We start from the raw sequence: 230,686 nt of genomic DNA on the forward strand, positions 1-230,686 counted from the left end.
GTAGACGGTGATCTACTCGCAATAATTTAATCATTCTTATTTCCTCCCTTTTTAGAAATCCTCTTCTTCACTTTCCTTATGGATTGTTTCATTGCAAAATTGAATCATTTCCTTTGAGTTATTTAAAGAATCCTTGATTAATCCCGGAATGGATTTTGCTGTTGTAAATTGAGTTACAATTTCAATTAACCAAGGTAAATTCATTCCTGATGCAAGATAGAAATTTGGTGTATATATATATTTCAAAAATTCATTATTCACACTCCCCCCAAATATATCTGTGATAACGATTAATTCTTTACCCCGGTTTTCTCTCATTAATTTCTCAACTTCTGAAGCTAAGTCATAATTTGCTTTTACATAAGCATCCAGAGTGATAATATTACTGTTTTTACCGCAAATTAATTTTAAAGAGCTTAAAATTCCTGACGCAAACTTTCCGTGACTAGCCAAAACTAATTTTCTTTCCATCCTTTTTTCACCTCACTTACACTTATATAAAGCAAAAAGCGTGCCAACTTTAGTGGCACGCTTTGTTTACCTATTAAAAATCTTCGTTAACGATTGAAAAATCAAGTTTTTGAAAGAGAATATCATAAATATATTTTAATTCTGAATTTGGTATTTTGACACTGTAATCTTCTTCTATGACACTGAATGCTTCTTTTATTCTGACAAGCTGTTCTTCCCGACACTCTTCATCGATGTCATTTCCACTATAGATTTCAATTGGAACATTACGAATTAACCGTTCAATCAAACAACTGACATGCACATATAGAGCATGCTTTCTCTCATTTGAAATTTTTTGTCCAGTTAACTCCTCTAGTATTCGCATAAATAATTCGATTTCTGCCATTACCTTATCCGTGTCTAATATTGTTACAGAATCTATTACTTTTTCAAGTGAAAAGTTGCGGATTAATCGGTCGTTAAATTGTTCTGCCTGCTCATTATCTAGACTTTTCATTAGCCATTCTCTTAGATGCAGTGTACCTTCTCCAGAAATTAATTCTTCAAGAGATAAATAAGGAATATCCCGAATCATCGGGTTTGCAGTTCCTACAATTCCAACAACTTCATAAAGTGAAAAAACAGTCTCTTTTTCTTTTTGATCATGCAGTGTTTGATAATCGTAAGGAAGCACCTTTAGCGGACTATTTATTGGTAAACTTTTTTCAAGAAGGTTACTAATTTTTGTTGCTGTACCGATTCCGGTAAAGCATGTAGTCAATAACGCTTTATTTTTATTTTTTTGTGGATAAATTATCTTCCAGTCTGGTTGATTATCTTCAAATGAATGAACCGCTACTTCAGACAGGTTCATATTTTTCTGGATATTTTCCCCTATAGCTATTGCCAGAGGGGTGGTTATATTATTCATAATCATAACGGGAACGGATAATTGTTGTGGAAAATATTCATATATTGCTTTTAATGACCCCATATCCACCAAAATAACAAGGCCATTGCTCACATCATTTTTTTCAGTATAATCAACTATTTCCTCAGCGATTTTTTGTGGCGTAGTATCAATCGGCATATCAAACGATTCAAAAATGTTTTTACCTAATAAGCGATTGGCCACGTTAGCGATACTGCTTGCAGTTGCATAGCCATGGGCAACAATAATTGCTTTTGCAAAATTGGATTCCCGGGATAAACCTAATTGCCTGAAGTAAAGAGTCAGTAAAATTAAATCCATATCAAATACTTCAATATCCAACCTGGGTTTAATGATAGATAGCATTCTTTCTGTATACTGAAATAGCATAGGATATGCTTGAATGACTGCTTGCTTAAATTCTTTGATTAAAGTTTGTACTTCCACATCATCAGGCTGCCAGCGGACGGAACTTCTTTGGAATAAATAGTAACTAACGGCATAGACACTATTACCATTAAATATAATCTGATAAGAGGTCTCCATCTGTTTTAACGTATCACGCACATATTGAGTCATGAATAATAATAATTCGTGTTTCTTTTCTCGATCTGTTTCAAATATTAAAAAATCAAATAAATTTTCTACCTCATTTTTTATATCTTCACCAATAACTGTAATATTGGATCCCGACTTCTTAAAGCTGGCCAGTAAACGTTCGTATGTGCGAATAATTCGCAGCTCTTCAGGATTTTTTTTCGTTGATAAACTTTCTATACTTGTAGTTTCATCAATTTTTATATTTTCTTCCATAGCTGCATTCGTTTTCAAAGCAGCTTTTGCTAATAAATCAGGAGGTAAGTGATAAATAGTAATATAGATATTATTGGCATCTTTTTGCTCAGAAAATGCTTTTGCTACCGTTACTTTCACTACATTTTTCAGCTTACCGATATTCCCCTGATGAGGAGTAGTTTTTAATAAGTGCAAAACTTGACTGCTCACTAATAAGACTTTTTTAATTTTTGATCTTTCTTTTATTAAAAAATCATATATCATCTCTAAACGTTCATTTTGTGTTCGCTGCTCCAAAGGGGGTAATTCTATTTGAACAGGAATACGACGAATAAACGTGGACAAAAAGACACTATTTAAATCTTCGGTAGTTGCAAAGAATAATCTTGTATTGACCTTACGCGGATTATTCGTTTCACCCATTCGATAAATTATCCCTTGATCAAGATAGGTAAATAGTTTTTCCTGCCCCTCTGCGTTTAATCGGTGAACTTCATCTAAAAACAAAATCCCGCCATTTGCTTCTTCAAAAATACCTCTATGATCTTCATCTGCGCCCGTAAAAGCTCCCTTGACATGTCCAAATAAATGGCTAGTTAAAAGTTCAGGGTTATTAGCATACTGAGCACAATTTAAAGTAATCATTCGCGCATCTTCCTTAATTAAATCATTTGCTAAACAGAAGTGATAGACGATTTTCACCATATAGCTTTTACCTGTCCCGCTTTCTCCTGTCAATAACACTGGCAAGCCATTTTCCGGATAGTAAAGTGCTGTCTTTAATTGTTCTATACTCCTTGCCAAACTTGCATCACTTCCAATTAAAAATGAAAATATATCCTTCTTTTTTTGAAATAAAGGCTGCTCTTCTTTTAATTCATCTAAACTATGATATATACTTTTGGATAGCGTATAGAATTGTGTTTCAAAAGCATTCTTATGAAAAAAGTAAACCGGACGTGTATTTATTTTAATGACACTTCCCTGTTCATTTAATTGATTTAGATAGTGACTCACCGTATTTCTTTTTAAATTAAATTGCTCCCCTATTATCTTGGAAGTAAATATTTCACTAATATTGTCTAAATCTAAGAAAGCTGTCTGGTTTTCTAAGTAATTTATTAATTCTTCTTTAATCATACGCTCCACCTCCTCTTCATAATTAAACAAACGCTTACAAAAGTCAATATGCAGAGAATATTTGTATTAAAAGAGAGTATATGTATCATAAGTACTTTCCTCACGGGCGTTTTCAGCACCCGCTACTACAACATCCAACGGTACTGATATTTAGAAACCTGGCACTCCATCCTGTTGCCAAAGATTAATTTTCTCGTGCTGATTGCTATAAAGGTAGCTGCAATAAGTACAGCTAAAACAGGTGAAAATCTATCAAAGCTCCTTTTACAATATAATAGATACTATTAGCAATATCATTTTTAAGCGAGTGTTATCTATCTGCCAACTTAAACCAATACTCACCTAAAGACAATTAATCCAGTTATAGTCTAATAATTTATCTCAAACAATCAAATAAAAATTGTTCCACTCTTTACATCTCGACCACCCTATACCGCCTTCCTCTAAACGATACTTCAAACTCTTCCCCAACTTCATCCAATGAATAAATCTTCGAAATAAATCTATCTGGCTAAAGATTGTACAGACGAATTAGCCGCTCCAGTTATTTCAACTCCTGTACGGTGAATCCAATCTGGGTTTAGGGTCATCGTGGTAAAAGAAACTGTTCATGAAAAGTCTCCACTACTCTTCTTCGTGTGAATTTGAGGCAATTGTCACACCGAGCTCTTATGCTTCTTTTCTCTGAGCTGCATCCAGGGCATTGATAATCACTCTGCACCTTTGAAGTTTAGCAACTATCAGATAAAGCAGTCCCATTATGCCTGTTTCTATAATCAAAACATCGTTTCCAAGCTGGATTTTACTGCGTGTTACACCGCAAAAGTACCATGGTGGAACGGTATATCCTCTGCAAAGGCAAATACCTCTCTTGTATCTGCAATGATATATTTTCCAAGTCCTCCCTGGTCGTAATAGCCTCTTTCTCCCATCGCAAAAGAGCCGAATTCACTGCACAAATTCTCTTTCCTTTTTCTGCAGTAATAACATTTTCCACAGTTGTTGCATGTGCATACTTCACTTCTTCTTTATCGAGGCTATTGCCAACGATTGCTGACAGCTTTCCAAATTCTTTAAATACAGAGGAAGATGTTATTGGGATTGTTCGGGAGCAACCAGATGCTCATCATCCATGAAAAACTACCTCCTGTTACTTGTTAAATTCAAGTAAAGAGGTAATTCAGTTATAATAGAATGCAGTATATTATTTTTCGCTTACTTTATTTATTCTTATTTTGAGAAAATAATTTATTTGTTTTGAATGGGTTTGACAATATTATTCTAAATCAGCATTCCTTTCAAACATAGGTTCTGCCATTTCATTATGTTGTTTTATCAATTCTAGAATAATTGCATTATAGGTTAAGAAAGAAATTTGCTCAAATGAACTCCCTTCAGCTTGTGGTACCCTGATGTTTATATTAAGTATACAAAAATAATAGATGAAGTTCCTAAGGGGGACTTCATCTATTATTTTTAGTTTATTATATATTCCATACAAACTTAATTAATCTCTTATCTACTATTTTTCTCTTCCAGCCTTTTAAATCTATCAGCAATATTTTCAGGATAGTAACCAAGCTTCCCAGCTAATTCCTGTCCATCTCCAGACTCCCCAAAATGATTAATGGTCAACATATCTCCATCAGCTCCGACAAATTCTCTCCAGCCGATAGATGAACCCATCTCCACCGCTAAAATATTCTTAATCTCCTTAGGAAGAATTTCATTTTTGTAAGCATCATCCTGCTTTAAAAACAGCTCCCAGCTTGGCATACTAATTACATCAACATATACTTCTTCTTTCTCTAAAATTGCTTGAGCTTTTATTGCCAGTTCTACTTCGGAACCAGTTGCGATTATTTTGCCAGTCGCTTTTCCATTACCTTTGGATATAATATAAGCTCCTTTTTTCACACCCTCTTTATCTGCGGTTTCTAATACAGGTACGTCATGTCTGCCAAGAACAATCGCAGTCGGAGTCTCCTTAGAATGAATCGCAATTTCCCAGGCAGCCGCAGTTTCATTAGCATCTGCCGGTCTAATAACATTTAGATTCGGCATCGCTCTTAATGAAGCCAGGTGCTCTACCGGCTGATGGGTAGGCCCATCCTGCCCCAGCATGATGCTGTCATGCGTAAAAATATATATCAATGGCTTATTCATTATCGAAGACATTCGTATAGCTGAACGCATATAGTCAGAGAAAACCAGGAATGTACCGGTGTAAGGTTTAAGCCCTCCATGTAATGCCAATCCGTTAGCAATCGAAGCCATACCAAATTCACGAACACCATAATTTATATTTCTTCCGCTATAATCATTTCTGCTTATAAAATTACTTCCATTAATGGTTGTCTTATTGGAGGAAGCTAAATCAGCAGAGCCGCCTATTAATGGTATTTTATCAGCAATCGCGTTCAATACTTCTCCAGATGCAGAACGGGTTGCTACTTTTTCTTTTTCAAAATTTATATTTATTTCTTCTACTTCAAAGTTATTTTCCATTGACGCCAGAAATTCTTTAGACAGCTCTGGATATTCTCTTTGATACGCCTCTAATAAATTCCCCCATTCAGTTTCACTTGCTCTCCCATTTTCACAGATAGCAGAGAAATCTTTTTTTACTTCATCTGGAATATAAAAATCTTCCGTAAAATCCCATCCGTATGCTTTTCTAATCAAATCGGATTCTTCCGGGCCAACAGGATTACTGTGAATAGCTGCTGTTCCACTTTTATTGGGAGAGCCGAACCCGATAATTGTTTTTACTTCAATTAATGTTGGTTTATTTTTCTCCTCTTTCCCCGACTGTATAGCTTTTTCGATTTCGTTTATGTCATTTCCATCCTCCACGCGAATGACCTGCCATCCCATTGATTCATACTTTTTTTGGACATCCTCTGAATTGGTATCACTGAGATCACCATCAGAGCACACATCATTAGAATCATATAACACAATTAATTTCCCCAACCCTAAGTGCCCTGCCAGAGATACGGATTCCTGGGCTACACCTTCCATTAAGTCTCCATCACCACATATCGTATACGTGTAATGATCCACAATATCAAAATCCGGTTTATTATATTTCTCTGCCAAATGCGCCTCAGCAAGTGCCAGACCGATTGTCATAGCAAGCCCTTGTCCCAATGGCCCGGTGGTAGCTTCTACGCCAGGGGTTATATCAACCTCGGGATGACCTGGAGTGATACTTCCAAGTTTTCTAAAGGTTTTTAAATCATCAATTGAGACCTCATATCCGCTTAAATGCAGCAATGTATATAATAAAATAGAGCCATGGCCGGACGTTAGTACAAATCTGTCGCGATTATACCAATGCGGATTCTCTGGATTATGATTCATCACATTTTTAAAGAGTGTATATCCCATCGGTGCCGCTCCTAAAGGCATTCCTAAATGACCGTGATTGGCATTTTCCACACTATCAATCGCCAATGTTCTAATTGTAGCAACGGATAAATCTGATATCTTTTCTATTGTCTGTGTTCTCATTTATATCATCCTTTCAGTTTATAGCAAACCTAATATTAATTTTCCAATGTAATAGACTAATAATCCGACAATGGTAAAGTCTGTCTCTGGAAAAGCAGTTCCTACCAGACCGATATTTGCCATGATTGGATAGATTATTGCTGGTCCAATCGCAATCAGAATACCAACAACAAAGCTTCCTGCCATGGCGCCCTTCCAGCCTCCAGTTGCATTACCGAATACTCCAGCTGTCGCTCCTATGAAAAAGTATGGAACAGCAACAGGGATGATGACGGACATTTCGAGAATACCAAACAAAAACATGCATAATAGTCCACCTGCATAAGCAGATAAGAAGCCTATGACAGTTGCTGTTGGAGCAAAAGGAAATACAACTGGACAGTCCAGTGCCGGTTTTGCATTTGGTATCAATTTTTCAGAAATACCTACAAATGCATTCACTATCTCCCCTAACAGCATCCTTACACCAGTAATAATGACATACAGTGCAGCAGCAAACGTCAGCCCCTGGATTAACGGATATACCAGCCAATTGGTTCCTTCCGAAATTGTTTCAACAAATTGTGGCCCTGCGGCAAACGTAGCTACGTAAAAGAATATAATGATAGTGATACTGACACCGACGACATAGTCTTTAAACATAGAAAGCCATTTTGGCAGTTTTAAATTTTCTGTTGTATCCTCCGGTTTACCAACCTTAGATCCTACCCATCCGGAAATAGCGTAACCTACACTCACATAATGACCCAAAGCAATTTCATCATCACCTGTAATTTTTCTCATATACGGCTGAGCAATAGCCGGGAATAGGCAGGCTGCCAGTCCCAAAATAACTCCTCCAACCGCAACAATTGTAAAATTACTTGCATCCAGCGCTTTTAAGATAACCGTAAGCAATGCTGCAAAATAAAGGTTATGCTGCCCTGTCAAAAATATATATTTAAATGGAGTAATCCTGGCAAATAATAAATTGAACAGGAATCCAAACAGCATGACAAGCGAGACGACCGTTCCAAACCTGTCCTGTGCTAAAGCTGTAACTGCTTCAGCTAATGGCAAAACTCCATCCAGACCAAACCCTTCACCAAAAAGAGCCTGGAAACTGTCCAGAGACAAGACTGCTGCACCTGAACCAATTGAAAATATCAGGAATCCTACAATCGTTTTCAAAGTCCCTGTTAACGTTTCATCAAACGGCTTCTTTTGCAGAACAAGCCCAATAAAAGCCATTAACCCTACAAGAATTGCTGCAGTACCTAATAAATCAATGGCAAACGCCCTTAAAAGTTCCACTACGATTCACCCTCTCTTGAGTTACTCTTTTACTTCTTCCAGATACTTCTCAATTTTGCTTTTTATTTCTTCCTTATTCATTAAATTTTTAATTCCGATAACATATTTAACTTTGTCTTCTACGTCTGGTACTAAATCCTCCAGAGTTATCAATAAGTCTCCCGAAAACTGACTAACTGCGCTCATCGTGTCATGGGTAACGTTAAATGGAAAATTATTTTCCTTTACTACCTGACTTACCTTTATTTTCAACATCGTACTGCTTCCCATCCCTGTTCGGCATGCTACTAATATTTCTCTCATTACATTTCCAGCTCCTTTTCACATTTCTTTATAAAATCAACAACTTCTTTGGAATCAACAGAACGATCCAACTTGCTGTAAAACTCTTTCTTATCCAACAACTGAACCAGATTCGACATAGCTCTTAAATGCGTAGAGTTATCGACGGCACATAAACAAAATACATATTTTACGGGGTCATTTTCTTTGTTTCCAAATTTGATCGGCTTGGATAAAGTAATCATACTGATAGCCAGATCCTTTACCCCTTCTTCTGGCCTTGCATGTGGTAAAGCTACATTTTTTGTAATAACAATATATGATCCATTTCCTTCCGCTGAATCAATCATTGCTTGCACATAATTAGCAGATGCTTTATTATTGGCAATCAAAAGCTCGCCGCCTTTTCTAATCGCATCTCTCCAGTCAGTAGCTTCAATATTCAACTGAATGAGTGGTTCAGTCATAATATCGCTCAACATCGGAAGTCTCCTTTTCTTATCAAAGATTAAATAATTAGCAGTGATATTACTTAATGCTTTATTCAGGTTTAATGGATCCTTAATCTCGCTGTAATTACTAATAATTTTGGTCAGTTCTTTTACAATGGAACTATTATCAATACAAACACTTTTATTACTCCACCTGTAGAAATTTTTTACCAGATTTTCCTTTTCAATATCCGTCATCACGGGACTGGCAATAAAAACAGGCTTGGAGCTTTTTATTAACCTTGTAGAAAAAATAACATCTACATTATCGCTGATAGTCTCCAGTTCATTAAGTGAGAATGGTTGAAGAAACTTAATTTCTGGAAAAAGATTAGTCAGCTCATTATAGAGAATCAGCGATAACCCTGTTCCGTTTGGGCATACAACCGCTGCTGTATACGCATATATTTTTTTCGTTTTCTTATCTTTCATCAGTGTTGCGAAATGTATCGTTAAATAGGCTATTTCATCGTCAGATACCATTTTTCCATTGGGCAGATAAGAAGATTCAAACAAATCTTTTAATATTTTGAATAAAAAGCTATACTGCTCTTGAATTTTTCTCTTTAATGGATTGATTATCGGATATTGAAATAAGATACGATAATACGCCGGCCTTAAATGATAATAAATCTGTTTGAAGGCGCTTTCTTTATCTCCAATATCTATCCCATAGGTTGTTTCCAACTTAGTAATAATCTCAAATAAAAAATCCTTCAGCAAATAGTAATCGTTCGTTTTTTGACTTATTTGAACAGAAGAAAAAGATAGCATTAAGGATGTAAGAAATGCTGCATAATCCTCTTGGTTCTCATGAATAAAGTTCAGATTGGATAAAATCTCCCGGGCAATTTTATATTCATCATAACGATGAAATTCAAATTGGTTATCCATTTCAATCCACTTTTGCGTATTATTTTTCCTAATAAAAACAAAAGCGATGATATAACATATTTCCAAAAAATTATTATCAGACAGAATGATTTGATACTCTTGAAAATACCTGCTGCAAACACAAGTAATCTCTTCAAATATCTCCTCATCTAAAACAAAATCCAGAAGTTCTCTATTCGTCCCTTTAAAAATAATTTCTACAATGAACATGATAAGAACATTTCGTATATCTTGTTCATTTCCGTTAATGTAATAACCATTTTTTCTGGAATAGGAAATCTCCAAAAAGTATTCTTTCAGGTTAGCGGATAATTTTTTTAGATCATCATTTACTGTACCTCTGCTTACATCCACGACGTCTATTAAATGCAGCAGAGAAATCTCTTCATTTTGCATAAATAAATAGAAAAAAATGATACGTTTTCTTTCTTCTTCATTTAAAGTGCCCTTTATATCCTTTTTTTCTAAAATGCTCAATATTTCATTCGCATCTCCAGGAAAACTCAAGCCTTTTTGCTGATCCTTCTTGATTTCTTGTAAATTATTCGTTTTCAGCCAATAATTGATTTTCTCTAAATCATAAGCAATTTTCCTCCTTGTCAATGAGGTTCTTAATTCCAGTTCTTTAATTGTAATCTTGGGGTTGCCTAAAATGGTTTCCATAATGTCAATTGACCTTCGCTCGAGCATTAAGCATCCCTCCTAATTTCATGTTATTATCAACCGCTTTCATTTACAATTACATTTCCGTTCAATGTTTGTACGCGTGATGAACAAAAACTATATTTATTAAATGACATAATTCATAATGAAGAACGTTATTAAGGTAAATGAAATAGCCTGAGACCGTTAGAATGAATCTATCGGTTTCAGGCTATTACGCAAGTTTTTTATTGTTTACATTACTTCTTTCCCCAAAAATTTTTATCATATTTGTTACTTACTTTATAATTACAGCTAACCTTTAAATGGCTTTCTATTCTACTCTACTGTACTTAAATATTTCGCACAAACTATTGATTGTTCAATATCATCTGCTATGGTCATAATGAAACGCAAGCTTTTTATTCAAAAGATACGGGCGCAGGTAAGCAACCGTACTGCATAACGGTAAAACATTTTCGCTTAGATTGATTCCAAGTATCTCTTTTATATACTTTTGCCTTTTAATGATTCTTTCCCAAAGTGCTGGATATTCGTCTCTAATCTCCTGCTTTAACGACTCATCAGCTAGAGCTACAGTGCTTTCAACCGAGACCCCGTCATATCCCGCAACACGAGGGATAATATCTGTCTGAAAAATCATTCCGCTTTTGATTAATTCATCTGAATTCTTATATATAGGTGATGATAGCCATTCTTCATCTGCTGTCAAATGCCCCGGGCATAATCCCCAATGATATTCTTCCTGCGGCAATACCTGATTAACCAAATTATACAATTCTCCACCTGTCATCCCAACTTGAATATTCTCCAGCCAGGCTGTAATTGCGGTATAATATGGCGCTGCCAAGTCTTCCACATAATCTTTTTTGCTATCTGGCAATTCAGAGCTATCCATTACAGCATACCCGGATCTGCTTGATAATCCTCCCTTGTACCCTACTGTTAAAGAGATTGCATCTCCTAACTTTACCTTTTCTTGAGTTGGATATAAATTACCATTTTCGAACCTTTTACCTGTTGATGCGATTGTTACGACATTATTTCGTTGACCGTAAGCATTGAGCTCATTTCCTAATTGCATCTCAGAAATACCAACTTCCAGTTTATCCATGGTACGTAAAACACAATCTGAAGCCAGCGATGCTCCAAATTCATAATGTGCAATTTCATTAGCACTATTAACCCTTCGTACGCCCCGTTCCCCGGCAATGAATATATCTGTTTTATTAATGACGGAACCTTCCTTTTCAATAATTTCCCGTACAGCATCTACAATAAAAGAAGGGATATCAAATAAAGTTTGGTTATCCTCAACACTGCTGGTAAAATGCTTCCATCCTGCCATTCCAATTTTCATTGCCTTCTTCATTCCAGCTTCCTGAAGAGCACTTGAAATGGTATTGTGAGGTTCCATAGGCTGGTTAGGCAAGGAAAAGTGTGGACAGTGAATTCCCTGCGCCGAAATTCTTGAATATTGTACTTTATTATAGTTTTCATTTCCCAAAATCAGAAAAGCATCTCCGTTAGAATGAAGGACCAGTAAAGCCTCTTCAAATCTGGGAATAAAACCAACTAAATATTCAAAATTTCCGCCATGTTCCACATCTGCATAAATCAGTAATGCATCCAAATCATTCCGCTGCATCTCTTGTAAAACCTTTTCTCTTCGCAGCTGCATCGTTTTATCATCTATCATTATCGGTGTTTCTGTGCAATCAGGAGCGGGGGCATCCATTTCTATCAATTGCGCATTTTTATAATTATATTGCTGTGTCATATTCCTTCCCTCCAATTTATATGTGTTTCCAATTATTCTACTCGATAATTGAAGAAATAGACACTTATTCTATTAATCTTTTAAAAACGGAGATTATCTTATTCCTTAACAGCATATTCAGTTTTTCCTAAATATTATATAGGACGCATCACATACACCTGAAACAAGTAGAGTTATCAAAACAATGAACTTCAACAATACCCTCCCTCCATAGTTTCAGTCATTACTTTTACCGAGTATTTATAACCTTTGCCATTCATTTACTTTTGTTGAATGACAAATCAGCTAAGAATCATTGTCTTCCCAATAACATAACAGCCCAATGTTCTATTAATTTAAGAAAATTTTACAAAAACATTACTAATATGTTACATTATTTATAATAGTTACTATTTAATAAAAAATTTTATAAAGTGAGTATTGCTTTATAAACGAATGCTTTTTTAATACGTATTAAAAAGAGAGGAAGTGAAAAGAAAGCGCTTAATACATACCTGCTGCTTTGTTCCTTTTATTTTGGTAAAACTCTATTGCTTTTACCGCAGATGCCCTGCAAGAAATAACATATCAAGCTACATCTATTTTTTGGTTAGTGCGTACTTACAAATATAAATTAATCGATAAATACCGCTGATCCGTAAACTATTTGCTGATAGTCATAACATTACATAATTAAATACACTGGACTTTTAATGGAGGTATAACTATGGGTACTCTAATCGTGTTATCAATGCTTTTTGTATTATCAGGCTTAGCTATCTATACTTTATCGCATCCACCATCCAAAGGGAAAATGAAGAAAAAGTTTCTCCCCGTATTAGCGTTTGCTATACTTTTCACGCTTTTAAGCGGGTGTGGTACGGATGGCGCTAATAATGCTGCAGATTTAGATAAAGAAATAGAAAAGAATGAGGAATTAACTGCTGAAATTGAAGAATTAGAAAATGCAAATTCCACCCTTCAAGAAGAATATGATGATTTACAAAGTCAGGTTGACGAATTAAAAGAGGAAAATGAAAAGTTAGAAGATTACGAGTCAATTAAAGAAGAAAATGAAACTCTGTCTGAGCAAATTACTGCACTCAAAGAAGAAAACGAGAAGCTAGAAGACTATGAGGCAGTTAAGGAAGAAAATGAATCACTTTCCGAGGATATTACTACATTAAAAGAAAGCAATAGTGAATTACAACAGCAGCTGGAAGCAAGTCAAGAAGCTGGCAGTTCCAGTAATTCCACTGCAGACGCTTCAGAGACCTCTGAAGAAGACTCTGCTGATGACAGTACATCGCAGGCAGCTGAAGGTGATTGTAACATTAAAGGAAGTAAATCCGGAATCTACCATACGCCTGGCAGCACCTACTATGATCGAACAACAAATGTCGTTGAATGGTTTTGTTCAGAATCAGAAGCTCAAGATGCTGGATATAGAGCGCCAAAAAATTAAATTGAATAAGAAAAACCTGCAATATAAGAACATCTAAATAATTGATTTAAAGGTCACATCAGGTAAAAAGACACCTCTCCTCTTTGGTATAAATGATTTGTCTGGAATCAAAACCAAAACAGAAGAGGTGTCTTTTTATGGCAGCGAATGAAGATCTAAAACAATCACTATCTACATTCCTTACACCATCAATTCAACACATAACCCGCATCCACATAGAGATTCTGTCCTGTAACATTTTTTGCGTAATCGGAACAAAAGAATACACAGGATTTTGCTACATCATCATCTGTCGGGAAGCGGCGGAGAGCCATTTTATCCTTAACTGGCTTTGTTACTTCCTCCAGGGTAAGACCATACTGATCTGCCTGTGCCTGAAATGCGGATTCTAATACAGGGCCCCATTTGAATCCCGGTGCAATATTATTTACTCTGATTCCTAAAGGCCCCAGCTCTTTCGATAAATAATGCGTTGCTGTTCGCAATGCACCTTTTCCAATGCCATAGCTCATTTGTAGAAAGTCTTCACTTGGGATAGCCGCAGATGCTGAACCGATTAATACCACTGCTCCGCCCTCATCTTCTTTTAAGTAAGGAACAGCTTCTTGTACTAATTGCAGTGTACCTTTGATATTAATTTCCGAAACCTTGTCCCAATCCGCTAAATTATTATCCAATAATCCGCCCATTGTATTATCGTAGGCAGCAACCTGAATTACTCCGTCAAGACGGTTAAATTTTTCATAACCAGCTTTTATTAAATCTGCATTACTCTGTTTATCTGCTAAATTAAGATGCTGTGCAAATGTTCGTTTTCCTGATGGATCGAGCTCTTGCTGTATTTCCTTCAATTGATCCTCTATTAAATCTCCCATAATAACAGATCCGCCCTCATCAAGAATATTTCTGGCGACATCCCTCCCCAATCCACGGCCCACACCAGCAACTAAAATTACTCTATCATTTAGTAATCCCATTACTATCCCACCTTTTTAAATGTATTATTATGGATTCTCTTATACATCAATCTATAAATGATAATGCTTTACCGCAATTTCACTCAGCCCCGCATCTTCAAGTGCTGACAGCGGTGCTAAAAATGTAACTGTCACAACCCCAGGATTGCGCCCAATATCAATAGACCCTGTAACAGTCGCGCGGTTCATAACTTCTGGAACACTCATCCCAAGTACGGAAGCTGCGCGCGTTAAACCATTATCCGTCGCTTCATTTAAATCTGCGCCAGTTCCAATAAATGATACAGGAGCAGTCTCCTCAATTTCTTCAAAACCATATGCTTTAGCAACCTTTAAAGCTTCAGACTTTTCCCGTTCAGATAACGGCTTTGCATTATATGGAAGATCCTCCTCAACCGGCAGTAAAATAGGCCCGTCAATCTTAATTCCTTTTAGCAATTTTATTTTTAACGTAGCAATTCCAGAAACATCCGTTGTATGCCCGGCAATTTCGCCATTTCCCTGCATCGCATGCATATCTCCAAGATAAATGCCGCCGCCTTCCGTTTTTACAGGACAAATTAAAACTGCCCCTTCCCGAACCCGATTAATATCCATGTGTCCATCTGTACGCTCTTCCAGCTGTTCTTGCGTTATACCGTAATCATGGGGAGCATCCAGTAAAAATTGACCAAAGTCTCCTGCATTATGAGAATCCGGCATAGCCCTGGCCGGTGTTGTTCCAATTTGTCCTAAAAAAGGACGTACCCTGGCGACCATGCCTACAATGTCATGAGGAGCCACAGATACGATTGGATTTTGCACAGAATGCTCAGGTGTGCACATGTTTTTACGTCCGTCTTTTCCTGCTGCTTCAGCTGCTTCTTTTGGCAGAGTAACTCCTATTGTTCTATCATCATCAAAAGCAATGGTGTATCCGTTCGTGAACTGAAAAGGAGTAACTGCTGCTCCGCAATTTGAACATCGTACTGCTTCTAATCCGACATCTGCTATAACCGTATCCGGGTTCACGATTCCACATTCAGGGCACTTCGCGTCCACAAATGGATCGGAAATAAAATGACCTTCTACAGTGCGGTCATTACCGGAAGCAGTAACCATAGATGTTACTTGAATAGAAGAAATATGAATAGCAACTGCATCCCCAACCTCTGCTCCTTCAACATAAACCGGCTGTGTCACTTCATGCCCGCCTTGAAGAGATGGCGTAATCATCGGCCCCCAGCATCCAGGTGCTGTATTAGCAATAATATATCCGCCGTCCTTTACAGGTCCAAGCATTGCTTTTTCTGGATCCAGAATTCCATCCGTAAACGTATTCACATAGACAATCTGCTTTGCTGGCTCATTTTTCATTTTGATCTCCTCCTTAATTATATTGTAAGCATTTTCATAAAATTGCACAAAGGAATAACTTCATATTATTATAACTCAGTTAACTATATTGTATAATAAATTCGTAATCGGGTTTGTTAAAGTCTCTGCTTCTTTATCTTCCCTCCATTCCTTCCTCTTTAAGTAACTCATTTCCTCTACCTAACGGAAAAAGACTCCCTGTGCACCTTTAGATTCGTTAACTAAAATAAAATTAGGGGGATACAAAATGTCCTTACACTTAACTTTAAGAATGGCAGAAATAATTAAGATACTCTCTTCAGCAAATGAGTTTATCACAAGTGATACGCTCGCATTGAAATTGGGGGTGACATCAAGAACGATACGTGAAGATATCAAAACAATAAATTATAAAATGAAAGAATTCAAAACAGAAATTGTATCCAAAAAGAGTAAAGGCTATAAAATAACTGCCGAATCTGAAGACCAGTTTAAAAAATTACTTTATGAAGTCGAAGCAGAAAATGCTCTATTTAATAATACGTCCGTTACTGTCACACCTGAGGATAGAGTACAATTCATTATCAAAAGACTTTTATATTCTAATAAAAGCATAAAAATTGAATCATTTATGGATGAGTTGTATGTAAGTGAATCAACGATTAAGAATGATTTGAAGAGAATAAAACAGGTTTTAAACAGCTATAACATTAAAATAGTTAAAGACCATCAGGGAATTAAAGCAGATGGAAATGAAGTTAATAAACGATTCTGCATTTCTGATTACTTTATACACAGTGAAGAATTTGATAACCGTTTGATTCTTAAACTCGTCAATAGCTTTGGTTATTACTTCTTTGAGGATGATATAGATAAAATTAAAAAAATAATCCTCGATGAATTAAATAGAAATGATATGGAGGTCATGGATGATACCTTAAATAAAATCGTCATCCATATCATGATTGCTATCGGCAGAATTAAAAGCGGCCAGCATATCAGCTCTATCAACCATATAGAATTTCTCAAAAAGGAGAATGAATACAGAATAGCTGAAAAGATTAATAAATCTATTGAAACACTTTATGATATCCAGAATCCTGAACAGGAAATTGAGTATGTTGCTTTACATTTAGTTGGCAATAGATTAGGTAAAAAAGGAGAAATATCTTTTCCAAATCTGAAATTATATTTAGGCAAAGAAATCTTCCAATTAACGATGGAGATCATGGAACAAACGAAAATTGGCTTGAAGGGCCTGCATATCGACGAGGATGAAGAATTATTTTATAGTCTCGGTCTGCACTTGAAGCAATTAGTAACAAGACTCACTTTTAATATGAATATCAGAAATCCGATGATTGATGAAATTAAAATTAAATATCCTCTTGCGTTTGAAACAGGTGTTATTGCAGCACATTGTGTAGAAAAAGCTACAGGTTTCCAGGTAAATCAAAATGAAATCGGTTTTTTAGCTTTACATTTGGGGGCTGCTATTGAAAGACAACGGATAAAATATGTTTCCAAGAAGAAAATCGCGTTAGTATGTGCTTCAGGGATGGCAACGTCAGAGCTGCTTCTAACAAAGCTGTCTCACGTTTTGGGTAACAGCTATAACCTTACCGGCGTATATGCTCTGCATCAATTGGATGAACTTTTGAAGCAAAAACCCGACTTTATTTTGACGACTGTTCCCATTGAAAGGCATCTGGAAATACCGGTTGTACATGTACCGTCTATTTTGGATGATAAGGATATTATAAAAGTACAGAATACATTAAAGGAAATGCATAACAAAAATAAAGTCATCCAACCATTTTTTCGCAGAGAACTATTTTTCCAGAATTTAAAACCAGAAACAAAAATGGAGATGCTGGAAACAATGACAGAGGCGATGATTCACCAGGGTTATATAGAAAAAGAAACCCGGGATTCTATTATGGAACGTGAACGAATATCTCCAACCTCCATTGGAAATATGGTCGCCATTCCCCACCCGCTGCATATGCTTTCCAGCCAATCATTTATCTGCACTGCAGTATTGGAGAAACCATTAAAATGGTCAGAGGCAGAGGAAGTCCAATTAGTGATGATTATCGTTTTGGAAAAAAGACTCCAGACAAAATTTCAGGAGATATTCGAATCTTTGTATGAAATTATTCAGTCACCTGATAATGTAAAAAAACTATGTTTATCTAAAAATTATGACGCATTCTTAGACATTATTGAGTCTATTTAGTTAGGAGAATCATCTATGAATAAATCAGAATTAATAAATGACAGTTTAATTGAGCTTAATGTCGAAGCACAATCAAAAGAAGAAGCTTTGAAAAAAGTTGCCGATCTTGTTTTGAAAGCCGGATGCGTAAAAAGTGCAGCAGCTTATTACCATGGAATGATGGAAAGAGAAAAAAACTCCACAACCGGGTTTGGCAGCGGAATTGCAATCCCTCATGCAAAAATGGAAGAGGTGGTCCAGCCCGCTATCTGCGTAATAACACTAAAAGATGCTATTGATTGGAAAGCAATGGATAATAAACCAGTACAGCTATTGATAGCATTAGCTGTTCCAACCGAACATGAAGGAAGCTTTCACTTGAAATTATTAGCAACGTTATCAGAGAACTTGATGGAGGACCATTTCGTCCAGTCATTGCTTTCAGCAAGAACAAAACATGAAATTCTTACAACCATTACGGGTATTTTCACAGACAAAGGAGAGGTTTAATAATGAATATTTTAGCAGTAACTGCATGTCCAGCCGGGGTTGCGCATACGTATATGGCAAAAAAAGGATTAGAAAAAGCAGCCAAAAAGCTGGGTCACAAAATAAAAGTAGAAACGCAAGGCTCCATGGGAATTGAAAATGAAATCAAGGAAAAAGATATAGAAAAAGCTGATTTAGTCATTTGGGCAATTGATACAAAGATCGAAAAAGCAAATAGATTTGATGGCAAAAGCATTCACGAAGTCCCTGTTGCAGCAGCAGTTAAAAATGCTGCAAAGGTCATTGATGACGCAATAGCCAAACAATAAAAACAGGAGTGAGACCTATGTGGAACACAGCTAAAAAACATCTGATGACCGGGGTTTCTTATATGATTCCTATTGTCGTCGCTGGCGGTATATTACTTTCATTAGGAGTAATCATTGGTGAAGAAACAATGATAGGCGAAAAGTTAGCTGACTATGGAGTATGGGTTTTAGGTTTAATGGTTCCAATGATTGCAGGTTATATTTCCTATTCCATTGCGGACAGGCCCGGGATTGCAGTTGGTTTAGCGAGTGGTGTATTTGCAGCTGAGCTTGGTACCGGATATATCGGCGGTATTTTAGTCGGATTCTTTGCAGGGTGGATTACCAACCAGTTAAAGAAAATACCGTTGCATCCAAACATAGCAGTAATCAAGCCGATTATGATTATCCCTGTACTTGGTATTGGCGCATCAGCCATTTTTATGACAATTATTTCGTTACCTTTAGCTCCAGCAATGACTGGCTTGGAAAACTGGCTGAATTCTATGGAAGGCAATAATCTATTAATCTTAGGATTTATAATTGCAGCAATGATGGCATTTGATATGGGCGGTCCAGTTAATAAAATTGCTCTGGCATTTTGTTACGCTACGCTGGCTGAAGGAATTTACGCCCCTATGGCGGCATGCTGGATTGGTATTATGGGGGCACCGCTCGGGTTATCTTTAGCAACACTGCTCTTCCCTAATAAGTTCTCAAAATCTGAGAAAACCAACGCTATTCCAGCTGCATTGATGGGGACATTGGGAATTACAGAAGGAGCAATTCCCTATGCAGTAGCTACACCTTTAAAAGTAATCCCTGTCATTACAATTGGTTCTGGTATCGGCGGCGGTATTGCATTAATACTTGGAGCACAATCTCCAATTCCTGCAGCAATCGGGATCTGGGGACTGCCATTTGTTAATGGTCCATTTATGTTATTAATCGGTCTGCTTATTGCCGTAATCATTATTGCATTAGCAGTAGGATTTTTGCGTAAGGAGAGCGATGTAGAAGAATCAGAAGATACAGAGCTATCATTTTAATTATCCAGGAGGTGCTTTTTTGACTATTCCATTTGATAAAGTCATTAATCGAAAAGGAACGTATAGCACACAATGGGATTTCGCTAAAGATCGTTTCGGTAAAAGTGATGTACTCCCTTTTTCCATATCAGATATGGATTTTCAAAGTCCGCCTGAGATTTTACAGGCAATAGAAGAATATGCAGCACATGGGATATTTGGCTATACAAGGTGGAATCACAATGCATATAAATCAGCCGTCACCTATTGGTTCAAATCTCGTTTTACTGCGGATATTCCTGCTGATTGGATTGTTTATAGCCCAAGTGTTATTTATTCTATTTCCAAATTAATTGGAATTCTAACAGAGGAAGACGATCAAATCATCCTGCAGACTCCGGGATACGATGCTTTTTTCAAACAGGTATCTGCTTCCAACAGAGAATTAGTCAAGAACCCGCTGCTTTATAAAGAGGATTCGTACACCATCGATTTTGATTTGTTGGAAAAGCAGCTCTCCAACCCCAAGGCAAAAGTGCTGCTTTTCTGTAATCCGCATAACCCTACCGGGAGAGCCTGGAATCATAATGAACTGCAGCATATTATCAAACTTTGCGAAAAGCACCAAGTAAAAATTATTTCCGATGATATTCATATGGACATTGTTTATCAAAATCACAGTTATGTACCTATCACCAGTATAGCGAGGAATCCGGACAATGTATTTATCTGCACCTCTGCCAGTAAGACATTTAATACGCCAAGCTTAGGCGGCTCATATGCATTCATCCCGGATGAAAAAGTAAGAGAACAATTTTTGACGATCATGAAGGAGCGCGATGGCCTATCAAGTGCATCTATATTCGGCCTGCTTTCTATTATTAAAGGATATAATCATTCTGCATATTGGGTTGATAATCTGGTGGACTACCTGTATGAAAATATGAACCTTGTATCTTCTTTTATCCAAAGCCAGCTTCCGGAGATAACATTTAAGATCCCGGAATCCACATACCTTGCATGGATTGACTGCTCAAACCTGCAATCATCCGATGATGAAATTCAGCATGCTTTAGTAAATACCGGTAATGTAGGAATTATGTCCGGCAGCGTCTACCATGTAAACAAAGGAAAGTTCCTGCGGATGAACGTTGGGTGTCCGCGCAGCAAGCTGGTAGATGGATTGGAAAGATTGGAGAAAGCCATTAAAATAGTTAACTAGGTTAGAAATGTTACATTCTGTTTGCTTCAGTAAGATTGGTTAAATAAAATATAAAAGTCATGAGCTTCTTCCTTAACTGGCAGCTTATGACTTTTATTATTTTAAGAACTATTTCAGAGACTATTGCAAGCATATCTATTAGCTGTTTCAAGTTATGAACACTATAATCAACAAAAATATACTGAAACAGCAAATCCCTCGTAGACTCCCCTTCCATTCCAGGCTTAGTTAAAAAATATTCCACAATTTCCTCTTTTGTAAGGCCAATCTCTTTTAAACCACGGGAAATCATAGATAAATAGGATTGAGGGGGGCCCCATTACATCTGGATTTGTAAATGTAAACATTGGCGCCCCATCCTCTTTTCCCAGGTAAATAGCCCTTCCATACCAGTCTGCTTCCAGGTCAACATAGCCTTTATCCATAATATCCTGCACATTGATATGTAAGGCATCAACATTATTTTCCTGTTCCACGACTTCTCCAAATTGTTCATCAGTATTCAGATACTTTCTTGCATATGTCTTTGTATCTTTATTCGATTCATGACCAATAAAGGCAACACCACCCTCGCCCCATTTACTTTCTTCCTTAATTATATCGTGAACCCTTTCATTAGCTCGTACAAAGGAAATAATCTTTCTTTTATAATTATACTTAAAACAATAATTGCATAAAGTTTCATTAAAATTAAAACAAATATTGAAATTAAATTTCATAAATGCTATTCTATTATTAATAAAAATTCAAAAAGGAGGAGAAAAATTGGAACAGCTTTTAACAGAAAGGCGTAATAACCGGACGAAAAATCTCGATCAATGCAGTACGATTGAAATTATTCAATTAATGAATGAAGAAGAAAAGACAGTCGATCTTGCAATTAAAAACCAAGAAAAGAATATCGAAACTGTAATTACTGAAATTACGAAATGCCTTGAGCAAAAAGGCCGGTTAATTTATGTAGGCGCTGGAACGAGCGGCCGTCTTGGCGTTTTAGACGCGGCTGAATGTATTCCAACCTTTGGTGTATCTAAAGATCAGGTAATTGGCGTTTTAGCTGGAGGAAATAAAGCATTTGTCGAAGCAATAGAAGGAGTTGAAGATGACTTTGATCAAGGAAGCATCGATTTGGAAGCGCTTAAAATATTCAACAAGGATATTGTTGTAGGAATTGCTGCAAGCGGACGAACACCTTATGTTTTAGGAGCTTTAAATTATGCGAAAGAAAAGAATGCACAAACTGTAGCATTAGCATGTAATAAAGACTCAGAAATAGGAAGATGCGCTCAACTGAAAATTGAATTAGATGTCGGACCGGAAGTACTTTCTGGTTCTACAAGATTAAAATCGGGCACAGCTCAGAAAAAAGTTTTAAATATGCTGTCTACTATTTCAATGATTCGTATTGGAAAAGTATATGAAAACTTGATGGTTGATGTAAAGGCAACCAATAAAAAATTAAAAAGAAGAGCTGAACGTATTTTGAGTACAGTTGGAGAAATCTCCCTGGAAGAAGCACAGCAAATTTTATCAAGAACAGATTATCAGTTGAAGCTGGCTATCATTATGGTTAAGAAAAATCTAGGAATGACAGAAGCAGAACAGTTGCTTGCTTCTGCAAATGGATTTCTTAGAACAGCATTGGAGGACTAAATATGAGGCAGATTATTTTAGCAGGACATGGGGATGGATGTTTAGGAATGAAACAATCCACAGAAATGATCTTAGGAGAACAAACTCATTTACATGCCGTAAATCTGAGTTCATCTGAAAATGCACAAGATTATCATAAACGACTTCATTCACTGATAGAGAAAGGTAGAGAGAATGGCATTAATGAATTTTGGATATTAACAGATATTAAAGGAGGTACACCAGGAAACGTAGCAACTCTGATAGGAAAACAAGAGGAAGGAATTACAGTAATTTCAGGTTATCACCTGGCTATGATTATTACAGCATGCACAGACAGTCATATCACCGCTAATCATTTAATTGAAGAATCCAATAAAATGATTCAAAAAATAATTTAATATAAGATATTCAAAATCTTCTTTTTTTGAACATCTATAGAATAAGGAGGAGCTCGAATGAGTATTGCAGTAACTAGAATAGATGAGAGATTAATCCATGGACAGGTAGCTTATTCATGGTCGGTAGCGTATCAAGTAGAAGAAATTGTCGTAGTAGATGATGTACTGGTGCATGATGAAATGCAAAGAATGTTATTGGAAATGGCTGTTCCAGAGGGAAAGAAGTTTCAATTACTTTCTGTAGAAGAAGCAAGTAATTATTTTAAATCAGAAAATAAATTAAATACATTCTTAGTAGTGAAAGGGCCCCAGACTATCTTGGATTTAGTAAATCAAGGGGTTCATTTTAAGGAAATTAATGTAGGCGGAATGTATTTTAAAGAAGAAAAAGAAGAAATCACGAAAACAGTCTATCTGAATGAAGAAGAAAAAAATATTTTTCGAGATTTAGCTTCAAAGAATATTTATTTGGATGTACGTACAGCTCCCAGTGATAAGTCAATTGACTTAATAAGCAGAATTTAATGGAAGGAGAAGTTTAAATGACATTGATAGCAGCTCTATTGTTGAGTGTTTTAGTAGCCCTTCTCATTACAGAAAATTACGGTTATGGTTATTGGATGATTAGCCGCCCTATTTTTGCTGGTCCATTAATTGGTTTAATTCTTGGAGATTTGCAAACCGGCTTAATTGTCGGTGCAAGTGTCGAGTTAATGTTTATGGGGGTCCTCCCGATTGGCGGATCTGTTCCCCCGAATGCACAAATTGCAGGAATTATCGGTACAATTTATGCTATTCAAGCTGAATCCACAGCTTTAGGAATTACTCTTGCCCTGCCGATTGGAATCTTAGCACAGTTTTTAATCATGTTAGCTTGGAATTTAAATATTTATTTAGTTCATAAATCAGATAAAGCAATTGTCGATGGGAATACAAGAAAGATGGAACTCCTCCACCTGTCCGGGATACTTGTTTTCTTTAGTGTATTTTTTGTATCTTCTTTTCTAGCAATTTACTTTGGCAGCGATTTCGTTAGTCGTATAAATGATGCGTTGCCCGGATGGGTTTCCGGAGGTCTGGAAATTGCCGCAGGTTTACTCCCGGCAATTGGGATGGCTATGCTATTGAAAATGATGGATCTTAAAAAGTTTTGGCCCTTCTTTTTAATTGGTTTTATATTATCTGTTTATTTAGATTTAAATGTTTTAGCTGTATCTTTATTAGGTTTAGGGATAGCAGCTGGTATATCAGTAATCAGTAAATCGAAAGAAAATACGGAAACCTTTACAGCTGCGGATTCAACCTCACAAAATGAGCAAAGCCTTTTGAAGAAAAAAGATCTATGGCGTGTTTTTGTAAGATCATTTTTCAGTATGGCAAGTATCAATTATGAAAGATATATTAGTTTAGGTTTTGGCTATGCGATGGTTCCGGCCCTCAAACGCTTATATTCTGACGAGAGCGAATATAAGTCAGCTTTAAAAAGGCATAATGAATTTTTTAATTGTCATCCATATACTGCAAACGTTGTATTAGGTGTTGCTGCAGCTTTAGAAGAACAGAAAGCACAACAAGGTGTTATTACCGATGAAACAATTGCATCTACGAAAACTGCTTTAATGGGGCCTTTATCTGGTATTGGAGATTCCGTATTTAAAGCAACATTTATGACTATTTTTGCTGCGATAGGTGCTGGATTAGCACTTAACGGAAATATACTAGGTCCAATTCTTTTCATTGTTCCTAATATATTATTAAATGTCTTAACCCGTTATTTTGGCGTTTTTTGGGGATATAAATTCGGTGTCCAGCTCATTGCCAAAATGAAAAGTTCCGATGTAATTCAGAAATTTGTTCAAGGAGCAACAATCGTTGGGATGATGGTTACCGGAGCCATGATTGTGAACTTTGTAAAGATTGAATTAACTGCGGAATGGACGAGTGCCGGAAAAGAAATAATGCTTCAGGAATTGCTTGATCAAATTTTTCCGAGCCTGCTTCCGCTGGTGATTACATTACTATTTTATTTCGCTCTAATTAAAAATAAGAAAGCGATTTATTGGCTGATGCTAATTTGCTTTGCGATTGGTTTAATTGGAAGACTTTTAAACATTATATAATGGAGGAATTGGTTTATGGAGAAAGAAGAGCTATTAAATGCTATCAGAGGCGGCCTGGTGGTTTCCTGCCAGGCACGCCAAGGATGGCCAATGTATGGCACAGACATCATGGTTGCATTTGCTAAAGCTGCCAAACAAGGAGGAGCTGTAGGAATTCGCGCAACAGAGCCTCAAAATATCTCTGCTATAAAAAAAGCAGTGGATTTACCTATTATCGGGATTTACAAACAATGGTTTGAAGGCTTTGATGTCTATATTACACCTACGTATGAAAGTGCAGCTGCTGTTATCGAAGCAGGCGCAGAAATAGTTGCTTTGGATGGAACAAAACGAATCAGACCAAACGGAGAGAATTTAAAAGAAATTATTGCACGTATTCATGATAATTATCCCGATATTTTAGTCATGTCTGATTGTGATAATTTAGAGAGTGCATTATATGCAGAAGAATGTGGGACAGATATTGTTTCTACAACGCTATCGGGGTATACTGAAGAAACAAAGGATCAAAACAGTTTTAACTATGAATTCGTCAGCGCGTTAAAAAATCATGTGAAAGTTCCAATTATAGCCGAAGGTCATATTTCTACACCTGAAGAATTGGTGTCGGCATATAAAAGTGGAGCGGATTCAGTTGTTGTCGGTTCTGCTATTACCAGACCGGAGATTATCACAAAAAGATTTGTTGATAACCTTGAACAATTAAAAAAGAAAACCATCTAGGAGGGAGCCAGTGTGTCCTTGATTGAAAGCTTAAAATCTCAAGAGAATTTTACAAAGATTGAAATGAAAATTGCGAATTATACCTTGAATAATTTAGGCAAGATTTCCAGAATGACCATAAAGGAATATGCCCTTGCTGCTAAAGTTAGTGAAGCAAGTGTTGTCCGCTTTTGTAAGCAGCTGGGAATTAAAGGGTTTCGTGATTTTAAGTTAGAGCTTAATCAGGAACTGACTCTGAAAGAAAATAAAATTGGTTTTAATATTGTTCAAAAAGAACATGCTGATAAGTTATCCATGCGTGACATCTTCTTTAATACGCTGGAGTTGGATAGGCAAGCAGTTGAGCAATTACTTAATACATTGGATTTAAAAAATATTGAGTCCACTGTTTCTGCCATCCAAAAGAGTCATACAGTTGTTACTTATGGTGCGGGTGCATCTGCGATGGTTGCAGAGGATTTAACGCATAAGTTTACTAAGCTTGGAATTAAAGTTTTTTTTAATCGAGATTTCCATTATATGCTCTCTTTAGTTTTAAACATGCAGCCTGGAGATGTATTTATTGCTATTTCCACTACTGGCGAAACACAGGAAATTCTTGAACTTGTTGAACTGGCAAAAGAAAAGGGAGCAATTATTGTTGCTGTTACCACATTGCAGAAATCAACATTAGCTCGTAAAGCTCTGATTCCACTCTATACACCGATGCTGGAAGAATATTTTCGTGTTGCTAATATGGCAACACGAATTTCTCAGCTTGTAGTTGTAGATACATTATATATGAGTCTTTATGTAGAACTGGGAGATCAGATTATTGATCGATTCTATGAACTGAGAGATTCTGTTAATCGTTTTCGCCGTTAAGCAGCAAAAGAAACAAGAATCTTTGAAACATCCCTTCTTAGGTGAAGCATGTTAATCATAGTTATTTATGATGTAAGTACTTCAAGTTCCGGCGGCCAAAAACGACTTTGCAAGGTAGCAAAACTTTGCCAAAGCTATGGTCAGCGCGTGCAAAATTCTGTTTTTGAATGTATTATTAACAGCACACAATATACTATCCTAAAAAATAAACTTCTTGGTATAATTGATATAGATAGAGATAGCATTAGACTTTATCGTTTAGGTGATAACCATCATTCTAAAGTGGAATATTTTAGTATTAAAGACTCTTTAGATTTGGAAGGACCTTTGGTTTTCTGAATATATTAATTAACTTGGTGCTAACCCTAAGCGAACATAAATTACTAGGGAGGTTAGCACCAGTTGATTTAACAGGGTTTTAGCTAATTTTGGTATAGATTCATCCAAATTTCGGAATCAATATTTTAGGTTAGCACTTTTACAGTTATAAACCCTTGCTGTACCTAGGCGTATATTATGCGCTTTCGCACTCTATATGGGTGCGTGGATTGAAATCTCTTTTAGCAAGAGAAGACTTCAACCTGTATTCTTCGCACTCTATATGGGTGCGTGGATTGAAATCAGTAGTTATTGAATCAGCAACAATGCCCTCATTTCGCACTCTATATGGGTGCGTGGATTGAAATTTGCTCAAATACAGCGTGAATCAGGCGGTAATCTTCGCACTCTATATGGGTGCGTGGATTGAAATGAAGCCTACAAAAGTAGTATTACCGGGTTGGAAATTCGCACTCTATATGGGTGCGTGGATTGAAATGAAGCCTACAAAAGTAGTATTACCGGGTTGGAAATTCGCACTCTATATGGGTGCGTGGATTGAAATATAATATTTACCACTTGACTTACATTCGATTACGTTCGCACTCTATATGGGTGCGTGGATTGAAATTAAATAAAAGATTAGCATCAACTGCAAACGCCTTTTCGCACTCTATATGGGTGCGTGGATTGAAATCATTCTCTCATTTGTAACATCTCCTTTTAGTTTTTTCGCACTCTATATGGGTGCGTGGATTGAAATTAGAATCCTATCCAACTTTGTTTCAATTCTATCCTTCGCACTCTATATGGGTGCGTGGATTGAAATATAAATATATTGTTAACAGAAGACCTGTATTTGTTTCGCACTCTATTTGGGTGCGTGGATTGAAATACGTAGCTTCCATTACTCTTGTAAAATCTGCAACTTCGCACTCTATTTGGGTGCGTGGATTGAAATTTCTCACGTAGAAAATCATATGAGCCTTGGTATGTTCGCACTCTATTTGGGTGCGTGGATTGAAATAGAGGAATATGTGGTACTGGATTCTGTTCCAGTTTCGCACTCTATTTGGGTGCGTGGATTGAAATTAAAGTTTTATATCTGTTATAAACGTATGCGGATTTCGCACTCTATTTGGGTGCGTGGATTGAAATATCATCTACGGAATCAAAGTCAATGAGTAAATTAATTCGCACTCTATTTGGGTGCGTGGATTGAAATCACCATGGTTTGACAATGAAGATGATTACAGTAATTCGCACTCTATTTGGGTGCGTGGATTGAAATATACTACTGGAAGAATGATCTTTAAAAAAGCGATTTCGCACTCTATTTGGGTGCGTGGATTGAAATTTTATATAATGACTAATGTTAATGTAGTTAATATTTCGCACTCTATACGGTGGCGGGATTCCCCCGCCACTTCACCTCTACTATTAACCTAATCCACCACCAAATTAATTCTCCAACTTAAACATTCGCTTTAAGTATGATTACTTAAAGATTGGAATAAAAGCATTTGTCGTCTAAAACTCTAAAGTTCAACTATGCCCCTCCAAATCTAAACCAGACCCCAAATCTAGATAAAGCAGCTGTTAAGAATATATATTATGTTGATTTAAGCTATGAAAAATTATACTCAGCCAAAAATATACCCAAAAAGTGAATCCTCCGTAAACTCTCCTTCAATTCCAGGTTTAGATAAGAAATATTCCACAATATCCTCTTCTGTAAGGCCAATTTCTTTTAACCCACGGGAAATCATAGATAAATAGGATTGAGGAGGAGTGCTAAACCCATGTGTTCCCATTACATCTGGACTTGTAAATGTAAACATTGGCGCCCCATCCTCTTTCCCCAAGTAAATAACCCTTCCATACCAGCCTTCTTCCAGGTCAACATAGCCTTTATCCATAACATCCTGCACATTGATATGTAAGGCATCAACATTATTTTCCTGTTCCACAACTTCCCCGAATTGTTCATCCGTAATCAAATATTTTCTTGCATATGTCCTTGTGTCATTATCCGGTTCATGACCGATAAAGGCAACTCCACCCTCGCCCCATTTGCTCTCTTCCTTCATAAAATAGAGCGGATAAGGGAGTATGGCTTTTGTTGTTTTCTTTGGCGGAGTGGTATTTTTACAGCCTCTTTCCTCTTTTTCGGAGCCTTCAGGAATACCGCCTTCGATATAACAGGCAAAGCGATCCTTACTAATGTTGGAGCCATAGCTCACATACCATACGTCCATGATAACACCTCCTTGCTTCACGTCATTTTGAAAGTGAAAGATATAATAATTTTTGATTTTATAATAACATAAAAAGAAACCAGTAACTTTTGCTCAAGGCTGAAAGTAATCAGATTGCTTTTTGAAAATAAACCTTTCAATTTTATGAAGGTAACCTTCAAAAATGAGAACTCGAATAAAGCCGGTGAAGCCATTCATCAATGACCTTACCCGCTAACTCTCGCAAACTATGTTTCTACTAAAGATCTAATTAGTTATCTCTATTTAATCCTGAATACATTTCCAAGAAGTGATAAACAGCAAACCTATATATAACCCTCATGTTTTCCTGAATGCTGGATCTTCATCCGCAAAGCATCCTTCCCCCAAGTGTAAAAAATATGGCTGACGAATAAAAACAATGTAAATCCAAAAGCAAGGGAAGTAAGCACTTCAAGTGTTTCGCCAGCAATTATTCCATAAGAATAAGCCCATGAATCCACAAGATTGGGCTCCTATGAAAATTAGCAGACCCGCTCTTATCGATTTCATGAACTTAATTACAACGAAATAATCATTTCTTAATGACAGCTTTTGCTCCTTCACAACAGTACAATATCGTTTTTATCAGCACTGTCACCCTTCCCTCTGAACTCTCTCCTCTTCACTTTTACCCAGACTGGATGCTCCTCCACGCATAGAGATATAGGCTGTGCCGATTGAAAATAATACAATAATCCCCGCAACGATTGCATTGTAGTTAACAGTTGACTGTTCAATAACAATCCCGCCGACAAACGACCCAAATGCAATTCCAAAATGAAGGGCAGAATTATTTATACTCTGCTGAATATCTGACGATTCCGGAGCTGTCTCAATCAGATAGCTTTGCATAGGCGGTGACATGGCCCAGCTCATCGCGCCCCATATCACCATAACAGCTGCAAATAAAATGAAGGAGAATGTCGTATAGGGAATGCTAAATATTGCACAGCTAAATACGATTGCTACAATAAAAATGCTTTTTCTTGTTCCAATCCGATCCCCCATTATTCCGCCTAGTCCTCCGCCGGCAACAGCTGCAATTCCAAATATCAGATAAGCAACACTTACCATTGATTCCCCGAACCCTGCAACATCCTTTAAAAATGGCGTAAAGTAAGCATATAATACAGTATGCCCGCCCAAGAACAGAAATGTTGTTGTCTGAGCAAAGAATATCTTTCTATTCTTTAATGTTTTCAATTGCTTTCCAAGTGGAAGAAACGGCTTTGGCTCAACCTTCTTCATAAAAAAGTGTACCCCGGCCAGCGATAGTACTGTCAAAAAGATAATCAGGAAAAATGGCGCTCTCCAGCCAAAATTATTACCCAATAATAGCCCTATAGGCAATCCTAATACAATGGACCCGCTGATTCCCATTGAGACAATTCCCAATGCCCTGCCGCGGTATTTAACCTCCACAATACTTGGGGCAAGAACCAGGCACAAATTAATAAGAAGTGATGCACTGACAGCAGATATAATTCTTCCTAAAAGAAGAATCATGTACGAGGAAGAAATAGCAGTTACAATATTTCCTATCAAAAACAGAAATAAAAATAATAACGTCAATTTCTTCCGTTCCATTTTTGCAGTTAAAACCAGTAGAACCGGACCTAAAATTCCTAAGATCAACGAATAAATCGTTATCAAAAAGCCGACTTTTCCAAGACTGACCTGTAAGTCCACCGCAATTAAATCAATTATCCCGCCAATAATAAGCTCCACTAATCCCACCACAAATGAAACGACCATTAAAATATATATACGTTTATCCATAAATTACACCTTTCCTCATAAGTCCCAATCTATTTCATAGCTGCGAGTACTTGCCGATGAACAGAATTAGTCCAAATGAGCAGCTTCTGTTTCTTCATTTAAACTCATGTAATGTATCTCTTTATCTGTTCTCTACATAATCAATCATAACTTCAGTGAGCTCACGCAGTGAAATAATTATTTGCCTATCTGATTAGGAAAAGGATGAAGCATTGGTATAAATTATCAGACAAAAAACAAGGCCAGAGTTAAACCGCTCATAAAGCAGCTTCACTCTGGCCCTGTCTTTTGAAAGGTTACAGTGTTAATTCTAACGAAAAGAGAGTTATCATTGTAAATATATTTAGTGTACTTTTCTTATTTACTAAAAGCTTCTTTAGACTCGAAAAGTTATAATAATATATTCCATAAATTTCCACTAAGCAATTAACGTCCTTTTCCCCCAGACTCCTGCACCACATTTGTTAATAGATTTGCCAGCTCGACAATGTCAAAATCATTCGCCTTTTGTACAGTCTCATATAAAGATGCAAATTTTTCATTGTTTAAATCCACGAATGCTCCAACCATAGATCCCACAATAGCGGCAATCGTGTCCGTATCATATCCTATGTTCACCGCATCGATTACTGCCTGCAGAGGATTCTCCTTGTTCAAAGCAATAATTCCAAATGCGCTGGGAACAGCCTCCGAAATGTGTAAACCACTTCCCACTACCTGTGACAGCTTTCGCAGCTTCTCTTCTTTTGTGCCATGACCGTCTGCTATACTATAGGCCAGCTTGATTCGCTCTACAACACTCGGTCCTGCTACTTCGCGAGAAACTATTTTTGCTTTTGTTTCACCGCGAATAGCTCCATAAAATCCTGCACTCAACGCCTCATCCACCGTAGCATGAGGTGCCAAAGATGCACTTACTGCTGCTGATACGGCACATGCTCCTGAAATTGCCAGTGAATTATCGTGTGTTACTTGTGTAACGATAATGGCAGCATCAATAGCTCCCTCCAAGTCATTCGGATTCAAAATCCCTGCTGGAGCAATTTTCATTGCTGAACCATTCGTTGCTTTTGATGCATAGTCTACTGTCACAGCGCCGGGTAAAGGTGCTGGTTCCGACTCTTTTGAGTCCTTATACATCTTTATTGCCCCTCGAGTTGTAGGTCCTGCGAAACGGTCAAAATACCACGGAACATTGGACCAATCTAAAATGGCTTTTTTAACAGTTTCCTTGTCTATAACACCGTCATTTTCCAAAATCGCCTTGCTGAGAAAATATATTTGAGAAAAATCATCTGTTACTTGTCCAGCTTCATTTCCTAGTGCAAATGCCGTCTTATCAGGCTTTTTAAACTCACTCAATGGCTGTCCAAAATGTGTGCGTATTTGATCGAATGACAGGTTTTCTGTGGCTGCTCCCATGGCATCGCCTATTGCTGCCATTCCTAAGATTCCTTGGATTTTTGTATTTAAACTCATTCAATCAGCTCCCTTTTTGTATTTAATTCTTTTTATACATTTCTGCTTCTGGATCCTTAATTCCGAACAGTAAGGTCAATACCATACCTCCGAAAAAAGCTATTGCCAGACCGACTATATAAGCCCATAAAGTTGGTCCCGCAAACGCAGGAATAGTTGTCAACCCTCCGAAAACGAATGCATTTCCAACAACGTTAAATGCTCCCATAAATGCTCCACCAAGAGCAGCGCCTAAACATCCTGCTACTAATGGAGTTTTGAATCTGATTCCCAAACCATAGATAGCAGGTTCCACAATTCCTGATAAGAAAACAGAGACCATTGCAGTTCCTGATAACCCTTTCAATTCCATGTTACGAGTGCGCAAAAATACAGCAAATGCCGCGCCTGCCATGCCAAGATTCGCGGTTGCCCCGTAAGCAATAAGTGCAGAGGTTCCCGTCTCAGCAATTTCAGGTATAATCACCATTGTGTTTGGAGCCCAATGTACACCAAACATAATTAAAATATTCCATATCCCGCCTATGAAAGCTCCTGTAATAATTTGATTAATACCAGTTAACCACCCTACAGCATTAGCAATTCCAATACTTGCATAATTTCCTATTGGTCCTACTATACCAATAGTAATCGGCACCAATACAAACAGTAAGACAGTCGGAATTACAATCATATGCAAGCTGTGTGGAAGCTTTCTTTTCATGAAATGCTCCATCAATGATTGTATCCAAACAATTATAATTGCCGGAATCACCTGGCTTGTGTAATCAAAAACAGGCATTGGTATGCCCATAAAACTTATTAAATTACCACCCTCGTCATTTTGCACCAATTCCATAAATGACGGCATAATCAATGCACCAAGAATCGCAACAGCAATGTAAGGGCTTGTATTAAATCGTTTAGCTGCAGTCATAGCAACTAGAAGCGGCAGGAAATAAAAGACTGCTGTTGCTGCATTCTCCAGAATCAAATTCGTCGTGCTCTCGGTCGATAGCCACCCCAGCTGATTTGCCAAAATCGTAAATCCTCGTAAAAGGCCTGCTCCAGCTAATAATGGTAATAATGGTGAAAAGATACTTACAACTAACGCAATAAATTGATTAAACAAATCGCGTTTCTTTCCGCTAGTTTGCGTAGAACTGCCTTCTCCATCTCCGGTATTCTCTGATGTCTTCCATGCCTTCATGAAAGCATCATAAACATCTCCAACATTAGTACCAATAACTATTTGTAATGTGTCATCTCTTTCAACAACACCCGGGACATCATCCAGAGCCTCAATATCCTCTTTTTTGGCCAATGTACGGTCTCTCAAGGAGACCCGCAATCGGGTAGCGCAATATGTTACGAAGCTTATATTCCCGTCGCCCCCCATTAAGACTAACAGCTTCTTTGCTAATTGCTCTGTGGTGTCCATAAACACACCTTCCTTTTAGATTTAATAATTTCGAAGTCTTTCGATATGAAGGGAGATATAACCTACTTCTTCTTCAGGCAATTGAATCCCGTGTGCATCACACAAATGCTTACTCACCCGTTTTGCACAATTAAAAGCAGTTTTGAATTTGTGCTGGATCATAGTTAGCATTTCATTATCCATTACGTGTACATCGTAACGATTGGGTCTGTTCAAGGCGAACCGCAAATGCATAATCAACCGTTCATAGGCCAGATCATCCTCTTTTATGGAAATGTCGAGAGTCGTTTTGATAACTTCTACCATATTGCGAATAATGGTTGTTTCTCGTATCGTTTCGCGCAAATCACCTCCTTCAAGTTTCATTGTGTGGAGATGCAGCGCAATAAAGGCTGCTTCATCAATCGGCATTTCGAGACCAAGCTTGTCCTTGATATGACGAATTGCCCATAATCCAACCTTAAACTCATCCCGGTATAAAATTTTGATTTCCTGAATCAGCTTATTTTTTAAATGAATCCCTTGCTCTTCCCGTTCAATCGCAAAGGATAAATGATCAGATAAGCCCAGAAGAATATGACTGCTCATTTTGGTCTGCAATTGCTCTTCAGCATAGGCAATGATTTCTTCACAAAGGATAAAATGTTCTTCCGGAATGCGGAGAAGCAATCGTTCCAGTTTTTCATTGCCTTCCAGCACGAACAGTTTCTCTATTTTAGCTGGATTAATGATATCGTTTTTGTTTTTATTAAAGGCTACACCGCCGCCAATTGCTATTTTTTCCTGTCCTTGATCATTGATGATGACGGCATTATTGTTGAGAATTTTCGTTGCTTTCATTGTCAAGCCTCACCTTCTACATGCTGGTGTTATTTGCTAGTGATGGTAAGTAGAACGGTTTCACCTGCACTTGCTTCTTTTTCCTCGGTTAATTGGATTTCTTTCCCACTATTCACACTATTAGTGATAACGATAGGAGTCACAAGGTCTTTCGCATTTTCTCGAAGGAATTCCAGATCGAGTTCGATTAGCGGCTGGCCAACTGAAACTGAATCACCAATTTTGACTTTCGTAGTGAATCCTTCTCCTGCTAAATCAACTGTGTCCAGTCCAATATGAATTAAGACTTCATTGCCTTTTTTGTCCTTGATACCAACTGCGTGTTTTGTTTCGGGAATTTGCACGATTTCTCCATCAAACGGAGCAAAAATCACTTCATCCGTTGGTGTAATCGCAATTCCTTCACCCATCATTTTTTCACTGAATACGGGGTCGGGAACTTCCTCTAACGAGACCACTTTTCCGTTTACAGGAGCATAAAGCTTAGCTTTTTGTTCCTTTTTTAGTTTGTTAAACATGTAAAATCGTCCTTTCCTGTTTTATCATGTAATCTTGTATTCCTTGAATTACGAAATAGTCTCATGTTATAGAGCATCAAAAAAAGGCATGGAGGTATAGATAGGACATCTGTCCTATTTAAAATACCACCATGCCTAATCAAGTTAGTAACATGTGACCTATATTCGAATTTATCCGTATAATAGCATACATCCAGATACAGGTCAATATGAAAGGGCTTTATTTTTGGGTCAAATGCTTGCAGACCTTTTATTAATGCCTTATTTCATAATATTAAATCCTTGCTTTGACAGTGTTTCCGGTTTTATATATTTTTGATACGTATATGGATGTTTGTATGTAAGCAGGAAATAATTGGCCCCAATCTATAAAAAAACTACCTCCCATTACTTGAATTTTAACAAGTAATTAGAAGATAGTTTTTTATAAAGGAAAACACGACTGTTCCCGTAACGATTCCAACAGCCTTGATAATTTACTTCTAAATATCTCGTACATTTAAACAGAACTTCGTACAACTAATTCTGTATTTAATTTATATAAATGATTAATCTTTTCTCCTCTAAGCAACTGGAAGATTAATTGTATGGCTAATGAACCTGTTTCATATTTAGGCTGTTTGATCGTTGTTAAAGGCGGATCCACATATTCTGATATCTCAATATCATCATAACCTATAATAGAAATATCTCCCGGAACCTTTATACCATTTTCAGTAAAAGCCTGTAAACCGCCAATCGCCATCTCATCATTTGCATAAAAAATAGAATCCGGTAAATTATTTTGCACAATAATTGTTTTGGTGGCTTTATAACCACTTTCACGTGTGAAATTACCTGGAACCTTCCAAACAGGCTGAAAATTTATCTGATAATCTTTTAAAGCTTTTAAATAACCTTCAAATCTTAACTGGTTATCAAGTGAGTTGTTAGGGCCACTGACAAAGGTAATTTCTTTATGTCCCTGATTTATCAAATACTCTGTAGCCAGATACCCTCCATGTACATTATCTACTAATACACTTTGTATGTTTGTATGCTTCATTTCTCTATCCAGGACTACAAGTGGAAAACCGTCTCTAGCCGCTTCTAAAATGACATCATCGCTAATATTTTGCGCAAGAATAATAGCCCCGTCTACTCTTTTCTCTCTTAAAAACTTTACCGCTGTGGATTGAGAGCCGCCAATTGCACTACAAGCGATTAACCCATAATTATTAGCAGAACAGCCACTTTGAACGCCTTGGATAAGTTCAGAATAATATGGTCCTGATAAATCTCCCAAAATCAAAGCAATTGTGTTTGTTTTTGCCATTTTCAAATCTGCTGCGATACCATTCTTCTGGTAGTTTAGTTCCTTTGCAGCATCTAATACTTTCATACGAGTATGATCGCTGACTTTGTTACTGTTATTTAGAGCATAGGAAGCCGTTGATACCGCTACACCTGCTAATTTAGCTACATCTTTTATTGTTGCCATAATATTCCCCCATGAATCTAATCAATAAAATATCTCGTTTCCTACGCTAAAATAATTATAGCTCATTCAATGATAATTATCACTTTATTCCTGACATTGTAAAACCTTCTACAATATATTTTTGGAAAAAACCAAAAATAATCATAATCGGAACAACCATAAATGCTGCACCAGCCATTTGCAATGCGAAATTATTAGCATATTGACCTTTTAATAAGGATAAACCAACAGATAAAGTATACAGACTTTCATCATTTGCAATAATTAATGGCCATAGGAAGCTGTTCCACGCTGCAATAAACATCAAAACAGCCTGAACAGCAAATATCGGTTTTGCGACTGGAATAATTAAACGGAAGAAAATATAAAACTCCCCTGCACCATCTAAACGAGCTGCTTCAATTAAACTCGTTGGAATGGTTGCCATGAACTGTCTAAATAAAAATATATTAAACGCAGCTACCAATCCCGGTAATATAATACCGCTCATTGTGTTAGTTAATCCCATCTCATTTAATAAGAGATACACTGGAATCATCGTTACTTGGCCCGGAATCATCATCGTCGCCAGTACTAAATAAAAGAGTTTTTCTTTCCCTTTAAAGTCAAACTTAGCAAATCCGTACCCTGCCATTCCATTAAATAATAAGCCGACAGATGAAACTGCTACAATAATGAGTGTGTTCTTCAGATATACTAAGAAATTCATTTCTGTAAATAACTTTATAAAATTATCAAATGTAGGGTTCTCCGGGAATATTGTAGGAGGAATTGCCAATATTTCATTCTCTGGCTTAAATGCACTTGAGATCATCCATAGAAACGGAATAGAAACTAATATTCCACCTAACATCATGATTATAGTCATCACTATCTTTTCCGTTTTTTTACGTTTAGCAGTTGTTAACACAAAATTTCACCCCAGACTTATTAATATTCCGTATCAGATTTTCTTAGTTTAAATTGAATTAGTGTAGCTATAATAATAATTATAAATAGAATAAATGATCCTGCAGCTGCATAGCCAAATTCATTGAATTGAAAACCTTCCTGATAAATAAATAACGCTATAGACAACGTTCCATCTAAAGGTCCCCCTTGCGTCATAATAAACGGTTCTTCGAAAAACTGAATCCAGCCAATCAAAGTAGTTACAGTTACAAAGAATGTAGCAAATCGCAAGAGAGGCAATGTAATGTACAGCATTTTTTGAAAGCCATTTGCTCCATCTATTTCTGCTGCTTCATAATAATCTTTTGGAATTCCTTGTAATGCAGCTAAAAAGATGATCATATTTAAACCAAGACTCTTCCAAACAGCAACGATAATTAAAGAAATTTTCGCTAAAGTAGGTTCATTCAACCATGGAATATTATCCACCGATAGAAAAGAAAGAATATAGTTAATTAAACCGTACTCTGTATTGTATAAAAAGCCCCAAATTACAGCAATTGCCACTATATTAGTAATTGATGGCATATAATACACCGATCTAAAAAAAGTAAAAAGTTTACTAGTACCGTAATTAAGTAAAAGTGCAATACTTAATGATAAAAGCACAACTAGAGGTACCCCAATTAAAACATAGAAAACAGTATTTAATATCGCTTTAATAAACCGGTCATCCGTTAATAATGCTTTATAATTCTCTAAGCCTATAAAGCTTACACTGGAAAAATCCACTAATCCTTTTAAATCCAGATTAGTAAAGCTAATGAAAAAGGCAATAGTAATTGGAATGATGCTAAATAGTGTTAACAGGATAAGTGACGGTGCAATAAACATATATGGATGCCGATTATTTAATATTTTCTTCATAAAACTCATATTTTAACCACCTATCAAAGAGGTATATTCATAATAGAGGCAGGGTAAATATATGCTGAAGCCGCTTTTATTTACTCTGTGTATCACTTTATTATTCTAATAATTGTTGTGCTGTTTGATTAAATGTTTCCATTTCAGCTTCTAAATCAGCGCCGCCAACATTTACTCTTTCTAATGCATTTAACAATTCCTGTGCAATCCGTTCAAATTCTTCTACCTGAATTCCAGGAATAGCATCATTTAGCTGTTCACCAAACACACTATACTTTTCATCCTCACTTAATGCAGGATCATCCCAAGCTTCCACTCGTGCAGGAAGTGCATTGGACATTTCCATCCATTCAATCTGTGTTTCTGTTTCATTCATATAGGAAATAAATTTCATTGCATTATCCACATTATCGGAAGTATGGAATACAGAAAATACAGAGCCGCCTAAGCTAGATGTATTTGATGTATTACCCGGCATCGTTGCAACCGACCAGTCCCCTTCGATATCAGGTACTTGATCATTTAATTGATTGATCATCCACGGACCGCTAAAGAACATTGCTTTAGAACCGTCTGCGAAAGCTTGTATAATATCCAGCCCTTCATTTTGCTGACTATATCCGTTTTCAAAGAAGCTTGTATAATATTCCATTGCGCCTAAGAATTCTGGAGAATCTAAATTTAAATCATTATTTTCAATATCAGCTTGATACCCGTTCTGCCATGCAAAGATAAACGGAGTAATTTGGTCTTTTTGGTCAATATCAATTCCCCATTGTCCGTCACCGCGATCAGCCAGCTTTTGAGCTGCATCTTCCAGCTCTCCCCAATTTTTTGGTGCTTCATCGTAACCAACTTCAGCCAATATATCTGTTCGATAATACAGAACGCGCGTATCTACATACCAGGGAATACCCACAGTCTCATCATTATATTCCATTAAAGTTTGAGCACCCTCAAAATAATTTTCCTTTGCAAATTCTGGATTATCTGTTACATAATCACTTAAATCAAGCAATGCACCTGCTTCTGCAAATTCCGGAATCCAGGTTGCTCCTAATTGCAAAACGTCTGGGCCATTTCCAGAAGCAACAGCTGTGAGGAGTTTATCGTGTGCGTTTTCCCAAGGCAATGCTTGTACCTCAACAGTTAATCCTTCATTTTCTTCCTCAAATCCTTTTGCCATTTCTTTTAATAATTTACCTTCTTCCCCCATCGCCCAGACAGTAATTGTATCACTGTTGCCGCCAGAGCCTTCTCCTCCCTTATCATCATTGCCGCAAGCACTAAGGAAGGCAACCAATAATATTACAACTAAAAATCCTCCAAAAAACTTTTTCATCGTATTCACTCCTATTTTTATATTGTGAATTAATTATCGAAACGTTTCGACATATTTATTTTATTATAGAATGAATTCGTTTTCAAGATATTTTTTAATAATTCACTCCTTCTCCAAAAACTTAAATTAAAGTGCATTATAAAGTGAATTATTATTTGACTTCATACATTTAGGAAATTATAATTAGTGATGAATTGTTTTGAAACGTTTCGATTTAGGCTTTAAACTAAATAATTTGTTTCGTGGACAAATTATAATATGAGGAGTGTTTTTTTGAACAAACAGCATTTAGAAGACTTATTAAAACAAATGACGATTGATGAAAAAATCGGTCAACTATCACAACTCGCTACTCCTTTTTTTAAAGGTTCTACTGAAAGCGGTAAAATAACTGGTCCATTAGAACAACTAAATATTTCTGATGATCTAGTAAAAAACACTGGTTCTGTGCTAGGCGCTTCTGGAGCAAAGGAAATTCGAAATATCCAGGAACAACATTTAAAAGACCACCGACTAAGTATTCCTTTATTATTTATGTCCGATATCATCCATGGCTATGAAACTATTTTTCCCGTCCCTCTGGGAATAGGATCATCATGGGATATAGAACTAGCAGAAAAAAGTGCAGAAATTGCAGCAAAAGAAAGTGCAGTTTCGGGTATTCATGTGACATTTGCTCCGATGGTCGATCTAGTTAGAGACCCGCGCTGGGGGCGTGTAATGGAATCTACAGGGGAAGATTCCTATTTAAATAGTGAGTTTGCTAAAGCTCAGGTTAGAGGCTTTCAAGGCGAAGATTTAACGAAGGATCTTAATCGCTTGGCTACATGTGTAAAACATTTTGCCGCATATGGGGCTGCGGAAGCTGGACGAGATTATAATACAGTGAACATGTCTGAACGGCAATTAAGAGAAACTTATTTACCAGCATTCCAAGCTGCACTAGATGCTGGCAGTAAACTCGTAATGACCTCCTTTAATACAGTTGATGGAATTCCTGCAACCGGTAATAAAAAACTGATGCGTGATATTCTGCGTGATGAATGGGGCTTTGATGGAGTGACCATTACTGACTGGGGCGCGCTTAAAGAACTCCTTCCTCATGGGGTTGCAGAGGATGAGAGAGAAGCTGCATATAAAGCCATTCAGGCGGGTGTAGATATTGAAATGATGACAACCTGCTATCCTGATCACTTGAAAAATCTTATCGAAAACAAGGAAGTCGACGAAGAACTTCTTAATGAGGCAGTCCGCCGAATCTTACAATTAAAAAATGAATTAGGGTTATTTGAAAATCCATATCGTGGTTTAAACGAGGAAAATGAAGAAAAAGTTATCCTAAATGAAGAGCATCGTAAAGTTGCAAGAGAACTTGCAGCTAAATCATGCGTATTATTACAAAACAACAATAACACCTTGCCAATTAACCGTTCACAAAAAGTTGCCATAATTGGTCCCTTCGCTGAAAACAATGACATTCTCGGTCCTTGGTCTTGGAAAGGCAATAAGGATATAGCTGTCACCTTAGCTAAGGGATTTGAAAAAAGAATAAATAACAGAGATCAATTCGTTGTGGCAAAAGGCTCTAAAGTAGAATCTATTACAAAAGAACAGCTGCAAAAGGCAGTTTCAGCTGCTGAACAATCTGATGTTATCGTATTAGCATTAGGGGAACATTCTGAAATGAGTGGTGAGGCTGGTTCACGTTCGAATATTAAATTACCAGATGCTCAACTGCAATTAGTTGATGAAATTTATCAACTGGGTAAACCGACTGTTGCTGTTTTATTTAATGGCAGACCCCTTGATTTACATGGTGTATTTGATAAAACAGATGCTGTATTAGAAGCTTGGTTCCCTGGAACAGAGGGAGGGGCAGCTATTACTGAAATTTTATATGGTGATGTGAATCCATCCGGGAAATTATCGATGTCCTTTCCTTATTCTGTTGGTCAAGTACCGGTTTATTATAATCATTATAATACCGGCCGGCCACAAGGTGCACCAGATGCGCAAGTACGGTATGTATCACAATTTTTAGACATACCAAACGAGCCTTTATTCCCCTTTGGCTATGGTTTAAGCTATACAACATATTCTTATCAGAATATGAGACTTTCCGCTCCTAGTATCACACCTGACGATACGCTGAAAGTAACAATTACTGTTAAAAACACTGGAAAAATTGCCGGTGATGAAACCGTTCAATTATACGTTCGTGATATGGTTGGCGAGGTTGTCCGGCCATTAAAAGAATTAAAAGGCTTTAAAAAAATTCATCTCCAACCACAAGAAGAAAAGGATGTTACTTTTGAATTAACGGAAAAACAATTACGTTATTATCATTCTGATTTAAATTTCGACAGTGATAAAGGTAAATTTGAAGTTTATGTTGGACCAAACAGCAAAGAAGTACACACACTTTCTTTCACATTAATAAAATAACAAAAGCAGGTGAACATGAATGACATGGAAAGATACATTAATCACATTAAAAGCAAATGATCTCCATTTTACCTTTCATCAGAGCGGAGATATTTATGAAATCACACACGGGAATACGCTAATCAATCAATGGATGTCCAATCCAATTGATGGCGCATTAAATAATATTTATTTACGTATTCATAATCCAGATGATATAGAATACTATCCACTGCTCGGAACCCATTCGAGCAGTGAAGTTTTTGTTCATGAATCCCAAATGAAATGGACTGGAGAAATTAAAGGAGTTCAATACCAGGTTATCTTTACATTGAATGAAAAAGGAATTTGGTTCTGGGATGTAAAACTGGAAGGCCAGGGCCAAGAGATTGACCTTATTTATGGACAAGATTTGGGGCTGGGTGATAAAGGCGGCGTTCGTTCCAATGAAGCTTATATGTCACAATACATCGACCACAAAGTCTTTCAGGATGAGGAAAAAGGATTTATTATATGCTCGAGGCAAAATCAGACTCAGAGTTCAGGTAACCCTTATATCCAGCAAGGATCTCTGAATAAAACCATTGGCTATGCTACAGACGGGTTCCAATTTTTTGGATTAGATTATAAAGCAAGCAATAAAATAAAAGCTCTGCAGGAAGCTTCTCTACCTAATGAAATTTATCAATATGAATTTGCTTACACTGCTCTTCAATCAGAGAAGATCATACTAAATGGGAAAAGTCAGATTGTATTTTATGGGTTATTCAAAGCCAATCATCCGGAAGCAATCAACAAGCTCGAATTTAACGAAGACATTTACCATGCATGGAAACAACTAAAAAATAATGAAATAAAATCAACTCAATCTATTGAAAAAGTGACCTTATCTGAAAAGCTTGATTCAACACTTGAGACCTTTCATTTTACGGAACAAGAATTAGATGAACTTTACCCTAAGCGGATCTTAGAAGAGACGAATGAGAAGGGATTGTTATCCTTTTTCACCGAACAATATGAGCATATTGTTTTAAAAGAAAAGGAAAAGCTTGTGGAGCGTCCTCATGGTCACATTGTAATGAGTGGACAAAATCACCAGATAAAGGATGATACAATCGCGTCCACTTCATATATGTACGGCATTTTTAATGCGCAAGTAGCCATTGGCAACACAAATATGAATAAAATGATGACTAATGTCAGAAATAGCTTAAATATTATAAAAACTTCAGGTCAGCGCATTTATATTGAAATCGATGAGAAGTATCATTTATTGGCACTTCCATCAATTTATGAATTAGGATTTAATTATGCGCGCTGGTACTACAAAACAAATGACGATGTGATCATTGTTACGAATTATACGGTTGTAGATTCACCAATAATCAATACAAGTGTCGCCTCAAAGCAAGGGAAGTCCTATAAATTTTTAGTTACAAACCAAATTACAATGCAGAATAATGAATATGAAGTTCCTTTTCATTATCATGTAACTGAAAATAGCTCTGTCCGCTTTACGGCTGATGAAAAGTCTGACAGTGCGAAGACATATCCTAATCTGGCCTATCAAATAGAAGTTATTGGTGCAGATTTCGAAGTTAGTGATGAGCAGAAATTGGCTCATAATATTAGCTCAGGTTCAGCTTCTCTCGTTGTATTAGATATTTCTTCTACCAATACATTTGAAATGAGAATCCAAGGGTCCTTAAATGGTGAAATTGCTTCATCGTCTGACCGCTGTTTTGAGGAAGAAGTAAGACACTATCGCCAATATTATAACAAACTATTACGTGGCTTTAACTTATCATTATCTGGCGAAAATAAATTTGATAACTTTAACGCAATAGCGCATTGGTATACGCATAACATGCTCGTCCATTTCTCTGTTCCGCATGGTTTGGAACAATACAGTGGAGCAGCCTGGGGAACAAGAGATGTTTGCCAAGGACCTTCCGAATACTTTTTAGCAACCCAGCATTTTCAAACTGTTCGGCAAATCATAAGAACAGTATATTCCCATCAATACGAGGATACAGGAAACTGGCCACAATGGTTTATGTTTGATAAATATGAAAGTATCCAACAAGAAGACAGCCATGGTGACATCATCGTTTGGCCACTAAAGTTAATTGCAGATTATATCCATATCTCAGGAGATTACCAAATACTAGAGGAAAAAGTACCGTATACCAGTCGTAAGACATTTAAATTCACAAAAAATACTGCGACCATTCTGGAACATATTCAAAAGGAAATCTCATATATCAAAGATCATTTCTTACATGACACGCACTTATCTGCTTATGGTGGCGGAGATTGGGATGATACACTGCAACCAGCAAGTAATCAATTGAAAAAATATATGTCAAGCAGCTGGACAGTTGCCTTAACTTATCAAACCTTTAAAACATTCTCAGATGTTTTAGTAAAAGTGCATCCAAAAGAAGCGGAGTCAATACAACATTTAGTCCACGGCATCCGCCGGGACTTTAACAAATATATATTAAAAGATGATGTGATTCCAGGTTTCGTCTATATGGAAAATTCAGATCATGTTGAATACATGTTACATCCTGCAGACAAAAAAACCGGTATCCACTATCGTTTACTGCCAATGCAGGAAAGTATTATTGCAGAATTATTCGATTTGGAACAAGCGCAGCATCATTATGAAATTATTAAAGAGCATTTACAATTTCCAGATGGCGTACGATTAATGGACCGACCTGCCACCTATACAGGCGGGGTAAGCACCAATTTCCAACGAGCAGAACAAGCAGCTAACTTTGGCCGGGAAATTGGTCTCCAATATGTTCACGCTCATATACGTTTTATCGAGGCTATGGCAAAATTAGGTAAAGCTGATGAAGTATGGAATAGTTTAGCCGTTATTAACCCTATTCAAATAAAAAATGTTGTCCCTAATGCAGAAATTCGTCAAAGCAATACCTACTTTAGCAGTTCTGATGGCAAATTCAAAACACGATATGAAGCGCAAGAAAACTTTACTGCATTAAAAAATGGATTAGTTCCAGTCAAGGGAGGCTGGCGTATTTATTCTAGCGGCCCTGGAATCTATTTAAATCAATTAATATCCAATGCTTTAGGAATTCGCCAAAACAATCAAGATTTAATTATAGATCCTGTTATATCTTCAGATATGGATGGTTTGCACTTTGACTTTATGATTATGGACAAAGAAGTAACATTTATATATCATCTAAATCAGCAGGAAAAGCATGTTTCTATTAACGGAAATATAGTTGATTCAGCAGGAGTTGTTAACCCTTATCGAAGTAGTGGATTTATTGTTAAACGAAATGTTTTGGAAGAATGGTTAACAGAGAAGAATAATATAATTGATATTTACTTATAGATAGGTAATTGTTTTGTAGATTCAAAACTATAAATTAAATAAAAAATCATGGTATCTTTATCGAACATGTAACCCTTCCTGATAAATTACTTTATAAGTTATCATATGATTTTCTGTTGGAGTATCCTTATGCTTAAAGACGTTTTCAATACAAAACTAATAATTACACATGTATAAGCCCCCAAAAATTTTTGGGGGCTATTTTCATTATAAATCATTCGACTTCATCACCATTTTGATAGCTATCCTTCTCTTAAAATCTAAACTCCACTTACCGCACCTTTAGCCCGCTTTACCTCATCCATAAAAATCTTCGCACGCTTAGGGTCTATTGGATTCTTCATATCTCCATTCTTAATCCAGGTTGCTACACATACACCATCATAATGCTGCAGCAATTCATAGACGTTTTCTCCTGTTGCGCCTCCGCCTAAGAATATTGGTGTGTCTTCTACTTTTGTCCTTGCCTTTTTTACTAACTCTAAACTCTCACTTGGATTTTTCCCTGCAATAAATAAACCGTCCGCAAATGCCTCATGTACAGATTCCCATGCTGCATCCTGAATTGGCTTTGCTCCTAAAGGTACACCATGTACCTCATATACATCTGCAAATACTGGGACATCGCTTTTTATTCTTTTTCTAAGCTCGTTTATTTCTACACATTGCGCTTCCAGTAATCCTGCACTTGTTACTTCTACACCGGTAAACAGGTGTTCCACTCTTACAAAATCTGCGCCAATTGCATCTGCTACTGATAAGCCTGCTACTCCATCCCAGTTCATCAGCACACCTAATATCTGATCAGGGAACTCCCTTTTTATCGCATCTCCTATTTGAGTCATATAAGCGATAGCTTCCGGCGAAGCAATTTGTTTAATTGGCATATCATTCATATTTTGGAGGACGATTCCGTCAAAACCATTTTCCAGCACCATTTCGGTTTCTTTTAAGGAATGATCGATAATCTCCGTTATTTTTTTATTAGTATGTCTATAGCTCCCCGGTAATGGATCAGGCTGAACCATGGACAACGCTAGACCTTTGGTATTTATCTTACTCACTAGTTATTCCCCCTTCAAGCTATCATGAAATTTTTTACTATTGTTAAATAATTGATTAGCAGGAATGATTCCTTCTTCAGTAATTATTGCGGTTATATATTTTGACTCAACGCCAAGCAATTCCGGACAATTAAAATCGATCTTGCTTTTTACATTTGAATCCCAATTAGAGGCTAATTCCTCTGTTAAATCATTTATTTTCAGCTGTTTTTTATAGCCATATATCGCTCTTATATCAACTTTTATCATTGGTGTCAGCACGTATAGTGGAATATTGAATTCTTTACATACTAATCCAACGATATCTGAACCTGTTGTATTAAAGGTTGTACCATCTGGATAAAAGGTTTCCGCACCGAAAAATGCACCATCACATTCCTTTAAATAGTACATAATGGCTGCGTCCGGGATAAATTTAATCTGATGACCAGCTTCTCTGCAAGCTTCTATAAAGGGATAACCACCATTAATTATTCTGCTTTCCGGGATAACGATAGTATAATTTTTATTTTCATTATTTAAGTTTTGCAGCCATTTATTTACCGTACTAGAGTAATCAAAAACCATGATTGTTTTCATTGATGAAGCAGCTTCAACCCCGTACTCCACTACTTTATTTATTGCTTTCTCTGATTGAATCAGATAATTATTCTTTTTTTGGATGATAAGTTTCGACGCTTCTTCCGCATCTAAGTTTCTTACTTCATCAATATTTTTTATCATAATATTAATGGCATTACTAATTGCCTGACTCGCTGCACCTCTTGTTTCAATGAAGTATTGGGAAAGGGTTTTGATTTTATCTACTACACTATGTACGGAAGAATGATTCTTTTCTCCGATTAACGCAATAGATTCAATCATATCGCCTATCATACTAATATGCTTGCTGGCTCCTAACACCCTTTGATAAACGATATCATCAAATGCTTGTATACTTTGTTCATCATCTAATGTTTGTCTGGCATCTTCTACTTCTATCATACTTACACCCATTCCTTTCGCTTCGATTCAAATACAAAATAGCCTACAATAATTTTGTATCTATTTCTCTTATCGTTGTTTCCAATACCATAACTATTTTTTCACCGTCTTTTTTAAAGTGACAGCTTTTTATTTAGAAATATTTAGTTGATGAAAATCAAATTCTTCTTTATCAATAAATTGCTCATACTCTGCTAAAGAAGGTAAGGATGTAATAGCTCCTTGTTTCGTAACGGAAAGCGCTGCAACATTTACTGCATTTTTTACCGATATATCCAAATCACCACTTCTAATCCAAAAAAAAGATACAGCACCTACAAAACAATCTCCAGCTCCTGTTGTGTCTACCACATTTACTTTAGAGGCAGGGTAATGTTTGATTATATCTCCCGTCTTAAAGACCGCTCCTTCCCCACCTAAAGTGATGACAATATTATCGATACCTATTTGAGAAATGATTTCTACTGCCTCTTTAGCTGAATCAACAGAATTCACATCCATACCTGATAAAAATGAGGATTCGGGTTCATTGACAATTAATAAATCAACTAATTTCAAAACTTCGGAATCAATATCTACAATTGGAGCTAAATTTAAGATGATTTTTTTACCTAAATCAGAGGCCATTTGAATCGTATATTCTCCCACTTGTTTATCCATCTCCAGCTGAAGAACTACTCCTTCCGCCCGCTTCAATTTATCTAACGAATGCGTAACATCCTCTTCTGTTAAGGTAGCATTCGCACCTTTATAGGTAACAATTGAATTATTACCAGATTGATCTACACTTACCATCGCAATACCGGTTTGAATCCCTGGTGAAATCAATACATTCTCATCATCAACGCCAGCCTGAGCTAATTCATTTTTCATCACTGTTCCAATGTGATCATCACCAACGCGGCCAACCATTGCGGTTGTTGCAGTTAATTTAGCTGCTGTAATTACCTGATTTGCTGCTTTCCCGCCAGGTCCTATACTAAAAGAATTGGAAGCAACAGTCTCACCAGGCTCCGGCAATTTATCTACATAACCAACATAATCCATATTTAAGCTTCCATAAACAATCAAGTCATATTTATTTTCCACTTTTTTCATTCCCTTTGAATATAGTTTTTTTGCTATCATGCTGCATTCATTAGAGAAACCCGCTATAATCGAGTAAGATAATCCAGTAACTCATGCCTAAATAAAATCTTATTATCGCCCCCTATATCTTCTGCTAATTCTCCTATTTGCGGTTTGCTAATATTTGATTCTGCTACAATATCATTATTCCAAAATATATTTCTTGCAGAATCATCCGCTATAATACGTTTATTGGCCATTGCAATCACTCTTGAAAAATTGTCCGCAACAAATTCCATATCATGAGTAATGGTGATTACGCTCCTGCCTTCCCCCTGTAAGATATCCATCAATTCGGCAAGCCGATTAATTCCATTAATATCTTGTCCGGCGGTTGGTTCGTCTAAAATCAAGTAAGGAGTATCCAGTGCAACAAAAACAGCAATAGTAACAAATTTTCTAATCGAGTAAGGAATATCGAAAGGTTTCATATCCATATATTGCTGAATACCTGTCAGTTCAGCCGCCCGTTCTACTCGTCTATTAATTTCCTCATCGGTCAGTTTAGAATGTTTAAAAGAATATTCCAGTTCAGCCTTCACCGTATTGTTAAAAATTTGATCGTCTGGATTCTGAAACACATAGCCTACATATTGGGAAATTTGAGCAACAGTTTTATCTTTGGTATTTGTACCGTCTACTAATACATCTCCTTGGGTAGGCTTATGCAATCCATTCAATAACTTTACCGCTGTTGTTTTGCCGGCACCATTTTGTCCGACAATCGCAACCCTCTCGCCTTTTTCAATAGTAAAATGAAGGTTTTCATTTGCTACATATCCATTTGGATAAGCAAAAGAGACATCTTTAACTTCTAATGACATATCTTTTCACTACCTTTTTTCAGAATTTGCTCTCTTGCTTGAGATCTTGTAATAGCAAAGGTGTCGAAAGGTTTGCCTTGTTCCTTCATATCATTACTCAGCAAGGCAATTTGTGGAATATTCACACCTTCATTTAATAAATTCACGTTGGAAAATACGTCACTGGTTTTTCCATTCGTAATTAACTCTCCTTGTTTAATAACTAAAACCTCATCCGCATATTCAGCTATTAAATCAATTTTATGTTCCACAAGGAGAATCGTTTTGCCCTGCTCTTTTAATAAATGAATAATTTCAAATATATCGGATGTACCCTTCGGATCTAACTGTGAAGTTGGTTCATCGATTACAAGAATGTCTGTTTCCATCGCAATAATGGAGGCAAAAGCAACTCGTTGCCGCTGTCCGCCAGAAAGTTTATTTGGATTGTTTTTAACTAAATGTTCTATTTTTAGTTGTCTAACAACATTAGTGACTCTATCAATAATTTCTTCTCTTTCCACACCTAAATTCTCTAATCCTAATGCAATTTCTTCAAAAACCGTTTCTTTGATACCGCTGATTTGGGTGAAAGGGTTCTGAAATATATATCCAATCGTTGAAGCTAATGCACTGCTTTCCCACTCGCGGATTTCTTTTCCTTTAATAAAAACCTCTCCTGTCAAATCCCCTCCATAAAAACTGGGGATCAGACCTTTTATTAAATCGCAAAAAGTTGTTTTTCCTCCGCCATTTTCACCGATAATGCCATAGAGCTTACCTTCTTCAAAAGCATAATTAATATTTTTCAAAGCATCTGCTTCAGCCAGCGGATATCTATAAGATACATTTTTCAATTCAATATAACTCATAATACAACCCCCAAAATGATCAGACCTAAAATAAGAATGTCTACTAATATCACCAATATTTTTTCCAAAGCTGGTGTAGGACGGAGAAAACGCAAATGCGTATTAGGATTGGCAGATGAGAATGCTCTAGCATCCATGGCAATTGTTTTTTCCTCCGCCCCAGAAATTGCTCCCAAGAATAGTGGACTTAGAACAGGGACAAATGCTTTGATTCGGACAAACACATTCCCCTCTGTCTCGATTCCTCTGGACCTTTGTGAATCCATAATGACTTTTGTTTTATCCTTTAAATCAATAATCAACTGTAACGATGACAAAATCATGAAACTAACATTGTGTGGCACGCCGATTTTTTCTAAGGAATAGGTTAAATCCTCTGCTTTTATCGTCACCGTACAAAGGACAAGAATTCCACAAACGACTAACATGATCGTCGCGTATTGAATACCTAAGTCAATTCCTTCCTGTGTGATATTAATAATCCCATAATTAAATATCATATTTTCACCCGGCCAAAAGATAGCACGCACAATGAAAAAGAAAGGGCCAATAACCAAACCAAGTTTCAGAAATGGACCGATAAAACTTTTGAAACGACCAGCTGCAACCGCTAACAAAATAAACACCAAGGTTATCACAACGTTCACTTGCCAATGCTGAAAGAATAACGTAATTAATCCTAAAGCTATATAGATATTAATTTTGTTCAAAGGATTCAAATTTAAAAGCCAATTCTTACTTAATTGTGGACTACGATAAGAATTTATAAATGTCTCGTCCATCATACACTCCTCCTGAACAATCAGTTTATTTTTTATATGCGTCCAAAAAGACATTACCATTTGGCAGCTTAACAAGTGTTTTTTGCGGTATATTTCTAATAATTAAGTAAGCTACCAATGCTGTCGGAACCTTATCAATAATATCCACCGACATATTAGATATAAAAGCACTAGCCCATACCGGTACTCCAGACCCCATTAATATTCCCCCAAGTACACCTGTTCCACTAACACCAAATCCGTTAAATAGGAAGTAAGAAATCAGACTTCCTGATATCCCGACAATCAGTCCCATAATTGCACCAGCTCCAATTGTTTTCGGAACAGTAGTAAAAAACCCTTTTTTAGCCAAGTATCCCGCTAATAATCCCATCAGCATGAAATTAATGACATAGAATAACGATTGAGGATTTGTAATCGAAATACTTAAACAGGTAAGTAAACCAACAAGGATACCTGCAAATGGTCCAGCAATTGCTCCAATAGTAAATGTCCCGATAGTATCTAAAAATAAAGGCAACTTCAATAAAACAGCAATTTGACCACCAACAAAATTAACCGCAACACCAATAGGTATTAAAAAGATTAATAAACCCATGTTTCTATTTTTCATAACCCTTATTTCTCCTTTAATAACAAATTTTTTCTATCAACATTCAACATTATAAAAACGAAAGAAAGATTCCCTTATTCTCATTAAAATTTCATTTCAACTTTTCCCCCATTAATAAAAGGCACCCAAGGATTCACCATTTCATCACCAAATTTATCTGGTTTCTTTTCAATTGCAAAAAGATACGTAGAATCTTCATTAACCGGATAAGCAGGGCTATGCCAAACTCCTTTATTGATTACTATGCCCTGGCCAGGTTTAATCCGAAAACATTGCACAGTCAAGATATCCGGCTGTTCATCTGGATCATCTATATCAGAACAAAGTGCTACAGGCTGAATGATTTCTTTATCTAAAGCGATTAACAACTCTTCTCTGCTGACATGACGTTCCATTGCATCTACTACAAGCTCTCTTTGTTTTGTGTTTACTAGCCCCATTCCTATCGGCTCTGAGACATCTAACATAGCAATGTAATTCCAACAATCCCAGCCCTCTCCTACTTTCGGAGGCGGTGTATTGGGAATCTCAATTACCTTGCCGAATTTTTCAAATTCAGCAGCATTAATATCTTTCACTGTTGTGTACTTAGACATGTTCGTCACTCCTCAAAAATAATATTCTCTTACTTATATTTAATAATTAAAACGCTTTCTTTAAATTTCAAAAACAAAGCTAGATTATTTTTCTAGCAGCACTTTATAGCATAATTGTAATGAATTCCTATAATACGTTGTATTGTGCTAAAGGTTATTTAGCCATTGATAAGAATATCTATAAATCCAGCCTCCTTTTCAAAAAATTATATATATTTGATAATCAATATAGTATATTACGTTATCGTTTGTGTCAACATTTTATTTTTTAAACAAACATAATATAACATAAACAAACATAATTGTTGTTAATAGCCATATAAATAGCTATAATGATCTTAACGATAGTATTCTAGGAGGAAACTTAATGTTACGAGAAGAGAGACTAAAGGAAATAGAAAGAATATTGCGTGAAAGAGGACGTGTGGAGGTAGGTAATTTATCTAGAATATTTAATGTCACTGAAATGACTGTGCGAAGAGATTTAGATGAGCTGGCTACCCAGCAAATAGCTGTTCGATCACATGGAGGAGCAATCATTCATTCTGATAGGTTACTAGCTGAACGGCCTTATGAGTTAAGAATTTTAATGAACAGAGAAGAAAAAGAAAAGATTGCTGAAGCAGGTCTCTCTTTTATTAATGACGGGGATAAGATATTTATTGATTCCAGTACTACGGGATATTGCCTTGCCCATTCCATTCCTAATGAAAAAAGACTGTTAATTGTTACTGGAACCTTATCAACAGCAGTTGAATTAAACAATCGTCCCAACTTGCAAGTTGTATTTATTGGTGGTGATTTAGAAAAAGAAACTGGTTCCAGCAAAGGACATTTTGCTGAATTAATGATTAACTCTATGAATTTTGACATAGCTTTTATAGGCGTTCCCAAAATAACTCCAGCAGGCATACTCACTACCTCCAGTATTGATGAGCTAATGACTAAAAAAGCGGTCATTAAAAAAGCTAAAAAGGTTATAGTGTTAGTAGATAGTTCAAAAATTGGTGAACCGGACTTTTTAGAGTTGTGTCATATAAGTAAGATTGATACGATTATTACCAATAAAGGTATTGATGAAGGATTTTTACAGACTTGTGAGGAAGAAGGAGTAGAAGTTGTATTGACGGATGTGTGAAGGTCGGGATGAACAAACTCTTTTAATATTCATTTACCCCTAAAAATGATTTACGCTTACTGTTATTGCTTTACAAGCCTTGGCAATATTGTACTTTATCAATGACTTAGGATAACTCTACACGTAAAGATACTAAATATATACCCTTAAGATATATATTCTTCTTGATATACTATTCTCATAGCAGCTTCTTTCAAGTAAGAACTTGCAGTCTTTAGTATTATTTTGAAACTATTAGAACCTGCTCCTTAGATTTTCATATAAACAGTAGCATCATCCTTTTGTATATAAATGTTATGATATTTATAAAGGCTACTTGTATACTAGTTGGTAGTAGCCTATGAAACTATTTTTCGCTAATGAAAAAAATTAAGAAATAGATTTCGATATATTACTCGGTATCTTGATTGATTAAGAAGAATCTCGAGGAAAAAGTTATAAAATTAATCGGCTTCTTAAACAGGCGGCAATTAGATTCTAGACGGAAGAAATATTATCTTTAAAGGCCTGTTTGGTCCGGAAAATCGTGGTTGGTTATTAGAGATATAGAGGTTTTGGAGACGATTTATCATACCGAGAAAAATGCTCAAACCATATGAGGTTTGGGCATTTTTTATGTTCGGTGATTAAATGGAGACTTTGATTTAACCAAACAGAAACTGACAACGTTAAGATGAGCGGCATACTATTCTAAAAATGTACTTCTTGCTATAATTGATATAAGCAGAAATTGTATTTTACTTTATTGTTTCAGTAATAATTATCATTCGAAAGTGGTACATTTCTTTAGTGAGAAATCTCCAGGTTTAGAAGAAAGATCGTTTTTCTAAGTGAATTCATTATCCAGGTGCTAACCTTAGGCGAACATTCATTACTAGGGAGGTTAGCACCGATTGATTTAACAAGGTTTTAAGCTATTTCATGTGCAGATTTATTGAAATTTAAGAATCCAAATTTCAGGTTAGCACTTTAACAGGTTTAGAACCTTGTGGTATAAGGGAGGAGAATATGTGCTTTCGCACTCTATTTGGGTGCGTGGATTGAAATTTCGAAATTTTTATTGATATCATTTCTATTTTGTTTCGCACTCTATTTGGGTGCGTGGATTGAAATATTGGCAGCCATTCTTCTTCCGCCACCAATAGCCTTCGCACTCTATTTGGGTGCGTGGATTGAAATCCTATCATCGAGACACCTTCTTTAATCTTGCACTTCGCACTCTATTTGGGTGCGTGGATTGAAATCCTATCATCGAGACACCTTCTTTAATCTTGCACTTCGCACTCTATTTGGGTGCGTGGATTGAAATCCACAACATTTGTTAGTATATAAATAGGAGGTGATTCGCACTCTATTTGGGTGCGTGGATTGAAATTTCGGTCCACAAATCGAGGATATTGCAAGATCTTTTCGCACTCTATATGGGTGCGTGGATTGAAATAACTGTTTAGATTGTGTCTGGATAACAGGTTGTTTTCGCATTCTATTTGGGTGCGTGAATCTAAATTTGGTTAACAGTTCTTGTATCTCTGCCAAGCTTACTTCGCACCCTATATGAGCGCATAGATTAAAATAAATTTGTACATTCGTTAACAATATTGCCAGTTTCCTAAAACATAACTAGATTGTCTATAAAACTATACTAGCATCACCATAATTCCCTCCCCTCAATGTTATTCTAAGAATACTTATCCTCTAATCTTTTAATCACTCTATCAGTATAAAGTAAAGATATGTAGTAGCTTAATGCTGCCAGAGTATAAATAAATAGACTCCCCCAATCAAAACTTTGAGTGTATGAGTAACTCCTAAATTCAAGCACTGCTCCTATTATTAGTCCTGCAATTGCATAATTTAATACGCTCCATCCTTTCAATTTATCCAATATAATAGACAATGGAGCACCAAGTAAAAAGAAAAATAGAAAAGAAACGATATAAATAAATATTAATATTATTATAGACGCATTTGAAATTTGATTGAAAGCAGCAACAGGATCTATTACTAATGCGATGATAACCACTAAAACAAGAAGCACTATCGGCGCTAGTAAAGACGCAAAAATTCTACTCATAAATTAAATCCTCCTATCCAAAAAATAACATAATCATTTTCAAATTAAAATAATTCATCTTTTACTACCCTGCCGCTCTATATACAATTAAAATTGATTCTAGAACAGTACCATCCTTACATGATGCTATATTCAAGAATAAATCATCCTTTGGCCTCCCCCTGCACATATATCTCCAGAGTCTTCTGATAATAAATCATAAAAAATCATGTATAATAGCCTCATACTTATTTACATACAACTTTATAATCCAAGAGAACATTCTAGAGTACGCTTGTTGCAGACAGTGAATTTGTCCTGCTTGTTGCTTAAAAAGATGAAGCGTCATGATATAAATTTATTGAAGAATGAAAACAATCGAAGAAAAGTGGGGCTAATATGACATATGTAGCTGTTTTTGATATCGGAACAACAGCAGTAAAAGGAATTTTGGTTGATAAAGACGTACAGATTACGGAAGAGCATTCAGTGGAGTTAGCAACCTTTCTATCAGAGGAAGGAATGATCGAACAACAACCAGAGGATTGGTGGGAAGCGGTCATCCATATTGCATCGCTTTGGTGGAAAAATGGTATTTCTCCTGACTCTGTTCGGGCAATAACCTTTTCAGGTCAAATGGAAGATGTTATTTCCATTAGTGAGGCGAATACGTATCACGCTATTTTATATTCGGATACCAGAGCTGGAAAAGAAGCGGAATGGATTAATAAGCAGTGTCCTGAAATTCGCAGTTATACCGGGAATAATGTAAGTGCCTCCACCCCACTTGCAAAAATGAAATGGTTAGAAAATCATTCCCCTGATCAGTATGCAAATACAAAGAAATTTGTATTTAGTTCAAAGGACTATGTTATTTATAAACTGACGAATGAAGCAGTCACTGATCCAATCACTGCTGCAACTACTGGAATAATGGATCTTAAAAATCGTTCATGGAACGAGGCAATCTCTCAAACTTGCAGAATAGATGAAGAAAAATTACCTAAATTACTAGAAGCAGATAGTGTCATAGGAACAATCACAGAAAAGGCTGGTAAACGAACCGGGTTTTCGACATCTACCATTGTCATGAATGGAACTGGTGATGCGGGAGCAACCACACTCGGCGCTGGTGCAGTTCATGAAAATGATTGTTATTTTTATATGGGTACCACAGGTTGGCTGGCAATGGTAGAAAGAAATGAAGGACAGTTAGACTCCTTATCAGAAAGTCATTTTAATCTGGCTTTTGTAGAAAAATCACATCGTATATCAGTTGCGCCATTACTGAATGTTGGAAATGTCCACAAATGGGCCGTTCAATTGTATACGGATCTAAATACTGAACATAAATATGAAACGTTTGAAGCTTTAATTGAAAAAACAGAGCCTGGCAGTGGCGGCGTATTATTTTTGCCTTATTTGAATGGAGAACGGAACCCAATGATTGACCCGCAAGCAAAAGGAGCCTATTGGGGAATAACACCACAAACAAAGCGGAAGGACCTGGCACGCGCTGTCTTGGAGGGCGTAACTTTCTCCTTAAAACAAACACTAGAAATGTATAATTTAAAGGAACGGCGTACGATTACATTAATTGGCGGAGGGTCAAAGAGCAGTAATTGGTGTCAAATGGTATCAGATATTATGAACCATCCAATTAGAGTTCCTTTAAATAGCGAGTATTTACCATCTATCGGGGTAGCGTCTACAGCTTTTATCGAACTCGGATGGTGTGAATCTTATCAAGAATTTGTTAATACCTATGTAAGAAGCATCCCAAGTAAAAACTATATGCCGGATCAAAAAAGAGTAGAGGTTTATGCAGCACAATATGAGACTTTTAAAAGGTTATATCCTGCTCTGCAGTCGATGTATAGGTGAGTTTGCTTTGGGGCTGTTTTATGTTTGTTTAGGTCCATTTTTCTCCATCAGATAATGGATAAGATTATTTGGTGTGGGCTATTACAAAAAAGAACAAATAGAGAAATGTAATAATTGTTTTATGGATTAATAACAAGAATCTCATCTTTTTTTCTCCAATAAGTGTACTATAATTCAGATTGCTTATAATTTTTTCTTAGATACTGAGATTTCTAAGGGGAGGAAGATAATAATGTGTAGAAAATTATTTAAGAATGTTATCCAATATATTGATAACGAGATTCCAAGATCTATACTTATATCGATTATAACCTTATTAAGCACTACTATAGCTTACATTTGTGGACAATTATTTATTATGCATTATTTTTTTAAAGGTAATTTTACATTTTTGGATATTATTATAAATCCTCTACCAATAGCATATGGACATATATTATTTATTGGAGGTATTTTAATAGTAGGTTGTATTTGTCTGATTGCAATACTAACTACTATTTTAGTAAAGTGGAAACATCGCTATTCCCATTTAATTCTCATGATAATATGCTTTATTTTCTTAAATTATATAATTGTTATGATTTTTACTAACGGCAATCAACTAATAAACACAGCAATTTTTTGTATTTACATTTTAACTATTTTCGGCGCTATTTATTTCTTTATAGACTTTATGACAAATTTTAAGTTTGGTTTATCCGTATTTGCAATATGGTTTATTACTGTTCTTATAATTGATATATTTAGCTTAAGTGACTGGCATCATTTTATAGAAACATTCCGAAACATTCTTACCATTCCTTTTTTCAGTTTTTTTATTATATATACCATTTCTAGATGTATAGTTTGGAAAATTGGAAAACCGAAACTTAAAAACTTTGAATACATTTATAAAGAAGTAAATTCAATTTTTAAAGACCTATCTTTTAAATTAAAAGGAGTAATCATAAGTATGGTCTCAATCGGTTTGGTAATTTTAGCATTCACAATATTTATTGGTCTGTTACCTCTAATAAATGATTGGACAATATCAGATAGAGATTTTGATCAAATCAGTGTCAATGGCAATACCTCAAAAGGAATTTATATTGGTGTAAAAGAAGGTACACATTATTATATTAATGAAGAAAATAAGCTGATACAGACCAATTCTGAGATTATAGTTTCACCAATTGATAATGATTAATTTTTCATAAATTTCTTACCAAATTATACAAATAAGTCTTTTTTAGCTCACTTAACTATTTACAAACTAGAGATGTACCTACATTTAATTTGCTCCGCTTATAGTAGACATAGATTTTTTATTATTTCTCTGTTTACTATAAGCGGAGCATTTACTATGTTGGATCAAGCATAAGCTAGTTGAACAGATTCAAGCGATACAGCATTAATTAGCAAATGGGAAATCCATAAGAGCTGTAACTAAAGAACATGAAATAAATGAACCTACGCTCAAAGCACAGGTCCGTAAGCTTTTTCTTTAATATAGATGCTAGTTCTTCTCTATGCCCGTATTTATGGATCTTAATACATGCTTTTACTTATCTACTCCCTCTTCATTATGCCCTGTCCTGTGCTTTATTCATTTTTACAGAAGCCAATACAGGATATTATAAATATGGTTAAATTCATAAGGAAATGATTAGTTGATAACTAAACTACAAAAAATTATATTGAAAATATGGAACTAAATATATCTATATACTTGCCAATCCTATTTATTTTAGTTCAAGAGCTGATTATTTAGCTCATGGTTGAATACTCTATAAAATCGATAACAATGTCCTTTTCCCATTCTTCATACACTACATGTGCAGTTTCATTAACAAATAATACCCTTACTTTTTAAAATCATATTATTTCCAGCCATAATTACCTCTTTTAATCAAAATTCGACAATATGGAGGAATTTTCTTCATTAAAAAATTATCCTATAAAAAACTTTAATGTAAAATCTTTAACTTTCTATGTAAACAGAAAAGCACCCTCTCCATGTTGATGTAGGTGCTGTCTCTATTCTTCTATCCGTGTGTTAAAATCCAAACTAGCTTTTTCTAAAGTCCTTAATTTTTCCCTGGATGTTTATAAACATATTCAGGAAAATCTGTAATGATACCATCTACGTTACGTTCAAATAAGTTATCTGCTTGTTCCTGCGTTCGTACTGTATAAGAATATACCTTCATCCCGGAATTATGAACACGGTCAACAAGCTCATCGGTAACGATATTCATATTCGGATTAAAGAAATCAGCATAAGTTGCAAATTGTGCCAACTGTTCATCAGTAACATTTGCCCAAGCTGTACCAGCAAGGACACCGTGAGGGATATTCTGCAGGAGTGCCTTTGATTGTTGCACAGATTCATGATTAAAAGACTGGATAATAATTTTTTCGTTATTAGGTTTATGCATATTACGCTCTATTAAGGCTTCAGCGACTTTTTCTTCCATACCCGGATACAATTCAGGAGATTTTAATTCTATTAATAATCCAATCTTCCCTCGATATGCATCGATTATTTCCTCAAAAGTAGGAATTCGTTCACCGGAAAATTCTGGACCAAACCAGCTTCCGGCATCCAATTGCTGAATTTCTTCAAGTGTGTAATCCCCTACAGATCCTGTCCCATTTGTTGTACGATCGACGGTTGTATCGTGAATGGCTATCAGCTCTCCATCCTTAGTCATTTGTACATCAATCTCAATATAATCGGCTTTCATTTCAAAGGCTTTTTCAAAAGCAGCCATTGTATTTTCCGGAGCATGCCCTGACGCCCCCCGATGTGCAATATTAACCATTTTTTTCTGTTGTTGAACTGTCTGATTACCACCATTGGATGCAAATGCAGGAACTGTGAACACGGACGTGAAGATCATTACTGCTAATGATAAAATAGTAACCTTTCGTATCATAATCTTAATCTCTCCCTTTTTCTGTATTTACTTTTTATTATAGAAGTAATCTATTAAGTGAATGTAAACTGTAAGATAAAGAAATGTAAGATAAACTAAGAGATTCGTAGTGGTTCAAAAGATTTGCAAAGGAAGAACGGACAACTGCTGAGCCTATTATTTGTTATTAATTTTTAAATTTCATATATTCACCTCCATTTTTGTTGTTAAACTAACTATAACCATTATTCTTATTGACATTTTAAACCATATATAATTATTTCTACATACTTTGTTAATTTCCTTTAAAAAGTTATAAAAAATTCAAAATATATAATAATTAACAAAGAATGGATAACAAGTGCAAATGGTATTTTTTCCTTTTAATATAATTAGTTACAACCAATAACCTCAAAAAATTAAACCGCGTCAGCATTTAACCTGGCATCCGATTTTAAATTATTTCCATCTGCCATTAAATACCTCAAGCTCTTTTACTTCATTCATTTTTCCTCCCTCTTAATCAAATTCGATAATAGGGAGGAATTTTCTTCATTAAAAAACTATCCTATAAAAAGGCTGGGATATAACTAGCCTCTTCAATATTTACTATCAAGTGGTGAGAGCCCTTCTATTTTTCATATTTTATAACGCACAGTCCGATACGCCCCATCTTCCACACTCAAAACAGAACCATAATTCAACTCAACCTTCCGCTGCTCAAAATATCCCATAGACGTTACAAAAAACAAATACATCATACCCATACCATACTTCATAATTTCCTGATCACTTAAAGGAGCATCAAGCCCGCTGCTTAGTTGCCTTGGCCGAACAATTTCTGTTATATACGAAAGTGTATAAGGGGTATGCGGGTTGCTTTTATCTCTCATATACCTCCTAGCCAGGCCTCTTAATAATTGATTATATCCATCCCATTTAACAACAGATTGATTAGCATATCTTTCTAAAGAATTTGCAAATAAATCTCTGATTTTATCCGTTTCATATTGACCGTTTCCTACAATTAAGTTTAGTCCATTGCTGCCGTCCATTCCCCTGCCAAACAAATGAATGTCTAAAAACGCAAATGGGCTGACTCTATCCATAACTGCCTTTACATTTCTGGATTCAGCTTGGGAGAAATCATTAAAATCTCTGTTCAAATCTATGCCATTAACATTATATCTGCCAACATTATTCCCTTCAGCATGAGATGTCCTGTCAAATCCATAAGGATTGACGACAGGAATATAAACAATATGGAAATTCCGTAACAGCTTCGCTCGAAATGCTTTATCTCTAAATGTGTTATCCCTCAATTGCTCCATAAATCTTATGCTGTATAAAGCCCCCATCCACTCTGTTCCATGCATGCTAGATATTACAAGGATAGTAGGTTTATTGAGGTTTCCCATTTCAATCATATACATATCATAATTTCCACTCTCATCTTTACCGATATTACTAACATTATTAAATTGCATTATCCTTTGAACCATCTGAGAATAGGAAGGAAGATTGAGGTTACCTGAGAAGTCATATGGTATTCTAATCATATAATCCCTCCTATACTTCTCGATAAATTACTTTATAAGTCACCGTATGATTTTCTGTCGGAGTGCCATTATGCTTAAAGGCAAGCCTCGATCCTCCAGGAAGAATCATAGGTGTTTTAAGATTTAGCTTGAATTCTCCACTGCTGGAATCATAAGCTACCACTTCAAAGTTCGCATGCCCATCATTGGAAATTCTTAAGGGTGTAGCAACCCATCTTGTCCCATTCGGATTCACAGTTTGAAATAATTGTCCATCATAATTATAATTAGGTCTAGATTGATCAATATTCAGGATTGGGAAAATATTTTGGCTTGAAGTTGAGTACTCTATAAAATCAATAACAATGTCTTTTTCCCACTCCTCATACACTACATGTGTAGTTTCATTAACAAAAGAAACCCTTGATTCATTTCTTAAAATTATATTGTTTCCAGCCATAATTACCTCTCCTTTTTAGTCGTTTAATTAGCTTTAATCATTGGATTTTTACACATCGATATTCTATTAGGTTACTTCTCCACTTGAAATACAGGTATATTTCAAGTGGAGAAGTCAACTCCCTGACTATCATTAATACTTCACTTAACACACTGTTCATGGCAGTCCCAAACTATTTTGTAACGTGCTCAAGATAGCATGTCCAGACAATCTATCAGTCAAAAATAGATTCTACTTTTTTATCGAGTGTAATACCTTACATACTGCGTACTAGCAGTAATATACAAACCACTCTTAAGCTGATACATATAACCATTACCAACCTGGAACCTGTCTCCAACCACAGTAAATACTTCTCCTTGACTCACAATAACAGCACGATCATCCCAGTTCGGAGTATTGTACGTCCACAAGGATGGTGTAATAACTTCTACATATCCTTGACCGCTTCCACCACCAGATTTCCGGCTTAATCCAAGCGCCTGAGCAATACCATTCGCATGACCTAAAGCAATACGGTTTAGATAAGCATCTGATTTTAGTTTATTTGCATCCGCTACCGTATCAATGAAGCCATTCTCTGTTAAAACTGCCGACATGCTTGATTCACGCAAGACATGAAAATTTGCGCGTTTTTTCCCGCGATTGTTAAAGTCAACCTGCTTCATAATTTCTGCATGAAGCTTATCACGATAAGTTACCGTGTTATTCGACACACTTCCATTAAAAATATAGTCTTCATAACCAGTGCCGCCGCCAGCATTGATGTGAATAGATACAAAGTAATCAGCACCCCAGCTGTTTGCATCATTTGTACGCTGTGCAAGACTTCGGGTTGTGTCGCTTGTCCTGCTCATACGAATGGTGTGCCCTTCATAGTCACGATTTAGAATGTCTCTAGTTTTTAGCGCAAGAGATAATGTTACATTTTTCTCTTGTAATCCATTTGCAGATGCACCTGGATCTGTTCCGCCGTGTCCTGGATCTAAATAAATTTTTGCCATAATAAAATTCCTCCTTAAAATTTAAACATAAAAAATACGCCCTCAATGGCGCTTGCTTTTCTGACACTCTGTATTCAGTATAATTTTTGAATGATGCCAGTGATGCGATACTTCTGTTTTTCGAACCATTAATACCCTTGAGTGACAAGGTCGTAGCTAATGAAAAACTATCGCTTATCTAATTCAAACGCCTCACCCCCTTTAAAAAGTGTTATACAATAAAATAATCAGCGTAATAAGTGCAAAAAACCATCCGCCCCAATTACGGATGATTTCTAATGTGGAGCTTTTCCCTGCTCCACTGGCTTCCATGATGATAATTTTCCTTTGCAGTTTGCCAATTTCCTCACGCAGACCATTGTATTTTCGTATGGTTTCTCTTGTCTGTTTCATTTCAGTTCGTAGTTCTGTAAAATCTCTGCTTATGTTCATAATGAGCTTGTGCAGTTCCTTATTGGTGTATCCTTTTTCAGCCATATTCTGCCCCCTAGCTGACACCATAAGAAAAGCACCCTTAATGGATGCTTTTCTTATTTACGATTGAATTTTAGTCAATAGCTACAACAAATCTGAGCCATCATTTAAACCGGCAACACCTTTTGTATCTAATCCGGCAAAATTATTACCTGCTCTAACTATATTAGAGCCGCTCGAAATATTTAATGCTATGCTGGCCTTGTAATCTGTTCCCAGATTTCTGCAATTGTTGCCTGTGATGCTGACTCGCTTCACATTAGTAGTGAACCTTAAATGGGAATAGATTTCATCGTTCTTATCTCCATTCACCCCACCGATAGTGTTTCCGGTTATTGTACAAGTATCAACTGCTGTAGCATAGATACCATTTTTTCCTGTTCTTTTCACATTATTATTTGCAATTGTTACATAAGCTGATGAGCCTGAAACTCCAATTCCCTGATCTCCAACTGTATCAATAACATTCGCATCTACTGTGACACTCCAAGCATTTCTGCAAGCTATTCCTGTCTTTTTCGCTCCATAAATTCTATTCCCGATAACCGAACTATCCTCTGTATAATTTAGCAAAATAGCATCACTAATAGACTTAGAACGATCAAGGGTAAGAATATTACCTGATACGTTAATTCCCTTTGCTTTTCCAGTAGACTCTCCATATATTTCTATGGCTCTCCCCGCATCCATTCCTCCAGCGATAACATTCCCAGAGATAAAAGCATTCTCCGCTATTTGGGAACGGCCTGTCTGATTACCCTGCGCATCTTCTGTATGACTATTTAGAGGGTCACCAATCATATTTGTTCGCCAATTGATGCCTGCTTTACAATTTACTAATTTATTATTAGTTATCGAAACATTTTTCCAAGAGTACGCTCTGATAGCAAAGCTTCCAGCGTTCTCAATCACATTGTTTTCGATAGTTATATTCTCATGATAAACTCCTATCGTTGCACTGTGAGAACCTATTGCTCTTGGGATATGGGTTGTTCCTGATGTTGCGCTGTCTCCAAAATAGCAGCCAGTAATCAAAACATTTTTACATGGAGTACTGTCATCTTTTCCTAAAAGTGTCGCGCCAAGTTTACTTAGGTCTATTTGGATAGCTTCGTTTAAAGTATCCGTTCCAACATAACCCAGGAACTTGCAATTAGTAACATAAACATCTCTTGAAGAATTAAATTCGATATGATGCGATCTCGAAACATTTAAAAGAGTAGCATCTTCTATTTTTAAATCATGACTATGTCCGAAACGGAATATCGCTGCTTTACCAGTCTGATTCACACCATTTCCATCCCAGACCCCTCCTTGAATTTTTATATTTCCGTAGCCGTTATACTCAGTAAATTCGGATGGAGGATACGTGGTTTGATTGTTTTTATAACCATTAATCAGTAAATATCCAGGGTGATCCCTGACGATTCTTGTATTCTGTTCTGTTTGTATAATAGTATTACTAAAGATAATTAATTCCTTTGTCATTCTGTACAATCCATTTGGAATATACATTTTTACACCCTGCTCGTTGTCAGCAAAATTTAATATATCTTGAAATACTTGTGTATCATCTGTCACTCCGTCTCCTGCTGCACCCATATCTTTCACATTAAACACCGGTAATCCTGTTAAATCATTAGTTGTTACCATAATAAACACCCTCTCTGAAAATATAAATTTTAGTCTGCTAATAGTTCCTAAAGAATTTGCTTTATCAGCTACTCCAGTTTTGTTAAATTAACAACATGCTACAAAACACAATAAATCGTTTTTTTTAATATTTAAGAGCAGCTTCATTCGATTGGACTAACTGCTCTTTTTATTAAGCATTTGGCGGCCAAATAGGAACATAAATTCCATCCAGCCTTACGTATGATGCATCTCCCCGTGCTTCTTCACTCCAATAATACATTTGCATTTCACCATTCGGCCGAACAATTACTTTGTACACTTCACCAAGTGTATTTCCCGGGACTAAAAAATGAAGAGAAAACATTGGGCTCATATGATCAGGAAGTTGTAGAAATGGTTTATTAGGATCTCCGCCTTTAATGCTGCCAATCATATACAATGTATTATTGGGCATATGCCATACTCTTGCCAGAGAAGAACCAGATGTACCATAATCATCCCATCCATTAATTAAATATGGCTTTAATCTCTCATGATTCCCTGGATGATATTCATACTCTGATAATTCATCTGAACGTAATTTATTGATGACCCCTAATGGTTTCAAAGCTTCATTAACGGATGGTTCAATTTGATCTGGATCAGGGCCAACAAAGAGAAAATCAAGCATTTCTCTTTCTGTTTTTCCTCTATCGTCAGAAAATCTATTTACCGTGGTGCCATGATAAACTGTCTGAGCGCTCCCGCCTCCATCCAGCATATAGGCAAATTGCATATCCATATCTAAGAATATCCTTAAAACATCCCGCACTGTCATTCCTCTTTCAGCTGCCCTGCGACCCTCGCAGGTTAAAAAGTAAATATCGCCAGAGCTGTCTTGAGCAATAGCTTGTCTAGGATGACGCTCATTAAACATATCTCTTGAATCCAATATAGAGTCACTTACTTTAGAGCCATCTTCTATCATTGGAATAAATGCAGTTAAGGCATTATTAAAACCATCATTCAGTATAGTTTGTGCATCTGTTGATGGAGGATATGATTTCAATGTGTTATCATCACCAATTGCCAGAATATGATTGTAAGGCTGCTTACTTAGTTCTTGTTGAATTTCTCCATTATGAATACTGGTTCCTACTACCCGATAGGTGTTTGTACTGTAGGTTGAACAATTGGTAACTAAAGTTGAAGCGTTTCTAGCTGCAAAAGACCTTGGAGATTCTAATTCTTCACTGCCATAACTATCTTTACTAAATCCCCTTTTCAGCTTTATCAAATTCCCGTCAGAATCTTCTTTGGGAATTTTTGTAATAAAATACGTATTGTTCGTTTCACTATCTTTTAGTCTTTCTACTGTTACTTCATTGTAGAATACATCAGACTGCATAACTGCCATAATAAATTCCTCCTTAGAAATGGGATATAATTTTGTATTAAATAAGCAGCTCATCCATTTGGACCAGCTGCTTATTTAATCAATTGATTATTCTGTAAAACCTGTTTTTGCTGCTTACCTTTCCAGGTAATATAGTTGTTCTTAAACCATGTCCAAATACTTACAATGGTTGTTAAGCCTAAAGCAATTGCCTCTTCGCTAAAAACCGGGATAGCATTTAAACCAGCCTGCTCCAGCCAGACATTTATCCAAACGATTATTAATGCTAGTGTCCTTACGATGGTTCCTTTATCCATTTGTCTATCATCCTCCCCAAATATTGGTCACCGCCACACCAATAACACCAGCTACCACAGCTGTGATTAGTGCTGTAATAAAAGCACCTGATATTTTACATCTTATCCAATTTGTATCATCCTGAATAGCAGATAATGTTTTTTGCTCATTCTCAATTTGACTATCCTGCCTGATATCGTTACGTTGTAAACCTTCCACGTCTTTTTTCATCAGATGATAATTACTTTTTAATTCATTAACATCTTGCTGCACTCTATCTTTCCATGCATTCATATCTCCTATTTCCTCTTGTCGTAGCATCATCGACCCCCTGCTAGTTCAGACATAAAAAGGGCAGCCAATATGTGTGCTAATCTCATAAAAATAACCTTTTCGGCTAGAAAATTGATTATTATAATCTTTCAAACCATAAAAAAGACACCTCATTATAAGATGCCTCATTTAAATTCCCCCTTATTTCTAATTAATAAATCTAATAATCCTAAAGTTTAAGGATACAAATTCATTATTCAACATTTTTTTACATTTTTAATTCTATATCCTCAATAATTTATGGAACAGATCAGCAAAGGAGTTGATAGAGTAAATTGAAAGGGGGCGAGATAAAAGTTCAGAAAATATACTTCACTTTCTGAGGCTTGTTCTCACCCCCTCCCTATTACCACATTGACATGACAAGAGGAAAATTAAAGCATAAAAAATAACGCTTATTCAGCGTTTTCCTCTTTGCCTTCTAATTCTTGTTCTCTAGCTGTCAGTTGTTCGATAACTTTATCTTTAATAAGTGCAGGAATGCGGTTTTCCATGCCTGCCATAAAATAATCCATTAACGGGATATCAACCCTGCCATCGACATTTAAATATTCGTTATCGATTCCATCTCTAGGTCCAGATCCCCGAAATGTTACCAGTCTTACCTGTTCGCCATTCCGTTCAACATTTTTAGAACTTTGCTCTGTAAAAGTATAATTATTCATCACTGTCAATCTCCTCCTCTTTGTTTTCTTCATTAGCAATTTCGAAAGCTTCTGCAAGAATAAAATGTGCTTCTGCCTGCTGTCCAGATAATTCCTTATCAAAATCACTCACTAACTTTTCAACTGTTTTAAGTGCTAATTCAAGATTGTTATCATCTAGTACAAAATATTCTTCAAATAAAGCTTTATGGGCTTCGTTAAACTCTTTCTTCTCTTTGATTATCGGCTGTCCATTATCAAGAAAGATAATCTCACCTCGATTATCCAATTTTGCATAGTCTTTTAAGAGACTTACCTCTTCTTCCCGGATTTCTTTATCCTTTTCAGTCAATGCTTTAACAATACGCATACGGTGTACATTTTTCTTCCCTTTAACTGATACTGTATTCTGTAAAAAGTCTGCTGCATTTCGCAGGTCCTTGTTTTGTAATTTGATCATGCTACCAACTCCTCTAATTCTTTTACTCTATCTTCTAATTGGGTTACTTTATTTTTAAGAGCTTGATACTCAATGTGCTGCCAATTGATTTCTTCGTTTAGTTTTACGTCAATTTCCTGCACGCTTTTTATCAACGGAATAGTGAACTGCTCATACTTAACTCCAAAATATCCATCTTCATCCAGCGTTAAGATAGAGTGTTTAGTGTGCTCTATGCCGTATGATTCCAGAGCAGGAAGCAATTGTTGGGCTATTACGCCTAATTGTATAGGTTTATACCCTAAATCGTTACTAGCCTGTTTAAAATTGAACGTTTTAGTCTCTACCCGATTTATAAAGTCTAGACCTAAAGGATTGTCTGAAATATTCTCTTTAAGCCGCTCATCAGAACTGACGTTTGGAGAGTTAGAAAGGTAAAGCTGTTGAAATCTCCAACTAGGCCTACCTAAAGCGTGATTTTCCGCTGAATGTGTACCTCGAAAATGCATAAGACCATTTGTATAGGTCAGCTCAGCAGTGAATCCTCTTGAGCTGTATCCCGAAACAGCGCTACGCAGCACGATACTTTCTGTAGAATAGATAGAATTTACATATAATCTTTGGAAGTGCTGTCCAGTTGCCCCTAAGTCGTAGTTATAAGTGCCGGAATTTATGCCTCTTAACACTTTTCGATTTCCTCGTATGTCAAACATAAATCCCCACTCAAAAGCTGTCGCACTATTCCTTACATCGAACCGATGCCCCACAACTGAGTTACCAATGCCATCTTCATGGTATCTTTGCATTCTATTAGCGATAAATCCGGAAAAGTTATCCTGATCTCTTGGGTTTACTGCGTCATTTGTGCTTGCAGTACCTAAAAAAGCAAAAGGTAAGGTATCGTTAATCGACCTACCTACACCTAATCCCGCAGTACCTCTCAAATTACCAGAATAATAAATCCTGTTACCGAAATGAGTAAACTCTATATCTGCTCCATTACCAAGCTTGAAGTTAGCGTTTTGCATCGTAAGACTACCAGTGTTTAAGTTTAAGTCCATATTGTTATTACTACTATTTAATCTACCAGCTGTTACTGTTCCTAGATTTGCTGATATAGCTGCCAAGTTAGCTGCGTTAATTTTGTCTGCATTTACGCTGGCTATCTTCGCATTGGTAATAGCCGCATTCTCGATTTGAGCCGTGCCGATGATCGCTGTTCCAAGCTTCGCTCGTGTGATAGCACCATTTGCGATATGAGCGTTTTGGATAATAGCGTCATCAATCAAAGTTAAGCCATCAAGGTGGATAAGGTTACCACTTATGCGAATTCCTTCTTTTTTAAGGTTGATTTCAGACACAATCCCGTCAACGTCTACCTTAACTTCAAGTTCGTCGGCTAATTGAGTGATAGAAGATTCAGTTGTACTCATTCTTTTATTTAATTCATCCTGCGAAACTCTGTAATCACTTGGTATAGTACCGAATTCCAACTGAACATGCTCAACTTCCAGCCTACCAGTTGACGTTAATTCAAATACAAAATTATTGTTACCATTTTTAGTTACTTTAAAATACTTCGTTTCAAAATTACTCCCAAATGTTTCAGATGAAGAATTTACGCCAGTACCAAACCTAGTCCTCATTGTCCCAATTCCCGATACTGTTCTAGCTTTTACTTGAGCTACTAAATTTCTATTATTATCTATCCCCCCACCTATGCCTATCTTAAGAAATGAAGGATTAGAGTTTGATGACTTTTCAATTATTAAATTACCATTCTCTTGAGTTACTATATTCCCTGCACTTACTCCGTTTTGAAAGTTCCATTCAGTTAATCCTTTACTAAAATCACTGTTGGTTAGCAGGTTAACCGAACCAATCTCAATGGTACTAACAGTCTGCTCTATACCCTCTGCAAAATTACGAACATCAGCAAGAGACTGCCTTATATTGCCGGTCTCTTGGTCGTATATTGTTTTAGTGACACGCTCGTTAATTTCTTCAGACATGACGTTAATACGTGCTTGAGCGCTAGTAATATCACCTTCAATATCGATAATTGACTCGGCTTGGATTCTGACTTCCCGGCTGTTTTGCTCTATCAGTGTACTATGATGTTCTTGGACAGATAGGATGTCTTCGGGAGCTGGTTGCCAACCAGTCTTTTTATTTCCTTCCTCAAGCTGTAAATCCCATACTTCAACAACAAAAGATTCACTATAACTCGGACGATTGGGCTGTAAATAAAATGGGTGATTGTTATTTTCAACAGCATTGATACTGGTTGTAAAATAAATTACATATTCATGCTCGTCAGCACTATTATTATAATTTATGTCACCACTGTTCCAGCCATTAGGAGTATCAAGAAGCACACCATCTTTATAAACTTTTTCAATACTTGATTGCGCATTTCTATGACCAGCAATAGTGTATACTGTCCCACTGACTTTTTTAACTTTAAAAGAAACAACGTATTCAGTACTGTTTTTAAACTGTGTTCTATCAATATATAATCCAGCATTTGTACTACCGTTAGCGTTGGCGAGAGTGTATTTATAACCATCCCGAGTCATTGAACCAGCAGACCACTTTTTCACCGCATTTATAGATGCTAAATTCCTGCTGCTAATCTCAATACCATCAATAGCATCTCTTACAAAGGTTTCACTAACCTTACTCTGCAAACCTTCATCCAGTATTTCTAGCCATGTTTCATGACCTCTTATTTCGCCATTAATACGATTGATTTCAGTGCTATCAGCTTTAAATTCAAGACCTCGTTCAGTCTCATCAATACGGACACTATACTCTCGTAAAATATCTTCCGTTTCGTCAGCGCGGCTGATTAAGTCGGCAGCTCTTTGATTAAGATCTGTAACCCTGTCATCGAGTAAATCTGTACGGATATCTAACTCTCCCATGATTCCATCCCACGCAGACTGTATTTCTTCATCTGTATAAATTCGAACTTGTTGATGGATCAAGTCTTTGGCCTCTTGAGATATCTGGTCAAAATCAATACCATTCTCGCCTATAATATCACTTATTCGATGGAGTTCACGCATTCTTTCTGCGATTTCTGGCCCCCAAAGTATATCTTCATCCATAATCCGTTGAGTAGCCGCTCGAACCTGCACACTCCAATCAGACGATCTTCCATGATAATTAACCGCTCTCACTCGGTAATACCATACCTCATCTGTAGCGACAGTATGTGCAAATGCACTTACATCACCACGCCATAAAAGGTGTTGGATATCCGGTACAAAATCCTCTGTACGGCTTCCATATACCTCATAATATTTAATAAACATTTCATCAGCATATTGCCAGTACAGCTGGATAACTTCAAACCCTCCATATGATTCCAGATCTACTGGTGTGCTTGGCTTTCGGTCAGGGAAGCTATTTTCATCAATTCTAGCGCTTGGAGGACGGCTTTTTATCTCTTCTACTTCACGTTCCAAGTTATCGAGACGATTATCTCCTAAGTCCAAAAACTGCCCCATCTCCACAACCATCGTACCTTCAATGTCCATCAGGTCATATTCCATAGCTATTACTCTAGCCTGGATTTCTATTGGTCTGGCAAACTTGCGATCAATCGCCTGACATGTATCGCCTAAGTTAACTTTTTCATTGAATAATTCAACAGATAAACGGTAATTTACTTCCGGCTTCTTTGCTTTTTGCAGCGACTCCCATGTCGCATACAACAGCTCTGAAGGCTCTTCATAATCCTGGTTACTATAGGTTCCATCACGATGTCTTTTTTTACCTTCTTCTAAAATTCCATACTTATCTAGTGCATCAGGGTCTCCAACCCATTTTTGACCTAATGGCTTATCCACAGGATCTCCTCGATCTGCCCGCCACTCCACATCACCAAAATCAATATACCTGGTGCTATCATCATTTTCTGTTTTCAAGCTGGCCCCTTGTCCATATAATGCCGTCTTTGGATAAGAAAGAACTGTTCTGCCTATTTCAGTAGTATTGTGGTCAATTTCAAATCGTTGCCCATTCTCTGCTCCCAAACGTTGAAGAATCTTGACATAACAACCAGTAATTTTATTCGTTGTCTCGTCAAAATTCACGATATCCTTAAACTCCCCGCCCCAAGTCTCAATGGTTTCCCAAATTGCTTCCATGCTGGATATATAATAAAAACTGACAGTTGCTCTACCTAGTTCCACTTCAACACTTGTTTGCCAGCGCGTACCTTCTACAGCAGCTGCTAATACAACGTCTGCTGTCTGGTTCACAAATTGTCGATCTACTACAATATGCTCATTTAGTTCAGCTAAAAAAGCAGGCTCGCATGTTGCTATAGTTACCGGACCATCTATATCATTACTATCATCTACTTCTTTTATATTCATTAAACGCCAGTCGCCTTCGTGGTCTTTAAACATTACTTTATTTTCTTCTTTAACATGCTCGGCAACCTTCTGGTCAGATTCAACGGTAAAAGAAAAGGGCTCTGTCGGAATACTATTTACCTCAATTCGGTAAAGTGCTTCGACAAGCCCTGTATCTTCAGATATGATTGTTAAAAGTTGTTCATCTTGAGAAAATACGAATAATTCCATAGGTTCACTCCTTTCCATCAGGGTATTTACTCGTTTGTTTCAAATTCAATAATTTAGAGCTGTAATATACCATGAGTAAAATTAACTTATAAAAGGCTAAAACATTTCTGAAAATACATAATCGAATTTCACTAAAAATACCTCTCATCATACTTCAAAATACAATTATGACTTGCTCTCACCTGCAAATTTCCAGGACTCAACAGCTCATAATTTGTTTTAAGCCTAATAGCTTGTCTCAAATCCCTGCCATTAAGCCATACTTCCCTACCCTCGTACTTGATAGTCAGACGATCTCCTTCTATAAAATCATAGCCAAGCAGAAGATAAATCCCCTGATTTGTGATTAACTCAAATTCATTTGTATTACGAGTAAATACCGCTTCAACAGTCCATGGTGCTTTATCCTGACCAGTAATAGTATAATTTGTATTTGAAGAACTTATATTAATCGTTTTTTCTTCTCCAATCCGACGTCCATCAGGAAGATAAAAATTAATTTCACCAGTAGCACTATAGGGACGTTCATCTAGCTCCATTGATTCATAATAAGCCAGATAATAACGATTTGGAATATCTTTAAAACCCAATTTTTTAGGATCTTCGTGAATAAGCCAATCGGATAATTCCTCTTTTAATTCTTCAATACGTTTATTCGGACTGATTATTTTTATAGGTACAGTGAATGTAAAACCCGTAAATCGTTTCTTTACAACACGGCTCCCTCCTTTTGAATAATCAATTGTATCAAATTCAATAGGCGGAGAAGGAGGCCGGAATAACTCCCGCCTCACCCGGATATAGCTTTTACTTTCTCCATTGAAAATCATGCCATGCCTCCTCTCGGTCTGTATTGCTTACGGTTATTTTGTCTTGCTTGTAAATGCGTGATATCATCAACTATTTCTCTGGCAATTTTCTTCGTTCCAACATAAATATCCATGATAACAGGCTGCTTACTTTCTTCCTCGTTATTCTTAACCAGCCACTTTCTATTCTCATCAATTACTTGTGTAGTTGATGCTTGAGTGGATAGATTGCCAAGGGATACAGACGCTCCCCTCAACCGGTTAGTAATCTCAGGATTCATTTCATCAGCCAAATCCTCTGTTAAAGAACGCATTTCTTTTAAAGGCTTACCGCTTCCCTGCTTAATATTTTTAGCAAGCGAATTGGTAATACCCGGGTACATAATATCCTTTAAAGGTCCCTCTTTTGCAGGAGAGAATGGAAGGAAATCACGTATTTTTTGTACTACATTTCCAATAGCACCCTTTACTTTTTCAACATTCTCCTTAATACCATCAGCTATACTGCCAACAATATTTTTTCCAGCATTAAAGAAATCAGTTGCTTTTTCCTTAACGCCATTAATTCCTTCTCCAATAATATTTTTGGCAGCGTTATAAATGTCCTTCCCTTTATCAATAATGCCGCCTGCTAAATCTGTTACCAGTCCCCAGCCGGCCGACACAACATTACTAATCATTTGTGTAATTCCGCCTATTAATGCAGTGATTAACTGAACACCTGCATTTAACAGCTGTGGGAGCAATTGAATAATAGCTCCTGCTAACTGAAGTATTAATTGGATACCCGCACTTAACAATTGTGGAACAATAGAGATAATTCCTTGTATTAAGGCCATTAATATTTGTATACCAGCATTTATTAATTCTGGAAGTAAGCCGATAAATGCACTTACCAGCTCCAGCAGTAACTGGATACCTGCATTTATCAATTGAGGTACTATACTTACTATTCCATCTATTAATGCAAATAGAATTTGAATTCCGGCATTTAATAGTTCAGGTAAAAGACCAATAATTGCCTGAACTAATGCCAGGATAATGTTGAGACCAGCTTCTATTAACTGTGGAAGGATCTGGATGATGCCATTAATTAAGGCTGTTAAAATCTGCATACCTGCATCTAAAATTACTGGTAGATTCGTAATAACAGCCTCTACTAAAGCCATGATTATCGTGATTGCCGCTTCAATTAAAGCTGGTATCAAGATGATTATTCCATCTATTAACGCAGTTAATATTTGTATACCGGCTTCGATAATTAGTGGCAAATTTTCAATTAAAGTCGTTACAATAGTCATTAATAAAAGAAGAAAAACCTCTATAACCAGTGGCAGCACAGTTGTAATCGTATCGATTAAAGTCATAATAATTGTTAAATAAGTCTCTATTAGCATTGGTAATGCGGTAACAATTGCTTCTATTAACGTAGTTATGATCGTAATACCTATTTCCAAAATCAGTGGTATCATCGTGATTACTACCTCTAATAATGTTGTGAAAAGCTGTAGCCAGGTTTCTATCAGTAAAGGCAGTGCGATAACGATTGCTTCTATTAATGTAGTTATAATCGTAATACCCATTTCCAAAATTAATGGTATCACCGTGACAACTACTTCTAATAATGTTGTAAAAAGCTGTAACCAGGTCTCTATCAGTAAAGGCAGCGCTACAACGATTGCTTCTATTAATGTAGTTATAATCGTAATACCTATTTCCAAAATCAATGGTATGATCATGACGACTACTTCTAATAATGTTGTGAAAAGCTGCAGCCAAGTTTCTATCAGTAAAGGTAATGCTGATACCAAACCGGTTATTAAATTTGTAATCACTTCAACACCAGCATTGATTAATTCAGGAAGATTTACGGCAAAGGCATCAATGAATCCTACAATCATTTCAGTCCCTTTTTCTATAAAGATAACTGCATTTTCAGCCAGATTAGTTATCAAATTAGAGAGATCTGCTGCAAAATTATTTACCACTTCACCAATAGACATATCGCCTTTAAAAACTCCAAGGATATCGGAAAAAATGGATGTTTGTGCTGCCAGCAATGCAAACCCTTTGATTACCCAGCCAATTGGACTTGCCAATCCAAAAAATGCAGTTGCGATGGTAGTTATTGGACCAATAACAGCGGCAAGCACAGGACCAATATTGATCCGTTCTCTCAATTCCGCAAAAAATTCACTCACGGTTCTTGCTGTGTTACCCAGCCATTCCATAGCAGCATTAAAACCATTTACAGCACCAGCTGCTAAACTGGTTATTAATTCCTGCGTTCTGCCCGCCAGATTAGAAAATGTTTCTCCCGTTGTTTCCGCTACACTACCAAGCCATTGAACAGATGTACTAAAAGCATCTAATGATACATCATACATCTTTTTAGAAACATCAGCGATTTGGCTGCCAAGCATTTTTAGACCTGGACCTAAGTTAATGACAGCGTTTTTGATTGACTCCCAGGCATTTATAAAGAAGTTACGGAAATTCTCATTGGTTTTCCATAAATAAATAATAACTGCTGCTAAAGCAACAACAGCACTGATAATTGCGATGATTGGATGACTGGCGATGACGCCCCAAACAGACTTTGCGGCATTCCCCAATCCTTCCATTCCTTTTTTAAGTGTATTTAAAGTACCTTCTAAGGTTAATGAGCTTGCGGCTACCTGCTGGAATACAGTTACCGCCAAAGGTCCAAAAGCCGTAATCAACTCCTGCATTTTAGGAAGCCCAACACTTTCCAGCATCGAATCTATAGATCCGATAATCGCAGTAATACCACGTACAGTTGCTGATTTCATGTTGTCAATTGAATTAGTCCATGAAGATCCTGCGTCTTTTGCAGCTCCATCAATAGCTCCGAAACTTTCAGTCCCATCCTTTAATGCACTATTCATGACATCCATAAAACTATTTGCAGAGATTTCACCCTGCTGCATTTGATTCGCAACTTCTTCCACGGATTGTCCTGTCGCATCTGCATAGATGCGCAAAGCAGGGATTCCTGCTTCTGTAAGCTGGTTCATGGTATCCATTTGTGCTTTTCCACCGTCAACCATCTGGGCCAAAGATTCCGTAACAGCAGTAAATGCCTCATTTGACCCGTCACCATAGTGACTGACCGCATCCCCCCAGGCAGCAATCGATTCTGTCGCTTTACCTACATCCATATTCGAATTTACAAATCCCTTTACGGCATTTGTGGCAGTGTCAATTCCATAGGTTGTACCACTAATAATTTTTTTCGTGCTATCCAATGCTGTATTAGCCTTCTCAGCGCTTCCTGTTATGGCTGTGATTGTTCGTTCAAATTTCTCCATCGTAGCTATTTCATCAAAAGCCGAATTTACCGAATCCTTCAGCATATCAAATACGCCCGTTTTTTTAGCAATGTCAGAAACAGATTTAGCGATTTTACCTATGCTGAGATTTGCCTTCTCCCCAGTTTTATCTAATTCATCTACTTTATTATTTATATTGTCTAAACCTTGAACAGCCTGTCCATCGTTTAATATAATATTTATAATTACTTTTCCTTCACCATCAGCCATTTACATACTTCACCCCCATGCTTTAAATTTTTCAGCACAGGGGCTCAAGGGCTCTCTAACGGTCATTTACTGTATTAACCGTTGCGCATCTCGGACATTTTATTTCAGCAATGCCCTTTATTTTCCCAATTAATTTATTGCATTTTTTACATCTTATTTCTTTTAGCTTCAATTCCACACCGCCTTTAAAAGGCATTATTCAGGATTTAGCTTATAAGCTTTTTTTGCCTCTTCCACTTGTTTATGATGTTTTGCCGCTCCTTTACCCGATGGCAATTCCATCGTGCGGATCTCGATTACTTCCTTAAACTTCGTATCTTGACGCAGCCCTGCCAATAAAGCTTGAAATTTGTACCAATGCAATTTCCCTTGCGCTTCAAATAAATCAATTCCATAATCTTGATAAAAAGATGCGTAAATGTATTCTGCATCCTGTTTAATGGAATAAACCTTCTTATTGTCTTTCTCCTTATTCATTATTGGCATCGGATTACCATCAATATCAACAGCAGCATTATCTTCCGATTCCTTGCTTATTGTACTTTTAAAAATTGCAAAGAAGACTTCTTCTTGTTTTTCCAAGTCTACATCAAGCGGCTTGCCAAGCAGCATTTCTATGCCTATTTCAATTTGTTCGACATCTGTTAATTCCTCATCATTCAGCATATCAAACAAGCGCAATACGTTATCATAGGCGAGGTTTATCTCATACCTTTCATCATCAATAACGACTATATCATTAATCGGATAGGCCAGATTCAGCATAATCTATCACTACTTTTTCTTCTTGACTGGTTGTTTCTTGTTTTGCTGTAAATATTTCTGCGCTTTTTCCTGTGTAGAATCAGAGAAACCTCTTTCTTTTAATTCATTTTCGAGACCTTCAGCTAACTGTGAATAATAGTGCATGCAGTAAACAAGCGATGGTGTTACTTTATAAATTTTATCAAAGGATCCTTCTCCTAAAATGACGTCATATCCTTTACTTAACGCCTCCTTTACTAATTCCTGATCCTCTTCATTATTTTCAGGTGCGAGTTGTTCTAATTCTTCCTTTAACTTCGGAATTTGATCCCGAAATTTTTTAATTGCCTCATCATCAACAGGAAATTCAAAATTTAATTCTCCAATTTCAATAGGTATGACGGGTTTTTCTGTTTGAATCTTAATTGCCATTACAGTTCATCACCTTTCAAATTTATTAGATAACCTATGAATCAGCTCATCCTTTAACAGATTCATAGATTATCCTATATTTCGTATTTCTCTGAGAAAATAAAATAAGAGAGCGGCTTATTCGTCGCTCTCTTCCTCTTCTCCCGCTCCATCCGATTCTTCTGGATCTTCAGGCTCAGGCTCATTCGGTTCTTCTCCCCCGTTATTCGGGGGATCCTCAGGGAGTAGCTGTGGTCTTTTCAGGACGGCGGTCCCAGCTGATAGAGCATTCAAATACTGCGTACTCTGATGCTTCTCCACCTGTTACTTTAGGATCCTTCACTGTAGCAACTCCGGCAAATTCATCTCCGTTAGTGCGTACTTGTTTAAACATGATTTTTCGACCTGATCCAGTCTCAAATTCCAGACCGGCAATAAACTTCATTGCCTCAATCTCATCGTCATACATACCTTCAAAGGCATATGTTTTTTTCACACTGATAACATCATCCTCTGGTGTACCATCACCATCGTAAAAAGCCATGTCTTCTACTTCTTCTTCCGTATCATCTGTTACGCTGGAAATCCATTTTGCCAGACGCAGCCATTCAACCTCTTCTGTACCATCCTCTGGAACAGCACCTACATAGTATTCTGTTTTCGCATTCTTCTCTCGCCCAAAAAATTGGATGTTTAATTTTAGTAATTCGCTCATAATATTTTAACCCCTTTGTGTATTGTAATTTTTGCAGTAATAGATAATTCATAAATAAAAAATCCCTGCTCATCATATAGAACTAATGCAGGGAAATCATTTATATTGATACTTTGAAATTTGTAACTATCATTTTCGCTTGGCAGATTGTCTAAGCTTTCCAGTTCCTTATAAATACTGGTTAAGCTCTCCAAGCACTCTTGTCGGTCTTTACTTTTAGCTGAAACTTGTATATTGTAATTTTTATCTCTTGTACCGTCGAAATAAATTGTTTCATCAGCACCAGGTATAGAAGTGATTGCTATAGAGTCTTCATCATTCATTACTCCGATAACACTTCGGCTGAACAGATTCATACTATTGATTCGACGGTTTAATTGTTGCATAAAGTCTGCTTTCATCAGTTCTTCATCCTTTTGATGATTTATTCCTTGCCTCTGTTGTAAATTAATTATGCTGTAATACCACATCTTATTTAAGGCCAGCACTTTCATACTATTAATTTTAAATGTAGTTAAACTGCTTCATATAAGTTATCTGCGAGCAGTTTTTATTGCTTATAGGAACAACCATATCAATCCTCCTTTCAAATTATATTTAGTATTTTACAAAACGTGACATCACCTCCTTACAGCATTCAGAATATAATCCTATAAAAAAAGACATCCGTTAATGGATGTCTCATGTTCACCAGCACATTTCTATATAATGATGCCAGGATTTTTTATAAACTTTTCTATGCTATCATATTAGCACCCTTATAATGACATTATCAAGACAGCTTTACGACAGATTCATTTTTCAAATCATTTGGCAGAGACAACAAAAAACCACAAAAATAACTGTTCCTACAGCACCCTTGTGGTTTTACAATGAAATCTGAACTTATAATATGAATTATTTTATATATTTTTCTATACTATCATACTAGCATCTTCATCACGACACTATCAAGACAGCTTTACGACAAGATCTTCTTTTTAAGCTTATAACTGATAAATAAAAACTTAGCGTTTAAAACCTGTACCAGAATAACCTTAACCAATTAACTGCATCATATAATTCAAAATTAGTATCGGTCCATAGATTCTTGTTCAAATAGAAGATGAACTATTACTTTTGTATTAAAAAAACCACGGAAGCAGCTGTTTTTACAGCACTTCTGTGGTTTCCCGATAAAATCTGAACTTATATTATGAATTATATTGGATATTTTTCTATACTATCATATTAGCATCTTCATCATGACACTATCAAGACAGCTTTACGACAAGATCAATTTGCAAAGCTGATAGCCGACACACCGAAAAAGATAACTGGTAAATCTTCTATAGCCTTTTTTAAATAACGGTGTACCGTACGCTCATCAATATTCTCTAACTCTGCAATTTGTGAGATTGTATATTTTGTACTTGATAGATAGCGTTTTTCTAACACGTGATAATATTTTAATTCATTTTCGTTACAGGAGCGCTTATAGGCTTCCATTTTCCCCTGGATAAAGTAAACCATAGAAATTGATTTTCGTTTACTTCGTTTAATAGATTCTATCGACTCCAAACCGATTGTTTCTATATCTAATTCTTGTATGGAAGTTTCGTTAAACTCTTCTAATTCATCCATCAATTCTTCACAATGAAGAACCAGGGCTCTATAATTCTTTAAAAGCAGCTTAATATTATGCAATCGATAATCTTGCTTAGTAATTTCACGTTTCTCCATATCTTCTTTATACGTTTTAATTGCTTGCTCAGAAACAACTTCAGTGATTAATTTTAATTGTTCATCAGTTAAATTCATAGTTATTCTCCCCTCAAATTAGTTTTTATGTTTGATAAAAGTCTTACGAAGAAAAAGTTCAGAATCCCAATTTTTTCCGCTAAATTTACTGTGGAAGTCCAGCAGGGCCTAATTAATATTTAAATTGGTGAAAGCAGCTGAGCTTCCATCATTTCCTTTTAGAACATATACCGTCTTATATCTTCATTCACAGACGATGCTCTTTGCTGGTTAATTTTCTTTTGATTGAGCATTCTGAGATTTTCAAATGCATGATTAAGCTGCTCTATAATAGTATTCTTCAGTTCCCATTGACCACATCCAGCTATTCTTAAAGCTTTTTCATTAATGCTTAGAATCCGGTTGATCTCTTCAATAACATCATCATAGTCTTCTTCCAAAAAATGATCTTTAAGCATTTTTCAATCCCTCCTCAATATAAATAATTTATTTATTTTATGTTCAATTATTTTGAACTTTATAATTAAAAAAATATCTCGGGATTTCACTACTATTAATTTCAAGTATTTCTATAGCTTTTGCAATTTCTTTTTGTTCCCATCCAATTTTTCCATTTAATTTTAGAGCAACTGATTTTTCTGATAGGCCTATTGCTTTTACAAAACTATATTGGCTACCATACTTTTCAATGATTTTGCTATATAAACTCGAGTAATTGAATTTCATAGTATCAACCTCTTCCTCTTGTTCAATTTATTTGAACTTTAGTAAATCCTACCATTTAAATTATTTTTCGTCAATATTAAAGTTCAAATAAATTGAATTTTTCCATTGAATAAAGTTTATACTTTGTATATACTTAAATTATTCTACCAAATCATTTTTTCTTTATATTTGGTTACGTCAGTTATCATTGTTTATTATTTTACATAATCATCATGCAGCTTCTCTGCACACTTAAAATAGAGTATATATTACAAACAGACATAAACGGAAAAATTTTATAAGGGAGATTCTAATTATGCGATTAAGTACTGGAGAGCGGTTAAAACAAATTATGAAAGAAAGAAATTTAAAACAAGTAGACATACTTAACTCAACTAAAAAATACGCTCGTGATAATATCAAAATATCTAAAACTGATCTCAGTCAATATGTAAATGGTAAGACAGAGCCCAGGCAGGATAAATTATATATATTGGCTGAGGCGTTAAATGTAAACGAGGCCTGGCTGATGGGGTATGATACACATAAAGAACGAATTCCTGCTGATAAAAGAGAAGCTGACGAAGACGAAATAGATACGATTGCTGCTCATCATGATGGAGAAGATTGGACAGAAGAAGAATTAGAAGAAATTGAGCGGTTTAAAGCTTATATACGTTCTAAAAGAAATGAGGAATAGTATGTATGAAAAATTATTAAATCACGCCAGTAAATATAATGTAGAGGTTTATGAAAAATCCATGGTTAAGAATGTTAAAGGATTATATGCAGATAATATCATATGGATAAATAAAATTTATTTAAAAACCTCCGCAGACAAAGCGTCCATTTTAGCAGAAGAATTGGGTCACTACCATACTACTGTCGGGGATATAATAGACCAGTCCAAGATTGTAAATCGGAAACAAGAGCTACGTGCCAGAGCCTGGGCTTATGAAAAGACTATTCCTATATCAAAAATTATAGAGGCACATCGGTTAAATTTGAGAAATAAATATGAATTAGCTAATTATCTGGAGGTTACGGAGGCGTTTTTGGAAGCTGCTTTGCAGAGGTATAAGGAGAAGTATGGGCTGTCTGTTTATTATGATAATTATACTGTTTGTTTTGATCCTTTGGGGGTTATTGAGTGGTTTGATTGTAGGGATTTTTGATGAAAAAGAACTAACACTCTCTTTTTGTTAGTATATTAATTTGATTCACTCTTAATCAATTTCTTCTGAACAGATAATGCACTGAGCCACTTGGAAATCCAAGTGGCTCATAAATAATTTGTTAATATCTTTCTATTTCTTTGCTTTCATTACCAATAATGGTATGAGCAGTCTCTAATGCATGTTTTACCGCTAATCCATAGGCAAAAAATTGGGAAGTAGATGCTACTTGCCCTCTTGCATGATTCATTAAGAAATCATTGATAACTTTTTTATATTATCATTATTCCAGATCGATACAATTGATTTAACTAGAATATATTTAATCAATAAAATGTATTACTTTTCTACCTTGTATAGCTTTAATTAAAACTGAATGAAGTATTCATTTCTAGTGTGAGTAAACTCATAACCATGTAACTCTATTTAAACTGTATATCCTTCTCAATCAAACGTTTGAACAATTACTTATTATCCTTTTCATATGCTACTTTCCCCTTGCAAATCGTATATACAATATCCAGCTGATCATTTAACAATACAAAATCAGCATCCTTCCCAGTTTCAATACTCCCCTTTCTATCAAATAGGCCTATTTGTTTTGCCGGATTTACTGAAGTCATCTTCACAATATCCTCAAGCTCTACTCCATCCAATTTCAGCATAATTTTCACTGCATCAATCATCTTCAAAATGCTTCCTGCTAACGAACCATTGTCCAATGTAGCCTGTCCATTTTTCACTTCAACAGGCTGGCCACCCAGCTCATATTTTCCATCTTCCAATCCTTTTGCCCGCATGGAATCTGTAATCATAATAATTCGATCTGATCCAATATTATCAAAGATTAACTGCAGCATTTCTGGTACAACATGGATGCCATCAGAAATTAATTCTGCATGTAAATCCTTTAATTGAAATGCTGCTCCCACTGCTCCAATATCCCTGTGATGTATACCGTTCATAGCGTTGCATAGATGTGTCAGCTGTCTAACACCGAATTGAATAGAATTTTTTATCTGGCCAAAAGATGCATCTGTATGCCCTGCAGAAACATTAACACCGGATTTATATAGTGTTTTTATAAAGTTACCTGTTTTATCATGTTCGGGCGCCATTGTAATTGTTCGGATTTGTCCATTTGCATCTTTTTGCCATGTTAGAAATTTATTTAAATTTGGTTCTGTAATATATTGCATTGGTTGTGCCCCTGCCTTGGATACCTCTACAAATGGTCCTTCCAGATGGACACCAACTAAATCTGCACCTTGGTTTTGTTGATCAACTGTCCATACAGAAACATTTCTTAATGCATTTGATATTTCTTCATCTGATTGTGTGATTGTTGTGGCAAGATAACTTGTAGTTCCTTCTGATGGCAATTTATTTGCAAGGATTTGTAATGCTTCTGGTGTAGCATCCATGATATCAACACCATAACCTCCGTGGATATGGGAATCAATAAAACCCGGGAGCAGTTTTAATTTGTTTTGGGCATCAATAGTCTCTCCCTCAAAATCAGTTAACTCTTCTTGTTTAAGAATTTGTGTTATTTTACCATTCTCTGTCATAATAGATACGTCATGCACAATTTTTTGATATAGATAGGCTTCCTTTACGTTTTTTATAAGTAATTTTGAATTTCCCACTGTCTATTTCCTCCATTCTTTTTTCATGGCTTATGTTTTGTTTTCTCTATTATAACGCTATCACTTGAATAAATGTATTTTTTGTTGTTATTTCCCGGGAAATGACATGATTTATCGAATTACATTGGATATTACTCTTTTATAAGAGTAATTAAAGTAAACCTTCATTAATGGGAACTTTTCTTTCTCTTCTCATATAATTTGCCTTATGTATTTTTCAAAAAAATACATTCTCCTTCTCTTCTATCATTAAATAAAAGCTAGTAATTCAGTATAGAATCAAAAGTATTTGACATTGTATGCTAGACAATTAAAAAGACACCCTGAAATGGATGCCTTAATTTGTTGTTGAGTCTTATTTTAATTATTCTATCTCGTAATCTGCTCTACCTATTTCATCACCAATCAAATCTTTGATAGCTACCAAGGTAACTGGTGTTTCTGTATCAGTCAATTCATAGGAGATAGAGTTCTCTACTGTTCCATCTTTTTTTATATTCGCCATCTGAGTGTCCAAATGTGCATCATCAGGAAGCATTCCTACTGAGAGCTCATTTTCTATGTTAGGATCATTATCTTGTATTGCAGTAAACGTAAACATCCAAGCTGTTGAAGGGTCTAAATCTTCATCAGATAAATTAGTTGTATTATACCAAATAGCGAACACAGGATTTTCTCCATATTCATTACCTTTTTCACCTGCTGGAATTACTTTAGTTTCAGTAATTTCAATCTTAAATTTATCGGTTTGGAGCACATTGTCTTCAAAGAATTCGTCATTCTCTTCTTCATTTGATTCTTCGTTTTCTACTTCTTCACTTTCTGCCTCTTCACCATCAGTTTCTTCTGATTCTGTGCTTTCATTATCATTATTATTTGTTTCCTCTGCAGATGCAGTTTCATTATCCGTTTCTGAACCTTCTTCATTCTCACCGCATCCTGCTAATACTAACACGCTTGCAAATAACAAAAATAATAATTTCTTCACCCTAATCTCCCCAATCTATGTATATTTATATGAATATTTTACCATATCTAAAGTTAAAATGGTAGTAGCCCTCTTTAATATAAACAATACAAAACAATTCCAAGGCTTTGTACTTACAACACATCACACATTTTAAAATAAATAATAGATTAATACATATATAATATATAGGTTACATTTCATTTTCTACCTTATTAACACATAAATAGTAATAACTCCGTGATTTTTATTACATTCCCTTCGGTCAGGAGATACATCTACTCTTCTCGCAAAATAAAACAAATTTTTACCTTTTTATTAGAACTCCTAAAGCCATTCAATACTGAAAAACAACTTCTCACTCGTTACTATATTACTATTAATATCACTTCCCCAAGGGACTATTCAACCTATCTAAATCTTTATATCTTGTAATCCTACAAAAAAGTAGTTCCATAGAACTCCCCCTGATAACATTACAAACATATTACAAATTCATATATCATCTACCATAATTATCTATAAAACGATATACTTTTATAAAGATGTATTTATTGGAATTATTTTTTATAGACAGATGCATAAATTTCTATTTGTATTATGTTTGTAATTAAATAAACTAGTAATACCTCATTATAAAACTATTAAACCACACTCTAAAATTACAATTAATATACATCTGTGGGTAAAATACATCTTGTTGTCCTATGTCGAATATGCAATTTGTTCCTGTACCAAGATTGTTACGTATGTATTTAAAGATATTCTTCTTCATTTAATCGTACGGACAAAGCTTCGAGAGAATAGTAATCTAACTATTATTATTTTCTTTAAAGCACTCCTCTTTGGTCTCCATACAAATAATCATATTCAGCACACATCTAACAACACCCCGAACACTAAAATCTAAGGAGGCAATACACAAATGACAAACAAGAAAATACTCTTATCTGTTACTGCTTCAGCAGCAATTGCATCTGCTTTTGTTGCTACAGACAGTGCTGACGCAGCGTCTTACAAAGTAAAAAGCGGCGATAATCTTTGGAAGATTGCACAAAATCAAGGAACAACTGTTTCTAAACTAAAATCTCTTAACAACCTTTCTTCGGATCTTATTTTTCCGAATCAGGTATTAAAAACAACCGGGTCTTCGAGTTCAAGTTCTAACTCAAGTTCCAGCTCTAATTCCGGGTCAAGCAGTTCTGGCGGAAGTACATACACAGTAAAATCTGGTGATACATTAAGCGGTATTGCACATAAACATGGTATTTCTTTAAACAATTTAATGAAGTGGAATAATTTATCTACTACATTAATTTACCCAGGAAATAAATTAAGTGTCAGCAGTGGCGGTTCCAGCAGCTCTAGTTCAAGCTCTGGATCTAATTCTTCCAGCTCTAGTTCTTCTAGCACCTATACTGTAAAATCTGGTGATAGCCTTTCTAAAATTGCGAGTCAACAGGGTACTACAGTATCTAACTTAAAATCTATCAACAATTTATCATCTGATTTAATTATTGTTGGTCAGAAGTTAAAAGTAAGTGGCTCAAGCAGTTCCAATTCTAATAAAAGCTCTGGCAGTAGTTCCAGCAGCAACAGCAATAGTTCTTCAAGCAATTCATCTTCCAGTGCTGGTTACGATGTAAATAAACTCATTTCAACTGCACAAGCTCAGACTGGAAAGCCTTATGTTTGGGGAGGACAATCTCCAAGCAGTGGTTTTGACTGCAGTGGATTTATTCATTACGTAATTAATCAGGCTGGTAAAAGTATGGGGCGGACAAATGTTGAAGGATACTATAACAAATCTTATACAGTCAGCAGCCCTCAAGTAGGAGATTTAGTATTCTTCTCTGGAACATATAAATCTGGTCCTTCTCATATGGGTTTTTACATTGGAAATAATCAGTTCATTCATGCAGGAACTTCTACTGGTGTTACAGTAACATCTCTAAGTAACTCTTACTGGAGTTCACATTTCGACAGCTATAAACGCTTTTATTAATTTCATATATTAATAGGATTAAAAATCTGTATCTGCTGTTGTTTTAAACAGTAGATACAGATTTTTTTATATACAAAATAACATGTGAGTTTCATCAATGAAGATTTTTAGGTATCACAACCAATTCCGTTCTCTATACAAAAAGGATTACTGTTCGAATTAACCCTCTTTCACACTTTTTTATCAAGAGAAAGATATTTCGAATATATATGCTATATAAAATTGTAATACAAGACTGAATTTTTATATTGGTTAAAAAAAAGCATATTTTTTGTCGCTCTCATTTATTCATTTAACCTTCCTTATGTTACTATTATTTTAATAAGCTTTTAGGAGGTAGAAATGATACGTACTTTTATCACTTATGGAACCTCTGATTTATTGTATATAGGTCATGTGGATTTAATAAAATTCCCCGAAAAAACGAATGATTATTTTATTGTAGAATTATCCACCGATTATTCTAATACACTTAATATTAGCTAGTCTTTTCATTCCTATGACATTCTAAACATCATTCTTTAATCGATATGTTTGTTATGAGAGTTGTTGAAAAGGATAATTTGATAAACTGCGTTCTTTCTGTAAAGTCATCTACTTCCCCAGACAGACGCCAGCAGACGGTATTTCTTCTACAATTATCAAAAAGAATTTAAAGGATGACAACTAAGTATTTGGACATATCGACAAAAAAGGACATGTAATGTAATTGTAAATTTACTAATCAATTATTTCATAGTAGAATTAAGAGTGGTTTATCAAGAAATGAGTCCATATTTCTTGTAAAAAAGGAGATTTGTAATGTCAAAACATAAAAAGGTGCAGAGTCGCAGAGTTACGCGAAAAAAGCGCAAACTTAGAAAAGGGATTTTAATACCTTTAGTTGTGGTCGCCTTAGCTTTGCTTGCAGTTATTGGATATGGAAGTTATTTATATGTTAAAGCAAATAATGCTGTCACTGGTTCTTTTGAAGATGACGGACGCGAGAAATCTGATTTAAGGGATTTCGAGGTTGACCCAAATATCGATAATGTTTCTGTTCTAATTATTGGCGTTGACGAAAATGAAAAACGTAATAATGCAGAAACCTCCCGTTCGGATACCCTTATGTTAGCAACCTTTAACAAGGATGAAAAGAGCGTTAAATTAATTAGTATCCCTCGTGATACGTATGTATATGTACCAGAAGTAGGGCGTGAGGATAAAATCACACATGCCCATGCCTATGGCGGACCAAAAGCAACGATTGAAACTGTTGAAAATTTAATGAATATTCCAGTTGATTACTATGTACGTGTTAATTTCCACGCTTTTGTTGATGTCGTGGATGCGATTGGCGGCATAAATGTCGATGTACCATTTGAGTTTACGGAGCAGGATTCTTCGGATAAAGCAGGAGCTATTCATCTTTATCCTGGAGAGCAAGAGCTTGATGGTGAAGAAGCATTAGCATTCGCACGTACCCGTAAATTGGATAACGATATTGAACGAGGTAAACGGCAAATGGAAGTTGTTAATGCTGTAGCGGATAAAGCAACATCTATCGGATCTGTTTTAAATTTTGATGATCTTATTGCGGCAGTTGGCAGCAATATGAATACAAATATGTCATTCAAAGAGCTGATGACCTTTATTACTTTCGGAACTGGCGGGCTGGACATTGAAAGCTTTACCTTAGAAGGCAGCGATTATCAGCCGGGTTCTACTTACTATTGGCTGCTTGACGAAGTGGCATTAGAACAGACAAGAGCTATGCTTCAAGAGCACTTGGAGATTTCTAGTTCTCTTGCTGAAGATGAAGGACAAACAACAAACGAGGCTGAAGGTCAACAGAATGACCCTTATCAAGGAGAAGGCGAAACAAACCAGGATCCTTATGGAGAATCAAATACGGAAGAAGGAACCTATCAAGAAGATGGTTCTTATCAGGAAGAAGGTTCTGACCAAGAACAGGGTGAGAGCTACTATCAAGAAGAAGAATCGTATGAGGAAACAGACGAATATAATTCAGATGGAAGTCCTTATTAATAAAAAATTCCTTTCCAGAGATAGCTGGAAAGGAATTTTTTATGTTATATTGGCACTTGTCATTTCATAATTCAATTTTTAAAATAGCTCAGAATTGAATCTGCTATTCTTCTTGATGCTTCACCATCTCCATAAGGATTCGAAGCTTTTGCCATTTGATCATGCTTTTGTTGATTACTTAATAATTGATTCGCCATATCAAAAATAGTATCTTCATCTGTACCAGCTAATTTTAATGTCCCTGCATCAATCCCCTCTGGTCGTTCTGTCGTATCTCTCAATACTAGTACAGGAACACCTAATGACGGAGCTTCTTCCTGAACGCCTCCAGAATCGGTCAGTATTAGATGTGCATGTGCTGCAAAGTTATGAAAATCAACCACATCCAGTGGAGAAATCAATTTAATACGTTTATTATTTCCCAGGATTTCATTTGCTGTTTCTTGAACAGCTGGATTTAAATGTACAGGGTAGATAACTTGAATATCTTTATGCTCCTCTACTAATCGGCTAATCGCTCTGAACATCTGCTTCATATTATTGCCCAGATTTTCTCTGCGATGCGCAGTCATTAACACAAGACGCTTATCACCCAGTTCATCAAGAATCTTACTGGAATAGGCTTTATTAACTGTCGTTTTTAATGCGTCAATTGCCGTATTTCCTGTTACAAATATTTGTTCAGCAGGTTTATTCTCATCAATCAAATTTTGTTTAGCTTTTTCAGTAGGAGCAAAGTGTAAATCGGCTATGATACCAGTTAGCTGACGGTTCATCTCTTCAGGAAATGGAGAATATTTATTCCATGTTCGCAGTCCTGCCTCTACATGCCCTACTGCAATTTGATTATAGTAAGCTGCAACAGAAGCTGCAAAGGTAGTGCTGGTATCACCATGAACTAACACAACGTCCGGTTTTACCTTCTTCATTACTTCATCCAAGCCTTCTAAAGCACGGGTTGTAATTTGTGCAAGAGACTGCTGCTTCTTCATAATATTTAAATCAAAGTCTGGAGTTATTCCAAATATCTTCATCACCTGGTCTAACATCTCTCTATGTTGAGCAGTCACTGTTACAATGGACTCGAATTCTTCCGTACGTTTGTTTAATTCAAGCACAAGCGGTGCCATTTTAATTGCTTCAGGTCTTGTCCCAAAGATAGTCATTACTTTAATACGCTTTGTCAAAACTATCACTCCAAGTACATACATTATAATATTAAAAAAATTATCCTTCTCATTTAATATTTCTAAAATCATTATAGCAATCTTTTATGGATTATAAAAATGCCAGCTTTACAACGCATCTATAATCCATTTATCTTACTGTTTTTCCCAGTCCAGATTACGAAGTTTGCGCTTTGCACTTTTCGCCCAGCTTTTCACTGCTTCTAAGCTTATCTGCTCCTTCTCAGCAATTTCCTGATTAGATAGTCCTTCTACAATAGCATAGTCGAACCAAACCTTTTGTTTATCAGTCAGTACAGCTGTTAAATCACTGAAATCGCTTTCAATTGTTTTATTAATAATCCCCTGTGGATTAGCTTCTCCCTCACTTTCAGAAGGTATTTTGTTTCCATCCATATAGTTTCCGGACTGTGTCTCACCTTTAAATTGAATACCCAGCTGCTCAATATATTTTCTTTCCACAATGGATTGACGGAGCACATCAACTAAGCGATTACGAATCTGAAAATTCATGTATGTAGTTAGCGGCCCTTTATCGGGATTATAATTTTCATAAGCTTTCCACATTGCTACAAGCCCTTCTTGAAAGTAATCTCCTTCCCTTTCATCAATTTGCAGTCTTGACATCTGATAGTATACTCTACGCTGATTTTGTTCAATAAAATCTTCCAGCTCCCATTTTTTCTTTGTCATTATTCATCCTCCTTTCTCTCAAGATATTTTTAATCTAGCAGGATCTACATATTATGTCATATTACCCTTTTAGCCTGTTCCCCCGTACAAAATGGCGTTTTACACGGGGGAAAATGACGTTTTGCTCTTAAAAACCTCCTTTTTTATCCTATTTTCGGCTTAAAACGCCATTTTGACTATTTTACAATCTTTTTATCGACAATTTTTGACTTTTATATTTGTTTCGTATTCTGAACCCTTTGATATCAGTGTTTTGCAGGCATTTCTCCTTATTTTTTCGAATGGTCTTTTAGAAAAAAATAAAATTCTTTTTACAAACGTGCCCCCTTTTTTGAATGGGAAACGACTATAGGGGTGAGAGGAGGTGATAAACATGGCAGTTGCTCAACTGACTGAATCTGTTTTGCAGCTTACACTGAATGAGGGTTTCGATCCAATTTCCGGTGAGTTTATCCTGAAGCAAAAACGATTCAACAATGTAAAACCAGAGGCCACTCCTGAACAGCTTTATGAAACAGCAAATGCTTTCGCATCTGTTCAGCAGCATGAGCTTTATGGCGTAAGTCGTCGTGATGTTTCTGAAATTCACGAAGATGAAGCCTAAGCTCTAAAATTTCCAGAGAGGAGGTGAAAACACATGAGAAAACTCGAATTGAAGTTTTTAAATGCAGAGGGAAAGGTTGTAACCTATTCGGTAGATCATCCTACAGAACCGGTTAATTCGGAATCCATTCAAGAAGCAATGGATACTATTCTTCGTGAAAATGCTCTTTATTCCACAGGCGGAGATTTGACTGAAATACACAGTGCCCGCATTGTTGAACGTATTGTAGAAGAGATTGAATTATAATTCTTCTAGTGTTACAGACTTTGTCCCGTGAGGAGGCTCTCCTCACGGCATTGTCTTTTATTAGGTAATACAGATAACCATCATCGTCTATCTGTCCTGTCTGTTCTTGAAAATCATTTAAATAAAAGGTGGTGAATTGTATGGAAGCATGGATTTCTCTATTAACCGATATTGGATTTCCTGCAGCGGTGACCTTTTACTTGCTCCACCGGGTTGAGGGAAAGCTTAATCAGTTAATTGAGTCCATCTATTCGATCTCAATTCCTAAGAAAGTAAATTAAGAAGAGGATTTTCCCATATGAAATAAAATGGGAAAATCCTCTTCTCTGTTATTTATGGAAATACAAGCATGCTAATGTCCGAACTTTACTCGTGTTGTAAAAATAATAATCGCTGCTAAAGCATGCTTCGGTCACTTTTTTCTATTCTTTAAAATAATCCACATAAATTCAAAAAGCTTCAGTGTACGCTTGATTCTCACTCTTGGTTGCTGCAGCAGACGATAAAACCATTCCAGGTTTAATTTAACCCATATTTCTGGAGCCCGCTTAACTTCCCCTGCCAGTACATCAAATGTTCCTCCAACACCCATAAACAATCCATGATTAAACAAGTCTTTATATGCAGCAATCCATTTTTCCTGCTTTGGAAATCCGGCAGCTACCAAGACAATATCAGGAGCTATCGCTGCAATTTCTTCCGCAAGCTTACAATCATCAATATCAAAATAGCCATTATGCCTTCCTGCAATATGAATATTGGGATAGTCTGACTGTACATTTTTCACGACTTTTTGGTTTACTTCTTCTTTTGCGCCTAAAAAATAACAGCTTAATCCATGTTCATCGGCATAATTTAATAAATCCAATGTCAAATCAAATCCGGCAATTCTCTCCTGTAATGGCGTTTCAAGAAGTTTAGCAGCCAGGATAATACCAATACCATCCGGCACCGTATAATCTGCTTCTTGAATCAGTTTTTTAAAGGTGTCATCTTCCTGCGCTTTCATCACTATCTCTGGATTAGCCGTCACGATAAACTTTTTTTCTTTATGCTGTAAGGCAGGGAAAATATCCTCTACTAAAAATTGATATTGTGTTTTGTTAACAAAATCAATATCCATTACTTTTATACTTTGGCGGTCTTTCTGCATGTTCTCTATGTCCTTTCCCCACGATTCATTTCTTGTTTATAAATTTTTTCTTTAACACGCTCTTGTCATTTTTTCCAATATCTATAATGTGAAGACCGTTTAAAAAAAGTACTTAACGGCTTAAATTTGCTATTAATCATTTCTAATGTATCAATCAATATCAACAGAACGAACAGAATAACAGCTAAAATTAGTATGGAGCCCCATAAAGTCGTCATTGTAAACAGTATAGCTGAAACACTGAATAATGCACTCAACAAGTAAATAAAAAGCACCGTCTGCTTATGTGAGAAACCGAACTGCATCAATCGATGATGGAGATGGGAACTATCCGGACTGGACATCGGGCGATTATTTAATTTTCTCCGTATCATCGCAATTAACGTATCTGATATAGGAACACCCAAGATAAAGATTGGAATAATAAAAGATACAACGGTGACATTCTTAAAACCAAGCAAGGATAAGACAGAAATCATAAAACCAAGAAATAACGCTCCTGTATCTCCCATAAAAATCTTCGCCGGGTAAAAGTTATATTTTAAAAATCCTAGTACACTAAATAACAATATTAAAGCCATCGTAGTAACATACGTGTCTCCCATCATCATAGCCATCCCAGTAATAGGAATCAACGCAATACTAGAGACGCCTGCTGCAAGACCATCCAATCCATCAATCAGGTTAATTGCGTTTGTAATTCCAACAATCCAAAGAATTGTAAACAGTTCACTAAATAAACCAAACTCTAATTCGCCGCCAAACGGCAGGTTAATAAATTCTACTTCAAGTCCTCCCCAAAAGACTACTATGCAGGCAACCAATACTTGAATCACAAATTTAAATTTTGCCGACAAATCATATATATCATCAAAAATTCCGAGGAGCAATATGACTGCTGCCCCGCAAAGTATGGACAAATGAAAATCACTTGCTGGCTGAAGGATAACCAATCCTACAATAAAACTGATTGCAATCGCTATCCCGCCAAGGGTTGGGATAGGCTCCTGGTGAATTTTTCGTGCATTCGGTTTGTCAGTAATATGCAGTTTTTTGGAATACTTGATGACAATCGGTGTCACAATCAATCCAGCAACTAAACTGACCATTGACAACAGAACAATTTGCACCATTTGCTACACCCCTATCTCCCCTTATTATGTATTTATATTATACAACTATACTATCCCCATGTCGATTCATGTTAAGTAAATGTAAATTTTAATAATACAATGTTAACAAAATTAATTGGTTTGTTATGTCTCCTCATTTCATTATGATATGATAAACACGAAGAAGAAAACATAAAGATAAGATATATGATTTCACTCAAGACGGAGGAGGTATTCTTTTTGGTATTAAATTTTGCGCATAGGGGTTCCTTAACAGAAGCGCCTGAAAATACATTGCTTGCTTTTGAAAAAGCATTATCTCATCGACCAAAAGGAATGGAATTAGATGTACAATTAACCAAGGATGATGTATTAGTTGTTTGTCATGATGCAAAATTAACTCGATTTAATAAAAAGAGCACTACTCTTATCAAAGATCTTACCTGGGAAGAAATTCAACAGATTGATGTTGGTTCAGGTTTTAGCGAGGAATATAAGGGTGTACACCTGACATGTCTTGAAGATGTTCTTTCCATCACACCTGCCGAGGTTCTTTTGAATGTAGAAATAAAAAATATTCCTGTTATTTATCCGGGAATCGAGAAAAAGCTGTTAGATTGTCTGGAAACATATAATCGACTGGATAATGTAATCATTTCTTCATTCGATCATGTTGCTCTGCAAAATATTTTTCACCTTCACCCAACATTACGTTTAGGAATGCTTTTTCAATATCGTCTTTTAGATACTTGGAAATATGTTAAGAATAGTGGCCTACCTATTTATAGTGTTCATCCAAACCATGTTTATGTTGATCAAACGTTTGTCCAAGCATGCAAAAATGCTGGATATAGTGTTTTTCCTTATACGGTGAATGATTGGAAGTGTTATGAAGAGCTTGTTTCTTATGGGGTTGATGGGGTGTTTAGTAATCGGCCAGAGATCTTTCAAACTAAGTAAAAGCTTTCAGTTAGGAAAGAATTTGTAATGCTATTTAGCACTTTTATAGTTTTTAGGGGTCTATACTGAATGTGGTGGTGTCCTCCGTTCCATCGTCAGATGGAATGGAGACAAAAAAATACACTCAGTTTCCTCTCTCTGTTAACCTTGAGTTGTCGAGACAAAAGGAACGGGAGAGGAAAAGAGTGCACCATCATTTTATCACAGAGTTGTTAGGAATTAAAGATACGCATGTGGATGTGTGGGATATCAGAGAAGAAGAAAATTATTTTATTGCGGAATTGTTCACGAAACAGCGCAAGCAGAAGTGTCCTTTTTGCGGAGAGAGGACCAAGCGGATGCATGGCTATCGCTGGCAAAGCGTTCAAGGACTAGCGTTTACGACCAAAGAAATTCATATTTCCCTGCGGAAGAGACGTTATATTTGTACGTCGTGCCATCACACATTTTATGAACGTTTACAAATGATTCAACGGTATCAACGGTGTATGGCGAGCGTTCAGACGACAGCGATGATGCATGCAGCGGTAAGTTCCTTTCGAACGGCAGCGCTCGTAACTGGAATGACGGAAAGTCGCGTTTTACGATGGTTTGACCAGAAGGAGCTAACATCTAGGAAGGTATTGCCGCGTGTTATTGCGATTGATGAGTTTAAAGGAGATGCGGATGGCAAAAGGTTTCAATTGAATGTAGTAGATGTGGAGAATCGAAGAATTATCGATATCTTGCCGGATCGAAAAGTAGAAACAATGGAGGAGTACCTGAAGTCTTGTGATACAGGAAAGGTAGAGATTGTCGTGATGGATTTATCCCGAAGTTTTAAACAAGCTATTCGAAAAGCGTTGGGAAATCCTCTTATTATCGCAGATCGTTTTCACTTTATGCGACAGGTCTATTGGGCTTTTGATGAAGTACGTCGTGAAGTTCAAAAAGGACTGCCCAAGAAAGATCGGATTCGAATGAAACGCTCCAAGAAGCTTCTTTGGAAATCATGGATAGCGTGCTCTGATAACCAGAAGAAGAAAATCCAACAATTATTAGAAATAGATACGCGCTTAAAGGAAGCCTATGATTTAAAGCATGCATTGGATATGTGGTTTAAGGAAAGTGACGAATATAGCGTAGCTGCAGGATTAGAAGCATGCTTAAAAAAGTTGAAAGCATCCACATTAGATGGATTTCATCGTGTCACGGCTACATTTAAAAGATGGCGTCAAGAGATCCTTCAATCTTTTATGTACCCTTATAATAATGGCTACATAGAAGGAGTAAATAACACCATTAAAGTATTAAAGAGACTATCTTATGGAATTAAAAATTTTGAGCGAATGAGAAAGAAAATTCTATGGCAACAAGAGGTAAAGCTTGTATTAAAATAAGCTCATTAAAAAGAGGTGGGGATTGATTATTCCACCACCACATTTGCCATAGAACGGTTTTTAGTAAAAACAAAAAAGAAAGACATAGTCGGATAAGCAGGTTTAGATAATTTCATTTTAAGATATTTGTAGCTTTTCTTTGCTCTTTGGAATCCGATCAATATATTGAGTAAGAATAAATAACCTTCCCTGCTCAAATTAATTCAATAGACGCTTTAATCCGTGATTTCTTATTTAGTTCACAATAAATACTATCTGTATCAACAGCTAAAATCATGTCTTCATATTTTTATGTAGACTCCATATCATAAGTTCTTGAATTCCAAAGATTATTTGTTATAGTATAACTTCTTAAAAGAAGTGCCTCCAAGTCTTTTCGGGATGTTTCAGCCAACTGCCATTATATAAGATTTGAGAGGCACTTTTCTACTTCAAAATTCTGATACACAAGGGGCAAAGTCTGAACTACTTGAATACAACATTACTCATTCAAGTATTATTTTTGGGAAGTTAATGTTTTATATACATCTACAACTTCTAAAAAAATTTATAAACCTTAGGATATTATTTATTTCGTGTCTGACCATAAATAAAAGCTCTACTTTGTAAAGACTTACTATTCTCAGCAATTTTTTCACTGCGGTATTGCTTACGTTGTTTATTATTCATTTTTTTCCATTTTTTCAAGAATTGTTCATATTTCGGTATGACTTCTTCTGTCTTACCGTAGTCTTTAACTACTCCATATTCTAACCAAAGAATTTTTTCACAGAATTCTTTCATCTGACCTAGCGAATGACTGACAAAAATCATTGTCTTTCCCCGCTTTTTAAACTCCCTCATTTTTTCTAAGCTTTTTTCTGCAAATGCTTTATCTCCAACTGATAAAGCTTCATCAATAATTAATATGTCAGGATCAACATTTACTGAAATAGCAAATCCTAAGCGAGATTTCATTCCACTAGAATAAGACTTAACCGGTTGATTGATAAAATTCTCTAATTCCGCAAATTCAATTATTTCCGGCTCAAGCTTTTTTATCTCCTTTTTATTAAAACCGAGCATTAATAATTTCATTTCAATATTATCTCTACCTGATAAATCTCCTTTTAATCCAGAAGAAACAGCAATAATAGATGCCTCACCATTCAAAGTTACAGAACCGCTTGTTTCAGGTAAAATTCCTGCAATAATATTGGACAATGTCGATTTACCAGATCCATTAATGCCAATAAAGCCTACAATATCTCCCTTTTCTGCTTCAAAATTTACATTTGTAAGTGCATAGAAGTCTTTACCGTAGCTTTTAGGTGTAATTAAATCGAGTAACCTTTCTTTATTTCCATTATATAATTTATATTTTTTTGTTACGTTTTTAACTATTATTGCTTTTTCCATTTTCAACACATACCTTTTTATAAAAAGTCGATAAAATGCTTTCTAAATCGCATATGCAAACCAGCCCCAATAATTAACAGTAAGAAGACTACAAGCCAAAAATAAAGTGTTAACAATCCATTTGTCATAAAGTACCATTCTGTTCCAAAAAATGCAGCTCGATAACCTTCTATTAAATAATATAATGGGTTTAATTGCATAATATTCATGAGCCAAGGAAAATCTTCAAGCTTACTTAACGGCCATAATACTCCAGATAAGTAGAGAAACATCCGTAAAGTTGAATTTAATAACATATGAAAATCTCTAACAATTGTTGAAATAGTTGATGTAATTAAGGAAATTGCAAATAAAAAAATCAATGTTGCAATCATAAAATAGATTAACTGTAAATAATAAATATTAATGTAAAAACCCATAAACTGATAAATTAGAATTGAAATACCTACCATTACTATATGTGCGTAAAACTGTGAAAAGATAGTATAGCTTGGTATGATACTCATAGGAAAATTCATCTTTGAAAGCATTCTTAAACGTGAATAGATGGATTTCGATCCTTGTATCGTTGCTTGAAAAAAGAATGTCCACACAAAAAAGCCGCCAATTAACCAAGAAATAAAAGGAACCGCTTCTCCTCCCATTGTAATATCGTCACGAGACAACAGTAGTCCAAAGACAAACCAATAAATCAAAATTTGAATAGCTGGGTTTAATATTTCCCAAGCCATTCCAAGATAATTATTTTTATTTTTATTTTTTATTTCATATAACGATAATCTTCTAATAAGATAAAAATGGTCAATTTGTTCTTTAATAACAGTCCATAAAAAATTCATTATTTTTTCCTTTCACTAAAAGAATAACCTATATTCACGTTATTAAATTATACAAGTTCTCTATCTAAAACACAATCATAAGAGAAGTGAAATATTATTTACAAAGAATACCTTCATATTCTCAAGATAAATTTGATCTTATAGGACTTTTATGATTTGCTTTTCTTCTACAACAATAAATTACTATCACTATTTTCTAACGGACAATCTTTCTTTTTGTTTATTTTCTTCCTAATTTTAATAAAGTAGATTATTTATATACGTTTCTAAATGCCCCTCTGTAGCATTAGTATTTAAAATCTGTTGCTCTATTGCTTTATATCAGCATTCCTATAAAACGTATATTTACCTGGATAAATATCACTGTTTTTAAAATATAATTTTTATTTTAAATCTTGGTAAAGAGAATTTCATGTTATTTAGTATTATATTTACAAGGCAGAGGATCATTCAAACAATTTTTGAGAAAGACCAAATTAGTTAAAATAGAATCCAATGAAATATATTAGTAAATGACAACTGTTTACTACTTCACCTCTATAATAATATTAGGCAAAAGGGGATATGTAATAAGTATTATATTTACTTATTTTCACACAGAAAAGTGATCATCATAGAATTTCAAACCGGGTAAAGTTCTGCTTACTTCATTACTAATAGAGGCTCTTTGTGAAGACACATTCGTATAAAGCTAACTATAGGTGTTCTTATTCCCAAATTGTTGTTTACTTTACCAAATAAGTAATCTTATGTTCTTTTTCATATAATTGGTAATCACGTTGGCGATCGGCGATAAATTATTTGAGTTCAGCAATAAATAAGCCATTCTTTCACGAATGGCTATTTCTACAAAAAGATATTTATTGTTATATTGTAATAAATTAGCTATCAGTTCAGGCTTTAAATTTTCTCTTTACAATGGTAAAAATACTCTCAGATTTCAACGTATTATTCTCATCTAATAAGTTATTTACTCTTTCTTTCAAAGGAGCAATTTCCTCCTTTTGTTTTTCCTGATCTTTTATTTTATCAGATAAAACCTCTATTTCAGTGTTTTGCTTTTTAACAGTATTATTTAAATCATCAATTTCCTGCAGCTTATCAGAAAATATAATTTCCTGAAACTTGTTTAAAAAATCATTATAAAAATTCATGTGGAAGTGCAGATAGTTCATCCCCCATGGATGTTTAGGATTTAAATAGTATGTTTTCTCTGTCATATCAATCATATATACATGATAGTGATCAACAACATAATTATCTAATTTATCCCACAGCGCATTCATTTGATCAATATTCATTATTGGTATATTACGTTTTTTTCTCCATTCGCTATAACTATCCCCGTTATCAAAATAATCACAAAACCTAGCTTTTACAATAATTATTTTACAATCTGGAACATATTCATTCATGAAAATAAAAAAATCATCAATATTTGATTTCCACAATGCAAAAAATTCATCGGTATTGAACTCTATTTTAATTTTCTTTTTATAATCTTTTAGAAACTCTATTCTCTTAAACCGGGGGTTGTTTGTAACATATCTATTATCAGAAACTTCAATTACACCCCAATGAACATCAGCATCAAAGTCCATTATTAAGTATTCGGGTTGTTTTTGCTTTATATCTTCTAAAAAACTTTTATCGCACTCCGACCGAATATGTTGCTGATGAAAAGGTGAAAAATCCTTTATGTATTCATCTTCAATATATTGCAGAGGCTGTGACATTACACTTACCAAACTGCTCTGATGCTGATGCGCAACTAAATCAAAAAATAAATTATAATTTGGATTAAACTTTCTGTTAAAATTATCTCTCGTTATACAAGAACCAATTGTTGATATTCTAATTTTCTTCATTTCTATTCCCCTTCATACTTAAGTGATTAGAGTAATAGTTTTTTAATTAGAATGTTATACGGTATAACATTCTAAAGAAGAGATTTTATTACTATGTAAATCACACTAGATTGATAGTTTATAATTGTATACCTCCCAACAGATGATTTAGTATCATTAGCTGTTCTGGAACAGTATTTCTTGATACATCAGGGTGCTCTTTTATGTGATTATCTTTTTTATTTATAATGACTGTATTAGATCCTGTTATTTTTACTATCTTACTATAATTAAATTCAACATTTTGCGAACCTATTATATACTTTTTTCTATTAGATTGTCTTGCTAAACTTGAATTTATATCTTCAGTCACATCAATCTTTCTAAGATCTTTTAAAAAGTGCTCATCTTTTTGATTATATTCTTCAAGATTAAGAATTGGATCTACTGACAAACTTTTTAAATCTAACATTGAACCATAGTGTAAGGCTCCTGTTCCACCTTTTGAAACACCATATAAAACAGTTTTTTCATCAGTTATATCAAGTTCGTTTTGAACGTTTTTAATCGAGTCAATAATATCTCTTTCCATCGTGGGATAATTATCTGTATTCTGGTAATGTGAACCATGTGACAGATTTAAATCTGTAATTCTCATAATATAAACATTTTTCACTAAATTTCTTTCTATTCCATCAAAAAATTTAGGAAAGATTCTTTCAGACAATGAGTGATTATCATAATTATCATTAGCTGGCATACACGTGAAAATGACTAATAATCTTTTATCGTCAGATAATTCATTATTTTTACGTCCCTCTGGCTTATCTATGGTGTAAAATATCTCACCCTGTTGATACAAATCTTTCCTCTTCCATATTTCAGAGATGTACTTCCTATTATATAGATGTGACTTTCCGTCCTTATGAAAATAAAGCATATAGTTGTTTTCCAACAATTTTTTATAAAGTTTATATGCATCTTTATTTCTTCTAGCTAATTTGATAAGATTTTTATCCGAATAAGTATTCACAATAATTTTCTTTGAGGTAATCGTATCAAACGTTTGGTAGAAATTCAAATTTGTTATTTTATCCACGAATCATTCTCCCTTCATCTATTATAAACAATATCTTATTAATGCTTTCATCAATATATTTTTTATACAAGGTTTACCCAATTTTTTAATTCCTCTAAAAAAGAAAATAGTATACAATTTTCAAGGTGCTTATTACTCTCTGAAAGAAGGTAATATAAGTCAAAATTTATCTCAATAATTTTGAAACAGATAACAACACTAATATAAAAAGTAAAAAACAGAAACTTTTAAATACCTTAATAAGTACTGTCTTTAAAATAGAACCAGTTTCTATTAAGGCTATATTATTTTTTTACAGGAGAAATGAATCTTCTATATTATTTAAACAAGCGCTCAAATTCTTCAATACGATCATTCTCATATCTCTTAAAATTAAATTTAGTAGTCGGTCTCTCACCAGAAAGAAATCTTGACATTCCAGAGATTAAACCTTCTTCAGAGTTATCAACTAATATTAAATCTGTTTCTTCCAAAAATTGTACAGTGGTATCTAAATTAACAGAAATTACCGGTATATCAACCAACATACTTTCATATACAACCAATCCTAATCCTTCATAATAGGATGACATTACAAAAACATCGACCTTACTTAGTAATAAATATGGGTTATCCATACGGTCTAAAATCGTTATAGCTTCTTTTGCCGGACTATTTTTAACTTGGTGTATTGTTTCATTTTTTATTGGTCCATATGAAGCAAGTATATAGAGCCTCGTATTTTTATCTTCTTCATATACTTGTTCAAATGCTCTTACTAATCTATCATGCCCTTTTTGCTGATCAAACCGTCCAATATTAAAGAATATTTTTATTTCAGGATCTTCTAATTCAGATAAAAGTTCCATTTTTCTTAATCCATAATCAGATTTAAATAAGTCAAAAGCTAATTGGTCATATTCTTTTTCAGACAAGTCTTCTTGTTGTTCATCCGTAATTTGATCAATCGAATAATAATAAGCATTAATATATTCCTGAATGTTATTATAAAGTCTTTGGAAATAGGCTATATTCATATCATCACGTAACAATTCAATTATAAATTTAATTGCTTCTTGCTCGTCTGGTATTGATATTCTAAACTCACTTGCTATATCTTCTCCGTACATTTCTTTAACGTAACTTTCATATAACTTATAAACCAAATTATGATTATTCATCATCCTGATTCTTTTATCTTCTGTATCAGCATATTTAACAATCGGATTTTTAGAAAATTCCTCAATTGATTGCTTGATATATCTATCTTTTACTATTGAATTATCAATAAAACTTTTCGTAAGTGCTTTAAATACATTTTCTTTCGATTCTTCAAGTAATCTAAAATGGAACCTCACATTTAAAAAGGTATCCAAGAAAGATTCATTTAGTAATTCATTTATTCGATCAACACCTAAAAAATTATTTGCAACAGTTATATTATTTATTTTATCAGGAAATCGTTCAACGAACCCTTGACGTAAATTTTCATTAACTAATACTAACTTATCTGCATTAAGCCAGGCATCTTCAATTAAATTTTTATTGTAATTCTTTTTATTTTGATAGTCCATAAACATATCAGTATGAACAAAAATCATTGTTTTAGTATTATGTTTTTTCAAGAATACGACGTATTCACCATACTTTGCTTCAAAGCCTGTGTAATGAATGTAGTAGTCTGGTATATTATTTCCAAACACACGCGAAATTTCTCTATCTTGTATATCAACTAATTTTTGTCCGAAATTAGTATAGTTTCCTTCTTTAGTATATTCTTGATGAATTCTTTTTTCTTTTGAATCCAATATTCTTATCCCTTCAATAGGATAAAATTTCACATTGTCCGGTAGGTGCTTTAAAAGCTTTTCACCTCTTGCATTGATTACATTTTTCTCAAAACATAGTATATAATTGTTTTTCTCTAAATCAATTTTTTTCAATAGATTTTTTAAAGCTGCTGTAATTCCCGTATCCCACAACGGTCCAATGAACATATAAACATTCGGTTTTCCATTATAATAATCGAATTTTTCAATGGTTGGTGTCGTTTTGCCATCCAATATATGAGCTAGTATTTCGCGTGTGCCATTAATAGAGTCTTTCTGACAAAACTCTTTCGCGAATTGTGTATAATCGACATTCTTACAATCACTCAACACCTCTACAAGTTCTTGCATATTGTCAGCTTTTTCAAATGGATAATCCTCAATATTTTCATTTAATCCTCTACTATTAATATACCCTTCATAATCATAAGTGAATAAAATGACAGGTTTATTTTGACTAGCAAAATCATACATAATTGAAGAGTAATCTGTAATCAAACCATCTACCATACTCATAAAATCATACAATTCATAGGATGCAGGGTAAGGTTTTACTTTCAAGCCCGTAAAGTCTAATTTGCTTGTAATCATAGAATGTAGTTTATAGAAAACAACAACATTATCTGGTAAATTCTGTTCCAATTCTAATAATATTCCCTTTTCAGAAAAGTCAACCTCTTTATCTGTTTTCTTCCCTCTCCAAGTTGGCATATAAATATAAATCGTTTTATCTCCTAATCCTAACTCTTTCCTTATATGCTCCCCACGTTTTTTATTGAATAACAATGAATTACGTGGTGATGGCGAGATGTACACGTTGGATTTTAAAACTCCTTCTAATTCAATACTTCCTAACACATTATGAACAGAAAATTCATTTGGTAAGTAAACAGAATCTGTCATCATAAAATTTCGAGTTACATTACCAAAAGAAGTGAACTCTCCTTCAATATTCTTTCCTAAAGTCTTTAAAGGAGTACCGTGCCATAAGTTGTAATACTTTTGCTCTTTTCTTTTTGAAAAGAAAGGGTAGAAGGTATTGTCATTAATTAAAATTTTAGAAGTTGAAAGTAGTAAACCATATTCATACGATAAGTGTTCTACTATCCTAATTCTTTGCAGCTCGTATGAACTCAGCAATTCTTTAGCTTCAGCAATATTTTTTGCAACAATATAAGTTGTGTAACCTTCAAACTTATTTAGTTCTTTTATTAATGCAAATAAATGGCCATCTAGATTCTTGCCATGTAAACTTTCTATCAAAATTTGATTGGCAATTATATCCTTTCTCTGTCCTGCTAAAAAGCCTTGAGTATATTGTTTATTACCTTTATATGTATCTTCAGAGCTTCCTTTATACCTAAATATTTTTTTAAGTTTTCTTCTATTTTCCAATGATATATTTTCTCTAAATAATCTTCTTAACTTACCCATATTTCCTCCAGAATTATTTTTTAGTTAAATTAAAATATAATTGAACACATCTCACAATTAACAGTTATTCTAAAAAACAAAAATTTATTTTTTATAAAATAAAAAAACACAACTTTCCCACAAAGAAAGATTTTGTTAAATCCTCCTTTAAATTTAGATTTAACATCTATTTTCCAGAAGATTTAGTATCATCTAAAAAGATATTTTTATAAATGCTACTACATTATTTATCACAAAACATAATGTTTTAAATCCATCTCCTTTTAAAAACCGAACAAAATAAAAAACAAAGTGCAGCCAAAAAAGAAAATTACTGCACTCAAAGAATACATAACTAGTAAATCAAGTTAGAAGATAAAACAAATTCAAATTTAATATGAATAGAAAAGCAGGCAGGTTAACAATACACCTAGTAAACCGAACAGTGTTTAAAAAACTGTACCTTAATAATATACAAAAAGAACATATAAATATAAAAATGCTATAGACTATTAAAATCAAATATAGAGAATTATTCAGTTACATATAGAAAATAGCTTATTCTTCAAACTATTGTATTACTAAAGTTCCACAAAATAGAACTTGATGATTACCATTTAAACTAGAATATAAGTGTTTTTCTCCTAAATCCCTAGGTATTAAAAAACTTATTCTAAGAATTCTTCATCTAGATTACATGAAAATATATTCTATTGTCAAGAAGCTCTTTTTACCAAGTATAGATTCACAAATTAAAAATAAAAATTATAATAACTCTTAAGTATTTGGGTTGACATTCATATCGATTTCAACAAAATAAAAAAATCATCTGGATATTACCTTGAAATAATTAATTAAAATTTTCGGAAATACAAATAAATTATTGGACATGAACTCAAAAACATCTCTGATAATAAATTCCAGTATTATCTACCTTTTACACCAAGAAGATTATAATTAATTTAGGGGGGAGGCGGTCACTTACATGTGTTATATCTAAATTATTCTTATTTTTTACCATACAAACCTATTCTTATTTTCAAAGGTAACAAAGCTCTTGGTAGAACCTATTAGATTTTAGATTCCGTTGAAATCAATTTTCCTCAACAGCTTTGATTTCTTGAGTAATTTCTTATGTTATTCTAGCTAGGTTCCTGGAAATTTATTTTCAAAATCAGGTAAAAGCATAGCAAATTATATCTGTAATCTTCTAAATCATACACCAAAAACGAAAATAAGTAGTCGGAAATGAGCATACCTGAAACCAAATAAAGCTCACGAACATCCTCACGTTCAGAGAAATCCTTAACAAAGTTTTCATATCCATTAAAATTAAAATTTCCAGCTACCAGATAATGCATAGCAAAAAATCACATACGTATTTCCAAACTCTTCTATAAGACGCTGAAAATCCAATTCTATATTAAATTTATATTTGTCATTTTCATAAAATTGGTTATCTCGCCACATTAGTGCATACAGAACTTTTTCTACTAAGATTTTAAAACGCTATTTTACTTTTGAAAATTCTTCCTTATTATTATTATGAATTAAATAGTCATTTTTGGAGATAATCTGTTTCCAGAACCTCTTTTTAAATTGAAAAGCTTGTTTAATATATTGATTGAATACCGATTTGATGAAACTAGATAATCCCATTTGCTTGCTTCATCAATGAAACTCTACTTGTAATCTTCTCTTTATCTATCCTTGGCATCTGCATATCTACGCCTATTTTCCTTTAATATTCGCCGTACCATTTCTGTAAATAGACTATTTTTTAGACTTGTTAACACCTAAGGTAATCTTGCATTAATTATCCAGTTTTTGTACGTGCCATAAAAATACTCATCTCAGAGATAATCCCTTTACATTCAGCAAATTCTTTTTCTAAAAAATATTAAGATGCCGCCGTTCTGCAGATCAATAAAGATTTCATTCTGGATAAGCACCTTTGATATGTTCATAGATGGTCCATGGATTGCCACTATACTGTTTACCATGAAAGCTTTCAAAAATGATCAATTTATTAACTTTGGGTAATTTGGAAGGAACTGAAGAAACAATTAATACAATTTTTGTACAAGCTTCCTCTTCTTGTTCCGACTATTATTAATTGTTTCAAGTTATTCATTACAAAATACTTTTATCTTCTGTATTTAATTTAGCTAATACAGTTTGATAGATTCTTTCACAATTATGATGATCTTGATGCTTAATAATATTATCTAACTCTATATCAAAATTCTTAAAATTGTTTTCTACACTTTCTTTAATCATATTAACAATATCAGATTCATTTTTAGCTATTTTCCCTAAAAAAGTTTCTTCCACTGGCCTTAGAATTCCTCTTTTAAAAAATTGATTCACATCAAAATGGTAATAAATAACTGGTTTATTCATTAACGTGAAATCAAAGCTTACACTGCTATAGTCCGTGATGAGTAGAGCATGATCAATCAGCAGTTGTTGAACAGTTTTAGAACCTAAATGAATAAAATTCACCCTGCTATTTTCTTCTTGAATATCTTTAGCAAAGAAATTCTGCGCTCTGTAATGAGGGTAAAAATTTAAATTGACATTATATTTTTCTAAAACTCTCTGTAATTTAGAATTTGTAATTAAGCTATGATAATAGTTATAATACTGACTTTTAAGGAATTGCTCATCTGTATGAATCCAGTCTCTCCACGTAGGCATTAATAAAATATCTTTTGGTTTATTTTCTGATGACAAATTATCGAATCTGGCTAACCCAGTCACTGCCACTTCTTCTTCTTTGTACCCCATTTTATTCATTACAACATCGTACTTTTCCGGATCACTGCTGACAATAAATAAATCAAATGGCAGCTCATAATTTTTTCGGTCATACTCTACCGGTTTACGCCCAAGAACGCCGTGTTGTAAAAAAACTTTAACCGTGTCTTCATAGCTAAAAAAGCCTTCTGCCGGCTTATATGGTAATAAGTTTTCTAAATCATGGGTTCCTAACAAGACTTTTGCTCGGCTGGCAATTTCAAAATGCGATTTGCTTCCAAAAGTAAGGATATGTTCTTTATCTTCAAGAGCATGGTAATCCTCTGCATCTTCTTCAATTACATAATAAGCATCTACAGTTGTATTCTTTCTTAACCAGTGAAATAAAGCAATTCCATTATCTTGAGCTGTATTATAACGCTCCCCTATCAACCAAATATTCTCATCTTTTTCAGCATGATTGCTTAACATATTTACGTCTTTAGGAATCATAAATGTTTCTATTTTTAAATTTCCAAAAGGGGTCGTTGTAACCAGAAAGTAATGTATATTCCCGTCTTGATCTTTCTCCTGAGTAACTTCATAATAATTGTCTTTTCGATAATCTGCTTTTTCATATTTTATTTTCTCTTTACGAATTATTTTTCCTTCAGAATCTTTAACCAGAATAAAAAAGTCTAAAATACTTTTTTCTTTACCTTTTACCTCAATTAATTGCTCTGCTTTCATCTGAATTTCAAAATTCTCTTCGTCTAATGCGTACTCAATCATATCGAATGTATTACGATCTTCTACAGCTAAATAAAAAGAGCAATCATTAAAAACATGTAAATTCCCTATAAAACCAGAAAACTTAAAGTCCTCCAAAGTCGTTATCAATCGCCTCAATTTAGGTCTACGCACAATCATACTCCCAATTGATTTATCTTTTCGACGATAAATTCGCAAAACATATTCTTGAGAATTATATTCTACTTTCATACTTCTTTTTTTGAAAATCCTTGAAAGCTCTATAAAAAATTGATATTTAAATATATTTCCATTTTGATCCTTAAATATAAGAAAAAATCGTTTGAAAGTAGAACCCTCAAGTAAATGTACAAATGAGATATCTACTTTAAAATTGTTTGATAATATATCAACTGAATACATAATTTCTCTATTCAATTTCGTATCTTGAATTAACAATGAATATTCATATTTAATTGGGTCTATATCTGCGAAAACTTCCAATTGGACAAAACCTGCATTCTCATCTAATTCTACATCTTGTACGTTTAAATAATAGTTATCCAGCGATAAATAAAGATATTCCTCTTTATTAAATAAAGTGCCTTGATGGTTCGTTGTATACAAATTAGTTGTTCCCTTATCCTCCGTTTGCAAAAAGTAGGCTATTTCGTCTATCGTGATGACCAGTCGCCAATCTCCCTTTGATAGACCATTAAAGTCTAACAACTCAAGATTAGATTTCTCAATGTTTAAAATCATATCTAAAGGTTTAATACTTCCCTGCTTTAATGCATATAGTCTCACTTCACTATTTTGACTAGTCCACTCATCAACAAATTCAGCAGTTAATTTATTATAAGAAACCTGAATATTTTTTATCGTTTTCTTCTGGCTCGCAAAATTAATATTAGGAAGAATTCGCCTTAAGGATATCTTTTTATTAACAGATATTTTATACAGCTTATCATTTACAATAAAGTAGTTAAGATCTTCATCTTCTATATTTTCTGCTTTTAACCAAAAACTTTTTTTCCCATTCGACAATGTAATAGCATTATTTCCATGATCAGACAAATAATTGGAAGGAATTGTAACTATCATTTTATTTTTTTCGCGCTTGAAATCTAGCTCTAATATATCTGTCCCATTATTGATCTTAGCTACAATTCCTGAATAAGACAGAAAATTTTTCAACTCAATCTCAACTTTTATGTTGTTTTCCTCATCAATTCTAGATTGAATGACAGTAGTTTTTTTTATTAAATAACTTTTAATTCTCTTAGTAACTTTCTTTGTGCTTAACACTTTAAACAACGCCCCTAATAAAATCTTAAATACATACTTCGATATAAATCATTTACGAAAATAATAATCTTAACCAAAAATATCAGATTAGCAAGTATTTCCACATACTTATAATAAAATGATTCATTTCTATTAAAGCTATACTATTGAGAGCCAGTCAATAGAAGACATAATTCTCATAGCTACTTTATCACAAATCTCTGTTTTAATTCTCATTTGAAACTAACCAGTACTGTAAATAATATCTCCAATGTTTTGAAAAAGTACTGCTTATAAAATAGAAAGCCCAGGTAATTTATAAAAATTCTATTAAAACATATTTATTCTCAAAATGTTACTCTGCCTATTTCATTATAAATTTATCACTAATTACTCAACTCTACATTTTGGTTTTGTTCGTTAAGCTTTTTTCCTAATCGAATTAAATATTCTATAAGTGGCTGTTTTAACTCTTCTCGCTCCAACGCCATTTCCAATGTTGTTTCAATAAAACCTAACTTTTCCCCAACATCATAACGGTCTCCATTCACTTCATAGGAATAAACACTTTGCTCTTTATTTAATGCTTGGATGGCATCAGTTAGTTGAATTTCACCGCCAGCACCAATCTTCTGTTCGTCTAAATACATAAAAATCTCAGGAGTAAGTACATAGCGTCCGATAATCGCCATATTTGATGGCGCTGTTCCTTGAGCAGGTTTTTCTACAAAATCTTTTACAAGATATCTTTTCCCTTCTTTTTTTGTATAATCAATCACACCATAACGATGCGTTTCACTAGAAGGCACTTTTTTCACAGCAATTACAGATGATTGCACTGCGTTATATTCATTGATTAACTGTAATAATCCTGGATCTTCATTGGAACGAATAATATCATCCCCAAGCAATACAGCAAATGGTTCATCTCCAATAAACTTTCTTGCACACCAGACAGCGTGTCCTAGCCCTCTTGGTTCTTTTTGACGGATATAATGAATATCTACTTTAGCAGATTCTTTAACTCTTTCTAATAGATCATATTTTTCTTTTTGTAAAAGGTTTTCTTCAAGCTCAAAAGAATAGTCAAAATGATCTTCAATTGCTCTTTTTCCTTTCCCCGTTACAATAATAATATCTTCAATTCCTGAACGAACCGCTTCTTCGACAATGTATTCGATTGTTGGCCGGTCTACAATCGGCAGCATTTCTTTAGGCATCGCTTTTGTTGCAGGCAAGAAACGTGTTCCAAGTCCTGCGGCCGGGATAATCGCCTTTTTTACTTTTTTCATTTTAAAAACTCCTCCATACCTTTATTATTTTTTAAAGTTTAACTATTAGGTTTGTTGAATCTAAGAAATACTTGGTAATTTTACTATTTAATGATTAATTAAAATGTTATCTTGAGATATATAAAATTTGTATTTTATTTTGATAAGAAATACTGTTTTTTTGAATTCGTTCAATATTTATTAATCGATATATCGATTAATAAATATTGTAACACCAGAATTTTAATCTCACTGATTTTTCCCTCTAAAATTTAAGGCTACTGTCTTTAACTTCAAAATCAACTATGTAAATCATTCGCTCCTCTTTTTCTATCTCTGCTAAGTACAATTAATATCTTGCAGTTCTTCACTATCTACATTTTAATAATATACTTTATCAATCACTTAAGAATCAACTGTCCTTGCAAGCTATGACGCCCTTATTCTTTGTATATATTCTTCCAAAAGGAATTTCTAGATAAGCTTTATTATCCCTAATAGTATATATCCTTTTTAGAGAATTTAAATACTCTCACAAATTCCTCTATCCAGTCTTCAATAAACAATTCTATTACTCATTTAAGTAACGGATTTTTAAACTATTCCTTAAAATCATACCTTAAATCTTTTGCTGTATCTATAACATTTTTTAGTAATTCAAAGAAATTATACTTTTCTTTTGAATTACTAAAAAACCATAGAGTTAAAAGTTCTTAAAATATCATACTCTTAAAGCTGCTTGAAAGCGGCTTTTTCTTTTTCTACTGGTGACTTCTTTTCTTTGACAAAATCAATAACTTTTAAATTGTGATATCTTATGTATATAACATCCGTAGTTTTAGTTAACGACTTTGAATTTTCATCAGTTCTATTTACATATTGAATTGGCTGTACTTTCGTTGAAACTCTATTTACATGAAAGAAAACATCAAAGAAGAACATCTTCTCCTCTGCAAATTTCATATCTGGAAAAGTAATATTATTTTCTTTTAACAAAGAAAACTATACCACCCTATATCTTGAATCCATATAATAAAAGAAATAGTCAATATCGAAGGGTGAAAGGTTTCTTCTGTCCTTCCAAATCATTATAAAGTCTGCTCCTGCTTATACTACTACTTTGAGTAAAACTTACACTATACATGTATGTTTAACACAGCATGAATAAAATTTATTGTATTTCACTTTAATTTCTTCTACCATCTTTACTATATCATCGACTATTATAACTCAAAGTAAAAATTTCTAACATTATTTTATAAAATGGCTTCTATGCTACCAAAACTTTACTATTTATAAAACAAAAAAGCATTTCTTAAGCATATATATATAAGACTACTAAACAGAATTTGACGCTATTCTCTAGAAAACTGCCCTTTTACTTTGCAGGACAAACATGGTAGCTAACTATCATCATTAAAATACCTGTAATTCTTGATTTCTCATATCCTATTCATAATGAAAGCAAGCAATTTTCTTACCTTTTTATCAGTTTAATTATATAATGTAAAAATTTGAATTCATGGCTGCGATTAATTCATGAAATAATTGATGCAGTGATTAAAAATCCAGATACTACAAAGAAAAATATCCACTCTATCTGATCCTCTTCCAAAGCCAGATAGGGATATACACAGTTACTAAATAAACCTCAGCTATCTTTAGTCTTTCAATTTCAGGTCGAAACTTGTATTTTCTTTCACTTTACAATTAATTACAACTTTTATGTCACAATATTATTGATTTAGAAGATAATAAAACATACCATATCACTTTCACAAAAATTTTAAGCATTATATCTTATATTTTTCTATGTCAATTGTTTAGTCGGTTTCTAGCTCACTCCTTTTTTGTTTATTTGAGTCTTCTCTCGGTATTTAACGAGGTATTTCCCCATTTGTTTTTAAAATTTCAAACCATACACTATAAACTTCTTTTAATTCATGTATTTGCTTGAGTACCACAAAAGCTTCTTAATAGTAGTGAAGATAACGGCATTATTTTTCGGTTAATTACTTTTCATTTTTATAAAATATATGCTTCTTCTACGATTTTCTATTTTCGCAATCATAACATCTTCAAATCGCGATAGAGTTATGTTAAAATTCAATTGCTCGTAACTCCCTTTTGTTTATTAATCTAAACAAATTGTAAAAAAATAAGGAGTTTGCGCGTTTTTTATTGTTTGAATTAAACCTCTAGCCCAATATATATTTCTGATCCATAAATTTATCTATGAATGCACTCTATTTTATATGTTTAGATAATGCTACAATTAAGGTTATATAATTATTTCAACGATTAAAAGCTTGCCAAATAGTAATTTACAAAAAATTTAACCGAGCACCTATGTAATAGTCAATAAGAGGAGCGAAGAAAGTGAGAAAGTTTAAGGAAATAAAGAAGTTTATATTAAGTCCAATAAAAGAAAACCTAAAAAATCAACGAGTTAAAGATAATGCTTATTACTTAAACCAAATAAGATCTTCTGAAATAAAAAAAGATAGCATAATGTTTGAGTCCTATCATGGGGGCAGTTTCACTGGTAATTCTTATGCAATATTTAGACAAATGTTTCGTGGATATCCACATTTTTCTTATTATATAGTAGTAAAGGATATCGAAGATCCCATGGTTATATGGATTAAGAAAAACTACAACTCAAAAAACATTGAAATCATTAAATACGAAAGTAAAAGATACTTACAATTACTTGCTACTTGTAAGTATTTAGTTAATAATACTTCTTTTAAGCCTTATTTCACAAAAAGAAAAGAACAAATTTATGTAAATACTTGGCATGGAACTCCCTTAAAAACACTAGGTACAGATATTAAAAAGACAGACTTTAATAGTCATAAAAATACACAAAAAAACTTATTTACTGTGGATAAGTTAATCATGCCCAATAAATTTACAGCACAAAAGCTAATTGAAAGTCATGATGTGAATGGAATTTCAAATGCTGAAGTGGGTATTTATGGAAATCCAAGCATGGATTTAACACTTAATAGCTCTAAACAAGAGATTTCAGAGAAATATCAATTAATACCCAATAAAAAAATTGTTTTATTTGCTCCAACTTGGAAGAAATCTTTAAAAGAAACTACATTTGAAGACATACAACAATTAATTCAAGTAGTTAAATTATTACAAGAAGCTTTTGGTGATGATTATCATGTTTATTTAAAGCCACATTATCTTGTTTATAGTAAGGTAGTTGAATTAGGGTTAGATAAAAAAATCATACCTAATTGGGTGGATACAAATGAGCTGCTTTGCTGTGTTGACTGCCTAATAACAGATTATTCAAGTATATTTTTTGATTTTCTACCTTTAAAAAAACCTATCTATTTTTATATGCCTGATAAAGAAACCTATGAAGAAGAGCGTGGATTCTATTTAGAGCTTGAGACACTGCCTGGTAATATTTCTTATAACTTAGATGACCTGCTTAACTCTGTAAAACAGGATAAAGAAAAGTATCTCAATGATTACCGTAACAAAATGAAAAATTATTTAGAAACATATTGTTCATTTGATAATGGAAATTCTGCTGCAAAGGCAGTAGATTTTATTCTAGACCATAAAAATGAACCCCGCCTATTTAAATCTAATAAAAGAGTTATTGTCTTCTACGGAGGCGGCTTTTATAATAACGGCATTACGAACTCAATTATTAATTTAAGTAAAGTGATTGATTATGAGAAATATGAAATTATTTTAGTTGAAAACGATAAGATATTTAAAGAAAAAATAGAAAATATGAAACGACTGGATAAGCGTGTTCACATTATTTCTAAATTTTCCAGAACCAATCGGAATATTGTCGATACTATTTCTCAAAATCTTTTGTATAGGCAGGGCTTTGAATCAAAGTATATTAATAAAGAATCATTAAAAAAATATTTTCAACTTAACTTTCTAAGAATATTTGGAAACTTAGATCCTGATGTAATAATAGACTATGGTGGATACAATAAAGTATTCACAGCAATATTCGCTTTTTCACCTGTTAAGAAAAAGGTCATCTATTTACACAATGATATGATGAGTGAGTTTAATAAAATTATTAATGGGCGCTATAAACATAGATGGAATTTAAAAGTTATCTTTAGTTTATATGATCAGTTTGATAAAATTGTCTCTGTTACAGAAAGTGCTAATGAAATAAACAAACAAAATTTGGGCCATTTTATAACAGATAAAGAAAATAAAATGATTTCAATCAGTAATATTATTAATGGTGATGAAATCAAAAGTATGGCCAAAGAAAGTTTTAATAGTAATTATTTTGATCATGCAACTGACCATAAATACCTGACCTATCAAAAAGATATTATAGAAGATTATAAGTTGACATTAGAAGGGTTAAAGGCTCCTAATAAAAATTACAATAACTTTGTTAACATTGCTAGACTATCACCAGAAAAAAATCATGAGGAACTTATCAAAGCTTTTAAAAAAGTTGTCAAAAAGGAGAATATGAGCAGGTTGTATATTCTTGGTGATGGTCCACTAAAAAGACAACTTTCTTCACTGATAAAACAATTAAATCTTGAAAACCATGTTTTCCTGTTAGGTTATATTAATAATCCATTTATGTTTTTAAATTATTGTGATTGTTTTATATTACCTTCTGTTTATGAAGGGCAAGGTATGGCTATTTTAGAAGCACAAGTTCTAGGCTTGCCTGTCATAGGAACAGATGTTCCTGGTATTAATTCCATTATTAATGATACCAATGGGATATTAGTAGAAAGAGATAGCGATTCAATCGCCCAAGGAATGATTCAATACTTAGATCAAGGAATCAATACAAAAGAATTAGATTACAATGCATATAATAAACAGATCTTATCTAAATTATGTACAGAGGTATTCGAACATTAATTTTATTTTGTTGAGCTCTAATAATATGAATCTTAATTATCTGTTATCAATTGTAAATCACGTATATAATAGAAATCTTTGTTAAGACTTTTATAATTGAACTTTCTATATTAATTTAAAGAAATAAAATACCATCGGAAATTCAAAGGTGGTATTTTATTTCTTTAAATTCACAAAAAAAACCTTTTTTAAAACCTAGTCTATAGGTTATCTTGCATAAGTAATTAATATTTAAAATTTGTTATCAAGATTAAAGCTTAATACTACAGCTTTTCAGACTTTTTTTACTAATTTCTACAAAAAGTTCACAATTATGGCTTAACAAATTGACGATAAACTACGATAATAAACTATGGGTCTATAAATCTTTTTATTAGGAGGTGAAATAATAAAGAAATTTTTGTACATAGACAATTAAATATTTCTTTTAGGAGGATTCGTATTAAGTGTTTAAAAAAGCAAAATTAAGGCGTTTTTTTGTAACTATTGTTGTAATTTTTCTTATCTTCCCTAATACAGCAGCTTTAGCCTCTTCCTCTCAGTTTCAAAATACCGAAGAGAACAGTGATTTACAAAATAAGGATCTTTACTTCATTTATTCTGATTCAACAGAAACGATCCCCATTTACGCAGAACCTTCAGATAAAACAACTGAAATTCTTATTGAAGCTCCAAACCCTTCAAAAGTCCAGTTACTAGAAGAGTTGGATTCCGATGAAGATAAGGATTCAGAAGAAGAATTTCTATTAGTTCTTTTTGAATCTGAAACAGAAGATTCTATAAAAGAGTTTGAAGGTTACGTAAATAATGAATTTATCGTCGATGAAGAAGAAATAGATAAAATACTATCTGATAATATATTGGAATCTGATCAATTAAACGCTTCCTTAGATAGTGACGAAGCTTCCGATGAAGATGCTGCTGAGGAAGAACAGGATGCTTCCGATAAAGATGCTGCTGAGGAAGAACAGGATGCTTCCGATAAAGATGCTGCTGAGGAAGAACAGGATGCTTCCGATAAAGATGCTACTGAGGAAGAACAGGATGCTTCCGATAAAGATGCTGCTGAGGAAGAACAGGATGCTTCCGATAAAGATGCTGCTGAGGAAGAACAGGATGCTTCCGATAAAGATGCTGCTGAGGAAGAACAGGATGCTTCCGATAAAGATGCTACTGAGGAAGAACAGGATGCTTCCGATAAAGATGCTGCTGAGGAAGAACAGGATGCTTCCGATAAAGATGCTGCTGAGGAAGAACAGGATGCTTCCGATAAAGATGCTGCTGAGGAAGAACAGGATGCTTCCGATAAAGATGCTGCTGAGGAAGAACAGGATGCTTCCGATAAAGATGCTGCTGAGGAAGAACAGGATGCTTCTGCCGGAGAATTTTTGTCACCTCAAATCACAACTTTTGCTATGTCGCCATACCTTCGAGGTGTTGCTCTAAAAGATAAAACATATGTATATCAATTTAGAAATACTAATTCTAAAAAACTTAAAAGCTATAATGAAGGAACTATTTTGCAGTATCGTTCCTATAGCGCCAACTGGTATCAGGCTACTGTTTACTTGAATGGAAAAGCTCATACTGGTTTTATTCATAAAAATCATGTAGACAATTTAGCTAATACTCAACAGTCGTTAAAAGGTATTGCTAAGGATAATCCTACCAGAGTTTACAAAAGTACCTCTACCAGTTCAGGAACTTGGAAATCCTATTCTGCTGGCAGTTTACTGCAATATAGAACTTTCAGTACTAACTGGTACCAAGCCACTGTTTATGTGAATGGCAAACAGCAAACTGGATATATTCATAAGAACCATGTAGAGAATGCTGCATCCAGTCAAACTAATTTACAAGGTGTTGCTAAGAATAATCCTACTAGAGTTTACAAGAGTACTTCTACCAGCTCAGGAACTTGGAAAACTTATTCTGCTGGCAGTTTGCTGCAATATAAAACTTTCACTTCAAATTGGTATCAAGCCGAAGTTATTGTAAATGGCAAACGTCAAACTGGATATATCCATAAAAATCATGTGGAAAATGCTGCATCCAGTCAAACAAGTTTACAAGGCGTTGCTAAGAATAATCCTACTAGAGTTTACAAGAGTACTTCTACCAGCTCAGGAACCTGGAAAACTTATTCTGCTGGCAGTTTGCTACAATACAAAACTTTCACTTCAAATTGGTATCAAGCCGAAATTATTGTGAATGGTAAACGTCAAACTGGGTACATTCATAAGAATCATGTGGAAAATGCTGATTCAAAACCTTCGAATTTACGTGGAGTAGCTAAGAATAATACAACTAGAGTTTATAAAAGTACTTCAACCGGTTCAGCTACTTTAAAATCTTATTCTGCGGGGAGTATTCTACAATACAGAACTTTTACTTCAAACTGGTATCAGGCTACTGTAGTTATAAATGGTAAACGTCAAACTGGATATATCCATAAAAACCATGTGGAAAATATTACATCCAATCAACAAACTAAAACAGGATATGCTGCAGGAAGTGGGTCATCGATGAATGTTTATGCATCACCTAATACCTCGAGTAAGGTACTAAAGTCATATACAAACAATTCTTCGATAAAATACAAAACATTTACTACAAATTGGTACCAAGCTACTGTTTATGTGAACGGTAAAGCACACACTGGTTATATTTATAAAGACCATGTTTCATCCGCTCCTGTAGGGCCAACTGTTACACATAACAGTGTAGCGTATAACTACACATTTAAACATATGGTTGATCGTCAAATGGCTGGTACTCCAAAATCAGATGGTGCGGGAAGAATTGCTGCAACACGTGGAGAAGTAGAATTTTTCTCTAATCCCAATAACTTTAGTCCAGCAGATCAAGAATATTTTCAGTTTCTTGTTCTTTCTAACCCAGGCGGTTTCAGTGCTGCTGAAATCAACCAAAAAATCTTAATTGGTGCTGGAACTCTTTCTGGTCAAGGACAAGCTTTCATAACTGCTGCTAAACAAAATAATATTAATGAAGCATATTTAATTGCCCATGCTATGCATGAAACAGGTAATGGGAAATCTACTTTGGCACAAGGTATCCCTGTTGATGCAAAAGGAAATGTTACTAGAAATGCCAATGGACAAATTGCCAAAACTTCACTTACAAAGCATACTGTCTATAATATGTATGGCTATGGAGCTGTAGATGCTGATCCTATTAACGGTGGAGCTAAGTATGCATTTGATCGTGGCTGGTTCACTCCAGAAGCTGCTATTATCGGAGGAGCAGGATCTATTAATAGCTACATTAGCCGTGGACAAGACACCTTATACAAAATGCGTTGGAATCCAGATAATCCTGGTTATCCGCAATATGCTACTCATGTTAGATGGGCAACTGGACAAACAAAAAGAATATATGATATCTATCAATTGGTAGATAATTATGAAGCTGTTTATGAAATACCGGCCTTTATTAATATCCCGAACACAGGGAACGTAGTTGCGTCGGCTTTAAATGTACGATTAGGCCCTGGTACAAATAACAGCTCAGTTGGTTCTTTAACCAATGGTACACAAGTAAAAATTGTTACATCTAACACAAATGGATGGTACCAGATTGAAAGTGGGAACACTAAAGGCTGGGTAAGTGCTACTTATATTAATCTAAATCATTAATCTATAGACCGTATTGCTATTTGCAATATGGTCTATTTTTATATGAAATCTATATCATTTCTTTTCTATGCTTATTTATGTTACTATTTCGCAAGTAATTATTCAGTTCAACCCCTTAATGTTTTAGAGTTCTACAAATGCATTATATTGATAATAGTCTAATAATCAGACATACCAAATAGGGATTTTTATAAAAAATCTAATAATCTCTAGGAGTATCTAAGATGGCAAAACGATATGATAAAGATATTAAATTATATGTAGTGGAAGATGGAAAGAAAACGATTAAAACGAGTTCGGGTGAGGTGGACGTTAAGGTGCCTAGAGATTGAGACGGCTCCTTTAGCCCTGAACTATATCGAAACGAATAAAGATGTATCAGTCATTGAAAATAAAGTGATTACCATGTAAGACGAAGCATGTCACACTGAGATATTTCCTCCACCATTGAGAATATTTATGGGTTTTCTATCTCTCATGAAATGGTTTCAGATATTACCAACCAAGTGCTTGCTAACCTGGCAGGATCATCCCTTAAATAACTGTTATGCCTTTGTTTTTGTCGATTATATGTATACCACCCCCGCAATCAATATAGACCAAGAAAATATGTGGTCTATACGATTCTGAGCTATATCATCGAAGGAGAGAAAGCAAGCATAAGTGGATGCAGATTTTTGATGAAATCAAAATTAGAGGTGTAGAAGATATTTTCTTTCTGCCTATAGATGGAGTGAGCGTCCTGGAGGAAGGAACCCGGGCTATTTTCTCGAGAGTTATTACGTAGCGTTGTGTGGTTCATTTAATTCGTAACTCGATTAAATATAATCCAAATAAAGATTATAAGGCCTTCGCCAAATATTTAAGAAAAGTGTATGGTGGAGCGCCAAGTCTCAAAGCTTGTTTGAGTCCCTTCGAATCCTTTAAACAACAATGGGAGCTTATCAAGAAGCGATTGACGTATGGGTATGGAATTTTAGCCATGTAAAGCAGCTTTATGATTATGGAAGCGCTATCCCGAAAGTCATGTATACCATGAACGCAGTAGAGAGTATTTCTTCCAGTTTTAGAAAAGTTACGAAAAAAAGGAGCATTCCCTAACGAGAACGCTCTGTTATAAGTATTATTTTTACGAATTAGTGAACTGGAATCCAAATGGGGAGGCGACCCCATCAAAAACTAGGCAATAGATATTAATCAGCTTCTTCATGATGAGTTAAAAGAAAAAATAGAGTGTTAAAGTACCGTGAGCGAATGGGAACTTACACACTTATTTGACAAACCCTTTATATTACAAAAAATTCTTTTAATTACTTATCATTATCTACTATAACTTTTATTATCACTTTTGCCTTAAAAGACGTAATGGCCTTGTTAACTTCCAAGATCTAGAATTCTCTATATTTTGAAGTTTGAGCACTAACTTTTTATTTTGCTCTTTGCTGTTCTTAATATCTTCTGACTTTCTTTCTACATCTAACTTCAAATCCGTTATTTTCTTATTTTTTTCTTTAATTTTGCCTTTAAGTTTATTATTTTCTTTTTCTTGTTTTGGTACCATTATTTCAAAGCTTTTTTGTAGTCTCTCTTTCATTTCTTCAGAACTACAGGAAGTTATCGGGCTAACTGGATCTAGAAGTTTAATTTTTTCAAGCTTATCATCAAAAGGTAATTTTAATCCTTTAGCATTATAATTATAAACATGCTCAATTTCATTTTTGTTTAAAAAGTTGATAAAATTATTGTAATTTCTCTGATGACTTTTTTCAATAGAATGCAAATCAACCTTTTCTAATAAATTCTCGAGTTTCGTTTCCGCATTAATCTCTTCAATAGAAACCCGTGGGAAATTATGATACTCCGATAATTCTCTCATTCTTGCATCAATAGGTATAGTAATACTAGGTGTACCAGCAAGTGTTGGAGCAACATTCCCATGTAGCCTTGTCCCGATACTTATATCAACGTTTCTCATATGTTCAATCCAAGATGGAGCTGACAAAAAGAATTTAACTTGATTATTTTTATATACGTTTGACATTAAGTTGTTAGGATAGTTATCTACTTTCGTGTTAATTGCTCCACCCAAGAAAGGTGTGCCAGAATAAGTTAATATCATTTCATCCATATCTTGCGGAATAAAATTTAAATTTTTGTAGTGGTCAGAAAGGCTATTTAAGAACTTTAGTACTTCTTGATCCGCCTTAGGTGTCATGTTTACACTTATTGAGGAACTAGTATTTAATTCAATGTCGCGAATCTTTATATTTTCCCCAAAAGTATACATCGAAGGGCATCCAATAACTTGATGATCTTGACCTTCTTTAAATCCTAAATAAGAAAGATAATCAGACGTAATTTGCCCTCTTAATCCAAGTATATTAGACTTTTCCAGCACAGCGCTTACGAAACGTTTTACATCATCATCAAAGGGCCTTTTTGAACTTATATTAGGCTCATAAGGAAAAGCCATCCCCATGCCAATTACGTATACTGGAATTTTAAGCTTCTGAATTAATTCCGTGTACTTCTTTAGAGTTGGAATAAAGCTAGGTCGAATTGCATTCGCCAACGGAATTGCATAAGCATCGTAGGTTTCGTTTATCATCTCTGCATCTAAGGGATTCGTCCTATAATAATCAGAAACTAGCTCTACGTTTTCAGTAGTCAAATTTCTAAAGACACTATATGCATACATTAAATTACCAACATTGTTTCCAATTGCATTTCTTTTAATTATTTCATCTGCGCTAAAAGTATCTAATGGGGACATTCCAGACCTGACAAGTATCTTTTTCATAATTTAGATTCTCCTATTTAGTTAATTTATTAAAAACTGGTTCAACTACACGCTTGGCAGCATTACCATCTTCAAGATAACAAAATTCCTCATAAAATTTATTAAACGACTGATTCGGTTGAAATCCGTTTTCTTCAACAATTTTAATTTCCTTTACAATTTCTTCTGTAGTCCTAACTAATGGACCCGGGGCTTCTTTTTCAAAATCTAAATAAAAGCCTCTCAAGTTATCCCGATAATCTTCTAAATCATATACAAAAAATAAAATAGGGCGCTTCAAGTTTGCATAGTCAAAGAACACAGAAGAATAATCAGTTATAAGTATATCGGAAATAAGATAAAGCTCACGAATATCCTCGTGCTTTGAGAAATCAATAACAAAATCTTCATAGCCATTAAGATCAAGATTCTCTGCGACCAAGTAGTGCATACGTAAAAGAATTGTGTGCGTATTCCCAAACTCATTCTTAAGGCGCTGAAGATCTAATTCCAGGTTGAATTTGTACTTTCCCTTCTCATAAAATTGGTTATCCCGCCATGTTGGTGCGTATAAAATCACTTTTTTGTCCACTGGGATTCCAAGGTGCTGTTTCAAACGTTGAATTTCTTCTGGATTATTATTATTTATCAAATAATCATTTCGAGGGTAGCCTGTTTCCAGTACATTCTTTTTAAATTGAAAAGCCCGTTTAAATATATCTGTGGAATATCTATTCGGCGAAACGAGAAAATCCCATTTTTCCGCTTCAGAAACGAAATTTTGCTTATACTTTTCTGTATCTGTTCCTGGCATTTGGACATCTTCAATATCTACACCCAGCTTTTTTAATGGCGTGCCATGCCATGTTTGTAAATAGACTGTTCCTTTAGGCTTTTTAATCCATAGTGGTAATCTGGCATTGATTACCCAATATTTTGCACGTGCCATCAGGAATATCCATTTTAAAGACAGCCGTTTTACATGTGGAAGACCCTTCTCTTCAAAAATAGAAAGGTGGCGACGATCTGCTGCCCAATAGAGCTGATATTCTGAATGATTTTCTTTGATATATTCAAAAATCGCTCGAGGGCTGTCGCTATACTGCTTGCCATGAAAACTTTCGAAAATAATAAGTTTATTGTTTTTAGGTAGTTTGGAAGTAACAGAAAAAGCAGCTCGATATATTTTTTGCACAAGCTTGCTTCTTCTTAAGTTAACAATTAATTGTTTCAATTTATTCATCCTTCATTCTTTTCATTTTCCTTCTCCAACTTAGATAATACCGCTTGATAAATTCGCCGGCAATTGTGCCGATCTTGATATTTAATAATGTTATCAAGCTCAATATCAAAATTCTTAAAATTATTTTCTATACTTTCCTCAATCATATCAACAAGATCTGCTTCATTTTGAGCTATCTTTCCTAAGAAGGTTTCTTCGACCGGCCTGAGAATTCCTCTTTTAAAAAATCGATTTACATCAAAGTGATAATAAATAACAGGCTTATTCATTAATGTAAAATCAAAACTAACACTGCTGAAATCCGTAATAAGTAAAGCATGGTCAATTAATAATTGTTGCACTGTTTTTGAACCTAAGCGGATAAAATGGATTCGACTGTTCTCTTCATTAATATCCTGTGCAAAGAAATCCTGTGCTCTATAATGTGGATAGAAGTTTAAATTAACATTATATTCTTCTAAAATTTCCTGCAAACGTTCGTTATTAATTAAATTATTGTAGTAATCATAGTATTGACTTTTAAGAAATTGTTCATCTGTATGAATCCAATCTCTCCACGTCGGCATTAACAGAATATCCTTAGAATTATTTTCTTTCGGTAAATTATCAAACCGGGCCAGGCCTGTAACTGCCACTTCCTCTTCATTATAACCCATTTTATTCATGACGACATCATACTTCTCTGGATCACTGCTGACAATAAATAAATCAAAAGGAAGCTCATAATTCTTCTTGTCATATTCTACTGGCTTACGTCCTAAAACACCATGCTGTAAAAATACTTTAATCGTATCTTCATAATTAAAGAAGCCTTGAGCTGGTTTATATGGCAATAGATTTTCCAGATCGTGCGTCCCTATCAAAATTTTTGCCCGGCTGGCTATTTCAAAATGTTCTTTGCTGCCAAAACGAAGAATATGCTCCTTATCTTCCAGCATCCGATAATCTTCCGCATCCTCCTCAATGACATAATAAGCAGCGATATTTGTATTCTTTCTTAACCAGCGGAATAAAGCAATTCCATTATCTTGAGCAGTATTATAGCGTTCTCCAATGAGCCAAACATTAGGGTCTTTTCCAGCAGTATTACTCAGCATATTAACATCTTTTGGAATAGTGAAAGTTTCTATTTTCATATTGGCAAAAGGAGTTGTTGTAATCAGAAAATAATGCGTGTTTCCATACTCATCGTTTTCTTTTATTGATTCATAGTAATTGTCTTTTCGATAATCAGCCCGCTCATATTTTATTTTATCTTTTCGAATCGTGTTCCCTTCCGCGTCTTTAACGGTAATAAAAAAATCTAGAATACTTTTCTTTTTTCCTTTAACCTTAATTAAATCTACTGCTGTAATTGGAACCTCAAAGTGTTCTTCTGTCAATGGATACTCCACTATATCAAGTGTATTGCGGTCTTCCACTGCTAAATAAAAGGTACAATCTTTGAAAACCTGTAAATTACCTATAAAACCTGAAAAATGAAAGTTATCTGCAGATTTAATCAACCGTCTCAATTTAGGTTTACGAACAATGATACTTCCCATTGATTTATCTTTTCTGCGATAAATTCGTAATACATATTCCTGCGAATTATAAATAACCTTAAAGCTCTTTCTTTTGAAGATTTTTGCTGTTTCAATAAAGAATTGATATTTAAAGTGTTTCCCTTTATTATCCTCCTTCAAGAGGAAAAAGCGTTTAATTGTAGACCCTTCCAGCATATTTTCTAATAATATCTCGGTTTTAAATCCATTATTCGTAAGTTCAACCGGACACACAAATTCTTTGTTAAATTTTGTATCTTGTATCAGAAATGTATATTGAAATTTATCTGATTGCATATCCGTAGCAACTTCTAATTGAATAACATCCTCATTTACCTTCAGCTCCACTGCCTCTGTCCCTAAATAATAATTATCCAAGGATAAGTAGAAGTTTTTATTAATATATTTCAAAATTCCTTGATGATTGGCTGTTAGCAGAGAAATTTCTTCCTGCGTTTCTGTTTTTAAAAAATAAGCTATATTGTCAATTGTAATAATCAAGCGCCAATCGCCTTGAGACAGGTGATTAAAATCTAAAACCTCGATGGTGGAAATTTCTTTGTTCACTGCTATCTCTAACGGCTTCATTTCTCCATGTTTTAACGCAAACATTTTCACATTACTGCCTACATTCAAATCTGCATTTTCCAGTACAACAGTTAAGTCATTATAGGAGGTATGGAGCTTTTTAATTATTTTCAATTCATTAGAGAAGCTGAAATCTGGTAATAAATTTTTAACCATTATCCTTTTATTAATAGATAACCTAAATAACTTATTTCCCACTACATGGTAGAATACTTTTTCTTTTATATGTTCATCTAATTTTAACCAGAATTTTTGTTTAGTATTTGATAGCACTACATAGTTATTAACGTCATCTGATAAATGACTGATTGGAATTGAAATCGTCAAATTCTTTTTCACACGTCGACATGGAAGATCAATCGTTTCCATTCCGTTAGTTAGCACAGCATTAATTCCAGCATAAGACATGAAATTTTTTAAACTTACGTCTATTTCTATATTTGTTTCAGCTATTGCTCTCGATTGAACCACAACTGTTTTTTTTACTAAATAACTTTTACATTTTTTTATTAGCTTTTTGATATTCGACACTTCTAACAGCACTCCTAATAAAACTTATTTAGACATACTTCAATAATATATAGCATTGGGCAAACTTTCATTATTTATGACGGTATTTATTTTTTGTGTAATATTCATAATTTTAAATCGTTATATAGTACCTAAAAAAGTCACATGAACAATTCATGTGACTTTTTTGTTATTTTAACAAGCTGATAACGAACTGTGAACTACATTAAATATTTAAATTTTGATTCTGTTCTTTTAATTTATCTGCTAATTGAATTAAATACTTTGTAAGCGGCTCTTGTAAATCCTTACGATCAAGTGCCATTTCCAATGTCGTTTCAATAAAACCTAGTTTCTCTCCAACATCGTAACGGTCTCCATCAACCTCATAGGAATAAACACTTTGCTTTTTATTTAATGCTTGGATAGCATCAGTTAGTTGTATTTCACCGCCAGCTCCAACTTTTTGTTCGTCTAAGAATTTAAAAATCTGTGGTGTAAGGATATAACGTCCAATAATAGCCATATCTGAAGGAGCTGTACCTTGTGCTGGCTTTTCTACAAAATCTTTTACAAGATATCTTTTTCCTTCTTTTTTTGTATAATCAATTACACCGTAACGATGCGTCTCACTGGAAGGAACTTTTTTCACTGCAATAACAGATGATTGCACTTCATTATATTCATTAATTAATTGTTGCAATCCTGGCGCTTCATCAGAACAAATAATGTCATCTCCAAGCAGTACCGCAAATGGTTCATCACCAATGAATTTCCGTGCACACCATACAGCATGCCCTAAACCTCTTGGCTCTTTTTGTCGAATATAATGTATATCTACCTTAGCCGATTCTTTAATTTTTTCTAATAAGTCATATTTTTCTTTTTGTAGGAGGTTTTCTTCGAGCTCTAAGGAATAATCAAAATGATCTTCAATTGCTCTTTTTCCTTTTCCTGTTACGATAATAATGTCTTCAATCCCTGAACGCACTGCTTCTTCAACAATATATTCAATAGTTGGGCGATCTACTATTGGTAGCATTTCCTTAGGCATTGCTTTTGTTGCAGGTAAGAATCTTGTTCCAAGCCCTGCTGCCGGAATAATAGCTTTTCTTACTTTTTTCATTAGTCTTCCTCCTTGTATGAAAAACAAATTTTCCTTATTATATATAAGTTTTTTTATTATTGGGCTTTTCTTTCAAACATAAATTTAAGTACTTCATTATAGTAACACATAATTCATTACGACACTCAGTCTGTTTAAATATTTGAATGAAGTAAATGATTTTTTGACTTGAACGCATAACTTTATCGTTATGTCTATAGCTTTTCACAACCTATAATATAGATTATAATATAGGTTGTTGCAATAACCAAACTTATGGAAACTTAATAAAGAAATTTGCACTAATAATTTAACCTACTATATCTTTAATAAATTATCATTTATAACTAAAGGAAATTTACTTTTGAAAGGAGCGGAATTCATGACTATACTAGTATCAGGTGGAGCAGGATATATCGGGAGTCATACCGTATTATATCTCCAACAGCAAAATGAAGAAGTGATTGTATTAGACAACTTTTCTAAAGGACACCGCAGGGCACTTCATGACGTGAAACTTTATGAAGGAGATTTAGCAGATACAGTACTTTTAGATAAAGTATTTCAAGAAAATAAAATTGATGCGATTATCCACTTTGCAGCAAGCTCACTAGTAGGAGAAAGTATGGAAAAACCATTGGATTATTATGAGAATAATGTTTTAAGTACCTTCCAGCTTATAAAAAAAGCAGTAGAATATAAAGTAAACAATATTGTATTTTCATCAACAGCAGCAACATACGGAGAGCCAAAAAACATTCCTATTCTTGAAACGGATCCCACCATACCAACAAACCCTTATGGTGAAACAAAGTTAGCAATTGAAAAGATGTTAAAATGGGCCCACGAAGCATATGAGTTAAACTCCATTTGTTTACGCTATTTCAATGCTGCTGGCGCTGACCCAGAGGGGTATATTGGTGAAGACCATACACCAGAATCTCACCTTATCCCAATTGTACTAGAAGCTGCACTTGGTCAAAGGAGTGACGTGAAAATTTTCGGAGATGATTATCCAACTGCTGATGGTACGTGTATACGAGACTATATTCACGTTCTAGACTTAGCTCAGGCCCATTATCTTGCAGTTCAAAAATTAATCAATGATGGTGGTTGCGATATATTTAACTTAGGAAACGGTCAAGGTTTCTCGGTTAAAGAAGTCATTGAGACTTGTCGAAAAGTGACTCAAAAAGAAATTAAAGCTGACGTTGCTCCAAGAAGAGAAGGAGACCCAGCACAATTAATTGCATCATCGGAAAGAGCAAAAAACAATTTAGGCTGGAAGCCACAATACGATCAACTGGAGACTATGGTTCAGCATGCTTGGAACTGGCACTCTACTCATGCAAATGGCTTTGAAAGTAAGTGAATAAATATTAGATAATTAAGCTTTACAAAATCATTCAATGGATTGATTAGATAGTGTACTTACTTGTAATTTCATTTCAAAATCTAAAGGTAAAGTTACTTGCTTTCATAAGCTATGAATTTTATAAATCTGATTTGTAACGCCTGTGAAAGTATAAAATCTAACTTTCACAGGCGTTACCTCCTTTATATACCCTAAATTTATAAAGATTCCATTTCTTTTTAATGGATTTTTTTATGAAGGGGTATATACGCGACTTAAAACGACTGTTCACAAATAACCTCTACAAAATTGAATTGTACGCTATTACTTATACCTAACGAAAACTACAGTTTAATTTCTTTTAACTCATCATAAACTGGTCTACTTATAATCATCGATCCTGTCAAGCACTCAGTATTGTCTTCGGGAAGTTCCACCTCCAGTTCAATATAACTATCCCTAACCTTGTCTATATCATAATAGTTAGTGATATAGAGATAATACTTTTCATTAGACAGACCTTCAGAAAGTATATTTTTCAGATTGAAATTTAATTACACCTTATCTTCTAATTCTACTTTTGTAATTTTCTCAATTTCTGATAGCAAAGCCATTTTCCTTGGCTTCTTTATAATTCTTTTCTGGTAATTATGTTCTATATTTTGTATCAGTTTCATCCATTTTTCTTTTATTTTGTTAACATCAAAAGTAGATGCTTTCTTTGCTACTTCCACATCCACTTTCTTCAAACTTTTTCATCCTCACATACAAGAATAATCTGATTGGCTAACTCATTAATATTCCCGTTTTCAACAATATAACCATTTAGACCATTATCTATCATTTCTCGTGGTCCATAATTGAAATCATAAGCATTAACTGGCGTCTTATTAGTCATACTTTCTAGAGTTGTATTTCTAACCCCTCATACTTAGAGGTTATAATGGATAATCCTGCAAATTGGAACAATCTATGCGGGGCATTTGTATACCCTTTAATTAATACATTATTTTGTAAACCTTGTGATTCTATAAATTCTTTATAGTTTTTCTTCTCCAGTACCCCAAAGCTCCAATTCTAATTTATTTTTTTAAGCGCTATTTTAAATGCATGCGATATATTCTTAATCCTTTTAATTTCAACAAATCTAGATACTACAAAATTTTGTGAAAATCTTTTTTTGCAGTAAACTACCGTTATTTTCTAATTTAACATGAGGAATATGATATAAATTTTTATTTAAACCAAATTGGTTATTTACATGTTTGAGTTGCTGCTTAGTCAATAACACAGGATCCTTTAACAATGAGCCATTAAGTTTATTAACGTTTCCATTGTTATCAAATGTCGTACATTGTTTTACGGTTGATGTACCTCTACAAAGATATATTCTTTAATCCTCTGTATAATAAGCTTTTCTGATAAGTTTCTTAACATAACATATCAAAATAATCAATTACTCTCACATTGCCATAATAATCATAAGCTTCTCTTCTCACTTTTCTCACCTTCTTATCAAAGAAGTCTTTATACATACAAGCGCCTTCTCAGTCCAACTTTACATAACAGAACTGAGTATTATTACTATAAACCTTATATGCGTTCTTTTTTGTAACGTATTCATAATTATATCTAGAATCTTTATTGAATTTAATTTTTTGCTCTTCGTTATTATTAAAGATTACCTCTCCCGCAAAAAATTCATACATGTTTAAAAATTTGATTGATGATGGAATATCCCTTTTCTCTCTAACTGCACGATAAATTTTCTCATAGCTCTTTTATAATTAAAAGTTAAGATAAAAGAGTTATCTGCTACATCTGACAACATTTTTGCTCTTGTAAAGGTGGCTAGTGTCCAGCCACCCGAATTTTCGCTAAATAAAACCAGTTTCTATTACTATCCATTTTCGTAACCTCCTTAAATGTTATAAGACTAATTTTTCACTTCAAAATCTTATTTTTCCAATCAAGTAACCTCCGTCTTACTCTAAAAGGTATAAGGTGGCTTAATTTAAATTTTGGTATTTTTAGCGAATCACTAATTAACCAATCTTTATTTTCTTCAATAACTTCATAAATTCGTTCAGAATTATGGTTATCCATAAAAGTAAAATATTCATTTCTCATTTCTGCATATTCATTCTTTTCTTCAAATCCATTTTGAATATAATTTTCAACTATACTGATTAAATCTGAAGTCTCGTATGCAACATCTCCAAATAAATCTGTATCAAAATCCATATAGGCTCCTTCATATTCTAAATATTTATCTTTATCAAAGTGGAAGAATACACATGGCTTTTTCAAATAGAACATTTCCCAAATAACACTGGAATAATCTGAAATCATTAGAGAACTTTTCATAATCATCTCATCCATTGGAACTTCCAGAAAACCGAATTTTTCTATATTTGATGATTTGCTGTCAAAAAGATCAATATAATCCCGGAACTTAGGATGTAAAAAGAATTTAATTTTCACATCATGTTTTTCCAGTAATGCATGAAGCTTCTCTGAAGAAAGAAATTCATTATATTTTTTAAAGTATTCACTTTCCTTAAACTTATCTTTTTCCATTCCATCCATCCAAGTTCTCCATGTCGGCATTAAGAAAATTTGCTTATATGGGATTTCTTCTGTTCTATCAACTAAACCATCCCATCGCGCCAAACCTGTAGCAGCGACTTCCGATTCGTCGTAACCCCAATCATTGACTATCATTTGCTTTTCAAATTCTGACGGTGCGATAACTAAATCAAAAACATCTCTATTCTTATGAAAGTCTGGAACCCTTTTTAAACCGTTCACTCCATGCTGAAGATAGACAAGTTTTTTGTTTGTTAATGTTTTAGCAAGCTTACTCTTCTTCAGTTTTAGGTTATAGCTATTTCGCTTTGTGTCTGATGAAATTAATAATTTAGATGCAAACATATAAACAAAATATTTAAATGACATAAAGTAAATGAGTTTATCTTTTTTATCCGAAAGATTCTTTATTTCTGGAGATTTTTTTTGGATAATATAATAAAATTCATCGTGTTTTTGATTTTTATACACATAATCAAAGAAATAATATCCACTATCGTGTGCGGAAATAGCAAGCTTCTCAAAAGCTAACCAGATATTTCTCTTTGCATAATGTTTATAAAAAAGCTGGACGTATAAATATGCTAAGTTTTCTTTCAACAAATAATATCTATCCTCATAAAATTCTTTTTCACGGTAAGTAAATGAAAGGTCGTTAGATAGTGTCATATATGGGTATATAATATCTTTATCATTGATATGATATTGATATTTAGAAATTGTTTGATTAATATCCCAGGCGATTTTTTTAGCTACGGAAGTTATTTTCACATAATATTTTTTTTCGTTATTAACGATAGCAATATATAAATCCCAATAAAGAGGATATAATTCGGATTCTTTCAGATTAATTGTACTATTTATGACTGTTTTCCCGTTAAAAATATCAACTTCTTTAATTGAATAACTTCTTTGATCTAACGTATCTTTATTCCTGTGAATTAAACATAGAGAATCTAATTGTATATCTTTAATAAAAGGAGAAACTACACTTATCTCTAAATCCACATTATTTTTCTTCATTTTAAATCCAACAACTTGCGCTTTCAACTTAAATTCTTCTTTTATTAAATTGGAAAGATTATTCCTTACCATAGCCAATTCACTATTCACTGTAATGTAAATTCTGGTTCTTTGCTTATAAGTTGAATTGTTTTCAAAATATTGTTTGAAGGGTGGAAAAAATCTCTCAGGTTTTTCTAAAATAGATCCTTCAAACATTCCCAGTCGGTAACTGACTGTACTTTTAGGGCTATCTATTAAATAAAAATCCCATCTCGTCCCATTTTTAGTTCCTAAAACATCTAACAAATAATAAAAGTTAAAATAAAAACGGTCTGATTCCCTTTCCCCGTGAATATAGTGTATCTTTCCATTATTCCTTTGTTTCACTAGTAAAAATGGTGCTTCACTAGTAATATCACTGCCACAGTTGTCATTTAGGGAAAATTGTAATGCTGTACCTGAAACCTGTATATTTTTAACAGTTAAAGGAACGGCATTTTTCAAATGTCTTTTCCCAAAATTATATCTTGTCAAATCAACATAAGCTGGCACAATAGATTGTTCCTGCAAAATATCCTTTCTTAAATCTTTACTATAGAATCCTGTGTCTGTTTGGAATAATAGATAGGCTGATTTAATATTACCTGAAATTTGGTTGCTTACAGCTATCTTTCCTGCTTTTTCATTCCATTCAAGCTTTTTGAACACATTGTCTGTCAGTAAAAATGTTCTTTGCACATCAGGTAAAGAGCCAATATTAAACACCAGTTGGTTGTGTTCGGCACATTCATATTGCACTTGATTATCTACATCACCTAGAAACTTCTTTTGTTGTTTTATTGGAGATACATAATCTTCTTTATTAGTTATATTTGAAGATACGCGAAAAGCATGCTCATTTTTCAGAATGACTATGTCCACATCAAAGAATCCTGAAAAATAATCGCTGGAAAGAATAATTTCATCTTTTTCAAAACATAAAGGAACAATATGATGAATCGAAGTATCCTTTTGTTTAGCGATTACCACTAAATTAGAGCTATCGTTTACTGATTTTCTGTTCAATTTAATTTCATTTGACATAAATAGATTTTCTATTTGTAAAATAGGTGCTTCTTTTACTTGAGTATACAAGGCATTTAAATGCAGGAATTTCATTTGTATTTTATTATTTTCAACCTTTAAAATACCTTGAACTTCTCCAAAGAAAGGAATGATTCCTTCCATTTGTGAACGTAAATCAATATTTTGATTTTCTTCATCACTAAAATTCATGTCATAGAAGACATCTGTCGGAAAAACTTCATTGAGAACAAGCAAAATTTCTGCTGTGTCTTCATCTAATACATGTTTAACAAATTGAATATGTTTATCTCCAATTTGTATAAATTCAATTTGTTTAGCCAAATCCCTAGACATTACAAATTTATTATTTCCGTTTTGAAAATCTATCTCAATATGATTCATTTTTTCACCCTACTTTAAGCTTTTAATAACATCAAATATTCTCTGTGAATTATCATGATCCACATATTTAAAATATTCTCCGTGCAATTCTTCATAATGTGGCTTTAATTGAAATTCGTTTTCTGTATACTCTTTTACTAATTGAACAAGTTCATCCTTATTTAACGCACGTTCACCAAACAATTCTGTTTCCATATCAATATAACTACCTTCATACGCTTCATATTTTTCATAGTCAAACTGATAAAACAATACAGGTTTCTTCATGTAGAACATGTCCCATGTAACGGAGGAATAGTCACTAATCATCAATGAGGCTTCCATAATTTCTTCATTCACTTTAATGTTTTGAAATTCTTTTAAAGAAATACGGTCACTGTCTAATTGAAATTCAGAGATATATTGTTTAAATTTAGGATGTAAAAAGAAAACTAATTCTAAATTATATTTCTCTAAAACCCTTTCTAATTCTTTGGAATTCAGGAAGTTAACGTAGTTATCATAGTAATCTGTCCTCTTAAAATCTTCTTTCGGCATATCTTCCATCCAGGTTCTCCATGTAGGCATAACAAAGATTTTTTTCCGCTCTGTTTTCTGTGATTTATCAAACAACTTATCCCACCTGGAGAATCCAGTTACAGCAATTTCATTTAACTCGTATTTCCAATTTTGATGGATTATTTCTTCCTCTAAATCCGAAGTTGCAATAACTAAGCTGAAGTTTCCTCTGCCCTTTGCCTTTTTGAAAACATTTGATTGCTTCAGCGCTGTTACACCATGCTGTAAGAAAACACTTTTTTTACTGTTAATTTTTTTGGGTACAATTCCTGAACGGACGCGTAAATTATATACATGACGTTTATTCTCTGAAGACACTAATAAGTCGCATGCATATAAAAGTAATAAATATTTAAATGACATAAACGGAACTACTTTGCTACTTTCTTTACGAACTTCTTCATAGTCAGATGAATGTTTATCTAAAATAAAATAGAAATTATCATGCAGTTTATTCTTATCTACATATTGAAAAAATGCATAGCCATTATCCTGAGCTGTAGATGAGAATTTCTCAAAACCAATCCAAATTTCTTTATTTCTATAGTATAATGGCTTCATAATTAAATAAGTAAAATAAGCTAATTTTTCTTTTATTTTCGTCCCTTTATTCTCATAATATTCTTTGTCACGCATCATAAATGCTATATCTTTTTTTAGGGTTACATATGGATAAAGAATTTTATTTTCTGTATAGATTGCATTTATAAAGTAATCTTTATTTATTTGTCTCTTCAATTTATTCGTTGCACCAATTACTTTAATTCGTTCTTCATTGCCTTCTTCATCTATCGCTGTAATAAAAATGTCCCAATACAATGGGAAAAAGTCTTTGTCCCAGTCCATTTGAAATGATCCTTGAACGGAATAATTTTGATTTTGTAATAACTCTATTTCCGTATCTTCTGTTGCAATAAGTTTAATTGTATCTTGCGAACGCAGCTTCAAAAGAATATTCTTTATTTCTACTCTTTCATCTTTCTTTACTTGAACAGTCATAGTAAAGCCAGTGTTATCTTTTTTAGAAATGTCCTTCATTTTTGTCTTCATTTTATATTTTTCTTTAAATACAGCAGATCCAGAAGATTTTAAAATAGCAATATAATTATTCATCGTCGTATAAACCATCATCGTGTAATCTTCAATGGAGTAGTTCAGATAAATTAATTTTTTGTTTTCTTCTCTGACAACTTGCAGTCTCCCAGCTATGGAATTTTCTTCATTAATGAAGACACCTTCCAAATCCCATCGATTATTACGAACCTCTTCCAACACTTCAGGAGTTAAAGGTATTATAATTTTATCATTTGTATGTTTTATAGAAGGAATTCTTATACGTTCTTTATTCTTTCTGGAAACAAACATAATTTCTTTCAGTCCACTTAATGCAAGTTGTTCATCAACAATACGTAACTCTAAACTTTTTTCGGCCGCATCATTTACTAAAACTTGATCAATCAAAATATCTTCTCTTTCTTTAATTGGAATTTCTTTAAAGAAATCTTCAATTTGAAGAGAACAAATCGTTAATTCATTTCCTTTGAAATAAGCACCTACATGTTGCTCTAACTCTCCGACATAACCAATGAAAGATGATTTATTGAGATAGTTTGGGTTTCCTTGAACAATTGTATCCATTAGATAGAATTGATTGTATTTGTATATAATCTTTATTCTCCAAAATCCCTGCGTAAAGGGTTCAGATAAGTTAACCGAGAATGTATCATTTACATATGAAAACCGAAGTCTCTTGATTTCTTCTGTTTCTTCATTCACAGCTAAAAATCCAAGAATATTTGATTTAAACATCGTCTCGTCTGGCATATCTAATAGAATATTCCCCTCTTGAAACGTCACCTTTTGTATTGGCATATCGCCTTCTAATACATGTTCAATATCAAATGAAAATATATTTTCTATTTTCCCTCTAAAAGTTACAGAGTTCAAACTGCCATCTATGATTAAATGATTGGAGCCTGCAAAAATAGTATCTGAGCTACCTACTTTTTCATTATTTATATATAGTATATAGACGTCCTCTTCCTCTAATCTTTGTCCTGGATTCTTTAATGTTATTTCATTTATGTCATTTGTAAATTCTATTTCCACTTTATTATGTTCTTCATTTAAAAGGTAGATATCCTCAACTGTCAACTCTCTTGATTTCTCAAATACAATATACTCTTCTTGTATGGAGATTAGTTTAATTTGTTCTTTCACTTCAAGTACCCCCAGCATCGTTATACATCTTCTATAAAAAATTTATTATTAGCACTTCATTTACGCATATTAAATTCATTTTAATCCAAACACTACTATTATTTAAATGTCAACTGCATTATTTTACACTCTATATTACATAATTGTAACAGAAAACTGCCGTAATTTGATAATCGTTAACCAATTATTGATTATTCAATTTTCTTGATTAAACAGGTCTAAAGGTTCGTTATTACTAGGGAACAAAAGACTAATTTTCATATTACGTTCAATTTAATAGTATATCTCAGTAAATTAACTTTATTACGCTACAACTACCTATAACTCGATTTGATTATTGCACTTACTATTAGAAATAAATACCACTTTCCTTTTCTACTCTTTTTTGTTACTATATTCATAGGTAATAAGGATCTCCAAAGAGCAATTTAATATTATTATCTCTTACATTTTATTAACTATAAGTACAATCTATAAACCAAAATTATGTTATAATAGACTTCAAACTATAAATTGGAGGTTATGTACTATTATGAAGAAAGTAATTACGTACGGAACGTTTGATTTACTTCATACAGGACATATCAATATACTAAGACGCGCAAAGGAATTTGGAGACTATTTGATTGTAGCAATTTCAGCAGATGAATTTAATGCAATAAAAGGAAAGAAAGCTTACTATACATTCGAACAGCGAAAAGCGATTTTAGAAGCGATTCGCTATGTAGATGAAGTTATCGCCGAAGAAACATGGGAGCAGAAAATTGAGGATGTGCAAAAGCATGATGTCGATGTTTTTGTGATGGGTGACGACTGGGAAGGTAAATTTGACTTCTTAAAAGGTTATTGTGAAGTCGTTTATTTACCTCGTACAGTTGGTATTTCAACAACAAAGATTAAAAAGGATTTGAAATTAAAAGGAAATGGTTAGAGAGCTTGCGATTACAGCATATTTATTTGCTTTTCGCATCCTCTTCGAAATAGGTAAATGGTTTCCCCAAAAGAACAAGACGGTTGCCGTCGCTTCTTTTGGGGATAATATTTCCTTCACTGTTGCTTCATTGCGAAATTTGTCGAACGAAGAGATTTATATTTTAAAAGATTCTTCCTGCCGACATAATTTTGATGATTTAGGGGTGAAGGTTATTCCATTTACAATGAAGCATCCCATTCATTTCTTGAAATCAATCTATCATTTAGCAACGGCGAAAACGATTCTGTTAGATACGTATCAAGGTTTCTTAGCATCTACAAATTTCCGGAGCGGAACAACTTGTATTCAGCTATGGCATGCAGCCGGTGCTTTAAAACGGTTTGGATTAGAGGATCCAACTAACGAATTACGCAGTAACCGAGCGATGAACCGATTTAAAAAAGTGTATTCTCATTTTGATTATTCGGTAGTTGGCTCGGAGAAGATGGCAAATTCATTTAAGCAGAGCTTTGGTATGTCAGATCAACAAATTATTCGGACTGGAATTCCACGTTCTGATTTATTATTTGATCAAAAACGTCGTGAGCAAGTGTACAACGATATAAAGAAACAGTTTCCTAGTATCAGAGATCGCAAAATTATTCTCTACACACCAACGTTTCGCAACAATTCCTTAGAAAGCTATGAATTGGAGCTTGATTTACATCGTATGAATCAGGAGCTTTCTGATGATTACGTGCTATTTATCAAGCTGCATCCAGCTGTTTCTGCGTCATTTAACTATGAACTGTATGAAGACTTTATTTATGACGTATCCGATTATAAAGATACAAATGAATTGCTGCTTATTACTGATTTATTGATTAGTGATTATTCTTCTATTCCATTTGAATATGCAATTTTGGAAAGACCGATGATTTTCTTCGCATATGATTTAGAGGAATATAAAATCGAGAGCGGCTTAATTCAGGATTATGAACAAGAAGTTCCCGGTCCAGTTGTCGATTCGACCTATGAGATTATTCGAGTAATTCAGGAAGACGCCTTTGATTATGAAAAAATCCGTCGTTTTAATCAGACTTATAATGAATATTCACAAGGTCATTCCAGCAATGATTTAGCAATGTATCTTACTGGAACGGAAGAAAAAGAAGCTGGAAAAATTTCTGTTTAAGCATATGCGCACTTTTTGCGTATATGTTTTTTTGTTTTTCAAAAATGGTATGCCCCTTCATCTTCTATTTGCTTGGACGTTCCCTCTCTTTACTTTCCCATCACTTTTGCTATTATTGCATTTTCGCAAAAGACTTATACATACTCTAACTTTTCCAATATCCCTCTTCTAAAATCCACAATTCTGGATAGACTAACATCAAAGCATATTTATATAAGCATGATTAAAGAAATTCCCTTCCCCCAATCGCTTAAAAAGGAGCTTTGCCGATGCATCCACTATTCAAAGGAGCTTTATTTCTTACGGTTGCCTCCGCACTGTCAAAATTGATTGGCAGCCTGTTCCGTATTCCAATGCAAAATATTGCGGGGGATGAATTACTTGGTATCTTCAGTATCGTTTATCCAATCTATATGCTGACGTTAACACTGTCTGTCGCAGGAATTCCAATTGCTGTTTCTAAATTGATTTCTGAAAAGCGGATGTATGGTGACAATGCATCTATTACTTCTTTATTTCATTCTGCCCGTCTATTGGCTGTTCTATTTGGTATCAGCTGCTTTCTGGCTATCTGGCTGTTTGCTTCTCCTTTATCTTCTCTTTTGGGCGGTGAACAGACACGTTTTGCTTTAGTTATGGTTTCTGCTACTTTGATTATTGCACCTTATATGGCTGTATACCGCGGTTATTTCCAAGGGTTTGAAATGATGCATCAAACAGCTATCTCACAAATTATCGAGCAAATATTCCGGGTAGGAATCATGCTGCTGGTTGTCTATATTCTTGTAGGGCTTGATTTCAGCTATCCGGAGATTGCCGGCTGGATGATGATTGGTTCTTTTCTGGGGGCAGGTATTTCCTTGATTTATTTATTATTTGCTTATCGAAAGCAGCCCCTGTCCGCTTCGGCTAGAACGGCAAACTGGGCACAATTAAAAGCAGATAGTACTTCTCTTTTAAGTCTGGCTATTCCAATTGCATTTGGGTCGCTTAGTTTCTCTTTGATACCTGTGGTTGATTCCTTAACCATCCCATATGGGTTACAGCACTTTGGTATCGCTGCAGAAAATGTACCGTATGCATTTGGAGTGTACAGCCGCGGTATTGTCTTTGTCCAGGTTATTACGATGATTGCAGCTTCGCTTGTTACACCGCTTATTCCACATCTTTCCCGTATGCGGGCAGCTGGAGATTTGGTGACGGTGCAACAAACCGTTTCTAAACTCATGTTTATTGTGCAATTAACCACCTGGCCCGTTGTTATTATTTCCGCTTTGCTTATTACGCCGCTAAATATTACATTATTCACCAATACAAGTGGCAATTCCATTATTGTTGTCCTAATTATCAGTGGCGGGTTTTTAGCGCTGGCAATGCTTAGTACAGCTATTTTACAGGCACTTGGCCATGAAAAGCAGGCAGCCGGATTCGTTTGTATAGCCATCGTCAGTAAAGTGATTGGTAACCTGATATTTCTGCCTATATATGGTTTAATGGCTGCGGCCAGTATTACGTTATTTAGCTATGGCATATTAGTCATTTTCAATTTCCTCTTATTGAAGCGTCATCTGAATGTGCCTTTATTTCCAGTTTCTTTACGCATTGTATTGGTTGTTTCTCTCTGTTTAGGCCTTATCCTTCGCTTTCCAGTGTCCATGTGGGAAATTGGTGTAAATAGCCGGATAGAAGCGTTCCTCTATTCCCTGGCTGTCGGGATATTTTTAATTATTATCATTGTTGCTTTTTTGTTTTTCTGGCGAAAGTCCAGCAAACAAAGCAAGTAGCAAGAAGGAGTTTATATTTCATGAAAAAGCCATTTTATATTTTTAGTCTGGTTGTGCTTTTACTTATTATCAGTTTGCCGGGGATTTTCAATCGGGCTGAAGTGGAGTCTGCCAACCGCATTTATGAGATTATGGTGCCATTTGAAAATTTACGAGCAATTGCTGAAGCAGAAAATCGCTCAGATTATGAAGTACTTCAAGAATTCAAAGCAGCTGGACTCGAAAAAGTCCGACTGGATTATTTAACCCTGGCACGGATGGAAGAGAATCAGCTGGTAAGTATTTATTCCGATGCAGAGCTTACTGAGGCATTACGCTTTTCTCCAGAATATAAGGATAGCTATGTAGAAAAAGGCATCTATGTAACAATCCCCCGCCAGTCTTCCTATGAGAATCTTTTGGCACAGCATTTTTATTTGGATTATCGAATTATTGGAGGGGAAAGATTTTATTATTTCACCAATCCTGGCGTTCTGGAAGAAAACATCGGCTATGATGCCTATTATATTCAAATGCTGCATAAGGCAGCTATAGACTATGTATTTAACCTGCCTAATCAAAACAACTATGAGTCAAGTACACTTTTACATAACTATAAGCACCCTTCCCTTCAAGGTGTTTTATTCTCATCAGGGGAAGTTACCGGCTTTCCTTTCGAGGAAAATATTCAAGTTATTCGTGATGCTCTGCAAAAGAATGACCTTCCTTTTTATCAGCAGGAATTTACTGCTCTCGCTGGATTGCCCGGTTTAGCAAAAGAAACAAACTATCAATTTATTCGGCAACATATGATTACGCTTGGCGAAAAATCGTTGGAAGAGAGCGTGCAGCAGGCTGTCCGAGCAATCAAGGAAAGAAATATCCGTTCGATTCTTGTTACGGTTAATCCTGAAAATTCAATGGACGGGATTGCTTTTATAGAGACACTCCAACAGCAAATGCCTGCTCATTTTATCCATGGGGACGCCCGGCCTTTTCAGACGGTTGATTCGGCAAATTGGATTCAGCCCTTGCTTCTTTTTGCAGGTGTTTTTTTTAGTTATGGATTGCTAAGCTTACTTCCTTTTAAAATAATTCGAATAGCTGGGGTTTCCCTATTGTTTATTACAGGTGCTGCCTGGCTGATAACGGATTATTTACTCCTTTTAAAGCTATTTGCATGGCTCATTGCTGTATTAACTGCTGTCTGCGCTGTACTAATCAGTGCAAATTCAAGAGCAAACCTGTGGAAGTCTGCTGAAAAAGGAGCAACGGTTTGGCTTTCTTTTTTGCAGGCATTAGGAATAACGGTGATTGGCATTCTGCTGATTATCGGGCTGTTAAATGGCAATGAATTTATATCGGGAGTAGAGCTTTTCCGGGGGATCAAGCTATTGCATATTATCCCGCCTTTCTTAGTACTCCTTGCTTTATTCGGGTATTACCTGACAAAACAAAATCGGCATTCTTTGCTAAATATTTTTAATCAGGAAGTTCGTGTCTGGCATGTTATTGCATCTGGCGGTCTCCTGCTTATCTTTGCTTATTATATTATCCGGACAGGAAATAGCAGCCTCGTAAGTCCTTTGGAAATTACCATTCGTCATACCTTAGAAGAAATATTATATGTTCGTCCACGTACGAAAGAATTCTTGATTGGTTACCCGGCAATGATTGTCGGTCTCTACTTTTTACCGAAGAAGCCAATTATCGGGAGATTTCTATTAGTCATCGGTTCCATTGGGTTCTTATCGATGATTAATACATTTACCCATTTCCATTCCCCACTTTTTATCTCTCTATTGCGGTCTGTTTATGGAATCGGGTTTGGAGTTATTCTGGGATACTTCCTTCTGTTCCTTGTAGTATGGGGACGCAAATACTGGGCAAAATAAGTAAATAAAAGGTTATTTATAAACACTGAAATTCTAAAAGGAGAATGTAGCGATGCATGTTATTTTATCTGGCTATTATGGTTTTGATAATGCCGGTGATGAAGCAATCTTACATAGTATTATTGCAGCCTTGCGCCGGGAGAATCCAGCTCTTGAAATCACCGTTTTATCGAACCATCCTCATCAAACTGAAAAAGCATTCCAGGTTAAAAGTGTAAACCGGCATCGCTTCGCTGAAATTAATCAGGTCATGCGGAAGGCAGATGGGTTAATCAGCGGTGGCGGTTCCTTATTTCAGGATGTTACCAGCAGCCGGTCGCTTTTATATTATGCCGGTGTTATTCAGCTTGCCCGGTTCCATAAAATCCCTGTATGTATCTATGCCCAGGGCATTGGCCCATTACGCCGATTATCCAGCAGACGCCTCGTTTCTTATCTATTTAATCGTTCGCAATATATTTCTGTCAGAGACAAAGATTCCAAATCACTTTTACAAATCATTGGTGTAAAGGAAGCTATTCAGGTTGTACCAGATCCTGTTCTTGGACTGCAAACCTCTTTTCCTGAAAAGAAGTCCTCCAATATCATTTGTGTTGCCGTACGCGCCTGGATGGATTATCACGCCTATAAAAAACAGTTAGCTATCTGTTTAGACCGTCTCTATCAGCAAGGGTATACCATAGAATTTCTACCGATGCATGGACAGCAGGATTATGCTGCCTCTCTCGAAATTCAGCAAGCGATGCACGCTCCAAGCAATTTGATTCCCGTTACTTCTTCTTTCACAGAAAAAATGGCGCATATTCACCAGGCAGACGCACTTATTGGGATGCGCCTTCACGCACTTATTTTTGCAGCAATGGCGATGACGCCTTTTGTCGCTTTGTCTTACGATCCCAAAATTGACGCACTCACAAAGCAATTTGAACAGTCTGTCGTCGGTCATGTTGATAAGCTTAATTGGACAGCAGAAACTTTATTTAAACAGGTTCTGGAGCTGTTAGATACAAAGGGGGAGCACCCCGCTCTCTGGCAGCAGGTCAAACAATTGCATCAGGAAGCACAGGCTACAGCATCAACAGCTTTAAATACGTTTAAAATGCATAAAACAAGCTAGGTAATCGAAACAGTGATCTTCCTTTAAATCAAGAAAAAGCAGTGACCTCAATCACTGCTTTTTCTTGATTTCTTTCTTTTTTTAAACGGTTTAAATATAAATGTCTTGACCCGGCGTAGCATGGTTACTACCGGCCTTTTGCCTCCCATAACAAGCCCGGCCAGCTCGGCAAAAATATGTAGAAGAAATATCATAACAGCTGTAAAGAAAAGAGAAATTGTTAAATCAGCTTCTGAGAAGAGAATTCCGATTATCCCGAATAATGCACTGAACAGATAAATGATGACAACTGTTTTTTGATGGCTGTAGCCGGCATCAATTAACTGGTAGTGAATATGACGGCGGTCTGCTGTCATAATGCTTTCTTTGTTATACATGCGCCGAATCATTGCAACCAGTGTGTCAAAAATAGGCACTGCCAGGATCACAACTGGAATAATAAAACTGAAGAAGGTAATGTTTTTAAACAAACCTAAGATTGAAATGATTGCCACAATGTACCCCAGCAAATTCGAGCCGGTGTCCCCCATATATATCTTGGCGGGGTAAAAATTATGATATAAAAAGCCGATATTAGCCCCGATAAAAGTAATACACAAATAAGCAACCAGGACCTGATAATCGACAAGCGCCATTGCGAAGATGCTGATCAGGGCAATGGTTGTTACCCCTGTCGCCAGGCCGTCTAGTCCATCAATTAAATTAATCGCATTGGTAATTCCGATAATCCAGAAGAAGGTAAGCACTGGACCTAAAAACCCCAGCTCAATAACTCCTAAAAGTGGAATCGTGATACGTTCAATTACCAGGCCTGCATAAATAAGCAGACTTGCAGCAATAACCTGCCCTGATAATTTAATGATGGGACGTATCGTGTACTTATCATCAAGCGCCCCTGTAATCAGAATGATAATAGAACCAATCAGAATTTCATCCACATAGATATGGCTTGGCTGCAAGTAAATCATACCAAACAGAGCGCCAATAAAAATGGCTAACCCGCCTAATCTTGGCGTAGCTTTTTGATGTATTTTCCGGTGATTCGGTTTATCCATTATTCCTAATTTCACTGCCAGCTTCTTTACCGGGTACGTAACCAGTAATGCCGTAATTGCAGAAATAAAAAAGGCTATTGTTAAATCCAAATAGTTAAACATAGTATTCTCCTAGGTATTACAATTCGCTTGTCTTCAGCATCCACTTAGCTGACAGCAGTAAAAGAGAACAGGGTAAGCTCCCTATTCCATTTCCACTACCTTTCTTTTTTCGACATTATTTCCGGTCGACTTCTTTAAATTATATAAGACTCTTCCTAGATTGCGCAATGATTTATCCGATTATTCTTCAGGAAACTTTCATGGCGGGATTCTGCTCATACAGAAATAGGTAAAGTGCAGCTTTTATTAAGAATAAAGTTATGGTACATTCATTACTAAACAGTTTCTCTAGAAGGAGGTGCTCCAGCATGTATTTGTATATTTTTGTATTAGCAGCTGCTATTGCTGTAGTGGGAATAATCGGTGTATTCCGTTCCACAGTGGATAATGTGCTGACCGAGCCTGAAAAGATTCCGCAGTATATGTCGAGTTTTTTCACGAAGGTTGCTCTCGTAGAATTTTTGCCTATCGTCATGGTTGTGCTTGGCTTTACTTTTTCGCCCGGGGAACCGTTGGAAATGGCCGACGCATATGTTCCAATTGCAATTATTGCCGTTTTAATTGTTTTTAATATGTTTTATATTTTCTCCCAGCGGTCGCCTGCAGGTAATGTCGAACAAGACGTGAAGCAGCGTCTTCAAATGTTGATATTTCTTACGATTGCTTTAGCAAACTCGATACCTTTTATTGCAATTATTTTTATACTTTTGACAGTACTTTAATCCTGATGTGCTTTACATCAGGATTTTTTCTGTCTGCTCTTTTGCTGTACCTGAAAATCCTCAGCTTATCTTAGAAAATTTGGTTTATAGCTTTATTTCGCAGCTTTGATTACTTATAATATAGAATGTTATCGTTCTGATTCGGAAATGGGGGTTATGTTTTGAGTAAGCCGTCTGTTACAGTAGAAAAAATTTGTTTACTGGCCGGGAAGATAATGCTGGCTTCTGGAGCTGAGACTTACCGGGTTGAGGATACAATGGACCGGATTGCACGGTGTTACGGTGTAGAAAACCCCCAAAGCTATGCTACATTGACCGGCTTACACTTCTCTCTCGATTATACATCAAGCAGTTATTTCCTACGGATTACCAAGCGAGCTACTGACCTGCATAAAATAGATGAGGTAAATCAGCTTTCCCGGGAAATTGTTGCCCATCAAATGCCGCTTTCCACTGCTTATGATAAGCTGAAAGCCTTAGAAAAAAATGTGCCGACTTTTTCGTTAAGCTTTCAGGTGCTGGCGGCAGCATTGGTGAGCGGATGCTTTTCCTTAATGTTTGGCGGAATCTGGCTGGATTTTCTGCCAGCTTGTCTTGCCGGAGGAATCGGCTATCTGACAATGATTCTTTTTGATAAAATGATTGAAATTCGTTTCCTGGCAGAGTTTTTTGGAGCATCGTTCGTCGGTTTAATAGCCTTATCCTGTTTTTCATTTGGATTTGGCGGCAGTCTGGAAATGATTATTATCGGTGCTGTAATGCCCCTTGTCCCCGGTCTTCCAATTACCAACGCCATCCGTGATTTAATGGCCGGTCATCTTGTTTCTGGTGTTTCTAAGGGAATTGAGTCCTTGCTCACCGCTGTGGCTATTGGGGCAGGGATTGCGATTGTTTATGGATTTTTCCCGGTTTAAGAAGTTTTTTAAAAATTTTCAGGCAGCCTATTGAATGGAGGATGGAACAAAATGTTAGAGATAATCGTACAGCTTGCCGCCAGTTTTATTGCATCTGCAGGCTTCGGGGTATTATTTAATGCACCTAAAAAATCATTAATTCCATGCGGTCTTGTCGGGATGATCGGCTGGATTTTCTTTTATACGCTGACGAATTATCAAGTGGATATCGTTGCTGCAACAGCGTTCGCAGCTATTCTTGTCTCTATTCTCAGTCAGGTATGTTCACGTATTCTAAAGCGTCCAATTATTATATTCACTGTATCCGGCATTATCCCGCTTGTTCCCGGCGGTGTCGCCTATAATGCAATGCGGAACTTTGTGGAGAATGATTATAATACAGCTATCCAGCTCTCCGCCCAGGTGATGCTGCTGGCTGGAGGTATTGCGATAGGTTTAATGTTTTCCCAGGTTATTAATCAAATTATGACAAAGCTGCAGAAGGCGAAGCAGTAATCTGCGCAGGAGTTCTTTAATTAAAGCTTTATTTTGATATTAAAAAGTGAGTCGATTAGGGCTCACTTTTATTACTGTTATATTGCGGGTTGCTTATTCGCCTGCAAATTTTCTAATTTCTTCCTGGCTCAGTTCTGTAATGTCTGCGATTTCACTGATAGGCATACCTTTTTCTATCAATTTTAAAACTACTTCTTGCTTCTCTTTTTCTATTCCTTTTTTCATTCCCTCTTCTATACCTTCCAGTTTTCCTTCTTCTATACCCTCTTGTTTCCCCTTTTCAAAATATGAATTTGGCAATTGCAACATGACTTCCTTCTCCCCTTCCGGCAAGTTTTCGGTTTTCTCCATCATTTGCGCCTCCTCCTCTTTATTTAGTTTCAAATAAGTCTCGAAAAATCCATATAGGAATTCCATTTTAGCTGGATTAATAATCATCCGGATGATTATTCGCAGAAATTCTAATTTCACCTGGACACGTTCATGCGCTTCATAGCCCATCTGGCTGAGTAATGCTGCCACAGCCAGGTTATCCAATTGAATATATTCTCTCCAGTTTTTCTTGGTCGAGTGCAGTTGTAAAAAATTAAATTGGAGTACGTCCTGGGTGGGTGTATCTATTCTGAATTGAGCCGGCTCTTCTTTCTTCCTATAATAACTCAAATCGGTTTGCGGTGTTTGGCATAGAAGTAAGAAAAATAAAGGAACATTCTTTCGAGGAGGCTGGGCTCAAGCCCACGGAAAGCGGAGTGTATTTCTGTAGCGGCTGACTCCAGTATTTTTATATACTATCTTATTTTTTAAAAATACAGATATTCCGTTTCCACTGTTAACGCTTTATTTTCCAACAATAACAGGTTGTTCCATTTAAATTCTGAAAAATTAATTAATTTTCTGGTTTTCACAGGTATATATATTGACAAAGATACTGTTCATTCTGTAAAGTTAATGATTAATCCCCTTCTAATCTTTAGGGTATTTTTAATGTTTTTAAAGAATGTTCAAAAGCTCCATAAAATAGCAAACTGACAGCAGAAATATCAGCAGATGCGTTATTTTTCAGCTTTTTGAACAAGTACTGTTAACATCTTTATAAACTAAAGAATTGAGGAATATAATCATGAGTGAAACTATACAACCAAAAGCAACTATTGTGATTTTTGGAGCAACTGGAGATTTGGCAAATCGCAAGCTGTACCCATCCATCTATCGTCTTTATAAGAGTGGGAAATTAGATGAGGATTTTGCAGTTATCGGTCTCGCCCGCCGCGGATGGGATAATAATATTATCCGCGAAAAAGTAGAGGAATCGATTCAGGGCTTAATTTCTGAAGGCGAAGACGTATCCGAATTCACTTCTCATTTTTACTATAGATCGTTTGATGTGACATCTACGGATTCCTATAATGACTTAAAGGATATGGTGGAATCTCTCGAGAAAAAATATCAAACGGGTGGAAACCGCCTGTTCTACTTAGCAATGGCCCCAGACTTTTTCGGTACCATTGCAAATCAGCTGAAAAACCATGGTTTAAAAGAGACTTCAGGCTGGACACGATTAGTTATCGAAAAACCATTTGGACATGACTTACCATCCGCTAAAAAATTAAATAAAGAACTCCAGGCCGCTTTTGAAGAAAATCAAATCTACCGTATTGATCATTACCTTGGAAAAGAAATGGTTCAAAACATTGAAGTTATCCGTTTTGCGAACGGGATCTTTGAGCACCTGTGGAATAATCAGTTTATCAATAATATTCAAGTTACCAGCAGTGAGACTCTTGGTGTAGAAGAGCGTGCGCACTATTACGATAAATCTGGTGCAACTAGAGATATGATTCAAAACCATATGATGCAAATGGTTGCCCTGCTTGCTATGGAGCCGCCGATTAATCTAAGTACGGAAGAAATCCGTTCTGAAAAAATAAAGGTATTACGTGCATTGCGTCCTATAAAAGAAGAAAAAGTCAGCAAGTATTTTGTCCGCGGCCAATACGGTGCGGGGAATGTAAACGGTGAAGAGGTCATCGGCTATCAGGATGAAGCAGAAGAGCTAAAAGATTCTGAAACAGAAACCTTTGTTGCCGGCAAGCTGGCGATTGATAACTACCGCTGGGCCGGTGTTCCTTTTTATATTCGTACCGGGAAGCGTATGAAAGAAAAATCAACAAAAATTGTTGTCGAATTTAAAGATATTCCTATGAACCTTTATCATAAAAAAGATGATTTACGCAATCCTAATTTACTTGTCATTAATATTCAGCCAAATGAAGGAATTACACTTCACCTGAATGCGAAGAAAACTGGTAATGGCAATTTAACAGAGCCTATTCAGCTTGCTTATCATCAGGATGCTCAATCCGGCATTAACACCCCAGAGGCCTACGAAAAGCTTATCTACGACAGTATGCTTGGCGATGCAACCAACTTTACACACTGGGATGAGGTAGCATTGTCTTGGGAGTTTGTCGATCGTCTTTTAGCCAGCTGGGCAAAACAAAAGGCGGAGTTCCCGAATTATGAATCTGGATCTATGGGGCCAAAAGCTGCAGACGAGTTACTTGAAAAAGATGGCTTCCGCTGGTGGCCTGAATAAAACTATCCAATGATAACGAAAAATAAGCCTCTTGCTGAGATTGCAAGAGGCTTATTTTTAATATCTTCTTGATTGAAATACGGAAACAATAAGCACGATACTTGTTATCCAATGCATCACCATACCAACAATCGGGATAAATCCAATAATACTTGTAATAATTCCTAAAACACTTCCCGCTATCCATCTTCTATCACGGCTGGCAAGCACCAGCGTGATAATATGAAGAACCAGCATTACAAATAATGGCGTATAGCCGGATCCCATAATATATAGGCCGCCAAAAAGCGGAATTCCAAGCAGCCCTTCAAATATTCCTGTCAGTAATTGCATAATTTGAGATAATACCATTTTATCCACCTTCTCCTTGCTTTCCTTTTCTTTTATCATACCCGATTTTCGACTAAAACGGACATTTTTTACAGAAAATCGATATATTTTTACTTTATCATTAAAAATTTTTCTACTACGCTAAACTTTATTAAAAAAGGAAGCTCCCGCCAATAAACTTTTTACCTTTATAGCGAGAGCTGACCTTCTTTTTTCACTCTTTTAATTAGCTTTTTGCCGCTTTCTTACGTTTTCTTCTTTCCTTTACTTTCTTCGTCATATTATCAAATATCAGATAGATGACAGGTACAAAGAATAAGGTGAAAATACTGGAAACAGTCAGCCCAAAGATAATCGTTACTGCTAATGGCTGCTGCAATTCTGCTCCTTCACCGATGCCAAGTCCTAATGGAATCATTGCCAGAATTGTGGTGAGGGACGTCATTAGAATTGGACGCAGTCTGGATCGTCCCGCTTCAATGATCGCTTCCAGCTGATCCATGCCCCGTTTGCGCAGAATATTGATATAGTCTACAAGAACGATGGAGTTATTTACAACAATACCGGCGAGCATTATGATGCCGATAAATCCGGCCACACTAAGGGAGATATTGGTTATAAATAATCCGCCGATAACACCGATAATAGTTGTTGGCAGTGCAAACATAATAATAAATGGCTGCAGGAGATTTTCAAATTGTACAGCGAGAACGATATACACTAAGAAAATCGAAAAGATGAGTGCTAATCCAAGATCCATAAAGGCATCTTCCATATCTTCTGCCTGACCGCCAATACTATAGCTGTAGCCTTCAGGAAAGTCCATTTGATTAAGCTTCGATTCTATATCCGATACCACGCTTCCTAAATCACGGTCAACCACACCGGAGCTGATATTCATCTGTGCCTGCTGATTTTCTCTCAATAGTGTCTGTGGGCCTTCTGCCTGTTCTATCTCGACCAGTTCATCCAATGGCACTGTTGCTCCTGATGGTGATTGAATGCTTGTATCCAACAGATCCTCAATGCTTGTACGCGTATCTTCCGGATAGGAAAGACTAATATCAATTTCCTGTCCACCTTCACGATACTGCCCAATTACCTGTCCGGAAAACTTCATTTCCAGCTGGCTGGTGATTTGCGCTCCTGATAAACCATAGCCGGATGCAAGATCCTCGTCTACACGAATCTCCATTTGCGGGATACCATCTTCTGCTGTGGAGGATAGATTAGTAACGCCTTCTATCTCTTCTACCTCTGTGAGCACCTGCTCCGATAAATCAATAAGCGTCTCATTTTCAGGTCCGTTTAATTGTATCGTTATCGGGTCTCCCATCTGCATACCGCCATCCGTGGCAGAGGCGGTAATATCAGCACCTGCAATATGCTGTACCCGTTCATCAATTTCCACCATAATCTGTCCCGTTGAGCGGTCACGTTCAGCTGCCGGTACTAATTGCAGCGTATAGTTTGACTGGTTTATGCTTCCAGTAAAGCCGGAGGATCCAATGGTTACATAATTGACCTCCATATATTCCTCATAGTCTGCTAAAATCTCATCTACTTGTTCTGTAATATTCATTGTATACTCTAAACTGCTTCCCGGCGGAGTTTCCACTGAAATCTGCGCCTGACCCTGGTCTGCTGACGGCATAAATTCCATACCGATTCGCGGGATTAGAAAAAGACTTCCTGCAATCGCTAAAATCGTTACCAGCACGGTTGTTTTTCTAAATTTCAAGACCTTTTCCAGGCCATTTCCATAGCGATCCTTTAACCAGTTTAAGAATTGATCAAACCAATATCTTTTTCCTGAGCCTTCCATGACATTTGCTAACAGCTTGGAAGACAGCATTGGAACCAGGGTAACTGCAACAACTAAGGAAGCCACCAGAGAGAAGGATACCGTAAGTGCCAATGGTGTAAATAAATCAGATGATATACCTTCTACAAAAACGATTGGCAGGAACACTACTAATGTCGTTGTTGTCGAGGCAATAACTGCCGGTGCCAGCTCAATAGATCCCTTGGTTGCTGCTTCAAACAGACTGTAGCCTCTTCTGCGGTACGAGAAGATATTCTCCAATATAATTATTGAACAATCAAGCATCATACCGATTCCGAGTGCCAGTCCTCCCAGAGAAAGAACATTCAATGTCTGGCCTGTAAAGTACATAAGCGCAAAGGTTGCGATAATAGCAATTGGGATTGATAATCCAATAACAATCGTTGCCCGAATACTCTTTAAGAATAAGAGCAGAATTACAAAAGCAATTGCTCCTCCAATTAAAATATTATTCATTACAGAATCAATGGACATCTCGATAAATTCAGATGTATCAATGATTGTTTTCAAATCAAGACCTTCCGGCAATTCTTCAATGACTCCCGGCATTGCATCCTTGATATTTGTTGCCACTTCTACTGTATTTGCATCCGTCTGCTTCATTACAGACAGAACAAGTGCATGCTCCCCGTTTACCATGGTTTCAGAGGAAACATCCTTAAAATCGTCCTGTACCGTTGCAATATCGGAAACACGAACAATACCGCCTGCCTCTGATTGAATTTGTGTATTTTCAATGTCTTCGGTTGTTTCAAATTCACCGACGACACGAATTTGTAAATCCTGATTCCCCTGTTCGACGGTGCCAATGGAAGAAGAGCTGTTTTCACTTCTTAGGGTATCCATCACCGCTTGGGGGGATATGCCGTATTGCTCCAGACTTGCTTCATCTAACTCAACCTGAATCTCTCTTTCCAGTCCTCCTTCAATGGAAACGGAGGCTACGCCCTCCTGTCTTTCAAAGAAAGGGACGATTTGCTGATCTGCTATTTCTGTTAGTTCTGCTAAATCATCACCAGTCAATCCTAAGTACATTACCGGAAGCGAATCTGGGCTAAAGCGAAGAATATTCGGCTCTCCTGCTCCTTCAGGTAAGAATCCTTTTACTTGATCGACTTGCTCCCTTACATCAAGTAAGGCCTGATCTAAATCTGTTCCATTTTGAAACATAATCATAACCATGGATGCACCGGATTGCGATTGTGATTGAACGGTATCTATTCCTTCGACTGCACTCACCGCTGACTCAAGTGGTCTGCTGATTAAATTCTGCACGTCTTCAGGCGCTGCATCCTGATAATTAGTGGCTACAACAGCTACCGGCAAATCTATTTCAGGGAAAAGATCAACTGCAAGATTACGCAGTGACATGAATCCTAAAGCAAGAACAGCTAATACAATCATAATGACACCAATTGGCCGTTTTACAGAAGTTCTTATAAGCTGCTTCAAAATCTATTCCCCTTTCACTACTTCGACAGCATTGCCGTCTTCTAATCCTGTTTGACCTGTTATTACGATTTCTTCTCCTGCTTCTATATCGCCCTCTACGGCTGTTTGCTGTGATTGCATCGTAACTATAGAAACAGCTCGCTGCTCTACCGTTTCATCATCTGTTACAACAAACACAAAGGTTTCTCCTTCAGTCTCTACAACAGCTTCTGTCGGTACTAATAAGGCATCTGATTCCACTGTTTCATCAACTGTTATCTTAGCAACCGATCCGGAGATAAAGGATGAATCTCCAGCTTCAAAGGTTGCCGTAACAGAATATAATCCTGTATCATCAGGAACCCGATCCATATTTGTAATAGTGGCTGTCTTTTCTTCTCCATTCACTGTTAAAGCTACTTCATCACCGGTATTCAGCAGTCTCACCATACTTTCCGATACGCCGCCAGCGGCCTGCCATTCATCTGTATCGGCAATCAGCATAAACGGTTCTTCCGGATCAATATTCTCTCCTTCTCCTGCCTGAATTTGAATGATTTCTCCAGCTTCAGGTGCATCAACAGACTGTGTATTGCCGTCGAAAGACAATTCGGCAACTTTATCGTTTTCTTCTACTTTATCTCCTGCCTTTACTTCTAATGTATCCACCTCTAACGGCTGTTCAATCATAATCGGGGTTACTTGAGAGGCTTCAATCCGGGCGTTAAACGTTCTTTCCCTGGTTAAATTCCCTTTCTTGACTTCATCTGTCTGTACAGAAGTAATTCCATCGTCTCCATTTTCTTCTGCTGATTCATTCTCATCTTCTGTGCATGCTGCTAATATAAGCAGCAAAAAAACCAATCCTATTACTCCTATCCTTCTTTTCATCGTTATGTATATGCCCCTTCCATATTTTATCCGGAGATAAGCTCCTCCAGTTTTTTATTAAATTTCACTTCTTTATGTAGTACGAAAGTTTCGTATGCTTTGTTTCAAATAATTCCTCATTTTAGTATATCCGTTGAAATATGCCCTCGCAAACTTAGTCTGGCTGATGAAATTAAACACTTAGCCGGGTATCCAGCTTTCATTTATTAGCTAATTTAACGCCTGGTGCAGGTTTAATCCCTTTTATATAGGGGAATGTATAAACAAATTTTATTTTCTCTCTATTTCGACAAAAATTAGATTTCACTTTTCCGTTTTCATGACAACTTATATGTATTTTAGAGTATTCTCGACAATTATAAAGATAAACACATCTAAACCTGCTTTAACTTCGCTATATATAGAAATATGCACATTTATACACTTTTAAGCGCTTTGTTTATTCTTACGAGTATAAGGTATAATAAAGAATCGAATCACCGTCATCTTCCATACTAATGCACTATCCTCACTCTGCTTTCGGCACAAATATATAAGTTTATTTGCCCTCTACAAAAGGTTCTTTAAGTTTTAAATACTAGTTTATTTTGAATTTTTATCAAAATATATACCTGAAAATTGCCAAAATAAAAAGGAGACGGAAAAAATGAAAAAATTACTATTTGCTTTGATGACTGCGTCATTCCTGGTGTTAGCTGCATGTGGTGACTCATCAGAAGGAGAAATTGATACAATTGTTTTTACTGATGCCGGCTGGGACAGTGTGAATGTACATAACTATATTGCCGGAAAAATTATTGAAGAGGGGTACGGTTATGATACAGATATAACTTCTGGATCGACAGCTGCAACGATGCAGGGGTTAAAGGATGGAGACATTAATGTAAATATGGAGGTATGGACAGATAATATCCGGGAGCTTTATGAAGAGCTGACGGAGAATGGTGATATTGAAACATTATCTGTTAACTTTGATGATAATAATCAGGGGATTTACGTTCCCGCCTATGTTATTGAAGGCGATCCAGAGAGAGGAATTGAACCGCTTGCTCCCGATTTAAAAACGGTAGAGGATTTAAAAAAGTACCCGGAAGTATTTGAAGACCCGGAAGATCCAGGCAAAGGGCGTTTGATTAATGCTCCAAGCGGCTGGGAAGTAGAGCAGGCAATTAATGATAAGTTTGATTTTTATGGACTGGATGAAACATTTAACAATTTCAGCCCGGGATCTGACTCTGCCATTATTACAGATTTAGCCCGTGCCTATGAAGCTGGAGAAGGCTGGGTTGGCTACTACTGGTCACCTACTGCAATTACAGCTAAATATGATTTAATTTTACTGGAAGAAGCTCCATATGATGAAGCAATTTGGGAAGAGTCCAGAGGAACAGAATTCCCGCCAAATGATGTCGTTATATCTGTGCATTCTGATTTTCCTGAACAAGCGCCAGAGGTTACAGAATTTCTGGAGCAATACGAAACTAGCAGTGCATTGACTGAAGAAGCTTTGGAGTACATGGAAGATAACGGAGCGTCTACAGAAGAGGCTGCTCTATGGTGGATGCAGGAGCATGAAGATATTTGGACAGAATGGGTTCCGGATGACGTCGCTCAGGATGTACTTGACTCCCTTGAATAATAGAATATGAAAATATGAAAACATGGAGTAGCTTGCCACCAGGCTGGCTGCTCTTTGTTTACCACTTTAAACACATTAAAGAAGGAGAGGTATATACTGCTTTTTTCAGCAGTTATAATGCTTATGATTAGTTTTCCAGATATTACTTTCGAAGCCGGTAAATATGTTGATGATCTTGTCAGCTTTCTTGCCGATAATTTAGAAGCTTTATTTGATTTTATATTTTTTGTAACCTCCAGATCCATTAGCGGATTGACCGATTTCCTTATGATTATTCCATGGTGGTTGTTTATTATTATCATCTTTTTACTTGGGTGGTATTTTAAATCGATTTTCTCCGGTGTTTTATACGGTATATTCATATTTCTTATCGGGAGTTTTGGACTTTGGGAAGAAATGATGATTACGATTTCCATTATTTTAACTGCTGTTATTATTTGTTTAATTATCGGGATTCCGCTTGGAGTTGCGATGGCATTTAATAAATGGGTTTCAATGATATTGCGTCCAATTCTTGATGCTATGCAGACGATGCCGAGTTTTGTGTATTTAATTCCAGCTATTTTCTTTTTCGGACTGGGTAACGTTTCCGCTATCTTCGCTACTTTGATTTATTCCTTGCCGCCGGTTATCCGTTTAACAGACCTGGCTATCCGCGGTGTAGATAAAGAAGTGGTTGAATCGGCACAGTCTTTCGGTTCTTCCAGATGGCAGACCTTATCAAAGGTTCAGCTGCCGCAAGCATTGCCGACCATTATGGCCGGTGTCAATCAGACAACCATGATGGCACTCGCAATGGTTGTTATTGCATCCATGGTTGGAGCTTCCGGACTTGGGGAGCAGGTTCTCGTATCGATTAACCGGATTGATATCGCTCTCGGTTTCGAAGCCGGTATCAGTATCGTATTCTTAGCAATTATTATTGACCGAATTACAAATGGAATTGCTGAAAAAGTACAACGTCGTGGGGGTAATAAATAATGACTGTACAAATTCAAGTAAAAAACGTATCTAAAATATTTGGTTCAAAGCCAAAATCCGCTATTCCTTTGATAAAAAAAGGGTTATCCAAGGAAGAAATTTTAAAGAAGACCAATCATACAGTTGGTGTTTATGATGCTACCTTTGATATTAATAAAGGCGAAGTTTTCGTGATTATGGGACTGTCCGGGAGCGGAAAATCAACATTGATCCGCTGCTTCAACCTATTGAATAAGCCGACAGACGGTTCAATATTATTAGACGGACAGGATATTACCAAGTGCAGCAAAGACGAATTGAAAAAGGTCCGGCAGGAAAAAATCGCAATGGTGTTCCAGCATTTCGGTCTATTCAGCCACCGGACTATTTTAGCAAATGTAGAGTATGGTTTAGAAATCCGCAATATACCAAAGGAAAAACGACGGGAAATTGCGCAGCAGAATATTGAAACAGTAGGGTTAAAAGGCTATGAGGATAAATATCCGGATGAATTATCCGGCGGGATGCAGCAGCGTGTAGGCTTAGCCCGTGCACTCACTAATGACCCCGACATTCTCTTAATGGACGAGCCTTTCAGTGCTCTTGATCCATTAATCCGCCGGGAAATGCAGCTTGAACTGCTGGATATTCAAGAGCGGCTGCAAAAAACCATTATTTTTATTACACATGATGTGAATGAAGCCTTCCGAATTGGTGATCGTGTCGCCGTGATGAAGGATGGTCATGTAGAGCAGGTCGGGACTCCGGAAGAAATCATTGCAAATCCAGCTAATGAGTATATTTCCGAGTTTATTAAGGATATCGACCGTTCGAAGGTATTCCAGGCCAGTCATATTATGACGAAGCCAAATGCGCTTGTTTCCAGTAAAGATGGTTTAAATGTGGCGATAAAAGAAATGCGTGAGAACGGGATTTCCAGTGTATTTGTCGTTGACCGGTCCAGACGTCTTCAAGGGATTGTTACCATTGACGATGCTATTCAGGGGATTAAAGAAAAGAAATCATTAGGCGATATAATCAGAAAAGATATTACCATTGTTAATGAAGAGGAATATATCAATGATTTAATTCCAAAAGCATTAGAATCAAGCTTTCCCTTAGCTGTTGTAAACGAGGATAAAAAGCTTGTCGGCTACATTTTACGTGTGCACGTACTATCCGGGCTCACCTCTGATGATGTGAATGAAAGTGAAGAATATGTTTACTAAGCTGTATTAATATAGAGCATAACTGCTCAAAAAGAAAGAAGAAGGTAATGGATGTAGGAGGTTCATTCCCTTCTTCTCTATTTTTAGAGCTGCTTACTCATTGTTGCGGGGAAGTTCATCATCTTCGTTTAAGTTATTATTGTCATCTCTTTCCATCTGATCATTGTTGTCATTGTTGTCGTTATTAAATTCATCTTCTCTTTCTTCATGATCGATGGTTGGGTTATCATCCGCCGGTTCTTCATCATTAGATGTACCGCATGCAGTCATCAATGTAAGAGCAAAAACAGAAGTACCAACTTTTAATAATACCTTTTTCATAAAAAATTCCTCCCTTCTAAAATAACCTATTGCTCGAAATTAGGTTCTCCCAGAAAAGAGGAATCATACATTTTTTATAATATTCATTTAGGAAATTTATTACATTTCTCTTTATTTAATCGCAAATGTAATTTCTGCTTCACATGCAGTTTCTCCATTGACGGTTGCAATACCTTTTCCTTTGCCGATTGGTCCCTTCATGCGGATAATCTCAACTGTCAGCTCCAACTGATCTCCCGGCTTCACTTGACGTTTAAAACGGCATTTATCTACTCCTGCTAAAAAGCCAATTTTACCTTTATTTTGTTCCATCCCTAAAACGGCAATCGCCCCTGTTTGTGCAAGAGCTTCTAATATAAGCACGCCCGGCATTACTGGATAGTCAGGAAAATGGCCGGGGAAAAATGGCTCGTTTGCTGTAACATTTTTAATAGCTGTGACTTTTTTCCCTTCTTCTATATCCTTTACTTGATCTACTAATAAAAACGGATAACGATGTGGCAATACTTCTTTAATTTGTTGAATGTCCATCATTCTTCAACAACTCCTTTTTATATGTATGTATTGTCATTATAGCTGATTTAGAAATTGAATGAAATGGAAAGCCTGCCTTCCTCGAATCAGCTGTGAGAATAGCTTTATGCATTATCTGCAGGGAACAGAAATAATCTTTTACCCATGGATAACTGCCCGGAAAACTTCTACATATGATTATTTGATTTTTACATAAGTCTCTAAAAAGCACGAAAACATATTCGTCCATCATCGAATATGTTTTAATCTACTTTATTTACAATATCGACAATATGCTGCCAGGTTTCCATGCGCAGCACATCTAACGGAGACCCGTCACCCAAGACGGCAAAGCCGATCATTAAACCAACGATAAAAGCAGCTGCGGCGAATATCAATACAACGATAATACGCAACCAGATTGGGAAAATACGCAATCTCGGTCTGCTGAGTTTCTGTCTGCGTTTACTTTGCTGCTTTTCTTCCTTTTCCATTTTCCTGGAAAATTCTTGTTTTACTGCTTGTTCCTCACCCGCCGCTGCTGATTCTTCCTCTGCTTTGTGTGAGGTCTTTTGTGAAGATGGATTATTCGTCATTTCTGTAACTCCTTATAAGAAGATGTTTAAAAAGTTTCATAAAAGTGACACATCGAAGTTTCGGGTCCTTTTTTCCATCTTTTTAAACACTGACTATGTATAGCCCTGTTTATTCCAGCTGTCAGAGCACAACTAATGGATGAGACTCAGGAACGGATTGTATTCACTAATCCGGACATTTGATCACCCATCGTAATCGAACGTGAATTAAATTGATAAAGTCGCTGTGCTGCAACCATATCTGTCATTGCACGTGATAAGTCAACATTAGACTGCTCCAGAGATTGTGGATGAATAACAGCACCCTCTCCGGCATATGCCTGAATAATTTCATCTGCCTCAGCCTCTGCTGATACGGAGAAGAAATTATCTCCCTGCGCTTCTAAAGCACTTGGACGCACAGCTTCCATAATGGCTAACTCGGCTTCTGCAGCCTGGTTATCACCGCGGGTCACTATTAACTGCCCCTGATCATTAAATTCAACGGAATCAAATCCATCCTGAATTTCAATAGGGCCTTCTTGTCCGATAATAGGATGTCCATCGGAAGTTGTCAAGGCAAGTGTATCTCCCTCAGCTGGAGAAAGATAAAATGAGCCGTCTCTTGTATAGACTGTTTCTTCTTGTCCATTTTCTACCCGATTCACTTGGAAGAACATATTCTCTCCAGTTAAAGCAGCATCTAATGCCCGGCTCGTCTCAATCAGGCTTCCCTGCTGCTGGTTTAAATGAATTGCACCCAGTCCTGCTCCGGTTCCAACGCGGATTCCATCCGGAGTCAGCCTTCCCTCGGCATTTTCTGGCGAATTTAAATTATTAATCTGCTGGTTTAACAAGGAAGAAAATTCTACTTGTCTGCTCTTATATCCAGTTGTCCCATTATTAGAAATATTATTCCCAATAATATCGAGCTTGTTCTGAATTTGATTCATTGTTACTGCTGCCTGATTCATTATGCGTGACATGTCAGATTCCTCCCTAACTTAAGCGGCCAATTTCTGTGACTGCTTTTCCCAGACTTTCATCATATACCCGTAAAACGCGCTGATTCGATTCAAATAAGCGGTATGCGTTCATCATATCCGTCATTGATTGTGCGGTATTTACGTTAGATTGCTCCAAAGCACCCTGCTGTAACGTATAATCGGCATCTCCCGGCACAGCTTCTGCATCGCCCTGAAAAAGATCATTTCCTTCTTTAATCAATGTGTTTGCATCAGCTACATACTGGATACCAATTGTAATATCTCTGCCAGCTGTTGGAATAACTCCTTCCGGGCTGATGATATCAATGGTTCCATCTGTTTGGATGTTATTGCCGTTTTCATCTAAAACATAGTACCCCTGATTTGTTACGAGGTACCCATCTGCATCAATCGTAAAATTCCCGTTTCGAGTGTAGCGCACATCTCCATCATTATTCTGAACTGTGAAAAAGATAGCTCCATTCTCATCAGGAACCTCTCTTTGATTAATGGCAACATCTGTTGGCAAACCAGATTCGACTATATCTCCTTGAGCATAATGCGGAATTGTTTCCTGGACATATACACCTGTATTCAGCCCGCCTAATTGACGGGAAGAAGGAATGTTGAAACCTCCCTGTGTTGTCGGAATACGATTCGTACCACCCGTCTGTTCAATTAATAATTCTGGAAAAGCGCGAATAGCCGTCTGGTCGGACTTATATCCTGGAGTATTTGCATTAGCAATATTATTAGACAATGCTTCCTGTTGCCGCTGCTGCGTTAGCATACCACTTGCTGCTGTGTATAGACCTCTTAACACAAAGCCGCCTCCTCCGTAATAGAAAGTGCTAAAAAGACGTGCCGGCAGCAATAAATAGATTTAATATTGCTGCCAATGGCTGTCTTTTACTGAAGCTTGTCAGTTAACACTTCTTTTTTCAAGCTTATCAATGTTTTCAAGCATAATTCCTGTTCCTTTTGCTACACAATCCATCGGATCCTCTGCAATAAAGATAGGAACCTTTAATTCTTCAGCCAATAATTGATCCACGCCGTGAAGCAGTGCCCCACCACCGGTTAAAATAACACCTCTGTCAATTATGTCTGCTGATAATTCTGGTGGCGTCTGCTCAAGAACTGCTTTTGCAGCTTGGACAATAAGGGCTACAGATTCCATTAATGCCTGCTGGATTTCCTCCGATTCAATCGTTATTGTTCTTGGTAATCCGGATACCATATCACGGCCTCTGATATCCATTGATTCCTTGCGTGAACCAGGGAATACAGTAGCTACATTAATTTTAATATCTTCTGCTGTACGTTCACCGATAAGCAGTTTGTATTGCTTCTTAATATATTGAAGAATATCCCAATCAAATTTATCTCCAGCCATTTTAACGGATTGAGAGGTTACAATACCGCCCATAGACAGTACAGCTACATCGGTTGTACCTCCTCCGATGTCTACCACCATATTTCCGCTTGGCTGATAAATATCCATGCCGGCACCTATTGCAGCTACTTTCGGCTCTTCCTCTAAGTATATGCGTTTTCCGCCAGACTTTTCTGCCGCCTCTTTAATTGCTTTCTGCTCTACCTTTGTTATGTTTGTCGGGCAGCAAATAAGCATTCTCGGCTTCGATAAAACACCTTTGACGTTAATCTTATTTATAAAATATCTTAACATTGCTTCTGTGACATCAAAATCAGCGATAACCCCGTCCTTTAACGGGCGCAGCGCTTCTATGTTACCCGGTGTACGTCCAACCATACGGCGGGCTTCCTCTCCTACTTCAAGCACACGGTTCGTATTACGATCCATGGCAACGACAGATGGTTCATTTAAAACTATTCCTTTTCCTTTAACGTGTATCAATACATTTGCGGTACCAAGATCAATCCCAATATCTCTGGAAAACATGAATCTAAATCCTCCTAGCGTTACTATCTTGCACCGTCCTAAGACAAAATGCTACTAGTATACTATTTTACCACAAAATACGGTAATTAACTGTATGAAAAAAATATTTTTTTGTTTTTTTGGCGGTCTTATTTAAAAAAATTCAAATTATTATCTTTTGGTTGGGTGCATTGATTATTAAAAGCTATAATTTACTCATTTTCATTAAAACAAACAATGTAATTTATTATCTCAACTTTTTCAGCCTATAATAATTAACTCAACTTTCGCACCTAAGAATAAACATATAAACCTTGCTGTTCCAAGATGTTCATAATCTCTATTATCATGCTTGCGGAGGCGGACCGTTTTGACTCCTGAGGGATTAGCACCATCTGAAGATCCACTTTTGCCAAGTGATCTTCTTGGCAAAAGTTAGCTGAAGAGCGTGCCCCTAGGAAAGCGAAACGGTCCGCCGTAGCGGTCGCTTTACACTTTACCTTCTATCTTTGTCAACAGATATATGGAAGTAATGCAACCCCCTGTTCTTATGGATAGGAAGTTACTTTTTAAAGTGCGAAAGTTGAGTAATTAAGTAAAATTATATTAGTCACTATAATATTTGGTCATAAATCACTCCATTTTCTTGTAATAAATCAGTATTTATCATTTAATCAAAGATTTTCCGAGCACCTAAAAAAGCAGTAAAACTATTTCTAATCATTGTTCTACTGCTTTTTTAACATATTTATAATATTAAAAAAATAAATTGCATAGAGATTTTTTAACTCCCCTGAGTCTTTGGTCTGCTTGATGAAGCAAGAAATTTTTGTGTGATTTTCGTTTCTTTTAATGTATCTTCTTCATCCTTCGATATTTTGTATTTTTTCCTTGTTGCTTCGCCTCCGCGCAAATGACGGATTGCTTTATGATATTCAAGTATTTCTTTTACTTCCTGAGCCAGTTTAGGATTAATTTCCGGAAGCCGTTCTGTCAGATCTTTATGGACTGTGCTTTTGGATACGCCGAACTCTTTTGCAATCGTCCGGACTGTTTTTCTTGTTTCTACAACATGCCTCCCTATTTTAATTGTCCTTTCTTTGATGTAATCATGCACACCGTTCGCCCCCCTAAGTTGTAATTCCGAGGTGTCGCTTGGACAGGGTGTATGTTTTGGGATAGGACTTATGGATAAGCGGCTGACTATTTTTTATGTAGTCATTGGTCTAAAAAAGAAAAAGGGTTCCACTTTAGATGAATGGTATTTATAAATTACATGTCTTTTCACCTCAGACAGTTCGATTGCATGGTTTGTAATATCATCATATTAAAAAAATCGTTCCTTTATGCTTAAGTTTTGTACAAATAATCATGGGGACAAGGTGTATTTTCAAAAGTATGTTAATAAATTGCTTTTAGGGGAGTCCAAAAAGCCCAATAAAAAAATCTGGCAATGAATTTTATTCATCACCAGATTTTTGGTTTTCCCAGTTACTTTTATTATTCTTCAGACTCGTCCAGTTCTACATCAATTTCTTCGTCTTCACTTGGTGCTTCGTCTTGTTCTACATTTTCTTCTGCATCTTCTTCAGGCTCTACAACATCTTCTCCTGAAGTTGGTTCCTCACTTACTGCTTCATCTTCCGCAGCGCTATCTTCAACAGCAATGCTGGATGCCGGCTGTTCAAAGTAGCTTTCTGGATTTACTTCTGTACCATCTTTACGGATTTCAAAATGCAAGTGTGTTCCATTGTCTTTACCAAACAAGTTTTTACCAGCTGTTCCCAGCTTATCTCCTTGGGCAACTTGGTCACTTACAGAAACTGCTACATCTCCAAGACTAGCATAATACGTTTTTAAGTCTTCACCATGTGATAACACAACTACGTTACCTAGTAATGGGTCTTCCTTCACTTCTTCTACTGTTCCGCTGATAGATGCTAAGACATCAAAAGTTTCTGCATCTGCTGCTGCAATGTCTACTCCTGTACTTTGATAGTAACGATTGTTGTAAAGTACAAGTGCATTTTCTCTGTCTTCCTGCTCTGCGTTGTAATCAAAAAATTTAGTTACGATTTCTGCTTCATCTGTGTTTTCCAGCGGCATTCCTACCAATTCCTGCTGGTCAACTACTGGTACAGCATCTTCATCATTCATTGATGGAAGGTAGTGATCCTCTGCATTTCTTTGGTCATCCTGCTCTGAAACATCAGATCCTGCATTTTGATACCAAATGACTGACGCTAATAAAACAGCTGCAATACTTAAATACAATGCTGGGAAAAACCATTTCTTGCGGAAAATTTGGCTCCATTTATTTTTTGGGCCTTTGAATTCCTCTTTCATTTTCATCACCTCTGCAACCATTGTGAGCAGAAAAAGAGAATTATATACATGACTATGAAAAATATTTTTGATTTTCATAATAAATAGGTTGCATAGAGGGTTTAGTAGAAACGTTTTCACCTTTACAATAAAAGTAGTTTTACCTATTTAGACAATTAAAAACCCCCGCTCAGTTAGAAACGAGGGTTGGTGCAATTTCACTTACCTGACTGATTTCTACATCTGTATAGTAGTAGTGAATAATGTCTTCATAGTTTTTTCCTTCTGCTGCCATGCCATTTGCGCCGTATTGGCTCATTCCGACACCATGCCCATAGCCCTGAGTCGTAAAAATCAGATGATTGTCACTCTGTTCAATGGTAAAATCACTGGATCTCAAGCCCAATTTATCGCGAAATTCCGGTCCTGTAAAAGCATTCCCGGCAACTGTTATTTCTTTTACCCTGCCGCTGTCTGTATGGCTGATTTCCATTGGGATTTTCTTATCATCCTGAAGCGGTATTTGTAATGCCTCCGATACTTCTGCGACACTCAGCGTTGTCTGACTGGTGAATTCTGGTGCATTCTTATCCCAGGGACTCTCTACACTGCGCAGATAGGCAACCTCACTCTCCCAATAATCCTCCGAGTTTTCCGTATATCCGTTACTTGTGGAGAAAAAAGAGGCTGTAATCGGTGCCTTATTATAAGTTATGATTTGTCCTTCTGTTTCCTTAACTGCCTGATTTATTTTATTCATTTTCTCCTGATATTCTGCTCCCCATTGCTCTTGCAGCTCCTGTTCACCTTTATATACCTGATGCTGTGTTGAATCAGTCAAATCATAGTTGCCATTCTTTTCTCCATTCAGCAGGAAGTTGACAGTAAATGTTCTCGCAGCAACTGCCTGGGCTTTTAACGCCTCCATTTCAAACTCTGTCGGCATTTCGGAGGAAACAACACCGGCAACATATTGCTCTACCGGAACATTCTCCACCTCGTCATTGCTCACCCGCATGACAGATACATCAAATGGAGATGCCCCGACCTCCACTGCTTCCTCTCCCGCCGCTGTTTCTTCAGAAGTATCCTCTGCCCCGTTTTCTTTATCAGGATTTTCTTCATCTGTATCCACCACTTCTACACCTGCACTAATTTGATTATCCGTCTTTGTAATCTGGACAATAATTGCCGGGACTGCCAGAATAAAAATAATCAGTACTGCAAAAACACCTATTATCATTTGCTTCCAAGGAGATGGGCGCTGATGATTATAATACGTTGATTTCCGGTTAGAAAAAGGTACGATTTTCTGTAATGGCTGGTTCGGTATCCTTTTCTTCTGCTGCAGCTGCTTCATTTTCTTATGAATTGCTGTGTTTTTCTGTTTATACTTTTTGTTATGCACGTTCCTCCTCCTTTTCTAAAACTTTCTGAATATCCTCTTAAGCTGTTTATCTATCATGCCTACTATTAAATCTATACATTTTATTGGCAAAATAGACCTTTTTCTTATGATAATTTTAGAGAAAAAAATATGTGGGAGGCTGGAACTGTTCATAATATGTATGCATTCAAAAACCATAGAAGCTCTCCTTTATTCGTGCAAAGAGCATTCTATGGTTTTTAATTTTATTAAGCCTGTATTTCCTCTTCTTCAATTTCTCTCGACCGCTGTGGTCCAGTCGTCGGACTGTCTTTATAGTTCTCATCATAAAGATGGCAGGCAACGCGATGGCCGGACTTTATTTCCTGCCATACCGGCTTCACATCCTTGCATATATCCATTGCCATCGGGCACCTTGTCCGGAACACGCACCCTGAGGGCGGATTTATAGGGCTTGGCAATTCCCCCTCTAAAATAATCCGTTCTCTCTCTTCTTCTATATCCGGATCGGGAATAGGAATGGCTGATAGAAGAGCTTTTGTATATGGATGCAGTGGATTTTCATAGAGATCCTCGCCGTCGGTCTCCTCTACCAAATTCCCTAAATACATCACGCCAATCCGGTCTGAGAATTGCTTAACCATCGATAAATCATGGGCAATAAATAAAAATGTCAGCCCTTTTTCCCGCTGCAGCCGCTTCATCAGATTCACTACCTGCGCCTGTACGGAAACATCTAATGCAGAAATCGGCTCATCAGCTATAATAAAGTCCGGATTCAGTGCCAGCGCTCTCGCAATTCCGATCCGCTGCCGCTGTCCGCCGCTGAATTCATGTGGATAGCGGTTTACATGGTCCCTGCTTAGTCCAACCTCCTCCAGCAGTTCGTACACACGGTTCATCAAATCCTTTTTCTTCTTAAAGATACCATGTACCTCTAAAGGCTCGGAGATAATTTCTCTGATGGTAGACCGTGGATTCAATGAAGCGTAGGGATCCTGAAAAATCATCTGCATCTTCCGGTAAAGCGCGAATTGTTCCTTTTCGCTTAATCCATGCACATTTTCATAATTAAACCAGACATCTCCGTCTGTTTTATCATATAATCCCAGAATCGTACGGCCGATAGTAGATTTTCCACAGCCGGATTCTCCAACCAGGCCATAGGTTTCCCCTTTAAAAATATGGAAGGATACACCATTGACTGCTTTTAAAATATCTGCCTTTCCAACATCAAAGTATTTCACAAGGTTTTTTACTTCCAGTATTTTATCTTCCATCTCTTCACCTCCAGTACCTTCTTGCTGCGCATAGCTCCCTTTCATACTTGGTTCCTTTTAAAGGTGTAATTTCAATTCCTTTTCCTGTTTGTGGTGAATGCAGCATCTCTCCATTTCCTTTATAGATGCCGACGTGATGAATTTCACCTTTTCCTTCCTGATATGCAAAGAAGAGTAAATCTCCCGGCTCTATTTTCTCAAAAGCAATCTCTTCACCTGCATCTGCCTGGTCCCCTGCATCACGGGCAATCCAGTAACCATTTGCTTTATGTGCCGCATATGCGAGCCCAGAGCAATCATAGCCAAAGGAGCTCATACCGCCCCAGAAATAATCAAGGCCGATAAAAGAGAGGCCGGCAGCCACAATATCTTCGCCGCTGCCCGGCTCTATGCCAGCTTCATTGGCAACTATTATTGTTTTTTCTTTAGCAATCTGCTGTTTTCCTGTTGGAGTCTGCACATAAACATGTATATCATCCTCATCTAAGTAAGGTAAAATTGTTAAATAACTCAGCTGCATACTGATTTGCTCGTCTGGATCTTCCAGCCGGGCATCCTTTGCGATCACGACGCTATATTTATCCTGCAGCCAATTTTCTTTGTTAACACGTGTCAACTGCCGAATTGGAATATAGCCCGGATAGCCTCTTTTATCTTTTTTGGATGGCTGAAATGGAGCAATAACATGTGCCCACTCTCCTTCTTCCTCCAGAACAAGAACAGGCTCTCCATATAAAGTCTGCGACTGTACCAGATTGTCGTTACATAAAGCTAAACCCTGCTCATAGGTTAAGCTGTTCACCCATTTAGGTATATCTGTCGGGCTTGAGATTCCATATTCATCCTCTGCTCTTGCAGACTGCGGATTAGTCCAAATTGTTGCGGCCTGCACATTTGTTACATGAAACATTTCCGGGAGCTTCTCAAACATCTCTTTCATTCTACCAACTCCTTTCACTTTTGATTCCTCCAAGATAAGCTTCTTTTACAGATTTTATTCCAAGTCCAGACTGATTAGAAAATGTAATTTGATTTCCTTTTCCCACGTAATGAATACCGCCTTCTAAAATATCATCTGACAGCATAAGAGGTGCATCAAAGTCAAAGCGTGTCACTGCAGGATGGCTGGCTGCAAAATGAGCAGCTGCTGTAATTCCCAGTTTAGTCTCAATCATGCTCCCAGCCATACAGGAGATTCCATAAGCTTCACAAAGGTTCGCAATTTTTATCGCCTGGTGGATTCCTCCAGACTTCATCAGCTTAATATTAATCAAATCTGCAGCCCCCATTTCCAGGACACGCCGTGCATCGTGCACAGAGAATACAGCTTCATCCGCCATAATTAGCGTTGTGGTATGGTCGGTAATATATTTAAGCCCGGTGATATCATAGGCTGGCACAGGCTGTTCTACCAATTCAATATTTAAGCCCAGCTCTTCCATTTTTGTTATTGCTTTAACAGCTTCTTTTGCGGTCCAGCCCTGATTTGCATCTAATCGGATCAGAACATCCTCTCCTGCCGCTTTCCGGACAGCAGCTATCCGTTCTATATCTTTGTCTGCCGAATCTTTACCTACCTTTACCTTTAAAATATCGAACCCATTTTCTTTATATAATTTTGCATCCTTCTGCATTTGATCAATCTTATTCACACTGACGGTATAATCATTTTCAATCTGAGAACGGTATCCTCCCAAATATTGATATAAAGGCTGATTTGCTGCTTGTGCCAGACAATCATATAACGCCATATCCACAGCAGCCTTGGCACTGGTATTATGAACAATCACCTTCTCCAGCTGCGTAAAAATATGTGCGTAGGATGATAACTCTGCATCCTTTAAAATCGGGCGGATTACCTTATCGATTGTGTAGTGGATGCTTGCCAGACTATCTCCTGTAATCACATGCGTCGGCGGGGCCTCTCCCCAGCCGATGATGCCATTATCACAGGTGATTTTCACAAAAATACTTTCTGCAACAGTTACTGTTCGCAGTGCTGTTTTAAAAGGTGTATGCAAAGGGATCGAGCTATGATAAAGTTCTAAATCAACTATCTTCACGGTAAACGCCCCTTTCTAAATATATGACTCCTCTTATATGCTTAACGCACTCCCGGTGACAGCTGGAGAGTCTTCGTCCTGCTGGATAAAGTTGCTTCTACTCCCAAAGGAATAGAGAAATGTGGAAAGCAATGACCAATTCGGAAACCGGCAATAACCGGCTTTCTATAATTTTTAAAATAATGCTTCCAAACTTCTTCCAATCTCAGACTTGGTTGTACTTTAGGGTTTGCTTCTGCAAAATCACCGATAATTATCCCGGCAGCCTGCTGCAGCTTGCCGGCCAAACGCAGCTGATTCATCATCGCGTCAACCCGGTAAGGCTCCTCACCAATATCCTCTATGAATAATAATTTATCCTTTGTGGAAATTTCATAATGGGTGCCAAGCGTTTGTACCAGCAGCGACAGATTTCCGCCGACGATTTTCCCTGATGCCTCTCCTTCTCGATAGACAGTAAGCCGGGAAATACTCTCCGAATAAATAAGGTTAGTCGGACCAAACAGCTGCCTGAATAATTGACTCGAAAGTGTATCAAAGTCTTTTTTCACCATATCCGATGCTGGCATTGGACCGTGAAAAGTAATTAAGCCGGTCGCTTGGCGGATTGCTGTATGTAAAAATGTAATATCACTGTATCCCCAGATAATTTTAGGGTTCTTTTTGATTAATTCCATGTCTATTTTATCAATGATGCGACCTGTTCCATAACCTCCCCTTGCGAAAATAATTGCTTTCACATTCCGGTCAGCAACCATTCGATGAAAATCGGCTAAACGATTTGTGTCCTTCCCTGCTAAATAGCCATATTGATCATAGACATGTTCTCCTAACTTTATCTTTAAGCCCATATTTTCAAAAAAGGAGAATGATCTTTCCAGTTTTTCTTGCTCTATAGGACCTGCCGGCGCAATAATTCCAATGGTATCCCCAGGCTTTAAACGATAAGAAAGCATGTATGTATCCCCCTTTTCCGACAAACAGGAAAGTATATTTCTTTAAAATAGAGATAGGCTCAGGGGACCTGAAGGCCGGTACATGAGCCTATCTATTTTCTTATTCTGTCTTGTCTGCGTATTTCAGATCAAAGTATCCTACCGGATGACGAAGAATTCCTTCCACACCATCTGCTTCAAGTACAACTACATTGTAGTAGCGGATTGGCATAGCAATCATTTCTTCAGCCAGAATTCTTTCAGCCTCATATAAATACTCATAGCGCTGCTCTTCATCTGTTTCACTTTTACCTTTTTCAATAAGCTCATCGTATTCTTCACTTGAAAAACCAGTCCGGTTCATATAAGAATCCGTTATAAAGCTTTCCAGGAAGTTGACCGGGTCAGCATAATCATTAAGAAACGAACTTCTGGAGAACTGTAATTCAAGGTTTTGCTGTGCTTCTGCGAATACGTTCCATTCCTGATTTTCCAGTGTGACATCGACACCCAAGTTTTCACTCAACATATTTTGCATTGTTTCTGCTACTGCCTGGTTAACATCACTAGTACTGTAAGTTAAAACAATCGGCGGAAGTTCGTCATATCCTTCTTCCTGCATTCCTTCTTCCAGCAGTTCCTGAGCAAGCTCCGGATCAAATGACAGCAAATCACCATTTTCTTCACGGAAATCTTTTCCGTCCGGCGCTGTAAAGCCTGGTGATACAAAACCATATGCCGGTTCTACTCCCTGTTTTACTACGTATTCTGCAATATCATCTCTGTTAATTGCGTAAGAAATTGCCTGCCTGATTTTCTTATTTTGAAATGGCTCTTCTGTCAGATTAAAACGATAGAATTCCAGACCGCCGCTTTCGCCGATAAATACATTGTCTCCATCAATTAATTCATCTGACATTTCTGGAGGAATGCTCGCTGTATCTAACTCACCTGTCTGGAACATTTGGTATTGTGAATTCGTGTTATTCACCATGGAAAAATGCACATAATCTAAATTAACTGCATCGGCATCCCAATACTCCGGATTCTTGGCAAAAATCATTTCACTGTCATGCTCCCATGAGTCCAGCATAAATGGCCCATTTGCCACAAATGTATCTGCTTCTGCATACCAGTCAGGTGTTTCTTCTGCAACCTGATGATTAATCGGGAAAAATGCCGGATTTGTAAGCAGGTCTAAGAAAAATCCAGTCGGCTGGATTAAAACAACTTCCAATGTCTTATCATCAATGGCAGTTACATTCACATCATCGGCTGATCCTTCACCGCTGTTATATTCCTCGCCGCCTTCAATGTAGTAAGCTAAAAATGCTGCCGCAGAAGCTGTTTCTGGATCTAACATATGCTTCCAGGCAAAGACAAAGTCCTCTGCTACTACCGGATCCCCATTGGACCAGTTGGCATCTTCACGTATATGAAAGGTATACGTCAAACCATCTTCAGAAATGTCCCAGCTCTCTGCCACACCTTCAGCAGCCTCTGAATTTTCATCTAAACGCGTTAACCCTTCCATCAGGTTGTTCAAAGGATCCCAGGATAGCTGATCAAATCCAACTGACGGATTGAATGATGTCGGTTCCTGGCCGTTATTAATATATAATGTCTTTCCATCCAGATCTGGCGTTTCTTCTGCTGCTTCACCATCTTCACCATTACCTTCTTCTGTTGTGTCTGTATTCTCCGGCGCTTCCCCAGCATCCTCATTCGCTGTACATGCAGCGAGAAATAGTGCCGTTAACATCACCAGGAGAACCCATAAAAGCTTCCTTTCCTTCATTGTCTTGCCCCCTTTTTAAGTTTGTAAGACCTCAGCAGCTATAAGCTGCTTAGCCCGTTCATCCTGCAGCCAGCAATCCACTTGATGTGAATCACTGACTCTATTGGAAACGGGATAAACTTTATCACACACCTCCATCGCAAAAGGACAGCGTGCCGTAAATGGACATCCTTTTGGAGGTGAGAATAAATCAGGTGGAGTGCCGGCAATCGGCTTCAGCTCTTCTTTTGCATCTAATCTGGGGACAGAATTCAGCAGCCCCTGCGTATATGGATGCTCCGGCCGATAGAATATGTCCCGCTTACTTCCAGATTCAATAATTTTTCCAGCGTACATGACGATAATACGGTCCGCTATTTTTGCAACAACACCTAAATCATGCGTAATCAAAATAATTGATACACCAGTCCGCTGCTGAATCGTTGAAAACAGCTCCAGTATCTGTGCTTGAATCGTTACGTCCAATGCAGTTGTCGGTTCATCTGCTATCAGTAAATCAGGGTCACAAATAAGTGCAATAGCTATGACAATCCGCTGACGCATTCCTCCGCTGAATTGGTGAGGATATTGTTTTAAGCGTTCTTCCGGATTGGGAATACCAACCAGATCCATCATTTCAATCGCCTTTTGCTTCGCTTGAGTACCTGTAATTTTCTTATGTTCTTTTAAACCTTCCATAAGCTGTGTACCTATCGTTAAGGTCGGATTCAACGCTGTCATTGGGTCTTGAAAAATCATAGAAATATCAACACCGCGAATGGCACGCATTTTTTTCTCTGAATAAGCTGCTAAATCCTGTCCTTTAAAAATAATGGAGCCCTTTGTAATTTTTCCTGGAGGATCTGGAATCAGCCGCATAATGGCATTAGAGGTAACGCTCTTACCACATCCTGATTCACCGACAATCGCCAGTGTTTCCCCTTTATCCAAGTGAAAATTGACACCTCTGACAGCTTGGACTGTCCCTCCATAGGTTGTAAATGTAACATGCAAATCATTTACTTCAAGTATTCTTTCCAAGTTGTCCACCTACTTTCTTAATTTCGGATCGAGTGCATCCTGAAGACCGTCTCCCAGCACATTAAAAGCAAACATCGTAAAGGAAATAAAGAATGCCGGGAAGAACAATGTCCACCAGTTTCCGGATAAAATAGCCCCCAGCGAGTCATTTGCCATTACTCCCCAGCTGGCAAATGGAGCCTGAATTCCCAGACCGATAAAACTTAAAAATGCTTCGGCAAATATTGCTGATGGGATCGTCAAAGTCATCTGAACAATAATCGGCCCCATCGCATTCGGCAGGAGATTCTTCCGGATAATCCGGGATGTTTTTGTGCCAAATGACTTAGATGCGAGGACAAATTCATAATTCTTTATTTGCAAAACCTGTCCCCGCACGATTCGGGCCATCCCTACCCAGCCGGTGATTGTCAGTGCCAGAATAATGGTTCCAAGGCTTGGACCGAGCACAACTAAAAGTAAAATAACAACTAATAAGTATGGTAAACCATATAAAACTTCAATAATACGCATCATCACGTTATCAGTACGGCCACCTTTATAGCCGGAGATTCCTCCCCAGATAATACCGATGGTTACGTCGATTAAAGCAGCTATAAAACCTACAAACAAGGATATTCTGGCGCCATACCAAGTACGTGTAAAAACATCTCTCCCTGCATTATCTGTACCGAACCAATGCTCCATAGACGGCGGCTGATATTGATCGGGAAGGCTCTGTCTATTCACCTCATAAGGTGAGAGTATTGGACCGATAATTGCCATAATAGTAAGCAGCACCAAAAATATAAGACCAAGCATAGCCATTTTATTTTTAACTAAGCGGCGCCAGGCATCCTGCCAATAGGACAGGGATGGACGGGATACTTGTTCCAGCTTTTCTTTATCCCGCTCTTTCCAGGAAAACCATTCATCAGGGATATTGGCAGCAGTTTGCGTGTATTCGATCTCTTCTTTTGATTTCATCTTTATTTGCCCCCTTTTTGATGCATTTTAATCCGTGGATCGAGTATGCCGTAAACAATATCCACAATAAAAAGCATAATAATCAAGAAGGCACTGTAGAAAACAGTCGTCCCCATAATAACCGGGTAGTCACGCTGATTAATACTTTCCACAAAGTATCTTCCCATTCCCGGGATCGCAAAAATTTGTTCAATCACAAAGGTTCCTGTCAAAATTCCGGCAAATAGAGTCCCCATAATTGTTACTACTGGCATTAATGCGTTTCTAAGCGCATGTTTAAAGATTACCTTCCAAGGAGACAAGCCCTTTGCTTTAGCCATTTTGATATAATCCTGTGTCAGCACCTCCAGCATGGTGGAGCGAGTCAGCCGGGCAATGATTGCCATTGGGCCAGTGGCCAGCGCAAGCACCGGCAGCACCATATGAGCAGGGCTTCTCCAGGTAGCTGTCGGGAATATTTCCAGGTTTACAGCCAACTGTTGGATAAGAAGTGTCGCTAAAATAAAGTTTGGTATGGAAATACCTAAAACTGCTATTCCCATTGTTAAATAATCCAGAAATCCGTTATGTCTGAGCGCGGCAATGATTCCAACTAGTATCCCTGAAACTACTGCAACGGCAATCGTGATAATCCCCAGCTCAAAAGAAATCGGAAATCCTCTCGATAAGAGATCGTTCACAGTCTGGTTAGGTTGTTTGATAGAAGGTCCAAAATCAAAAGTGACAATCGATTTTATGTAGAGCAGATATTGTATGTAATAAGGCTGATCCAGATTATAATGGGCCTCCAGGTTGGCCTGTACCGTCGCATTGGAGGACTGATCGCTATTAAAAGGAGAGCCGGGTATATTAATCATCAATATAAAAGTAAGTGTAATAATCACCCATAGTGTGATAATCATAATTAATAAACGCTTTAAAATATATTTCAGCATATGTTTCACCACGCTATCCTAAAATTTTTCATACACTATTCCTGTCAGACATCCCCTTCATAAATAGAAGGAGAAAAGTAAGCTTGTATAAATAAGAGAATAAACCGGCTTGTTATTAATGATAAATATGTTTGTTTTTTGTATTCATTACACTTTAAGAGGATGTTCAAGAACTCTAAGAAAAAGTTGTCTGCATTGCTAATTCTGTCATTACCAGCATAGCTTGATAGGCTTCCTTTATATCTTTTGCCTGAAAACGGACTTTTGTTGTACCTGGAATCCATATTGTTCCTGGCATTAAATTCGCCCATTCTGCCTGACCGCTATTATTAAACTCCATTGTCAGCTCCGGCTTTTCTGGAGGTATCAGCGGCTTTACAAGCCCGCGTTGATCGAGGGCAAGCTTGACTTTTTCCTTAAGCAGCAGCCCGGCCTTTTTTGGTGTTAAACTTTTTACGGATGATCTGGAAATGGTCTCTTTCACAGCAGCAGTAGTCACATTAGGTATTAATTTCTCTGCTTCTGCTGCTGCCTGATCATCTCCTGCTACAAATAAAACAGGGACACCATAATATCCGGCAAGATAGGCATTCATCCCCATTTCACCAATACAATGATCATTAATATAGAAATTCCTGACAGCATGTATCATGGAATGTGACATCACTCCATACTGTCCAGCTCTTGCATGATAGCCTACAAAAAAAGCACCGCTATACGTATCATTTAAACCTTGCATCATTGAAAACGGTTTGACTTCTCCGGTTATTAAAAGTGCATCCGTATGAATTCGATCAATAAGCAAATTATTCATCTTAGAATGACTGTCATTAACTAAAACTTCTTCGGCTCCATAATCAAACGTAGCCTGAATGACATAATTCGCTTCCTCCGTCATGATTTTTCGGGCTCTTTCATAATTATGCTTTCTCCAGTCTACAAAGGTAGCATCTGGAAGACCAGTTATTCCTTCCATATCAACGGACATATAAATTTTCATTCTCATCATCCAATCGAAATATTAGTAATTTTCTCTAAATATAGCATGTTTTTGCCAAAGTGAGAAGAGATATATTGGAAAAAAGTGAATTGATATTCATTTTATTTTCTAACCATTTTTTCAGAAAAACGAATAGACTGCTATTTAAGCATAACATATTACTAATCATATCTATTTAATACGAATTCAAAAATAATTCTTAATACCTATATACGCTGTATAGAAATATATACTGCTACCATTTAGGAGCATTCTAACAATCATTTGATCTTTAAAGTTTTGGTGTTCTTGCCAAGAAGATGTCCGCTCCGGGGAGCCGCTTTCCACGGGCAACGCCTCAGCCTCCTCGAAAGAAGACCACTTTCTGCGGGATCTTCACCTGTTGCTTTTCCCGTAGGAGTCGGCTTCCCTCCGCTCCCATCTATGAATAAATATGCTTCATTTTGCTTTCTTACAAGAAATGAAACTAATGCAAGCGGACATTTTTTGGTGGAACGAATAATTGTAGTCCTAGTCCCGTTGAAAAGAGTAGCGCGGAAATAAATGTTCTTCTTTTTTACTAGGGGTATAAGCGACACTTTAGCTCTGGCTGCACCTATAGTTTGGGAGCCACAGAAAACGTAGTGTATTTCTGGGCCTAATAAGATTACTTGCCCAATCAAACCCCTTGGAGCTGCTACCTTTTATGTAGATTGTAATAAATCAAAAAAAGATGTACCTTATGCGGGTACATCTTTTTTTTGATTTATTCATAGTTAATTATTCAGTGATAAATTCATTTAATTCGACATTTTCTTCTACGCCCAACGGCTGAATCACGACACCATTTTCATCGATGCGTCTAATATCTGCGCCAAGATTCGCTAATTTGCCTACGATATCGACATATCCGCGATCTAAGTGTTTTAATTCTGTAACCCTTGTATAGCCTTCACTTACAAGTCCTGCAAGGATAAGTGCTGCCGCTGCACGTAAATCTGTAGCTGCTACTTCTGCACCTTGAAGTTCAGAAAGACCTTCGATAATCACACTGCGACCTTCAATTTTAATATTCGCATTCATACGGCGGAATTCTTCCACATGCATGAAACGATTCTCAAATACAGTTTCTGTTATTACGCTTGTTCCTTTAGCACACAACATCAATGCCATCATTTGTGATTGCATATCTGTTGGGAAACCGGGATGAGGTAAGGTTTTGATGTCTGTAGAGCGAATAGCATCGGAGCCAATAACCCGTAAGCCGCCATCTTCGTCTAAAACTTGAACGTTCATTTCCTCTAATTTTGAAACAACAGAACTTAAATGTTCACGTACAGCATTTTCTATTAGTATGTTTCCATTTGTAATTGCTGCTGCAACCATAAATGTTCCTGCTTCAATACGATCTGGAATCATTGTATGTTCTGTACCATGAAGTTTCTCCACACCAATAATACGAATTGTTTCTGTACCAGCTCCAACAATTCTTGCTCCCATTTTATTCAGGTAGTTAGCTAAGTCAACAATTTCAGGTTCTTTCGCTGCATTTTCGATAACAGTTTTTCCATCTGCTAATGCAGCTGCCATCATAATGTTTTCTGTAGCTCCTACACTTGGCATATCTAAATAAATTTTCGCACCTTGAAGACGGCCGTTTGATTTTGCTTCTACAAAACCATTACCGACATGAATGTCAGCGCCCATTGCTTCAAAGCCTTTTAAGTGTAAATCAATTGGACGTGATCCAATTGCACATCCTCCCGGCATAGCTACCTTTGCGTGTCCATAGCGGGCTAATAACGGTCCCAGCACAAGCACGGATGCACGCATTTTTCTTACATATTCAAATGGGGCTTCTGTTTCCAACTTGTTAGAAGCGTCAATCATTACTGTATTTTCTGTTGAATCAAATTCCACATTGGCATTTAAGTTTCGAAGTACTTCATTAATTGTGTATACATCTGCTAATACTGGCACTTCTTTTATAATACTTTTTCCTTCACTAGCAATTAAGCTAGCAGCAAGTACAGGCAGGACTGCGTTTTTAGCACCTTCTACACGTACAGTGCCTTCTAACTTTCGTCCGCCACCAACGATGATTTTTTCCATGTCATAAATCCCCTTCAGAATCTAATTTCCCTATTATTAATATTCATTGATTAGGATAGGTGTTCCTACCATAAAACTTATTTCCCCTTGACGATCAGCAACAGCAGCAATTTGCACATTTTTTGGGTTATTTTCCATGTAATAAAACTGCTCCCATGTTTTTGTATACCCATATGTACTTTTTTCAATCCTTGAATTTTCTATATTGTCATATTTAGTCGATATATGCTTTATATTAAAATATATTTTTGCTTTATTTACAAATACATCGTGATTCATTATACCACTATCTTGTACAGATAGACAAGTATATAATTGTGACTCTTTTGTTAAATAATCCTTTAGTATAGCTGTTTTTTCTTTCTGATACTTTTGGCTTATTTGATTATCCCAATCAGTCCCGTGCAATACAATAATTACTTCTGCTGATTCATTCTTATCCAAAGGAAGAATCACATTATATATTACGTAGAAAGGATCATTTTTGTGACGACTTTCAAATGTATATTTTAAACGGTTTTCATCCTTATCCTCATATGATGTATACTTTGCTTCCAAGTTTTGAATAAGACCCTCTGCACGCTCTGTTTCCAGCTGTTCTTTCATTGTAACCTCCCAAAAGTTAATTGACAGATCATACTCTTCTGCAAAAGCCGCTAAGTCTTCCATTTCATCTGTCTGATGAGGCTGACTGAAGGCTTGATTCACAACAAAGCAAATAACAAGCAGTAAGCAAAAAGCCTGCTTTTTAAGCTGAACCGGATTTTGAAATGCATGAAAGAATCTTACGTTTATAAAGGGGAAATTAGAACTGAAAAGAATTCTATGAAACATAAAAAACCCTCCTATCAAATCTATTAATCTTAGTTTTGACAGAAGTGTTTAGTTCAATACATATTTATGAAAGAAAACAGATAAATTAAATCACCTGACCATTTTAATATATCGAGGAAAAAATTGCTTACTCCTGTTCCGATAACAATCGTTATAAACAAAAGAAAAACTCTCGCTTCGGCAGATCTTCCTTTTTTAAATATTGTTTCAATCCGAATCGCTGTAATAACTTTCCAGGTCAGATAAATAAACATGAGATGTGAAAAGATACTGATTAAAGCCAATTGGCCTGCTGAAAACATGGAAATCTCCTTTCTTTCAATGGTGGATTAAAAATTACCTCATAGGAATATATGATGACAATTTCATTAGAGATTATATGGTGAGTACTCACACCCCGCAAAATGGATGGCAATTTTAAAATTTTTACTCTAATTCATCCGCATTGAAAAAGTAAGTAAATAAATATCTAATCCAACTTTTATATTTTGTCTTATAATGCAAAATCATATTTGCATCAAATCATTTCCCGGGAAATTATAACATATTTCACTTTTTTTTCGGTAATCACTACTTTAAGAATGAATTACAGTGTCAATTTATGATGATTTTTTCTACTGCTTATAAAATAAACTCCCTGCCTAAATAAATGGACAAGGAGTTTATTTCAAAATATTCTCTTATGAATTTGCGATTTCCAGACGATTAATTGCCCGTTTTAATGCAAGTTCAGCACGATATCTATCTATTGTATCGCTTTTATCCTGAAGACGTTTCTCCGCACGTTCTTTTGCCTCTTTTGCACGCAGAATATCAATATGATCAGCGGTTTCAGCAGACTGTGCCAGGATAGTAACCTTATCAGGCTGTACTTCCATAAAACCTCCACTGATTGCAACCTGCCGCGTATCGCCTGCTTTTTTCAAGCGGGCAATACTAATCTGTAATGGAGCGACAAGCGGAATATGTTTTGGCAGGATACCAATTTCACCGGTTTCCGCTTTACAGACGACCATATCAAAGCTATCTTCCAGAATCGGACCTTCAGGAGTGACGACACTTACTGTTAATGTACTCACTGTTTACCCCTCCTAACAGCTGGCTGGAAGGCCTTAAAGGATGATACACTTTTATGAATTATCCTCAGCTGTCTATTATTCCGAAGCTTTTGCTTTTTCAACAACTTCTTCAATTCTTCCAACAAGACGGAAGGCATCCTCAGGAAGATCGTCGTACTTTCCTGCGAGAATTTCTTTAAAGCCTTGAACCGTTTCTTTTACCGGAACATACGAACCAGGCTGGCCAGTAAACTGCTCAGCAACGTGGAAGTTTTGCGATAAGAAGAACTGAATACGACGTGCGCGGGAAACAACTAACTTGTCCTCTTCACTTAACTCATCCATACCAAGGATTGCAATAATATCCTGCAATTCACGATATTTTTGAAGTGTACGTTGTACTTCTACTGCTACTTCATAATGCTCCTGACCAACTACTTCCGGGTCAAGCGCACGGGAAGTTGATGCTAATGGATCCACGGCAGGATAAATACCTTGCTCAGAAAGCTTACGATCTAAGTTAGTCGTTGCGTCTAAGTGGGCAAAAGTAGTTGCCGGTGCCGGATCAGTATAGTCATCGGCAGGAACATAGATTGCTTGAATAGAGGTTACAGAACCTTTATCCGTTGAAGTGATACGTTCCTGTAATTGTCCCATTTCGGTAGCAAGTGTCGGCTGGTAACCAACGGCTGACGGCATACGCCCAAGAAGTGCGGATACCTCAGAACCTGCTTGTGTGAAACGGAAAATGTTATCAATGAACAATAATACGTCCTGACCTTGTTCATCACGGAAATATTCTGCCATTGTAAGACCAGTTAATGCTACACGCATACGTGCACCGGGCGGCTCGTTCATCTGGCCGAATACCATTGCTGTTTTTGCAATAACACCAGAGTCACTCATTTCATAGTAAAGGTCATTTCCTTCACGAGTTCGTTCACCTACACCCGCAAATACGGAAATACCACCATGCTCCTGAGCGATATTGTTGATTAATTCCTGAATTAATACGGTTTTACCTACGCCGGCTCCACCAAACAGACCAATCTTACCACCTTTGATATATGGTGCAAGTAAGTCTACAACCTTAATACCAGTTTCCAAAATTTCAGTTTCTGTAGACAGATTTTCAAATTTTGGAGCTTCACGGTGAATTGGCTCTAAGCGTACATCATTCGGCAGCGGCTCATCTAAGTCAATTTTTTCACCTAAAACGTTAAATACTCGTCCTAATGTAACATCTCCAACCGGTACAGAAATTGGTCGACCTAAATCTTCTACTTCTGCTCCACGCTGGAAACCATCTGTTGAGGACATAGCAATTGTACGAACACTATTATCCCCAAGATGAAGTGCTACTTCCAGCGTTAAATCTTCACCTGGTCTTTCACTGCGTACTATCAGTGCATTGTTTACAGCCGGGAGCTGTCCATCTTCAAATCGTACATCAACGACCGGCCCCATCAGCTGTGTTACGCGTCCTTTCGTCATCTGTTTCCCTCCTGACTTAACTTACCTGAGTGACTATTCAAGTGCTGCTACACCGCCGACAATCTCGGTAATTTCTTGTGTAATAGCTGCTTGACGTGCACGGTTATATGAAAGTTCTAAATCACCAATCAGTTCATTTGCATTATCAGTAGCACTTCGCATTGCTGTCATACTTGCAGCATGCTCACTTGCTTTTCCATCAAGTAATGCACCAAAAATCAAGCTTTCAGCATATTGAGGTAAAAGTACTTCCAGAATTTCTTCCTGATTCGGATCAAATTCATAATCAGACGCAGGAGCTTCCTGTTCACCTAAATCAGCAATTGGTAAAAGCTGTTTGTTTGTAACTACTTGAGAGATTGCACTTACATAATGATTATAAATAATGTGAAGCTCATCAATTTCCTGATCAGCATACATTTGCACTGCTTCAGAAGCAAGGTTTTTCACATCCGCAAATGTTGGATGGTCCGGCATTCCCAATATACTTTGAGAAACCGGAAGTCCGCGCTTACGGCAGAAATCATAACCTTTTCTTCCAATAACAATAATTGTATATTCATCCTTGCTGGAATGTTTTTTCTCAATGTTATTTACAAGACTTTTTAAAATATGACTGTTGTAAGCTCCAACCAAACCACGGTCAGAAGTGATAATTAAATAACCAGTTTTCTTCACTTCCCGTTTAATAAGCATTGGATGCTGTGCATCCGTACTGGAATTCGCAATACTGCTCACGACTTCCTGCAATTTATCCGCATAAGGAACAAATCCACGTGCATTCTGTTCTGCCTTGGACATTTTCGATGCTGATACAAGCTCCATTGCTCCGGTGATTTGTTTTGTTTTTTTCGTTGAGTCAATTCTTCCTTTTAAATCTCTAAGTGATGCCAAGCTTTTCACCACACTTTCCTATAAGGAATGCGGACCGAAGATTTTCGTTTCGGTCCTTTTTACTTCTCTATTATAGACATCTTATTGATTAGATGGTAAGAATGTTTTCTTGAAGCTTTCGATTGCTCCGCTGAATTCTTTTTCATCCGGCAGGTTGCCTGTTTCACGAATTGTTGTGAAAATATCATTTTGATTATGCTCAATCCAGATATTCATTTCTTCTTCAAAGCGTAAAATATCTTCAACAGGAATATCATCTAAGAATCCTCTTGTTAATGCATAAATAATTGCAACCTGTTTTTCAACGCTCATTGGTTTATGAAGACCCTGCTTCAATACTTCAACAGTGCGTTGACCACGATTAAGCTTTGCCTGAGTAGCTTTATCCAAATCAGAACCGAATTGCGAGAATGCCTCCAATTCACGGAAGGAAGCTAAGTCAAGACGTAATGTCCCGGCAACTTTTTTCATGGCTTTAATTTGTGCGGATCCACCTACACGAGATACGGATAAACCTGCGTTAATCGCCGGACGTACCCCTGAGAAGAATAAGTCGGATTGTAAGAAAATCTGACCATCTGTAATAGAGATAACGTTTGTAGGGATATACGCTGCGATATCGCCTGCCTGTGTTTCAACAAAAGGTAATGCAGTTAAAGAACCGCCGCCTCTTGCATCACTCAGCTTAGCTGCACGCTCTAATAAGCGTGAATGCAGATAGAATACGTCTCCCGGGAATGCTTCACGGCCTGGCGGGCGGCGTAATAGCAAGGAAAGTTCACGATAAGCTACTGCCTGCTTAGATAAATCATCATATACAACAAGAACATGCTTCCCGTTATACATGAACTCCTCACCCATCGCTACACCTGCATAAGGTGATAAGTATAGTAATGGAGCCGGATCAGATGCACCTGCAGTTACAACAATCGTGTAATCTAACGCACCATGTTTACGGAATGTTTCTACTGTAGCACGGACGGTAGATTCTTTTTGGCCAATTGCCACATAAATACAAATCATATCCTGGTCAGCCTGATTCAAAATGGTGTCAACGGCAACAGTTGTTTTACCTGTTTGACGGTCACCAATAATCAACTCACGCTGTCCACGTCCAATTGGCACAAGTGCATCAATTGCTTTAATACCTGTCTGTAATGGCTCATCAACGGATTTACGATCCATTACACCTGGTGCCTGCGCTTCGATTGGGCGGGTTTTGGATGTTTCAATTGCTCCTCTTCCGTCAATTGGCTGACCAAGAGGGTTGACTACACGTCCTAAAAGCTCCTCCCCAACCGGTACTTGCATAATACGACCTGTGCGACGAACTTCGTCACCTTCTTTAATATCCTGGTAAGGCCCAAGAATAACGATACCAACATTGCTTTCCTCTAAGTTCTGAGCTAAGCCCATTACTCCATTAGAAAACTCCAGCAGCTCTCCGGCCATTGCATTATCAAGTCCGTGTGCACGTGCAATACCGTCTCCAACTTCAATAACTGTTCCAACATCAGTAACTTCTATGTCTGAATCAAAATTTTCAATTTGCTTTTTTATCAGCGTACTAATTTCTTCAGCATTAATGCTCATACCATTTCACCCCTATCATCAATTATTAGCAGACACAATACTACGGGAGATTCGATTTAGCTTACCCTTAACCGTACCATCATAAATCGTATTTCCAACTCTGATTTTTACTCCGCCAAGAATGGACGGGTCGACGATATTGTTAAGCTGAACTGCGCTTTTTCCCAAACGGACAGCAAAAGAGCGTTCTAATTGACTCTTTTCTTCATCCGATAAACTTCTTGTCGAATAAACTGTAGCATCTGCCATTCCTTTTGCATCATTTACTAAAGAAATGTATTCGTCGATAATGGTTGGAATGATCGATGTTCTATGGCGATCCACCAGTAATTGAAGTGTATTCAAAACGGTCTTGTCCAACCCTTGGAATGCTTCAACTACAAGCTGTTTCTTTTTTGCATTATCAATCTTTGGATGCGTCAGGAATTTAGCTAATTTCTTATCATTTTGAAAAACAGGCTTTACAACTTTTAAATCTGCTGCAAACTGTTCTAATTTTTGCTGTTCTACTCCAAGTCTGAAAAGAGCATCTGCGTATCGTTTTGCAACTACTGCACTACTCATCGCTCTTCTCCTACCTCTTTAATGTATTCGTTGATCAACTTCTCCTGATCCTGCTCGCTTAGTTCTTTCTCAATAACTTTGCTTGCAATTAATACAGATAGAGAGGCCACTTTATCTTGTAATGCTTGAATAGCTCTTTCTTTCTCATTTTGAATATCTGCCTGAGCTGCTTCTTTAATACGCTCTGCTTCTTTTCTTGCAGATTCAATAATTTGTTCTTCCTGCTTGATACCGGCTGATTTTGCATCTTCAATCATTTTTTGAGCTTCTGCTCTTACCTGATTTAATTGCTCAGCTGCATCTTTAGAAGCTTTTTCTGCATCTGCTCTGCTTTTTTCAGCTTCTTCGATTTCATTCGCCACGTATTGCTCACGTTCTTCCATTTTATTCATTAATGGACCCCAGGCGAATTTCTTCACCAATGCAAGGAGTACAATAAAGAAAAATAGCTGAACCAGCATATCCGGCCAACGTAATCCGCCGACACTTGCACCAACTGTTAATAAATCAATATATGAATGCACGAACTCCACTCCTTCCGCTAAGACATCATCATAGAATAGAACTGGTTCTATTCTGTATGTTACACACGAAAACTTGTACTAGTTGTTTTTTGTAAAATGTTTATCCTGCATAAAGGAATGGCGAAGATTCTCCCCTAAGATGAACTTCGCCATTATATTTTAGAAAATGCGGTTTATTGGAAAATTGCCATAAACGCGATAACCGCTGCGATAATTGGAATCGCCTCAACTAGTGCTACCCCGATAAACATAGTACCTTGTAGCGGACCTCTTAATTCTGGCTGACGTGCAATTCCCTCTACTGTTTTACTTACGATCATACCGTTACCAAGACCAGCACCTAATGCTGCTAATCCTATTGCGATTGCTGCTGCTAAAGCTCCCATAAATAATTTCCTCCTTTTTATGTGTAAAAAATAAATTATTGCTTTATTTAATGGTCTGAGCTCACTTTATGAGACATGTACACCATTGTTAACATGACGAATACATATGACTGAATACCGCCGATAAACACACTGAATCCTTGCCATGCCAGCATTGGAATGGCAGCTCCAAAAAATCCGAATATACTTGATGTTGCTAAACCTACCAGGAGTCCTAATAAAATTTCTCCAGCGTAAATGTTACCGAATAGACGAAGACCCAACGTTAATGTATTTGTGAATTCTTCGACAATTTTAAATGGCAACATAAGCGGTACTGGACTTACATATGTTTTAAAGTAAGCTTTTGTACCCTGAACTTTTATACCGTAGTAGTGTGTCAACACGATGATCATTGCTGACAGCGTTAATGTCATAACAGCATCTGCTGTCGGTGACTTCCACCACAGGGTATGCCCGACTGTTCCAACAGTGGCTACCCCAATAAGGTTACTTACTAAGATATAAAAGATAAGTGTTAATCCAAGTGGAAGAAATACTCTTCCTGTTTTCCAATCCATATTGTCTTTTATAATGCCTCGTACAAACTCTACTGCCCACTCCATAAAGTTTTGCATCCCTTTAGGCTTCATTTGTAATTTTCTGCTTCCCCATACACAAAAAACAAATACAATAAGTGACACAATAAAAGTCATTAATAGATTTGAAAGATTTAAATCCGCACCTGGTATCCCAAAAATATCATGAACTATTGGATTATCGTGATCCAAAATTATCACCCCTTTACCAAGAACTATTTGTAAGTAAAATGGAATACTGGAGGATTAGTCTTCTTTCTGGTTACGCATAGTAATCTGATAGACAATAAAATCTATCATCATAATCAAGTAAGAAGAAACAATCCCAATAATTACAGCATATAGATGAAAATACTCCTCAAAACGCATGGCGATGACAACTGCCAAAACTGCCGCAGCCATTCTGGAGAATGTACCTAGCCCACTCCTCGATTTCCTGCCTGCCGCAATCGTTTCGCCGAGTTTTTCCGACTTGTATTGCAGTAACCACAAGTTATAAAGACTAATACTACTACCTAAGATTAATCCGAGAAAAATTCGGGTATAGGGTAGAAATCCAGCGCAAAGTACCAAGATTGCTAACCAGTAAAGCATCCATTTTCGTTGACGTGTAACCATACTATCAAAATTAGACATCATTGCTGTTTCACTCCTAATGCTGCCCGTCAACTAGATACACTACTGCGATAGAACATAGGTTTGCATCCGTTTTCAATCAAGTTGGGGAATTTCTTGCTAGGCAATACTACTTGTAGTCTTAGATGCGGAGGTGTTACATACTATTTGCATCTATGTATAGAAGGCAGAGAAATGCTGTTTAGCATCCTTTAGAAAGCGTCTTAATTTCACATGGGCTCTACCTGCTCTCCCTTTTTCTCCACACTAAATAAGTTTACAATACGCCTGTAACAGTTGTCAATGTGTATAACGCAATATACGAGGTATTTCTTAAACCGTAATAAATTGCTTCAAATCAACCTTTATACTTATTAAAATAAGCACTTGTGAACCCCATTTCCGGCAAATGGATTCACAAATGCTTTTTGTTCAATTTGACAGTTTTGTGAACATGTCTTTTCAACTATAAAAAATGTCGAATTCTGGTTTATTTTATTGTATAAAAATCAGGGTCTCTACCTGTTCAAATTCTCCGTTCTCAAGCTCAGCAGTAATTAATGCGAGGTAATATCCGGGTGCTCCGGCCTCTTCTTTACTGAGAACTCCTTCATGCATCCCTTTTTCAAGCTCTGCTTCCTTCAGCAGCTTCCGTTCAAATACGAAAGTCTCCGGCTGGTACAGGTTGATTTCCAGACTCTTCACTGGTTCTGTTAAGTAATATTGATATTTATAGTTTTCTTGTTCGAAGGGTTCCAGGTAAAATTCAAAGCCTGCTGTCTTTGGCTGATCGGCCTCCTGGTTTACAATAATGTATGGCAGATCATAGTTTTTCTCAGCCTCTCTAAGTGTCAGCCATCCTTCATGAACACCTTCTTCTAAACGGTCCCGGTTCATGGACAGCTTCAATGTTATTTCTTTTTGCTCCTTAGGCTGGACGGTGAAGCTCTGTGGAAGACCCCACACTAAACCGTCTTTTCGTTCCGGCGTCTCAAAATAATATGTTTGTTCTTTCTCCGTTTTGTTTTCTATTGTTACTTTTTCCGTAAACTCTTCCTGATAGCGGCTCAACTTGCCAAACTCCAATTGCGGGTCATAGATAATTGCAGAAGTATCTATCGCAGCTTCAAGCTGCAGCAACCCCATTCCCTGAGTTGTTGCATTTAAGCGGTGCTCTTTTTCTTCAAAAGGCTGTGCAGTTGTTTTTAGAGCACCAATCAGCTGCTTGTCGGTCCAGTTTGGATGTGCTTCTTTTAAAACCGCAAAGGCTCCTGCCACGTGAGGAGCAGCCATGCTGGTTCCATCCATTGCCTGGTATCCTCCTGGAACAGTACTCCAAACAGCAGCCCCGGGCGCTGAGATATCCGGTTTAATAGCCCATTGGACGGCAACCGGCCCCCTGGAGCTAAAAGGAGCAATCGTTAGTAAATTGTCTTTTTGAGCAGCATCGATAAAATAAGTACTTTGATTGATTTGCGACTCCAGCCATTCCCCTTCTTCCTTTTGAATAGAGGCAACCGGAATATTTACAGGCTGCCGGTTATTCTGAACAGAAGCCTGGAGCGGTCCAGGCTCCGAATTATAAATAATTAAAGCCTCTGCTCCCATACTTTCGGCTTGAAGAGCCAATTCAAAGAAGGGTATTTCCTTACGTCTGGTAAGAGCAATTTTTCCGTGCATGGATTGTCCCTGTTCCATATTATCCATATCTTCCAGCTGGTAAGAACGATTCAGCTCCCACGCAGGGGCTCCTACCGCTTCTACTAAGGAAATTTCCTTTTTTTCAAATGTATCAATAAGCACAGGATTTTTCTGTGGTGTGGTGGATGCTCCTACGGATACAGACCGGTCTGCTGTTGCCGGTGATCCGACTGTCCATGCATCTGGGCCGCTGTTTCCATTGGCAATCACAACAATAATCCCAAGCTCACTGGCACGATTAACAGCAATACTTGTCGGGTAATCAGGAACATTTACGTCATTTCCTAATGAAAGGTTTATAATATCAACCTCATCTTCTATCGCTTTTTCCATAGCAGCTAATACTTGAACCGTAGAGCCTGTTCCCCCTGGTCCTAATGCACGATATGCGTAGATTTCTGCATCAGGAGCTACACCTTTCATATCCCCATCACCCGCAATAATCCCTGCAACATGCGTTCCGTGTGAGGTGGCAGGCCCTTCCTCCGGTGTCGTTTCCATCGGCTCATCATCAAAATCAACAAGATCATAGCCGCCCTGATAATTTTTCTCTAAATCCGGATGATTATAATCAATTCCTGTATCAATAATGCCAACCTTAACTCCCTTACCAGTGTAAGATGTTTCATTCAAATCATAGGCTTTAGATTTGGAAGGATCCATCTTTTCAATCACATCAGCATTATCAGCTTGGAAAGGCAGGGCTTGATAAGTTTGATTCTGATGAAATGCCTTAATCTGTTCTATCGAACCCAGTCCGGCTAATTGTTCTGCTTTCCCTTCCACGGCCAGCCCCTTAAAAACAATATCGTAAACAGCTACCACTTCCACAAATGGATGATAAGCTTCTATTTCTTCTTTTACTTTATTAGGGTCGCCTTCCACTTCTATAATGAGTGTTTGCTTGAGCTCTTCGGCATGCGTATCATTATCAATCTGCATCTGCGTTAAAATCAAGCAGACAGCAAAAAAGCATATCATCTTTTTCCACATAACATCTCCACCTCTGTAGAGTAGTTTTCGTGAATAGATGTTATTTTATGCAAATTTTTAAACCTTTAAAGTTATACACAACGTGCTTAGAGGATATTTTCTAATGTTTATCCACGGGAACTGAAGCTGTGATTTTCTGCTGGATATAAAAACAGACTGAATACTATTATCCAGTCTGTTTTTCGTTCTGTTATTTAGTTCCAAATAAACGGTCTCCCGCATCTCCAAGACCAGGAATAATATAACCATGGTCATCAAGCCGTTCATCTAATGCTGCTAAGTAAATATCCACGTCCGGATGTTCTTCCTGTACTGCTTTCACGCCTTCTGGAGCGGCAATCAGGCACATCAAACGAATGTTTTTAGCACCGCGTTTTTTCAAAGCACCAATTGCATCATTTGCTGATCCGCCTGTTGCGAGCATTGGATCAATTACGATAAGCTCACGTTCTTCAATATCATTCGGTAATTTGACGTAGTATTCTACCGGCTTCAACGTTTCTGGATCACGGTATAAGCCTACATGTCCAACTTTTGCCGCCGGGATCAATTTCCGCACACCATCTACCATTCCTAAGCCTGCACGAAGAATAGGTACCAGTCCAAGCTTTTTACCAGCCAATACTTTTGATTTTGATGTAGTTACAGGTGTTTCCACTTCTACATCAGATGTTGGTAAGTCTCTTGTAATTTCAAATGCCATTAGCATTGCAACTTCATCCACAAGCTCGCGAAATTCTTTTGTTCCTGTATTTTTATCACGAATATACGTTAATTTATGTTGAATTAACGGATGATCAAATACAAATACATTACTCATGCCGATCACTCCCTAAAATTATATATCGTTCAAATTGTACTGAAAATCATGTATGCTTTCAAGTAATCTTTGTGGTTATATTAATAATAGTTTATTTCAGAAATTTTAATTTCCTTTTTATTATCGCTTTGATTTGTTGAGAAATCAAGTTGGTTTTATATTTATTCTTTTATATGTAATGGGTACTAATGGAAGTCTAGCAGCGGCCGCTCCAGAAAAACACTACGCATTCCCACAGGAATCTCCGTGTTTTTCTGGAGCTAGTTAGAATTTCTTATGAAAAATTAAAAATATAATTTAACCACTCAATTTATATAGTCAGACTCAAAAAAAGCAAAAAATTAAATATAGAAATAAAAAATCTGCGGAGTAGTTGTGGACTACTCTGCAGATTTTTGAGTTTTATTTAAAATAATAATCTATTATCCACAATGGGGATAATTTATTTATAGAGTGGGAATTTTTCTGTTAGTGCTTGTACGCGTTGTTTGGCTTCTTTTAGTTTTGCTTCGTCTTCGTAATTTTTTAATGTAAGTGAGATGATTTCTGCTATTTCTTTCATTTCTTCAATGCCGAATCCGCGTGTTGTTACTGCTGCGGTTCCGATGCGGACCCCGCTTGTTACAAATGGGCTTTCGGTATCAAATGGAATTGTATTTTTGTTTGTTGTTACGCCAACATCATCTAGAGCTTTTTCTGCTACTTTTCCTGTAAGGTTCAATGGTGTAACGTCTAATAATAACAAATGGTTGTCTGTTCCGCCTGAAACAATGCGGATGCCTTCTTTTTGCAATGCTTCGCCAAGTGCTTTTGCATTGTCGATAATGTTTCCGGAATATGCTTTAAAATCATCAGATAAGACTTCCTTAAAGGAAACAGCTTTTGCTGCAATGATATGCATTAAAGGCCCGCCCTGAATTCCCGGGAAGATCGCTTTATCAATTTTTTTCGCATATTCTTCTTTACAAAGAATCATACCTCCACGTGGTCCGCGCAATGTTTTATGCGTTGTTGTTGTGACAAAATCAGCATGCGGAACCGGATTTTCATGATGACCTGTAGCAACCAACCCGGCAATGTGTGCCATGTCAACCATCAGATAAGCACCGACAGCATCTGCAATTTCCCTAAACTTTTTAAAATCGATGCTTCGTGAATAGGCACTTGCACCGGCAACAATCAATTTCGGTTTTACTTCTTTTGCTTTTTCCAAAACAGCGTCATAATCCAGCTGTTCTGTCTCTTTATCCACACCATAGTCAACAAAATTGTACAAACCGCCACTGAAGTTAACCGGGCTTCCATGTGTTAAATGTCCGCCGTGGTTCAAATTCATTCCCAATACCGTATCTCCCGGCTCAAGAAAAGTAAAATAAACTGCCATATTCGCCTGAGAACCGGAATGAGGCTGTACATTGGCATGATCTGCGCCGAATATTTCCTTGGCACGTTCTCTTGCAAGGTCCTCTACAATATCAACATACTCACAACCGCCATAATAGCGCTTATCCGGGTAACCTTCAGCATATTTATTTGTAAGTATGGAGCCCATTGCATCCATAACTGCTCTGGATACAAAGTTTTCTGAAGCAATCAGCTCAATTTTATCCTGCTGACGCTCTTTCTCCTGTAACATTGCCTGAAAAACTTCATTATCTGCTTGTTTTACATATTCCATCATTAGTGTACAGCCTCCTATGTAAGGTAAAGTGTGAAAGAATTATTATTTGTTGTCCAAACTGAGGGGAAAGGAATAAAGAATCCAATCTGTTATCTAGATGGATTCTCTCCGTAAAATGCCCGGTGCCCGCCTATAAGCTTCGGACGAGTCCTTGCAGCGCGGACTCTGGCATGGCCAATCGTACGCTGCTTTAGCTTGAGCGGAACGGCTACCGGTTTCAAGTGCATTCCAATCATTGTTTCACCAATGTCTATCCCGGCATGTGCGCTTGTATTTTCAACAACAGCAGGATTTTCCATTTGCTGATAAGCATAGCTCGCCATCGAACCTCCTGCTTTTGGAACAGGCACGACGGCTACCTCCTCTAAACCATACTGTACTGCTGTCCGTCTCTCTACGACAAGAGACCGGTTCAAGTGTTCACAGCATTGAAAAGCAAGATGGACACCTGTTTGTTTTTGAAGCTTTGTCATCTGCTCATAAATTGTTTTTGCAATTTCTGTACTTCCGCTTGTTCCGATGGGCTCGCCGGCCACTTCACTTGTCGAACAGCCGATGACAACAATCTCATCTTCCCGCAGACAGTCCAGCGCCAGCCATTCGTCAATAACCAGCTTCAGGTCTTTGATTATCATAAATGACACACACCTTTACAGTCATTCATTCCATTCCTCCGTTTGACACAGCAAATAATAGAATCATTTATAGCATACCATGATTTTTTAAAAATTACGATACATCTTGATGACTGGTTTCTTCTAAAGATTCCTTATTGGTATTTAAAGGCTGTATAGGGGTAACACTGGCAGATTCAGCCACCTGCTTCACTCTAAATTGTTTAATCTGTTCTCTCAAAGCTCCTGCATGCTCCTCCATTTCACGAGCCAATTGATCTACTTGTTCCATTGTTACAACCTGCTCCTGAATTGCGGCATTAACCTCTTGTGTTCCAGCAGATGTCTCTTCGGCAATCGCCGCTACTTCCTGAGACTGGTTTGCTGTATTTTGAATCGACTGCAGCTGCTGTTCCACTAATCTATAAATTGTATCAATCTGTGTAGCTGTTTCCGTTACAGTACTGCCCATTTTAGCAATGGTACGGTTTGTATTTTCTCCACGGTCCACTTCCTCGCGAGCAGACTTCACATTCGTATTAATTTTTGTTGCCACCTGCTTTACATCATCCTGGATAGAAAGCAAGAGTGTTGAGATATCGTTAACTGCTTTCCCGCTTTGATCAGCCAGCTTTCTTACTTCTTCAGCAACAACAGCAAAGCCTTTTCCGTGTTCACCTGCCCGGGCAGCTTCAATAGAGGCATTTAAAGCTAATAAGTTGGTCTGTTCTGCAATTTCGCCAACTAAGGTAATAATTCCTTCAATCTCCATCGTACTCTTGCGTAAGTGATTCACATCTTCTAATGATACTTCCTGTTCCACTGCGATACGCTGAATTCCGTCAACCAGCTGTTTTACGACATTCTGCCCCTCTTCCAGCATATTGATCATGGAGTTAGACTGCTGTTTGGAAACCTCTGCTTTATTCTGTACCTCTTTGGCTAATCCCGTTGCTATTTCAATAGAACCCACCGTTTCCTGCGTGGCACGTGATGAATTCTCTGCTCCATCTGAAATTTCGGTGATAGATTCACCAATCGCTGCGGAATGCTGTGTAGCCCTGTTTGAAGCCTCTTTCAACTGAGTCACTGTCTCATTTGTTTCCTCAAAATGCTGGTCAATATTTGTCACCATTTTATTTAAGCTTTGCAGCATACTGTTTACAGCAACAGACAAGGATTTAATCTCATCATCAGATTTTGGTATTTCTACCTGCAGTTCCAGGTTTCCTTTTGCTGCCTCTCCCGTAATCTGCTCTAATTTCTGCAAAGGCTTCGTAATCCATCTAGCTGCAAAAAACGCAAGGATTCCTGACCAGATTACACCTAACAGTAATGTTACAATAACAAAAAACTGCTGTGATACATTAATCCATGACTGTATATAGTCAAATAAAATATAAATAAAAACTGCACTTGTTGAATACGTGATAAGCGCTAAAAAGGTTGTAAACACAACAAGCTTTAACCTTAAATTAAACCGATATTTATTCCCCATTAAACCTTCCACTCCCCCGATTAAACTTTCTTTCGCTGCCGGTATTTATCATTGATAGTTGTCCGTAAAACTCCACGAAATGAAGTTTCATTTCATAAGCTTAAGCTTCCAGCTCTAAACAGAAAGGAAATATGAATAAAAAGCATCAGCAGAGCATTCAAAACTCCCAGTATAAGGTTTTTCCTGAAAATACACCAGTGCCATTATCCTCTTTGAATTACAAATATTTCACGGATTACCATACTTCGAATGTATCACTCAAAGGTATTTACTCTTCAGGAGACAGCCATTGATTCAGACACGTTTCAATCTCCTGCTTCGTTTCCAGGTAATACGCTGCCGGACCGCCAAATGGGTCAGCAATATCCGAATGAACCAGCTGGCTTTTTAAGCAGTGAATCGTTTCAAGCTCTTCATGGCACGCTTCATACAGGAGCTGATTCTGTTTTATCGGATCTACTTCTGCATCCAATTGTTCTAAACAGCGCTTTCTTTTTTCTTCCAATTCTGTATAGACTTTTTCTAATTCACTCCATATTTGTATATCGGCATGTAGTGCAAATTCTTTAAGTGTATATATCTTTTTTCTTTCTTCCGGGTATTTAGCCCAGACCATTTCCTTATGTGAAGCAGTCATTGTCAGGATAAGATCTGCCCACTGAACCAATTCCTGGCTGATCGGGGAAGCTTGATGATTTATTTCAATGCCCTGTCTCCTTAAAACTTCTGTTGTCTGGCTGCTTGCAGGGGCTCCGGGCATGGCTGTAATCCCACAGGATTTCACATGCATTTCTGCCGGTGCACGCTGCTTTAATAATGCTTCTGCCATAGGACTGCGACATGTATTCCCTGTACATACGAAGAGTACATTCATAGGTAAATCCTCCTATCTATTATCATAATTGTTATATAAATAGTAGTTTTCTTTATCATACCATGATTAATTGAAAAAAGCAGAGCACCCTTTTTTACATCCATTGGGCAGAACAGCGCGTTTAAAATAAATTCATTAAGATAACCAACTAAACAAGATTACAAATTTTTTGTAACATTTCTCCTTTCATATCGTCTAATATAAAAATAAGACAAACGATGTCAGAATCCCCGGGGAGGTTTTAGTATGGATAAGGAATTGATTTCGGACTGGTTTGATTATTATGCGAATGATGTTTACCGTTTTTTAATTTATTATATGTCCACGCCAGATGTAGAAGACCTCGTCCAGGAAGTGTTTATGCGGGCGATTGACCGGTATCCATCCTTTAAGGGTGAGTCCAGTCCGAAAACCTGGCTTATCTCTATCGCACGTCATCTGGCAATAGATGAAACGCGCAGGCAAAATCGAAAAGACTGGCGTAAGCTGATTAAGACGCATTCATTTCATACAGAAATATCTCCAGAAGATCAACAAATATCAGAAGAAAGAAAAATTGTTCTGCATCAGGCAATCGAAAAATTAAAAGATGATTACCGATCTGTTGTTATTTTAAGAGGAATTGAGGAATTATCCGTCACAGAAACGGCTCAGGTATTAAAATGGACGGAGTCAAAAGTACGAGTAACGTTTCACAGAGCTTTAAAGGTGCTGAAGTCGGAAGTCAAGGAGGTTCGTTATGAATCATCATGATAAAGATTTTACAAAGGAGTTAACTAAATTGAAAATAAACCGTTCTTTAGATACGGAGAAAAAGGAGAGCATGAAAATGGCTTTAAACAAACACGCTGAGAAAAAACGGGCACAGCAGCAGCGCAAGTCTAAGGTAAAGCACGCATTCATCTGGTTATCCACAGCAGCCGTTATCGTCCTATGCGGCGTATTTATTTTCCAGATTATTAATAATGATTCTTTTACCACTCCTGATAAAGAACAGGAGGATACTGCATCACATCTAGTAAATGATTCAGACATGCAAAAAGGCATGGGAATCGTGGAATCAGAAAAAAGATCGGATAAGGAAGATAGTACATCCGTTTTTTCTATTAAAGAGAACGGAACGGAAACAGATACTATTCTGGTTGAAGGTATGGAGGAAGAGGTAACTGTTTATAACTTCACTATTGAACCATACAATATCCAGTTTCAAATGGAGGAATTTCTTTCTAACTATGAAACAACAGAAGAGGAAGTTCGCTTTTACAGCGGCGCAGAAAATGCAGAAGTTCGTATCCAAGTAGCAGAATCCACTACGATAGAGGATACAATTGCCGATGTACAGGAATCTTACGACCATAAATTTAACAATGCGGAGGACCCCCAGGCATTACCAGCAGACGATAATGCTTATGAAGGAGTTACCCAGCATGTTTCTGATCCGCCTGAAGGATATTACTTGTATCAAATAGATGATAATGTACTTATCATTCAATACGAGTATGATATAGAAGCAGCAGATGGCGTACCGCCGCGCTTGGAATTGCTGCGGAAGTCCATACAATAATAAAGAGCAGCTGACTAAGCCTGTTTCCATTAAAAGGGAACAGGCTCTTTATATTAGAACTCCAAAATACATATAAATACGGAGTATAAGCCTACTTGTACTATTTACCAGTTATCGCTCCGTCCCTCTTTTTATTTATTTCAAAAATAATAGGTTTGGTTTTCATAAATAAAGTGAATCTACATCTTAGTGGCAAAAATAAATCCGAGAAGAATTACATCCGCTATAAATAGACACTTTTCAATATGCACACTATTCGATGAGGCAGAACCAGGATTTACTTCTCATCAAAGGAAGCAATACATTAAAAATATTGCAGAATGCGATTAAATACGGCATCTGCTCATTAAACAAGGAGACATAATATGAAACGAAATCATACGATGATTCAATTTTTTGAGTGGCATGTAGAGGCTGATGGACTCCACTGGAATCGCCTGAAGGAAGCAGCTCCTGAATTAAAAAACAGAGGGATTGATGCGGTTTGGATCCCGCCTGCTACAAAAGGGATGTCTGCTGAAGATACAGGATACGCCCCTTATGATTTATACGACTTGGGAGAATTTGAACAAAAAGGCAGTGCCGCTACAAAATATGGCACTAAAAAGGAATTACTGGATGCAATAAAGGTATGTCATGATCACGACATTCACGTTTATGCCGATGTCGTTATGAATCATAAAGCTGGAGCAGATGATACGGAAATTTTTCAAGTAATTGAAGTCGATCCAAATGACAGAACAAAAGAAGTTTCCGAGTCTTTTGATATTGAGGGGTGGACAAAATTTACATTCCCGAATCGGAATGATAAGTATTCTTCTTTTAAATGGGGATTCGAATATTTTAACGGGACGGATTTTGATGCAATGGAGGATAGAACCGGTGTCTTTCGAATTATCGGTGATAATAAAACCTGGAGTGATGAGGTAGACGATGAATTTAGTAATTATGATTATTTAATGTTTGCTAATATCGATTACAACCATCCGAAAGTGCGGGAAGAAATGATTCACTGGGGCAAATGGCTTGCAGATACGTTACATTGCAATGGTTTCCGTTTGGATGCAATCAAACACATTAATCATGATTTTATTAAAATATTCACAGAACAGATTGCCCAGCATTGTGGAGATGATTTTTATTTCGTTGGTGAGTTCTGGAAGCACGACTTAGAAGCATGTCAGCAATTTTTGGAACAGATTGATTACAAGATCGATTTATTTGATGTAGCTCTGCATGATAAGCTGCATGCAGCTTCTAAATCTGGTAATGATTTTGATCTTACTACGATTTTTGATGATACATTGGTTCAATCATATCCGCTTCAAGCTGTAACCTTTGTCGATAATCATGATACACAGCCTGGTGAGGCGCTTGAATCCTGGGTGGAGGATTGGTTTAAACAAAGTGCGTATGCCCTTATTTTACTGCGTAAAGACGGCTATCCCTGCCTTTTTTACGGCGATTATTTTGGCATCGGCGGAGAAAATCCAATTGATCCGAAACAAGAAGCCATCAATCCTATTCTCTATGCCCGTTACCATAAAGCATATGGTGAACAAGAGGACTATTTTGATCATCCTAATACGATTGGCTGGGTCCGTCTCGGCATACTGGAAATAGAGCGCTCGGGCTGCGCCATCGTCATTTCCAATGGAGATGATGGTGAAAAAAGAATGCGTGTAGGAGATAATCGCACAGGGGAAATTTGGGTTGACTTGACCGGCACAAGAGACGAGCATATTTATATTGAGGAAGATGGATTTGCTACTTTTCCTGTCAATGGAGGCAGTGTCTCAGTATGGGCACTTCCACAGGAGGACGTTGAATCATAAGTAACGCAGACCAATATGTAAGTCAGGTAAAAGCTTACACCTGAATAAATGCTGTTTCTCAGCTGAACAGCATATAAATCCCAAAGCTGCAAAGTATGATACCTCCAAAAATTTCGCTATATGTTCCCAGAAAGCCTTGCAGCCGTCTGCCTAGGAACAGACCAAGCCATGTTAGAATACAGCTTACTATTCCAAAAATCACAAGGGTGATAATGATAGTTACCCCGGAGATACCCAAGCTGAATCCTACTGTAAAGCTGTCGAGGCTGACACTGAATGCGAGCATCCATAATCCCAGGCCAACTGGCTGCCATCTATATTCATCTGATGTATGGAAAGCGGAGAAAAACATATGTGCACCGATAAAGAATAATAGTATTCCCGATGCCACTGCTGTCCATTGTCCAACCTGTTCTGATAAAGCATGTCCAAGCAGCATCCCTACCATCGGAAAAATCATATGAAAGCTGCCAATTACCAGTCCAATAACAGCAATCCGCTTTAACCGCATTTTATTCATCCCTAAGCCTAAGCTGATGGAGAATGCATCCATGCTTAAACCAATTGCAAGTAAAGCCAGTGAAAGTAATTCGGTAGAAAAAAACATCCATACATCCCCCTTTGAAGCATGCTTGTACAATTTATGCTTCACTTGTAGAGAATATGAATGTTTTAGATATATAAGTTGAATTGCAGCTTAGATAATTCACTTTTTATATTACACTGGCTTTTTATTCCTTTATTACACTATCTGCTGCTTTTCGCAAGCGGTTCATTACTGCCTCACCAATTCCTTTTTCCGTAAAAGTTTCACAAATAATTTTATCCACATTCGCCTGCTTAAAGAATCTTAATCCATCATATAAAGAAGAAGCAATTTCCTCTATTGTTCCTCCAAGTCTGTGAATATGCGTATCCTTTGTGAATATTTCAGCTGTTTGATCAGATAAGAGAACGCCGACTCTGCTGCCTGCCTGCTTTTCTTTATCTACGAAATCTTTGAGTTCCTGACCTGAGCCTGGAAATAGATAGAGCGGGACCTCTGGTGCATAATGCTTGTATTTCATTCCTGGAGCTTTCGGGCGGTCCACAGATGATGATGCAAGACCTGGATCTATCATGACAGCACCGGCCTCCAGCTCTAATTGTTCTTTAGTAACTCCTCCGGGGCGTAAAATAATCGGTATTTCCCCTGTACAGTCAATAACAGTCGATTCTAGGCCGACACCAGTTTGTCCGCCATCAATCAGACCGCCAATCCGTCCATTTAAATCATCATACACATGACTTGCATCTGTTGGGCTCGGTTTTCCAGATACATTTGCACTTGGGGCCGCAACCGGTTTTCCTGCTGCCTGGAGTAATGCAAGTGCAACAGGGTGACTGGGAATCCGGACACCAATTGTTGATAAACCCGCTTTTACATTTTGTGCACAGTACTCGTTCGCCGGTAAAATATATGTTAAAGGACCAGGTGAAAAAGCATCAATTAATTTATACACGTAGTCCGGAATAAATGTGACAAGCTCTTTTAATTGCTCTACAGAGGCAACATGAGCGATCAGTGGATTATCCTGCGGCCGCCCTTTCGCTTCAAATATTTTACGGACAGCTGATTCATTGGTAGCATCTGCTCCAAGTCCATATACCGTCTCTGTAGGAAAGGCAACAACATCTCCTGCTCTCAGCATCTCAGCCGCCTCATGGATATCCTTGTCTAATATATTTGTTGAATTTATTTTCCATACTTTCGTGTGCATAACGCTCCCTCTTTTCTACGTATCTATTTTAGTCGATTCATGACTGAAACGCAAAGGAGGGAATATTTCATCATACTTATACACATTATTCACAGTTTTTATCCACAGAATAATCTTTGTTCACATATTGCTACTATTTATACACAACCACCTGTGAATAGTGTGTATAATTTTCTCTTGACAAATAGAAAAGTAGTTCATTGTAGTTATATCAAGCATTTTTTATTTTTACTATACTAGGAAACTTGATATGCCCACCAATTCCCTGTTTTTTCTGAATTTATATTCTTAATTCTGACATCGCTTTCTCTTTTGAACTGTAAAGACTCTAAAAGGATATCCACAACTGGGCTTTGATTATGCACATATACACATTTTATGCCGTTTTTTCGGGAAATTACGAGAACGGACTCGAAAACAATGAATAATTTCTGCACATGCTCCTTATTTAAATATAATTGCTTAAGCCAATAAGTTGATTCATCTACCATCTCCAGATTAAAACAGCCTTCAATACTCCCATCTACTTCTACAACATAGCTTTCTTCCGTTAATTTTTTGCCAAAAAGCCTTTCATTCTTATGAATAAATTCCTCAATCAACTCTATTTTTGCTTCTTTGACTTGGTAGATTTGCATTTTTCCCATCCTCCATTCTTTTAATGTTGAAGAATTAATAGCGATTTACTTACTATATGAATATGCCTCTATCAAATAAACTATGACAACCCCAGCCATTTAAATAAAAAGAATTCTACTTTTACTTCTTCGTCCTCTTCTACCTCTGCTGCATCTTCACTTGCTACAGATGTGCCGTTAAAGAAATCCAGAAAGCATAACGGGGGGAATAATACACACCACCAGTTAGCACCGGAGCCTTCCCCAAGAGTTACTAAAATTGCTTCATATTCGCCTGCCGGATAAAGATAGTTTCCATATAATTTCGCCGGAAAAGATACATTCTCCCCATATTCCAATTCAAAATCCTGATCACTATTTTCTTGTTCCAGTGTATCTCTGACTACTTCTTCCAGTTCCGGAAGCCGATTGTTGATTAATTCTCTGGCTTCTTCAATATCTTCAATATTCTCCACCCATTCCGTAATAACTTTATTCACCTCATCACGGACTTTATGTTTTATATCCTGATCTTTCTCGCTGTCACTATTTGCAAGAATACGTAATCTGATTGCTTCATCCGGGATGACCTGATAGTCGAGCTCTTTACTCTGCAGCTCTTTTGCTGCACTAATTACAGGAATAATCGATAATAATATAAATAAAAGTCCTACTGCCGCCCATAATTTCTTCATTTAAAAAATCTCCCTTCCGCCTATCTATGAGATAGTGTGGACAAGGAGATTTATGCTTATACAAGTTTTATAGAAATATATATTTAAAATCAGGGTATATTTTTATGTCATTTTGGATATGAAAACATCAGTTTAAATGGGTTGCCAATACAATCCTGTCTTTTCCGTTAATGTCCTGTCTGATTTTCACATGACTGTCAGGGAATACCTGCTGAATGTATTCTTTAACAAGCTCGCCTTGTGTATAACCAATTTCAAATGCCAGTAATGTATCTTCTTTTAAAGGCATCTGCTTCACTTGTTCAATTATTCTGTAGTATGCTTCCATTCCATCCTCTTCAGCAAAAAGAGCTAGTTCCGGGTCAAAATTCCGGACTGTATCACTAAGCTCAGAGGCTTCTGATTTTGCAATATAAGGAGGGTTGGAAACAATCACATCAAATGATGTTGTTTCCTTCATAAGCGGAGATAAGAAATTCCCCTGCCAGAAAGAAATTTTAGCATGCAATTGAGCAGCATTCTGCTCAGCAACCTTTAATGCTCTCTCTGAAATATCCGTGGCAAACACCTCTGCATTATCTAATTCTAATGCCAGTGTAACAGCAATAATTCCGCTGCCGGTTCCTATATCAACAATCCGCACAGGCTCTCCCCGCTTAGAAGCAAGATATTCCTTTACTGCCAGGACCAGTTCCTCTGTTTCCGGTCTTGGAATTAATACATCCCTGTTCACTTGAAAGGAGCGGCCGTAAAATTCTTCATATCCAGTCAGATGCTGTACAGGAATTCCTGTTTCCGCATGTTTTTTTATATCTGTTTTAATCTGTATAAGTTTATCTTCCGGAATCGGCTCACGTAAAGAAAGCAGCCATTCCTGTCTGGATAATCCTAAATGGTGCCTGATTAAAATCTCGGCAACCTTTGATTCTCTATTCGCTTCTTCTAAAAAAAGAGAAGCCCAGTTAAGGACTTCATAAATTTTCATTTGGGTCATAGGTTATTCACCAATCTGTTCCAGTTTTTTCGCCTGCTCTTCCATAACAAGCGCATCGATAAATTCATCCAGCTTGCCCTGCATAATCTGGTCCAGCTTTTGAATAGTTAAGCCGATACGATGATCAGTAACACGGTTTTGCGGGTAGTTGTACGTACGGATACGCTCCGAACGGTCTCCTGTCCCAACCGCTGATTTACGGTTTTCATCATATTCTGCCTGCGCCTCCTGCTGGAATTTATCATAAATACGGGCGCGTAAGACCTTCATCGCTTTTTCTTTATTTTTAATCTGTGATTTTTCATCTTGAATCGATACGACAATCCCGGTAGGTTCATGCGTTAAACGCACCGCTGACATGGTTGTATTTACACTTTGACCACCTGGTCCGCTGGAAGCAAATGTATCCACACGGATATCCTTATCATGAACGTCTATCTCCACTTCTTCCGCTTCAGGCAGCACAGCAACCGTTGCAGTGGAGGTATGAATACGTCCGCCAGATTCTGTTTCGGGAACACGCTGGACACGATGTGCACCATTCTCATATTTAAGCTTAGAGAAAACATCTGAACCATTAATCATAAAGATAACCTCTTTATAACCGCCCACACCGGTTGAGCTTGCTTCCATCACGTCAATTTTCCAGCCTTGATTCTCTGCATAACGGGAATACATCCGGTATAAATCACCGGCAAATAAAGCAGCTTCATCTCCACCTGCAGCGCCGCGAATCTCCATAATAACGTTCTTATCATCGTTTGGATCCTTGGGAAGGAGAAGAATCTTCATTTTATCTTCTAATTCTTCTTTTCTGGATGATAATTCAGATACTTCCATTTTTGCCATTTCCAGCATTTCATCATCTGAATCGTCTTCCAGCATTTCTTTCGCGTCTATCAGCTGTGATGTTACTTCTTTATACTCACGGTAAGCCTGGACAACGTCTTCCAGTCCAGACTGCTCTTTCGAATATTCACGTAATTTTTTTGTATCACTGATTACTTCCGGGTCACTTAACATTTCATTTAATTTATTATACCGATCTTCCAGTGTCTGTAAACGATCTAACACAAGAATACACCTCTTTCTCTATAACAGTCTTATTATATTATAAGGGAGCACCCGGGTCAATTGCACGTCTGATTGAATGAGATTATATTACTGCCGGTGAAAGCAAAAATACCTATAGACTCAGGGACCCGTATTATAGGTGGCATGTCTATAGGTATTCTATCTTCGTTTCTTCTCTATTTGATATGTCATACAGCATAAACATAAATTCCTTTCCAGTTCAATATCTTTCTAAAAACGAGGAGCCGCTTTTTACCGTCATTTGAGACTATCCATTATTTCTCAATAATGTTAGGCTCTTTCCGACTGGTATGGAGAACATATAGCTCCCTGCTGAGGTCGTATCGATGAATTTCTTGATATACCTTCATCGCCTCTGGAGAATTAGTAAATTTTTTCAAAGGGGTAATATCAACTAAAATACGTTCACGATGATCATTTGTATGTGCATCAATTGCTTCAATCAAAACCCACTGTTCCGGAAACGCCTGGCACACATCTTCCCACTTCAATTGAGTCACCTCCAGGGTATTTATATTATACCATGAGAAAGCAATGTTATAATATACATCGATTTTAAGTAAATTTGCCGTAAATTTAGTTTTACGGTATTTTTTTGATATTCAATAAAAAAACTGCCGAAACATATAAATTCGGCAGTTTTTGTCTTAAATATTTGTTTGTGTTACTGTCTTGTTTTTTAAATTTACTTCCGGTCGGTTAGGTACTTCATGATGATGACGGCAGCGAGGTTCATAAGATTCGGATGCCCCCACCAAAATAACAGGGTCATCATAGGACGCCGGTTTGCCATCAATCAGCCGCTGCGTTCTGCTCGCGGGTGATCCGCAGATCGGACAGATTGCGTTTAATTTTGTAACGGATTCAGATAAAGCCATTAGCTGTGGTACAGGCTCAAAAGGTACTCCTCTGAAATCCATATCCAGTCCTGCTACAATAACCCGAATATCTCTGTGGACGAGCTCCTCAATCACATCAATGACATTACTATCAAAAAATTGCACCTCATCAATAGCTACAATATCTGCATCGGGCTCTATTTCCTCTAAAATTTCTGCTGCATCCTGGATAGATTTTGCAATTGTCGTTCTCCCATCATGAGAAACAACTGCTGTTTCATCATAACGATTATCTATCGCCGGTTTAAATACACATACATTTAAATGCGCATACGTTGCTCTTCTGACACGTCGTATTAATTCTTCTGATTTTCCGGAAAACATACTTCCGCAAATTAGCTCTACCCAGCCGTTTCTCTTCATCACATGCATTTGGAGAAGCTCCTCTCGCGAATAAATAGGATATATAAGTATATTCAGATTGAAACGCTTTTTAATAAACAGCATCAAAGCAGCTCATTAAAAAGGATATAAATATGTTTTACTCTGTTACTTTATCAAAAATGAAAAATCTTATTTTTCATACTATACCTCAATAAAAAGTAAAAAAACAGGCAAAATTAGACATTTTGCCTGTCCTTTAACATTCAATTCCTTACAAAATCTGCGTTACCCGGCGTATTTCCGGCCAATCAGATAATTAGTTAAGGTTATATTTTTTCTTAAAGCGATCCACACGGCCGCCGACTTTGTCAGCTTTTTGCTTACCAGTGTAGAATGGATGCGAATCAGAGCTGATTTCAACTTTTAGTAGAGGGTATGTGTTACCATCTTCCCACTCAATTGTTTCATCTGATCCTTTAGTTGATCCGCTTAAGAACTTGTAATTCGTGCTAGTATCTAGAAAAACTACTTTTCTGTACTCTGGATGAATATCCTTTTTCATGTTCTTCCACTCCTTTTTGCCCTGAATCCCTTGGAAACAGAGTTATTCTAAGAGCCGTCAGAGATGCAGGTGCATCTTATCTAAACTCACATAGAAAGATTATAACAGTCTGTAGGATGAAATGCAATAGCAGTTAGTAACAAAAGATAAATAAGTCGAGTTAAATAACTTTACTTATCAAATTGACTTTTATTGACGATTCATACCTTTTCGCTTCATTTCCTCGTCCATCAGCTGTAAGAATTCCTCGTTATTCTTAGAATGCTTCAGACGTTTTAAGAAGCGGTCTAAGAAATCATTGGAATCCTGCATTGTTTTACGCAGGAGCCACATCTTATCGAGATGTGCTTTGTCTACCAGAAGCTCTTCCTTCCGGGTTCCTGAACGCAGGATATCGATCGCAGGGAAAATCCGGCGGTCTGCAAGATGACGATTTAAATGCAGCTCCATATTTCCCGTCCCTTTAAATTCTTCATAAATCACATCATCCATACGTGAGCCTGTATCTACTAAGGCCGTAGCTAAGATGGTAAAGCTGCCACCCTCTTCAATATTTCTCGCCGCTCCAAAAAAGCGCTTCGGACGGTGGAAGGCTGCCGGATCAATACCCCCGGATAATGTACGGCCGCTTGGAGGAATAACCAAGTTATACGCACGGGCTAAACGTGTAATACTATCCATTAAAACGATAACATCACGTTTATGTTCTACCAGACGCATCGCGCGCTCCAAAACAAGCTCAGACACTTTAATATGACTTTCAGGAACTTCATCAAATGTAGAAGAAACGACATCTACATCCGGGCCTACAGAACGTTCAATATCCGTTACTTCCTCCGGCCGTTCATCCACCAGTAAAATAATCAGCTTAGCATGCGGATGGTTTTGAGAAATGCTGTTTGCGATTTCTTTAATTAACATCGTCTTACCGGCTTTTGGAGGCGCAACAATTAAACCACGCTGACCGAAGCCGACTGGTGTCATTAAATCCATAATACGTGTCGATAATTGATTTGTTTCTGTTTCTAATTTAATTGGTCTGTTTGGATAAAGTGCAGTCAACGCAGGAAAATGCACGCGTTCTTTGGATGAATCCGGATCTGCATCATTCACCGCATCTACATGTAACAGACCATAATAGCGTTCATTTTCTTTCGGTGGACGCACTTTTCCGGAAACCTTATCTCCATTTCTTAAATCAAAACGCCGGATTTGCGAAGCAGAGATATAGATATCCTCTGCACTTGGAGAATAATTAATCGGGCGCAGGAATCCAAATCCCTCAGAAGGAATAATCTCTAAAATTCCATCCATAAATAAAAATCCATCTTTTTCTGCTTGTGCTTTCAATATTGCAAATATTAACTCTTTCTTTGTCAATTTTGCGTAATAAGAAATCTTATAATCTTTTGCAAGTGTGTAAATCTCTTTTAACGTCATTGTCTCTAAACTAGAGATTGTCAGTGTTGCCATTAAATCACCACGCCTGTTCTAGGTTCTTTTAAATATTTCTAATGGGACAAACAGCCCCTTGTCCGACTGCTCTTGTATTTCTGTAAAACTTTTTGATTTTTTTCTGAAGTCATGTCTTATTCGGCAGAATGCGGACGGATACTATTAAACTCAGTCCTGTTTCACGGGATATAATAATCCTCTCACGAAACAGTCTTCTATTTTAAAAAAATAAATAGTTTGTTTACATATCACTATCATACCCTAACTGCAGTAATCATTATATTTTGTATACGCTTCATTAAATTCAACCTCTAAAGGATTTAGTTAAAGAAAATAATTCACATTATCTATCTCTATTTGGGAAATGATATGTACCTGGTTTCAAAATCTTGCTGACTTCTTTAATTACATCTACCAAATCCTTAAATTTAGAAGCACTATTTTTTATAACTGTATTCAGAACTGATTGCCTTGTATACGGAAGGAAATACTAAGAAGAGTCACCTTGTTCAACAGAAGCAATTTAGAAGCTGTTAACTTTATTTATACAACTGACAACGTATTTTATATCATGAAGACTTGAAGCTCCTTTTTATAACTTACTGTCAGCCGTCTGATCAAATCGCTTATCTTTATTAAACATCTATTATCATACTCTTTTACGAAAAAAGATTCAATAGACTTTTTTGTCAAAAACAGAGGAATTTTATCTCATGTTGTAAAAATCTTTTAAACATCGTCTGAGGCTTTAAAAATTTTATTAAAATATAAAATTTCCCGGGAATTATTTGAAGTTACTTGAGGATAGGGCGTGTTTTATTTTAGTAAGAGGTTTTAAAAAGATGCAGGAAAATGATACACCTATATCAAAGAATCTGCCAAGCCATCCATATACCCTCAAGAATGCTATATAATAAAAGAGAAGGAGTAATCTTCTCTTTTATTATATACATGTACTCTTAAGAGGATGCTTAAAAAGTACAACAAAAGTATATTCTGATCTTTTGCCTGTCTTTTTAAACATGCTCTTTAAGTATGCTGGTCCTGATAAATTTCTGATTCAGACATTTCTTCTCTCCAGATAGTAGCTCCCAGAGAGGAAAGCTTATCCGTTAAATTTTCATAACCGCGGTCAATATGATCCAAACCAGTAATTTCGGTTACTCCATTTGCAAGTAAACCGGCTATTACAAGTGCTGCACCGGCACGGAGATCACTTGCTTTCACTTTTGCGCCTTCTAAATGTACCGGTCCAGAAACTATCACAGAGCCGCCCTCAACTTTAATTTCAGCATTCATCCGGCGGAGTTCATCGATATGCTTTAGACGTGCAGAATAAATGGTATCGATAATAACACCAGAATGGTTTGCCTGTGTTAATAATGTCGTTAGCGGCTGCTGTAAATCTGTCGGAAAGCCGGGATAAACCAGTGTCTTAATATCCACACTATTTAAAGATTTTGTTTTGGCAACATACAATTGATCATTGTGAGATTCAATATTAACATTCATTTCCCGTAATTTTGCAATTAAAGACTCCATATGCTGCGGAATAACATTGTCAATGACAATTTCTTTCCCCACTGCAGCTGCTGCAATAGCATAGGTGCCTGCTTCAATACGGTCAGGAATAATGGTATGCGTACAGCCGTGTAAAGAAGGAACACCATCAATGCGGATGACATCAGTTCCGACACCTTTAATCTTTGCACCCATATTTGTTAATAATGTTGCAACATCAATAATCTCAGGTTCTTTTGCAGCATTTTCAATAATTGTTTGTCCTTTTGCTTTTACCGCTGCAAGCATAATATTGATGGTAGCACCAACACTGACAACATCCAGATAAATACGTGCACCGCGAAGCTCCTTCGCACGCAAATAGATAGCTCCCTGCTCATTTGTTACTTCTGCACCAAGCGCTTCAAAGCCTTTAATATGCTGGTCGATTGGACGCGGGCCTAAATAACATCCTCCAGGTAAACCAATGACTGCTTTATTAAATTTTCCAAGCATGGCACCCATGAAATAATAGGATGCACGTAACTTTTTGACTCTTCCGTTTGGTAACGGCATGGCAATCATCTTTTCTGGATGAATCGTCATATTCTGACCATCCCGGTATACTGTTCCACCAATTTCTTCTAATAGAGCACCTAATGTGTCTACATCAGAAATATCCGGCAATCCTTCAATTGTCACCGTGGAATCTGCAAGAATAGCTGCAGGCAATAAAGCCACTGCGCTATTTTTCGCACCGCTGATGTGAACTTCTCCAGACAGTTCATGCCCACCCTCAATTAATAACTTTTGCATGTAAAAACCTCGTTCCTATGGAAGTATACTCCACAAACTGTTTTGTTCAGCTGCATGTTCTTTCTCTAAACCTTGTCTTATTGTCTGCCGTTTTTCCTGCTCTATACAATTATTTTTGTTTATTCCAATCTGCCAAGAATTTTTCAATTCCCTGATCAGTTAATGGATGTTTTACCAGTGATGATAGAACGTTAAATGGAATTGTTGCAATATGCGCACCATTCAATGCAGCGTCCGTTACATGAACTGGATGGCGGATAGAAGCAGCAATAATCTCCGTCTGGATAGAATGACGGTCAAAGATTGCAGCTACATTTGCGATTAGTTCCATGCCATCTTGTCCAATGTCATCTAGTCTTCCTAAGAATGGAGATACGTATGTCGCTCCAGCTCTTGCTGCCAGTAGAGCCTGATTAGCATTAAAAATTAATGTTACGTTTGTTTTAATGTTTAAATCACTAAATGCCTTAACCGCTTTCAAACCCTCAAGGGTCATAGGAACCTTTACAGTAATATTCGGTGCAATTGCTGCAAGCTCTTTCCCTTCTTCAATCATACCTTCTGCGTCTTCAGAAATAACCTCTGCACTAACAGACCCGGAAACTTCTTCTGTGATTTCACGGAGGCGGTCATGGAAAGAAACGCCTTCTTTAGCCACCAGACTTGGGTTGGTTGTAACACCTGCCAAAATTCCCAGCTTATTAGCTTCTTTAATATCTTCAATATTAGCTGTATCGATAAAAAATTTCATTAAGATTACCTCCCCGAGATTTTGTAGCAAAAGCTGTACCAATGGTACAGCTTTTGCTGAATATATCTTTTTTAGATGAAGTTAAAAAGTTCTTCTCTTCAGCCCTTTTTAACATACATTTTTAATAAAATCAATTACGCATTATTGGAAGAACCAAATTCACGCATTTTACCAATTACTGTTTCTTTAATAGCTGCAGTTCCTGGTCCTAAATATTTACGTGGATCATATAAATCAGGTTTTGCTGCCAATGTTTCACGAATCGCTTTTGTTTGTGAAATTTGATTTTCTGTATTTACGTTGATTTTAGCAGTTCCTAAAGAGATTGCTTTTTGAATATCTTTTGTAGGAATACCAGTTCCGCCGTGAAGCACTAATGGTACATTTACTAAATCTAAGATTTCTTTCATTTCAGTGAACCCTAAGTTCGGCTCTCCCTGATATGGACCGTGAACAGAACCTAAAGCCGGAGCTAAACAATCAACTTCTGCTTCTTTAACAAGACGTGCACATTCTTCTTTGTCTGCATAGTTGATGCCGCCGATAACACCATCTTCTTCTCCACCTACAGTACCAACTTCTGCTTCAACAGATACACCATGAATATGAGCAAGTTCAACCACTTTCTGTGTTACAGCGATATTCTCTTCAATCGGTGAATGAGATCCGTCAATCATAACAGAAGTAAATCCTGCATGGATTGCTTCTGCACAGCTTTTAAAGCTTGACCCGTGATCCAAGTGGATTGCGACAGGAACAGTTGTCCCATAAGAATCCATTAAAGATTTAACCATAGCAACTACAACATTATAGCCGCCCATATATTTTCCAGCACCTTCAGAAACACCAAGAATTACTGGTGATTTTTCTTCTTGAGCTGCTTGGAGAATAGCTTGGATATATTCAAGGTTGTTAATATTAAACTGACCTACTGCATATCCATTCTCTTTTCCTTTTTCAAGCATTTCCTTCATTGATACTAAAGGCATACCAAGTTCCTCCTTCAAATTCATCCGCATGATGAATCACTGACAATATTCATTACACTATAAGAATACCAATTTCATGACTTTATCGCAACAAAGTAGCAGCGATTCATTCTTTTTTCTTCAAAATTTCTTCTACAATGTGACGTAATTTTGCAACATTAAAAGGTTTAGAAATAATTTTTTCAGGTAACTCTTCTCCTATTTCCTGTTTTGCAACTTCCGGCAAACCGCTAATGACGACAATTTTTGTTTTTATCTTCATCTGTTTGATTTTTTGTATAACAATATTTCCGTTATAAACAGGAATATGATAATCCAGAATTACTAAATCGCAAGGAGATTTTGATAAATATTCTATCGCTTCTTTTCCGTTCTCTGCAAGAGAAGTACAATATCCGGCTGACTGAAAAACTTCCTGAAGCAACATACGAATTCCTATTTGGTCATCCACAATAAGGATTGATTGGCTCATACTTACCCTCCTCCGATATATTTAATTTTTTGTTTAATTTTAAATTTCGATAGTATTAATTTAAATTCCTGCTTATTCATTTGGAATCGTTATTTTTGCCTTCATTTCAGCTTGAAGCTCTTACGACTAAAGTCGCAAGATTCTAAGGTTTTATTCTTACTTCACTCCTGAAAATTTTGAAGGCTGACCACTCTCAGATTTCCCAGACTTTTGCAGGCAGGGCAGCTGAATTCACTATTATTCTCCCGTCTTTTCACTGCTTCCCTCTTTCTTTTTCAACAGATTCAACAGAGCAGGCCCAGTTCCGCAAGTATTTGTTAAAAGTTTTGATTTTAATCTGTGCCGATGAAACTGCTGTTTTCCTGATACACCTCAACCATAACTTTAGCATATGTGGCATGCATTGTTCATCTATTTTTGGGTTTGGTAATTTTTCAAGAACCCTTTATTCATTTCCAAAAACAATAGATACCGCTCTCCTATCAAACATTGCTTCTTTTGCATGTTTCTAATCAGCTGACGACATAAAGCATCCATGCTGTAAATTGTTGAATGTCCACCAATATATTCAAATTATTACCCTAATATGGGCATTCATAGTTCCAACCCTGTGACGGCTTCTTCTTCATACACTCCTCACTCATTCAAAATTCTATTGTGTCTGCCCTTTAAAATCACAAAAAGAGACAGCTTGTTTTCCACTGCCTCTTCAAGTATTTCCTTATATTAAATTTATCTGGAATATTCCCGAAGTCCTTCTATTCCCCTCCTCCACGCATATATTTTATCCCATACTATTTTGATAAGAAGCATACGTCTTATCCAGCAGCTCTGTGCTGATTTGTTTCATCTCGGTTCCAGAAAGCTGGTTGTCGCTGATCCAGATTTTATGATTTTGAATTAGCTTCTCACTAAAATTACGTGCCCATCTGGCATTAGCTTTTTCTGATTCCGGAAGATGGCGATAAATGTCACTTACCACCGAACGAAGATAAGCTGAATCTACCTGCCAATGCTTCGTAATATTTTTTTCAACGACAGTAGCAATATCATCCGGATGGTAATCTGGGAAAATAATTTTCTCTGGTATCCGTGAGCGCAGTCCCGGGTTCATATCCAGGAATTTTTCCATTTCCTTTGTATAACCTGCTAAAATTACTACAAATTTATCTCTGTAATTTTCTAAATAAGTAAGTAAGGTTTCCACAGCCTGCTTTCCAAAGTCATTTTCGCTGTTATTAGTCAGTTGATAAGCTTCATCAATAAACAGAACACCGCCCATTGCCTGATTAATAATTCTTTTTGTATTTTTTTCTGTATGGCCGATATAGGAGCCGACTAAATCAGCACGGTCAACAACCTTTACATTTTTACTCGGAAGGATATCTAAGTAGTAGAATAAAGAAGCAAGTATATTTGCTACCGTTGTTTTTCCGGTACCGGGATTGCCTTCAAAAATCATATGATATGTCGGGTTAAAGGGCAGTTCCCCTTGTTCCGCAAGCATTTTATCAATTTTTACCTGCTTCACTAAGCGCTGTACATAGTCTTTTATTTCTTCCAGCCCAATTAGGTCATTTAATTGGGACAATAATTCGGTTATTTTCTCTTCTTTATTTTCACCGCTATTTCCTATTAAAGCATCTATATCCTTACTTAATATAGTCTGTGTATCCTCGGAACCCATTTCAATAACGCGGTTCGCCATGGTAATGATTAATTTCTGATTGAAATTACGGACCCATCTTGCATTACTTTCATCAACACTGCGGCCATATTGATTCATCACCACTTCTTTATACTTTTCTTCATTCACTATATAGTCCTGATCCAGTATATCCAAATAACCAATTTCAGCAATTTCAAAGCTGGAATAGTCATCAAAAACAAATTCATTCGGAATCCGTGAAGCTAAACCGCTGTTCATCGTCAGGAAATTTTGCATATCGTCAAAATATCCGGCAAAGATAATCATAATTTCATCACGATTATCCTCCATGAATTTTAAAATGGTCTCTACAGCCTCTGCTCCAAAATCATTATCTGAAGCGCTGTGCAATGCGTATGCTTCATCAATAAATAAAATGCCGCCACGGGCACGGTCTAACACAGCCTGCGTTTTTGGAGCTGTCTCACCAATATGGAGACCGACCAGGTCCTTTCGCGTAACCTCTACAAAATTATCTGCTGGAATTACTCCTTCTTGATACAATACTTTTCCCAGCAGTCTGGCGACGGTTGTTTTCCCTGTTCCTGGATTTCCAAGAAATATGGAATGTAAATTTAACGGCGCTGCTTTGAGTCCCTTCTGTTTTCTAGATTGATTAAACTTAATTGTATTAATAAATTGCTTAATCTGCTTCTTTAATTCTGTTAAACCATACATTTCGTTTAATTGCTCTAGAGCAGATTTTTCTTCTTCCTGTAAAGGCTCTTTCTTCTCCAAGGTCTGTTCATCTATTTCTTCGTCCAACTGATCTGCTTCTCCGTTACCAGATTCTGTTTCTTCGGCAAACTGTTCCTCTGAATTTGTCTCTTGAAGAACAGCATTTTGACTGGCGCTCCCCTCAGCAGTCTGTTCATCTATATTCTGAACAAATACACGTTCACCACTTGCTTCCACGGTTGACTGGTCATTATGATAAATATCAAAAATATTGCTTTCTCCGAGTTCTATTGTATTAATAATTAATAAACCGTTATCTACATTTGCTTCAATATGGTCTTCATCTCCATTGACAAGTGCTAAATTAGCACGGGAGCCTGAATAAACTGTAAGCACATATTTATTTGGATTTTGCCGTGGAAAGTCCAGAACTCCGGCAGACTCAGCATTCGATTCATTTTCTAAGTATAGGATTACCTGCATTTGTACATTATTCAAGTATACCTTGGATTGGCTTGCATAAATGGAATCAGCCACCGTAGAGGTGATTTCAAGCTTCGAGCTCTCTTGTATATAGATTCCATACGGCGAATCCTGATTAAAATAGATTTCTGATGCAGAGATATTCAGATATGAATTCACACACCAGATGGTGGGATATCGCCCGGTTTCTTCACCGTTTACAATAACATTTTTTAAAAACAAGCTTGAGTTGCCGCTGATATGAAGTGCATTCATCTCCCGTGGTGCAGACAGCATCAGATTGGACAAATTCAGCTTCGCATTATTCTGCAATGAAAAGAAACCGTTGAGTACTACATCATTTGGCTGATTTCCTGCTCCTTTAATCTCCAATTCATTTATATTATAACCTTTCGGAAAATGATATGTACCCGGTTCAATAAGAAGCGTATCTCCTTTAGAAGAACTTTTGATAGCATCCTCAAAGCTTTTCTTCCCAAACCCTTTGCCAACCTTCCATATATGTCTCATTCCTTACACCTACTTTTCTATTTTTCTAGCATTTAGTGCTGCTAATAATATTCCGAGAACTCCCCATAAAAATGAAGTAGTCCAAATAAAATAATAGAACATCACTTTCACCACGTACCAAATCAGCAAAAATAACATGGAATTTATATTAGGGCTCTTCCTGTATGTCGGGTAGAGCCAATAATATACTCCAGGCATAAAATTTCTAAAACGTATTGCTATGCTCCCCATAACAATTACCGAAAAGGGAAAGAGAATGGCATTGATTAAATGAAATATAGATGGAAAATTAAAATTGGATAAGCTCCCATTACTTAAAATTAAAAAGATAATCGCCAAAAGATAAGAGTTAACCCAAAATAATTTATTTTGAAGCGAAAATACCATTTTTATATTTGCCAATTTCCCCTGCTTATTTTCATCAGCTGCTGTGTGCTGCGCACCAAAAGCAGCCTTTTTTTCTCTTACAGCTTCTTCCTGTACATGACTGCCAAACGCATTTTCTTTCTTGTTGGCCGGCTTGAACGGCTGCTGATTCAATTCTGTATTACTTTCCTCCAGTTCGCTGCCTGCCCCAAAAAGCTTCTTTTTATCACTCACTGTCCGTCACCTGCTTTACTTAAAATTCCTATCAAAAATTTTTAAAGAGTTCGACAATAAAATCATAGTTATTCTGTTATTTTATTTCTCCAAATACCTGCTTATGTACTTTCCAAAATGCGTCGCTAAAGCATAACAAGCTTATACTCTTTTCGACTTTTAAAAACATTCTTTTTATTTCCATATTTGTATGTTATATTAGCATAATTATTTATATAAGTGAACGGAGAGACTTATAAAAGTGGATGTTTAATCGAGTGAACAGATGAAAAATCTTCTAATATGGTTCCCTTGTTTCCCTAATATGTCCCTTGCATATATGAAAAACCAAGAAAATCACTTGGTCTTTAAAATACTGGTGTTCTTGCCAAGGAGATGTCCACTGCGACAGTTTTCAATGGGACGAGTAATCGCAAGTCCCAGGAAGTCGCTTTTCGCGGGCTGCGTTCAGCATTTTTTGCTCTCTTATTCTAAAAAAATGGAGATACGCATCAATTACAGATGAATATCTCCATTTTACTTTCATTTATTATTTTTGATTTTCCACGGCTGCACCGATAAATCCTTTAAATAATCCTTGCGATCTTGTTGGACGAGATGTGAACTCAGGATGGAATTGACATGCAATAAACCAAGGATGATCTTCCAGCTCAATGGTTTCGACAAGACGTCCATCCGGGCTTGTACCTGAGAAGATAAGCCCTTTTTCTGCCATTTTCTCACGATACACATTATTGAATTCATAACGATGGCGATGTCTTTCTTCTACTACATCTGCTCCATCATAAGCTTCTTTTGTTTTCGTTCCTTCTGTTAAATGACATGGATACAGTCCAAGACGCAATGTACCGCCCAGGTCTTCAATATCCTTTTGTTCTGGCAGTAAATCAATAATTGGATATGGTGTTCCTGGATTAATTTCTGCAGAGTGTGCACCCTCTAAGCCTACTACATTCCTTGCAAATTCAACAGTAGCTAATTGCATCCCTAAGCAAATACCAAAGAATGGAATCTTGTTCTCACGTGCGTAACGGATAGCACTTATTTTCCCGTCAATGCCCCGATTCCCAAATCCGCCGGGAACAATAATTCCGTCTACTTTGGATAATTCAGCCTCAATTTCTTCTTCTGATAGCAGTTCAGAATTAATCCAATGAATGTTTACATTGGCATCATAATCATAGCCGGCATGTTTTAAAGATTCTACAACTGAAAGGTAAGCATCCGGAAGTTCTACGTATTTACCAACTAATCCGATTTCTACTTTTTTAGATAAGTTACGAACTTTATTGATCAGCTTTGTCCAGTCCTCCATATCAGCATCCTGGCAATCTAATCCAAAATGATCACAAACAATTTGGTCCATATTTTGCTCCTGTAGAGCAATTGGAACCTGGTAAAGTGTGTCTGCATCCATCATTTCAATAACTGATTTTTCGTTAATGTCACAGAATAAAGCAATCTTTTCTTTCATTTCTTTTGTAATTGCCATTTCAGTACGTAAAACAATCACATCCGGTTGGATTCCCAAAGAACGTAATTCTTTTACACTGTGCTGTGTAGGCTTTGTTTTCACTTCTCCTGCAGCTTTAATGTAAGGAACAAGTGTACAATGTACGTACATTACGCTATCGCGGCCAACATCACTTTTAATTTGACGAATAGCTTCCAGGAATGGTAATGATTCAATATCACCGACAGTTCCGCCAATTTCTGTAATTACAACATCTGCGCCAGTAGCTTCTCCTGCGCGGAAGACCTGATCTTTAATTTCGTTTGTGATGTGCGGGATGACCTGTACAGTTCCGCCAAGATAATCTCCGTGACGTTCTTTGCGGATAACGCTGGAATATACTTTCCCTGTCGTAATATTGCTGTATTTATTCAAGTTAATATCGATAAAGCGTTCGTAGTGTCCCAGGTCTAAATCCGTTTCTGCACCGTCTTCTGTCACAAATACTTCACCGTGCTGATAAGGACTCATTGTTCCTGGGTCTACGTTGATATATGGATCAAATTTTTGAATGGTTACTTTTAATCCGCGATTTTTTAATAAACGTCCTAATGATGCTGCTGTAATCCCTTTTCCGAGCGATGATACTACGCCACCAGTTACAAAAATATACTTTGTCACTTGTCCTCATCCTTCTTTCTTTATTTTTATGCTGTGTGCTGAACAATATATTTGGTCGTTCTTTGGAATGATTGTCCTGTCATTATCTTTTACATAGTCAGTAAAAGTTATCATGTCAGAACGGTTTTGCTTTTATTTCTCTATCTAACAAGAAAAGCGTTTCCCCCTCTCATCTCTCAGGGGAAACGCTTTGTAATTATATTCAAAGAGCCCAATAAAGATTCTACTGTTAGTCCATGTAAATGTCAAGCACTGAATTTAATCTGTTGTATTTCAACAATTGGACACCTTTAGCGGGTGGAAAAGCCTTCCCGCAAGCTGTTCAGCTTCTGTCTTACTTCCCTGTTCAAAAGCAATAAGAAAGCATGTTGAAGGACCTGCAGATGCTTGTAAATCAAGTACTGATTCAAGCTCCGTCCTCAGGCCTGTCCATTGTTGAAAGGTCGCTGCAATTCCTTTGGAGCCTACTGGCATGATTGATTTAATTCCTGCTGTATCAGCAATTTTTTTTAATAGAGCAGCACTTGGAATTTTCCCGCCGTTCTCAAGAACAGCCTGACCCGTAAAAGGAACTCCGATAACCGCAAAGCTCTCCCTGCCTGTCCATTGACACCTGTTTCTTTTTCCCCTTTTCCCAATCAGGGTTAAGCCAAGTCCGGACTGGAGAGTTTGAAAATTACTTTCCGTGCTTCCAGTAATGGGCAGCCCGGCAAACCCAGCTCCATTAAGTTCTTCGTACACCCCTGCTTTATAAGCCTGCCAGGCTTCTTCATTCGTAAAGTTTTGCATAATAACAGCAGCAGGCTCTGCATATTCTGCCAGACACTCCATTAACACTACACGGCAGGCAAATTTCCCGACTATCTGATTAGAGGTTTTCACCAGATCGGCTTCCTTTTCACCGATAGCCCCGCTGTTATCTGTCGCAATCACCAATTCCTTATCTGTTTCCAACGGTAAAATAATAGCATTTGTCATCCGTCTTATTTATTTTTCTTGTGGCTGCCGCGAAATACTCTGGCGCTCCGCTCATATTCTACATCAGCAACTTCAAGTCGTGCATTTACAACACGGGCAGCAGCAAAAAAGTAATCGGAAAGACGATTGATATATTTTAATGGAATTGGATTGAGTTCTTCGGCTTCGTGATAAAGTGTTACCATTTGTCTCTCTGCTCTTCTTGTTACTGTTCTCGCAACATGAAGTGCAGAAGCTGCCTGAGAGCCGCCCGGCAAAATAAATTTCTCAAGCTCCGGTGCTTCCTCAATTAAACTGTCCATGCGTTCTTCTAAATAGGTAACTATATCCTCCGTCAGCTCATAAGGTCTTTCCTTCTTAGAAACATTCGAAAGCTCCGTACCACAATCGAATAATTCATGCTGGATTTTCACCAGGTCCTGAATAATATCCTCAAATATATTCTGATTCAGATACGCAATTGCCAATCCGGTAAAAGAATTTATTTCATCGATCGAACCATATGCCTCCACACGCACATCATCCTTGCTTGCTTTTCCGCCAATTAACGCTGTCTGTCCTTTATCTCCTGTTCTTGTGTAAAGTCTCATTTAAATCTCTCCCTTCCTTTTTAATGTTTGTGAAATTCCGTACCAAACCAGATCAACTCTTTCTGCACGTGCAGCTAATCTTTGGTAGAGCCAGCCGGTAATATCACGATGAAGCCGATTTTCTTTTTCCATTGGTACAATTCCCTTTGAAATATCCGTTCCAATCAATACAAGCCTTTGGTTTTCCTCATTTTGTTCCCATTCCATCCATTTTTCAATCTTTTTGATATTCTTATCTAAGATTAAATCAGGAGATAATTCCACATTTATTTCTTTTTTTATCCATAATTCCAATCCTTCTAAAATCACAACGGAACTCAAATTTCCATCTGGAATGGGCCAGTCAGGATATGTTGATGCTGAAAACCATGTTGTATCTTCAGGGTAATGCTGCTTCACCCATTTCCCTTTGCCGTTAAAAGCACCTCCTGTAACGAATTGCATTTTCGCGCCTCCTTCCAATCATCTATTTTCCAAGTTAAGCGGACTCCTGCGTCATGTGATACTTTCCAATTAAAAAAAGATTTCTCTTCTTCCGATAATTTCATTAATAAGTAACGAATGACTCCTCCATGTGCAACAAGTAATATATTTTTACTTTGCCGCCTGCATACCTCCTGTCTTAATTGCTGAAAGCCTGCATTAATACGCTGTTGCATCTCCTGAAAACTCTCCCCGCCTGGCGGTACAGTGCTCTCTGGGGCATCAATCCAGGAGCGGTAGCCTACATTTCTTTTTAAATCCTCGTAGGTTTTCATTTCCCATGCACCAAAATGCATTTCCCTAAATTCTTTTATTTCTATTCGTTCCAGCTTCGGGCAAAGCAGACCAGCCGTTTGACAGGATCGTAATAAATCGCTTGTTATACAAAGATCAAACTGTTCTCCAAAGCCTTGAGCAGCACTTAATCTTTCCATTTCTTCCGGCACAAGCGGCACATCTGTCCAGCCAAGGTATCTTTTATCCTGATTCGCCTTTGTTATACCATGGCGAAGTAATGTAAGAGTAATAAGGTCAGCCATAGTAATAATTCCATCCCTTCTGAGCTTGCACCTAATGTATCCCCCGTAATTCCATTGAAATTCTTCATGATACTTCTGGCGATGAATAAACCTGCAATAATAGTCACTGTAATAAAAAGCAAATAAGCAAATAACAGGTCCATCTGAAGCCAGGCAATAAAGCTGCCGATAATCACGAGGTAAATAGCATACATTCCGAAGAGGCTGCTGCTTTTTCCGCGCTGAAAAAAGCTTGCCATTCCATCTTTTCTGGCCGAAGGTAGTATTTGCAGAAATACACCAAGCAGCATTTTACCAAGGAACGGAATAAGTATAATAAAAAGAAGGGCAGCAGTATGTTCAGCCTGGATTAATTCATAAAGGACAATAAATCTTGTAAATAAAAGAACAATTACCGACAACACACCAAATGCGCCTGTTCTCGGGTCCTTCATAACCTCTAATCTCTTTTCAGGCTCTTTATAAGAGAAATAAGCATCGCTGGCATCTATCCAGCCGTCCAGATGAATACCGCCCGAGAGAATAATTAGCAAAAGCCAAAGAAATAGCGTCATCAGTAAATTTGTAAACGGCGTAAAGCTTTGCAGGATATAGATAAAAGCTGCGTAGATGCTGCCTTGAAGCAGCCCCAATACCGGAAACGTCCGGAGCATATATTTTAACTGATGTTGATCAAGGGAAAATCGGGATTTTATCGGGATACTTGTAAAAAACTGCAGGTTTATAAGTATCCCTGTAAAAAATAAGCGGGTCTTGTATAGCATCAGGATGCTCCTTCCATCATTTCCATCAATTTCTCTAAATTTATGTTTGCCTCCAAATGGTCTGCAAGCCTTTCATAATCCGCTTCTTTACTTGTTAAATTGGGCTGGAAAGAGGATACTGTTCCATGCAGGCTATCCTCTTCGTCAAGCTGATGCTGAATATAAGGAATGATACCGAGTACAGGAAGATTTGTATAGTTTTCCAGCCACTCTACACCATCTGTAAAAAGAGATGGATTACCGGAAAATTTATTAATAATGATTCCTTTTACACGTGAGCGTTCTTTTTCCGTAAGTAAGGCAAGTGTACCGGCAATACTTGCAAAAACACCGCCTCTTTCAATATCAGCTACTAAAAGAACAGGAACCTCTGCAAGCTCGGCAATTGCCATATTTGCCAAATCACGTTCCTTTAAATTCATTTCTACAGGACTTCCAGCTCCTTCAATAATTACAAAATCACTGCTGTTGTCAGCTTGTGCCAGACCTTCTTTAATTTCTAGAAGCGCTCTTTGGTAATAAAGGTCCTTAAAGCTTGCACCTGTAATCACACCCTGTGATTCCCCTGTTAAAAATACTTCCGTATGCATTCTTTTCAAAGGCTTCAGCAGAATCGGATTCATCCAGGGCTCCGCTCTGCGCCCTGCAGCTTCTGCCTGCTCATATTGTGAAATGGCAATCTCTCTTCCAGTTTCAAGTGCAACACTATGACTCGACATATTCTGTGCTTTGAAAGGGGAAATTTGAAATCCGTGTCTTGTCAGCATCCGGCAAATTGCTGTCGTAAGAATACTTTTTCCAACATGAGAAGCAGTTCCCTGCAGCATAACTCCCTTCATTTCCATTCCCCTTTCTTCACAAGCGGTATTCCGCTCTCTACTAAAATTGCCAAGTCCGCATTCTCTACTATCTGCTGGTGCACATTTCCTAATAATGCCTGATAATTCCTTGTGAGCTCATTCTTATAAGGGATATCCTGCAGCACTTCATTGGAAACAATAATGACCTTGCCCGCATGATTACAAAGCTCTGTAATATCCTCTCTTACATACTCTAAAACTGTATTTGTATCATCTACTCCTTCATGAAACAGATAGTTATTTAAAAGCGTAGTCATACAGTCTAATAAAATCACATCTTGCCCTGTAAACTGGTTGGCGATATGTGATAAATGAATCGGCTGTTCCCAGGTTCTCCACGTAAAATCAGATTGCCTCCGGTCTTGTTGATGGCGTTTAATGCGCTCCTGCATTTCCACATCGGTGGGAATACCGCATGCAATATAATGAAGATTGTTTTCTGTTTTCAGAGCATGCTTTATAGCTAAGCGTTCAGCAAAAGCACTTTTACCGCTGCGTACTCCTCCAGTAATAAATATCAATTTCTCTGTTTCCATGCAGCTAACGCCTCCAGCAGTATTTTATTAGCACCAGGCTGTTTCACGGCAACACGAAGCCATTTTCCCTCTATTCCCGGAAAGTTTTCTGTATGCCGCAGTACAAGCCCTTGTTTCAGCAGGTAATGAAACAGCTGCTCCTGTGTTGATAAGGAAGGATCCCTTAATAAATAGAAATTCAGCTGTGATGAGCTATGTTCAAATCCAAGCATCTTCAGCTCCTGAAAAATTGCTGTTCGTTCAGCTGCAATAAATCTTCTTGTTTCCACAGTATGAGATTCATCCTGTAAACAGGCAACACCTGCCTTCATTGCCAAGGCGTTCACACTCCAATGCGGCTTTGTCCTGCCAATCTTTTGAAGCAATTCAGGATCACCGGCAAGGAAGCCGAGCCGCAGGCCGGCGATACTATACATTTTTGTCAGCGAACGGATAATGAGCACATGCTGCTGGTGCAGAACTTTTTCTATATAAGTAACTGGCTCTGCTAAAAAATCATAAAAAGCTTCATCGATAATACAAAGTGTATCTGTGCTTTTACATACTTCTATCAGTGCTTCTACCGTCTCTCTGCTGTAATGAATACCTGTAGGATTATTGGGATTACACAGAAATACTGCCTTTACTCCGTGAAGTTTATCTGCTAGTGCAGACACCTCTAAATTCCATTCCGGTGCAGCAAGTACAATTTCCACAACCTCACAACCTTCATTCCTGCAGGCAGCTGCATATTCCGAAAAAGCTGGATGAACTACAGCCACCTTACTTCCAGCTAAATATCTGGCAACCAAAGTGATTATCTCGGCAGCCCCATTTCCTGCAAGTAAATGTTCAGCAGAAATATTCTCCTGCTCTGCAAGCTCCTCCATAAGCGTTTTGGCATAGGGATCTGGATAATCATTAATCGCCGTGAACCACTCTCCCCATTTTTCCTGTAATACTTTCGGTGCGCCTAATGGATTAATATTCACACTGAAATCAATCACCTTTTCAGGCTGTTTCATCTTTAGTGAGTCATAGACATATTTTGTGTTAGAACCATGCTCCGGCAGCTGCAATGACGCCACCTCCAATCCATAAGATAATAACAAAAGCAAAAACGGCGCGCTGCATTATTTTAATGGTATGTAAAATATCTCTTTTTTCTAATTCCCGCTTGCTGATGCCCATATGAGCCCGCTCTGATTTGATACCCTTATAATAATTCACTCCACCAAGCTGAACACCGAGGAATAACGCAACAGCTGCTTCAAAAAAACCACTGTTCGGGCTCGGATGCTTTTTGGCATCTGTATACCACCTTTTAAAGGCTTCTTTTCTGTTAAGATACGGAGTACGATTTGTTAACATCATCAAAAAGGTCGTTATTCTGCCGGGAATCCAGTTTAAAACATCGTCAAGCTTAGCTGCTGCCCAGCCGAAATCCCGGTAACGTTCATTTTTATGACCAATCATGGAATCGCATGTATTTACTGCACGATACACAATTGCCAGCGGGGCACCACCAATAAACGCCCAAAAAAGTGGAGAAGTAATTCCATCACCAATACTTTCAGCAACTGTTTCGACAGCAGCACGTGTTACTTCTTTTTCATCCAGATTTTCCGTATCTCTGCCGACGATCATTGATACCTGATAACGGGCGCTCTCTATATCACCGGCAGCCAGCGGCTCATAAACACGCAAGGCAGCAGCTCCTAAATCCTTTTGTGCAATCGTTACTGCAATCAGGCCTGCCTCTACAATAATTCCTGCAACAGGATGAAGCTGATAAGCTCCCCAGCTTATCAGTAAGCTAATGAATAAAACTGTTATTGTTACCAGTAAAAGGAGGACGATGCCTTTCCTTTTTTTATGTTTCCCATGATTCAAACGCCTGTCAAGCAGGGAAATAAAATTCCCCATCCAGCGTACCGGATGCGGCCAATGCGGCGGATCACCGATGGCACGATCGATGATTAATGCGAGCGTGATACTAATTAAACGATAGATGATCATGCATTTTTTTCCTCTTAAAATAATGTTGGATGGACTGCTTCATTTCCTGATAAACACCACGTCCAATTATAGCCCCGAGTTCAGTAGCTGTCCCCGCATAATCTATTTCTTTGCCCTGCTGTGTTGCAGCAACTAGTATACTGTCTGTCGAGGTACCGGTAGCCTGCTTTTTTGTATGGGCGTCAAGAATATGACAATCACGGAGTACCTGTGCCTTCGCTTCTGTTGCAGTAATAATTGACTGAATATAGGCTTCATCCGTTAATTTCCCATTTACAAAAACCCACGTGTTAATGGTACCTGGTTTCACAGGACCAGCTACAGGGGAATTCTCACGGGTACTGTCTACAGCATTTCCTACACCGGCAGTCACAACAATCATGACAGAGAATCCATCTCCTTCATATACACGATAACTGTTATCCTCTAAGGCAACAGCCGTCATCATCCCGACTGTTTGAGAAACTGGAAAACCATGATTGGTTAAATATTCACGCATTTCTTCCCGATGGTTCGTACAATTATAAGTCGCATCTACATGTCTGTTCACGAAATTACTGTACCAGCCGGCTCCGGCTCCGACAACACCAGAAGACACTGTTTTCAAGGGCTGCTTTGACTGTAATACAATCCGCTCCGGACTAATTGACAGCATATTTTCATCAATTTTCACCTGTTCTCCCTCTCTCTCGCTCTTTTTACCCGGCAATAAATGCAGCTGCGGTTTTGCAATTTTGGAATGCGGTTGTTTGACGACTTCTGTTTGATAGACATGATTAATCAGCTCTTCTGAAAACACATCATCAGGATCCGCAACCGCCCTCGTCTCTCCGTTATCCATTAATAAAATTTTGTCACAATAAAGGCTTGCCAGGTTTAAATCATGTAAAATAGCAACGACCGTCAGACCTTCTTCCCTGGCACGCGTTCTCAAAAGATCCAGTAGCTCCTTTTGATAGGCCAAATCTAAATGGTTTGTCGGTTCATCCAGTAATAAAATATCCGGCTGCTGGACCAGTGCCTGTGCCAGGAATATCCTTTGCTGCTCTCCGCCAGAATGCTCCATCACAGAATTATCTTGAAAGTGGCTGATATTTGTCTGTTTCATTACCTTTTGCACAATGTTCTCATCTTCATCCGTCCACGTCTGGAAAAAGCCGCGATGATGTGCATACCTGCCAAGAGAAACGGTTTCCTTCACTGAATACGGAAAAACCTGCGGTGATAGTTGGGGCAAGACAGCCATCTTTTTCGCGAGCTGTTTTTTAGTTAAATCAGAGATGCTTCTATCGTCGATTTTGACCTCTCCCTGCTCAAGCTCTAATAAACCGCTCATCATCTTGAGCAATGTGGTTTTTCCGCTGCCATTCGGACCCAGAATACCGAAGAACTCCCCTTTGCCAACAGAAAAATGAATATCCTTTACGATTGTTTCACCATCATAACCGCCTGATACGTTTTCTACTTTGAGCATCTTTTTTTACCTTCCTTTTGCTTTTTTCTGTTTCAGTAGAATCATTGCGAATACAGGTGCACCTACTAACGCTGTGATGACTCCCACAGGCAGAACCTGGGGCGATATAATCGTCCTTGACAATAAGTCCGTTAAGATAAGAAATCCTGCCCCAGTAATAATAGATAATGGCAGAAGATGAATATGATCCGGTCCCCACAGCTTTCTCGTTAAATGAGGGATAACCAGGCCGACAAAGCCGATTGTACCTGAAACAGCTACTGCTGCACCTGTTAAAATAGAGCCCGCAGCCAGAATAAGCATTTTGCGTTTTTCTACATCGACTCCTAAATGCTGTGCCCGATCTTCTCCAAATGACATAGCATTTAATTCCCTTGTGTTCATCAGCAATAATAAACCGCCGATAATTAAAAACGGTAAAATAATTCCGACGTATTTCCAGCCGCGCATTGATACACTTCCCAAGAGCCAGCCGATTATTTGCTGCAGCTCTTCTCCTGTCAATGCAATAATCAAAGAAATAATGGATCCTAAAAAGGAGCTGAAAATAATCCCGGTCAGAATAATTGATTCGACACGCATTGTTTTATCAATTTTTTTCGCAAAAAAGAGCACAGTCATAATGGTTGCCAGTGCAGAAAGGATACTTAAGAATGGCAACGTATACATTCCCAAAAACGGGATGGAGATATTAAAAAATAAGGTTGATACCGCCCCGACAGATGCACCGGATGAAACACCGAGAATGTAGGGATCAGCTAAAGGATTCCGCAATAAACCTTGAAAGGCCGCTCCTGCAATCGCAAGAGAGGCCCCCACAAGTCCCGCCAGGATAACCCGTGGCAAGCGTATATCATATACAATGCTGATGGACTTTGGATCGACATCATTACCTATAGGAAGATGAAATACCTCTGAACCGATAATTTTAACAATTTCAGGTATCGGGACAGAGACACTGCCAACCGAAATTGCTATCAGCATGGTACTGATTAAAAACGCTAATGAAAGCGTATATTTCAATAAATTACTCTTCATCAAAAAGCTCCGGATACACTGACTCAGCGATTTCTCTTGCTCCATCAACGAGACGAGGCCCCGGTCGGGACACTGTATCCGAATCAACATCATAAATTCTTTCATTTACCACGGCATCTACAGCATCAAAACCATCTCTTGAAGTCACTTCACCGATTGGATCTTCTACATAAGAACCATATGTTGAAATAATCACCTCTGGATTCAGCTCTATAATTGCTTCCGGGTCCATCTCAACCCAGCCTTCCTGATCACCGGCGGCATTATCTGCATGGATAATCTGCAGCAGCTCATCAAGGAATGTGTTCTGTCCGGCTGTATAGATATCTGGTGATGGAGAAATCTCAAAGAACACAGATTGACGATCTTCCTCTGCTACTTCTGAGGTTATTTCCTCTAATTCTGCAAAGTCAGCCTGCATATCTGTAACTAATTGTTCTGCCTCTTCTTCAGCACCGACAACCTGTCCAATATTGTCAATTGTTTCATAGGTGGTATCAACATCTGTTGCGTCTGCAACGGTGAACACTTCAATATCAGCGCCTTCCAGTTGATCTAATGCTTCCTGTGATGAAGCCACTAAAGATTCATGTGCTAAAACAACATCCGGGTCCAGGCTGATAATCACTTCAACATTAAATTCCATGCCGCCAACCTTATCAATATCAAAAACCTCTTCCGGGTATGTATCGTTATCAGAAACACCGACCACCTTATCTCCTTGTCCTAAAGCAAATGTAATTTCTGTGTTACTCGGCATCAACGAGACAATTCGCTCTGGTTCTTCCTCCAGTGTCACTTCATTATCTATTGCATCTGTTATCGTTAACGGATAAGCAGAATCATCTCCATCTGTTCCCTCTGCAGCAGATTCTTCATTTGTCGTATTTTCATTCGGTGCAGCTTCATTTCCGCTGTCATTATTACTGCATCCGATTAAGAAACCCGCTAATAAAGCCAGCAGCAGAACCTGTAAAAACTTTTTCATTTTAACTTCCCCCTTGATTTTAATGTATTTTTACATGTTCAGCCGTTTTTTATCATTGAGGAAGCACAGATGTGAAATGGCTTTCAAAAATTATTCTTTCTGCTAAGTATCCTGAATCAAATAGCTTGTATAGTTAGCAGATATCCAATTTTCACACTGGATTAAAATGAGCTATACTACGTTAAAAAACATCTCCACGGCAAATGAAGATGTTAGAAAGATTCAGAAAAACGCTTCACCTTACTATCCTCGTAGAATTGGCTGGAACTAAAAATAGGCAGGTATCCTGGCTCTTGGTCATCACTCCCAGACTCCTTCCCATACATGTTTGTACAGTGGCTCGTTCTGTTCGCTCGCAATTACAGTGGCGGGACCGCGTTGGAATTGCACCAACTTCCCTTTATGATTTTAAAAATCACCTATTTTTATTTTATGTAATTGTTTTCTAAGTCTATTTTACAATGTTTTACTATGAAAGACTATAGAAAGAAGTGAGAGTTTATAAAAAGTTCACTTATAAGATATTATTCCTGCTAAAATAGAGTTTTATCAAAGCTTCCTTCCGCTATAAAAAAAGCTGGAACAAACTGAGTTCTAACTCAACTTGTTCCAGCTTTTTTATTCATTCCTTTTATATGAAACAGATTAGCGGTCGTCCTCATCATCATAATCTAATTCATCCAAATCGTCTTTACCGATGACATCATCTACTTCATCTTCAATTTCCTCCAGGTCTTCATCTTCTTCTACATCATCGAAATCATCCAGCATATCATCGATGTCTTCATCTGTTACATCTAAATCATCATCAATTTCTTCTGTTTCTACTACTGCTGCTGCTTTTTTCTTCTTTTTCTTACGTTTTTTCGTCGGCTCATCTGTAATTTCTTCTTCTGCCTGCTCTACTGGATACCAGCTTTTTAATCCCCACATACCAGATCCTAATGTTAAGTAGCGTCCGTCAACATTCATATCTGTGTAGAATTGTGCAATCATATTTTCCTTATCTTCTTCTGAAAAGTTTTTTAAATCTGCTATTTTAGAGAATAAATTTTGAAATGAGACTGCTTTATTTTCTTCCTTTAAAATAATGGAACCTAATTCAATCATGGACAAATTGCTGATTTCTTCTTGTGTCAATTCTTTCACGCTCACGTTCATGCACTCCTTTAAATATATAATTAAGGCTAAAGATAGCTATCTATGCTGCAAATAATTATTATATATGCGATTTTGTCACAATAAATCTATTTTACATTATAAACATATTTGAATGCAATTATCCAGTGAAAGTTTACGGTTCTGTATTCTTAAATAAGCTGAATAGTGATCACTCCGGAAAAACACTGCGCTTTCCCGCAGGAGTCTCCGTGTTTTTCCTACGTTAGATAGTTTCATGTCCATCTATCTTAAATTTTTACTAACCCGACAATATTGCTACAGTTACTCGTTTCTATCGAAAACCATCGCTAGTCACTACTCTACATAATCATCTTTATTATGATAAACTCAAATTTCGCACTTTAAAAAGTAACTTCCTATCCATAGGAACAGGGGGTTGATCATTTTCTCCATATATCTGTTGACAAATATAAAAGGTAAAGTGTATAGCAACCGCTACGGCGGACCGTTTTGCTTTCCTAGGGGCACGCTCTTCAGCTAACTTTTGCCAAGAAGATCACTTGGCAAAAGTGGATCTTCAGATGGTGCTTAATCCCTCAGGAGTCAAAACGGTCCGCCTCCGCTAACAGGGTATTCTATACTAAAATAACTGAACAAATAAAAGGCGGATCTGACGGAACAAATTTTTCATGTTTTATGATAAAGATGCTCAGTAATCCTTATTTTTGGTGCATGAAAGCTATTCTCGATATGATTTATTCATGTTGTCATGATTTGAACTGCTAAAAACCGTTTAAAACACCAGCATGATTGTTTATTTAGGCTAAAAAACGATGATTTCAGCTAATTTCATCAGGATATTATTTCTTCCATGCGCTGTAGACTCCTATTAGAGCGCAGGCCAACCACGCAGACTCCTATGGGAACAGGGCGAGCTGAAGATCCACTTGAAAAGCGGGTTTCTTTTCAAGTTAGCTGAAGCCGTCCCCATGGAAAGCGGAGTGGTTGGCCGGAGCGGAAGCTATACACAATAACCTGTTCAAAAAATAAAAAGATGAGTTAACTAAAAGCAAGCATGATAATTAAGACCATGTACATCCTGGAACAGCAAGGTTTATATGTTTATTCTTAGGTGCGAAAGTTGAGTGATAAACAAGAGCATGCAAGTTCCTATTTCAACTTATACAGTAAGGGAAATTAATCATAAACTATTCATTTTTATTATAAAAAGAACGTGAGCGTGGGTTTCATAGTTCATTATACTTTCAACGAGTTTACATATTACGCCGGTATTGTCCGCCGACCTCGTAGAGTGCTTTTGTGATTTGGCCCAGACTTGCGTAGCGGACTGTGTACAGTAATTCTGCAAAGATATTTCCATCTGTTACTGCTGTCTGTTTTAATCGTTTTAAAGCTTCTTCTACATTATCTTGATGCTCTGTCTGAAAACGGCGCAGTTCTTTGATTTGATGC

Annotated in this window: 192 protein-coding genes, 5 pseudogenes, 2 CRISPR repeat arrays and 1 riboswitch (2 of these 200 running past the window's edge); of the genes and pseudogenes, 47 read left to right on the forward strand and 150 right to left on the reverse strand. The window is 36.6% G+C overall.

Annotation, left to right across the window (positions count from 1 at the left end):
- From MKY30_RS02045 to MKY30_RS02085, 9 genes and pseudogenes are all read right to left on the reverse strand, one after another.
- Window positions 1–34 carry the start of a PTS sugar transporter subunit IIB gene (locus MKY30_RS02045; RefSeq protein ID WP_339283043.1) on the reverse strand. It extends 437 nt beyond the left edge of the window, so 34 of the gene's 471 nt are visible here — the first part of the coding sequence; the start codon lies at window positions 32–34; its stop codon lies beyond the left edge, outside the window.
- 17 nt (window positions 35–51) lie between these two features.
- Complete coding sequence (locus tag MKY30_RS02050; protein ID WP_341082650.1) at window positions 52–471, reverse strand: PTS sugar transporter subunit IIA; 420 nt, start codon at window positions 469–471, stop codon at window positions 52–54.
- Between the two features lie 73 nt (window positions 472–544).
- The gene (locus MKY30_RS02055; RefSeq protein WP_341082651.1) at window positions 545–3,319 is read right to left on the reverse strand and encodes a sigma 54-interacting transcriptional regulator; all 2,775 of its coding nucleotides are present in this window, start codon (window positions 3,317–3,319) and stop codon (window positions 545–547) included.
- 812 nt (window positions 3,320–4,131) lie between these two features.
- Window positions 4,132–4,326, reverse strand: a pseudogene (locus MKY30_RS02060) (hypothetical protein); the annotation flags it as partial.
- Window positions 4,327–4,834: 508 nt separating this feature from the next.
- Window positions 4,835–6,835: a transketolase gene (tkt, locus tag MKY30_RS02065; RefSeq protein ID WP_341082652.1), complete on the reverse strand. Its 2,001-nt coding sequence runs from the start codon at window positions 6,833–6,835 to the stop codon at window positions 4,835–4,837.
- A gap of 18 nt (window positions 6,836–6,853) precedes the next feature.
- Entirely contained in the window at window positions 6,854–8,128 is a 1,275-nt protein-coding gene (locus MKY30_RS02070; protein ID WP_341082653.1) for a PTS ascorbate transporter subunit IIC, read from the reverse strand.
- A 21-nt stretch (window positions 8,129–8,149) separates the two neighbouring features.
- Window positions 8,150–8,431, reverse strand: a complete 282-nt coding sequence (locus MKY30_RS02075; RefSeq protein WP_077601624.1) for a PTS sugar transporter subunit IIB — start codon at window positions 8,429–8,431, stop codon at window positions 8,150–8,152.
- Window positions 8,431–10,485, reverse strand: coding sequence for a BglG family transcription antiterminator (locus tag MKY30_RS02080; RefSeq protein WP_341082654.1), 2,055 nt, complete (start codon window positions 10,483–10,485; stop codon window positions 8,431–8,433). Before MKY30_RS02080 ends, MKY30_RS02075 begins: the two co-directional genes overlap by 1 nt.
- Window positions 10,486–10,825: 340 nt before the next feature.
- Window positions 10,826–12,238, reverse strand: a complete 1,413-nt coding sequence (locus MKY30_RS02085; protein WP_341082656.1) for a M24 family metallopeptidase — start codon at window positions 12,236–12,238, stop codon at window positions 10,826–10,828.
- A 706-nt stretch (window positions 12,239–12,944) separates the two neighbouring features.
- Between MKY30_RS02085 and MKY30_RS02090 the strand changes: the two genes are divergently transcribed.
- Window positions 12,945–13,682, forward strand: coding sequence for a sunset domain-containing protein (locus MKY30_RS02090; RefSeq protein ID WP_341082658.1), 738 nt, complete (start codon window positions 12,945–12,947; stop codon window positions 13,680–13,682).
- 188 nt (window positions 13,683–13,870) lie between these two features.
- On the opposite strand, the gene MKY30_RS02095 is transcribed toward MKY30_RS02090, so the two are convergent.
- Both MKY30_RS02095 and MKY30_RS02100 read right to left on the reverse strand, forming a co-directional pair.
- Window positions 13,871–14,659 carry an SDR family oxidoreductase gene (locus tag MKY30_RS02095; RefSeq protein ID WP_341082660.1) on the reverse strand — a complete coding sequence of 263 codons (789 nt, stop codon included), beginning with the start codon at window positions 14,657–14,659 and terminating at the stop codon, window positions 13,871–13,873.
- A 51-nt stretch (window positions 14,660–14,710) separates the two neighbouring features.
- A complete protein-coding gene (locus MKY30_RS02100; RefSeq protein WP_341082661.1) occupies window positions 14,711–16,015 on the reverse strand; it encodes an acetamidase/formamidase family protein in 1,305 nt (434 codons plus the stop codon).
- Between the two features lie 247 nt (window positions 16,016–16,262).
- On the opposite strand from MKY30_RS02100, the gene MKY30_RS02105 reads away from it, so the two are divergent.
- Genes MKY30_RS02105 through MKY30_RS02125 form a run of 5 tightly spaced genes read left to right on the forward strand, consistent with a single transcriptional unit; the run spans window position 16,263 to window position 21,259 of the window.
- Complete coding sequence (locus MKY30_RS02105; RefSeq protein ID WP_341082663.1) at window positions 16,263–18,233, forward strand: BglG family transcription antiterminator; 1,971 nt, start codon at window positions 16,263–16,265, stop codon at window positions 18,231–18,233.
- A gap of 15 nt (window positions 18,234–18,248) precedes the next feature.
- Entirely contained in the window at window positions 18,249–18,722 is a 474-nt protein-coding gene (locus MKY30_RS02110; RefSeq protein WP_156985056.1) for a fructose PTS transporter subunit IIA, read from the forward strand.
- 2 nt (window positions 18,723–18,724) lie between these two features.
- On the forward strand, window positions 18,725–19,030 hold the full coding sequence (locus MKY30_RS02115; RefSeq protein ID WP_147210011.1) for a PTS fructose transporter subunit IIB: 306 nt from the start codon (window positions 18,725–18,727) through the stop codon (window positions 19,028–19,030).
- A 17-nt stretch (window positions 19,031–19,047) separates the two neighbouring features.
- Window positions 19,048–20,058: a PTS fructose transporter subunit IIC gene (locus MKY30_RS02120; RefSeq protein WP_147210010.1), complete on the forward strand. Its 1,011-nt coding sequence runs from the start codon at window positions 19,048–19,050 to the stop codon at window positions 20,056–20,058.
- Between the two features lie 19 nt (window positions 20,059–20,077).
- Complete coding sequence (locus MKY30_RS02125) at window positions 20,078–21,259, forward strand: MalY/PatB family protein (RefSeq protein ID WP_147210009.1); 1,182 nt, start codon at window positions 20,078–20,080, stop codon at window positions 21,257–21,259.
- Window positions 21,260–21,483: 224 nt separating this feature from the next.
- On the opposite strand, the gene MKY30_RS02130 is transcribed toward MKY30_RS02125, so the two are convergent.
- Window positions 21,484–21,978, reverse strand: a complete 495-nt coding sequence (locus tag MKY30_RS02130; protein WP_147210008.1) for a hypothetical protein — start codon at window positions 21,976–21,978, stop codon at window positions 21,484–21,486.
- 46 nt (window positions 21,979–22,024) lie between these two features.
- On the opposite strand from MKY30_RS02130, the gene murQ reads away from it, so the two are divergent.
- From murQ to cas2, 7 genes are read left to right on the forward strand one after another with little or no spacing between them, the layout of a single operon-like run.
- On the forward strand, window positions 22,025–22,912 hold the full coding sequence (murQ, locus tag MKY30_RS02135; protein WP_339283098.1) for an N-acetylmuramic acid 6-phosphate etherase: 888 nt from the start codon (window positions 22,025–22,027) through the stop codon (window positions 22,910–22,912).
- Window positions 22,913–22,914: 2 nt separating this feature from the next.
- Window positions 22,915–23,292, forward strand: a complete 378-nt coding sequence (locus tag MKY30_RS02140; protein ID WP_339283100.1) for a PTS sugar transporter subunit IIA — start codon at window positions 22,915–22,917, stop codon at window positions 23,290–23,292.
- A gap of 57 nt (window positions 23,293–23,349) precedes the next feature.
- The gene (locus MKY30_RS02145; protein WP_147210006.1) at window positions 23,350–23,817 is read left to right on the forward strand and encodes a PTS system mannose/fructose/N-acetylgalactosamine-transporter subunit IIB; all 468 of its coding nucleotides are present in this window, start codon (window positions 23,350–23,352) and stop codon (window positions 23,815–23,817) included.
- Window positions 23,818–23,834: 17 nt separating this feature from the next.
- On the forward strand, window positions 23,835–25,412 hold the full coding sequence (locus MKY30_RS02150; protein WP_156985057.1) for a PTS system mannose/fructose/sorbose family transporter subunit IID: 1,578 nt from the start codon (window positions 23,835–23,837) through the stop codon (window positions 25,410–25,412).
- A gap of 15 nt (window positions 25,413–25,427) precedes the next feature.
- Window positions 25,428–26,135 (forward strand): N-acetylmannosamine-6-phosphate 2-epimerase, encoded by a 708-nt coding sequence (locus tag MKY30_RS02155; RefSeq protein ID WP_147210004.1) that lies wholly within the window; start codon window positions 25,428–25,430, stop codon window positions 26,133–26,135.
- A gap of 12 nt (window positions 26,136–26,147) precedes the next feature.
- Window positions 26,148–26,999 (forward strand): MurR/RpiR family transcriptional regulator, encoded by an 852-nt coding sequence (locus tag MKY30_RS02160; RefSeq protein ID WP_339283103.1) that lies wholly within the window; start codon window positions 26,148–26,150, stop codon window positions 26,997–26,999.
- Between the two features lie 48 nt (window positions 27,000–27,047).
- A complete protein-coding gene (cas2, locus tag MKY30_RS02165; protein WP_339283104.1) occupies window positions 27,048–27,338 on the forward strand; it encodes a CRISPR-associated endonuclease Cas2 in 291 nt (96 codons plus the stop codon).
- A gap of 184 nt (window positions 27,339–27,522) precedes the next feature.
- Window positions 27,523–28,674: a CRISPR direct-repeat array (repeat unit 32 nt; unit sequence TTCGCACTCTATTTGGGTGCGTGGATTGAAAT).
- A 286-nt stretch (window positions 28,675–28,960) separates the two neighbouring features.
- Here the strand turns inward: cas2 and MKY30_RS02170 are convergent.
- The 11 genes from MKY30_RS02170 to MKY30_RS02220 all read right to left on the reverse strand — a co-directional run bounded on the left by MKY30_RS02170 (window position 28,961) and on the right by MKY30_RS02220 (window position 40,272).
- Window positions 28,961–29,575 carry a hypothetical protein gene (locus tag MKY30_RS02170; protein ID WP_341082664.1) on the reverse strand — a complete coding sequence of 205 codons (615 nt, stop codon included), beginning with the start codon at window positions 29,573–29,575 and terminating at the stop codon, window positions 28,961–28,963.
- A 305-nt stretch (window positions 29,576–29,880) separates the two neighbouring features.
- A complete protein-coding gene (locus MKY30_RS02175; protein ID WP_156985068.1) occupies window positions 29,881–30,057 on the reverse strand; it encodes a hypothetical protein in 177 nt (58 codons plus the stop codon).
- Between the two features lie 133 nt (window positions 30,058–30,190).
- On the reverse strand, window positions 30,191–31,375 hold the full coding sequence (locus tag MKY30_RS02180) for an MFS transporter (RefSeq protein ID WP_147210001.1): 1,185 nt from the start codon (window positions 31,373–31,375) through the stop codon (window positions 30,191–30,193).
- A 426-nt stretch (window positions 31,376–31,801) separates the two neighbouring features.
- Complete coding sequence (locus tag MKY30_RS02185; protein ID WP_341082667.1) at window positions 31,802–32,854, reverse strand: ADP-ribosylglycohydrolase family protein; 1,053 nt, start codon at window positions 32,852–32,854, stop codon at window positions 31,802–31,804.
- 22 nt (window positions 32,855–32,876) lie between these two features.
- Window positions 32,877–34,274: a PTS transporter subunit EIIC gene (locus MKY30_RS02190; RefSeq protein WP_341082668.1), complete on the reverse strand. Its 1,398-nt coding sequence runs from the start codon at window positions 34,272–34,274 to the stop codon at window positions 32,877–32,879.
- 21 nt (window positions 34,275–34,295) lie between these two features.
- Window positions 34,296–35,114, reverse strand: coding sequence for a PRD domain-containing protein (locus MKY30_RS02195; RefSeq protein ID WP_147209998.1), 819 nt, complete (start codon window positions 35,112–35,114; stop codon window positions 34,296–34,298).
- 29 nt (window positions 35,115–35,143) lie between these two features.
- Window positions 35,144–35,632, reverse strand: a complete 489-nt coding sequence (locus tag MKY30_RS02200; RefSeq protein ID WP_341082669.1) for a PTS sugar transporter subunit IIA — start codon at window positions 35,630–35,632, stop codon at window positions 35,144–35,146.
- A gap of 499 nt (window positions 35,633–36,131) precedes the next feature.
- Window positions 36,132–37,112, reverse strand: coding sequence for a LacI family DNA-binding transcriptional regulator (locus MKY30_RS02205; RefSeq protein ID WP_339283113.1), 981 nt, complete (start codon window positions 37,110–37,112; stop codon window positions 36,132–36,134).
- A 79-nt stretch (window positions 37,113–37,191) separates the two neighbouring features.
- Window positions 37,192–37,980 (reverse strand): carbohydrate ABC transporter permease, encoded by a 789-nt coding sequence (locus MKY30_RS02210; RefSeq protein WP_339286327.1) that lies wholly within the window; start codon window positions 37,978–37,980, stop codon window positions 37,192–37,194.
- A 62-nt stretch (window positions 37,981–38,042) separates the two neighbouring features.
- On the reverse strand, window positions 38,043–38,930 hold the full coding sequence (locus MKY30_RS02215; RefSeq protein ID WP_339286328.1) for a carbohydrate ABC transporter permease: 888 nt from the start codon (window positions 38,928–38,930) through the stop codon (window positions 38,043–38,045).
- Window positions 38,931–39,030: 100 nt separating this feature from the next.
- Window positions 39,031–40,272, reverse strand: coding sequence for a sugar ABC transporter substrate-binding protein (locus MKY30_RS02220; protein ID WP_341082671.1), 1,242 nt, complete (start codon window positions 40,270–40,272; stop codon window positions 39,031–39,033).
- Window positions 40,273–40,530: 258 nt separating this feature from the next.
- On the opposite strand from MKY30_RS02220, the gene MKY30_RS02225 reads away from it, so the two are divergent.
- Entirely contained in the window at window positions 40,531–42,717 is a 2,187-nt protein-coding gene (locus tag MKY30_RS02225) for a glycoside hydrolase family 3 N-terminal domain-containing protein (protein ID WP_341082673.1), read from the forward strand.
- A 19-nt stretch (window positions 42,718–42,736) separates the two neighbouring features.
- A complete protein-coding gene (locus MKY30_RS02230) occupies window positions 42,737–46,072 on the forward strand; it encodes a GH36-type glycosyl hydrolase domain-containing protein (protein ID WP_341082675.1) in 3,336 nt (1,111 codons plus the stop codon).
- Between the two features lie 260 nt (window positions 46,073–46,332).
- Here the strand turns inward: MKY30_RS02230 and MKY30_RS02235 are convergent, their stop codons facing one another.
- From MKY30_RS02235 to MKY30_RS02270, 8 genes are all read right to left on the reverse strand, one after another.
- Window positions 46,333–47,136: a BtpA/SgcQ family protein gene (locus MKY30_RS02235; protein WP_339283119.1), complete on the reverse strand. Its 804-nt coding sequence runs from the start codon at window positions 47,134–47,136 to the stop codon at window positions 46,333–46,335.
- Between the two features lie 3 nt (window positions 47,137–47,139).
- Entirely contained in the window at window positions 47,140–48,132 is a 993-nt protein-coding gene (locus MKY30_RS02240; RefSeq protein WP_341082676.1) for a hypothetical protein, read from the reverse strand.
- A gap of 117 nt (window positions 48,133–48,249) precedes the next feature.
- The gene (locus tag MKY30_RS02245) at window positions 48,250–49,209 is read right to left on the reverse strand and encodes a ribokinase (protein WP_341082677.1); all 960 of its coding nucleotides are present in this window, start codon (window positions 49,207–49,209) and stop codon (window positions 48,250–48,252) included.
- A 62-nt stretch (window positions 49,210–49,271) separates the two neighbouring features.
- A complete protein-coding gene (locus MKY30_RS02250) occupies window positions 49,272–50,072 on the reverse strand; it encodes an energy-coupling factor ABC transporter ATP-binding protein (RefSeq protein WP_339283123.1) in 801 nt (266 codons plus the stop codon).
- The gene (locus MKY30_RS02255) at window positions 50,063–50,923 is read right to left on the reverse strand and encodes an energy-coupling factor ABC transporter ATP-binding protein (RefSeq protein ID WP_339283125.1); all 861 of its coding nucleotides are present in this window, start codon (window positions 50,921–50,923) and stop codon (window positions 50,063–50,065) included. The genes MKY30_RS02250 and MKY30_RS02255 overlap by 10 nt, the downstream gene beginning before the upstream one ends.
- Window positions 50,920–51,705, reverse strand: coding sequence for an energy-coupling factor transporter transmembrane component T (locus MKY30_RS02260; RefSeq protein WP_339283126.1), 786 nt, complete (start codon window positions 51,703–51,705; stop codon window positions 50,920–50,922). The genes MKY30_RS02255 and MKY30_RS02260 overlap by 4 nt, the downstream gene beginning before the upstream one ends.
- A 25-nt stretch (window positions 51,706–51,730) precedes the next feature.
- Complete coding sequence (locus tag MKY30_RS02265) at window positions 51,731–52,318, reverse strand: hypothetical protein (RefSeq protein ID WP_341082678.1); 588 nt, start codon at window positions 52,316–52,318, stop codon at window positions 51,731–51,733.
- Window positions 52,319–52,401: 83 nt separating this feature from the next.
- A complete protein-coding gene (locus MKY30_RS02270; RefSeq protein WP_339283130.1) occupies window positions 52,402–52,914 on the reverse strand; it encodes an ureidoglycolate lyase in 513 nt (170 codons plus the stop codon).
- Between the two features lie 367 nt (window positions 52,915–53,281).
- Between MKY30_RS02270 and MKY30_RS02275 the strand changes: the two genes are divergently transcribed.
- The gene (locus tag MKY30_RS02275) at window positions 53,282–54,052 is read left to right on the forward strand and encodes a DeoR/GlpR family DNA-binding transcription regulator (RefSeq protein WP_339283132.1); all 771 of its coding nucleotides are present in this window, start codon (window positions 53,282–53,284) and stop codon (window positions 54,050–54,052) included.
- Between the two features lie 1,015 nt (window positions 54,053–55,067).
- A CRISPR array of direct repeats spans window positions 55,068–55,559; the repeat unit is 32 nt; unit sequence TTCGCACTCTATTTGGGTGCGTGGATTGAAAT.
- Window positions 55,560–55,730: 171 nt separating this feature from the next.
- Here MKY30_RS02275 and MKY30_RS02280 read toward each other — a convergent pair.
- On the reverse strand, window positions 55,731–56,126 hold the full coding sequence (locus MKY30_RS02280) for a hypothetical protein (RefSeq protein ID WP_339283134.1): 396 nt from the start codon (window positions 56,124–56,126) through the stop codon (window positions 55,731–55,733).
- 378 nt (window positions 56,127–56,504) lie between these two features.
- Between MKY30_RS02280 and MKY30_RS02285 the strand changes: the two genes are divergently transcribed.
- Together MKY30_RS02285 and MKY30_RS02290 are read left to right on the forward strand one after the other, a co-directional pair.
- Window positions 56,505–57,989, forward strand: coding sequence for a xylulokinase (locus MKY30_RS02285; RefSeq protein WP_341082681.1), 1,485 nt, complete (start codon window positions 56,505–56,507; stop codon window positions 57,987–57,989).
- A 232-nt stretch (window positions 57,990–58,221) separates the two neighbouring features.
- Window positions 58,222–59,175 carry a hypothetical protein gene (locus MKY30_RS02290; RefSeq protein ID WP_341082682.1) on the forward strand — a complete coding sequence of 318 codons (954 nt, stop codon included), beginning with the start codon at window positions 58,222–58,224 and terminating at the stop codon, window positions 59,173–59,175.
- 880 nt (window positions 59,176–60,055) lie between these two features.
- Here the strand turns inward: MKY30_RS02290 and MKY30_RS02295 are convergent.
- The 22 genes from MKY30_RS02295 to MKY30_RS02395 form a co-directional block, all read right to left on the reverse strand.
- Window positions 60,056–60,907, reverse strand: coding sequence for a glycerophosphodiester phosphodiesterase (locus tag MKY30_RS02295; RefSeq protein WP_341082683.1), 852 nt, complete (start codon window positions 60,905–60,907; stop codon window positions 60,056–60,058).
- A 617-nt stretch (window positions 60,908–61,524) separates the two neighbouring features.
- The gene (locus MKY30_RS02300; protein WP_341082684.1) at window positions 61,525–62,445 is read right to left on the reverse strand and encodes a DUF2817 domain-containing protein; all 921 of its coding nucleotides are present in this window, start codon (window positions 62,443–62,445) and stop codon (window positions 61,525–61,527) included.
- Between the two features lie 10 nt (window positions 62,446–62,455).
- Complete coding sequence (locus tag MKY30_RS02305; protein WP_147209983.1) at window positions 62,456–62,884, reverse strand: hypothetical protein; 429 nt, start codon at window positions 62,882–62,884, stop codon at window positions 62,456–62,458.
- 239 nt (window positions 62,885–63,123) lie between these two features.
- On the reverse strand, window positions 63,124–63,888 hold the full coding sequence (locus MKY30_RS02310; protein ID WP_147209982.1) for an N-acetylmuramoyl-L-alanine amidase: 765 nt from the start codon (window positions 63,886–63,888) through the stop codon (window positions 63,124–63,126).
- Between the two features lie 201 nt (window positions 63,889–64,089).
- Window positions 64,090–64,365, reverse strand: a complete 276-nt coding sequence (locus tag MKY30_RS02315; RefSeq protein WP_339283147.1) for a hypothetical protein — start codon at window positions 64,363–64,365, stop codon at window positions 64,090–64,092.
- An 81-nt stretch (window positions 64,366–64,446) separates the two neighbouring features.
- Window positions 64,447–66,015 (reverse strand): right-handed parallel beta-helix repeat-containing protein, encoded by a 1,569-nt coding sequence (locus MKY30_RS02320; RefSeq protein ID WP_341082686.1) that lies wholly within the window; start codon window positions 66,013–66,015, stop codon window positions 64,447–64,449.
- Between the two features lie 172 nt (window positions 66,016–66,187).
- Window positions 66,188–67,393, reverse strand: coding sequence for a phosphodiester glycosidase family protein (locus tag MKY30_RS02325; RefSeq protein ID WP_341082687.1), 1,206 nt, complete (start codon window positions 67,391–67,393; stop codon window positions 66,188–66,190).
- Between the two features lie 71 nt (window positions 67,394–67,464).
- A complete protein-coding gene (locus MKY30_RS02330; RefSeq protein ID WP_156985096.1) occupies window positions 67,465–67,689 on the reverse strand; it encodes a phage holin in 225 nt (74 codons plus the stop codon).
- A gap of 7 nt (window positions 67,690–67,696) precedes the next feature.
- The gene (locus tag MKY30_RS02335) at window positions 67,697–67,990 is read right to left on the reverse strand and encodes a hemolysin XhlA family protein (RefSeq protein ID WP_341082688.1); all 294 of its coding nucleotides are present in this window, start codon (window positions 67,988–67,990) and stop codon (window positions 67,697–67,699) included.
- Between the two features lie 407 nt (window positions 67,991–68,397).
- Window positions 68,398–68,676, reverse strand: a complete 279-nt coding sequence (locus MKY30_RS02340; protein WP_341082689.1) for a hypothetical protein — start codon at window positions 68,674–68,676, stop codon at window positions 68,398–68,400.
- Entirely contained in the window at window positions 68,660–69,106 is a 447-nt protein-coding gene (locus MKY30_RS02345) for a hypothetical protein (RefSeq protein ID WP_147209979.1), read from the reverse strand. The genes MKY30_RS02340 and MKY30_RS02345 overlap by 17 nt, the downstream gene beginning before the upstream one ends.
- Window positions 69,103–73,683 (reverse strand): phage tail spike protein, encoded by a 4,581-nt coding sequence (locus tag MKY30_RS02350; RefSeq protein WP_341082690.1) that lies wholly within the window; start codon window positions 73,681–73,683, stop codon window positions 69,103–69,105. Before MKY30_RS02350 ends, MKY30_RS02345 begins: the two co-directional genes overlap by 4 nt.
- A 131-nt stretch (window positions 73,684–73,814) precedes the next feature.
- Complete coding sequence (locus tag MKY30_RS02355) at window positions 73,815–74,513, reverse strand: distal tail protein Dit (protein WP_341082692.1); 699 nt, start codon at window positions 74,511–74,513, stop codon at window positions 73,815–73,817.
- Window positions 74,510–78,055, reverse strand: coding sequence for a tape measure protein (locus MKY30_RS02360; protein ID WP_341082693.1), 3,546 nt, complete (start codon window positions 78,053–78,055; stop codon window positions 74,510–74,512). Before MKY30_RS02360 ends, MKY30_RS02355 begins: the two co-directional genes overlap by 4 nt.
- Window positions 78,056–78,110: 55 nt before the next feature.
- The gene (locus tag MKY30_RS24075) at window positions 78,111–78,251 is read right to left on the reverse strand and encodes a Com family DNA-binding transcriptional regulator (protein ID WP_077601569.1); all 141 of its coding nucleotides are present in this window, start codon (window positions 78,249–78,251) and stop codon (window positions 78,111–78,113) included.
- Window positions 78,251–78,820, reverse strand: a complete 570-nt coding sequence (locus tag MKY30_RS02365) for a Gp15 family bacteriophage protein (RefSeq protein ID WP_341082695.1) — start codon at window positions 78,818–78,820, stop codon at window positions 78,251–78,253. Before MKY30_RS02365 ends, MKY30_RS24075 begins: the two co-directional genes overlap by 1 nt.
- A 9-nt stretch (window positions 78,821–78,829) precedes the next feature.
- Complete coding sequence (locus MKY30_RS02370) at window positions 78,830–79,231, reverse strand: hypothetical protein (protein ID WP_147209973.1); 402 nt, start codon at window positions 79,229–79,231, stop codon at window positions 78,830–78,832.
- A 217-nt stretch (window positions 79,232–79,448) separates the two neighbouring features.
- Complete coding sequence (locus MKY30_RS02375) at window positions 79,449–79,925, reverse strand: phage tail tube protein (RefSeq protein ID WP_077601566.1); 477 nt, start codon at window positions 79,923–79,925, stop codon at window positions 79,449–79,451.
- The gene (locus MKY30_RS02380; RefSeq protein WP_341082698.1) at window positions 79,922–80,326 is read right to left on the reverse strand and encodes a phage tail terminator protein; all 405 of its coding nucleotides are present in this window, start codon (window positions 80,324–80,326) and stop codon (window positions 79,922–79,924) included. The genes MKY30_RS02375 and MKY30_RS02380 overlap by 4 nt, the downstream gene beginning before the upstream one ends.
- An 874-nt stretch (window positions 80,327–81,200) precedes the next feature.
- On the reverse strand, window positions 81,201–81,725 hold the full coding sequence (locus MKY30_RS02385; RefSeq protein ID WP_341082699.1) for a hypothetical protein: 525 nt from the start codon (window positions 81,723–81,725) through the stop codon (window positions 81,201–81,203).
- A gap of 158 nt (window positions 81,726–81,883) precedes the next feature.
- Entirely contained in the window at window positions 81,884–82,123 is a 240-nt protein-coding gene (locus MKY30_RS02390; RefSeq protein ID WP_341082700.1) for a hypothetical protein, read from the reverse strand.
- A gap of 43 nt (window positions 82,124–82,166) precedes the next feature.
- A complete protein-coding gene (locus MKY30_RS02395) occupies window positions 82,167–82,391 on the reverse strand; it encodes a DUF739 family protein (RefSeq protein ID WP_341082701.1) in 225 nt (74 codons plus the stop codon).
- A gap of 295 nt (window positions 82,392–82,686) precedes the next feature.
- Between MKY30_RS02395 and MKY30_RS02400 the strand changes: the two genes are divergently transcribed.
- Both MKY30_RS02400 and MKY30_RS02405 read left to right on the forward strand, forming a co-directional pair.
- On the forward strand, window positions 82,687–83,070 hold the full coding sequence (locus tag MKY30_RS02400; RefSeq protein ID WP_147209969.1) for a helix-turn-helix domain-containing protein: 384 nt from the start codon (window positions 82,687–82,689) through the stop codon (window positions 83,068–83,070).
- 1 nt (window position 83,071) lies between these two features.
- Entirely contained in the window at window positions 83,072–83,545 is a 474-nt protein-coding gene (locus tag MKY30_RS02405) for an ImmA/IrrE family metallo-endopeptidase (RefSeq protein WP_341082702.1), read from the forward strand.
- A gap of 121 nt (window positions 83,546–83,666) precedes the next feature.
- Here the strand turns inward: MKY30_RS02405 and MKY30_RS02410 are convergent, their stop codons facing one another.
- The 3 genes from MKY30_RS02410 to MKY30_RS02420 all read right to left on the reverse strand — a co-directional run bounded on the left by MKY30_RS02410 (window position 83,667) and on the right by MKY30_RS02420 (window position 86,182).
- Entirely contained in the window at window positions 83,667–83,795 is a 129-nt protein-coding gene (locus MKY30_RS02410) for a hypothetical protein (RefSeq protein WP_281289834.1), read from the reverse strand.
- Between the two features lie 214 nt (window positions 83,796–84,009).
- Window positions 84,010–85,194 carry an N-acetylglucosamine-6-phosphate deacetylase gene (gene nagA / locus MKY30_RS02415; protein WP_341082704.1) on the reverse strand — a complete coding sequence of 395 codons (1,185 nt, stop codon included), beginning with the start codon at window positions 85,192–85,194 and terminating at the stop codon, window positions 84,010–84,012.
- A 364-nt stretch (window positions 85,195–85,558) separates the two neighbouring features.
- A complete protein-coding gene (locus tag MKY30_RS02420) occupies window positions 85,559–86,182 on the reverse strand; it encodes a DUF5067 domain-containing protein (protein ID WP_147209966.1) in 624 nt (207 codons plus the stop codon).
- Between the two features lie 904 nt (window positions 86,183–87,086).
- Between MKY30_RS02420 and MKY30_RS02425 the strand changes: the two genes are divergently transcribed.
- The 3 genes from MKY30_RS02425 (at window position 87,087) to MKY30_RS02435 (ending at window position 90,194) form a co-directional block, all read left to right on the forward strand.
- Window positions 87,087–88,166 carry a C40 family peptidase gene (locus MKY30_RS02425; protein ID WP_341082705.1) on the forward strand — a complete coding sequence of 360 codons (1,080 nt, stop codon included), beginning with the start codon at window positions 87,087–87,089 and terminating at the stop codon, window positions 88,164–88,166.
- Window positions 88,167–88,508: 342 nt separating this feature from the next.
- A complete protein-coding gene (locus MKY30_RS02430) occupies window positions 88,509–88,652 on the forward strand; it encodes a hypothetical protein (protein WP_186813591.1) in 144 nt (47 codons plus the stop codon).
- Window positions 88,653–88,967: 315 nt separating this feature from the next.
- On the forward strand, window positions 88,968–90,194 hold the full coding sequence (locus MKY30_RS02435; protein WP_147209964.1) for an LCP family protein: 1,227 nt from the start codon (window positions 88,968–88,970) through the stop codon (window positions 90,192–90,194).
- A gap of 71 nt (window positions 90,195–90,265) precedes the next feature.
- Here the strand turns inward: MKY30_RS02435 and wecB are convergent, their stop codons facing one another.
- Both wecB and MKY30_RS02445 read right to left on the reverse strand, forming a co-directional pair.
- Window positions 90,266–91,381, reverse strand: a complete 1,116-nt coding sequence (gene wecB, locus MKY30_RS02440) for a non-hydrolyzing UDP-N-acetylglucosamine 2-epimerase (RefSeq protein ID WP_147209963.1) — start codon at window positions 91,379–91,381, stop codon at window positions 90,266–90,268.
- A gap of 135 nt (window positions 91,382–91,516) precedes the next feature.
- The gene (locus tag MKY30_RS02445; protein WP_147209962.1) at window positions 91,517–92,074 is read right to left on the reverse strand and encodes an RNA polymerase sigma factor; all 558 of its coding nucleotides are present in this window, start codon (window positions 92,072–92,074) and stop codon (window positions 91,517–91,519) included.
- A 373-nt stretch (window positions 92,075–92,447) separates the two neighbouring features.
- On the opposite strand from MKY30_RS02445, the gene MKY30_RS02450 reads away from it, so the two are divergent.
- The 3 genes from MKY30_RS02450 (at window position 92,448) to MKY30_RS02460 (ending at window position 93,205) form a co-directional block, all read left to right on the forward strand.
- Window positions 92,448–92,678, forward strand: a complete 231-nt coding sequence (locus MKY30_RS02450) for a DUF1659 domain-containing protein (protein WP_147209961.1) — start codon at window positions 92,448–92,450, stop codon at window positions 92,676–92,678.
- A 33-nt stretch (window positions 92,679–92,711) separates the two neighbouring features.
- Complete coding sequence (locus MKY30_RS02455; RefSeq protein ID WP_147209960.1) at window positions 92,712–92,924, forward strand: DUF2922 domain-containing protein; 213 nt, start codon at window positions 92,712–92,714, stop codon at window positions 92,922–92,924.
- Window positions 92,925–93,064: 140 nt separating this feature from the next.
- Complete coding sequence (locus MKY30_RS02460) at window positions 93,065–93,205, forward strand: YvrJ family protein (RefSeq protein ID WP_147209959.1); 141 nt, start codon at window positions 93,065–93,067, stop codon at window positions 93,203–93,205.
- A gap of 131 nt (window positions 93,206–93,336) precedes the next feature.
- Here the strand turns inward: MKY30_RS02460 and MKY30_RS02465 are convergent, their stop codons facing one another.
- Both MKY30_RS02465 and MKY30_RS02470 read right to left on the reverse strand, forming a co-directional pair.
- Window positions 93,337–94,077, reverse strand: coding sequence for a WecB/TagA/CpsF family glycosyltransferase (locus tag MKY30_RS02465; protein WP_341082706.1), 741 nt, complete (start codon window positions 94,075–94,077; stop codon window positions 93,337–93,339).
- Window positions 94,078–94,142: 65 nt separating this feature from the next.
- Window positions 94,143–95,210 carry an MraY family glycosyltransferase gene (locus MKY30_RS02470; RefSeq protein ID WP_341082707.1) on the reverse strand — a complete coding sequence of 356 codons (1,068 nt, stop codon included), beginning with the start codon at window positions 95,208–95,210 and terminating at the stop codon, window positions 94,143–94,145.
- Between the two features lie 219 nt (window positions 95,211–95,429).
- On the opposite strand from MKY30_RS02470, the gene MKY30_RS02475 reads away from it, so the two are divergent.
- Window positions 95,430–96,149: a glycerophosphodiester phosphodiesterase gene (locus tag MKY30_RS02475; RefSeq protein ID WP_341082708.1), complete on the forward strand. Its 720-nt coding sequence runs from the start codon at window positions 95,430–95,432 to the stop codon at window positions 96,147–96,149.
- 185 nt (window positions 96,150–96,334) lie between these two features.
- Window positions 96,335–97,528, forward strand: a complete 1,194-nt coding sequence (locus MKY30_RS02480; RefSeq protein ID WP_341082709.1) for an ISL3 family transposase — start codon at window positions 96,335–96,337, stop codon at window positions 97,526–97,528.
- A 564-nt stretch (window positions 97,529–98,092) separates the two neighbouring features.
- Here MKY30_RS02480 and tagH read toward each other — a convergent pair.
- The 9 genes and pseudogenes from tagH to MKY30_RS02520 all read right to left on the reverse strand — a co-directional run bounded on the left by tagH (window position 98,093) and on the right by MKY30_RS02520 (window position 112,975).
- Window positions 98,093–98,926, reverse strand: coding sequence for a teichoic acids export ABC transporter ATP-binding subunit TagH (gene tagH / locus MKY30_RS02485; RefSeq protein ID WP_341082710.1), 834 nt, complete (start codon window positions 98,924–98,926; stop codon window positions 98,093–98,095).
- Window positions 98,927–98,943: 17 nt separating this feature from the next.
- Window positions 98,944–99,765, reverse strand: coding sequence for an ABC transporter permease (locus tag MKY30_RS02490; protein ID WP_341082713.1), 822 nt, complete (start codon window positions 99,763–99,765; stop codon window positions 98,944–98,946).
- Between the two features lie 893 nt (window positions 99,766–100,658).
- Window positions 100,659–101,633 carry a DUF6270 domain-containing protein gene (locus MKY30_RS02495; protein ID WP_341082715.1) on the reverse strand — a complete coding sequence of 325 codons (975 nt, stop codon included), beginning with the start codon at window positions 101,631–101,633 and terminating at the stop codon, window positions 100,659–100,661.
- A 118-nt stretch (window positions 101,634–101,751) separates the two neighbouring features.
- Window positions 101,752–102,711, reverse strand: a complete 960-nt coding sequence (locus tag MKY30_RS02500) for an accessory Sec system protein Asp2 (protein WP_341082716.1) — start codon at window positions 102,709–102,711, stop codon at window positions 101,752–101,754.
- A gap of 317 nt (window positions 102,712–103,028) precedes the next feature.
- Complete coding sequence (locus tag MKY30_RS02505; protein WP_341082717.1) at window positions 103,029–105,953, reverse strand: CDP-glycerol glycerophosphotransferase family protein; 2,925 nt, start codon at window positions 105,951–105,953, stop codon at window positions 103,029–103,031.
- A gap of 1,121 nt (window positions 105,954–107,074) precedes the next feature.
- Window positions 107,075–107,432, reverse strand: a pseudogene (locus tag MKY30_RS24080) (CDP-glycerol glycerophosphotransferase family protein).
- A 633-nt stretch (window positions 107,433–108,065) separates the two neighbouring features.
- Window positions 108,066–110,729 (reverse strand): CDP-glycerol glycerophosphotransferase family protein, encoded by a 2,664-nt coding sequence (locus tag MKY30_RS02510; RefSeq protein WP_341082718.1) that lies wholly within the window; start codon window positions 110,727–110,729, stop codon window positions 108,066–108,068.
- Between the two features lie 365 nt (window positions 110,730–111,094).
- Window positions 111,095–112,000, reverse strand: a complete 906-nt coding sequence (gene galU / locus MKY30_RS02515; RefSeq protein WP_341082720.1) for a UTP--glucose-1-phosphate uridylyltransferase GalU — start codon at window positions 111,998–112,000, stop codon at window positions 111,095–111,097.
- Window positions 112,001–112,708: 708 nt separating this feature from the next.
- On the reverse strand, window positions 112,709–112,975 hold the full coding sequence (locus MKY30_RS02520) for a hypothetical protein (RefSeq protein WP_341082722.1): 267 nt from the start codon (window positions 112,973–112,975) through the stop codon (window positions 112,709–112,711).
- A gap of 1,383 nt (window positions 112,976–114,358) precedes the next feature.
- On the opposite strand from MKY30_RS02520, the gene MKY30_RS02525 reads away from it, so the two are divergent.
- From MKY30_RS02525 to MKY30_RS02535, 3 genes and pseudogenes are all read left to right on the forward strand, one after another.
- Complete coding sequence (locus MKY30_RS02525; protein WP_341082723.1) at window positions 114,359–116,872, forward strand: glycosyltransferase; 2,514 nt, start codon at window positions 114,359–114,361, stop codon at window positions 116,870–116,872.
- A gap of 446 nt (window positions 116,873–117,318) precedes the next feature.
- Window positions 117,319–120,528 (forward strand): SH3 domain-containing protein, encoded by a 3,210-nt coding sequence (locus MKY30_RS02530; protein ID WP_341082724.1) that lies wholly within the window; start codon window positions 117,319–117,321, stop codon window positions 120,526–120,528.
- Window positions 120,529–120,800: 272 nt separating this feature from the next.
- Window positions 120,801–121,708 (forward strand): annotated as a pseudogene (locus MKY30_RS02535) (IS256 family transposase); the annotation flags it as partial.
- Window positions 121,709–121,870: 162 nt separating this feature from the next.
- On the opposite strand, the gene MKY30_RS02540 reads toward MKY30_RS02535, so the two are convergent.
- From MKY30_RS02540 to galU (MKY30_RS02555), 4 genes and pseudogenes are all read right to left on the reverse strand, one after another.
- The gene (locus tag MKY30_RS02540) at window positions 121,871–123,328 is read right to left on the reverse strand and encodes a polysaccharide pyruvyl transferase family protein (RefSeq protein ID WP_341082726.1); all 1,458 of its coding nucleotides are present in this window, start codon (window positions 123,326–123,328) and stop codon (window positions 121,871–121,873) included.
- Window positions 123,329–123,341: 13 nt separating this feature from the next.
- Window positions 123,342–124,544, reverse strand: a pseudogene (locus tag MKY30_RS02545) (CDP-glycerol glycerophosphotransferase family protein); the annotation flags it as partial.
- Between the two features lie 2 nt (window positions 124,545–124,546).
- Entirely contained in the window at window positions 124,547–127,213 is a 2,667-nt protein-coding gene (locus MKY30_RS02550; RefSeq protein WP_445667707.1) for a CDP-glycerol glycerophosphotransferase family protein, read from the reverse strand.
- Window positions 127,214–127,418: 205 nt separating this feature from the next.
- The gene (gene galU / locus MKY30_RS02555; protein WP_341082727.1) at window positions 127,419–128,318 is read right to left on the reverse strand and encodes a UTP--glucose-1-phosphate uridylyltransferase GalU; all 900 of its coding nucleotides are present in this window, start codon (window positions 128,316–128,318) and stop codon (window positions 127,419–127,421) included.
- Window positions 128,319–128,679: 361 nt separating this feature from the next.
- Here galU (MKY30_RS02555) and galE point away from each other — a divergent pair, with 361 nt between their 5' ends.
- Window positions 128,680–129,669, forward strand: coding sequence for a UDP-glucose 4-epimerase GalE (galE, locus tag MKY30_RS02560; protein ID WP_341082728.1), 990 nt, complete (start codon window positions 128,680–128,682; stop codon window positions 129,667–129,669).
- A gap of 536 nt (window positions 129,670–130,205) precedes the next feature.
- On the opposite strand, the gene MKY30_RS02565 is transcribed toward galE, so the two are convergent.
- The 4 genes and pseudogenes from MKY30_RS02565 to MKY30_RS02580 all read right to left on the reverse strand — a co-directional run bounded on the left by MKY30_RS02565 (window position 130,206) and on the right by MKY30_RS02580 (window position 137,490).
- Complete coding sequence (locus MKY30_RS02565; RefSeq protein ID WP_341082729.1) at window positions 130,206–130,400, reverse strand: hypothetical protein; 195 nt, start codon at window positions 130,398–130,400, stop codon at window positions 130,206–130,208.
- Window positions 130,397–130,564: pseudogene (locus tag MKY30_RS02570) on the reverse strand (glycosyltransferase); the annotation flags it as partial. The pseudogene MKY30_RS02570 and the gene MKY30_RS02565, both read right to left, overlap by 4 nt.
- Window positions 130,565–131,595: 1,031 nt before the next feature.
- Window positions 131,596–134,712, reverse strand: coding sequence for a CDP-glycerol glycerophosphotransferase family protein (locus tag MKY30_RS02575; protein WP_341082731.1), 3,117 nt, complete (start codon window positions 134,710–134,712; stop codon window positions 131,596–131,598).
- Between the two features lie 9 nt (window positions 134,713–134,721).
- Window positions 134,722–137,490, reverse strand: a complete 2,769-nt coding sequence (locus MKY30_RS02580; protein WP_341082732.1) for a CDP-glycerol glycerophosphotransferase family protein — start codon at window positions 137,488–137,490, stop codon at window positions 134,722–134,724.
- Between the two features lie 532 nt (window positions 137,491–138,022).
- Between MKY30_RS02580 and tagD the strand changes: the two genes are divergently transcribed.
- From tagD to csaB, 5 genes are all read left to right on the forward strand, one after another.
- Window positions 138,023–138,421: a glycerol-3-phosphate cytidylyltransferase gene (gene tagD, locus MKY30_RS02585; protein WP_341082733.1), complete on the forward strand. Its 399-nt coding sequence runs from the start codon at window positions 138,023–138,025 to the stop codon at window positions 138,419–138,421.
- On the forward strand, window positions 138,414–139,598 hold the full coding sequence (locus tag MKY30_RS02590; RefSeq protein WP_341082735.1) for a CDP-glycerol glycerophosphotransferase family protein: 1,185 nt from the start codon (window positions 138,414–138,416) through the stop codon (window positions 139,596–139,598). The genes tagD and MKY30_RS02590 overlap by 8 nt, the downstream gene beginning before the upstream one ends.
- Window positions 139,599–139,867: 269 nt before the next feature.
- The gene (locus tag MKY30_RS02595) at window positions 139,868–141,382 is read left to right on the forward strand and encodes a putative polysaccharide biosynthesis protein (protein ID WP_341082736.1); all 1,515 of its coding nucleotides are present in this window, start codon (window positions 139,868–139,870) and stop codon (window positions 141,380–141,382) included.
- 20 nt (window positions 141,383–141,402) lie between these two features.
- On the forward strand, window positions 141,403–143,256 hold the full coding sequence (locus tag MKY30_RS02600; RefSeq protein ID WP_341082737.1) for a DUF5693 family protein: 1,854 nt from the start codon (window positions 141,403–141,405) through the stop codon (window positions 143,254–143,256).
- Between the two features lie 52 nt (window positions 143,257–143,308).
- Window positions 143,309–144,373, forward strand: coding sequence for a polysaccharide pyruvyl transferase CsaB (gene csaB / locus MKY30_RS02605; protein ID WP_341082739.1), 1,065 nt, complete (start codon window positions 143,309–143,311; stop codon window positions 144,371–144,373).
- Window positions 144,374–144,420: 47 nt separating this feature from the next.
- Here csaB and MKY30_RS02610 read toward each other — a convergent pair whose 3' ends face one another.
- Window positions 144,421–145,530, reverse strand: coding sequence for a glycosyltransferase family 4 protein (locus MKY30_RS02610; RefSeq protein ID WP_341082741.1), 1,110 nt, complete (start codon window positions 145,528–145,530; stop codon window positions 144,421–144,423).
- A gap of 308 nt (window positions 145,531–145,838) precedes the next feature.
- Here MKY30_RS02610 and MKY30_RS02615 point away from each other — a divergent pair, with 308 nt between their 5' ends.
- The 3 genes from MKY30_RS02615 to MKY30_RS02625 all read left to right on the forward strand — a co-directional run bounded on the left by MKY30_RS02615 (window position 145,839) and on the right by MKY30_RS02625 (window position 147,661).
- The gene (locus tag MKY30_RS02615; RefSeq protein ID WP_341082743.1) at window positions 145,839–146,252 is read left to right on the forward strand and encodes a hypothetical protein; all 414 of its coding nucleotides are present in this window, start codon (window positions 145,839–145,841) and stop codon (window positions 146,250–146,252) included.
- A 161-nt stretch (window positions 146,253–146,413) separates the two neighbouring features.
- Window positions 146,414–147,166, forward strand: coding sequence for a threonine/serine exporter family protein (locus tag MKY30_RS02620; RefSeq protein WP_147212626.1), 753 nt, complete (start codon window positions 146,414–146,416; stop codon window positions 147,164–147,166).
- 51 nt (window positions 147,167–147,217) lie between these two features.
- A complete protein-coding gene (locus MKY30_RS02625; RefSeq protein WP_147212627.1) occupies window positions 147,218–147,661 on the forward strand; it encodes a threonine/serine exporter family protein in 444 nt (147 codons plus the stop codon).
- Window positions 147,662–147,754: 93 nt separating this feature from the next.
- On the opposite strand, the gene MKY30_RS02630 is transcribed toward MKY30_RS02625, so the two are convergent.
- Window positions 147,755–148,198, reverse strand: coding sequence for a helix-turn-helix domain-containing protein (locus MKY30_RS02630; protein ID WP_341082746.1), 444 nt, complete (start codon window positions 148,196–148,198; stop codon window positions 147,755–147,757).
- Between the two features lie 583 nt (window positions 148,199–148,781).
- Here MKY30_RS02630 and zwf point away from each other — a divergent pair.
- Entirely contained in the window at window positions 148,782–150,257 is a 1,476-nt protein-coding gene (gene zwf / locus MKY30_RS02635) for a glucose-6-phosphate dehydrogenase (RefSeq protein WP_147212628.1), read from the forward strand.
- Between the two features lie 57 nt (window positions 150,258–150,314).
- On the opposite strand, the gene MKY30_RS02640 is transcribed toward zwf, so the two are convergent.
- From MKY30_RS02640 to MKY30_RS02650, 3 genes are all read right to left on the reverse strand, one after another.
- Complete coding sequence (locus MKY30_RS02640) at window positions 150,315–150,608, reverse strand: hypothetical protein (RefSeq protein ID WP_147212641.1); 294 nt, start codon at window positions 150,606–150,608, stop codon at window positions 150,315–150,317.
- Between the two features lie 205 nt (window positions 150,609–150,813).
- A complete protein-coding gene (locus MKY30_RS02645) occupies window positions 150,814–153,885 on the reverse strand; it encodes an efflux RND transporter permease subunit (protein ID WP_341082747.1) in 3,072 nt (1,023 codons plus the stop codon).
- Window positions 153,886–153,888: 3 nt separating this feature from the next.
- A complete protein-coding gene (locus tag MKY30_RS02650; RefSeq protein ID WP_341082748.1) occupies window positions 153,889–154,728 on the reverse strand; it encodes an efflux RND transporter periplasmic adaptor subunit in 840 nt (279 codons plus the stop codon).
- A gap of 673 nt (window positions 154,729–155,401) precedes the next feature.
- On the opposite strand from MKY30_RS02650, the gene MKY30_RS02655 reads away from it, so the two are divergent.
- The 3 genes from MKY30_RS02655 to MKY30_RS02665 all read left to right on the forward strand — a co-directional run bounded on the left by MKY30_RS02655 (window position 155,402) and on the right by MKY30_RS02665 (window position 158,583).
- On the forward strand, window positions 155,402–156,394 hold the full coding sequence (locus MKY30_RS02655; RefSeq protein ID WP_341082750.1) for an ABC transporter substrate-binding protein: 993 nt from the start codon (window positions 155,402–155,404) through the stop codon (window positions 156,392–156,394).
- 123 nt (window positions 156,395–156,517) lie between these two features.
- The gene (locus MKY30_RS02660; protein ID WP_147212631.1) at window positions 156,518–157,375 is read left to right on the forward strand and encodes an ABC transporter permease; all 858 of its coding nucleotides are present in this window, start codon (window positions 156,518–156,520) and stop codon (window positions 157,373–157,375) included.
- Complete coding sequence (locus MKY30_RS02665) at window positions 157,375–158,583, forward strand: quaternary amine ABC transporter ATP-binding protein (RefSeq protein ID WP_147212632.1); 1,209 nt, start codon at window positions 157,375–157,377, stop codon at window positions 158,581–158,583. The genes MKY30_RS02660 and MKY30_RS02665 overlap by 1 nt, the downstream gene beginning before the upstream one ends.
- 93 nt (window positions 158,584–158,676) lie before the next feature.
- Here MKY30_RS02665 and MKY30_RS02670 read toward each other — a convergent pair whose 3' ends face one another.
- The 36 genes from MKY30_RS02670 to MKY30_RS02845 all read right to left on the reverse strand — a co-directional run bounded on the left by MKY30_RS02670 (window position 158,677) and on the right by MKY30_RS02845 (window position 195,402).
- Window positions 158,677–158,904 (reverse strand): hypothetical protein, encoded by a 228-nt coding sequence (locus MKY30_RS02670; RefSeq protein WP_147212633.1) that lies wholly within the window; start codon window positions 158,902–158,904, stop codon window positions 158,677–158,679.
- A gap of 111 nt (window positions 158,905–159,015) precedes the next feature.
- Window positions 159,016–159,438 carry a 3-hydroxyacyl-ACP dehydratase FabZ gene (gene fabZ / locus MKY30_RS02675; protein ID WP_147212634.1) on the reverse strand — a complete coding sequence of 141 codons (423 nt, stop codon included), beginning with the start codon at window positions 159,436–159,438 and terminating at the stop codon, window positions 159,016–159,018.
- Window positions 159,439–159,680: 242 nt separating this feature from the next.
- Window positions 159,681–160,013 (reverse strand): DNA-directed RNA polymerase subunit beta, encoded by a 333-nt coding sequence (locus MKY30_RS02680; protein WP_147212635.1) that lies wholly within the window; start codon window positions 160,011–160,013, stop codon window positions 159,681–159,683.
- A gap of 146 nt (window positions 160,014–160,159) precedes the next feature.
- Window positions 160,160–160,978 (reverse strand): flagellar hook-basal body protein, encoded by an 819-nt coding sequence (locus MKY30_RS02685; RefSeq protein WP_341082751.1) that lies wholly within the window; start codon window positions 160,976–160,978, stop codon window positions 160,160–160,162.
- Window positions 160,979–160,991: 13 nt separating this feature from the next.
- The gene (locus MKY30_RS02690) at window positions 160,992–161,801 is read right to left on the reverse strand and encodes a flagellar hook-basal body protein (protein WP_341082752.1); all 810 of its coding nucleotides are present in this window, start codon (window positions 161,799–161,801) and stop codon (window positions 160,992–160,994) included.
- Window positions 161,802–161,900: 99 nt separating this feature from the next.
- A complete protein-coding gene (locus MKY30_RS02695) occupies window positions 161,901–162,902 on the reverse strand; it encodes a rod shape-determining protein (protein ID WP_147212638.1) in 1,002 nt (333 codons plus the stop codon).
- Window positions 162,903–163,665: 763 nt separating this feature from the next.
- Window positions 163,666–163,998 carry a sporulation transcriptional regulator SpoIIID gene (spoIIID, locus tag MKY30_RS02700; RefSeq protein WP_147212457.1) on the reverse strand — a complete coding sequence of 111 codons (333 nt, stop codon included), beginning with the start codon at window positions 163,996–163,998 and terminating at the stop codon, window positions 163,666–163,668.
- A 383-nt stretch (window positions 163,999–164,381) separates the two neighbouring features.
- Window positions 164,382–165,227 carry a peptidoglycan DD-metalloendopeptidase family protein gene (locus MKY30_RS02705; protein WP_341082753.1) on the reverse strand — a complete coding sequence of 282 codons (846 nt, stop codon included), beginning with the start codon at window positions 165,225–165,227 and terminating at the stop codon, window positions 164,382–164,384.
- 169 nt (window positions 165,228–165,396) lie between these two features.
- The gene (gene spoIID, locus MKY30_RS02710) at window positions 165,397–166,614 is read right to left on the reverse strand and encodes a stage II sporulation protein D (protein WP_341082754.1); all 1,218 of its coding nucleotides are present in this window, start codon (window positions 166,612–166,614) and stop codon (window positions 165,397–165,399) included.
- 227 nt (window positions 166,615–166,841) lie between these two features.
- The gene (locus MKY30_RS02715) at window positions 166,842–167,873 is read right to left on the reverse strand and encodes an oligopeptide/dipeptide ABC transporter ATP-binding protein (RefSeq protein WP_156985145.1); all 1,032 of its coding nucleotides are present in this window, start codon (window positions 167,871–167,873) and stop codon (window positions 166,842–166,844) included.
- 4 nt (window positions 167,874–167,877) lie between these two features.
- Window positions 167,878–168,813: a C40 family peptidase gene (locus tag MKY30_RS02720; RefSeq protein ID WP_341082755.1), complete on the reverse strand. Its 936-nt coding sequence runs from the start codon at window positions 168,811–168,813 to the stop codon at window positions 167,878–167,880.
- A 1-nt stretch (window position 168,814) separates the two neighbouring features.
- A complete protein-coding gene (locus MKY30_RS02725) occupies window positions 168,815–169,936 on the reverse strand; it encodes a dipeptide epimerase (protein ID WP_341082756.1) in 1,122 nt (373 codons plus the stop codon).
- Between the two features lie 41 nt (window positions 169,937–169,977).
- A complete protein-coding gene (locus MKY30_RS02730) occupies window positions 169,978–170,892 on the reverse strand; it encodes a S66 peptidase family protein (RefSeq protein WP_341082757.1) in 915 nt (304 codons plus the stop codon).
- A gap of 100 nt (window positions 170,893–170,992) precedes the next feature.
- Entirely contained in the window at window positions 170,993–172,669 is a 1,677-nt protein-coding gene (locus MKY30_RS02735) for a peptide ABC transporter substrate-binding protein (RefSeq protein WP_341082758.1), read from the reverse strand.
- 15 nt (window positions 172,670–172,684) lie between these two features.
- On the reverse strand, window positions 172,685–173,689 hold the full coding sequence (locus tag MKY30_RS02740; RefSeq protein WP_147212450.1) for an ABC transporter ATP-binding protein: 1,005 nt from the start codon (window positions 173,687–173,689) through the stop codon (window positions 172,685–172,687).
- A gap of 9 nt (window positions 173,690–173,698) precedes the next feature.
- Window positions 173,699–174,655, reverse strand: coding sequence for an ABC transporter permease (locus tag MKY30_RS02745; protein WP_341082759.1), 957 nt, complete (start codon window positions 174,653–174,655; stop codon window positions 173,699–173,701).
- A gap of 2 nt (window positions 174,656–174,657) precedes the next feature.
- Window positions 174,658–175,590 (reverse strand): ABC transporter permease, encoded by a 933-nt coding sequence (locus MKY30_RS02750; protein ID WP_341082760.1) that lies wholly within the window; start codon window positions 175,588–175,590, stop codon window positions 174,658–174,660.
- 175 nt (window positions 175,591–175,765) lie between these two features.
- A complete protein-coding gene (locus tag MKY30_RS02755; RefSeq protein ID WP_341082761.1) occupies window positions 175,766–176,590 on the reverse strand; it encodes a M55 family metallopeptidase in 825 nt (274 codons plus the stop codon).
- 759 nt (window positions 176,591–177,349) lie between these two features.
- Window positions 177,350–178,681 carry a UDP-N-acetylglucosamine 1-carboxyvinyltransferase gene (gene murA, locus MKY30_RS02760; protein WP_147212446.1) on the reverse strand — a complete coding sequence of 444 codons (1,332 nt, stop codon included), beginning with the start codon at window positions 178,679–178,681 and terminating at the stop codon, window positions 177,350–177,352.
- A gap of 36 nt (window positions 178,682–178,717) precedes the next feature.
- Window positions 178,718–179,515 (reverse strand): YwmB family TATA-box binding protein, encoded by a 798-nt coding sequence (locus tag MKY30_RS02765; RefSeq protein ID WP_339283263.1) that lies wholly within the window; start codon window positions 179,513–179,515, stop codon window positions 178,718–178,720.
- A gap of 53 nt (window positions 179,516–179,568) precedes the next feature.
- Window positions 179,569–179,817, reverse strand: coding sequence for a DUF1146 family protein (locus MKY30_RS02770; RefSeq protein WP_147212444.1), 249 nt, complete (start codon window positions 179,815–179,817; stop codon window positions 179,569–179,571).
- Between the two features lie 378 nt (window positions 179,818–180,195).
- Window positions 180,196–180,594, reverse strand: coding sequence for a F0F1 ATP synthase subunit epsilon (locus MKY30_RS02775; RefSeq protein WP_147212443.1), 399 nt, complete (start codon window positions 180,592–180,594; stop codon window positions 180,196–180,198).
- A 75-nt stretch (window positions 180,595–180,669) separates the two neighbouring features.
- The gene (gene atpD, locus MKY30_RS02780) at window positions 180,670–182,067 is read right to left on the reverse strand and encodes a F0F1 ATP synthase subunit beta (protein ID WP_147212442.1); all 1,398 of its coding nucleotides are present in this window, start codon (window positions 182,065–182,067) and stop codon (window positions 180,670–180,672) included.
- Window positions 182,068–182,100: 33 nt separating this feature from the next.
- The gene (gene atpG, locus MKY30_RS02785; RefSeq protein ID WP_339283265.1) at window positions 182,101–182,961 is read right to left on the reverse strand and encodes an ATP synthase F1 subunit gamma; all 861 of its coding nucleotides are present in this window, start codon (window positions 182,959–182,961) and stop codon (window positions 182,101–182,103) included.
- 81 nt (window positions 182,962–183,042) lie between these two features.
- On the reverse strand, window positions 183,043–184,554 hold the full coding sequence (gene atpA, locus MKY30_RS02790; RefSeq protein ID WP_147212440.1) for a F0F1 ATP synthase subunit alpha: 1,512 nt from the start codon (window positions 184,552–184,554) through the stop codon (window positions 183,043–183,045).
- Between the two features lie 18 nt (window positions 184,555–184,572).
- The gene (locus MKY30_RS02795) at window positions 184,573–185,118 is read right to left on the reverse strand and encodes a F0F1 ATP synthase subunit delta (protein WP_147212439.1); all 546 of its coding nucleotides are present in this window, start codon (window positions 185,116–185,118) and stop codon (window positions 184,573–184,575) included.
- The gene (gene atpF, locus MKY30_RS02800) at window positions 185,115–185,642 is read right to left on the reverse strand and encodes a F0F1 ATP synthase subunit B (protein ID WP_147212438.1); all 528 of its coding nucleotides are present in this window, start codon (window positions 185,640–185,642) and stop codon (window positions 185,115–185,117) included. Before atpF ends, MKY30_RS02795 begins: the two co-directional genes overlap by 4 nt.
- A gap of 173 nt (window positions 185,643–185,815) precedes the next feature.
- Complete coding sequence (gene atpE / locus MKY30_RS02805; RefSeq protein ID WP_147212437.1) at window positions 185,816–186,028, reverse strand: F0F1 ATP synthase subunit C; 213 nt, start codon at window positions 186,026–186,028, stop codon at window positions 185,816–185,818.
- A gap of 47 nt (window positions 186,029–186,075) precedes the next feature.
- Window positions 186,076–186,798 carry a F0F1 ATP synthase subunit A gene (gene atpB / locus MKY30_RS02810; protein ID WP_147212436.1) on the reverse strand — a complete coding sequence of 241 codons (723 nt, stop codon included), beginning with the start codon at window positions 186,796–186,798 and terminating at the stop codon, window positions 186,076–186,078.
- A 54-nt stretch (window positions 186,799–186,852) separates the two neighbouring features.
- Window positions 186,853–187,245, reverse strand: a complete 393-nt coding sequence (locus MKY30_RS02815) for an ATP synthase subunit I (RefSeq protein WP_339283267.1) — start codon at window positions 187,243–187,245, stop codon at window positions 186,853–186,855.
- A 471-nt stretch (window positions 187,246–187,716) separates the two neighbouring features.
- The gene (locus MKY30_RS02820; protein WP_341082762.1) at window positions 187,717–189,915 is read right to left on the reverse strand and encodes a S8 family serine peptidase; all 2,199 of its coding nucleotides are present in this window, start codon (window positions 189,913–189,915) and stop codon (window positions 187,717–187,719) included.
- 190 nt (window positions 189,916–190,105) lie between these two features.
- Window positions 190,106–190,735 (reverse strand): uracil phosphoribosyltransferase, encoded by a 630-nt coding sequence (gene upp / locus MKY30_RS02825; protein ID WP_147212435.1) that lies wholly within the window; start codon window positions 190,733–190,735, stop codon window positions 190,106–190,108.
- Between the two features lie 442 nt (window positions 190,736–191,177).
- On the reverse strand, window positions 191,178–192,413 hold the full coding sequence (glyA, locus tag MKY30_RS02830; protein WP_339286332.1) for a serine hydroxymethyltransferase: 1,236 nt from the start codon (window positions 192,411–192,413) through the stop codon (window positions 191,178–191,180).
- A gap of 92 nt (window positions 192,414–192,505) precedes the next feature.
- Window positions 192,506–193,051, reverse strand: a complete 546-nt coding sequence (locus tag MKY30_RS02835) for a TIGR01440 family protein (protein WP_341082764.1) — start codon at window positions 193,049–193,051, stop codon at window positions 192,506–192,508.
- Window positions 193,052–193,145: 94 nt separating this feature from the next.
- Window positions 193,146–194,528 carry a methyl-accepting chemotaxis protein gene (locus MKY30_RS02840; protein ID WP_341082765.1) on the reverse strand — a complete coding sequence of 461 codons (1,383 nt, stop codon included), beginning with the start codon at window positions 194,526–194,528 and terminating at the stop codon, window positions 193,146–193,148.
- Between the two features lie 268 nt (window positions 194,529–194,796).
- Window positions 194,797–195,402, reverse strand: a complete 606-nt coding sequence (locus tag MKY30_RS02845; RefSeq protein WP_341082766.1) for a low molecular weight protein arginine phosphatase — start codon at window positions 195,400–195,402, stop codon at window positions 194,797–194,799.
- Between the two features lie 246 nt (window positions 195,403–195,648).
- Here MKY30_RS02845 and MKY30_RS02850 point away from each other — a divergent pair, with 246 nt between their 5' ends.
- The 3 genes from MKY30_RS02850 (at window position 195,649) to MKY30_RS02860 (ending at window position 198,801) form a co-directional block, all read left to right on the forward strand.
- Window positions 195,649–196,155 (forward strand): RNA polymerase sigma factor, encoded by a 507-nt coding sequence (locus MKY30_RS02850; protein ID WP_341082767.1) that lies wholly within the window; start codon window positions 195,649–195,651, stop codon window positions 196,153–196,155.
- Window positions 196,142–196,966 (forward strand): hypothetical protein, encoded by an 825-nt coding sequence (locus MKY30_RS02855; RefSeq protein WP_341082769.1) that lies wholly within the window; start codon window positions 196,142–196,144, stop codon window positions 196,964–196,966. The genes MKY30_RS02850 and MKY30_RS02855 overlap by 14 nt, the downstream gene beginning before the upstream one ends.
- A 365-nt stretch (window positions 196,967–197,331) precedes the next feature.
- Window positions 197,332–198,801 carry an alpha-amylase gene (locus MKY30_RS02860; protein WP_341082770.1) on the forward strand — a complete coding sequence of 490 codons (1,470 nt, stop codon included), beginning with the start codon at window positions 197,332–197,334 and terminating at the stop codon, window positions 198,799–198,801.
- 58 nt (window positions 198,802–198,859) lie between these two features.
- Here MKY30_RS02860 and MKY30_RS02865 read toward each other — a convergent pair whose 3' ends face one another.
- From MKY30_RS02865 to icmF, 31 genes are all read right to left on the reverse strand, one after another.
- The gene (locus tag MKY30_RS02865; protein WP_147212428.1) at window positions 198,860–199,408 is read right to left on the reverse strand and encodes a manganese efflux pump MntP; all 549 of its coding nucleotides are present in this window, start codon (window positions 199,406–199,408) and stop codon (window positions 198,860–198,862) included.
- Between the two features lie 124 nt (window positions 199,409–199,532).
- Window positions 199,533–200,561 (reverse strand): L-threonylcarbamoyladenylate synthase, encoded by a 1,029-nt coding sequence (locus MKY30_RS02870; RefSeq protein WP_339283279.1) that lies wholly within the window; start codon window positions 200,559–200,561, stop codon window positions 199,533–199,535.
- A gap of 236 nt (window positions 200,562–200,797) precedes the next feature.
- On the reverse strand, window positions 200,798–201,199 hold the full coding sequence (locus MKY30_RS02875; RefSeq protein WP_147212426.1) for a hypothetical protein: 402 nt from the start codon (window positions 201,197–201,199) through the stop codon (window positions 200,798–200,800).
- Between the two features lie 80 nt (window positions 201,200–201,279).
- Window positions 201,280–201,873 carry a stage II sporulation protein R gene (gene spoIIR / locus MKY30_RS02880; RefSeq protein ID WP_147212425.1) on the reverse strand — a complete coding sequence of 198 codons (594 nt, stop codon included), beginning with the start codon at window positions 201,871–201,873 and terminating at the stop codon, window positions 201,280–201,282.
- Between the two features lie 127 nt (window positions 201,874–202,000).
- A complete protein-coding gene (prmC, locus tag MKY30_RS02885; protein WP_339283282.1) occupies window positions 202,001–202,867 on the reverse strand; it encodes a peptide chain release factor N(5)-glutamine methyltransferase in 867 nt (288 codons plus the stop codon).
- 3 nt (window positions 202,868–202,870) lie between these two features.
- Window positions 202,871–203,941, reverse strand: a complete 1,071-nt coding sequence (gene prfA / locus MKY30_RS02890) for a peptide chain release factor 1 (protein WP_147212423.1) — start codon at window positions 203,939–203,941, stop codon at window positions 202,871–202,873.
- 275 nt (window positions 203,942–204,216) lie between these two features.
- Window positions 204,217–204,462 (reverse strand): hypothetical protein, encoded by a 246-nt coding sequence (locus MKY30_RS02895; protein WP_339283284.1) that lies wholly within the window; start codon window positions 204,460–204,462, stop codon window positions 204,217–204,219.
- Window positions 204,463–204,609: 147 nt separating this feature from the next.
- Window positions 204,610–205,233: a thymidine kinase gene (locus MKY30_RS02900; protein WP_156985159.1), complete on the reverse strand. Its 624-nt coding sequence runs from the start codon at window positions 205,231–205,233 to the stop codon at window positions 204,610–204,612.
- 268 nt (window positions 205,234–205,501) lie between these two features.
- Window positions 205,502–205,747 (reverse strand): type B 50S ribosomal protein L31, encoded by a 246-nt coding sequence (locus tag MKY30_RS02905; protein WP_077602262.1) that lies wholly within the window; start codon window positions 205,745–205,747, stop codon window positions 205,502–205,504.
- A gap of 189 nt (window positions 205,748–205,936) precedes the next feature.
- A complete protein-coding gene (gene rho, locus MKY30_RS02910) occupies window positions 205,937–207,220 on the reverse strand; it encodes a transcription termination factor Rho (RefSeq protein ID WP_147212416.1) in 1,284 nt (427 codons plus the stop codon).
- A gap of 1,011 nt (window positions 207,221–208,231) precedes the next feature.
- Window positions 208,232–209,518 (reverse strand): UDP-N-acetylglucosamine 1-carboxyvinyltransferase, encoded by a 1,287-nt coding sequence (locus tag MKY30_RS02915; protein ID WP_147212415.1) that lies wholly within the window; start codon window positions 209,516–209,518, stop codon window positions 208,232–208,234.
- Between the two features lie 109 nt (window positions 209,519–209,627).
- Window positions 209,628–210,269, reverse strand: coding sequence for a fructose-6-phosphate aldolase (gene fsa, locus MKY30_RS02920; RefSeq protein WP_156985160.1), 642 nt, complete (start codon window positions 210,267–210,269; stop codon window positions 209,628–209,630).
- Between the two features lie 134 nt (window positions 210,270–210,403).
- Window positions 210,404–211,258 (reverse strand): class II fructose-1,6-bisphosphate aldolase, encoded by an 855-nt coding sequence (fba, locus tag MKY30_RS02925; protein ID WP_147212413.1) that lies wholly within the window; start codon window positions 211,256–211,258, stop codon window positions 210,404–210,406.
- A 106-nt stretch (window positions 211,259–211,364) separates the two neighbouring features.
- Complete coding sequence (locus MKY30_RS02930; protein WP_147212412.1) at window positions 211,365–211,730, reverse strand: response regulator; 366 nt, start codon at window positions 211,728–211,730, stop codon at window positions 211,365–211,367.
- A gap of 784 nt (window positions 211,731–212,514) precedes the next feature.
- The gene (locus MKY30_RS02935) at window positions 212,515–215,109 is read right to left on the reverse strand and encodes an AAA family ATPase (RefSeq protein ID WP_341082775.1); all 2,595 of its coding nucleotides are present in this window, start codon (window positions 215,107–215,109) and stop codon (window positions 212,515–212,517) included.
- Between the two features lie 9 nt (window positions 215,110–215,118).
- Window positions 215,119–215,709 carry a hypothetical protein gene (locus MKY30_RS02940; RefSeq protein ID WP_341082778.1) on the reverse strand — a complete coding sequence of 197 codons (591 nt, stop codon included), beginning with the start codon at window positions 215,707–215,709 and terminating at the stop codon, window positions 215,119–215,121.
- Between the two features lie 529 nt (window positions 215,710–216,238).
- Window positions 216,239–217,843 (reverse strand): CTP synthase, encoded by a 1,605-nt coding sequence (locus MKY30_RS02945; RefSeq protein ID WP_341082780.1) that lies wholly within the window; start codon window positions 217,841–217,843, stop codon window positions 216,239–216,241.
- Window positions 217,844–218,116: 273 nt separating this feature from the next.
- Complete coding sequence (locus tag MKY30_RS02950; protein WP_341082781.1) at window positions 218,117–218,821, reverse strand: hypothetical protein; 705 nt, start codon at window positions 218,819–218,821, stop codon at window positions 218,117–218,119.
- 5 nt (window positions 218,822–218,826) lie between these two features.
- Complete coding sequence (locus MKY30_RS02955; RefSeq protein WP_147212407.1) at window positions 218,827–219,411, reverse strand: cob(I)yrinic acid a,c-diamide adenosyltransferase; 585 nt, start codon at window positions 219,409–219,411, stop codon at window positions 218,827–218,829.
- Window positions 219,412–219,855 (reverse strand): bifunctional adenosylcobinamide kinase/adenosylcobinamide-phosphate guanylyltransferase, encoded by a 444-nt coding sequence (locus MKY30_RS02960; protein ID WP_341082782.1) that lies wholly within the window; start codon window positions 219,853–219,855, stop codon window positions 219,412–219,414.
- Window positions 219,807–220,433, reverse strand: a complete 627-nt coding sequence (locus tag MKY30_RS02965; RefSeq protein ID WP_341082784.1) for a histidine phosphatase family protein — start codon at window positions 220,431–220,433, stop codon at window positions 219,807–219,809. Before MKY30_RS02965 ends, MKY30_RS02960 begins: the two co-directional genes overlap by 49 nt.
- Window positions 220,391–221,197, reverse strand: coding sequence for an adenosylcobinamide-GDP ribazoletransferase (gene cobS / locus MKY30_RS02970; protein ID WP_147212404.1), 807 nt, complete (start codon window positions 221,195–221,197; stop codon window positions 220,391–220,393). The genes MKY30_RS02965 and cobS overlap by 43 nt, the downstream gene beginning before the upstream one ends.
- Complete coding sequence (locus MKY30_RS02975; RefSeq protein ID WP_147212403.1) at window positions 221,197–222,036, reverse strand: cobyric acid synthase; 840 nt, start codon at window positions 222,034–222,036, stop codon at window positions 221,197–221,199. Before MKY30_RS02975 ends, cobS begins: the two co-directional genes overlap by 1 nt.
- Window positions 222,033–222,593 (reverse strand): bifunctional adenosylcobinamide kinase/adenosylcobinamide-phosphate guanylyltransferase, encoded by a 561-nt coding sequence (locus MKY30_RS02980; protein ID WP_156985166.1) that lies wholly within the window; start codon window positions 222,591–222,593, stop codon window positions 222,033–222,035. The genes MKY30_RS02975 and MKY30_RS02980 overlap by 4 nt, the downstream gene beginning before the upstream one ends.
- On the reverse strand, window positions 222,575–223,651 hold the full coding sequence (cobD, locus tag MKY30_RS02985) for a threonine-phosphate decarboxylase CobD (protein ID WP_341082788.1): 1,077 nt from the start codon (window positions 223,649–223,651) through the stop codon (window positions 222,575–222,577). The genes MKY30_RS02980 and cobD overlap by 19 nt, the downstream gene beginning before the upstream one ends.
- Window positions 223,626–224,591: an adenosylcobinamide-phosphate synthase CbiB gene (gene cbiB / locus MKY30_RS02990; RefSeq protein WP_341082790.1), complete on the reverse strand. Its 966-nt coding sequence runs from the start codon at window positions 224,589–224,591 to the stop codon at window positions 223,626–223,628. Before cbiB ends, cobD begins: the two co-directional genes overlap by 26 nt.
- Window positions 224,569–226,065: an adenosylcobinamide amidohydrolase gene (locus tag MKY30_RS02995; protein ID WP_341082794.1), complete on the reverse strand. Its 1,497-nt coding sequence runs from the start codon at window positions 226,063–226,065 to the stop codon at window positions 224,569–224,571. The genes cbiB and MKY30_RS02995 overlap by 23 nt, the downstream gene beginning before the upstream one ends.
- A 6-nt stretch (window positions 226,066–226,071) precedes the next feature.
- The gene (locus MKY30_RS03000) at window positions 226,072–227,103 is read right to left on the reverse strand and encodes a FecCD family ABC transporter permease (RefSeq protein WP_246145267.1); all 1,032 of its coding nucleotides are present in this window, start codon (window positions 227,101–227,103) and stop codon (window positions 226,072–226,074) included.
- Entirely contained in the window at window positions 227,093–228,091 is a 999-nt protein-coding gene (locus MKY30_RS03005) for an ABC transporter substrate-binding protein (RefSeq protein WP_341082797.1), read from the reverse strand. Before MKY30_RS03005 ends, MKY30_RS03000 begins: the two co-directional genes overlap by 11 nt.
- Window positions 228,092–228,350: 259 nt before the next feature.
- Window positions 228,351–228,529, reverse strand: a riboswitch (cobalamin riboswitch).
- Window positions 228,530–228,736: 207 nt separating this feature from the next.
- The gene (rpoE, locus tag MKY30_RS03010) at window positions 228,737–229,246 is read right to left on the reverse strand and encodes a DNA-directed RNA polymerase subunit delta (protein ID WP_147212398.1); all 510 of its coding nucleotides are present in this window, start codon (window positions 229,244–229,246) and stop codon (window positions 228,737–228,739) included.
- 1,241 nt (window positions 229,247–230,487) lie between these two features.
- Window positions 230,488–230,686, reverse strand: partial view of a fused isobutyryl-CoA mutase/GTPase IcmF gene (gene icmF, locus MKY30_RS03015; protein WP_341082799.1) — the end only. The gene runs 3,032 nt beyond the window's last position; 199 of the gene's 3,231 nt are visible here — the last part of the coding sequence; its start codon lies beyond the right edge, outside the window — the gene reads right to left on this strand; it ends in the stop codon at window positions 230,488–230,490.

The sequence above is a fragment of the Oceanobacillus sp. FSL W8-0428 genome, from assembly GCF_038004405.1.
In the GTDB taxonomy this organism is placed as follows: domain Bacteria; phylum Bacillota; class Bacilli; order Bacillales; family Amphibacillaceae; genus Oceanobacillus; species Oceanobacillus sojae.

Bases quoted from the DNA above. Each gene is read 5' to 3' on its own strand.
- MKY30_RS02430 (WP_186813591.1), top strand. From the start codon at position 88,509: ATGATACGTACTTTTATCACTTATGGAACCTCTGATTTATTGTATATA.
- MKY30_RS02265 (WP_341082678.1), bottom strand. From the start codon at position 52,318: ATGAAAAATAGAAACATGGGTTTATTAATCTTTTTAATACCTATTGGT.
- MKY30_RS02995 (WP_341082794.1), bottom strand. From the start codon at position 226,065: ATGCTCAAAGTAGAAAACGTATCAGGCGGTTATGATGGTGAAACAATC.
- MKY30_RS02855 (WP_341082769.1), top strand. From the start codon at position 196,142: ATGAATCATCATGATAAAGATTTTACAAAGGAGTTAACTAAATTGAAA.
- cobS (WP_147212404.1), bottom strand. From the start codon at position 221,197: ATGCTATACAAGACCCGCTTATTTTTTACAGGGATACTTATAAACCTG.
- MKY30_RS02915 (WP_147212415.1), bottom strand. From the start codon at position 209,518: ATGCAAAAGTTATTAATTGAGGGTGGGCATGAACTGTCTGGAGAAGTT.
- MKY30_RS02860 (WP_341082770.1), top strand. From the start codon at position 197,332: ATGAAACGAAATCATACGATGATTCAATTTTTTGAGTGGCATGTAGAG.
- MKY30_RS02085 (WP_341082656.1), bottom strand. From the start codon at position 12,238: ATGACACAGCAATATAATTATAAAAATGCGCAATTGATAGAAATGGAT.
- MKY30_RS02695 (WP_147212638.1), bottom strand. From the start codon at position 162,902: ATGTTTTCCAGAGATATTGGGATTGATCTTGGTACCGCAAATGTATTG.
- MKY30_RS02680 (WP_147212635.1), bottom strand. From the start codon at position 160,013: ATGACGAATAATCCATCTTCACAAAAGACCTCACACAAAGCAGAGGAA.
- MKY30_RS02770 (WP_147212444.1), bottom strand. From the start codon at position 179,817: ATGTTTTCAGCAGGCCAATTGGCTTTAATCAGTATCTTTTCACATCTC.
- MKY30_RS02240 (WP_341082676.1), bottom strand. From the start codon at position 48,132: ATGGGTGTAAGTATGATAGAAGTAGAAGATGCCAGACAAACATTAGAT.
- MKY30_RS02540 (WP_341082726.1), bottom strand. From the start codon at position 123,328: ATGAAAAAGATACTTGTCAGGTCTGGAATGTCCCCATTAGATACTTTT.
- MKY30_RS02765 (WP_339283263.1), bottom strand. From the start codon at position 179,515: ATGTTTCATAGAATTCTTTTCAGTTCTAATTTCCCCTTTATAAACGTA.
- atpE (WP_147212437.1), bottom strand. From the start codon at position 186,028: ATGGGAGCTTTAGCAGCAGCAATCGCAATAGGATTAGCAGCATTAGGT.
- atpD (WP_147212442.1), bottom strand. From the start codon at position 182,067: ATGACGAAAGGACGCGTAACACAGCTGATGGGGCCGGTCGTTGATGTA.
- MKY30_RS02660 (WP_147212631.1), top strand. From the start codon at position 156,518: ATGATTAGTTTTCCAGATATTACTTTCGAAGCCGGTAAATATGTTGAT.
- MKY30_RS02815 (WP_339283267.1), bottom strand. From the start codon at position 187,245: ATGATGTCTAATTTTGATAGTATGGTTACACGTCAACGAAAATGGATG.
- MKY30_RS02425 (WP_341082705.1), top strand. From the start codon at position 87,087: ATGACAAACAAGAAAATACTCTTATCTGTTACTGCTTCAGCAGCAATT.
- MKY30_RS02185 (WP_341082667.1), bottom strand. From the start codon at position 32,854: ATGAGTTTAAATACAAAAATCCAAGGAATCTTAGGAATGGCAGCAATA.
- MKY30_RS02495 (WP_341082715.1), bottom strand. From the start codon at position 101,633: ATGAAGAAAATTAGAATATCAACAATTGGTTCTTGTATAACGAGAGAT.
- MKY30_RS02450 (WP_147209961.1), top strand. From the start codon at position 92,448: ATGGCAGTTGCTCAACTGACTGAATCTGTTTTGCAGCTTACACTGAAT.
- MKY30_RS02955 (WP_147212407.1), bottom strand. From the start codon at position 219,411: ATGAGACTTTACACAAGAACAGGAGATAAAGGACAGACAGCGTTAATT.
- MKY30_RS03005 (WP_341082797.1), bottom strand. From the start codon at position 228,091: ATGAAAAAGTTTTTACAGGTTCTGCTGCTGGCTTTATTAGCGGGTTTC.
- spoIIR (WP_147212425.1), bottom strand. From the start codon at position 201,873: ATGAAGAAATTATGGGCGGCAGTAGGACTTTTATTTATATTATTATCG.
- MKY30_RS02395 (WP_341082701.1), bottom strand. From the start codon at position 82,391: ATGAAATTCAATTACTCGAGTTTATATAGCAAAATCATTGAAAAGTAT.
- MKY30_RS02865 (WP_147212428.1), bottom strand. From the start codon at position 199,408: ATGTTTTTTTCTACCGAATTACTTTCACTGGCTTTACTTGCAATTGGT.
- MKY30_RS02150 (WP_156985057.1), top strand. From the start codon at position 23,835: ATGACATTGATAGCAGCTCTATTGTTGAGTGTTTTAGTAGCCCTTCTC.
- MKY30_RS02350 (WP_341082690.1), bottom strand. From the start codon at position 73,683: ATGGAATTATTCGTATTTTCTCAAGATGAACAACTTTTAACAATCATA.
- MKY30_RS02745 (WP_341082759.1), bottom strand. From the start codon at position 174,655: ATGAAATCAAAAGAAGAGATCGAATACACGCAAACTGCTGCCAATATC.
- MKY30_RS02820 (WP_341082762.1), bottom strand. From the start codon at position 189,915: ATGTGGAAAAAGATGATATGCTTTTTTGCTGTCTGCTTGATTTTAACG.
- MKY30_RS02285 (WP_341082681.1), top strand. From the start codon at position 56,505: ATGACATATGTAGCTGTTTTTGATATCGGAACAACAGCAGTAAAAGGA.
- MKY30_RS02180 (WP_147210001.1), bottom strand. From the start codon at position 31,375: ATGGATAAACGTATATATATTTTAATGGTCGTTTCATTTGTGGTGGGA.
- fabZ (WP_147212634.1), bottom strand. From the start codon at position 159,438: ATGATGGACATTCAACAAATTAAAGAAGTATTGCCACATCGTTATCCG.
- MKY30_RS02325 (WP_341082687.1), bottom strand. From the start codon at position 67,393: ATGGCAGTTATGCAGTCTGATGTATTCTACAATGAAGTAACAGTAGAA.
- MKY30_RS02935 (WP_341082775.1), bottom strand. From the start codon at position 215,109: ATGAGACATATATGGAAGGTTGGCAAAGGGTTTGGGAAGAAAAGCTTT.
- MKY30_RS02445 (WP_147209962.1), bottom strand. From the start codon at position 92,074: ATGACAAAGAAAAAATGGGAGCTGGAAGATTTTATTGAACAAAATCAG.
- MKY30_RS02460 (WP_147209959.1), top strand. From the start codon at position 93,065: ATGGAAGCATGGATTTCTCTATTAACCGATATTGGATTTCCTGCAGCG.
- fsa (WP_156985160.1), bottom strand. From the start codon at position 210,269: ATGAAATTTTTTATCGATACAGCTAATATTGAAGATATTAAAGAAGCT.
- MKY30_RS02930 (WP_147212412.1), bottom strand. From the start codon at position 211,730: ATGAGCCAATCAATCCTTATTGTGGATGACCAAATAGGAATTCGTATG.
- MKY30_RS02335 (WP_341082688.1), bottom strand. From the start codon at position 67,990: ATGCTACGACAAGAGGAAATAGGAGATATGAATGCATGGAAAGATAGA.
- MKY30_RS02225 (WP_341082673.1), top strand. From the start codon at position 40,531: ATGAGGAGTGTTTTTTTGAACAAACAGCATTTAGAAGACTTATTAAAA.
- MKY30_RS02215 (WP_339286328.1), bottom strand. From the start codon at position 38,930: ATGAAGAAAATATTAAATAATCGGCATCCATATATGTTTATTGCACCG.
- glyA (WP_339286332.1), bottom strand. From the start codon at position 192,413: ATGGAATATGTAAAACAAGCAGATAATGAAGTTTTTCAGGCAATGTTA.
- MKY30_RS02275 (WP_339283132.1), top strand. From the start codon at position 53,282: ATGTTACGAGAAGAGAGACTAAAGGAAATAGAAAGAATATTGCGTGAA.
- cas2 (WP_339283104.1), top strand. From the start codon at position 27,048: ATGTTAATCATAGTTATTTATGATGTAAGTACTTCAAGTTCCGGCGGC.
- csaB (WP_341082739.1), top strand. From the start codon at position 143,309: ATGCATGTTATTTTATCTGGCTATTATGGTTTTGATAATGCCGGTGAT.
- MKY30_RS02095 (WP_341082660.1), bottom strand. From the start codon at position 14,659: ATGGGATTACTAAATGATAGAGTAATTTTAGTTGCTGGTGTGGGCCGT.
- MKY30_RS02370 (WP_147209973.1), bottom strand. From the start codon at position 79,231: ATGGCAATTAAGATTCAAACAGAAAAACCCGTCATACCTATTGAAATT.
- upp (WP_147212435.1), bottom strand. From the start codon at position 190,735: ATGAGTAATGTATTTGTATTTGATCATCCGTTAATTCAACATAAATTA.
- MKY30_RS02390 (WP_341082700.1), bottom strand. From the start codon at position 82,123: ATGCTTAAAGATCATTTTTTGGAAGAAGACTATGATGATGTTATTGAA.
- MKY30_RS02115 (WP_147210011.1), top strand. From the start codon at position 18,725: ATGAATATTTTAGCAGTAACTGCATGTCCAGCCGGGGTTGCGCATACG.
- MKY30_RS02670 (WP_147212633.1), bottom strand. From the start codon at position 158,904: ATGAAAAAGGTATTATTAAAAGTTGGTACTTCTGTTTTTGCTCTTACA.
- fba (WP_147212413.1), bottom strand. From the start codon at position 211,258: ATGCCTTTAGTATCAATGAAGGAAATGCTTGAAAAAGGAAAAGAGAAT.
- MKY30_RS02600 (WP_341082737.1), top strand. From the start codon at position 141,403: ATGAAAAAGCCATTTTATATTTTTAGTCTGGTTGTGCTTTTACTTATT.
- MKY30_RS02050 (WP_341082650.1), bottom strand. From the start codon at position 471: ATGGAAAGAAAATTAGTTTTGGCTAGTCACGGAAAGTTTGCGTCAGGA.
- MKY30_RS02850 (WP_341082767.1), top strand. From the start codon at position 195,649: ATGGATAAGGAATTGATTTCGGACTGGTTTGATTATTATGCGAATGAT.
- atpA (WP_147212440.1), bottom strand. From the start codon at position 184,554: ATGAGCATTAATGCTGAAGAAATTAGTACGCTGATAAAAAAGCAAATT.
- MKY30_RS02840 (WP_341082765.1), bottom strand. From the start codon at position 194,528: ATGGGGAATAAATATCGGTTTAATTTAAGGTTAAAGCTTGTTGTGTTT.
- MKY30_RS02290 (WP_341082682.1), top strand. From the start codon at position 58,222: ATGTGTAGAAAATTATTTAAGAATGTTATCCAATATATTGATAACGAG.
- MKY30_RS03000 (WP_246145267.1), bottom strand. From the start codon at position 227,103: ATGAAGAGTAATTTATTGAAATATACGCTTTCATTAGCGTTTTTAATC.
- MKY30_RS02250 (WP_339283123.1), bottom strand. From the start codon at position 50,072: ATGTCATTAGAAGTTAAAGATGTCTCTTTTGCTTATCCAAATGGATAT.
- rho (WP_147212416.1), bottom strand. From the start codon at position 207,220: ATGGCAACACTGACAATCTCTAGTTTAGAGACAATGACGTTAAAAGAG.
- MKY30_RS02705 (WP_341082753.1), bottom strand. From the start codon at position 165,227: ATGAAAGAGGAATTCAAAGGCCCAAAAAATAAATGGAGCCAAATTTTC.
- MKY30_RS02320 (WP_341082686.1), bottom strand. From the start codon at position 66,015: ATGGTAACAACTAATGATTTAACAGGATTACCGGTGTTTAATGTGAAA.
- MKY30_RS02610 (WP_341082741.1), bottom strand. From the start codon at position 145,530: ATGTTTAACTATTTGGATTTAACAATAGCCTTTTTTATTTCTGCAATT.
- MKY30_RS02655 (WP_341082750.1), top strand. From the start codon at position 155,402: ATGAAAAAATTACTATTTGCTTTGATGACTGCGTCATTCCTGGTGTTA.
- MKY30_RS02640 (WP_147212641.1), bottom strand. From the start codon at position 150,608: ATGGTATTATCTCAAATTATGCAATTACTGACAGGAATATTTGAAGGG.
- MKY30_RS02375 (WP_077601566.1), bottom strand. From the start codon at position 79,925: ATGAGCGAATTACTAAAATTAAACATCCAATTTTTTGGGCGAGAGAAG.
- MKY30_RS02110 (WP_156985056.1), top strand. From the start codon at position 18,249: ATGAATAAATCAGAATTAATAAATGACAGTTTAATTGAGCTTAATGTC.
- MKY30_RS02470 (WP_341082707.1), bottom strand. From the start codon at position 95,210: ATGGTGCAAATTGTTCTGTTGTCAATGGTCAGTTTAGTTGCTGGATTG.
- MKY30_RS02590 (WP_341082735.1), top strand. From the start codon at position 138,414: ATGGTTAGAGAGCTTGCGATTACAGCATATTTATTTGCTTTTCGCATC.
- MKY30_RS02595 (WP_341082736.1), top strand. From the start codon at position 139,868: ATGCATCCACTATTCAAAGGAGCTTTATTTCTTACGGTTGCCTCCGCA.
- MKY30_RS02145 (WP_147210006.1), top strand. From the start codon at position 23,350: ATGAGTATTGCAGTAACTAGAATAGATGAGAGATTAATCCATGGACAG.
- MKY30_RS02845 (WP_341082766.1), bottom strand. From the start codon at position 195,402: ATGAATGTACTCTTCGTATGTACAGGGAATACATGTCGCAGTCCTATG.
- MKY30_RS02385 (WP_341082699.1), bottom strand. From the start codon at position 81,725: ATGAATTTAACTGATGAACAATTAAAATTAATCACTGAAGTTGTTTCT.
- MKY30_RS02230 (WP_341082675.1), top strand. From the start codon at position 42,737: ATGACATGGAAAGATACATTAATCACATTAAAAGCAAATGATCTCCAT.
- MKY30_RS02355 (WP_341082692.1), bottom strand. From the start codon at position 74,513: ATGATTTTCAATGGAGAAAGTAAAAGCTATATCCGGGTGAGGCGGGAG.
- MKY30_RS02490 (WP_341082713.1), bottom strand. From the start codon at position 99,765: ATGAATTTTTTATGGACTGTTATTAAAGAACAAATTGACCATTTTTAT.
- MKY30_RS02905 (WP_077602262.1), bottom strand. From the start codon at position 205,747: ATGAAAAAGGATATTCATCCAGAGTACAGAAAAGTAGTTTTTCTAGAT.
- MKY30_RS02615 (WP_341082743.1), top strand. From the start codon at position 145,839: ATGTATTTGTATATTTTTGTATTAGCAGCTGCTATTGCTGTAGTGGGA.
- MKY30_RS02410 (WP_281289834.1), bottom strand. From the start codon at position 83,795: ATGAATCATGCAAGAGGGCAAGTAGCATCTACTTCCCAATTTTTTGCC.
- MKY30_RS02735 (WP_341082758.1), bottom strand. From the start codon at position 172,669: ATGAAGGAAAGGAAGCTTTTATGGGTTCTCCTGGTGATGTTAACGGCA.
- MKY30_RS02295 (WP_341082683.1), bottom strand. From the start codon at position 60,907: ATGATACGAAAGGTTACTATTTTATCATTAGCAGTAATGATCTTCACG.
- MKY30_RS02625 (WP_147212627.1), top strand. From the start codon at position 147,218: ATGTTAGAGATAATCGTACAGCTTGCCGCCAGTTTTATTGCATCTGCA.
- MKY30_RS02360 (WP_341082693.1), bottom strand. From the start codon at position 78,055: ATGGCTGATGGTGAAGGAAAAGTAATTATAAATATTATATTAAACGAT.
- MKY30_RS02055 (WP_341082651.1), bottom strand. From the start codon at position 3,319: ATGATTAAAGAAGAATTAATAAATTACTTAGAAAACCAGACAGCTTTC.
- MKY30_RS02205 (WP_339283113.1), bottom strand. From the start codon at position 37,112: ATGGCAACAATAAAAGATGTAGCTAAATTAGCAGGTGTAGCGGTATCA.
- MKY30_RS02170 (WP_341082664.1), bottom strand. From the start codon at position 29,575: ATGGACGTATGGTATGTGAGCTATGGCTCCAACATTAGTAAGGATCGC.
- MKY30_RS02210 (WP_339286327.1), bottom strand. From the start codon at position 37,980: ATGACTATAATCATGATGTTAGGTGGAATATTAGTTTCTATTCCGTTT.
- MKY30_RS02750 (WP_341082760.1), bottom strand. From the start codon at position 175,590: ATGCTGAAATATATTTTAAAGCGTTTATTAATTATGATTATCACACTA.
- MKY30_RS02380 (WP_341082698.1), bottom strand. From the start codon at position 80,326: ATGAAAGCAGACTTTATGCAACAATTAAACCGTCGAATCAATAGTATG.
- MKY30_RS02400 (WP_147209969.1), top strand. From the start codon at position 82,687: ATGCGATTAAGTACTGGAGAGCGGTTAAAACAAATTATGAAAGAAAGA.
- MKY30_RS02505 (WP_341082717.1), bottom strand. From the start codon at position 105,953: ATGGGTAAGTTAAGAAGATTATTTAGAGAAAATATATCATTGGAAAAT.
- murA (WP_147212446.1), bottom strand. From the start codon at position 178,681: ATGGAAAAAATCATCGTTGGTGGCGGACGAAAGTTAGAAGGCACTGTA.
- MKY30_RS02720 (WP_341082755.1), bottom strand. From the start codon at position 168,813: ATGAAAGAGATGTTTGAGAAGCTCCCGGAAATGTTTCATGTAACAAAT.
- MKY30_RS24075 (WP_077601569.1), bottom strand. From the start codon at position 78,251: ATGCCTTTTAAAGGCGGTGTGGAATTGAAGCTAAAAGAAATAAGATGT.
- zwf (WP_147212628.1), top strand. From the start codon at position 148,782: ATGAGTGAAACTATACAACCAAAAGCAACTATTGTGATTTTTGGAGCA.
- MKY30_RS02200 (WP_341082669.1), bottom strand. From the start codon at position 35,632: ATGTTTAACAAACTAAAAAAGGAACAAAAAGCTAAGCTTTATGCTCCT.
- MKY30_RS02120 (WP_147210010.1), top strand. From the start codon at position 19,048: ATGTGGAACACAGCTAAAAAACATCTGATGACCGGGGTTTCTTATATG.
- MKY30_RS02345 (WP_147209979.1), bottom strand. From the start codon at position 69,106: ATGATCAAATTACAAAACAAGGACCTGCGAAATGCAGCAGACTTTTTA.
- MKY30_RS02685 (WP_341082751.1), bottom strand. From the start codon at position 160,978: ATGTCACGCATAATGAATCAGGCAGCAGTAACAATGAATCAAATTCAG.
- MKY30_RS02310 (WP_147209982.1), bottom strand. From the start codon at position 63,888: ATGGCAAAAATTTATTTAGATCCAGGACACGGCGGAACAGATCCAGGT.
- MKY30_RS02965 (WP_341082784.1), bottom strand. From the start codon at position 220,433: ATGGCTGACCTTATTACTCTTACATTACTTCGCCATGGTATAACAAAG.
- MKY30_RS02100 (WP_341082661.1), bottom strand. From the start codon at position 16,015: ATGAAAAATGAGCCAGCAAAGCAGATTGTCTATGTGAATACGTTTACG.
- MKY30_RS02715 (WP_156985145.1), bottom strand. From the start codon at position 167,873: ATGGAAGATAAAATACTGGAAGTAAAAAACCTTGTGAAATACTTTGAT.
- MKY30_RS02260 (WP_339283126.1), bottom strand. From the start codon at position 51,705: ATGGACGAGACATTTATAAATTCTTATCGTAGTCCACAATTAAGTAAG.
- MKY30_RS02220 (WP_341082671.1), bottom strand. From the start codon at position 40,272: ATGAAAAAGTTTTTTGGAGGATTTTTAGTTGTAATATTATTGGTTGCC.
- tagD (WP_341082733.1), top strand. From the start codon at position 138,023: ATGAAGAAAGTAATTACGTACGGAACGTTTGATTTACTTCATACAGGA.
- MKY30_RS02365 (WP_341082695.1), bottom strand. From the start codon at position 78,820: ATGCTGAATCTGGCCTATCCGATTAATGATATAGTCGTTATTGATGAT.
- MKY30_RS02875 (WP_147212426.1), bottom strand. From the start codon at position 201,199: ATGCAAATCTACCAAGTCAAAGAAGCAAAAATAGAGTTGATTGAGGAA.
- MKY30_RS02255 (WP_339283125.1), bottom strand. From the start codon at position 50,923: ATGAGTTATATTGAATTGAAAAATGTATCTTATAGATATCCGCTGGCT.
- MKY30_RS02075 (WP_077601624.1), bottom strand. From the start codon at position 8,431: ATGAGAGAAATATTAGTAGCATGCCGAACAGGGATGGGAAGCAGTACG.
- MKY30_RS02950 (WP_341082781.1), bottom strand. From the start codon at position 218,821: ATGACAAATGCTATTATTTTACCGTTGGAAACAGATAAGGAATTGGTG.
- MKY30_RS02435 (WP_147209964.1), top strand. From the start codon at position 88,968: ATGTCAAAACATAAAAAGGTGCAGAGTCGCAGAGTTACGCGAAAAAAG.
- tkt (WP_341082652.1), bottom strand. From the start codon at position 6,835: ATGAGAACACAGACAATAGAAAAGATATCAGATTTATCCGTTGCTACA.
- MKY30_RS02405 (WP_341082702.1), top strand. From the start codon at position 83,072: ATGTATGAAAAATTATTAAATCACGCCAGTAAATATAATGTAGAGGTT.
- MKY30_RS02730 (WP_341082757.1), bottom strand. From the start codon at position 170,892: ATGCTTTCTTATCGTTTAAAGCCTGGGGATACCATTGGAATTATTGCG.
- prmC (WP_339283282.1), bottom strand. From the start codon at position 202,867: ATGACCCAAATGAAAATTTATGAAGTCCTTAACTGGGCTTCTCTTTTT.
- MKY30_RS02105 (WP_341082663.1), top strand. From the start codon at position 16,263: ATGTCCTTACACTTAACTTTAAGAATGGCAGAAATAATTAAGATACTC.
- galE (WP_341082728.1), top strand. From the start codon at position 128,680: ATGACTATACTAGTATCAGGTGGAGCAGGATATATCGGGAGTCATACC.
- MKY30_RS02975 (WP_147212403.1), bottom strand. From the start codon at position 222,036: ATGAAGGGAGTTATGCTGCAGGGAACTGCTTCTCATGTTGGAAAAAGT.
- MKY30_RS02465 (WP_341082706.1), bottom strand. From the start codon at position 94,077: ATGCAGAAAGACCGCCAAAGTATAAAAGTAATGGATATTGATTTTGTT.
- MKY30_RS02315 (WP_339283147.1), bottom strand. From the start codon at position 64,365: ATGGCTGAAAAAGGATACACCAATAAGGAACTGCACAAGCTCATTATG.
- MKY30_RS02960 (WP_341082782.1), bottom strand. From the start codon at position 219,855: ATGCAATTCGTTACAGGAGGTGCTTTTAACGGCAAAGGGAAATGGGTG.
- galU (WP_341082727.1), bottom strand. From the start codon at position 128,318: ATGAAAAAAGTAAGAAAAGCTATTATTCCGGCAGCAGGGCTTGGAACA.
- MKY30_RS02140 (WP_339283100.1), top strand. From the start codon at position 22,915: ATGAGGCAGATTATTTTAGCAGGACATGGGGATGGATGTTTAGGAATG.
- MKY30_RS02190 (WP_341082668.1), bottom strand. From the start codon at position 34,274: ATGGACACCACAGAGCAATTAGCAAAGAAGCTGTTAGTCTTAATGGGG.
- MKY30_RS02870 (WP_339283279.1), bottom strand. From the start codon at position 200,561: ATGCACACGAAAGTATGGAAAATAAATTCAACAAATATATTAGACAAG.
- MKY30_RS02755 (WP_341082761.1), bottom strand. From the start codon at position 176,590: ATGAAAATTTATATGTCCGTTGATATGGAAGGAATAACTGGTCTTCCA.
- MKY30_RS02300 (WP_341082684.1), bottom strand. From the start codon at position 62,445: ATGATTAGAATACCATATGACTTCTCAGGTAACCTCAATCTTCCTTCC.
- MKY30_RS02330 (WP_156985096.1), bottom strand. From the start codon at position 67,689: ATGGATAAAGGAACCATCGTAAGGACACTAGCATTAATAATCGTTTGG.
- MKY30_RS02665 (WP_147212632.1), top strand. From the start codon at position 157,375: ATGACTGTACAAATTCAAGTAAAAAACGTATCTAAAATATTTGGTTCA.
- MKY30_RS02835 (WP_341082764.1), bottom strand. From the start codon at position 193,051: ATGATAATCAAAGACCTGAAGCTGGTTATTGACGAATGGCTGGCGCTG.
- tagH (WP_341082710.1), bottom strand. From the start codon at position 98,926: ATGGAAAAAGCAATAATAGTTAAAAACGTAACAAAAAAATATAAATTA.
- MKY30_RS02155 (WP_147210004.1), top strand. From the start codon at position 25,428: ATGGAGAAAGAAGAGCTATTAAATGCTATCAGAGGCGGCCTGGTGGTT.
- MKY30_RS02305 (WP_147209983.1), bottom strand. From the start codon at position 62,884: ATGGCTGGAAACAATATAATTTTAAGAAATGAATCAAGGGTTTCTTTT.
- MKY30_RS02080 (WP_341082654.1), bottom strand. From the start codon at position 10,485: ATGCTCGAGCGAAGGTCAATTGACATTATGGAAACCATTTTAGGCAAC.
- MKY30_RS02270 (WP_339283130.1), bottom strand. From the start codon at position 52,914: ATGTCTAAGTACACAACAGTGAAAGATATTAATGCTGCTGAATTTGAA.
- MKY30_RS02795 (WP_147212439.1), bottom strand. From the start codon at position 185,118: ATGAGTAGTGCAGTAGTTGCAAAACGATACGCAGATGCTCTTTTCAGA.
- MKY30_RS02980 (WP_156985166.1), bottom strand. From the start codon at position 222,593: ATGGAAACAGAGAAATTGATATTTATTACTGGAGGAGTACGCAGCGGT.
- MKY30_RS02280 (WP_339283134.1), bottom strand. From the start codon at position 56,126: ATGAGTAGAATTTTTGCGTCTTTACTAGCGCCGATAGTGCTTCTTGTT.
- MKY30_RS02090 (WP_341082658.1), top strand. From the start codon at position 12,945: ATGGGTACTCTAATCGTGTTATCAATGCTTTTTGTATTATCAGGCTTA.
- MKY30_RS02455 (WP_147209960.1), top strand. From the start codon at position 92,712: ATGAGAAAACTCGAATTGAAGTTTTTAAATGCAGAGGGAAAGGTTGTA.
- MKY30_RS02195 (WP_147209998.1), bottom strand. From the start codon at position 35,114: ATGAAAGCAACGAAAATTCTCAACAATAATGCCGTCATCATCAATGAT.
- MKY30_RS02900 (WP_156985159.1), bottom strand. From the start codon at position 205,233: ATGCATGTGATGAAGAGAAACGGCTGGGTAGAGCTAATTTGCGGAAGT.
- galU (WP_341082720.1), bottom strand. From the start codon at position 112,000: ATGAAAAAAGTAAAAAAGGCGATTATCCCGGCCGCAGGACTTGGAACA.
- MKY30_RS02130 (WP_147210008.1), bottom strand. From the start codon at position 21,978: ATGAAATTTAATTTCAATATTTGTTTTAATTTTAATGAAACTTTATGC.
- MKY30_RS02575 (WP_341082731.1), bottom strand. From the start codon at position 134,712: ATGAATCATATTGAGATAGATTTTCAAAACGGAAATAATAAATTTGTA.
- cbiB (WP_341082790.1), bottom strand. From the start codon at position 224,591: ATGATCATCTATCGTTTAATTAGTATCACGCTCGCATTAATCATCGAT.